Below are 230,686 nucleotides of genomic sequence, written 5' to 3'. Positions count from 1 at the left end.
CGCGCTGGCGTATACGCAAACCCGTAAGCAGTTCGGAAAACCTATCGCCGCTTTTCAGCTGATCCAGGGCCACCTGGTGGAAATGCTGTCCAATCTTACTGCCATGCAAACAATGGTATTCCGCTTATCGGAAATACAGGATGCCGGCGGGTTAAAAGACGAGCATGCCTCGCTGGCCAAAGTGTTTTGTACATTGCGTACCCGCGATGTGGTAAGCCGTGCCCGCGAAGTGATGGGAGGCAACGGCATTTTGCTGGAATACAATGTAGCGCGCTTTGTGGCCGATGCAGAAGCTATTTACTCCTACGAAGGCACAAAGGAAATCAATTCCCTCATCGTGGGCCGCGCCATTACCGGCTTCAGCGCATTTGTATAAAATATCAAATCTTTTTTATAGTTTAAATGCCGGATTGTGGACTATGCCGCAACCAGCATTTAATCCGTATCGTTATGAATTCATCAAACAGACGTCATTTCCTCAGGAACGTTTCCCTGGGAGCCCTTGCTGCCATCAGCATTCCAGATATTGTTGCCGCCGCAACGGTAGCAGAGAAATCTAAAAAGATAGTACTCAAAAAAGAGAGCGTGGTATTGTTCCAGGGCGATTCCATCACCGATGCAGGCCGTAAACGCGACAACGACCAACCTAATGCAGGTGGCGCATTGGGCGGTGGTTACGCGCTGATGGCGGCATCTTCCATGCTGCTGAAAAGTGCAGATAAAAATTTAAAAGTGTATAATAAAGGCATCAGCGGAAATAAAGTATTTCAACTGGCCGACCGCTGGGACACCGATTGCCTGCTGATTAAGCCGGATGTGCTGAGTATCCTGGTAGGTGTAAATGATTACTGGCATACGTTGAGTAATAACTATAAAGGCACCGCCAAAACATACCGCGACGACTACGATAAACTGCTGGCACGCACCAAACAGGAGCTGCCGGATGTTCAGCTGATTATCGGCGAACCCTTTGCGGTAAAAGGCGTGAAGGCCGTAGATGATAAATGGTACCCTACGTTCGATGAGTATCGCGCAGCTGCCCGGGAACTGGCAGATAAGTACCAGGCCACTTTTATTCCTTATCAATCCATTTTTGATAAAGCACAGAAGTCGGCACCGGCGTCCTATTGGACCGGCGATGGTGTACATCCCAGCGTAGCCGGCGCCCAGCTGATGGCGGAAGCCTGGTTACAATGTGTAAAATAAAACCGGTTTTATCTGCTCCTTTCTTTTATTACATTTGTTTCATTACATGAAATCTGAAAATCCGGTTATGAAACAAATAGTTATCTTATTAATGATGTTAGGAGTAAATACAACGATATCCGCACAACAGCAGCAGATCCATCTCTGGCCCGCTGCCGTACCCGGTGAAACAGCCGTCAAACAAACCGCAAAGGTAACCCCGGATGGCAGCAATCATGTAACACGGCTCACCGATGTTACCGACCCGGTATTGGAAGTGTTTCCGGCCGATGCGGCCAATAACAACGGCGTAGGCGTGATCATCTGCCCTGGCGGTGGTTATAATATCCTGGCCATTAACCTGGAAGGATACGAAGTAGCCGCCTGGCTCAACAAACTGGGTTACACTGCTTTCGTATTACAATACCGGGTACCCAAAAAAGAAGCCGGCGCCCTGCAGGATGCACAACGTGCCATCCGCCTGGTACGCAGCATGGCATCCGAATGGAAGCTGCAGCCCGACAAGATAGGAATGATGGGCTTTTCGGCAGGTGGAAGTCTTACCGCCAGGGCATCAGTGCAATATAACGTGCATACCTATACGCCAATCGACAAGGCCGACTCTTTGTCTGCACGTCCCGCTTTTAGTGCACTCATTTACCCGGCTTATCTTGATAAAGGAGAAAACAGGTCACTCACCCCTGAGTTGAAGTTAACGAGTGAAACGCCTTCCATGTTCCTTTTTGCTACCGCAGATGATACCTATGGCAATAGTGCCCTGGTAATGGCCGGCGCCCTCCGCGACGCCAAAGTGCCGGTGGAGCTGCATTTTTATGCAAAAGGAGGCCACGGATACGGCTTACGGAATGGCAATCCCGCGGGAGAAGCCTGGCCCTTACTGATGGAAAAATGGCTGAAAACAACCGTGAAGTAAGTTTACATAAATTATAACTTTCAGGAAGTAGCTTTTCGAGTGAATAAATGGCTAAATTTGGTCCACTCTAAAACCTGTTACCATGGGAATTTTTGATAAACTCAGGAATGAATTTATTGACATTATTGAATGGACCGACCCGTCCGCCGATACCATTGTGTGGAAGTTTCCCCGCTACCAGAATGAAATAAAAATGAACGCCAAGCTTACTGTGCGCGAATCACAGGTGGCCGTTTTTATGAATGAAGGTAAGATTGCCGATGTTTTTCAACCCGGCATGTATACGCTTACTACACAGAATATGCCTATCCTGAGCACCTTGCAGGGATGGAAATACGGCTTCAACAGCCCTTTTAAAGCAGACGTGTTCTTCGTGAGCATGCGGCAGTTTACCAACCAGAAATGGGGAACCAAGAATCCGGTTATGCTCCGTGATGCGGAGTTTGGACCGGTGCGGCTCCGGGCTTTCGGCAGTTACGCTTTCCGCGTAAAGGATGCCGGACAATTCCTGAAGGAAGTAGCAGCTACTAATCCGGAATTCACCGTGGAAGGTATCAACGAGCAACTGCGTAATCTCGCAGTATCCCGTGGTATGGAAGCCGTGGCAGAAGCAAAGATCCCGGTACTGGACCTGGCGGCTAATTATGAAGAAGTATCCACCCAGATCACCGGTAGAATTGGTACTGAATTTAATGAACTCGGACTGGAACTGACCAAGTTCCTGATAGAAAATATTTCCCTGCCACCGGAAGTGGAAGCTGCACTCGATAAACGCAGCAGCATGGGCATCGTTGGGAACCTGGGCGCGTATGCGCAATTCCAGGCAGCCAACGCCATGGAAAAGGCAGCGGAAAACCCTTCCGGCGGCGGACTCGCAGCGGCCGGCTTAGGCGCCGGCATGGGCGCAGCCATGATGGGACAGGTAGGTAACATCTTCCAGAATAATAACCAGCAGGCCAATACAGGCGGTGGAGCACCACCTCCGTTACCCGGCGCTGCATCGTTTTTTGTAGCGGTAGACGGCAAACAATCCGGCCCCTTCGATGCCGATCAACTCCGTCAGCTGGCCGCCGCGGGCAGCCTGAATGCGCAAACCCTGGTGTGGAAAAACGGCATGGCGGCATGGGCCGCCGCCAACACAGTGCCGGAACTGGCGCCGGTATTAGCCACCGTACCACCACCATTACCTTAACTAAAGCAGGCCGTCCGGCATCACGTGGTGCCGGACGGTATTAGATCCATACGTTCCTATGTCTTTTGAGGAAAAAACAAGCGAAACAGTTAACTCGTTGAAATGCCAGAACTGTGGCGCTATCCTGCATTATGCACCAGGCACTAACAGCCTGAAATGTGAATACTGCGGTACCGTGAACCAGATTGAGGATGATACGCAGCCGGACGCTATACAGCCCATCGATTACGACGCTTTTATTGCTTCACAGCAAAATCATACGGAAGCTACCCAACAGGCAGTAGTAGTGAAATGTGTCAGTTGCGGCGCGTCTACTACCATGCTGCCCAATGTAACCGCCGATTCATGCCCCTTCTGCGCGTCGCCGCTGGTGGTGGATACCGCGCAAACGACTTCCATCCTGCAACCGCATTATGTATTGCCCTTTGTAGTGAGCGACAAAACCGCGGTGGACCACTTTCAAACCTGGATGAAGAAACTTTGGTTTGCACCGTCCGACCTGGTGAAGAAAGTAAAAGACAGCTCCTCTCAACAATTGAAAGGCGTGTACATTCCACACTGGAGCTACGATACGGACACTTATACTGAATACTCCGGCTCCCGCGGTGAATATTATTACACCACAGAAAGCTATACAGTGGAAGTAAACGGCCGGACGGAAACCCGCACCCGGCAGGTACGGCATACCGCGTGGTACCCGGCTTCCGGCAGTGTGAACAATAACTTCCGTGACGTGTTGGTATCTGCCAGTCCTTCTTTGCCCCTGAAAATGGCGCAGATCCTGGAACCCTGGCACCTCGAACAACTGAAAAAATACGACGGACGGTACCTCAGCGGTTTCCGGGCGGAACTTTACCAAACGAATGCCGAACAGGCACTGGCAATCGCAAAAAAAAGAATGGACCCGGTAATCCGTAATGAGATCTGTGATGATATCGGCGGCGACGAACAACGCATCGACGACTACGACGTGGAATACAACCAGCTTGGCCTGAAGTATTTGCTGCTGCCCGTTTGGATCAGCGCCTACCGGTATAATAACAAACTCTATCATTTTGTGGTAAATGCCTGCACCGGGGAAGTAACGGGCGACCGTCCCTACAGCTGGATGAAAATTGTAGGCCTTATCCTAGGTATCATTGCCGCCATCATTATTATTTACCAGTTCGCTCAATCTCAATAAGAGCAGGCGCTATTAAAGAGAAATGGTTATTGTAATTTTTACAATAACCATTTTTTTTGCGCGTTCCGGGGAAAACAATCTACATTTTTCTTGCGTCAGTCCGCTTTGACTCTTCCTTTAAAATCCTTTGCTGTATTGCGTTTGATCGTTATTTGTTTTCAGGGTACCGTTTTTGCAAAGTAGAGCTATGTAAACGGGCACACCTATTACAAACCCAAAACAATATACAATGAAGAAGCTAGTTATTTTATCAGCAACATTTTTAGCCGTGTGGATGACGCAATCGTGTAACAACAATGCGAAGAATCCACAATCGGAAACACCGGTCGACAGTGCAAAGGATGTCAACGAAACTGTTAAACCGGTAGATGAAAAATCATCTGAATTTGCTGTGGAGGCTGCAAACGGCGGTATGATGGAAGTTGAGATGGGTAAGCTTGCACAGGAAAAAGCACAGAATCCAAGAGTAAAGGCCTTTGCCACCATGATGGTGAACGATCACTCCAAAGCAGGGGATGAATTAAAAGCACTGGCCGGAACAAAAGGCATCACTTTGCCGGCAGAATTGTCTACCGAAACAAAGAAACACATCGACGATCTTGGTAAGAAAACCGGTAAGGATTTCGACAAGGAATACATGAGCATGATGGTAGACGACCACGATAAAGACGTGAACAAATTTGAGAAAGCAGGCGATAATGTAACAGATGAAGACCTGAAAACCTGGGCCAGGAATACACTGCCAACGCTGAAGGCACACCAGGATTCCGCGAAAGCAATTAAAGATGCTTTGAAAAAATAATTATCTGTGAATCCAGAGAATTGCAACCATAGCTTCAAGGGCCTGTTCCTTGAAGCTTTTTTTAATGAGGCAGCTTCGGTTTTAATGCACCATAGATCCACGTGCCTGCAATGGCGCTCAGCAAAGTAATGCCTACTACCGTGAAACCGGTACCTATCTGCGCAAACAGCGGACCCGGACAAGCCCCGGTGATGGCCCATCCCAGGCCAAAGAGCAATCCGCCGAAGATCTGTCCTTTATTGAAAGTTTTAGGAGCCACCGAAATCGGTTCACCCTGGATAGTTTTAATATTAAGCCGTTTGATCAGTTGCAGGGAAATAATCCCGGTAATTACCGCGGTGCCAATTACACCGTACATGTGAAAGGAGGTAAGCTGAAACATTTCCTGGATACGGAACCAGCTGATCACCTGCGCCTTTACCAGCACAATACCAAAGAAAGTTCCTGCTACCAGGTACCTGATATTTTTCATGTTAGTTCAGCCATTTAAAAAGGTAAGGAATGAGCAGGTTGGCACTGATAAAGCCACCGGCCATAAAGCAACACGTAGCCACCAGCGATGGCCATTGTAAATTAGACAACCCCATGATGGAATGCCCCGATGTACAACCTCCGGCATAGCGGGTACCAAAGCCCACCAGCAAGCCACCCAGCACAAAGAATACCAGTCCTTTCCAGGTAAAGACATTCGACCAGCTGAATATTTCCGGCGGCAACAGCGCTGAGTAATCATGCACGCCATAAGTGGCCAGCCTTGCCTGTGTGGCGGCAGCCACCTGGATATCGTTGCCATCCTGCAGGTAGTGCCCCGCAATAAAACCACCCAATACAATACCAGCTACAAAGAAGAGGTTCCAGGCCTCTTTTTTCCAGTCGTATTTAAAGAAGGAAATATTCGCCGGGAAACATGCTGCACAGATATGCCGCAGCGAAGAGGAGATACCAAAGGCCTTATTGCCCAGCAGCAACAGCACCGGTACCGTAAGACCAATCAGCAACCCGGATACCGACCAGTGCCAGGGTTGCTGAATGAATTTCATAAGTTGCATGGAAAGGAATTTAGGAAGTGATAAATCTGTTACAGGAGATCATTATACTCCAGATGTCTTTTCATATAGGCATTTATGTAAGGACAGTAAGGTTTTACTTTAAGATGATTTTCCCGGGCGTATTCCAGCACGTATTTAGCCAGCTGCCCTGCAATGCCGCGGCCTTCCAGTGCAGGCGGCACTTCTGTATGCATAAAGGCAATGCCGCCGGGGTACAGGGTATAGGCAACCAGCGCGGTATGTCCTTCCACTTCGGTTTCAAACTGTTTCTTTGCGATGTTATTCCTGATGGTAAGTTCCATATAAAAAGGAGATTATAATTTGTCTGGTAAATTGCCGTCTTCTTTCGTCGCGTCTGCATTCATAAAGAAGCTCAGCGCCCCGGAAGGGCATTGTTTGATCTGCGATATAATTTGTTCGGTAGTAGCCCCCTGTGCATTGATCCAGGGTTTTTCGTTTGGATTGAATACGGACGGAAGGCCGTGAAAACACTTCTCCGAATGGATACATACACCTGGCTTCCAAACAATGGTTACCTCTCCGTTGGAGTAGTGTTTGGTGATGTCTTTCATTTTTATACGGCTTTAGTGTTCATAATAATCGGATGGCTCAATACTTTATGAATAGGGCAGGAGCGCGCTATCTGCTCCAGTCTGGCGATCTGTTCTTCACTAAGGTTCCCGGTAAAGTGCATGTCGATATCGATAACGGTAGTAAGTGGATCCGGCTTCGCGGCGTTGTTAAAGCGCAGCTCAATTTCAATATTTTCCACGTGCCACTTTTTCCTGTCGGCGTACATTTTAAGCGTGATAGCAGTGCAGGAACCCAGGCTGCTCAGTAATAATTCCCCGGGCTGCGGGCCGGTATCGTCGCCGCCGGCTTCTATCGGTTCATCTGCCAGCCAGCGGTGATCCCTCGTATCTATCGACACCTGGTAAGGACGGCCGGATAAACTTACTCTAACTTCCTGGTCCATATATTTTTTTTACTGAAAATGATCTTTCATCCATGCTGCTGCCAAAGTAATATCTTGTTGTACCAGGTTATGACCGGCAGGAATATCGAAGGTACTTATTTTAAAGCCATTGCCTTCCAGCAGGGTGGCATAAGCCGCCGTGGCCGCAGGATCTACGGTGCCGTCCTGCACGCCGGAGCTCATAAATACGGGCTGCTGTCGCTGCGTTTCAAAGCTGTCTTCTATACCGCTCAGCGGTTGCATAGGACGGAACAATACAGCGCCGGCCAGCAATTCCGGGTATAAAATAAGCACGGCGCCTGCAATATTGGCGCCGTTGGAATATCCAACAGCAATCAGTTTATTGATATCGAAGCCTTCTGTAGCGGCTAATTCTTTCAGGAAATGCACCATTTCATGCGTCCTGAAATGTACATCTTCTTCGTCAAATACGCCCATGCCTAAACGACGGAAGAAGCGGGGCATGCCATGTTCCTGTACATTGCCCCTCAGGCTGAGTATATTAAACCCTTTACCCAGTGATCCTGCCAGCGGTAATAAATCCCTTTCGTCTCCTCCTGTGCCATGCAACAGCAGTAACGTATAGGCGGCGGGGTTACCCACCGCTTCGTATACATACTGCATCGGTTTAAAATCCATATCAGTCCAGTTTAATCAGTTTTTTCACAATCTCTTCCCGCTGCGGTTCATATTGCGGCGGCAGCATCAGGTGCGTGCCCAGTTCGGCTGCCGGCTCGTCTACCGTGAAACCGGGAACGTCGGTGGCCAGTTCAAATAAAACACCGCCCGGCTCCCGGAAGTAAACAGACCGGAAATATTTACGGTCCAGCTGCGACGTAACGTTTAAACCACGGTCTTCCAGCAACTGGCGGTAATGCAGTTGCATATCGTCGTCTTTCATCCGGAAAGCAATGTGGTGCACACTTCCGCCGGCAACATGCCCGCGGGGTTCTCCCTTGGCTTCTACCAGGTCGATATAATTGGCGGTATCGCCGGCCGGGCTTACAAAGCGGTAACGGTTGGTATGATGTTTATCAAGTTTGTAACCAAACACAGATACCAGCAGGTCGGCAGTAGGCTGCACATCTTCCAGCGTAAGGGTAACATGATGAAAACCCCGGGTGGCATTTTCTTCCCTCACTTCATTGGTTACCCATGGTGTGCGGTTGTCCGGCTTTTCCGGTACGGTCAGTTCCACCTTCAATCCATCGGGATCAATGAAGGTCAGGTATATTTCCCCGAATTTGGAAGATGGTTTATTATAGATGATGTTCTCTTTTTCAAATCTTTTTAACCAGAAGTCAATGCTGCCTTCCGGAATGCTGTAGCCTACCTCGGTAGCCATGTGGGTACCTCTGCGGCCGGCCATAATATCTTCCCATGGGAAGAAAGTGAGGATAGTACCGGGTGTGCCGGTTTCATCTCCATAATAAAAGTGATAAGTGTGGGGATCATCAAAGTTCACCGTTTTCTTCACAAAACGCAATCCCATCACACGGGTATAAAAATCAAAGTTCTTCTTCGCATTGCCTGAAATGGCCGTGATATGATGCAGGCCTGTTATTTCATTCATAATTCCTCCTTTTAAAAGTTGGCTGTTAGTCTTTGTACAAGACAAAGACTAACAGCTGATAATCTTACTGCTTCTTGATCAACTGCACTTCTCCGTAGATTTTTACATCGTCGCCTACCATTACGCCACCAGCTTCGGTAGCTGCATTCCAGGTAAGGCCAAAATCTTTGCGGTTAATTTTTCCGTTGATAGTAAAACCTGCCCTGGTATTGCCCCAGGGATCTTTTACCACACCACCGAATTCTACAGCGAGTTTGATGTTTTTAGTGATCCCGCGGATGGTCAGATCTCCGTATAATTCATAGGAGCCATCGTTATCAACGCTCTCATATTTGGTCGTTTCGAAAATGATATCCTTGTAGGTGTTTACATCAAAGAAGTCGGGAGAACGAAGGTGTTTGTCCCTGTCGGCGCTGCCGGTTGAAATAGAGTCTATATCTACCGCTACTCTCACTTTAGCAGTCATAAAATCTTCTTCTTCCGTTTCTGCGTCCACCGTGAAGTTGTTGAACTTACCATTGATGTTGGTGATCATCAGGTGACGGATTTTAAATCCAAGTTCACTGTGACTCGCGTCGGCTACCCATTGTTGTTTTGCCATAAGTAAATGTAGTTTTATAATGAATCAATAAAATTGCAATGCTGCGTAAACCGCTGCAGGATTATATTTTAACAAGATCAGGAACCTATTGTTCAATCTTTTGTATCACAAATATCGGGTGAAAACAGGTGGGTTCAAATGGATCAAATACACATAATGATGTACTTTTTGTGTATGCGCTTAAAGGTAAGAAATATAACGATAAGCCCTTTATTATCAAATGATGTATAATTTTTTTCAAATACTTCAAACATTATTCATGAAAGATTGTTTTGAGGTGTTAGGGTTCAACCGCAAGCCTTCCTGATGTAAAGAAAACCGTATGAGATATTACTTGTTTTTAATTCCGTTACTGCCAGCATTGTTTGTACACGGTCAGCAAAACGGACCACAGCTGACTTTAAAGGAATGTTACCGGCTTGCGAAACAGGGAAATACATTGGTGCAGCAGGCGCAGCGATCCCTGAAAGCCCGGGAGTATAACCTGCAGGCAGAAAACGGGGCGTATTATCCTAAAGTGGATCTGCTGGCGGGTTACAATTACCTCGGCAAACCATTGGAGATAAACCTGCAACAGGTGAAAGACGGGGTGGTTAACGGGTCTTCTTCCCAAAGCGTGAATACCGCCAATACCGTTTACCAGCAAATTACCGGTCAGCCGCTTCCGCAAAATGTGCAGGACGTTATCTATAACGCTACGAAGGGCATCATCACTACCTTTTACCCCGATTATAACCCGGAGCTTACAAAGCAATCTTATTTCACGGCAGCCCTGGCGCTGCGGCAGCCAATATACCTCGGCGGCAAAATTGCAACCGCACAACAGCTGGCCAAAACACAGGTAACAGCCGGGCAGTTCAATCAGCAGGTGGTGGAAAAAGGGTTGTTCTTTGCCATCAGTGCACAGTACCTCCGCATCCTCTACCTGAATACCATTCTTGCCCATGAAGCCGTAATCGTTGAATCTTTCAGGAAGAACCGCGATTATGCCGCCTCTTTAAAAGATAACCAGATCCTGCCGCCTTACCTGCTCAACTGGGCAAGGGTATCTTTTGTACAGGCCACCAACCGGTACAACAACCTCGAGCTGGAGAAAGAAAATGCACTGCTGGAATTAAACGACTTGCTCGGGCAGCCGATTGAAACACCTATTGAAATCAACGACACCCTGGAATACGAACTGAAACCGGTAACGGAAACGGGCCAACTGGAATTGCTCCGCAATAACCCCACTTACCGCCTGGTGGAAAACAAAACGGACCTGGCCAATGTAGCTGTAAAGGCGTCGCGGTCGCTCGCCCTGCCCAATATTTTTGCCATCGGCAGCCTGAACCTGTACCAGAAAGATTTACCGGTAACCATACCGCCATGGCTCATCGGGGTGGAAATGCAGTGGAACCTCTTCGACGGCTTCCAGAAATATAAACGTACCAAAGCCAGTAAAATGCTGGTGGAAGAAGCGCAGATGGCGGCCCTGAACACTAAAACCTCGCTGGAACTGCAACTGAGGGTGTCGATCAATAAAATGAAAGCCCTGCAAAATGATGTGGCCTCGCTCGACAGCGCACGGCAACAGGCGCACCTCACCACCACATTGGTCACCGACCGTATGCAAAACCAGCTGTCGTCTGTAAAAGATGTTAATGATGCACTCCTGCAGGAAGAGGAAATGCATAAGATCTACTATACCGCCGTAATGGGCTACTACCTCGCCCTGGCGCAGTACTGGAATGTAATAGGCACACCGGAACAATTTGCAGAATATGTTGACAGATAAACAGATTTTTTCATGAGAGCTGTACTTAAAAATTATTGGGCCCTGCTGATCCCCATCGCTATCCTGGTGATTGCGCTGATCTTCTTTGTGAAGAAGCCGGCAGCTGCAGATGAATCCATGATAGGCATGGTGGACGCCGACTACGTGGATGTGGCGGCAGAATTCCCCGGCCGGCTGGACAGCCTCCTGGTGAAACAGGGCGATACCGTCCGTAAGGGGCAGTTGCTGGGGGTGCTCCGCTCCACCGAAATCAATGCTATCCGCAACCAGGCGCAGGCGGCCATAGATGCGGCAAAAGGACAGCTCACCCTGTTGCAGAAAGGCGCCCGGCCCGAAGCCATCAAAGCAGCGGATAACCTCTATAATATCACCCAGCAACAGTATGAGCTGATGCAGAAAACCTATCAGCGTATGCAGAACCTCTTTAACGATGAAGTGATTTCAGGACAGGAAAAAGACCTGGTATACTTCAAACTGCAAGCCGCCAAAAAAGAAATGGAAACGGCCAAGCTGAACATGGATATGCTGCAACAGGGCAGCAGGCCGGAACTCATCACCACCGCATCCGCCATTGTACGGCAGGCTGAACAAGGCTATGAACTCACCAAAGCATTATCTGATAACACTTATATACATGCACCGTCAGACGGCGTTATCACTTCCATGGTCATAGAAGAAGGGGAGATCGTGGCTATTGGCTACCCGCTGATGACGATCCAGAAACCAGCCACGTATCATATTACCTATAACGTGCGCCAGGATGATATGCAACGTTTCCCGCTGGGAGCCCGCGTACAGGTGCGGGTGCCGGGATGCGATCCGGAGAATTTTGAGGCCGAGGTACATAAGGTAGCGCCTTCTCTCACATTCGCCAACTGGGTACCGGTAAAAGAACAGGGCAGGTTTGAACTGCGCACTTTTACGGTAGACCTGAAACCTGTTAACCAGGCGGCTGTGAAAGGTCTGCGCCCTGGTATGACCGCCTCCATGAACCTGCCATGATGCGTTCCATCCTCCATATTACAATCAGGGAGTGGAAACGCATACTTACCCTCCCGGAACACTACATCGTACTGCTGGTGTTGCCGCCACTGGTATGCCTGCTCTATGGCTATATCTATAATAACCAGTTTGCCCGTGACCTCCCGGTGGCCATCTGGGATGAATCACATTCGCCTTTATCGCGCAAGTTTGCATTTATGCTGGAGCAAACGGAGAGTATCCATATCACACAGCAGGTAGATAATGAAGTTACCCTGCAAAAGATGATGGAACAAGGCGTGATCCAGGGCGCTATCCATTTCCCGGAGAAAATGGATGATCATATCAAAAGCCGTCAACCGGTATATATCACCGTGTACACCAATACCGCAGCGGTAGTAACAGCAAAGCTGATCTATAAAGATGCTGCGAAAGTATTAATTACGGCGGGCTCGGGAGTTACGTTACAGAAGTTTGTAAAAACCGGTATGCCTGCCGGCAAGGCGATGGCGCTGGTGCAGCCCATCCGGCTCACCTCTTATATGTTATACAATCCGCAATACAACTACCAGCAATACCTGGTGCCGGGGCTAATTGCAGTGGCACTACAGATGATGATCATCATGGTAACAGTGCTTGCTTTAAACCTGGAAGAAAAAAGAGGCACCTTCGCGGAACTGAATGCAATGGCCAATGGATCAGCCTCCAATGTATTGCTGGGCAAAGGTTTGGCGCACCTGAGTGTAGGATGGCTGCATTATATCCTGGTAACATGTATTGTGTTCCCGCTTTTTGCGCACGGACGAATGGGCGGCTCCTGGCCGCTTTTCCTGCTTTTTACCTTGCTGATCATCGGATGTATCAGCATAGGATTGATGGTATCGGCCATTGTAAGCGATGTAATGGTGGCCTGCGACCTCGGACTGTTCTATACTTCCCCGGCCTTTGTATTCAGCGGTTTTACTTTTCCCCGCTGGGCCATGCCGTGGTACGACCAATACTACGCCTGGCTCATGCCGTTTACGCCTTTCCTGGATGGATTCTTCAAAGTATATTTTATGGAGTTGCCCATGCAGTATGTATATAAGGAAGCGGGCCAACTGCTGATTTATATAGCAGTTACATTCCCGGTGGCATTGGTATTCCTGCAACGGAAACTGGATAAACTTTCCTTACAGCATGCGTAATTTTTTTCGTCATATAACCCGGTTGTTCCTGCGGGAAGTGAGGATGGTAGCCACCGACCACAGTTTGTTGCTTACCCTGCTGATAGCGCCGCTCCTGTATGCTTTTTTCTATGGCAGCATTTATAGTTATAAGGTAGAAGAGAAAGTATTACTGGCGGTGGCGGACGACGACAAAAGTGAATTATCCCGCGCCTTCCTGCAGCAACTAAGCAAAATGCAGATTGCAGCCGTAACAGGCGCCAGGGACCTGCAGGATGCACAGGAGAAAATGTATTACGGCGAGTGCCAGGGCTACCTGTACATTCCCCACGGCGTAGAGAAAAAAGTGCTGGCCCTGCAACAGGCCGATATTGTGCTGGCCGTGAACGCTGCGCGGTTCCTGCCTTCCAGCGAACTGGCGGGTGGCATCACCACGCTGGCGCTTACCGTAGGGGCAGGGGTAAGGTTGAAGTATAACGAAATGCAGGGGTTGAATGCCCAGATGGCCATGCGGGAAACCCAGCCGGTGAACCTCGACTACCGGCCGATGTACAATGCACGCTCCAGTTATGGCGCGTTCCTTTTACCGGGACTGCTGGCGCTGATATTACAGCAAACGCTGCTGATAGGTCTTTCCGAAAGCATGGCGCTCGACAAGGAAAAAGGGCGCGTGCCTGAACTGGTGAAAACCGGTGGTGGCGGCTTATCGGCCACCCTCTGGGGGAAAGGACTTTTTTATATGGTGCTTTTTTGCTGCTATGCGTTTTTCTTTATGACGGTCAACTATACCACCCTGAACATCCCTTTCCGCGGACGGGTGCTGGATGTGGCGGTGGTGTTCTTCCTTTTCTTTTTCACACTCATCCCCCTGGGAATATGGCTGGGCACTATGTTCCGCAGTCAGCTGATGGCGGCGCAGATGATGGTGTTTTCCACCTACCCGGTATTCCTCATTGCGGGTTATGCATGGCCATATGAATCCCTGCCGGTACCACTGCAGTGGTTATCGTCCATGGTGCCTACCACACCGTTCCTGAAAGTGTACCAGTCCATTGTGCAAATGGGCGGCGCCCTGGCGGATAATGCTTCTTCCGTATTACATTTGCTGGCGCTATCGGGGTTTTATACCCTGCTGGCATTACTTGGATTAAGGCGTTTGAATAAGCGGCAACAATCCATATCTTTGTAACGGATGTATGCAATTGTAGATATTGAAACGACAGGCGGGCATGCCAGCGCCAATGGTATAACGGAGATCGCCGTTTTCCTGTACAACGGGAACGAAGTGACGCAGCATTACCAAACCCTGGTAAACCCCGGAATCCCCATTCCTTATTACATAGAGTCGCTAACGGGCATCAGCAACAGTATGGTGGCGGATGCACCTCCCTTTGAGGCTATCGCCCCGTTATTATACGACCTGTTGAAAGACCGGATCTTTGTAGCCCATAATGTAAACTTCGATTACTCATTTATAAAGCACCAGCTGGCCAATGCGGGCTTCGACCTGCAATGTAAGAAGCTGTGCACGGTACGGCTGGGACGCAAGATCTTCCCGGGGCTGAAATCATATAGCCTGGGTAATATCTGCCGCCATTTCAGCATACCGGTTAATGGCCGGCACCGGGCCGGCGGCGATGCGGAAGCCACCACCGTGCTTTTCGGGATGCTGCTGGCCAACGATAAAGAAAAGGTAATTGCTTCCATGCTGAAGGTGGGATCAAAGGAACAGTTCCTGCCGCCTAACCTGCCACCGGACCATGTGAAAGGATTGCCGGCCAACCCGGGTGTTTATTATTTCCATGACCACAAAGACAAAGTAGTATACGTAGGCAAGGCAAAGGACCTGGGTAAACGGGTAAACAGCCATTTTACCGGGCATAGCGCCAGCCGCCAGCGGCAGAATTTCCTGCGTACTATTCACCGCATTTCCTACCAGGAAACGGCTACCGAATTAATGGCCTGCATCCTGGAGTCGGTGGAGATAAAGCGCCTGTGGCCAATTTTTAACTATGCCCAGAAGCGGGTGGAGTTCAGGTATGGATTTTACCTGTTTGAAGACCAGCAGGGATACCTGCGACTGGTTATAGAAAAGAAGCGGAAGTATTCGCACCCTGTACACAGCTTTAACCTGCTGATAGACGGTCACCGGCTGCTGCGCTCCCTCATAAAGGAGTTCCAACTGTGTCCCAAACTCTGCTTCCTGCAAAAGGGCAATGGCACCTGTGCGGGCATTACCGCCGGCACCTGTAATGGCGCCTGCGATAAGGTGGAAAAGCCGGAAAGCTATAATGAGCGCATGAAAGCGGCAATTGCATTTTTACAGGAGCAACAGCCTTCCGTCATCATCGTAGACAAAGGCCGCAACAGCAGCGAGAAAAGCTGTATCCTGATGGAAAAGGGCCGCTTTTATGGAATGGGCTATATCCCTGCAGAAGTGAACACTGCCGAAGCCGCCCACGTCCGCGACTACCTGACCCCTTACGCCGAAAACGAAGTGATTATCAGCCTGCTCCGGCCTTATGCCGGCAACAGCCGGTGATGCGAAGGTTGTCTTGGCTCAGGATTACGCTGATTATACTGATTTAGGGATTTGATCACTTTGGATTTTAAATGATTTTGGGAGATATAATCGGGTATTCGCTTATATCTCCCAAAATCATTTAAAATCCTTATAAAATCCAAAAAGTAAAATCAAATTAATCAGTATAATCAGCGTAATCCTGAGGAAGACAACCTCCGCTAAGAAAAAAAATACACGATCGTTATAAATCACCTGATTCATGATTACTTTTGCATCTCGTAAAAGTGATTTTCATTTTTAATTATTAATATTTTTTTATTCATGTTAGAGTCAAGTTTCAAATTACCAGGTCAAACTGCCTTTTACAAAGGAAAAGTACGCGATGTTTACACCATTGAAGACAGGCTGATGGTAATGGTAGTAAGCGATCGCATCTCTGCATTTGATGTGGTACTGCCACGCCCGATCCCCTTCAAAGGACAGGTACTGAACCAGGTTGCGGCCATTATGCTGGAAGCGACCAAGGATATCGTTCCTAACTGGGTAAAATCTTCTCCGCTGCCTAATGTAACTATCGGGCTGAAATGTGAAACTTTCCCGGTGGAAATGGTGGTACGCGGTAACCTCACCGGTCACGCCTGGAGAACTTACAAATCCGGTGAGCGTGTACTGTGTGGTGTAACCATGCCGGAAGGACTGAAGGAAAACGACTTCTTCCCGTCGCCCATCATTACTCCAACCACCAAAGCACATGAAGGTCATGATGAGGATATTTCCCGTGATGAGATCATTGCGCAGGGACTGGTAAGCAAGGAAGACTACGAGCAACTCGAAAAGTACACCCTCGCTTTATTTGAAAGAGGTAAGGAAATGGCCGCCAAACGCGGACTGATCCTGGTGGATACAAAATATGAATTCGGTAAGATCGGCGATACCATTTATGTAATCGACGAAATTCATACGCCCGACTCTTCCCGCTATTTCTACGCGGAAGGTTATGAAGAGAACCAGAAGAACGGTGCCCAGCAGAAACAGCTCAGCAAGGAATTCGTGCGTGAGTGGCTGATGGCAAACGGTTTCCAGGGTAAAGACGGTCAGCAGGTACCGGAAATGACAGACGAATTTGTAACGAGCGTAAGCGAGCGCTACATTGAACTGTTTGAAAATATTACCGGTCAGAAATTTGTGAAAGAAGAAGTAGCGGCTGCGGATGCAGAATCCAGGATAATAGCTGCACTTAAAAGTTTATAATCATTCGATCGCTCCGGTGCAATGCCGGAGCGGTTTTTATCCCTTTGTGCACGATGAAATTACAATTATTGATCCCCGCGGTAGTTTGTTTGTTAAGCTTTGCCGCCTGCAACAACACCTCCAAATCCCCTAAAGAATTAAGCAGCGAGGAAGTACTGGAACTGGCAGGAAAATCGCCGGGCATGAATGCCGGCAGAGGAACCTTTACCGTAAATACCCCCGCCGGCTGGACGAAGATAGATACCGTGATGAGCCGGATAGAATATACGTTTATGATGGCGCCGGTAACCGATGATAGTACCTTTCAGGCCAATGTAAATATTGTTACGCAGGAACTGAAGAAAGGATTTACGCTGGATAAGGTGATGGAAAGTACCCAAAAAGAAATGGAAAGTTTCTTCGTTGATTATAAAAAGATCGATACCGGCGAACGCACGGTCACCGGCGTAAAAGCCAAATGGATGAAATGCCAGTATGCCCACCGCGAAAGCGGTACCCTGCTCAACGGAGAGGTAACCATCCTGGTAAAAAATAATATCGCCTACGCCATTACCCTCACCACACTGGCCGACGACCTGGCAAAATATGAACCAGCGCTGGAAGAGATCCTGGGGTCTTTTACCGCAAAGTAAAATATGCGGATTTTGTCTTGGCTCAGGATTACGCTGATTATACTGATTACCTGGATTTTTACTTTTGGATTTTATAAAGGATTAAGGGAGATAGAAGCGGATCTATTCGCTTTCATCTCCCTTACTTATTAATCTAAAAATCTAAAAAAATCCAAAAGTAAAAATCCAGGTAATCAGTATAATCAGCGTAATCCTGAGCCAAGACAAAATTCGCGTCGAATGCCTTATTTTTGTTTGCAAATTGACGACCGTTGAAACACCTTGCCGCGCTTAATAAATACTTTCTTACCAATAAATGGCTGCTGATCCTTGGACTGTTGTTTACCGCTATATCCATTGTATTCAGTGTTTTCCAGCCTATCATGGTACGCCAGATCTTTGACCTGCTGGCGCATAATATAGATGAATACCGGCTGCTGGACAATACTGCGCTGAAGGTGGCCTTCCGTGCGGATTTCACGCATGTACTGGCGTTTTACGGGGTGAGTATCCTGCTGTTTGCATTGCTGAGCGGATTCTTTTTATTCCTGCAACGGCAAACGCTGATTGTAATGAGCCGTCATATCGAGTACGATCTGAAGAATGAAATTTACCAGCATTATCAGAAGCTGGATCTTAACTTTTTTAAGATGCATCGTACCGGCGACCTGATGAGCCGTATTACAGAAGATGTATCACGGGTACGCATGTATGTAGGTCCTGCTATCATGTACGCATCGCGGACTGTATTTCTCATCGTGATCATTGTATACCTGATGCTGGAGGTGAATCCTTTGCTGACGCTGTATACCTTGTCGCCATTGCCTTTCCTTGCCTTAACCATTTATTATGTGAACAGGATCATTCACCGCAAAAGCGAAAAGATCCAGTCGCAGTTATCCAATATTACTTCCATTGCGCAGGAATCTTATTCCGGTATCCGCGTAATAAAATCATATATCCAGGAAGATGCCAGCGCGCGCCATTTTGAAGAAGCGAGCGAAGCGTATAAAGACAGCTCTATCAGCCTGGCTAAAACAGACGCCCTGTTTCAGCCCACTATGGCGCTGATGATTGGCCTGAGCGTGATCCTCACTATTTTCATAGGTGGTATTCAGGTAATCAAGGGAAATATTACTGTGGGCAACCTGGCGGAATTTGTGATCTATGTAAACATGCTGATGTTCCCGTTCTTTTCTATCGGGATGGTGGCGTCCATGATACAACGTGCTGCGGCCTCACAGCAACGTATAAACGAATTTTTGCAGATAGCGCCTACGGTAAAGGACGAACCGGATGCAAAAACGGTGAAACTGGAAGGAGGGGTGCGGCTGGAAAATGTGACTTTCACTTATCCGCATACGGGGATTACCGCCATCAGCGATTTTAACCTGGATATCAAACCGGGGCAGAAGGTGGCCGTTATTGGCAGAACCGGGTCCGGCAAAAGTACGCTGGCGCAACTGCTTATCCGGATGTACGATCCGCAGGAGGGGAAGGTGATGGTAGACGACCAGGATATCCGTCACCTGCGGCTGGCCGATTTGCGTAGCCAGATCAGTTATGTGCCGCAGGATGTGTTCCTGTTTTCCGACAGCATCGCCAATAACATCCGTTTTGGCGATCCTAGCGCCAGTATCCAGGCGGTGCAAACCGCTGCCAGGCAGGCTTCCGTGGAGAAAGACATCCTGGGTTTCAATGAAGGCTTTGATACCGCCATCGGGGAGAGGGGCGTAACGCTGAGCGGTGGCCAGAAACAGCGGATCTCCATTGCGAGGGCGCTGATCAAGGACCCGGACATCCTCATTTTCGACGACTGCCTCTCCGCCGTTGATGCCCGTACCGAAAAAGAGATTATAGGTAACCTGTATGCCTATCTGAAAAATAAGACAGCCATTATCATCACTCACCGGATATTTGCCTTGTTTGAGTTCGATAGCATAATCGTACTCGATGAAGGAAAAATTGTAGAGCAGGGAACACATAATGATTTATTGTCATTGAACGGATACTACGCAGAGCTGTACGCGCGTCAGCAATCCGGCGACGAAGAAAGTGTAAGTGAGTAGCAATCACGTGCTTGTATATTCCCTGCCGCAGCCCGTTACACGCGGCTTTTATGATTTTTCAAAATCATTTAAAAATATTTTGATATTTGTAAAACAATAGTATATTTGTCTCTTATTGTAACAGGATTTGATTCGTTAACACTTAAATCTATCAACTGTGGCGTACGAAAACAACAATCAACAGGAAAGAAACAATGATAGCATCTTTTCTAAACGATTGAAAGCGGGCAAAAGAAGAACGTACTTCTTTGATGTAAAGACCACTCGGGGAAACGACTATTTTCTTACTATAACAGAAAGTAAGAAGCGTTTTAATGACAACGGTTATGACAGGCACAAAGTATTCCTGTACAAGGAGGACTTCAACAAGTTCCTGAACGCACTAACCGAAACCATCAACTATGTTAAAACGGAGTTGATGCCCGATTTCGACTTTGATGCCTACAACCATGATTATGTGCAGGAAGAACAGGACGAAACAGAAACAGAAGGAGTTGAAGTTAGCGCTTCAATAGCCGCCCCTGTTGAGGTAGAAGTACCTGTTGAGGCGTCAGTAGCCGCCCCGGCTTCACATAGCTCAGACGAGGTAGACAAATGGTAAGATTTTTACTTAAAGATTTTTACAAAAAATAATAGGCAACCCCCGGATTTCTCCGGGGGTTTTTTATTACGCGGATTTTGTCTTACTCAGGATTACGTTGATTTTACTGATTAGCTGGATTTTTACTTTTGGATTTTTTTGGATTTTTAGATTAATAATTAAGGGAGATAAAAGCGATATATTCGCTTCTATCTCCCTTAATCCTTTATAAAATCAAAAAGTAAAAATCCAGCTAATCAGTAAAATCAGCGTAATCCTGAGCCAAGACAACATCCGCGTTCGCCGGAGGCGAACAATTACGCCGTGCGCATATGCTTCCACGCGTTGATCAGGCCATTGGTGCTCGCATCGTGGTTAAGTATGATGTCGTTGTTTTCCAGTTCGGGTAATATTTTGCTGGCTAATTGTTTGCCGAGTTCCACGCCCCATTGGTCGAAGCTGTAAATGTTCCAGATCACGCCCTGAACAAAGATCTTGTGTTCGTAGAGGGCGATCAGTGAACCCAGGGAGCGGGGGGTTATTTCCTTTACCAGGAAGGAATTGGTGGGGCGGTTGCCAGGGAAAATTTTCGATGGCAGGATATTCGCCATTTCTTCTGCCGAAGCGCCGGACTTCTCCAGTTCAGCACGTACCTCTGCTTCCGTTTTACCATTCATCAGCGCTTCTGTTTGTGCAAAAAAGTTCGACAATAGTTTCACATGATGATCACCGATGGGATTGTGGCTGATAGCCGGTGCGATAAAGTCGCAGGGAATCAGGCGGGTGCCCTGGTGGATGAGCTGGTAGAAAGCATGTTGACCGTTGGTGCCTGGTTCGCCCCAAACGATAGGGCCGGTTTCATAACTAACGGTGTGGCCTGTACGATCGGTGGATTTACCATTGCTTTCCATATTGCCTTGCTGGAAATAAGCAGCAAAGCGGTGCATGTACTGGTCGTATGGCAATATGGCTTCTGTGGCGCTGCCGAAGAAATTACCATACCACAGGCCAATCAGCGCCATGATAATAGGTATATTCTGTTCCGGTGGTGTATCGGCGAAGTGCCTGTCCACTGCATGTGCGCCATCAAGTAGCTGCGTGAAGTTGTCGTACCCGATGGTGAGTGCAATAGATAAGCCGATAGCGGACCACAGGGAATAGCGGCCGCCAACCCAATCCCAGAATTCAAACATATTTTTTGGATCGATGCCAAAGGCTGTTACTGCTTTTTCGTTGGTAGATAAAGCGGCAAAATGTTTGGCTACAAATTTCTCATCTTCCGCGTGTTCCAGGAACCAGTTGCGCGCAGTGTGGGCGTTGGTCATGGTTTCCTGGGTGGTAAATGTTTTGGAGGCGATGAGGAACAGGGTTTCGTCCGGTGTAACTTTTTTCAGGGTTTCGGCGATGTGTGTGCCATCTACGTTAGATACAAAATAGGTTTGTATGTTAGGTTTCCAGTAGGGTTTCAGCGCTTCCGTAACCATCACCGGGCCGAGGTCGGAACCACCGATACCGATATTTACGATATAACGTATAGGCTTACCCGTGTATCCTTTCCATTCGCCGGAGTGTATCTGCCGGCAGATGTGATCCATTTTGTTCAGCACTGCTTTTACATCAGGCATCACATCGCGGCCATCCAGTAAAACAGGTTTATCTGACGTGTTGCGTAAAGCGGTATGCAGTACAGCACGGTTTTCTGTCACGTTTATTTTTTCTGCGCCAAACATCGCTTTGATCGCATCCGGTACGCCGCATTCTGCTGCCAGTCCTAATAACAGGCTGCGGGTATCTTCCGTAATAATATTCTTGGAGTAGTCGAAAAGGATGTCTTCAAATTTCAGGGAAAACTCACTGAAGCGTTCTTTGTTTTCCATAAACAAGGCACGCATATGTACCTTTTTCATTTCTTCAGCGTGCTTCTTTAAGGCGTCCCACGATTTGGTGGTTGTTGGATTGGTAGATGGAAACATAGTCGTGTATATATTAAATGCGCATCAAAAATAATCTTTTAGATTCATGATTTCTGTTTCCTGTACAATTGCCAGGAAATTGTTATGGCAATCACGCCAATGGCAATAATGCAGGTATGGATGATGGGGTTCTCATCCATGGTGTCGGCAGCCCTTCTCTTCAGCAGGATACCATAGAAGGCCCACACAATAACAAGGGCATAGGTGATATTGTTGCGAAGCAGCACCATGGCTATACTCAGCAGGGTACCCACGCTGATCATGGCAATAGCCCACAGCACCTGGGAATGGCGGCTGCCTTCCCACCCGGTGTATACCAGCAGCGCCGTGATATTAGCGATGGTGGCAATAGAAATCCATCCAAGGTAGATGCTGAAAGGAATATGAATAAATAATTTCTCCGTCAGCGTAGCAGGAGCGATGCCGATACCAAAGTTGAGATGTACGATGATCAGTGAAATCAGGAGGATCACCATGATAGCCACGCTCACAGGTATCAGGTGATAATGCCAGGCAAACAGCCAGCAGGCATTGGCCACACAGGAAATGAGGAACCAGTCTTTCATACGCTGCATCACATATGCCAGCGTTGCCGGTTGTTTATTAGAGAAAGATAACCATAATTGATATATGATAAATGCCGTTAAAGAAAGATAGATAACACTCCAGATAGAGAACGTAATTCCCGCCGGTATAAAAAGGTTAGGGTATTCTTCCGAAATCTGTGCGGTTGTTTTACCATTGATGGGAAGCAGCACTGCCAGTGCGTTTGCGGCTATCATGATAATAAAACCTAGCGTGTTGAAGATGGACCGGTTTTTAAAGTGGAGGGTTTCATGGCTCACCATAACGGATGGGTGCTTTTTATAATATTAGTGACATGGTTACCGTGTTACAACACAAAAATTATGCTAAAGTAAACAATCACAACAAAGTTTGAAAGCCGTTAGTATATATCTCCATTTTTTCCATACATTTGCCAGCTATGACAGCAGAGCAACTTAAAGCTATGAGGGACCGTTTATATGTCCTGGGAGGTTTTCTTTAACGTACCTGACCGATTAGCAAAAATAGAAAACGACAAACAACTAAGCCTGGCGCCCGGTTTCTGGGACGACAACGTCAGAGCCACTTCGATTCTGAAGGAAATAAAGGTTAACAAATATTGGGTAGACCTTTACGATCAGGTGAACGCTGCAATTGACGACAGCGCTGTACTGAACGATTTTTTCAAAGAAGGGGAAGCAACGGAAGAAGAGGTGGAACAGGCCTACAATGCTGCAGTAGCAGCGCTGGACGACCTGGAATTTAAATCCACCCTCAACCAGCCGGAAGATGAAATGCCCGCAGTATTAACCATTAACTCCGGTGCAGGCGGCACGGAAAGCCAGGATTGGGCCGAAATGCTGCTGCGCATGTACCGCATGTATGGCGAAAAGCAGGGATGGAAAGTATCAGAAATTGATACACAGTATGGAGATGGCGCCGGTATCAAATCCGCTACGCTGGAATTTGATGGCGACTTTGCATATGGCCACCTGAAAGCGGAAAGTGGTGTACACCGCCTCGTCCGTATTTCACCTTTCGATTCCAATGCACGCAGACATACTTCTTTCGCCTCCGTATATGTATATCCGTTAGTAGACAATACTATCGAGATTGCAGTGAACCCGGCAGACCTGGAATGGGAATTTTACCGTTCAGGTGGTAAGGGCGGACAGAACGTAAACAAGGTGGAAACAGCCGTACGTTTGAAGCACATCCCATCCGGTATCATCATCGAATGCCAGCAGGCACGTACGCAGGGAGAGAACCGTGAAAAAGCGCTCACCATGCTGAAATCACGCTTGTATGAAGAAGAGATTCGCAAAAGGGAAGAACTGAAAAATGCAGCCAACGCCAACAAACGCAAAATTGAGTGGGGATCACAGATCAGATCATACGTATTCCATCCGTATAAAATGATCAAGGACCATCGCACCGACTTTGAAGTAGGCAACGTAGGACCTGTAATGGACGGCGACCTGAACGGCTTTGTGAAAGCATACCTGATGATGCAGAAGGAAGAGGACAATAATTAATAAGTATCGACTAATTATTAATAAGCGCGTAGGCGTTGTATAACTTAATTTTGCTGCGGAAACAATACTCGTAGTCATTTGTTTATTTGATTGTTTGTGCGCCTCCAGGTTTACAAATGATCAAATAAACAAATATAAAAATTAGGATACAATGAATACAGGATACTTTGAGTACGCAGCGCCTGCTAATGAGCCTGTGTTGTCTTATGCACCCGGTTCTGCTGAGAGAATTGCATTAAAGAAACAATTAGCCGCCTTCAAAAGCGAAGTAGCAGATATACCCATGTATATCGGTGGTAAAGAAATCCGCACCGGAAATACCGTTGATCTGCGCCCTCCCCACGAAATCAAACACAAATTAGGTCACTTCCATATGGGCGATGCGTCTCATGTGAAAACCGCCATCGCAGCAGCGCTGGAGGCACGTGAAAAATGGGCCAATATGGACTGGGAACAACGCGCCGGCATCTTCCTGCGCGCTGCCGAACTCCTGGCCACCAAATACCGCTATCACATCAATGCCGCTACCATGCTGGGCCAGAGTAAGAATCCTTACCAGGCTGAAATTGACAGCGCATGTGAACTGATCGACTTCCTCCGCTACAACGTACACTTCCTGAGCGAAATATACCGCCAGCAGCCGGTTTGCGCCCCCGGTATCCATAACAGGGTAGAATACCGCCCGCTGGAAGGGTTTGTACTGGCCGTTACACCGTTCAACTTCACCGCTATTGCCGGTAACCTGCCCACGTCTGCCGCTATGTGCGGTAACGTAGTAGTATGGAAACCCGCCAATACACAGGTGTTTGCTGCACAGGTGATCATGAAGGTACTGATCGAAGCAGGCCTGCCCGATGGTGTTATCAACCTCGTGTATGCCAACGGTCCCGTTGTCGGCGACGTTTGCTTCGCAGATCCTCACTTTGCAGGTATTCACTTCACCGGCTCTACTGGCGTATTCCAGACCATGTGGAAAACCATCGGTGAAAACATCCACAAATACAAAACTTACCCGCGCATCGTTGGTGAAACAGGTGGTAAAGACTTTGTACTGATCCACAAATCAGCGGATGTTGACATCGCCGTTACCGCTTTGGCCCGCGGCGCTTTTGAATACCAGGGACAGAAATGTTCTGCGGCCTCCCGTGCATACATACCAAACAATCTTGCTGACGATATAAAATCAAAATTAGTTGCGGAGCTGAAAACTATGAAAATGGGCAGCACCGAAGATTTCAGCAACTTCATCAACGCAGTGATCGATGAACGCTCTTTCGATAAGATCGCCCAATACATCGACAATGCAAAGAAAGATCCGGCGGTAAAGATCATTGCCGGCGGTAATTACAACAAAGCTGAAGGTTACTTTATTGAGCCTACCGTTATCGAAACTACCGATCCGAAATACATCACTATGTGTGAGGAAATTTTCGGACCCGTATTAACGATCCACGTGTACGACGCAGAGAAATTTGAAGAAATCATGCAGGTGGTAGACAGTACCTCCGAGTATGCTTTAACCGGTGCCATCATTGCGCAGGACCGTTATGCAGTGGAACTGGCTACCCGCACCCTGGTAAACAGCGCCGGTAACTTCTACATCAACGACAAGCCAACCGGCGCAGTAGTAGGACAGCAGCCATTTGGCGGCGCCCGCGCTTCTGGTACCAACGATAAAGCAGGCTCTATGCTGAACCTCTATCGCTGGTTAAGCGCCAGGAGCATCAAAGAAACTTTTGTACCGGCTACTGATTACCGGTACCCGTTCCTGAAAGAAGCTTAGTAAATGTTCATGATTTATATGCGGGCGGTGGATCTATATCCATCGCCTTTTTTGTACCTTGCATCCTCATTCAGTATCCAGGAATTATGCAGGCAGATATCTTACAAAAATACTTCTCAGCACCTCATGAGCATTACCGCGTAGCAGACCTTGAACAATTACTGCTCGCCGACGGAACGCCGCAGCCTGAAGCCAGCATCGCTGCCGCCGGCGCTTTTGATGAGTATTTTAAGAAACAGCTGCGTAAAAAAGGAACTAAAGCGGCTATCTTCTTTGGCGTGGGCCTCATTGCCCTTATCCGCGTTATTACCCTTACCAACCGCGAAGAAGGCAGCTTTATGCAGGTGTCTTTGTCCCTGGCGCTGGTAGCTTTTGCGTTGGTGCTAGGGATCATATGGGGCATGCAGCTGTTTGCGCTTAAGGAAGAGATTTCCACATTTAAGGATATGAGAAAGTTGTAGTATCTTAAGATACCCATGAGACAGCTTTTTATCTTCATTTCTTTATCCCTGGCAGGTTGTAGTATACACCACAAAGAACCTGCAGATAAAATCATTCAGCCTGCTCCTGTAAAACAGGTTATCAAATCCCCACAAATTGTATTCAGCAAAGTAACCGGAGAACCCACTGAGATTCCCGTCAAGGATCTCGATAATTTCCTGCGGGAGAAATATCATTTACAGCGTTCCTTCGAAAAAGAACTGGAAGTTAAAATGAAGGAGACGGAAGAAGTGATGGGAGAAAAACTATTAAAGCGGGTCGATTTGCAAAATGAGCAGTACAATATTCATTATGAATATTTTTCAGGTTATACGGAACCAACTGCTGTTAAGCTAATCATTAACGATAGAAAAATAGACAGATGGTTATGGGAGTCATCCAATGAAAACCAGGCAGCATCAGATCTTACGTTGAATAGCGTATACACATTCCATAGTAATAATGCTGATTACCTTGTTATTACAGGTAATAACTTACAAGCGGTAGGTAAGTTCAGCCAGATCACCTTCGGACTTCTGATTAACCTCTCTAATTCATCACTTACAGCAAAGGTATTGACAACCTATAGTAATCCCGGAAGATTTTTCTTTAATCCTAATGGGGAAACAGGCCGTCTAAAGTATTTAACCGCCTATCCACTGGATAATGATGACGGGGAACTGGCAGCACATCTTTCTGTACAGGTAAATGAAATAGTGATGCCTTGAGGCATCACTCACTGCAACTTCTGCAACGCTGCCAGCGACTCTGTTACATGTTTCTCTCCATCGCGCAGCGAATTGAATTCATGCACAATCACGCCGTTCTTATCTACGATATAAGTCACACGACCCGGTATCACAAAAGTATTAGGCACACCAAATAATTTGCGTACTTCATTTTTCGGATCACTGAGCAGGGTGAAAGGAAGATTGTGATGCGTGGCAAAACTGCGATGCGAAGCCACGTTATCGGCACTGATGCCGATTACCAGTGCGCCGTACTTCTGAAAGTCCTGGTACGAATCACGGAATGAACATGCTTCTTTGGTGCATACACTGGTTTCATCTTTCGGATAGAAGTAAATGACCAATGGCTGTTTGCCTAATACGGTATTGATATCAAAAGTTTTTCCATTCTGGTCCTGTAGCGAAAAGGCTGGAATTTTATCCCCTGTTTTTAATTGTCCCTGGGATTTACATCCCCATAATTGCAGAAAGGCGGTCATAGCTAAAATGATCTTTAAAAGTTTCATACCCCGTTTATTGATACTGCTAAAGTACGAAGAGTAGAGGAGCAACGGGTCATATTGATTTTTTTGTGTAACTATAAGGCAGCAAGCCTGTTTTAAAACAGCCCTGTTTTAGAAAAGATTCCCTTGTTTATCAATCTTTTCTAATATTCAGCTTTTTATCTGTAGCATTTAATCATTATTTTTGGCCCCTAAAACGTTGTGTTTTGAAAACCATACTAAACGGCAAGCAAATGGCTATTACGATAGACAGGCTTTGTCATCAGTTGATAGAAAATAACTTACAGTTTGAGCAAACCGTGCTGATTGGATTGCAGCCCCGGGGAATTTATTTATCCGGAAGGATTCATCAAACCTTGCTGAAATTAGTACCCGGAGCGCGTATCGATTACGGTAAACTGGATATTACTTTTTACCGGGACGATTTTAACCAGAGCAAAACCCTGCATGTACCCAACGAAACGAATATTGATTTTTCCATAGAAAATAAAAAGGTAGTGTTGATAGATGATGTGTTGTATACCGGCCGTACAATCCGTTCGGCGCTGGACGCAATGCTGGACTTTGGCCGGCCCGCGGCTGTAGAGCTGCTCACGCTGATCGACCGTCGCTTCAGCAGGCAGTTGCCTATTCAGCCCGACTATACCGGACGTACCATTGATGCCCTCATTTCCCAGAAAGTAAGGGTGTTGTGGAACGAAAGAGATGGTAAAGACGAAGTAGTTCTGATTGACTAAAATGAATCCGGATTTCAGAATTCAGATTTCACCCTTTATATTTGCACATTAATGTCACTTTCTGTAAAACACTTACTCGGAATTCGCGATCTGCAGCGCCAGGATATAGAGCTTATTTTTCAAACAGCCGACCAGTTTAAGGAGGTTTTACAAAGGCCTATTAAAAAGGTTCCTACGCTTCGCGATACAACAATTGTAAATTTATTTTTTGAGAACTCTACCCGCACACGCATCTCTTTTGAGCTAGCGGAAAAGCGCCTGGGTGCAGATACGGTTAACTTTTCTGCCTCCGGATCTTCCGTTTCCAAAGGGGAAACGCTGATAGATACGGTGAACAACATCTTATCCATGAAAGTGGATATGGTGGTGATGCGCCACTCTGCCAGCGGTGCGCCGCATTTCCTGGCAAAGCACATCAACGTGCCCATCCTCAATGCGGGCGACGGCATCAATGAACATCCCACCCAGGCATTGCTAGATGCCTTCTCCATCCGGGAAAGGCTCGGTAGTGTGGAAGGTAAGAAGGTAGCCATCTGTGGCGATATCATGCACTCCAGGGTAGCCCTTTCCAATATCTACTGCCTCAAAAAACTGGGCGCAGAAGTAACAGTGGTAGGCCCGCCCACACTGATCCCGAAATACATGGCAGCTGCTCTCGGCGTAAATGTGAGCTACAATATCCGCGAAGCCCTGCAATGGTGCGATGTGGCCAATGTGTTGCGTATTCAGCTGGAAAGACAAAACACCCCGCTGTTTTCTTCCCTCCGGGAATATTCCCTCGCATACGGTGTAAACCGCCAATTGCTCGATAGTTTAAATAAAGAAATTGTGATCATGCACCCCGGACCCATTAACCGCGGGGTGGAAATAAATTCTGATGTGGCAGACTCAGGTCAGTCCATCATCCTCGAACAGGTGGAAAACGGTGTGGCCATACGTATGGCGGCATTGTACCTGCTCGCAGGAAAGAAAACGGAGTAGAAACATACTTACTACCTGCTATGTTGCCCAATGAAGACGATTTTCCTCCGTTGAATTCAAAATCCGCAAGACGGCTAACCGTTGTGCTGAAAGTATGCCTGCTGACCTTTTTTGCATTGGTCCTGGCGGCGCTACTGGCAGGTGTGGTATTTTCCTTTTGGATAAAAGAAACAGGTGCACGGATGCTTACGATAGGCGTCGCAGCGCCGGTTTTATGTGCTTTGATATGGATGGCAGTCGCCACTTACCGGTCAGGCAAGCCCCGGTATACGCGGGCCCGGGTAGACAGGGAAGGGCTGCACCAATACGGCGAAGGTGTACCTGCGCTGTCGTTGTGTTATGAGGCGCTGAGTACAAATAGCAGCGGCGATGCGTACGACGTGCTTTGGACCGATTGGGGTTACGACGAAACGAATCCGGGTTTGTATGTGTTTGTCAAAAACGAATCCGGAGCGGTGCGGTTGCAGGCGGTGGAGTTTAGAATTTTCCTGGTACCCAATGGGAATGACCTGCTGGCGCATTTTGTAAAAGGTATCATGCGCTTTCGACCCGATTTGAAAATAGCGCCCCAGGTGCTGAGTCGCTACAGGATTGCACACTAGCTGATTTTAATGGCAGTGCATAAGGCCGGATCAGAAGCCAACAGTCAGCCCCAAAGTATATGATCTGAAAAACGGATATACGTTTCCGTTATAACCTCCCGCCTGTTCAGGATCATAATATTTAATTTTCATTTTAGTAGTTTCCCACAGATCCTGTCCGGAGAAATAAATACGCAGATTAGTGATCCATATTTTCTTCAGCCAGTTCGGCGGCAGGGTATAACCTACCTGCAGGTTTTTCAACCGGATGTAGGCGCCATTCATTGCCCAGTGGGAGGATGGGGCGGTATTCTGCTGGTCGTTCAGATACAGCCGTGGAAATAATGCGTTGGGATTTTCCGGCGTCCAGTAGTCCTGGTTAATGTCCCAGGGCTGCTGCCAGTTACCGGTAAAAGGAAGATTATAGCGCGGATCAGGCATCACCTTGCGTCTGGCCACTCCCTGGAAGAAAACGGAGACATCAAATCCTTTCCAGGCAAAACCCGCGTCGATCCCGTAGGAGAACTGCGGATCGGTGCTGCCCAGGTATACGAGGTCGGCATTGTCTATTTTGTTATCGCCGTCGATGTCTTTATAGCGAAGGTCGCCCGGACCGGTATTTTCGTGCTGGAAGGCATGCTGCGTCACTTCACCGGCCGATTGGAAGTAGCCATCAGACTCATAGCCAAACAGGGAAGAGTAAGGATATCCTGCGATGCCCTGGTTCCAGCCAGCCTGTGGCGCCACATTATCATTTTTCAGTACTTTATTGCGGTTATAAAAGAGATTCCCGTTAATATACCAGGTAAAGGGGCCCCGGTCGTCTCTCCAGCCCAGGTTGATTTCCCAGCCCCAGGATTTCATTTCACCCCGGTGAAAATCCAATGGCCAGGCCCCGTCTGTGGAGGCTGTCAGTACCGGGATCTGCATGTCGCGGTTATGCTTAATAAAATAATCTGCTGCAATGGTCAACCGGCCCCTGAACAAAGTAGCATCCCAGCCGTAATTATTGGTAGCAATGTTTTCCCATCCCTGTGCCTGGATGATGGGGTTCTTGTAAACAAAAGGCTGAAAACGGGGCAAGGTGTTAAAGCTGAAAGTCTGCAACCGTTCGTCGTTAGGAATACTGTTCCAGCTGTTGATATTCCCCAATCTGCCCCATGACCACCTCAGTTTGAACTCATTGAAAAATGGCAACGCGCGGTTAAACCATGTTTCGTTATTCAGGCGCCAGCCGGCGGAAAACGACGGGAATGCCTGCCACTGTTCGCCGCCAACAAAAGAGGTGCTGTACTGTGATAAGCGCGATGCTATGAGGTTTGCTTCCAGCAGGTAGCGGTTGTCGTAGTTGTAACTGATCTTTCCGAATATCGACAATAAAGAACCGCTGGCCGCCAGTAACTGCGTGTATGCAGGCGCGTTATTAAAGTGATTGGAATTGATTTCAGCCTGGCTGATATCGTACGATGCCGCCGTGTTTTGCGTGGTGTTGTATGTTTCCTGCGTGGCGCCGCCGAGCAGGTGAATGTTATTTTTATTTTCTTTGATGTCGTAGTCGGCCAGCAGTTGCAGGTTGCCGCCTTTTGCTTCCAGCTTGCTTTTCTGCAGCATATTATGCGGCTGTACCAGCGTGGCGGTATCCACCCGGTTCCATAAGGCAATGGTATTGCGGCCCATATCGTCCCGCAGGGTGTGTTTTTGCGGACTGTAAATAAGCCGGAGCGTAAGACCCTTTGCGAGGCTGTCGGCCCGCAGGGTAAATACCGCATCGATATAATTATTTTTTTCATCGCGTTCCCCGCCATCTTCCAAAACAGCATATCCCGGTGCGCCGCCATAGGCATAGTTGCCGGTATTGGGCACATACACCGGCACATTACCCGGTCCCCGGAAAATGCCTGCCAGCAAGCCATTGGGGCCCTCTACCGGCTGGGAAGGGGAGAAGGTATTGGTTTGGGCGTACGACAACCGCGTTTCCAGGCTGAAGTGTTTACTAAAGCGGTTGTTCAGGTTCACGCGGGCATTCACTCGGTGGGTACGGTCCGGGCCAACGGCAAATAGTCCCTGCCGCCCGAAGTAACCCAGCGATGCAGAGAACTGGTTGGAGCTGTCGCCGCCTTTTACCGACAGGTTATAGTTTTCAATGCCGGTTCTGCTTTTGGTAAGCACCGGCAAAGGATTGTAGTTATAATAGTATTTGTAGAAGTCAGGGTTTTGATAGTCGATCGCATAGTGGTTCCCTGTTTTCATTAAATCTATCTCCATGGGGTCCCAGGGGGCGGTTTGACCGGCATTTTCCGCGGCGGTGTTCTGCATGGCGGCCGATTGCCAGGAGGGCAGCCGGTTGGGCAACCGGATGGGTGTTTCAAATCCGCCAAGGGTGTTGAAATCCACTTTCAGCTTACCAGGTTTCCCGGTGCGGGTAGTTACCAGCACCACACCGCCTGCGCCGCGTGCGCCATAAATAGAGGCAGCAGCTGCATCTTTCAGGATGGATACGGATTCAATGTCGTCGGGGTTAATGACGGCCAGGGAACCGGGCACGCCATCGATGACCACAGGCGTATTACTGCCGGAAGAAGAGCCTACGCCCCGTACCTGTATATTAAATCCTTCGCGGCCGGGCTGTCCGTTGCTGCGGGTCACCACCAGGCCGGTGGCGGTACCCTGTAAGGCGGCCATCACGTTGGCTACCGGGCGGCTTCTGAGCCGTACGCCATCCACCTGCGCAATGGCGCCTGTGATATTAGCGCGTTTCTGCAGGCCATAACCCAATACTACCAGCTCGTTGAGCTTCCGCAGATCAGGTTGCAGCAACACCGATATACTCCTTCTTTCCCTCACGGCAATTTCTTTGGTTTCAAACCCGATAAGGGACACCTGGATGATAGCCTGCCCATTGGCCAGGTCCACTTTGAAAGTACCATTTTCCGTAGTGGCGGTACCGTTAGTGGTGCCTTTTTCCCTGATAGATACACCGCTTAAAGGCTGCATACCGTCGGAAACGGCGCCGGTAAGGGTCCATTTATCAGGATTGGAGCTGGTGCTGGGAGGAGGTGTGAGATCTGCCGCAGTGGCGTTGAGCGGGATAACGATGATCTGGCCGTCTTTTATCTCTACTTTATATTTGGCAGGAGGGAAGATCTTCGGCAATACTTCCAGGAGAGGGCTGTTGTGAACATGTAAGCTAACGCCCTGGCGGGTTTCCAGTTCTCCGGAAGAAATAGCAAAGGTATACTTTGTTTGTTTTTCTATTTCCCGGATCACGGTTTTCAGGCTGGCATTGGTAAACTGAAGGGAAACTTTTCTTGGAGGGGCATCAGGATTTTGGGCCATAGCTACAGCATTGGCCAATACCAGGATAACAACGAAAATAAAATCAGGCACGCGTCCAAACCTGGAATTGGAGATACGCGCCTGTAGCAATAATTGCTGCATAAATAAAAGGTCAGGCGCGCATTAGTAGATGTCTACCAGGTCGTTTTTATGCGAAATGTTAATTTGAAGGGTTTTTCTCATAATGTCCAGTACCTCATCCAGCGACATGTTGGGGAAGGTAGCCAGCAGTTTCTTATCAGCCAGTTGTTGATTGCTGATTTTAATCTCTACATTATAAAAATCTTCAAGGGCGTCCGCCACTTCTGTGAGCGGGGTATCGTCAAAAGTTAAGGTCCGGGTTTTCCAGGCCAGAATATTGTTGTTCTTTTTATGGATACGGGTATCTATTTCGCTGCCATTATGCTTCAGAGAGGCTTCCACACCGGGGGTGAGAATTACCTTTTTCTCTTTGCCTTTGTAGGCGGCGCTTACCTTTCCTGACTGCACGAATACTTTAACACCGCTGTTGGCGGCTTTCACGTTGAAGGCAGTACCGAGTACCTGTACTTCTACTTCGGGGGCATTTACAATGAAGGGGAGGGCATCGTTTTTGGTAACATCAAAAAAGGCTTCTCCTTTATCTATTTTAACCTGTCTGTTATCTTTTCCAAATCCACGGGCATAGCGTACCTGTGTATGCGCGTTGAGGTACATCATAGAGCCGTCCGGCAGACGCAAACTATCCTGTTGCTGTGCAGTGGCATAGGTTTTATATCCACCGGGGCCGAGCCAGGTCCATGTGCCGGCTATCAGCAGCACAGCGGCGGCAGCCCACCAGTACCTGCGGTTCATCCTGATCACACGGGTGTTTTGCTCTTGTGCAGGAAGCGCGGCAGTGACTGCGGGAACCTTATCCAGCATGGTATCCAGTGCCTGCCATTGTCCCTGGGTGTCGAAAGCAGAGGCAGCAGGAAGCGGATCGCCGTGCCACATGCCTTTCATATCCAGGAAGATGTCCAGGTTACCAGCATCCTGTTGAATCCATTCGTTGAGCTGCATTTTGTGCTGCTCATTGTCCGGATCTTCCAGGTAACGGATCACTATATCTATGTCTGTTTGATTATTCATGGCTTCTTATTAGTAATACAACCAGGGAACGTTATACCATTAAGCGATAATAAAAAAAATTTCAGGCGTATCCTACGACTTATTAATAAGGTCTACCCGTAATCGTTTTAAAGCTGTGGTCAAATGGGCGTATACTGTATTGATAGAGATATTCAGTTGTTCAGCGATTTCGGCTGGCGACAAGCCTTTCAGGCGGCTCATTTCAAAAACACGGCGGCATTGTTCCGGTAATTTCTCCAGGGCAGAGCGGTATTTGGCTTCCAGCTCCTTATGTTCCAGCAGGGAATGATTATTTTCCGAAGGACTGGCAGTTTGCATTTGTTCCTTGGCGTATACTTCTTTCCGTTGTTCTTTTTTTATGCGGTTTAAACAGGTGTTAACGGTCGCTCTTGCGAGATAATGATTAACCGGGGCTCTCTCATCCAGGTTTTCCGCACCTTTCCACAAGTTGAGGAAAACATCCTGTACCATATCGTTCGCGTCATCTTCATCTTTTACATACCGGACCGCTATATTATACATAGAAGGGGCGAACTGTTTAAAAACAGCTTCGAATACATCTTTGTTTCTGCTCCGGATGCCTTTTACTATTTCGTCGTTACTCAATTGCAACATGCTTTTGATCTTTTGTCTTGTTTCCGTAGTGCGAAGATAATTTTTAAAATTACTAATTACGAAAGCAGCCAGTATACTGATTCATAATTCTTTTTTTCACTTTAACATTTCTTTGACTAATGGTAAGTGAATTGTCGGATGTATTGTTTATATACGGTAGCCAACGATGAGGGCATATAACAAAAACCATGCACATTCATCCGGACCGGGGATAATCATCATAAATATTAACCATACAAAAAATTGATGCCATGAAAAAATCAATTGTAGGAACGCTCGCTTTAGCAACAATGGTAATCGGAATGTCTGCTTTCAAAAGTGCTGATGTAAAAGCAGTAAAATCTGTAGACAGCACCGCCGCAATGGTGGATTCAATTGCAACAGATTCCCTTGTTAGCCTCGATTCAGTAAAAGTTTTCAGTGTTGATTCATTACAGCGCCTGGACTCTTTAAAAGGATTTGATTCCTTAATGACAGTAGATTCTCTGATGGGAATCGATTCTCTCCAGAAAGTTGATTCCCTGAGCGGAATAGACTCATTGCAGAGAATGGACTCTTTACAGGTGGATTCCCTGAGTGGAATGGATTCTTTACAGGTAGATTCCCTGAGCAGAATGGATTCTTTGCAGGTTGATTCCCTGAGCGGAATGGACTCTTTACAGGTAGATTCTTTAACCGGAATCGACTCTTTACAGAGAGTAGATTCTTTACAAGGTAAAGATTCTCTGAAAGTATTAGTAGTAGAAGGTGGTTCTATCACCGGTAAAATTACTCCGGCTGACAGTGCTACAGAAGTAGAAGCAGACAATGGTACAGATAAGCTGAAAGGCGCTATCTCACAGGGTGCATTCACTATCCCCGCTGCTAAAGCAGGATCTTACACTATTACTATTCTCGGTAAAAGCCCTTACAAAAATGCCGTAGTTAAAGATGTAAAAGTAGAAGACGGTAAAGCTACCGACCTGGGCGAAATCAAATTAGAACAATAGTCTTTAATAATGAAATAGCAACCAACAACACAAAATCAGTCCATGATGGAAAACCCATTTTGGTTTGATGCAGGGGGGCCTCTTACGGTCCCTCTTTTTTTTATGCGCGGATTTTGTCTTTCTCAGGATTACGCTGATTTGACTGATTTTTACTTTTGGATTTTGGGATTTGTTTTGGGGGATAGTATTGTTGGGTTAGCTGCAGGTGGTCTTTTATTTTTTCTGGGAGATGACAAACGCGGCCTCTATTAACCGGTTTAGTTCTGTAAAACAGGACAACACTTTCATTCGCTCACTCACAGCGCTATAGGGACTGCCAGGGTTTGTAAGCGCTTCTGTTTGAACAGAAGCGAGGATGTCGTTGGTTTCACCCGGGCCAAATAGCTCAAAGTAGTTTTTCAACACCATTTCCGGAGAATGGTATTCTTCTTCGGAAAGGCGAAATGGGTTTTGGTTAAAAACAAAGATGGCTGAAGAAGATTGCATGGTTAAATGTTTTAATAAAGATACTTAAATTAGTAATATTATAACTTATATTGGTTATAATATTGCTAATTTATGCTGTGCTCATATCTATAATGTTGTTATTCAGTTAATAAATAATTGCTATTTTGCTATTTATAGTTCTGAAAGCACCTATTTATGTCTAAAAAAATATTTAACCGGATTAAAATAGTAATAGTAGAACAGGGAAAAACTAATAATTGGTTGGCAGAACAACTGGGTGTTTCTATTGGAAGCGTGTCCAAATGGTGTACTAATACTGTTCAACCAGGGATAGAAACCTTATTTGAAATCGCCGCTGCATTAGATGTAGACGTACGGGAGCTATTGGTTAGTACAAAGAAACATTCCTGATTTTAACAGATCTGACCTCCTTCACAATAAAATTCAGTCCATTCTGAGGCTCCTGACAGGATTCGCCAGCGCTGCCCGGATCGCCTGAAAACTCACCGTAACCAATGCAATCAGCAAGGCGGCCAAACCCGCTGCCAGGAAAATCCACCAACTGAAGTTTACCCGGTAAACAAAGTCCTGCAGCCATTTACGCATGATCCACCAGGAGAAAGGAGTGGCAATAACGAAGGCGATGGCCACCAGCTTTATAAAATCTGCCGAAAGCAAACGGACAATTCCCTGTATGCTTGCCCCCAATACCTTGCGGATTCCCATCTCCTTTGTTCTTTGTTCAGCCACAAAAGTCGCCAGCCCGAACATACCGAGGCAGGAGATCAATATAGCCAATACCGAAAAGATAGTGGCAATCTTCCCGACCTGTTGTTCGGATTGGTACATCTCGTTAAAAGAATCATCCAGGAACCGGAAGCTAAAAGGTATGCCAGGCGCCAGTGCAGCCCATTTGTCCCGGACCTCTCCGATCAGCGGGGCAATAAGCGAAGTATTTACTTTAAAAGAGGCGAGGCCTGTGCTTCTTTGCAAGGTGAACATGAGCGGGCGGACCTCATGGTGTAATGTTTCAAAATTAAAATTCTTTACTACACCTATGACCGGGTAAGTGGTTGGCTTTCCGGCATCGTTGAAGGTATATATATTCTTTCCAACCGGATCGGCGTAGCCTAAAATCCGCGCAGCCGCCTCGTTGATGATAACAGCCGACGAATCAGTGGTGAAACCGGGGGAAAAGTTCCTTCCCTTTAAGACCTTGATGCCTATGGTAGAAAAGTATCCGTCATCGATCGCCCAGGTTTCTACATTGAAACTATTTGATGCGGTTTGAACAGGGTCTTTGAAGACATTATATACATTGCGGGCCGATTTGGAAACCGGTAAAAAGGCACTCAGTGTTCCTGCTTTCACGCCGGACAATTGCGTCACTTCCCTCTTAAAAACATCCGCATTATTGCCCAGCGCATCAACACCATCAATAATCAATACCTGCTCCTTATTAAATCCAAGGTCGCGTGTCTGAATATAACGCAGCTGCCTGAACACGACGATTGTAGCAATGATCAGCACAATTGAAATGGTAAACTGCACGACAACCAGGGTGCTCCGGAGCCATCCACTTTTTGTACCCGCCTTCAACTGACCTTTTAATACTTCGATAGGTTTAAAGCCAGACAGGAAAAAAGCGGGATAGCTTCCTGCCAGCAAACTCACCGCAAAAGGCAATGCAATCAGCAATGGGAGAATCACCGGCGAAAAAAGACTGGCCAGGGTCATTGTTTTGCCAGACAATGAATTGAAAAGGGGCAGCGCCAGGAAGGCGATCCCGATACCAATCAATAACGACAGGAACACCATCAGGGTGGATTCCGTCAGGAACTGCATCACCAGCTCCCCGCGTGCGGTTCCTAATGCCTTACGGACGCCCACTTCCCGCGCCCTGCCGGCGGATCGCGCCGTTGTCAGGTTCATAAAGTTGACGACGGCAATAAGCAGGATGAACAACGCTACGGCAGAAAAAATGGCGACATATTGAACACTGCCGGGCGGGCTCAATTCTTCACCGCCCTGTCTGTCGGAATACAGATGTATTTGTGTTACAGGAATGAGTGAAAAGCGGAATCCGTTCCCCGATTTTTCCAGGTCTGCCATACTGTAGATCTGAAAATCCTTCATGGCCGGAATAAGATGTTTCTTAATATAAGCGGGAAACTTTTTTTCAAAAGCCTTGTAATCGGTGCCAGGTTTGAGGAGGAGGTAAGTGTGAAAATTGACATTGCCTATCTGTCCCCATTTGTAATCGAGGCTTTGCATGGAGAACAACAGGTCAAAATGGAAGTGGGTATTGCCCGGTATATTCGCGATCACGGCAGTCACTTTATAGGGAACGTCTTTACCGCCGTCCTGGACTTCGATCGTTTTCCCGATGGCATTGTTGGCCGATCCGAAATAGCGGGCCGCGGCCGATGCCGTCATCACCACAGCATAGGGGACATTCAACGCAGTCCGGGTATCGCCTTCCAGCGCCGGGAATGCAAAGACGTTGAAGAAGGTTGAATCGACATAAGCCGTACGTGTTTCGGTGATGTATTCGCTCCCTTTCCTGATCAGCTTCGTGTCGCCACTGTGGGAGTAAATCCGGGTGTATTCCTGTATCTGCGCATAATCCTCTTTGAGAATAGGGCCCATCATATCTGAAGTCTCAGCCACCCGAAGCTCCTGGCCACCCCAACGAACATCCGCGTTGATACGGTAAATATCTCCTGCTTTATTGTAGTAACGGTCGTAGCTCAATTCGTCCAGCACATACAGTGCAATCAACAAAAAGCAACCCAATCCCACGGCCAGACCAGTGAGGTTGATAAAGGAGAAGGTCCTGTTTCTTAGCAGATTTCGACAGGCAACTTTCAGATAATTTTTGAACATACTGACCAATTGGCTTTTTGCGGGTAACTATCGCCCAAAAACATGCCTTTTTATATTGATTTGATTATCAAATCGATAAAGATCCTTTACTGTCCGCTTCTGAACAGAAGCAGTCCGGATCCGGGCGCCGGTATGATACAGCTGTTACTTCTGGGATACTTCTCCGATACATCTCCAATACTTCTCGGATACTTAGGAGTAGCGTATGTGTCGTACTCCCCATATAGTCCCCATACACTTCCCATACACTCCCTATACACTCATGATACACTCATGATACACTTCCCATACACTCCCAATACACTATGCCGGTGGCATCGTCCTGAAATAGGTTTACACTTTTGTCAGATAATCCTGTTTAAGGTTTACAGGTCCCGCCCTGAGATACCAATACAGGTGAACAAATAATCGGGATATTATTTTACAAAATTATAGATTTGGACAAACTTTGAATCACGCATGCGCACTATTATTTTGCTCACCATCTCCAATACCTTCATGACTTTCGCCTGGTACGGCCACCTCAAACACCAGGATGTTGCCCTCTGGAAAGTAATCCTTATCAGCTGGGGCATTGCCTTCTTTGAGTATTGTTTTATGGTGCCAGCCAACCGCTACGGCGCACAGGAGGGGTTCAGCGGCTTCCAGCTTAAAACCATCCAGGAAGTCATTACCCTCACCGTTTTCAGCATTTTTGCCGTCACTTTTCTCAAGGAACCCCTGAGATGGAACTACCTGGTTTCGTTTTTCTTTCTCATCGGCGCCGTGTATTTTATGTTTAAAAAGTAGCGCGGTATTAAAGCAGCGGGCTTATATGCTTTAGGATCAATTCATATTATATAAAAAAAGATGTTAGACAAGATCAAATTAAGAAAAAATCTGTATTATCTTTAGGGATCAACTTTCAACCAAAAACCAAATCATTGAGGGAAGAAGCTAATATACAGCTACTGGTGGAACGGGTGGCATCTCTTGGGGATGAACAGGCTTATAAAGCATTGTTCAGGTTGTTTTACAAACCATTGAGTCAGTTTGCCTTTTCTATTGTGAAATCCTGGGAGTCTGCGGAAGAAATTGCGTCAGATGTGTTTATGAACGTCTGGAAGCAGCGCGAACGTCTGCTCCAGGTAGATAACCTCCGGGTATACCTCTATGTATCTACCAAAAATATTGCCCTCAACTACTTAAATAAGGAAGCCCGCACGCAACATTTCAGTCTCGATGAAGTGGCAGTGGATATCAGCGTCAGTTACGCCACGCCGGAACAGATCTTCATTTCCGGGGAAATGGTAAAAAGGATAGAAGCCGCCGTAAACGCACTCCCACCCAAAAGGAAGATGATCTTTAAACTGATCCGCGAAGATGGCCTTAAATATAAAGAGGTAGCCCAGATCCTCGATATTTCTGTGAACACCATTGATGTTCACATGGCCCAGGCACTCAAAAAAATCAGCGAGGTAATTAACCTCTCCTTTATCAAAACAAAATAATTTAATTTTTTTTTTAGGTGGAGTAGTAGATTCTTGCAATTTACTTGTCCTTCTATATAATCATGCTTTTGTATCATACACATGGAACAGGAAAGAATATGGCTTTTGATGGGAAGGAAAGTATCGGGCGAGGCCACGATGGAGGAGTTGCGTGAACTGGAAGCATCATTGCAGAAAGATCCGGATCTGAGATATAAATTATCTGTATTAAGCAACTGGCCCCAACCGGCCGGCAATAAGGAATGGGAAACCAGGACCGGGCTTGCATTGGAAAAACACCTCGTGAGAATGGAAGAGGAGTTTCCGCAGGAGGAATTACCCGTTAAGAAAGTCAAAAGGAACTTCCGCAAATGGGTGGCCGTGCTTTCTGTACTGGTAGTGATGCTGGGAGGCTATTGTATCTATCTCTTATCAATAAAATATCCGCAAAAAGCCGGTAAAGCAGCTATGGCGGCCATTTATACCCGCGATGGTTCCCGCTCCAGGGCACAGCTGCCGGACGGAACAGAAGTATGGCTCAATGGTGGCAGCCGTTTAACCTATAATCCTGATATGAACAACCTGGAAAACCGGGAGGTTACTTTAGAAGGAGAAGCGTTTTTTGATGTAGCGAAGAATGCAGCCAAACCCTTTTCTATCCACACTTCCAGGATGGATATCAAAGTACTGGGCACCTCTTTTAATGTAAAAGCATATACAGGGGATCAAACCACAGAAGCTACACTGATCACCGGCGCCGTAGAAGTAATCTTGAATGACGGCATGGAAAGGAATGTGAAACTAACGCCTAACCAAAAGATCATCTTACAACACGCACCGGCAGATAAATTGACACAACCCAACCTGGTGGCAGGCTACAAGGTGGAAAATATTCATAGTAACACGCAGGACAGCATGGTGGCGGAAACCGCCTGGTGCGACAACTACCTCGTATTCGACAATGATAACTTCGAAGATATTGCGCTGAAAATGGAACGTTGGTATGGTATCAAAATCCATCTCAACGGTAACAAATTAAAACAATACCATTTCACCGCTACTTTTAAAAATGAATCGTTTTCAGAAGTACTGGAAGCGCTGAAGGTTACAACATCATTTCATTGCAGAATAGTAAGCAATGAAGTATTTATTACCCAGTAAAGGGGTGGAAGTCAACAGAAAATCGATACCTCTCATATAAAAAAAAGGGCAAATGCTGCAAACATTTACCCCTTTTGTTGAGATCAAACGGCAGTTAGCTTCACTTGGCAATGTAGTCCTGTCGTAGTTTTATGACCTTTTACAACCTAAATGTATGGAAAAAAATCATACATTATGTAATCCTTTTGCGTCTAAAAACATAGGGAAAAGTTGTACTGATAATGAAACTGGTGTCCTTTATTATTCTTATTACCTGTTTGCAAATAACTGGGAATGTCTTCGGTCAACAGGACCGGCGCATTTCCATCAAAGCAGATTCATTGCCATTGACACGGCTGCTGAAGATGATCGAAAAGAAAAGCGGTTACCGTTTTGTTTACCGCAACGATCTTATTCCCGCAGGCAAAAAAGTGTCGGTGAATGAAACCAATGCTTTGACAGAAGATATCTTAAAGAAGATACTGAAAAACACCGGCCTCACGTTTAAACAGCTTTCTGCCACCCTGGTGGCTATTGCACCGGAAAACAAAGAGATCAGGAATGTCAGTATCAACGGAACGGTAACAGATGTTTTCGGACATCCGTTGCCAGGTGTGAGTTTGCGTATTGCAGGTCTTAATAAGGGAACTACTACAGATGAGAACGGAGCATTCCACATGGAAGCGCCTTCCTCAGCAACGTTGATCTGTTCTTTCATTGGTTATGAAGAACAGCGGGTGACGGTAAACAACACGGCTCATCTCAACATCATGCTGAAAGACGATTCCAAAGGATTGAACGAAGTAGTGGTAGTAGCTTATAGCGTGCAAACAAAAAGTTCTTTGACAGGTTCAGCTACTATGGTAAGTGCTTCATTGTATGATAAAGCGCCCCGTAGCAGCTTCCAGGAAAGCTTACAAGGCAATGTACCCGGCTTACAATCTACCAATGGTTCCGGCCAGCCCGGATCCATACCCAGTATTCACATACGTGGTATAGGCTCTATTACCGCAGGCAGCTCGCCACTTTACGTGGTAGACGGCACGCCTGTGGTAACAGACAACCTCACCGATTATAATGTTAATTCCCTGGCAGGAATTAACAGCGCAGATATCGCTTCTATCTCTGTTTTGAAAGATGCAGCTTCTGCGTCGATCTATGGCTCCCGCGCTGCCAACGGCGTAATACTGATTACGACGAAAACCGGCAGCCAGGGCAGAACAAAGATCGGCGCAACCATACAAAGAGGCAGCAACCAGCTCACCATTCCGCAGGCCAACTATCCGCTCAATACCAACGAGATGATGGAACTCCTCCGCGAAGGATGGGCGCACAAAGCAGATGGCACAGGGGAAGCCGGTTTTCAACGGGAACTCCGCGCACGTGGCGTGGATACAACCGTTAATACCAACTGGATCGATGTGCTAACCCGCCATGGAGGCTATACACAAGCCAATCTATCTGCCGCAGGCGGAAGTAATAAAACAAAATTTTATGTTTCCGGCGGCTTATATGATTCCAAATCAGCCCTGAAAGGAGTGGACTATAAACGTATGACGGGTAAGCTCAACCTGAGCAACCAGGCCACCAACCGCCTATCATTCGACGTTAACCTGTCGTTATCCTACCAGCGTGCAAACGCAGTAGGAGATGTAGGACTGATGGCTAACCCGGTACGCTCACTCGTCCGCCTGCAACCCTGGCTGAAAATTTATAACGCCGATGGCAGCTACGACTTCAGCTACAACAACACCTTTAACCCGGTGGCAGTACTGAATGGCGATACCCGCACAGGTACCATCTATGGCCTGCTCGGCGGGGCCGGCGCCAAATACGCATTCACTGATTTTCTTTCCTTTGAAACGAAGATCAGCCTCGACCTGAACTACGCCCGCAGCAATTCATTTTTTGCACCGGGATTTGGCGACGGAAGAAATACCAATGGCTGGGTATCGGTAAACAACAACCTGTGGAACAACTGGGTATCTACAAATATCCTGCGGTTCAACAGGAGATGGGGTTACCACGGAATCAATACTTTTGTAGGATACGAAGCACAGAAAACAACCAACAGCGGTAACTCCTCAGCAGCCTCCAACCTGCTGCCCGACCTGCAGCTGCTGGCCGATGCTTCCAAACCGGAAAGTGTATCCTCTGTATCCAACGCAAATTCATTAACAGGATTGTTTCTGAATAACAGCTACGATTACCAGCAGAAATATTATCTGACCGCCTCCATCCGGAGAGACGCCTCTTCCAGGTTCGGCCGTCAGAAAAGAAGTGCCGCATTCTGGTCCATTGGAACCGCGTGGAATATCTACCGGGAACCATTCCTCCGGAATGTAAACGTCATTAACGAATTAAAGATAAGAGCCAGCTACGGCAGCAACGGAAACCAGGCTATTGATAATTATGCTTCATTGTCGCTGTATAGTCCGGCAAATGATTATGATGGGAAACCGGGGTATGTGCTCACGCAATATCCCAATCCTTTCCTTACATGGGAACAGAACAGGCCATTTAATATAGGACTGGATTTTGCCCTGCTTAAAAACAGGTTGTCCGGTTCGGTGGAATACTATAACAGAACCACTTCAAGGTTACTGCTCAATGTACCGGTATCTTCTGCAAATGGTATTACTACTGTTTTCAGAAATAATGGAGAGATGAAAAACAGCGGCTGGGAAATATCCCTTTCTTCCCGCAACATCATCGCAAAAAATGAAAATGAATTCTCATGGCGTACAGATGCCAACATCTCAACGCTGAATAATAAAATTACCCGGCTGGATAATCCAATTACCGGCATCCCGTATAAACGAGAAGTGGGAACAGATTTCTACCAGTTTTTTCTCGCAGGATTCGCAGGGGCGGATCCGCAAACCGGTGAAGCACTGTGGTATAAAGATGCGTCTAAAACCGCTACCACCAAATCTTACGGCGAAGCACAAAGGTTTAACCAGGGAAGCGCCCTGCCAAAATTTTATGGCGGCCTTACCAATTATTTCAGCTACAAAGGATTTGATTTCAGCTTCCAGTTCTTTTATAACTGGGGAAACAAAGTATACGACAACTGGGGAACATTCACAGAATCAGATGGCAGTGGTGGATTTGGCGGAGGCGCAAAAATGTCGCGCCTCATCTATGAAAACCGCTGGCAGAAACCCGGCGATATCACCAACGTACCCAAGGTAGTATTCGGTGGCACACAATCCGGTTTAAGCAACCAGAGCTCATCCCGGTTCCTGTACGACGGCAGCTTTATCCGGCTGAGGGACGTGATGCTCGCTTACAACCTGCCGCAAGACTGGTTGAAGAAAGCCAATATCAACGAAGTGAAAATATATGTACGCGGCAATAATTTATGGACGTATGTAAAAGATAAGTATCTCACAATGGACCCGGAAGTACCGGTAACAGGAGATTATGATCAGCGTCCGCCGGTATTTAAAACCTTCCTGGTAGGGTTGGATGTAAATTTTTAAGGTATTCATGCAAAAGAAATATACATACGGCGTACTCCTGTTACTGGCTGGCTTACTCGGCGCCTGCAGCAAGGATTTCCTTGATCAGAAGCCGGATCAGTCAACAGAAACCGGTCGCGCTATTACCGATCTGCCCGGACTGCGGGCAGCCATCAACGGCGTGTATTCGCTGATGCAGAATGAAAATTATTACGGACGCACCATGCCGCTGCTGCCTGATCTCCGGTCCGACAATGGATTTATCAGCGTCATCAACAGCAACCGGTATCGTAACCAGGACCAGTACATTGTTACTGCCAACGACCAGTATACCACCGATTCATGGAACCAGTTATACGCCGTAGTAGCCAATGCCAATATGGTAATTATGAAGGGACCCAACATCTCCCTGTTACCATCGGCGGCAGACAGCGCAGAGGCAAAACAGATTGTAGCGGAAGCTTACGCATTGCGGGCACAGGTGTTCTTTGATATATCGCGCATGTTTGCGCAGCCTTATAACTATACGCCCGGGGCCACGCACATGGGGATTCCCATTGTGACCATCACCAACGTGGATTCCGTGCAGTCGCCTTCACGCAGTAGTATGAAAGATACGTATGCGCAGATCATCCGCGACCTTACCACGGCGATCAGCAGGTTTGAAGAAAGCAAAAGCACGGCTTTCTCTTCCGGACGTATTAATGTGTATTCCGCCAGGGCGCTGTTGTCGAGGATATTGTTGTATAAAGAAGACTGGCAGGGCGCTGCAACTTATGCGGATGCAGTGATCCGGTCCAACAAATACGCACTGCTGCCCAACGAAGAACTGGTGAGCGATTTTAAGATCACCAATAACAATGAAACCGTTTTTGAAATCATCAATACCCCGGTAGATAACCGGAACACAGATGGTTTAAGTTATATGTTCAGCCAGGATGGATATGGTGATGTACTCGCAACGAATAACATCTACAATATCTACCAGGCAACAGATGTAAGAAGGGACTTTCTGCTGAAAGGCAAACGCGCCGGCAACGGTGGCGAAGACCCGGCAAACATCATCACCAAATACAAAGATGTGAGCACATTCACAGAAAGTATTAAAGTGATGCGGCTGGCAGAATTATACCTGATCCGTGCAGAAGCCGCTGCACACCTTGGAAGCACCGCGGAAGCACAGGCTGACCTGCAACTGGTGGCTCAACGCGCCGACCATAATGCACCGCCGGTAACCGTTACCGGACCTGCACTCCTGGACGCAATCCTGTTGGAAAGAAGAAAGGAACTGGCCTTTGAGGGACACCGGCTGTTTGACTTAATCAGAACAAAACGTTCATTCACCAAATACCTGGCGAGTGACAAAACGATACCGGTAGCGTGGCCTAGTACGAAAGTAATATTGCCCATACCACAAAGAGAACTGGATGCTAACCCCAACATACGCAACCAGCAGAACGAAGGTTACAATTAAATCTAAACCGCCTTTGTTAATAATTGGTTTTTGCTTACGAGCTGGTTGGATTTTTGCTTATGAAGAAATAAAGTCCCGGTGGTTCTCACCGGGACTTTTCTATTTATTCTGACTTCAAACTCTTCACGGGGTTAGCCAATGCAGCCTTTACCGATTGAAAACTGATGGTCAGGAAGGTGAGCAGGATAATGGAAATACCCGCTACTACAAATATCCCCGCGTCTATACGGATACTATAGGCAAACCCTTTCAGCCACTGCGTGGTAGCCCACCAGGCCACCGGGAAAGCAATCAGCATAGCGATCAATACAAGTCGCAGGAAATCTTTCGACAACATCATCACAATAGTACCTACAGTGGCGCCCAGTACTTTCCGGATGCCGATTTCTTTATTTCTCCGCTGCGCTGTAAAGGCGGCCAGTCCGAATAAACCAAGACAGGAAATGAGAATAGCAAGACCGGCAAAGTACCTGGACAACCGGGAGATCTGGTTTTCTGCGGCATATAAGGTCTGGTATCTTTCATCCAGGAACTTGTAATCAAAAGAGAACCCCGGGTTCATTTGCAGGTACATTTCCTGTAATCTGGCAATCACTGCTTTCTCCCGGCCTGTCTCTACTTTAATCATAAACCGGTTGGCATTTTCCGGAGACAGCTCAAAAAACAAGGGCTTTACCTCTTCGTGCAGGGATTCAAAATGAAAATCCTTCACAACTCCTCCAATCCGCATATCCTTACCCCACAGTTTAACGGATTTTCCAACAGGGTCTTTCATCCCCATGAATTTTATGGCGGCTTCATTAAAGATGATCATGGAGGTGTCAGCGCCAAAGTCGCGTGAAAAATCCCGGCCTTCTTTTATCTTAATGTCCAGCGTTTTCAGCAGGTCATAATTTACATCCACCACTTCAAATTCGGTTTCATCTTTCAGATCCTTTCCTTCCCATACTACATCGGAGGTACCGCTGCTATGACCGGTTAATCCATGCCCCATACCAGAAGCAATTTTTACTCCCGGTATATCTTTCACCTCTGCAAGAAAACGTTCACTTACCTCATTCCGTGACAGTTTTCCCTCTTTCGCGAACGTAATTACATGGTCCCTGTCGTAACCCAGATTTTTTGTCTGGATAAAGCTGATCTGCCGGTACACCACCAACACCGCAACGATCAGTACAATGGAGAGGGAAAATTGAAACACCACCAATCCTTTCCTGATCAGCAGTTCCCCCACAGAACCATTGATCTTTCCTTTCAGCACGGCAGCAGGCTTAAACCCTGAAAGATGAAACGCAGGATAGCTACCTGCCACTAAACCGGTAAAGAATGTAATGCCGAGTCCTGATAATATCAGTGCGGTATCAAAATGGAACAACGAGAGTTGTTTCCCTGTAAGATTGTTGAAAACCGGCAGCAACAGGAACACAAGTAAAATGGCCATCAGCAGCGATGCAAAAGCCATTACCATAGATTCCCCGAGGTATTGCAGCATAAGTACACCCCGGCCGGCGCCCATCGCTTTTTTGATGCCTACTTCCTTTGCCCTTCCGGCTGCCTTTGCAGTAGAGAGGTTCATAAAATTGATGCAGGCAATTACCAGTATAAAAATGGCGATAATGGAAAACAGCCGTACATAATCTATCCGGCCTCCCACCTGGATACCGTTCTCAAAGCGGCCATACAAATAATTCTCTGAATAACGCTGAATGAATGGCGTGCGGTAGGTAATCTCATTGTTCGTTTTAAGCTTAATGTAGTTGGCGATTTTAGCATTGAACTTGTTGATGTTGGTGCCTGGTTTTAGCGTTATAAACGTGTAGTATCCTGTATTGCCCCATTCATCAGCGTTTTCCTTTATCATCTTCAGCATGCGGACAGGTAAAACAAAATCAAACTGTTCCGATGAATGTTGATCAGGTGCTTTAAACACACCAGAAACAACAAATTTTTGCTCATGCTGGAAGTCGACCGTTTTGCCGATCACATTTTCGGTGGTACCAAACAATTTTGTGGCGATAACATCAGATAGCACAATAGCTGTTGGATCAGCCAGCACCTGGTTTGGATTTCCTTCCATCAGATCAAAAGAGAACATATTGAAAAAATCCTTGTCCGCATATTTACCCTTGGTCTTTATGCCAACATCATCTTTTACAGAAAGTGTGGATTGTCTCACGGGAGAGACATAGGCGGCATACTCCACTTCGGGCATGTCTTTTTTCAGCGCTTCGGGCATTGGTACAGGAGAGGATTTCGCCGTCCAGATACCGCTCGCCTGTACTCTGTTTTCCAATACCTGGAAAAGGGTGGCGTCGTTTTTATGAAATTTGTCGATACTCAGTTCATCCTGTACCCAAACATAGATCAGGAGCGCACATGCAAGCCCCGTAGATAAACCAATTAAATTGAGATAAGCAAACCGGCGGTCTTTGATCAGATTACGCCAGGCAACCTTCAGGTAGTTTTTTATCATAGCAGAGAATATGTGGTTCGTGTTGCCCAAAGGAGATGCCACTGACCGGGACCACTATAAACCAAAAGAATGTATATTTAGAATATATTTAAATTGTTCGGTTTTGATACAGCTACTGTTCGTATATGTATTGAAGATACTGCGATCCTGCGTTCTGCTACGTTCATCATATTTATCTTCCCGTCCCACTAATTAATTATTACTTTTGGCCATCTGTAAATTCACGTACCAACAAATGTTTATAAGACGATCTACCGCACTGGTTATAATTTTATTGGCAGCATTGGGTTTACCCGCATTGGCACAGCCTTCGCCTGTATGGAACGCAGCCGACATAAAACTGCAATTGAAAAAGTTAGATACGCTTGGAAGCGTATTGTACATTGCCGCCCATCCTGACGACGAAAACACCCGTTTGCTCGGTTACCTGGCAAAGGAAAAACTATATCGCACCGGCTACCTGTCGCTCACCCGCGGTGATGGCGGGCAAAACCTGGTCGGCAATGAACAGTCCGAGTTACTGGGCCTGATCCGTACACAGGAACTGCTGGCGGCACGCCGCATCGATGGTGCAGAACAATTTTTTACCCGTGCACAGGACTTCGGCTTCTCCAAAAATCCACAGGAAACATTTACCATCTGGAACAGGGAACAGATCCTGGGAGATGTAGTATATATGATCCGCAAATTTCAACCGGATGTGATCATTTGCCGCTTCCCGGCCGACAGTCGCGCCGGACACGGACATCATACCGCTTCGGCCATGCTGGCGGAGGAAGCCTATAGCGCCGCAGCCGATCCCAAACGCTTTCCCGAACAGCTGACACGGGTAAAACCCTGGCAGGCCAAACGGATCCTCTGGAATACCTTTAGCTTCGGTAATGTCAACACTACCTCCGACGATCAGTTTAAAATAGATGTAGGCGCCTATAATCCATTGCTTGGAAAAGGCTTTGGTGAGATTGCCGCCGAAAGCCGCTCCCAGCACAAAAGCCAGGGATTTGGCGTTGCGGCAGCCAGGGGCAGCTCGCAGGAATATTTCCTGACGATTAAAGGCAACACACCCAAAAACAGTTTACTCGACGATATCAATACCAGCTGGACAAGGATTCCCGGCGGCAACAAAGTAGGCGCCCTGGTAGACGCCGCCCTCGCGGCCTACAATATGGAAGATCCTGCGGCCTCCGTGCCCGCCCTGCTGGAAATACGCAGCGCCATCCGCTCATTACCGGAAGGGTACTGGCGTGATCTGAAGCTGAAAGAAACCGAGCAACTGATCTACGCATGCGCAGGCCTGTGGGCAGAAGCCTACAGCACTTCACCTACCGTAGTGCCCGGAACCAATATGGAAGCCACCGTGCAACTGATCAACAGGGGACCGGTAAAAATAACGCTGGATAAGATTGATCTGCCCGGCAATACCAATGCAGGCGATCAGCAACCACTGGCCTTTAATAAATTCACCAGCATCTCCAAAACAATGCAGGTACCCGCCGGCACGCCGGAGTCGCAGCCTTATTGGCTGGCAGACGCGCACCCGGTAGGTACTTACATCATCAATGATCCGCTGCTGGTGGGCAATCCTGAAAATATTCCTGCACTGCAGGCGCAAATCCACCTGACTATCGGCGGACAACCATTTACCATTGCACGGCCTTTACAATATAAATATACCGACCCTGTAAAGGGAGAGCTGTATCAGCCGCTGGTGATAGCGCCGCCGGTAGTAGCCGATCTCAGCAACCAGGTATATATTTTTACAGATACCAAAGCGCAGTCGGTACCTGTGAAGCTCCGCGCGATGGCTGATAACGTACAGGGAACTGTACGTCTGCAATTGCCCGCCGGCTTCACCGATGGCAACAGCCAGCCCTTTAGCTTAAAACAGAAAGGAGATGAGGTGGAATTCCGGTTTGATATCAAACCCGTTAAAGGCGTAGCGGAAAATCATGCAGATACCCTCACGGTTGTAATGACCTGTAACGGTAAAGAATATACGCAGAGCTTACAGCAGATCCGCTATGATCATATTCCGCTGATCACCCTGTTTCCACCAGCGCAGGCCAGGCTGGTATCCGTTAACCTGAAACATAACGGCAACCGCCTCGGGTATATTCCCGGTGCAGGCGACATGGTGGCAGCATCGCTCCGCCAGGTTGGATACGATGTAACCGAACTGGGTGAAAAAGATATTATGGGCGGTAACCTGCAGCAATACGATGCCATCATCACCGGAGTGCGCGCTTATAACGTAAACGCACGTATGAAATACTGGCAGCCGAAGCTGATGGAATACGTAAACAACGGCGGCAAACTGGTGATCCAGTACAATGTGAATGGTCCGCTGGTAACAGGCAACCTGGGACCGTATCCGTTTGGATTGTCGCGCGACAGGGTAACGGATGAAAATGCCGCTGTAACATTTAACAACCCGAAAGATCCGGTGCTGCATTATCCAAATGAAATTACTGCCGCCGATTTTAACGGTTGGGTACAGGAAAGAGGTTTGTATTACACCGCTAATGCAGACAAAGCTTATGATAAGCCTTTCAGCATGAACGACAAAGGGGAAGGACCGCTCGATGGATCAACCCTCGTTGCTCATTACGGTAAAGGAGCCTATGTGTACACCGGCTTATCATTTTTCAGGCAGCTGCCTGCAGGCGTACCTGGCGCCTATCGTTTATTTGTAAACCTGATTTCTGTAAAATAGGGATGAAAGACAATGAGTAAGAAGCATCAAGAAAATCGTCCCAGGCTGAAGATCGCCGCTGGCTTTTGTATTATCCTCGGTTTGCTGATCGGATTTACCATCAAGCGCGTGCAGGTGGGATTGATCATCGGTATTGCGTTGGGATTGTTGACCAGCAGCATGTGGACTAAAAGCAACTCAAACGATTAAATTATGGCAGCAGATAACCTGCAGGAAGAAAAGCCGCCATTGTTCCCGTCATGGACGTGGTGGTACGTATTGGTAACAGCCTGGTTGCTGTTACTGGTAGCGTTCTTCTACTTATTCACCAAAACGTTTTCATGAGTCCTTTAGATTGGATGGTACTGATCGGTACCCTCACTGTAATCATATGCTATGGTGTCTGGAAAAGCCGTGGCCAGCGAAACATGGAAAGTTATTTCCTGGATAACCAGTCCATGCCCTGGTATATCATTTTGCTGTCGATCATTGGTACCCAGGCCAGCGCTATCACCTTTATATCAGCGCCCGGCCAGGCATATACGGATGGGATGCGCTTTGTGCAATATTACTTTGGTTTGCCCCTGGCGATGGTAGTGCTTTGTATCACGTTTGTACCCATCTTCCATAAACTGAAAGTATATACGGCTTATGAATTCCTGGAACAACGGTTCGACCTGAAAACCCGTACCCTCGCGTCCTCCCTGTTCCTGATCCAACGCGGTTTATCTACCGGTATCAGTATCTGTGCACCTTCTATTATTTTGTCTTCTTTACTGGGCTGGAACCTGTACTGGACAAATATGATCATGGGCGGATTGCTGATCATTTATACGGTGGCAGGCGGTACCCGAGCTGTGGCCTACACACAAACATTCCAGCTGGCCATCATTTTCGGAGGTATGTTCCTCGCGGGCTGGATGGTCGTTCACCTGTTGCCGGCCGATATTGGTTTTAAGCAGGCGTTGCAGGTGTCGGGAAAAATGGACAAGCTGAATGTGATTGTTACGAAATTTGACTGGAAGGATAAATACAACATCTGGAGCGGGGTGATAGGAGGGTTCTTCCTGGCGCTGTCGTACTTTGGTACGGACCAGTCGCAGGTAGGTCGTTACCTTACTGCAAAATCAATCAAAGAAAGCCGTATGGGCCTCCTGATGAATGGTCTTGTAAAGGTGCCCATGCAATTCCTGATCCTGCTGATAGGCGCCCTGGTATTTGTTTTTTACCTGTATTTCCGTGCGCCGATTTTCTTCAATGAAGCACAGCTGGCAAGGGTGCATAAAACCGAACAGGGCCCGGCGATGCTGAAACTGGAAGACCAGTACAATGAGCTGGGAACCTTAAAACAGCAGCAGGTAAAGCAACTGGCTGCTGCACTCGAAACAGATAACCACACACAGATTGCCTCTGCAAAAAAAGCGTTGCAGCAAACCGATGATCGGTCGCAGCTGGTAAGAACCCAGGCATTATCACTCATCAAGGCATCCGATCCTACTGCAGACACCAATGATACCAACTATATATTCCTTCATTTTGTAGTGAACAGTTTACCGAAAGGACTGGTGGGATTGCTGATTGCCATCATCTTCCTGGCAGCCTGGGGCAGTATTGCTGCGGCGCTGAATTCGCTGGCGTCCACCACGGTGATAGACGTGTACAAACGATTGTACAACGAACATGCTTCAGAAGATCATTATCTGAAAATATCCAAGCTATGGACATTGATCTGGGGTGTATTCTGTATCGTGGTAGCGCAGTTTGCCGGCAGCCTGGGCAGTTTGATAGAAGTGGTGAACGTGCTTGGCTCCTGGTTTTACGGGGTGATCCTCGGTATTTTCATGGTAGCTTTTTACCTGAAGCGGGTAGGAGGCACCGCTACTTTCTGGGCGGCCATCATTGGAGAAATTGTGGTATTGGTAATTTACTGGACCGGCACGGTGTCCTTCCTCTGGTTGAATGCGATCGGCTGCTTGCTGGTAGTATTACTGGGTTGGATCTTCCAGTATTTTGTAAATACGCGAAGGTTGTCTGACTCAGGATTACACTGATTTTATTGATTAGCTGGATTTTACTTTTTTGATTTTATAAAGGATTTATAAAGGATTTATAAAGGATTTATAAAGGAATCGGGGAGATAAAAGCGAAAATATCCGCTTATATCTCCCCAAATCTTTTAAAATCAAAAGTAGTCAAATCCAGGTAATCAATAAAATCAGTGTAATCCTGAGTCAGACAACCTCCGCGCGCTATTTTAACGTAGCCAGTAACTTCTTGTTCAACGTTACATAATCGTCGTTTTTAGCAGTAGTAGCCAGTTCTATTGACTTCTGCGCTGCTTCTTTCGCCACTTTCACGTTTTTAGCTTTCGCATTGATGCGGGCTTTCTGGTACCATATCCAGAAGGCGTCGGGGCTTTGTGTAGCTGCCTCGTTGATCCATTCTACCGCCTTGTTGATGTCTTTACCACTTTCATAGTAATATACAGCTGCCTGGAAGTAAGGTTTCTTTTCGGCGTTCTGCATGGCATCGTTGATCTGGGCGGTGATTTTATCGTCGATATCCGCTTTTATCACTACGGGTACTTTGGTTTTATCCCAGCTGAGGGCCAGTACCACGGAGTTGGAACGTACATTTTCGAATCCGATGGTAAAGCTTTCCTGGCTGAAAGGGGTAGCTACCGGTTTTACGTTTACACGGGCCACATCGTTTTCTGGTTTGTAAGCAGCAGGGCTGGTTACATCGAGGCTGCTGGTCAGGATAACGGTCCATGACTGAGCGCCTGGAATAGAAAGCAAACCGTATTTACCAGCTTTCACGGGTACGCCGCCGAAAATTACGTCTTCACCGAAAGTAACGGTGGTAGCGCTGTTGGCGCCGGTTCTCCATACTTTACCATAAGGGACCAGGTCGCCCATGATAACGCGGCCGTTTTTCAGCGGACGGGAGTAGCTCAGCTCTATATTGGATAAAGCGAAGTCCTGTTTAATGGTCTGCGTAGGACTTGGCGCAGGCATTTTAATGCCCTGGGCCAGGGTAGTGCCGGCATACAACAGCAGCATAGCGCCCGCTGTAGCGGCAAAGGTTCTGATAGTACTCATATTTGGTGGGTATTTAAAACTATTCTATTAATCCGTTACGGAATGCATACAGTACCAGACCAACGCTGTTTTTAACGTTGATTTTTTCCAGTAATTTTTGACGGATCCCCTCTACAGTACGGGGGCTTAGGAAAATCTGTTCGGAAATTTCCTGGGTAGTCAGTTCATTGCAGATTAGCTTCAGTACTTCCTGCTCCCGGTCATTGAGCTGGATTTCATTTTTTAGTGTTGGCTTAAATTGTTGTTTGTTTTTGTGTAATACCTTTTTAAGCAGTGCCAGGTTTACGTTATCATTAAAATAAAATCCTTTTTCAAAGGTAGTACAGATGGCTTCATAGATCTCTTCCGGTTCCGCATTTTTCAACAGGTAGGCGTTGGCGCCGTTTTCCACCAGGTGGACAATGAAGTTGTCGTCCTCATACATGGTGAGTATAATGACCTTTACGTCGGGATACTTTTCCTTTACCTTAATGGTGGCTTCAATGCCGTCCATATTGGGCATTTTCAGATCCATCAGGATAACATCCGGCTGTTGTGTTTCCATGTTCTGCAGCAGATGCAGGCCATCGTCGGCTTCAAAAACGAAGCTGATATTTTCATAAGGAATCAGTGTGTTTATGACTCCACTGCGGAAGATCTTGTGATCATCAGCAATGGCCACTTTTATGTGTGCCATAGGTGGACAGTTAGAAGATTTGCTATTATTTTATTCAGAATAAATTACTATGAGTCATGTCGTTACAAGCGGGTTCAACACAACCGGATGGCAATTTAGCAATAAAACAACATAAGTATCAACTATTCTGTGCAGGTGTCTGATAATTCTCTACACTTATCGTAGCAATGGTACCTTGTGGTGTTCCGGGAGTGAAGTTAATATTTCCACCGATAATATTGAGGCGGCTTTCAATATTTTTAAGTCCCAGGCTGCCTGTTTTGGCACGGGAAGCGGGCAGAGAGGTTAGCAAAGCGCCATTACCATTGTCTTCCACGGTAACGGTAAGAAGGGACGGAGTGGTTTGATAGGTGATGAGTACATCCGTTGCCTGCGCATGTTTCAGGATGTTATTGATCAGTTCCTGCACCACACGGTAAACGTTTAAAGCTTTTTCGCGGTCTACCGTTTGCCCGTTGCCGGCTGTTTTAAATGCTATTTTTACCTGTTTGTTTTTGTTCATCAGGTTGCAGAAGGAGTCCAGCGCATGTGCCAGGCCCAGGTTTTCCAATGCCTGGGGGTGCAGGCTTTGGGAGATGAACCGCAGTTGTTGTATAATAGTATCGGTAAAGTCTTTGGTTTCCTTAAGCCGTTCTGTTTCACCGTTGCCGGTTTTCAGCAGGGGCTGAAGGCCTCCGAGGTTGAGTTTCAGCACAGACAGTTGTGCGCCCACTTCGTCGTGCAGGTCTTCCGCAATCCTTTTACGTTCCTGTTCCTGGCCCTGGAGTACTGCGATGAGGCGTTCCCGTTGGAGCTGAAGGTCTTTGTCACGTATATCAAGTTTATGTTGGATAACCATTTTTTGTTGGAGCATTACCAGCAATATCACAATGACTCCCAGCATTAACATTACTGTAGTACCAATTACAATAACATCAATAATTCGCATGTCTTAGTTTTTTGATCTTAGAGAACCCAATATAAAGAAGAATCATTGATATCATTCCAACAATATAATTGATACTCAGTATTGCGATGGTCATACCCATTCTGGCAACACCGGTGGTGAAAAGCGCCTGTAAGTGGTTATAGCTGATGCAAAATAGAAATTCAGTACAGGCAAAGATAAAGATCCCTGAATTATACCAGAATATCGGCAAAGAATCAATGTATATCGATTTTTCTATGAGATTCCTGTCCCTCAGCAGTTGTAAAAAGAGATATAGACCATAGGTAAGTACTACCAGCTGCTTAACGCCCGATGAAATGGAATTAAAGGCGCGTACCCCCTCTATGAAAAACAGGTCAAATATAAATATTGCCAGTAGTAGTAAAGGCATATACTTCACAATGTTTTTCATAGTGGGGTTAGAGATGCTCCGGTAAAAAAATACAGAGAGGATCACAAACTGGATAAAGTGCATGAGGCTGAAGAACCACATGTTGTTCCCGATATACCGTTCTACCAGAACAGACCCTCCTGCAAAAAAAATACAGCTCAAAATGTAAAAAAATATGCACCTGGACGAGAAGTCCAGGGACTTATAATTTAAAAGGAAGGGGATCAAGACCAGTGCTTCGATCCCCACCATGCTGTAAAAAATAGTAAAAAATAAAGTTACATTCACGAGATGGCTTTGTTGATGATATTATTTATCACTTATCCTTTTCCTCCGGGTTTTGTACAATATTCGGGGCAAGGTAATCCTGAATCAAGTATTTTCGCCATAGCGCCTTTGGATACCACGCCACCGGGGCCTGCATTGGTGGTTTCTGCAGGAAGGATGTCATTACCTTCTTCATCAACGGCTACCAGGATCATTTTCTTTTCCTTTATTCCATCTCCGTCAGTATCTACCTTAATACCATAATAGATTCTCAGAGCTGTTGCCCCGGGTTGGTCCAGCAATTCAATAATTTTGTCTTTACCAAAACACATCGCCTTAACATGGGTACCAAAGGACTTCTGATTTACATGATCCTCATCGTGATTTTTTGTAAGGGTGGTCATTTCTTCAAGTGAAATGAAAGCGCCGGTATCCGAAGGGATCGGCCTTTTTGGAAAATCATTCATTGTGGGTAAGTTTTAGTTTGCAGTAAAATTATTACAAATAATCGCATATACAATCCGGCCACCAACCGGTAATGTAACCCGAAACTGTGTTTTTACGCAGGTGGAATTGAATGTGCTATTGCATTTGAGCGGTTTTATCCTCTTAAGTAAAGGGAGCGGATTCCGTAGGCTTCACTTCAGAATGCGTATTTATACGCATTACTTTTTACCTGCCGGAAAACAACCAAAAGGTGAATAGCGTAGTTCCCATATTCAATTTGCGTAGTTATACGTAAAGCTTTTTTTCAGTTGTTAAACGCTTGACTACTCCTTTAAAGTTCTTAATCTTTGTATTGTCAACCGGCTTTAAATCTATTGTCCTCAGAAAAGTTCATAGTAATTGGCCTTTCTACCATGTTTGTTTTTTTCGGTTAGTAATATGCAGAATCAATTCATCAGGTGATGCTCGTTAACCCCTTTTTTTTTCTTTAAAAAAAATAAAATTATGAGTTACCTATTAATCGGAAACATCTCTGCACTTATTTGTAACGATTGCGTAGAGCCCCTGGCAAACGCGCGGATCCGGGTTTACCTCCCTGCTGTATTGCAGGCGGCAGATCAGCCCCACGGAATTTTTAACGACATGAAACCGTTGTCGGCCCGGGAAGTACTGATGAAGGCCGACCGGTTGCTGGCGGAAACCACCCTGGATGAAAAAGGCAACTTCAACCTCTCCTGGAATGAAGTACACCTGTTCACCGAAGCATTGGAACTGGATCTGTGCCTGGATCAGCTGCCGGGAAAGAACGGTACAAAGCAGTCCCGTAACTTCCACCTGAGTAAACTGGTGTTGCACTGGAAACGTAACAGCGGCGGCTACGTAGGCGCATATGCTTATGTTATCCCCGCCGCCACCTGGCATAATATATACGCCAACGCGGGCGCCTGGGTAATTACCGGCGTAGTAAAACCCCACATGGCGGCGTCAGGACAGCCTCATCTGAAAGTGGAAGCGTATAATGCGCTCACCGGCAAACTGATTGGGCAGGCGCACACCAACGAAGCTGGACGCTACACCCTGCACTTTTCAAGGCAGCATCTTGCAAATGGCATCCTGCACTCCATTATACCCGGACGCAAGAACCTGGGGCCCGATGTGTACTTTAAAGTTTACAGGAATAACGAATTGCTGTGGGCGGAAGATGAGAAGATGGCCCGGATGCCCCACCGGCAGGACCTGGGTCCCTGCAGCAATGTGAATATAATTTACCGTCCGTCCCGGGTGAAACGCGCCTCAGACCAGATTGGCAACTGGTTCAGTGATGTGATCACCCTTACTAACCCAAAGAAGAACAAGCAGGATAAATACCGCTTGCTAACCCATAGCTTATTGTAATAAGATTGTTTGAATACACCTTCCTTATCATGGCAAAAACTACCCGATTGTTTGTGACCTTCTAACAGCAGAAATGAAACAGCTACCTTTCCCCGGTAGCTGTTTTTTGTTTACGGTATCAAAACCGGGGATGGAAACGCAGGAGGGTATCTCTTAAATATTCCCGGTCCAGGTGAGTATAGATCTCCGTAGTAGTAATGCTCTCATGTCCCAGCATTTCCTGTACGGCGCGGAGATCGGCGCCGCCTTCCACCAGGTGGGTGGCGAAGGAGTGCCGGAAAGTGTGGGGCGACACATTTTTATGAATACCGGCTTTTTGGGTCAACTCCTTTATAATAAGGAAGATCATCACCCTGCTCAATGCGCCGCCGCGGCGGTTGAGGAAAAGGGTGTCTTCCTGGCCGTGCTTAACGGGCAGCTCTATACGGACATTTCTCCGGTAAATATCTATCTGGCGCATGGCATCTTTGCCGATGGGGACCATCCGCTCTTTGTCGCCTTTCCCGATTACCCGGATAAATCCTACGTCCATGTGGAGCTGGCTGATCTGGAGGTTAATGACCTCGCTTACCCGCAGGCCGCAGCTGTACATGGTTTCAAGGATGGCTTTATTACGGTGACCTTCCGCGGTATCCAGGGGGATCTGCGCAATGATCTTTTCAATCTCTTCGAAGGTGAGTACATCGGGCAGCTTGCGTAAAATCTTCGGAGCTTCCAGCAGTTGGGTGGGGTCCTCGTGGGCCATGTCTTCCAGCAGGAGGAACTTGTAAAAGGCTTTGAGGCCGGAAATAGTTCTGGCCTGGGAGCTGGCAGTCATTCCCAGTTTGGCGATCCATTGCACACAATCCTGCAGGTCCTCAAATGTTACATCCTGGGGCCGGAGCTTTTCTTTTCCATGAGCGAGGAGGTACTGCTCCAGTTTTTCCACGTCCCTTACATATGCTTCCACGGAGTGGTCAGACATAGACCGCTCTAATCTTAAATACCCTTTAAACAGTTTCCGGAATGATTCCCACATATGCCGGCAAGTTAAAAGCTTTTTACAAAACTACGGTCACGGCTATCCGGGAAATATCCTTTCAGGGGTAAAATAATATCAGGAAAAACAGGTGTTTCTGGAGTGAAAAAGAGGAGAGTGGTTTTACTTAAAGTAAGATGATGGAGTTTTGTTGTAATTATTTGATAATGAAATGTATATAAGGATGTAAAACGGGTCTGTTTTCCTCTTTAAAACGTTCATTTTTGCTGATTTTCGGGGCTCATATTTTCATTAAAAATCATGTGATTACGCCTTTTTGTCAGCTTTTGCATTATATCTAAAGTGTTACTTCTTATAGATTGTGTAAATTAATCTAAATGAATGTGTTATCATGAAGCAAAACATTGAAGGCAAATAAAAAAGGCCAGCTTTTTCGAAGCTGACCTTTTTGTAATGATTTTGCCCGTCAGGACTAGAATTTCTCCAGACCGCTGAAGAAGAAGTTACCTTCTATAGCAGCGTTCTCATCAGAGTCGGAACCATGAACCGCATTGCGGCCGATAGACTCTGCGTATTTTTTACGGATGGTACCTTCTTCTGCGTTGGCAGGATTGGTAGCACCGATCAGTTTGCGAAAATCTTCTACGGCGTTGTCTTTCTCCAGGATAGCTGCTACGATATGGCCGCTGCTCATGAATTCTACCAGTTCACCGTAAAAAGGTCTTTCCGCATGTACTGCATAAAACTCACCTGCTTTAGCAATAGATAACTGCGTCATTTTCATGGCTACGATGCGGAAACCTGCAGCGTTGATCATGTTTAAAATGCCGCCAATGTGCCCGTTTGCTACTGCATCAGGCTTGATCATAGTAAATGTTCTGTTGCTCATATAATGTTTAATTCCGAATTACAGATTAGGCCGCAAAAGTAATTACATTTTCTTTAGTGGTAAAAAATTTTGAAATTCTGGCTCAAATAAAGATCTTCGCACTTCGTTTTCTGTTTCAACCACTTGTTGTGATTGGAAATCAACTCTTAACATTACAGTTTTTTAATGAAGCCGATCGAGGAAATTAAGCCTTTGCTGGAGAGCCCTAAGAAAGTGGTGATTACAATGCACCAGAAGCCAGACGCGGATGCCATGGGATCTTCCTTAGCAATGTATCACTACTTAGTACAGAAAGGGCATCAGGTAACTGTAATCTCACCTACAAATTTTCCGGATTTCCTGAAATGGATGCCAGGAGCCGACGACGTGATTGACTACGAATCCTCTATGGACCGGGCCATTCAGGCGCTGGAAGGCATCGATCTCCTGTTTTGCCTGGATTTCAACGCGCTTTACCGCACTAAAAACCTGGCGCCGCACCTGGAAAAACTGGACTGTATCAAAATTCTGATAGACCACCACCTGGAGCCACAGCCCAGCTTTGAGTATGGCATAAGCGATACCAAAGCCAGCTCCACCGCCCAATTAGTTTATGAAACTATATATAAATTGGGAGATGAGCAGTATATTAACCTCGAAATTGCACAGTGTATTTATGCCGGCACTGTAACAGATACAGGTTCTTTCCGTTTTGCATCTACTTCCGCAGCCGTACACCGTATGGTAGCCGACCTGATGGAAAGGGGACTGAAACATGAGGTGATCCACCAGGCGATCTATGATAACTTCCTGGAAAACCGCCTGCGCTTCCTCGGACATAGTCTGCTGAACCGCATGGAAGTGTTCTATGAATATAATACCGCCATGCTGGCCATCCCGTACTCCGATCTTAAACGGTTCGACCTCCAGACAGGAGACACCGAAGGACTCGTGAACTTCCTGTTGTCTATACAGGGCATCAAGATGGCCGCTTTGATCATTGACCGTAACTCAGAAGTGAAGCTGTCGTTCCGCTCAAAAGGCGACTTCGACGTAAATACCTTCGCCCGCAAATATTTCGACGGGGGAGGGCATTTCAACGCTTCCGGAGGCCGCAGCACCGATCCGCTGGAAAAAACAGTGGACCGCTTTATCAAAGCCGTGGAAGAGAACGAAGACCTGTTACAATAAACTGTAAATAAAGTATTTCAACCTACTAATACAATCAAATGAAAAAAAACAATCAGTTTTTAGTTGCAACTGCGGCTTTAGGCTTTCTTTTAGCCAGTTGCGGTACAGGTGTTAAAAAAACACCGGGCGGTATTGAGTATATCGTTCACAAATCCGGCAGCGGAGCACAACTGAAATTAGGCGATACTGCCCTGGTGAATGTTACCCAGCGTATCAATGACTCCCTGCTGGGCGATTCCCGCAAAATGGTAGGTGCTGCAATTCCGGTGCTGGTGGCAAAACCACAGAATAAGTACGATCTGATGGAAGGTATTGCCCTCCTCCACGAAGGTGATAGCGCAACCTTTATCATTCCATGGGATTCATTACCAGCCCAGGAGCGTCCTCCATTTGGTAAAAAAGGTGATAAACTGAAAATCACTTTCGCAGTAGAAAACAAATACTCTGCTGCTGCCCAGAAAGAAAAAGACGAAAAAGTTATTAAAGAATACCTGGATAAGAACAAGATCAATGCCACTAAAAACGCTGAAGGCGTTTACGTAGCAGTAACCCAGGAAGGTACAGGCAGTACACCTAATCCAGGTGACACCGTTTATGTACACTACACAGGTAAGCTCACCACCGGTAAAGTATTTGATTCCAGCCAGGATTCAACTATGCGCCCGGGCATGCCTTTAGAACCCATTAAGTTCCCTATCGGTCGCGGCTTCGTGATCAAAGGCTGGGATGCTGGTTTAAGCGGCCTGAAAAAAGGTTCCAAAGCTACCCTGGTAATTCCTTCTGTACTGGCTTATGGCTTACAGGGAAGTCCTCCGGTAATTCCTGGAAACTCTGTCCTCGTATTTAACGTAGAGTTAGTAGATATTAAAGCAGGCGCTCCGGCTCCTTCTCAATTCGCTACTCCCGGTAAGTAATTGATTATAACCGCATAAAAGGAAAGCCCCCTGCCAAATGGCAGGGGGCTTTCCTTTTATGCTATGTGGCTTATTCCCGGATCAGGCATATCCATCTATCAATACTTCATATAGCTTTACTTTCAGGTCTTCCAGCGACACATCCTGGGTGAGTACCCCGTCGATCGCATAAGACACCGTCCCCCTTTCTTCAGAAACAATGATCGCCAGGTTATCGCTATGCTCCGTAATGCCCACCGCCGACCGGTGACGCAGCCCTATACGGGTAGGAAGGTTAGGATTCTCAGATACCGGCAGGATCACTTTGGCCGCCAGGATCTTATTGCCCACAATGATCAGCGCCCCATCATGCAGGGGACTGTGTTTCTCAAAAATGCTTTCAATGAGTTTCGCACTCACGTTTCCATCAATAGGAATACTGGATGCGGAATCAAATTTCAAACGGTAGGTGGTGGCAATTACCATCAAAGCCCCGGTAAAGGTGCTCTGCATCCGGCTCACCGCCACAATAATTTCATTAATAATGTTTTCTTCTTCTTTATAACTCTTAAACTTATCAGGCAGGAACAATTTGGTTAAAAAACTGTCCTTGCTCAGCGGCGTTTTCTTACCCAGCACCAGCAGGAACTTCCTGATCTCCGGCTGGAAAATGATGATGATGGCAATGATACCAACATTGATAAAGTTTTGCAGGATAATGGTGAGAATAGGCATCTTTAACGCCCTCACCAGGAAATATGCGGCATATACCATTAACAGGCCTACGAAAATATTAAAAGCAAGACTCCCCTTTAATAAACGATACAACTGAATGATCAAAAAAATTACAATCAGCAGGTCCAGCAGATCCAGCCATCGAAACTCAACTCCATAAAATTCTATTACTTCCTTCATAGTTGTAAAAATAGCAAGATTAAATTATCCGTTCATTTTCTCCGTAATCCTTACCGCTTCCACAGCGGCTTTTACATCGTGTACCCTTAATATATGGATGCCCTGTTGCAAGGCTATGGTGTTTAATACAGTAGTGCCGTTCAAGGCATCGGCCGGGGTTATGTTCAGTAGTTTATAGATCATCGACTTACGGGAAATGCCCGTCAGCACAGGTACTCCAAGTACATCATAAAACAGGCGCAGGTGTTTCAGCAGGGCATAGTTATGATCAATTGTCTTTCCAAAACCAAATCCCGGGTCAGCAATAAAGTCCTTTATACCGGCGGCACGGCAGGCCGCCAGCTTTTCTTTCAGGTAATCGAGCACTTCGGACACCACATCGTTGTACTGCGGATTTTTTTGCATGGTGGCAGGCTTGCCCTGCATGTGCATCGCAATATAAGGTACCTGCAGCTGACCAACAACCGGAATCATCTCCGCATCCATATCCCCGGCGCTCACATCATTGATAATAGCCGCGCCGGCATGTACCGCTTTCTCTGCCACCGCAGCATACCAGGTATCTACAGATATAATTGCGGAAGGATACTTATTCAAAATGGCATGTATCGCCGGGAGCAGCCGGTGAATCTCTTCTTCCCGTCCCACCATCTCCGCACCGGGGCGGGTACTCTGTGCGCCCAGATCCAGTATGGCAGCCCCTTCCTCCAGGTGTTGCTTCGCTTTCTCCATCACCTGGTGCAGCTCATGCATGCGGTTGCCTTCATAAAAAGAATCGGTGGTAACATTAATAATACCCATTACAGCAGGGGTGGCCAGGGATAACAATTGCCCCCTGCAATTTATTACCGGTGAAGACATTGTTGTTACGGGGATATGGTCTGGTTTCATTTGAATGCGTTAAGAAGTTAGCATGCAGGCTCTTGCTCCTGAATTTTCACATAGTTCCGGCCTTTTACCCGAAATTCTTTATTTTGCCTGCAAATCTAAGAAGGAAAATCAATCATTGCCGAATTTAGGAATTTAGCAGTTCAATTTCAGAAATAGATTTGGCGCGTCGTCAACTCACTTTCAGATACGCTCATCAATTTCCCGGGAAGGTAAACCCTGATTGTTCTTATCTTCACGGATCACTTAACCATTAAACTATTTTATGAAGATTATCCTTAACCTGTTACGTATAATCGTTGGGGTGTTATTCATTTTCTCAGGTCTGATTAAAGCTAATGATCCGTTAGGACTCAGCTATAAAATGGAGGAGTTTTTCGAGGTATTGCACCTTACCTTCCTGTCTCCCTATTCCCTGGCATTTTCTATTATCATGAATGCCTTCGAAATTATTGCCGGTGTAGCAGTGCTCATCGGCTACCGCATGAGGGCCTTTTCCGTACTGCTGTTGCTGCTCATTATATTCTTTACCTTCCTTACCGGGTACGCATTATTCAGCGGTACCATCCGTGAATGCGGCTGCTTCGGCGACTGTATCAAACTCACCGCCGAGGAAACCTTCTGGAAAGATGTGATCCTGCTGGTGATGATCCTCGTGATCTTCTTTTACCGGAACACCATACAGCCACTCTTTAAAGGAGCCGGCGCGGTACTGTTGCTCTCGGCCTTATTCGCCTTCGGTATCCAGCGGTATACTTTAAAACACCTTCCGCTCTTCGATTGCCTGCCGTATAAAGTAGGTAATAATATTCCCGAGAAGATGAAACTGCCGCCGGGCGCTACGCCAGACGTGTATGAGATGATCTTCATTTATGAAAAGGATGGGCAGAAGAAAGAATTTACTGCCGACAATTACCCGTGGTCCGACAGTACCTGGAAGTTTGTGGACCGTAAAGATAAACTGGTGAAGAAAGGAAACGCGGAACCGGCCATCAAGGATTTCATTCTCACTGATCTCGATGGGGTGAACCAAACGGAAGCCATCCTGTCTGAAACCAAACCGGTATATCTCTTCCTGGTATTGAATACTCAAAAGGCCGGCAGCGGATGGGACGAAAAAATAAAAGCCCTGCAACAGCAATGGAAAAACCAGCAGGTAGTTATATATGGAGTAACCGCTTCCACCAAAGAAGAAATTGCTGCCTTCAAACAACAACATGGCCTGGAGTTTCCATTTGTGCAGATGGATGGCGTAGCCATTAAAACCGCCGGCAGAAGTAATCCTGCCCTGATCCTGCTGAACAAAGGCACCATTAAAGGGAAATGGCACTATAACGATATACCATAATAATATATGCTTCGTTTTCTGCTTCGTAAAACCGGATACGGATTGCTGGTACTGCTCGGCGTAGTGGTGCTGGTGTTCTTCCTGTTCAATGTGCTGCCTGGCGATCCGGCGCGGCTTACATTGGGGCAGCGGGCCGATGTGGCCTCCCTGGAAAACGTGCGCCGGGAACTGCATCTCGACCAGCCGGTGGGGACGCAGTTCCTGTATTACCTGAACGACCTGCTGCCGGTTGGAGTCCACACCCAACAGGAAGCGGATGAAAATCTCCGCTATCTAACGGTGGCGCATATATCAAAGGACAAACTCCTGGTGCTGAAAGCACCCTATCTCCGCCGCTCTTACCAGGGCAAAAAACAGGTGTGGGATATTTTAATGGAGGCATTGCCGGGTACGTTGCTGCTGGCCATAGCTGCGATGGTGTTTGCCACCATCAACGGCATTGCCCTGGGCGTATTATCGGCGGTAAAGCAAAATACCTGGATGGATACTGGTGCAGTATTCGCCAGTGTGGCGGGTATTTCCGCCCCTTCATTTTTTGCCGGCATCGTGCTGGCTTATCTTTTTGGCTTTGTACTCAGCGATTATACCGGCCTGCATATGTCCGGCAACCTGTTTGATGTGGATCCGTTCAAAGGCAGGGTACTTAACCTGCGCAACCTGGTGCTGCCGGCTATTACTCTTGGTATCCGCCCGCTGGCCATCATCGTGCAGCTCACGCGCAGCGCCATGCTGGATGTACTGCACCAGGATTATATCCGCACGGCCTACGCCAAGGGCCTTTCCCGCTCCGCAGTGATCTGGCGGCACGCATTGCCCAACGCCCTCAACCCGGTGATCACCGCCATCACCGGCTGGTTCGCCGAACTGCTGGCAGGCGCCTTCTTCGTGGAATACATCTTCGGCTGGAAAGGCATCGGCAAAGTAACCGTGGAGGCGCTGGATAAATTCGACTTCCCCGTGGTAATGGGAGCCATCCTCTTTACGGCCGGCATCTTCGTGATCGTCAACCTGCTGGCCGACCTGCTCTATACGCTCATCGACCCGCGGATCAAACTGGACTAACGCGGATTTTGTCTTGGCTCAGGATTACACTGATTATACTGATTTTCTGGATTTTATCTTTTTGATTTTTTTTGATTTTTTAGATTATAAAAGCGAATATATACACTTACATCCCCTTAATCCTTTATAAAATCAAAAAAACAAAATCCAGAAAATCAGTATAATCAGTGTAATCCTGAGCCAAGACAAAATCCGCAAAAAAATATCGGCATCTTTGTAACATCTTCTTTTTACAGTCGTCTTCTTTCAAAACGCACTATTCTGCATGTCATTAGATCGATTCCTTACCCAGGTAGTTCCAGTCAGGCCAAAGCTTTACCGCTTTGCGTTCCGCCTGCTGGGCAACGAGGAAGACGCGCAGGATATCACCCAGGATGCCCTGATGAAAGTTTGGGGCATGCAGGAGAAGATGGCGGAACTGCAAAACATGGAGGCCTGGTGCATGCGCATCACCCGCAACCTGGCCCTGGATAAAATCAAAGCCAGGAAATACCGGATGTCTGATGAACTGGATAGGGCAGGAGAGCTGCCGGCAACGCAGCAGAAAAGTCCCCATGCGGTAACAGAACAGAACGATGTAATGGAAAAAGTGCATGTGGCTATCAACGCCCTGCCGGAAAAGTACCGCACCATCCTTCAACTGAGGGATATCGACGGGCATTCCTACCAGGAGATCGCCGACATACTCGATATAGACATGAACGACGTTAAAGTGAATTTGCACCGTGCCCGTAAAACGGTACGCGAGAAACTACAAAACCTGCAGGTATATGGATTATAAAGAAATCACTGTATTGGTGGAAAAGTACTGGGAAGGAGAAACTTCCCTCGAAGAGGAAGCGGTGTTGCGGGATTTTTTCAGTACGCCACATTCAGCCCTGCCGGAAGTATTGCAGGAAGCAGCGCCCCTGTTCGGCTATTTTCACCGGGAGGCGGAAAAAGTATGGGAAGCGCCGCCGGTAAAAGTGGTGAAGCTTTCGCCCTGGCGGCATTGGATGAAGTATGCAGCTGTGATCATGGTGGCAGTAGGCATCGGTTATGCGCTCAAACAGCACCAGCAGCGTGAACAACAGGTATTGGTAGCCCTGGAGCAGCAGGAACTGAACGATCCGCAGAAAGCGCTGGACGAAACAAAAAGGGCTTTACAGCTGCTGGCTAAAAACCTGCACAAAGGCACCTCAAAGATGCAGCAGCTGTCTTATTTCAATGAAGCTACTGCTGTGGTAGAAGGCAAGGAAGACTAACGGCCATTTTAAAACCTGATATAAATTTAGAAAGATGAAACGATTCTTGTTATTACTATTGGCAGTCTTTGCCAGTTTTCACCTCTTCGCGCAACAGGGAAGCGTTATAGAACGGTTTTTCCAGAAGTACGAGAACGATCGCAGTTTCACGGTGATCACCATTACCCCCAAAATGTTCAGCATGTTCGCCAAAGTAGATGCCGGCGACGCGGATGCCAAAAACATGATGAAGGTGATCCAGAAACTGAAAGGACTCCGTATCCTTACAAAGGAAACCACCAAAGATGGTCCCCGGTTGTACAAAGAGGCCGCCGCCTTCCTTGGCAGCGATTTTGAAGAGCTGATGACGGTACGCGACAAAGACAGCGACCTGAAGTTCCTCGTCAAAGAAGATGCGAAAGGAAATATCAATGAACTGGTCATGCTGGTAGGCAGTTCCGATCAGTTCCTGGCCATGAGCCTCGTGGGCACCATGGACCTCAATGAAATATCACAGATCGCCAACGGCGTGAATATCCAGGGAATGGATAAACTAAAAAATGTGAAGAAGAAATAACTTTTAAAAACCACCCCCATGAAATCATTACTCATTGCCGCCAGTTGTATCGTTTTGTCTGCCACCGCTGTAAAGGCCCAGGATAAATGCCTGCGGGAGTTCCGCAACAAGTACAGGGGAAGCGCCGAAACACATACCATCAGCTTTGGCAACTTTGCTATGCGGCTTGGAAGTTTATGCTTGTCGTTTGATAGTGAAGATGCAGATGCCCAGACAATGAAACATGCGCTTAAAAATGTGCGCAAAGTAAAGATGTACACCATCTCTAACGTGAAAGGCGGCACAGTGAGCAACGACGATATCGCCGATCTGAAAAGTAACCTGCAACGGAATGAAAATTTTGATTTGCTGATGGAAGTGAGGGAAAAGGGAAGCCTGATCCATATACTCAACAAAGGAAAAGACGATGAATTGGGTAATGTGGTGATGCTGGTGCAGGACGAAAATGACTTTTTGATCGTCAACCTGCAAACTACCCTGAAAATGAGCGATATCAACGAACTGATTCACCAGTTTGCCTCCAACTGATACTTACCGGATCATCACTTCCTTTACAATGTTCTCCCCGAGCATTTCATTCACCAGCTTGATGATCTTATCTTTCGAATAAGTTAGTTCCTGTTTTAGCGGCGCCACCGTAGTTGTAACGATCAGTGTATGATCGATCAGCTGGATACTCTGTGTGTAGCGGGCAATAGTTTTACCCATCAGTTTCTCCCAGTTTTCCTGGATGCGTACTTCCGTGAGACGGGGTTTCATCCTGCTCTTATTCATAAATTCCCGGAGCGCATCTCCGATACTGGTGGTTCCATGACGCATGGTGCGAAGCTAGTGATTTTTTGGTTCTCTGTGATGGGCTTTTAGCTTTTGGTGATCAACTTTACGGAGGAAAGCTAAAAGCTATATTGTTATCAGCTGTATGGCCTCGCCGGTGCCTGCAAATGCCTCTTGCAGGCGCTCTGCGTGCGTATCTGTAATGAACACCTGGCCGTAATTATCGCTGGCAACCAGGGCAATGAGGCGGCTCACCCTTTCCTGGTCAAGCTTTTCGAATATATCATCCAGCAACAGGAGCGGAGGAAATTTTTTATGCTGACGGATCACTTCAAACTGTGCCAGCTTAAGTGCAAACAAAAAGCTTTTGCGCTGTCCCTGTGAAGCGCTGCTTTTCATCAGGTGGCCGTTCAGCAAAAAAAGGAGGTCATCGCGGTGAATACCGGTAGTGGTGCGCTGTAACTGCATGTCGCGGTATCTGGACTGGTGCAGCTGTACCGCGTAATCTTCTTCCTGCAGGGTGCACTGGTACTGGATATTTACCACTTCGTGGGTGCCGGCAATATAATCGTACAGGCGCTGTACCTGCGGAATAAAGGTTTGGAGAAAGGCTTTCCGGGTTTCGTACACCGGTACGCCATGCATCACCAGCTGCAGGTCGAATACATCCAGCAGGCTATCCTGGTTCTGCCCGGTAGCGGCCATGTTTTTCAGGAGCGTGTTCCGCTGTAATAATATTTTCTGATAGATGATGAGGTGGTCGAGGTACTCGGGATACAGCTGGGAGAGGAGACTATCCAGCCATTTACGCCTTTCCTCGCTGCCTCCCAGGATGATGTCCGCATCGTCCGGGGCTATCATTACGGCGGGAAACTGCCCGATGTGCCGGGAAAAGCGGTCGTACCGGTCGTCGTTAAGGCTTATTTCTTTCCGGCCCTCTTTGAGGGTACAGACAATTTTTTCTTCCTGGTTATTTTTTTCAAGATAGCCCTCCAGCCGGAAGCCGTTGGTCAGGTACTGGGTATTCTGACTTTCGCTGCTGGTAAAATAGCTGCGGGTGAAGCAAAGGTAGTAGATGGCGTCCAGCAGGTTTGTTTTGCCGGCACCGTTGCGGCCGGTGATGCCCACGATCCTGTGCCCGAAGGAAAAGGTCGCCTGGCTGTAATTTTTGAACTGAACGAGTAATATTTTATTTATATAAAGCAAAGAAAAAGATTATTCGTAAATAATAATATGCGAAAATTATCAATTGTATAAGTGATAAAAAACCGCTCTAATGGGAACTTCCCTGTGATTCCCGTGCAAATAAATGCAAAACTGTTTGAAATTGATGAAATTGCATAATTTAATGGGAATTAGAATTGATATTTATATTTTACGATTTTCCTGTTATATTTGCGAACAAATTTAGAAAGAGTGCAAACTAAAACAGACGTGAAGACGAAATTCACCAAAGAGACATATCTGTACTGGTATGAATTGATGCTTTTGCTGCGCCGCTTTGAAGAAAAGACAGGCCAATTGTACGGGATGCAAAAAATCCGTGGCTTTTGTCATTTGTACATAGGACAGGAAGCAATTGCTGCTGGTGCGATGACTGCTACCAAGCCCGAGGATAAATTCATCACGGCCTACCGCGACCATGCGCTGGCAATTGCAAAAGGAATTTCCGCTAAAGCTTGTATGGCTGAACTGTATGGTAAAGCAACCGGTTGTTCGAAAGGAAAGGGAGGCAGCATGCACTTTTTCTCTAAAGAACATGGCTTCTTCGGTGGCCACGGTATTGTTGGAGCTCAGATAGGTACAGGTGCCGGACTGGCGCTTGCAGAGCAATACAAAGGAACAGACAACGTCGTGTTGTGTTTCTTTGGTGATGGCGCTGCCCGTCAGGGTATCCTCCATGAAACCTTTAACATGGCCATGACCTGGAAGCTCCCTGTGATTTTCATTTGTGAAAATAACATGTACGCCATGGGTACTTCTGTAGAACGTACCTCCAACGTATTGGATATCTATAAGTTGGCGGATGCTTACGAAATGCCGGCCGATTCTATCGATGGTATGAGCTGCGAAGCTGTACATGATGGTATCGAAAGAGCGGTGAAACGCGGTCGTGAAAACGGCGGTCCAACCCTGCTGGAAATCAAAACATACCGTTACCGTGGTCACTCCATGAGTGATCCCGCTAAATACCGCACAAAAGAAGAACTCGAAGAATACAAGGAGAAAGATCCGATCAACGAAGTACTGAGAGTTATTCAGAAAAATAAATGGGCTACCGAAGCAGAAATTGAAGCAATCAACGAACGCGTAAAAGTGGAAGTTGAAGAGTGTGTAACATTCGCAGAAGAATCTCCGTGGCCAGCCGATGATGAATTGCTGAAAGACGTTTACGTTCAGGAAGATTATCCATTCATCGTTGACTAATGTATTTAGCTATCTGCCTTAAGCCTTTAGTAAATGTAGCAAAGCTGCATCTGCTAAAGGCTTAAAGCCTAAAGCTAAACCCTATATTTAATAACCAAGCAATCACAATTACACCTTACAATGGCAGAAACTAAAGATAAAGCCACCGTGCCTCAACCTACAAAAGATTTTGACCTGGAGAAATCCATGCACAAGGCGGAAGATTTCTTCTATAAAAACAAAAATGTTATTTCTATAGCCGTATTGGCTGTAGTAGTAGTGGTAGGCGGTTTCTTCGCTTATAACCGTTTTGTAAAACAGCCTAATGAAAATAAAGCACAGGAAATGATTTTCCATGCGCAAAACTACTTCGCGGTAGATTCATTCAAACTGGCACTGAACGGCGATGGTAATAACTACGGTTTCATCCAGGTAGCAGATAAATACGGCAGCACCAAAGCCGGTAACCTCGCTAAATACAGCGCAGGCGTTTGCTACATCCGTTTGGGCGAATACCAGAAGGGTATCGACATGCTGAAATCTTTTAGTTCAAATGATCTGCTGCTGCAACCCACTGCCTACGGTTTGATCGGCGACGCTTACATGGAGCTGAATAAAGCTGAAGAAGGTATTGAATCCTACAAGAAAGCAGGTCACTATAACGATAATGAACTGACTGCCCCCGTATACCTGTTCCGTGCAGGCCAGGCCCTGGAAAGAGCTGGTAAGGCGCAGGAAGCAATCGCTATCTATCAGGAAATTAAAAAGAATTTCCCTACCACCAACGAAGGTCGTGAAATGGATAAATACCTGGCAAGACTGGGAGATGTAAAGAACTAGCTATTAGCAGTTAGCTGTTAGTTTTTAGCTGACAGCTAACTGCCAACAGCCCAAAGCTATAAAATATGTCCGAGCACAATAAGAGCTTATTAAATGACGCTGGCATTCTCAACCTGGAGGATGCCAGTGTTGTTATGGTGTATACCGAATGGAATGATGCCATCGTGAATGAACTGGTAAGCGGCTGTGAAAAAGCCCTCAAACAGTATAACATCACCAAATCAGAAAAAATAATTGTACCTGGCGCTTTCGAATTACCTTACGCCTGTAAGCAATACTGGGAAACCACCAAAGGCACCGGCAAACAGCCTGGCGCTATTATTGCTTTCGGTTGCGTGATCCGTGGCGAAACACCTCATTTCGATTATGTGTGTAAAGCCGTAACAGAAGGTATCCTTCAACTGAACCTTCAGTTACCCGTTCCTGTTATATTTGGAATTCTGACGGTAGATAACGAACAGCAGGCGCAGGACAGACTCGGCGGGGCCCACGGCCATAAAGGGGAAGAAGCTGCCATTACTGCACTGAAGATGATTGCATTGCAAAGAAAGTTAGCTAAGAGCTAAGGGCTAATCGCTAAAAGCTATAGAGATGAATGTACAGTTATTTATACCGTGTTTTGTAGATCAGCTGTTTCCTGAAACCGCCTTCAATATGGTGAAGGTACTCGAGAAACTGGGATGTAATGTAATGTATAACACGGAACAAACCTGTTGTGGTCAGCCGGCCTACAATGCCGGGTACCAGGATGAATGCCGTACCGTAGCTACCAAGTTTGTAAAGGACTTTAAAACCTTCGACTACATTGTTGCTCCCAGCGGTTCCTGTACCGGTTTTGTAAGAAACTACTATGGCAAATTGTTCGATAATTCAGCCGCACATAATGATGTGAAACTGCTGAAGAAAAACCTCTTCGAATTTACCGAATTTCTCACCGACGTATTGCATGTAACAGACCTGGGAGCTACCCTCAACGGCGTAGCCACCTATCATGATGCATGCGGCGCACTGCGGGAATGCCATATCAAAGAAGGCCCCCGTAAACTGCTGGAAAAAGTAAAAGGACTGGAGTTGAAAGAGATGAACGATGCCGAAGTATGCTGCGGATTTGGCGGTACTTTCTCCGTTAAGTTTGAACCTATTTCCATGGGAATGGGCGAACAGAAAGTAAACAATGCCGTTGCCAGCGGCGCCGATTACCTGATCTCCACCGACCTTTCCTGCCTCATGCACCTGGATGGCTATATCCGTAAGCACGGTACCAACATCAAAGTGATGCACATTGCAGATGTATTGGCCAGCGGTTGGTAATTCCAACTATCTGATTACGAAAATTAATTGCTATATGAATTATTGGTTGGTGAAATCTGAGCCATTTAAATATTCCTGGGATCAGTTTGTAAAAGATAAGATCACCTTTTGGGATGGTGTGCGCAACTACCAGGCGCGCAACAACCTCCGGGGCATGAAAAAAGGCGACCAGGTACTGTTCTATCACAGCAATGAAGGGATGGAAATAGTAGGCCTGGCCACCGTTGCCAAAGAAGCTTACCAGGATCCCACTACACCCGATCCAAACTGGGTGGTGGTAGATCTTAAACCATTAAAGCCATTTAAAAAGGCCGTGACGCTGGTACAGATGAAAACTGAAAAACGATTGGCCAACCTGTCGCTTATCCGCCAGGGCCGCTTATCCGTGTGTGATGTGAAGCCGGAAGAATTTGAGGCGATCATGGAAATGGGTGGTATGAAGAAGTAGGTACTTTACCAGAGATATAAACGGCGAAGGTTATCTTTCTTATGGAAGATAACCTTCGCCGTTTATGGAATTCGTGAAAGATGTTCATCATAGAGAAAATTCCAGCTCATGAAACATTCCTTCATATTAGCCTTTTGCACAGCAGTGGCCTTATTGCCGGCCTGCCGCAATAACAGTGCCCCGGTTGCAACTGAATTCAAACAGAAAGATATCCGGATGACCACGCCTGTAGTAGCCAGCGACGAGCTTCCCCTGTCTGAAAGCGAAGCTGATCAGGCGCCTGCCTTACCCATCTCTCAAAAAATAATAAAAAATGCGGTGCTCCGATTTTCCACTTCCGACTTTGAAGCCTGTAAAAAACGTATAGCCGATACAGTTAAAAAGTACGGCGGCTACATTGCCAGTGAAAAACAGGAAAATACCAGTATGCAATGGCGGAATGAGGTAGCCATAAAAGTGCCGGCGGCCGCTTTTGAACAATGCGTGGAAAGCCTCACCGGCGGCGCCTCCCGGGTAGATGAAAAAAGTATTACCTCCACTGATGTAACAGAAGAATATGTAGACCTCGACGCCCGTATGAAAGCACGGCTGGCAGTAGAACAGCGTTATGTGCAGATCCTGCAGCAGGCGAAGAATGTAAAAGAAATACTGGAAGTGGAGGCACAGCTGAAAGGCATCCGTGAAGAAATAGAATCCGCAAAGGGCCGGTTGCAGTACATGGATCATCATGTGGCCTACAGCAATATCAGCCTGGAGTATTACCAGACGTTTGCCAATACAGATCCGCAGTCGCCGGGATTCCTGCAACGCTCGTGGTTGTCGTTTAAAGATGGCTGGAACGGGCTTTTATCTTTTGCATTGGGCATATTGAGTGCATGGCCTTTGATTGTTGGTATTGTTTTTATTTTTATTTTTATAAAAAGAGGAGTAGGGAGATGGAAATCCCGTAAAACCCCAGCTAACGTAAACCTATAAACGAATTCACATGAAACCAAGATTGGTGGTGCTGACCGGAGCCGGCATCAGCGCAGAAAGTGGCCTCCGGACTTTCAGAGACACGGATGGATTATGGGAGGGCTATGATGTGTATGAAGTGGCTTCTCCGCAAGGCTGGGAGAAGAATCCTGCCCTGGTACAGGACTTTTACAACGGCCGCCGGCAGGACGTGAAGGCGGCGCTTCCCAATGCTGCACACACAGGCCTGGCAAAGCTGGAAGAAAAGTATGATGTGCGGATCATCACTCAGAATATTGACGACCTCCATGAAAGAGGAGGTTCCACTACAGTACTGCACCTGCACGGGGAAATTTTCAAGATGCGCAGCGTGAATAATGAAGCGCTGATCTATGATATCCGGGAGGATATTAAGATGGGTGACCTCGCAGAAGACGGTGGACAGCTGCGCCCGCACATCGTTTGGTTTGGCGAGGCGGTGCCTATGATTGAAAAGGCCGCACGGGAAGTATGGGAGGCCGATGTGTTTGTGGTGGTGGGAACATCCCTGCAGGTATATCCTGCCGCCAGCTTGTTGCAGTATGTAAAACCGGACGTGCCGGTGTATATCATCGACCGGAAAATTCCCGAAGTAGGAAAAGCGGATAACCTGCACCTGATTGAAAAGCCTGCTACAGAAGGCGTGCTGGAATTATTAAGTATCCTGTAAAATAAAAAACCTCCCCACTTCAGGGGAGGTATCACAAGTCCTTGTGCCCGGTTAGAGTCCATCATAGGAAAAAAATAACTTTGCGCTTATTCAAAGCTTTCTTCAAATCTGATATCATACTCCTCTAATTCTTTTAGAACGGGGTTATATATTTCCGGCATTACCGGTATTTGTAGTCCTGTTAACGTTACCTTATCCTGGAGAATCATTTTGGCCATGATGCCGAGCGGAAGTCCCACTGTTTTAGCCATTGCGGTATGTATGCTGTCTTCGCCCTGAACAATCATGTAACTGTGCATCCTGGTGGCCATGTTGCGGCGTTCAAACTCAATCTCGTGCATCATTACGATCATGTCCTTGTCGGCAGGCTCCATTTTAAGTTTGTTTTCCACCAGGAACTGGAGAACGCCTGCGTTGGTTTGCTCCCCTAAATTTATGACTTCTGTATTTAATAATCCCAGGAATTTTAACTGGCGGATCACTTTGGACTTGGTGCTAACGCCCAGGAACTGGGCCATATTCTCTTCCGGGGTGCCTGTTCCTTCTTTAACGGATTTGGTGGCCCACTCAGTATACGTAAGCTTATCCGTGGCAATCTTATGACCGTCGTCTGTCAGGCCCAGCTTCATCAGGGCGTTCCAGCCTTCGCAGAAGTCGGGATACCGGAGGGTGGCGCGCATAAAAGTGGCCAGTTCTTCCAGCTTATACGCCTGCATATATCCCAGTGAGTCACGGTTGGGATAGAAGGCCAGTTTACCGAAGCCAGGTACCTGGATCGTTTTTGTATGATCAAACAGTTGTTCGTAGCTAAGTTCCTTTACCTTTCCTTTTTCTTTGTAGGTAGCGCCGGAAACGCCTGCCATTACAATGTTCCGGGCATTCCAGGATACTTTGTACTGCCAGGGATTATCGTTGCTGTCCGGGGAGATAAGGCCCCCGCAGTAGGATTTAAAAGAGAAGATCTGTCCGCCTTTCTTTTCGATGGAATGAATGAGTTTCATGGCCGACATGTGATCGATACCCGGGTCTAATCCCATTTCATACATGAAGAGTAACCCGGCTTTTTCAATTTCGGGTTGCAGTTGCCGTACTTCTTCGTCGATATAGGAGGCGGTGAGGAGGTTCTTTTTTTCAGTAAGACAATCTTTGGCCACCAAAATGTGCAGGGTGGCGGGTAACAGGGAGATGACGAGATCGGTATCCCGGATGAGTTGTTGTCTGGCCGCGCTGTCTTTAATATCGAGTGCAGCGGGGGTAGCATAATATGATTTTCCTGTTTTGGATTTGATGAGCGAAAGATCATGATCGGCTACAGTGATATGCCATTTTTGCCTCGGTGCATTTGCCAACAGATAGTCGATCAAACTGGTGGCCGATTTACCGGCTCCAAACAACAGTATGTTCTTCATAGTCTTCTTTAGAAAAGTGATTAAGAATCAGGGGAATAACAGCACTTTTTATACTAATGTTCGAATTTTTAAGCAAATTCGGATTTGTTCTTATTATATATATGTTTTCCGTTGATTCGAACAATTGATTATCAGCCTCTTAGAAACAAATACTTTGCCAATATTTATATTCTAATATATTAATGTGTCTTAACATATTGCAATTAAATCAAAATCAGGGTTGTTTTACTATAACACAAATGCTATATAAATGGTTGTCATTCATTGTGTAAATCAATCATATATCGATATTGCAATATAAGCGTTAATCCCTATGGCGTTTTTTATTCACATTCTTTGATTTTTAGGCCGGAATAAGGGCTGAAATGGCTATATTTGCCTTTATCTGTTTTACGCAGAAAAAACTGTAAATCAACACACAAAATGACAGAGCATACGGAAAATCATCAGGAAGGGAGAATTGTCCAGATAAATATCGAGGAGCAAATGAAAACGGCCTACATAGATTATTCTATGTCCGTGATCGTGGGCCGTGCCTTGCCCGATGTGAGAGATGGTCTGAAGCCTGTGCACCGGCGCGTTTTATTCGGAATGAATGAACTCGGCAACCACAGTAACAAGGCCTACAAGAAATCAGCGCGTATTGTGGGTGAAGTAATGGGTAAATATCACCCACATGGTGATGCTTCCATTTATGACACCATCGTACGACTGGCGCAACCCTGGAGCATGCGTTATCCCATGGTGGACGGACAGGGTAACTTTGGTTCGGTAGATGGCGATATGCCGGCTGCCATGCGTTACACCGAGATCCGCCTGCAGAAGATCGCAGAAGCCATGCTGGAAGACATTGAAAAGGAAACGGTGGACTTTACCAACAACTTCGATGACACGCTCGAAGAACCTACGGTACTGCCTACCCGCATTCCCAACCTGCTGGTGAATGGCGCTTCCGGTATCGCGGTAGGGATGGCTACCAACATTATGCCCCACAACCTCAGCGAAGTAGTGGATGGCGCTATCGCTTACATTGAAAACAGAGAGATCACTATAGAAGAGCTGATCAAACACATTAAAGCACCGGATTTCCCAACAGGGGGTGTTATTTATGGTTTTGAAGGCGTTAAACAAGGTTTTGAAACCGGCAGGGGCAGAGTAGTGGTAAGAGGTAAAATTACCTCCGAAACCGCTAAAAACGGCCGTGAAAAGCTGGTGATCTATGAACTGCCTTACCAGATCAACAAAGCAGTACTGCACCAGAAAATTGCACAGCTGGTAAATGATAAGATTATTGAAGGCATCTCCGATGTACGTGACGAAAGTGACCGTGAAGGTATGCGCCTGGTAATTGATCTGAAAAGAGAAGCAATCTCCAATGTGATCATCAACCAGTTATTTAAATATTCCGAACTGCAAACATCTTACGGTATCAATAACGTGGCGCTGGTAAAAGGCCGTCCGCGTATCCTGAACCTGAAAGATATGATCGGGGAATTCATCGACTTCCGTCATGAAGTAGTAGTGAGAAGAACCCGCTTCGACCTGCGTAAGGCAGAAGAAAAAGCGCATATCCTCGCCGGTTACCTGATCGCACTGGATCACCTGGACCAGGTGATTGCACTGATCCGCGCCGCCGCTACGCCTGATATTGCGAGGGAAGGGCTGATGACAGAATTCGGATTGTCTGAATTACAGTCGAAAGCTATACTGGAACTGCGTTTACAACGTCTGACTGGTATGGAACGCGATAAGATCCGCGCTGAATACGACGACATCATGAAACTGATCACTTACCTGAAAGAGGTATTGGCTGATGAATCTTTACGTATGAAGATCATCCGCGAAGAACTGGAAGAAGTGAAGAAGAAATTCGGTGATGAACGTAAGACAGAAATCCAGTATCTCGCCAGCGAAATGAGGATAGAAGATATCATCGCAGAAGAAGATGTGGTGATCACCATTTCCCACCTGGGATATATCAAGCGTACTTCTGCCTACGATTACCGGCAGCAGAAACGCGGAGGCCGTGGCGCCATCGGCGGTAAAACCCGTGATGAAGATTATATCGAGCACCTGTTTGTGGCTTCTACACACCATACCATGCTGTTTTTCACGGAAAAAGGCCGCTGCTACTGGCTGAAGGTCTATGAAATTCCGGACGGGGAAAAGAGTGGTAAAGGACGTGCCATCCAGAACATGATCCAGCTTCCGGTTGATGATAAGATCCGCGCTATCATCGATATTAAAGACCTGAGTGATAAAGATTTTATCAATAACCATTATATTGTACTTTGTACCAAGAAGGGTATCATCAAGAAGACGATGGTGGAAGAGTTTTCCCGTCCGCGTCAGAACGGTGTGAATGCCATTACCATCAATGAAGGCGATGAACTGCTGGAAGCCAAACTGACTACCGGTGACAGCCAGATCATGATGGCCATCCAGAGCGGTCGCGCTATCAGGTTCCCTGAAGCTACGGTACGCGACACCGGTCGTGGCGCCATCGGCGTAAGAGGAATTGAGGTAGACAGCGACAACGACGAGGTGGTTGGTATGGTTTGTGTTAATAAGGAAGATGAACAGAAAACCATCCTGGTGGTTTCTGAGAAAGGATTCGGTAAACGTACCAACATCGAGGAATACCGTATTACCAACCGTGGTGGTAAAGGTGTGAAAACCATTAACATCACAGAAAAAACCGGTAACCTGATAGCTGTACTTGATGTTACAGAGAAACATGACCTGATGATCACCTGTAAGTCCGGTATCACCATCCGCATGGCCGTTGCAGATATCCGCGAAGCCGGCCGCGCCACACAGGGTGTACGCCTGATCCGCCTGGATGACAACGACGAAATTGCAGCTGTAGCACGACTGGATGAACAGGAAGAAGAAGTAATACTACTGGAAGAAGGCGAAGAAGGTAGCGAAACGCCCGCTGTAGCAAGTGATGAAACACCTGACGCAGGTGAAAATGACAATACACCGGAAGGAACCGACGGTGAAGCTACTGACACTACAGAAGAATAAATAAAATTATAACCGGTAACAGGTCCTTAACCCGGTCTGTTACCGGTTTCTGATAAAAAAAATACAGCCAGCTTTTAGTGGTAACTATACTACTGGTTGTATTACTATTTATTGGAGCACCATACTCTTATTGTAATCAGCAACTAAAAAAACAAAAGCATGAAAAAATTATTGGTATCTCTTCTCTTTTGCACGGCCGGTGTATCGGTTATGGCACAACGGGCAAAAGTTAGCAGTGCGGATGAGAACCTGAAGAAGCAAGATCTGGAAAAAGCCAAAGCGGATATTGACGCAGCATTACAGAATGAAAAGACCAAGAACGACGCTAAAACATGGCTGGTAGATGGTAAGATCCTGGAAGCTATGGGCACCAAGCAGAAAAGCGCTGCACTGGCAACAGAAGCTTTTGCCGCCTTCAAAAAAGCATTGGAGATAGATCCTAAAATGAAAGAAGCGGTGCTGGAAATGAACCAGCCGTTGTTCAATGTATACGCTACTATTGCCAACGCCGGTTATGCTAACCTGAATGAGCAGAAATGGGACTCCTCCCTGTATAACTTCAAACAGGCTTTTGAAGTAGCTGACTTCTACAACAGTAAAAACCTTGGTGGCTCTATTCCTGCAGATACTGCCCTCACTTTCTACGTTGGTTACGCTGCCAACCAGGCCGGTAAAAAAGATGATGCTTTTACCTACCTGAAAAAAGCAGCCGATCTGCAGTTCAAAGGCGAACCTGCTCTCTATGTAATCCTGGGTCAGCTGTATGAAGAAAAAGGCGACCAGGCAAACTGGCTGAAAACAATCGAACAGGCTAAAGCTTTATTCCCTAAGGATAAACGCTTTAACGATATGGAAATGGCTTTCTACAGCAAAACAGGTAAAACCAACGAATTACTGACGATGCTGGAAAAGAAAATCGCCGACAATCCAACCGACCAGGCAGCTGTACTGGATTACGCTATCCGCGTAGATAACCTGGCTAATCCCCGCGATGATAAAGGCGGTGATGCTCCTAAACCAGCTAACTACGAAGAACTGATAGGTAAAGCAGAAACAGCCTATAAGAAAGCGATCGAAATGAATCCTGCCGATGCTACCGCTAACTTCCAGCTGGGTGCCCTGTACTTTAACCGCGCAGTTGTTTTCAACAAAGAACTGAATGGCCTGGACAGCAAACAGCAAACTTCTCCTAAAGCAAAAGAATTACAGGGAAAAGTAGAAGGACTGATGGGTCAGGCACTGCCTTTCTTCGAGAAAGCTGACGCCGGCTTCACCGCTAAAGCCAGCAGCCTCGATGCAAGTGACAAACAAACTTACGAAAGCTGCCTCTATGCACTGCAGAAGATCTATGCGATCAAAAACAACACTGCAAAAGTAGAAGAAGTGAAAAAGAAACTGGACGGTTTAGGTGCTAAACAATAAACCGCGTATTGATATTATTGGAAAGAGTCCGCCTGACAGCGGACTCTTTTTTTTTCGCGGATGTTGTCTTGGCTCAGGATTACGCTGATTATACTGATTACCTGGATTTACTTTTGGATTTTTCTTTGATTTTTTAGATTTCTTATAATAATAATTAAGGGAGATAAAAGCGAATATATCCGCTTCTATCTCCCTTAATCCTTTATAAATCCAAAAGTAAAAATCCAGCTAATCAGTATAATCAGCGTAATCCTGAGCCAAGACAACCTCCGCGAAAAATCCCGCAAGCCGAAAGACTTGCGGGACAATTAACTCAAACGCTGTATGTACTCGTTATGCTTTTTTAGCAGCAGGAGCAGCTTTCTTTGCATGTTCGTGTTTAGCGGCTTTCTTAGTAGTGTCAGCAGCTGGTTTTGCTTCAGCTTTTGCTTCAGTTTTAGCAGCTTTCTTTGCAGGTTTAGCAGCTGGTGCTTGTGCGAAAGATGCAGCAGAAATGCTCATTACTACTACAGCGGCGATCAGGCTTTTTTTCATGATATTGTCTTTTTAAAATGATTAGATGAAGAATGTTTTGTTATAGTTTCTGTAGTAAAATTACATCAGCAAAGGCGGTGTTGACGGGATGTTTCGGTGAACAGGGAATTACTGTCGTTGAACAGGGGAAAATGTACGGTAATATACAACAGGGAGTTATAACAGGATGTGGATGGCCTCCTGTACAGCCTGTATACACAGGTGTTTCAGGGTATTGAACTGGCTGGCAACCGTACCGGGATGGTAGTTGTTTTCCTGTAGTTTTTCCAGTGGTTCCAGGATAGGATAGAGGTGATCCTGCAAACCGATAAAGGAAACGGTTGTTTTCAGGTTATGCGCGGTAGCGCGTATAGCTGCAATGTCTTCAGCTATCACTGCCTGTTTCAGCAACGATAGTTCTTCCGGCAACTGTGCAATGAATTGCTCCAGCATTGTTTTTTCAAATTCAGTATTACCCTTGGAAAGATCATGGAGATAATTCAGGTTGATGAGATGCTGGGCGCCATTTTCATTTGACAGGTGATAAACAGCCGGCAGTTCACGGGGCGGCAGTTTACCAATGTATACCTGGATCATTCTGTAGAGGTCCTCTTCAATAATAGGCTTGGAGATATACTCGTTCATACCCATCTGCAGGCATTTTTCGCGCTCTCCGGTCATAGCATGGGCTGTCATGGCTATTACGGGGATAGTGGAGTGCAGCTCGTGCCGGATGGCCTGTACGGCGGTGTAGCCATCCATTTCAGGCATTTGAATATCCATCAGCACCAGGTCGTAGTGCTGCCGGTCCAACGCCTGCAACACTTCCCTGCCATTGTTTACAATTTTATACTGCAACTGCCAGCTGCCCAGCAAATGACGAAGCAGGTTCTGGTTCATCTTATTGTCTTCTGCCACCAGCAGCCGTACATCTGGATGAAGGGGCAGTTGGTCGTTCTCTGTAAAATAATGATGCCCCTCTTCTGATAATGATTCCCCCAATGTGTAAGGGAGTTCTACTTTAAATGTAGCGCCTTCACCGGGTTTGCTCTCCACTGAAATAAAGCCATTCTGTAATTCTATCAGTTGTTTTACGATGGCCAGTCCCAACCCCGTTCCGCCAAACTTGCGGGTGGTAGCAGCTTCCGCCTGGTGAAAGCGGTCGAAGATACTTTGTTGCATGGAAGGGTCAATACCTATACCGGTATCACTAACGGTGAATAATATACGAACCGCATTTTCTTCTGCCCATACTTTTGCCACATGTATGCGTACTTCGCCCTCACCGGTAAATTTAACCGCGTTGCTGGTGAGGTTCACCAGCACCTGTGTCAGCCGCATTACATCTCCATATAAGATATCCGGTACATCTTCCTCAATGGTCACAGCCAGCTGAAGTTGTTTTTCTTCGGCTTTGGGTCTGAACATGGTATTTACACCATGGAGCACGCTGCGCAGGCTAAAAGAGGTGGCTTCTATGCGCATCATACCGGATTCTATTTTGGAGATATCCAGGATGTCGTTGATGATTTCCAGTAAACTCTGGCCGGCGCTGTCTATGGCGCCTACATATTCTTTGGATTTATCGTTGAGCGGCTGGGCTTTGAGCAGGTTGGTGAAGCCCAGCACTGCATTCATGGGCGTTCGTATTTCATGGCTCATATTGGCCAGGAACTGGTCTTTTATGGTCGCCAGTTTTTTCTCCTGTCGCTGGGATTCATCCAGCGCTTCAATGAGTTGCTCCTGCCGGTGGATCCGGCTGGTGATATATAAGAATGCCAGCAGGCTCATTAAACAGGCAAAAAATACCAGCACGGTACCCCAGCGCTGCGCTTTTTGCCCGCTGCTGTCTATCAGGTGGGTGGTGCGGTTCACCTCCGATTGCCGGGTGGTGTCCAGTTGCCGCAAAATGCCGTTGATGGCCTCGCCCAGCCGCCTTCCTTTCTGGTTGTTAATTAATTTTTCAGCCGCCCATTTACCCTGACTGTAAAAAGTATCCAGTACCATGAGGTTAAAGGCATTCTTTTCATCTACCAGGTAGTTGAGCTGGGTGAGTAACTTTTCTGTGCTGTCGTTTCTGATAATTTTATTGATCTCTTTGAGATCTGCCTTAATAATGGCTATTTCGGCTTCGATGCCGGTAATATGAATGGTATCCTGGGAAATCACTGCGCCGCGTACCTTGCTGTCGGTTTTGGCCATATTGGTTTGCAGCTTCTGGAGTTCGTTCTTTACATTAAGCTCCTGTAACAGCTGCTCATTGCCTTTGATCAGCTTATGGATATTGTTTGCGGAGTTGAATTGCAGCACAACAAATAATATCATTCCGGTAATGAACAGGCCGAGGAGGTAATATTTGATTCTTTTAGGCTGCATGACAGTTTAGTACATATAAAACGCTGATATAGGAAAGCCGGTTCAATAAAAGTAGCAATTTTATTGCTCCTTCCTTCAGATAATTAGCCTCAGCGTAATAATTCGCTGAGGCTAATTATGTTGACAAAGGACTATGATTATTTCGCTTTTGGTGCAGCCGGAGCAGCAACAGGTTTTGCTGTATGATGATGCTTCGCATGTGTTTTGTGAGCAGGCGCCTTTGCAGTCGCTTCTTTTTTTGTTTCTTTTTTAGATGCAGTGGTCTGTGCAAAAGATGATGCACTCATAAACAACATAGCTGCGGCGATTACAATACCAAACTTTTTCATGGCTGTATATTTTATTTAGTGATCAATTGTTTGACGACCTAAAGGTACATCCGCCAGAAAAGTGATGGTAATACTAATGGCCCAACAGGCAGCAGCTGTCGGTCAAAAAGGGGAAAGTGTCGTTGAGTTACAGGAGGTTCAGTTTATTATTCAATGCAGAACGGTAGGCATCCGCTACAGGAATCGCGTTTTTATTAATAATGATGGTGCCATCTTCAATAGATTCAATTTTGTCGAGCGCCACGATATAGGAGCGGTGCACACGCATGAATTTAGCAGCCGGCAGTTTTTCCTCCAGTGCTTTCAGCGTAGTATGGATGGCGTGGAATTTCTGCGGGGTATTTAACTTTACGTAGTCGCCCATTGCTTCCAGGAAAAGGATATCTTCTGTTTTTATTCTCTTCAGGATGCCATTATCACGTATAAACACAAACTCGGTATCGGATACCTGTAGTTCGCGGTGATCGCTGTCGGTGATTTCACGGGCCTTTTCAATGGCCTGGATAAAGCGGGCAGGCTGTACGGGCTTAATCAGGTAGTCGGCCACATTCAGCTCAAACGCTTCTACTGCATAGTCCTTTTTTACCGTGGTAAAGATGATCACCGGGCGTTTCTTTCCCAGGTTGCGGGTAAGCTCCAGTCCACTCATACCGGGCATTTCTATATCCAGTAACAGGAGATCTATCTTTTCTTTCTGTAAAAAATTATATGCTTCCATAGCACTGCTGCACTCACCTGCCACATGCAATTGTTCCACATGACTGGCTAATTGCTTCATGGCGGTACGCGCCAGCTTATTATCGTCTACGATCAGGCAATTCATGCGGCTAATTTAAGTACAAATCGTAATATAAAATCATCTCAGCCGCAACTGCGATGCAGTTTTTTCCAATGGCGTTTTAAGTTTAATTTTTACATTTGTAAAGATGAAGTGGTTACTTTACATACTAAGCTGTTATATCCTGCTGCTGTCGTGCATTCCCTGCAACGACTACCAGCCGGGAAACCATAGCGCAGTTGTACAACTCGCCACTTCCCACGACCATGAAACACAACCGGACTACTGCTCGCCATTGTGCGTATGCAGTTGCTGTAATATACAGGCTACTCCCGGTGTGGCCGTCACGGTTTATTTTATGGCGCAACGGATCAGTATAGATTACCCCGTGTTGCCCGTTAACCCGCTTCCTTCTTTATCAGATAATATCTGGCAGCCCCCACAGCTGGTTTAATCCGTTTACAGATGTTTTTGCTATGAGCATATCCATGCCTTTACCGGCGTAGATATGGCTATGGTACGTCATTTTATTACTTATTGAATCAATCATGCTGGATAAGATCATTCGTTTCTCTGTGAGGAACAAATTAATGATAGGGATATTTACGTGTGCCCTGGCGGCATTTGGCGTATATTCCCTGTTACGTTTACCGGTAGATGCGGTACCGGATATCACCAATAACCAGGTGCAGGTGATCACACAATCGCCTTCCCTCGCAGCCCAGGAAGTGGAAAGGCTTATTACCTTTCCCGTTGAACAAACGATGGCGGTAATACCGGAACTGGCGGAAATACGCTCTATATCCAGGTTTGGACTGTCGGTTGTAACCATTGTATTTCATGATAATGTAGATATTTACTGGGCCCGCCAACAGGTAAATGAAAAGCTGGGCGAGGCGAGAACCAGTATTCCTCCGGGCATTGGCACCCCGGAAATGTCGCCCATTTCCAGCGGATTGGGGGAAGTATACCAATATGTACTGCATCCCCGGAAAGGGTATGAAGAAAAGTTTGATGCGCGTGAATTGCGTACTATACAAGACTGGTATGTAAGGCGACAACTGCTGGGAACACCCGGCGTAGCCGAAGTAAACAGTTTTGGCGGATTGCTGAAGCAATACCAGGTTACGCTCAACCCCGACCAACTCCGCAGCTATCACCTGAGCATCGCCGACGTGTTCAACGCTATGGAAAGGAACAACCAGAACACCGGCGGCGCTTATATCGACAAGAAACCCAATGCTTACTTTATCCGAAGCGAAGGGCTGATCAGCAGTTTGGCGGATATAGAAAAGATAGTGGTGAAGAATACGCCTGACGGATTGCCCATATTGATCAGGGATATCGCCACCGTGCAATTGGGAGATGCCGTACGTTATGGTGCGCTTACCCGCAATGCAAATGGGGAGGCCGTTGGAGGCATTGTGATGATGCTGAAGGGGAAGAACTCCAGCGAGGTAGTGAAAACAGTGAAAGCAAGGATTGAACAGATACAGAAAACGCTGCCGCCCGGCGTGGTAATAGAACCGTTCCTGGATCGCAGCGAATTTGTAGGCAGAGCCGTAGGCACTGTACAAAAGAACCTGGTAGAAGGGGCGCTCATTGTCATATTCGTACTGGTACTATTCCTCGGAAACCTCCGTGCAGGGCTGATTGTAGCCTCTGTGATCCCGTTATCGATGTTGTTTGCCGTTTCCCTGATGTACCTCTTCGGGGTATCAGGTAACCTGATGAGCCTCGGCGCTATCGACTTCGGACTGATTGTAGACGGTGCAGTGATTATAGTGGAGGCGACCTTACACCACCTTGCCGGCAGGAATAAAACCGGTCAGCTGGTACGTTTATCACAGCAGGAAATGGATACTGAAGTATTTGATGCTGCCAGCAAGATCCGCAGTACTGCTGCTTTTGGTGAAATCATTATTCTCATTGTATACCTGCCCATACTCGCTTTAACCGGCATCGAGGGCAAGATGTTCCGGCCGATGGCGCAAACTGTTTCCTTTGCCATTCTCGGCGCTTTCATCCTGTCGCTCACCTATGTGCCGATGATGTCCGCGCTGATGCTGAGTAAAAATCTCGATAACAAAGTCACGGTAGCCGACCGGCTTATGCGCTTCTTTCAGCGTATATACGATCCCATTATACGCGGCGCATTACGCGCAAAGGCGGTGGTCACGGGAGCGGCTATACTGCTTTTTGTGATCGCATTATTTTTATTTGGTAAGATGGGAGGAGAATTTATTCCTACCCTGGAAGAGGGGGATTTTGCCGTGGAAACAAGACTGCTCACCGGTAGTTCCCTGTCCGAAACCATCGACAAGGTAAGCCTGGCCTCAGGGATATTAATGAAACAATTCCCTGAAGTGAAAGAAGTGATCGGCAAAATAGGCGCAGCTGAAATTCCTACCGACCCAATGCCGATGGAGGCCTGTGATCTCACCATTTTACTGAAGCCCAGGAAGGAATGGACCAGCGCCCGCAACCGGGAAGAACTGGCCAATAAAATGCAGGAAGCCCTGGAAGCGGTACCAGGCGTGAGTTTTGGTTTTTCACAGCCTATCCAGTTACGGTTCAATGAACTGATTTCAGGTGTGCGCCAGGACGTAGGGATCAAGATCTTTGGAGAAGATCTCGCTACGCTGGCTTCACTGGCCGACAAGATAGGCCGTATTGTAAGCCGCACTCCCGGCGCCAAAGATCTGTACGTGGAGCAAACCGGCGGGCTGCCACAGATTGTGGTAACAGCCAACAGGGACAAAATAGCCCGCTACGGACTTGACATTGCCACCATCAATCAAACCATCAACACTGCTTTCGCCGGCCAGAGCGCCGGATTGGTATATGAGGGGGAGAAGCGTTTCGACCTGGTACTGCGGCTGGACCAGCAAAGCCGGCAGCAGCTGGCAGATGTGCAAAACCTGTACATCACCACGCCATCCGGAAACCAGGTGCCGCTACAGGAAGTGGCGGAAGTAAAAATGACGACGGGCCCCAACCAGGTGCAAAGAGAAGATGCTAAAAGACGCACTATCGTTGGCTTTAATGTCCGGGGCCGCGATATTTCAAGCGTGGTAGCCGATATTGAATCCGCCATTGGCAAAGAAGTAAAACTTCCCGCGGGTTATTTTATCCGGTACGGCGGACAGTTTGAAAATCTGAAAGAAGCCAACCGGCGTTTAGCCGTTGCCGTACCTGTAGCATTGCTGCTGATTTTTGGGTTGCTCTATTTTACTTTTCACTCTGTAAAACAATCGCTGCTCATATTTACCGCTATCCCCATGTCGGCCATAGGAGGCGTTTTTGCGCTCCTGTTGCGCGGTTTGCCCTTCAGTATTTCCGCCGGCGTAGGATTCATCGCGCTTTTTGGTGTGGCGGTATTAAATGGTATTGTGCTGATAGGGGAGTTCAACCGGCTAAAGGAATCCGGTTTGCAGGACCTCAACAGCGTAGTACTAAATGGAACGGCTACCCGATTACGGCCGGTACTGATGACCGCCTTTGTGGCATCTCTCGGCTTTTTGCCGATGGCCCTGGCCACCAGCGCAGGAGCGGAAGTGCAACGCCCGCTGGCTACCGTGGTAATAGGAGGGTTGATTACTTCTACCTTACTGACCCTCCTGGTGTTACCGTGTTTATACATCTATTTGGAGAAAGGTTTTTCAAAACATACATTATGAAGATCTGGATATTAGCAGGCCTGCTGTTGCCTGCAATGGTTACTGCACAGTCGCAGGTACTCACGCTGGAAACAGCTGTACAGCTGGCCTTGCAGCAAAACAAAGGGTTGAAATCTGCCGATGCTTCCATTGGTTACTACCGTAAAATGACAGGCACCAGCGGGGAAATCCCGAAAACAGATGTGAACCTGCAGTACGGTCAAACAAACAGTTATGTTTCCAATGATAACAACTACAGTGTTACGCAAACCATTCCTTTCCCAACCGTATTCAGCGCCAGGAAGGAACTGAATCATGCGCAGGTGGACAAAGCAGTTTGGCAGAAAGCGGTTACGCAGAATGAACTGGTGTACCAGGTGAAACAGGTGTACATACAGCTGCTGTACCTGCAGGAGGTGAAAGCCCTGATACTCCGGCAGGATAGTATCTTCACCAGGTTTGCCCGCAGCGCAGACCTGCGGTACCGTACCGGTGAAAGCCGGATGCTGGAAAAAATCGCTGCCGAAGGACGGCTCAACGAAGTAAAGAACGCCCTGCGTCAAAACGAGGCTGATCTTAAAATTTATACCGCCAGGTTACAGGCATTATTGGGTACCAACAAGCCCGTTACAATAACGGAAACGGCTATACCGGATGCAGCATTTTCCCTTGTGAGTGATTCCGCTGCCATAGTGGCCAATCCGCAGCTGCAATACCTGAAGCAGCAGGTAACCGTTGCCGAAAAGCAAAAGAAGCTGTTGAAAGCCGCGATACTGCCGGATATCATGGTGGGTTATTTTAACCAGTCGTTTATCGGCACTCCGTTGAATGCTTCCGGCGCGCCACTGGCTACCAACAGTAACCGCTTCCAGGGGTTCCAGGTAGGACTGGCGCTGCCCATTTGGATAGGACCTCTCAAAGCAAAAGTACGGGCGGAGGAAAAGCAGCAGCAGGCGGCCAGTTTACAGTTTGATAATAACCTTATACAACTGCAATCCCAATATGAGCAGGCAGTACAGGAGTTTATCAAAAACAGGAACAGCCTGGAGTTTTATGAAAGTACTTCACTGCCAAACGTAGAACTGCTGCTGAAGCAATCTGAAAAATCCTACAGCAGCGGAGACATTGGCTACGCTGAATATTTTCTTAACCTGGAACATGGGCTTACGGCACGGCAGGGATACCTGCTGGCGCGCAATGAAGTAAAACAGGCAGAATTATACATGGCATATCTGGCCGGCCAGCAGTAAGCTGTGTTCCGCCGGTCATCAACAAAAAAAATATCATTATGCGATTATTCAAAAAACATATAGCCTTTACCGTTATCAGCAGCATTTTACTTGTTTCCTGCGGCAATAAACAAACACCTGCTACTGCAGATGTGCATGATCATGAAGAGGAACCTGGTGTTGTAGAGCTGACTCCCGCACAATTTAAAACAGCAGGTATTACTTATGGTAAACCAGAGAACCGGCAGATCAGTGGCGCCGTGAAAGTAAATGGCCTGTTGGATGTACCGCCGCAGCAACAGGTAAGCATCTCGGTACCAATGGGTGGATTTATAAAGCAAACCAGTTTATTACAGGGAATGCCAGTGAAGCAGGGGCAGGTAATTGCAGTACTGGAAAACCTCGACTACATCCAGTTACAACAGGATTACCTGGAAGTAAGCAGCCAGCTGGAATATGCAACAAAAGAACACGATCGCCAGCAGGAACTGGCCAGAGAAAATGTGAACGCCCTGAAAACGCTGCAGCAAGCCAAAGCCAGCTGGCAAACCCTGCAGGCCAAAGAGAATGGAATCAGGCAAAAACTGTCCGTGCTGAATATTAACCTCCCTGCCCTGCAAAAAGGAACCATTCAGCGTACGGTTAATATATATGCGCCTATCAGTGGCTATGTAACACAGGTGAACGTTAACCTGGGCCAGTTTGTAACGCCTGCGGATATCCTTTTCCGCATTGTGAATACCGAACATCTGCATGCGGAGCTGACGGTGTTTGAAAAAGATGTGCCCCGGTTAAAGATCGGTCAGCTGGTACGTTTCACGCTGGCTAATGAAACTAAGCCGCGTACCGCTACTGTTCACCTGATTGGCCGTGAAATCAGTCCCCAACGTACGGTAAGGGTGCATTGCCACCTGGAGGAAGAAGATACACAGTTGCTGCCAGGTACTTATCTCCAGGCCATGATTGAAACCGGCGCCGCTGCCGTAAAGGCGGTGCCTGATGCCGCCCTTGTGGATTTCGACAACAAAGCGTACGTGTTCGTAAAAAAACCGGGAACAGACAGCACTTTGCATTTCAATATGCTGGAGGTTAAAAAAGGAAACAGTGAACTGGGCTATACCGAAGTAGTTTTCCCGGAAGAGGCGCCGGACGGGGATGTGGTGATAACAGGCGCCTATGATCTGCTGGCTAAGTTGAAAAACAGCGGAGAACATGAAGGGCATTAGGCAGTGATCTGTCTTATTAATTTAAATAATTTCATATATTTGAAATTATTAATTGATAAGAAAATGAACTATTTGAGATGGTCCGTTCTTTTAGGGGCTTTACTGATCAGCAGTTTCGCCATAGCCCAGGTACCGGTCGTAACACTGGGACCGGACTTCGCCGAGCCGGGAGATGGCTGGGATAAACTGCTGCAGTTAAGGAATGGTAACACGGTGTACCTGCATTTCTCCAAAAAGGACGGGCTACTGGTAAATATTTACGACAGCGCCCGGGCCCTGAAAGTAGCTGATACAGTACATGCCAGTCAATGGAATGCGGCAGACCTGGAGTCTACTGAAATAGATGGCATCTTTGAAATAAACGGTCAGCCGGTACTTTTTTTACAACAACTCGTAAAATACAATCCCGTGATGTACCGTCTGATACTGGATGGTGAAACAGGGAAACTGCTCCGGGAGGATAAACTGGGAGAGCTGCCCAGCGTACAGCACCGCAGCGTATTTGTAGATGATAATCTCGCTTCTCATGATATGTATGTAGAGAAAGATGTCAACAGCGATTACTATGCTGTGGCTTTGTTTTCAGGGGCGCCGGTTCAGAAAAATGACAGTGTTCGCGAACGTATCCGGGTCATGCATTTTTCACCGGGGCATGAACTAATTAACAGTGGCTTGTTTTACATGCCCGACTCTTCGTATAGCTATTTCAGTTATATCGATATGGCAGTGAAAGGAAAGGAAAAAGTGTACATGGGCACAGTGGGCTTTAACGCCAAACGAAAAGACGGCGACGCAGGAGCAAAGGTGCTCTTCTCCATGTTATCGCCTGATTCGGCTGCGTTTGCGCACGAGGTGCTGGATTATACTGCCGGCTTTGGAAATGTTGGTGGAGAAATTCAGGTGGCTGCTTCACAGCTGCGGATGCTGCTGTATGTGTCTCCCCAACAAAAAGACGGGTATTCCGGCATCATCATGAATACTTTCCGGGAATCTACCGGTAAGCTGAAGAAACATGTGCAGCTGTCGTTTCCGGAGCTCTCCCGTAATGTGCAGCAGAATCTCAACTACAAAGAAGAATACAAAGGCACACCACAACGGATACACCTGAACGAAGACGGAAGCAGCACGTTGCTGATGGAAAGTTTCTCGTTTTTTAAACAAGGTAACTCACAGCTGAATAAATTACACACGAATCTGGGAGATATCGGGATTGCTTTACTGGATACGGCGGGAAGGGAAAATTCCACACTGGCCGTTTCAAAATACCAGGTGATCACCGGTGTTTGTGAGCCTTTCCAGTTGCAGCGCCGCAGTAAAAGTGAGTGGGTGTTCCGCAATAAAATCGCCGCATTGAATACCAACACCTGGTTGTCGTACGACTATATCCCTTCGCCGGATGTATCGTTTGTACTTTTCAATGACTATCTCCAATACCTCGACACCGGCGGACAGGACAAAGTTCGTAAACCCCTGAAATACGCGGCAGACGCGAATTTTGTCTGCTACCGTTTTTATAAAGGAAAGATGGACCGGTTGTTTCTTTTCGGTGCGCCGGAAGTAACAAAAGGATATGCCTGTATGATGGGCGCAGCAGATTATAATGCACAAACACGCACATATGCTACAGTACTGATTTCGCGCAAGGGCCTGGAGAAAAAAGCAAATATTGCGTGGATAAAGTTTTAGTTGTAGTCTTTAGGTTTGTTCAAAGACTGGTCCATCCTTCAGGAATGACTCCCGTCCGGAATTGGTTAACCGCGTTGTGCGCCAACCTTGTTGGCTCAGGTAAACGGTAGCCTTTTATGCACTGCATAAGGGTCTCCGCACTGCCCGGAATATCTGTCAGATGGCCGGGTGACACGAAAATAGGCGCCACATTGGTTTTACTCCGCAGTACATAGCCCAGTTGTTGTCCCTGTTTATCCGTTAACGGGGTCCGGCTGCCCCTCTCCATACCAGGTTCTTCATAAACACCAAACAGCTTTTTCTTGGCGCTGCCAATGGTGGGCTGTTGTGTAAGCACTCCAAAATGACTGGCGATACCCATACGGCGCGGATGCGCAATACCATGACCATCCACCACCAATATATCCGGTTTTACGGGCAGTTGCGCCCAGGCATCCAGCAGGGCGGGAACTTCCCGGAAGGCGAGGAAACCGGGAACATAAGGGAACAATACTTCTTTTTTTATAAGACTGTAGCCAACCGGTTTTAGCGATGGAAATTCCATCATTACAATACCAGCGTATACAGTAGTACTGAATTTATTGAAAGAAATATCTGCTCCGGCCACATAGTTTATAGGGCCGTTGTACGGTGTTATTTTTACGGAGTCACGTAATTCCTTTTGTATAACAGTGGCTTCCGGAACGGTGAGTTCATTGTAATTGATCATGGATTCCGTTATTTGATCTGCTCAGAAAAGGGTTAACTGGTCGCCGCCTTTGGGTGCAGGAGGTTTTACAGCTTTCCCGAAAACGGTTCTGCCACCATATTTCCACGAATCGCGGCGTTCCTGTTCTATCACGTTCTCAAAATTGCTGTTCGGTTCAAAATCTTTTTCAATCTGCAGGGAAAGCGCCGACAGCTTTTTGATGGCATCCTTCTTATCCGATTCCCCGATCTTAGCTTTGTGCAGCGCTTCTTTCAGGGTATGAATAGTTTCATCATAAATGCGAGTGGGCACAGGGAAAGGGTGACCATCCTTTCCGCCGTGTGCAAACGAAAAGCGGGCGGGATCTTCAAACCGGGAAGGGGTGCCATGAATCACTTCACTCACCAGTGTAAGCGATTGCAGCGTTCTTGGGCCTACGCCTTCGAGCATCAGGAGGGTTTCAAAATCCGCAGGGTTGGTATCATGCGCCAGGGCGAGCACGCTTCCCAGCCTTTTCAGGTTCACGTTTTCCGCTCTCACATCATGATGGGAGGGCATCACAAGATTACGTATTTCGGGCAGCAGGTGCACCGGTTTTTCTTTTGTAAGCTGAAGGATGCCGCTTTTGGTAGCACCGGCCTGTAAGTCGGTGAGATTGAGTATCCTGCCCTGGTTGCGCCCATAAATAAAAGTATGCGGCGCTTCTGTATACGACTGAAAGGCGGACGAATGCCAGTGGTAACGACGGGCCATGCTGCTGGCATCATTCATTCCCTGTTGCACTACCGCCCATTCGCCGTCATCTGATAAAATGAAGGAATGCAGATATAGCTGGAAGCCATCCTGAACAGCGGTATTATCTACTTTAGCGGTGAGCTTGCTGCTGTACACGAGCTGGTCGCCGGGTAAGCCGGTTTTGTTGGCAATGGCGGTGAGTTCAGCAGGTGTTTGTTTACTGTAGCGGCCTTTGCCACCGCAGATATAGATACCCAGTTCAGCAGAACGGGGATTGATCGCTTTTTTCAGCGCGCCCATTACGCTGGTGGTAATTCCTGATGAATGCCAGTCCATGCCCAGCACACAGCCCAGCGCCTGGAACCAGCAGGGATCACTGAGCCGTTTAATCACTTCTCCTTTACCGTAATCGGTTACAATAGCCTCTACAATAGCGCCGCCCAGAAGGCTCATCCGCTTGGCCAGCCAGGGCGGAACCTGGCCGTAATGTAAAGGCAGATCTGCATATGATGGCATAATAATCAATTAAAAATCTTACGATGGGTTTGCCTGTATCTCGTATTGGGAGATAAATGGGTTCGTCAGCAGGAAGTTATCAAACTGCTCCATACTTTCTTTGCTGCCCCGTACCGCGTAGTTCACTTCCACAATATGTTCCTTTCTCACGATCATCATTCTTTTATGCTTCAGTTTAAAATCATGTAGGATATTTTCAACATCCATATGTGGAAATTTTTCTTCATGAAAAAAAATTGTGTAATAACGTTTAACATTTATATCCGCAATTTTTCTTTCTACAAATTCCAGTGTAACCAATACAATCAGCGCACCGGCAAGAGCTGAAGCGGCCAGCCAGTACTGGCTCATACCAACGGCCATACCAATAGCGGCAGCAATCCATATAGATGCCGCAGTAGTAATTCCATCTATCGTATAATCGCCTTTAAAAATAACGCCTGCACCAATGAAACCCACGCCGGTAAGGATATTGGAGGCTACGCGATCTGCTGAATGAGGATATCCCAACTCTGCAGATAGGATGGTGAATACAGTGCTGCTCATGCATATGAGGGTCATGGTACGCATACCAGCAGCCTTTCGTTTATACTCTCTTTCAAGACCCAGCAATGCACCCATCACCAACGCTATCAACACTTTCAGTATCTGGTCTTCTTCTATGATATGCAATACATCTTTCATCGTCTCAAAATATATACTTACAAATGTACGTGTTGGCACAATTCTTTCCTTTATCAATTGTAACAGCATATTGAACTGTTTGCTTTAATGCCTGTTACGAATGAAATTTATCACCATAAAAAAGATCAACATGGAAGCCTTTTTCTATAAATCATGTGTAGTCCTCTGTTTAACCGGGATGCTGAGCCTTTTCCTGTTTGCCTGTAACAGTTCCAAAGAAGCCAGTCGTGAAGCCGATTCCGCTGCGGTATCTATGCCTGCGGTAGACAGTACCAGTGTTATACCCGTAGACACTACTAAAACCAAACCGGATTCAACCCAGCGGTAAGCTGTAACGCTTGTTTAGGGACAACGCTTTGTTAACTGATAAATGAATTACCTCACCCTTAAACATTCAGTTTATGAAAGTAACACACATGCTCATGCTGGCAGGTATATCGGTTGTAATGCTCGCTGCATGCGGAAACGGCAATAAATCCGGAACCGATTCAACGGTAAATACAATGGATACAGCCGGTATGATACAGCAGGACACCGTGCCTGCGGCACAAATGCCTCCCGGAGCTATTAACCCAGGGGAAGATTCTTCCCGTTTTGGGACCGGTGCCGCAGATTCATCCAAGAACAGACCACGGCCTTAGCCGCACTTATAATGCCTCTGGTATTTGTTTTTCCGGCAAGGGAAAGGCAATCCCCGGAGGCATTATAAATTTTATCCCGCTTTTTGCAATATATTTGGATACGTTTCGTCTACCTCTATTAATAAAGACTATATCCGAATGCAAAACGACACCACACCCCCGGCACCAAAGCAACCCATAAAGGTAGCCGCTCTGAAAAAAACATTCCGCCTGTTCCGTTATGTAAAACCCTACTGGCCTGAGTTTTCGTTAGGTTTTATTTTCCTCCTGGTTTCCAGTTTAGCCGGCCTGGCCTTTCCGAAATTGCTGGGCAACCTGGTAGATCCGAAAAGTAATGAATACCTGTTTAACGGTATGAACAAAGCTGGCGTATTGCTGATTGGCGTACTGATAGCACAGGCTATCTTCTCTTTTTTTCGCGTTGTATTATTCGTTAATGTAACAGAAAAAACGTTGGCCACGCTTCGTCAAACTATTTATAGTCACCTGATTCGCCTGCCGATGAAATTTTTCCTGGAAAGAAGGGTGGGAGAGCTTAGCAGCCGTATTTCCTCAGATATTTCTTTATTACAGGAAACTTTTACGACCACCCTGGCGGAATTTATCCGGCAGATCATCATCATCATTGGAGGTGTGGTTATTTTACTGGTCACCTCGCCTCATCTGACCATCTTTATGCTGGCCATATTGCCGCTGATGATGGTAGTCGCCGTGGTTTTCGGGAAATTTATCCGCCGCTTTTCCAAACAGGTGCAGGAACAGGTAGCAGCTTCCAACACAGTAGTGGAGGAAACACTGCAGGGTGTTTTGAACGTGAAGGCTTTTGCGAATGAATTTTTTGAAATTGCCCGCTACCGCCAACGCACCAATGAAGCCGCCAGGCTGGGTATGAAAAGCGGAAAATTCCGCGGCGCTTTTTCTTCCTTTATTATCATGGGTATTTTTGGCGCACTGGTAGCAGTGATCTGGAGGGGCGTTTCCATCGGGATGCCTACTTCCGACCTTCTGTCATTTGTGTTGTATTCCCTGTTTATCGGCGGTTCCATCGCGGGTTTAGCGGAAGTATATACCAATCTGCAGAAGAGCATTGGCGCTACCGAACACCTGCTGGAAATACTGGATGAACCGGCAGAAGATATCAGCCAGGTGACGGCCATTGCGCCGGAAAACCAGCTGGACGGACAGATCAGCTTCCGCAATGTGTCTTTTCATTATCCTTCCCGCCCGGACCTTACCATTATGAACGATGTATCGTTTGATGTGTATGCCGATCAGAAAGTTGCGTTGGTAGGCCCCAGCGGTGCGGGGAAAAGCACCATCGTGTCCTTGCTGTTACGCCTGTACGATCCGGTAAACGGCAGCATCCTGTTTGACGGCAAGGAAAGCACTGCCTTTCCGCTGTCGCAGCTCCGTTCGCAAATGGCAGTAGTGCCCCAGGACGTGTTCCTTTTTGGTGGCACCATCGCAGAAAATATTGCCTACGGCAAGCCCGGCGCCACACCCGAAGAAATGGAGGAAGCCGCGAAAAAGGCTAATGCCTGGGAATTCATACAGCGGTTCCCGTTAGGTCTTCAAACGGTAGTAGGGGAAAGAGGCATTCAACTCTCCGGCGGACAGCGCCAACGTATTGCTATTGCTAGGGCGGTATTGAAAAACCCCCGCATCCTGATACTGGATGAAGCCACTTCCGCATTGGACTCCGAATCGGAAAAACTGGTGCAGGACGCGCTGGACAAGCTGATGGAAGGCCGCACATCAATCGTAATCGCGCACCGCCTCGCCACCGTACGCCAGGCCGACAAAATAATCGTGCTTGACAAAGGCCATATCGTAGAAGAAGGCACCCACAGCGAATTAATAGGCCTGGACGGCCTATACCGGACACTGAGCGATATGCAGTTTGCGAGCTAACGCGCGCGGATTTTGTCTTGGCTCAGGATTACGCTGATTATACTGATTAACTGGATTTTTACTTTTGGATTTTATAAAGGATTAAGGGAGATAGAAGCGGATATATTCGCTCTTATCTCCCTTAATTATTATTTAAGAAAAATCTAAAAATCTAAAAAAATCCAAAAGTAAAAATCCAGTTAATCAGTATAATCAGCGTAATCCTGAGCCAAGACAAAATCCGCGACGATTCCCGCTACATGTAGGGTCTCATTTCTTCGTCGATGTCTTTACGCAGGTCCATTAGCTTTTTGGCATAGCCTTCCATGCTGATTTCGTTGGCAGTTTGTGGCGTCCACTTGGGTACGGGTACGGTTTTGCCGTGATCATCCACTGCAGCAAAAACCATGACGCAGTGCGTGGTTTTGGATTTCTGTTGCTGGCGGGGATTGCCTGCAAATACATCAATAGAAATATGCATGCTGGTATTGCCGGTATAAATGATCTTTGCATCTATTTCCACCAGGTCGCCGATGGCGATGGGTTTAAAAAAACGGATACCCCCTACATATACCGTAACGGCGTATTGCCCGCTCCAGTTGGCAGCACAGGTATAACCTGCCTGGTCAATCCACTTCATAACAGAACCGCCATGTACTTTCCCGCCGAAGTTTACGTCTGACGGCTCCGCAAGGAACCGCAGGGTGATAGTGTGATAAATAGAATCCATAAGTGTTGTTTGCAACGACAAAATACGAATTAAAAATTATCACCTCCCCCCATTTCTCCGTTGTTGTTTTCTTTGGACTTGTTATTCTTTCTTTTAAAAAGATGCGTGTCCATTTTACCAAAGCGCCAGGTAGCATTGAGCCTCAGCTCCCGGGTGGCGCGTTTGCGGTAATTTTCCTGCTCGGAAAAGCTGGTCGTGGTATAGGTAAGATTGCGATCGGTATTGAATATATCTGCAATCCCCAGGGAAATAGACAACGCTTTGTTTTTAAGCAGGTCCTTTTTAATGGCGGCATCGGCCGACCATTTAGGTTCTCTTTCGCCCTGTGGCAGGATTTGTTTGGATTCATATTCGGCGCTTACCTGGAGCGTAAGATTCCACGGCAGCTTGGTGTTGCTGTTCAATTTACCAAACCAGGTAAGGCCCTGGTTGGAGAGATTGCTGCCATTGCTGGTGGCGTCGATCTTTGTCTGCGCCAGGTTTACGTTGGTGGTCAGGTCCCATATTTCTGTGAGCTGGCTTCTCAATGTAAATTCCGCACCATATGAATTCCGGGTGCTGGCATTAATAGGATAGGAGAGTAATACGTGCTGGTTCTGCCCATTCAGGTTCAGGGTAGTATCTACATAAAAATCAGTGATAGCGTTGTTGGTATTGCGGTAGTATAAAGATACCAGCAGGTTGTGTTTATGCGCAATATCTTTCAGATAAGACAATTCAAAGGAGTTCGTGAACTCCGGTTTCAGCTGCGGATTACCGGTATTGGCGCTTTGCCCGCTGTAGTCGATGGTTGGCAGGAGATCACGGAACCACGGCCGGCGGATCCGGCGGCTATAGTTCAGTTGCAGCTCATGATCGCCTTTAAATTTCTGCGACAGGAAAATGCTAGGGAACAGGCTGATCGGATAATTGATCTTATAGGAAGATTTCTCTCCCAGTCTTGTTTCTCCGTCGTAGTTCGATTGTTCCGCCCTTAAGCCAACCTGGTAGCCGAAATTATCTTTGGCGCCGGTGTAGCTTACATAGCCCGCATTGATCTGTTCCTGGTAATGATAGCTATTAGAGAGCGCAGTATCCAGTGAGAAATCGCCGGAAGGATAATTTTGTCCATAGGTATTGGTGAAATTATCAAACTTGCGGGTGTTGCTGCGCAGCCCCATTTCTATCTTGGATTTTTCTGTCAGCGGTTTTACATAATCCACCTGCGCAGTAACATATTTAGTAGTTCCTTCTCCGCTGCCATAGCGCAATTCAGGCTTTTTAGGATCATAGATCGGTTGCCCGGAAAGATCAAAATACTGCAGGGAGTAATTGGCACTATTATCGCCGGTGGCGTAGTTATAGGTGAAATCTGCGGTCAGCTCTTCACCTTCTTTGGCAAACGTATGCTTGTAACCCAGCTGTGTAGTGTAGTTACGGAATCCGTTTAAGGTATTGTTGATACCTGTACCATAGCGTACTTTTTGTTGCTTATCGTCCAGTTCATTCAGTATTTGATTATTGTACCGGTTGAAATTACCGCCGGTAATGTTTTCAGATACGGTGATGGTGTTGCGGTTATCGATAAACCAATCGAACCCGATGCGGCCGGTCTGGAATTTCCGGTAGAAGTCACCATCTTCCAGTTGCTCTGTATACGAGGTGCTATCAGCGCCCAGGTTCTTACGGAAAAGGCGGCTGGTCATGGGAGATTTGCGGTTACGGAAATTATAATTTATGAAGAAGTTGAACTTCTCCTGGCGCAGGTTGAAGTCGATGCCGCCATTGGTGCTGCCGAGGGAGGTCACACCGGCATTTACGGCGCCATTGATCCCTGCTTTCTTATTTTTCTTCAATACAATGTTGAGGATACCGCTCATTCCTTCTGCGTCGTACTTGGCAGAAGGGTTGGTTACCACTTCGATGTTCTGGATGGCATCGGCCGGGATCTGGTCCAATGTGAGGGTAGAGGGGCGTCCGTCAATAAAGATGGTAGGAGCGCCGTTGCGCACGGTTACATTTCCGTCGATGTCTACATTCACGGAGGGCACCTGTTTCAGTACATCGGTGGCAGTACCGCCGATACTGGCCAGGTTCTTTTCTACATTAAATACTCTTTTATCAATGGCCATTGTAAAGGCCGGTTTCTCGCCTACTACATTCACGGCGGCAAGTGATTTTACATTCGCCTTCAGCTTGATGTTACCGATGTCTACACTGTTGGTTTTAGCCGACAGCACCGCTGATTTATATATGGTTTCGTAACCGATGAAATTAATCTTCAGGATATATTTATTCAGTGCAATGTTTTCGAAACTGAAGTCCCCGTTGGTTTTGGAGAGCATACCTGTCTGCACGGAGGAGTCGGGACGCAGCAACGCTACAGATGCGTACTCAATAGGTTTGCCGGTTTGTGCGTCCAGCAGTTTGCCGTAGATAACGCCCGTACTGGCGGGGGCGGCCTTTCCACCCGGTTGTTGCGCCACAGCAGTAATACAAAACAATAACAGCCAGCCTGTAATTAACGATACAATTTTTCTCATAATAGCTTCCAACAATTTATAGCCCTGTAAAATTACCTTTTATGAATGAAGAATTGACTGTTTTTAGGATGAAAGGTTGGTTGGAACCCTTTACAGTCCGCTGTTTCAACTACAGAATTGCACAGGATCCCTTGTGGTAGCCGGTTACAGAAAATATGCAGAGAAAATACCACAAGTGTTAATTAGTGTTAAGCCTGGTTTGTAACCGGTGTAATTGAGTGGAGGCCAACGCATAGCATACGCTAAATTTTGTGGATAAAAAAGAGGTCAATACAAGTTTATCGTTTCCATTGTATTACAGAGCAACGTATCTTTACAGCCAGCTGTTGCGTTATTTTAATTTTTTTATATGCATAAGGATTACCGACCGGACTGGGATATTTATACGTGCCATATTGAAGAAAGTCCAGCAGTAATAGGCCTTGACCTTGATCTGAGACGATTTGCGCCATTAAAGGAAAAGCCGAATGCCATATATATAACAGTGTATCTTAACAATCCACGTGAGGACGGATTCCCGCAGAACGATGAATTTGCCGTCATGGGTGAAATTGAGGATAGTTTGGTAGAGCAACTGCAAACCAAACTGGATGCGCATTTTGTAGGCCGCACTTTTTCAAATGGCGTACGTGATTTTTACTTTTATTCAGGCACCACTTTGCTGCATGATAAATTCATTGCGGATGCAATGATTAATTTTCCTGATTACCGTTACGACTACGGCGTAAAGGAAGATAATAACTGGGAACTATATTTTGATTTTCTCTTTCCTGATGTGTACGAGTTTCAGCGCATTCAAAACAGAAAGGTGCTTCGTATGTTGCGCCAGCATGGAGATGCTTCAGAAAAGGAACGTATCATTGAGCATTGGATTCACTTCAGAACAGAAGAAGATAAAATTGCTTACTGGGAACACATCAAGGAAAATGGCTTTGCGCTGGCCCGGGAAGAGAAAACAGATAATCCGGAATTCCCTTATAAATTATGTATTTCCCGCTTGGACAAAGCCAGTGAAGCCACCATCGATAGTGTGGTAATGAGCCTTTGGGAACTGGCCCAGCAGGTAAATGCAGAATACGATGGCTGGGAAACCAGCATCATGAAGTAGTTGCGGATGTTGTCTGACTCAGGATTACGCTGATTATACTGATTAGTTTGATTTTTACTTTTGGATTTTATAACTGATTTTAAAAGAGTGGAGGCAGTATCCTCCTTATCTTCCAAATCGAAGTTGATCAAATCAATAAAATCAGCATAATCAACGTAATCCGGCTCCAAGACAATTTACAACCGCCGAAGGCGGTTCAACTCCTATTTCCGCAGCAGTCCTGTCAGTAAAGAAATAGCAAATAACACCAGGAAAATGTAAAACAGAATCTTGGCGATAGATGCTGCTCCGGCGGCAATGCCTCCGAAACCAAATACTGCTGCGATAATAGCGACGATAAAAAAGATGAGTGCCCAGCGTAACATAACTAAAACTTTAAGGTGAACAATAATATCTGTAACACTTTTCCAGGTAATCCGTTCAATTTTACACAATTATCATTCCGGTAAGTACAATAATTGCAGTTGCTGCTATTTCATTTTTTTTCGATATACTTGTTACCTGCTGCTAGAATTGAGGAATTATTTCAAAATATGGCCTACACTAACTGTCTTATGCTGGCTGATTGGCCTGCATAGTCCTGTCTGTTTATACGCAGAAGGCCAACAGTCACCGCTCGCAGCGGATACTGTCCCCCATAAAAGTAGTGGCCTCTTCAAAAAAATCGGGGAATACCGCGATTCCATGCGTAACAAAGAGTACCGGCAATCGCTCATAAAACGCATTACCAAACAGGATGTTCAGGCACATTCCAATGATAACGACAGCACCATCATCAAAAGTGAGGCGTATTTTACCCCCTTTGCGGGCAAAGTGATCAGAAATATCTACTATAGGAAAGTAAAGGTTTTCGGTCCGCGCAACATCAATGATACCACTTTCACCACCAGCATGAAGCTGATCCACCTGGCCAACCGGATGCACTACGATTCCAGGGAATGGGTGATCCGGCAGTCGTTGTTCTTCCGGGAGAATCAGCCCCTGGACCCCTTTGAAATGGCCGATAACGAACGTTACCTGCGTAACCGGCCTTTTATACAGGATGCCCGTTTATATGTAAAAAATAACGACGGCGATTCAATCGATGTGGAAGTAGTTACGAAAGATCTCTTTGAATATGGCGTAGACATCTCGCAGTTCAGTGCAAAAGACATCAGGGCCAGCGTATCCAACAACGACCTGTTTGGCGCCGGGCAGGGACTCCGGGTTGGAATGCAGTGGCGCTCCGATTATTCTCCCACCTGGAACACGGAAGTAAGGTACACGAAATATAACCTCCTGGGATCTTTTATAGATGTGAGCCTGGGCTATACTACCCTGAATAACTATGCCCAGCTGGATACCAACGCCTTTGAAGGAGCGGTATTTATTAATCTCAATAAACCGTTGTACCGCAATTCCGCCAAACTGGTGGGCGGTTTTGCCCTGTCGAAGAACTGGTCCATTAATATCCGGGGTTCACTGCCCGAAAACGGCGACAGCATTTACCGCGACTATGTTTACGCAGTAATAGATGGTTGGATCGGGTATAACTTTATCAATAATTATAAACACGACGGGACCATCGGGAAGAAGCCCAATTTCGCGGTGCTGGCCAGGCACTATAATTTATCCTTTCAGCGAAAGCCGGATCAGTTGCGGTATAAAGACGATCCCGTTTATAATAACCACCGCCTTTACCTGGCAGAACTACAGGCTTACCGCATTGATTATTTTAAAGCCCACTACTTTTTCGGCTTTGGCCGCACAGAGGATATTCCCCTGGGATATAACATCAGCGCCACCAGCGGCTGGGAAAGCTGGAAGGATCGTCGGAGGATCTACACCGGTATTGAAGCGCAGAAATTCTGGACCACCAGGAACCAGGGCCTCTTTAACTCTACCATCGGGCTGAGTACTTTCTGGCTTAATAATGCCTGGGAAGACGGCGTAATACATGCCCGTCTTGAATATTACAGCAAGTTGCTGAATATCCGGAAATCACGGTTCCGGCAGTTTCTGAACGCCGACTACCTCAACAGCCCCAACCCGTTTTTTAATAAGCCGCTCAACATTAATATGGAATACGGCATCTGGGGGTATAAGAATACCATGATCAACGGCTATCAGCGCCTGAACCTGGGATCGGAAACCGTGTACTACAGCCCCCTGAAATTCCTGGGCTTCAAATTTAATTTCTTTACAGCGCTCCAGGCATCTATGATCACCAATAAAAGTGATGACCTGTTCCGCAATCCGGTTTACCTCGGACTGGGAGGCGGCTTCCGGGTACGCAATGAAAACCTCTCTTTGAACACCATCAAAGTTTCCGGCTATTATTATCCCAATGCGCCGGCCCCCATGAAAAAGCTGATGCTGGAAATTACTACCATCGTTGATTTTCGTTTTGACGTATCTGCACTGCGCGCGCCTACGGTGCTGAACTTCCGTTAAAATCATGTGGAGGAAACCCCTTCATTCCGTAAATTTATAGTACTAAACCTTTGTGTCATGGAATGGAAGAATGAACTCACCCGTATGCTGGGGATCACTTATCCGTTGATACAGGCGCCCATGCTGGGGATCACTACACCCGCCATGGTAGCTGCTGTGAGCAACAGCGGCGGAATGGGTTCCCTACCGGTAGGAGGGTTGCCTCCGGAAAAGATAACAGCGCTGATCCGGGAGGTAAAGGGATTAACACAACAACCGTTTGCCGTAAACCTCTTTGTTTATGAGCCTGCAGCGCATTACGACCGGAAAATATTTGATGATATGCAGGAGTTCCTGCAATTCCTGTATGGTGCCAACAGGCTTGCCGCTGCGCCGGTGAATTTCGATGAAGTACCTTTTTATTCCTGGAGAGACCAGCTTCCCGTTATCCTGGCAGCAGGCATAAAACATGTGAGCTTTACATTTGGCATGCCTGATGAAGCCGGATTCAGGCTGCTGAAGGAGCATCATGTGCTGCTGATGGGAACGGCCACCTCGGTGGAAGAAGCGACTGTACTCGCTTCGGCAGGTACCGATGTGGTGATCGCACAAGGCATTGAAGCCGGCGGCCACCGCGGCTCTTTCCTGCCGGGAAACCTGCCGCAAACGGGCACATTCGCGCTGGTGCCGCAGATTGCTGATCGTGTGCACGTGCCCGTTATAGCAGCCGGCGGAATAATGGACGGCAGGGGAGTAGCCGCTGCAAAAATGCTGGGCGCCGCTGGCGTTCAATTGGGCAGCCTGTTCCTCAGAGCCCACGAAAGCCTTGCTACACCTGCACATAAAGCCGCATTGGCCGATATAACGGATACGGACACACTACTTACGCGGGCAGTCTCCGGTCGTTGGGCAAGGGGCGTTCGTAATACATTGATCACAGAAATAGAAGCATCCGGGTTACCCATTAATGAATATCCTTACCAGGATGCGTTAACGCAGCCCATCCGTAGAGTAGCGAAGGAACTGGATAACCCTGCGTTTGTAAATATGTGGGCCGGACAGGCAGCCGGAAAGGCGCGTGCCTGGAGCACGGCAGATATTTTCGCAGAGCTGGTCCGTGAAACAGCCTTGATCTTTAGTAAGTGATGCGTTGGAAAATACCGGGATAATCTGTTACAATATCGTTTTCATCAAACGGTAATGCTGCTGTAAAATCTGTGGATACATTATCATACAGGTATTCCTGCTGGCCTGTGCGGGTATAACGTTGCTGCACTTTCTGCAATTCAAATTCCGGCAGGTTGATATACAGCATATCCAGCAGTTTACTTTCCTGCAACTCAAACTGCAGGCGTTTCACCGGCAGGGTATTCGTGAAAGGAGTCAGTGAAATATCAATGTCGATACAGTTATCAAATGCATCTATATGGTTATTATCTTTATCAAACCAATGCCCATGCAGGTCGGAGGTAAGCTTTAGTTCTGTTGGCGTAAGCCCTTCCTGTTTAATATGAAAGGAAGACACCTGCCAGGATGCGGTGATCTCTATTTTATAATGAATACAAAATGGTTGCTGATCCCTTACTCCGTTGATACAACCAGTGGCGAGCCTCCCCGTTCCATTTTCCTGCAATGTAAAATATTCAGTTGCCGGCCATAATAGTGCCTGCCATATAATGGGTTGCATGCGTTAGTTTTTTATAGTCGATGATTTTATTTTAATGATCACCAGTTTTGATGTTGGCGTATTGCTTTTATCTGCTACGCTGTCTACCGGCACCAGCACATTGGTTTCCGGGAAATAGGTAGCAGTGCATTTTTCAGGTATGTGATAAGATACAATAATGAAGCCATATGCTACGCGCTCTTTACCACCGTGATAATTATAGAGATCCACCACATCGCCCGGGTGAAATCCGGCGGCGGCAATATCAGCAGGATGCATGAATATTACGCGCCGCTCATGATATACGCCACGGTAACGGTCGTCCAGCCCGTATATAGTGGTATTGAACTGATCGTGGCTGCGGATGGTCATCATCATATACTCGTCGATGGCCAGCGGCGTGGTGAGTACTTCTGCAATATTGAAATTAGCTTTGCCGCTGTAGGTATTGAACTGTCCGTCGCGTGCGCCGTTGGGCAGGTAGAATCCTCCCGGATGCCTTACCCTTTTATTGTAATTATCGAAGCCCGGAATTACTTTTTCTATATCGTTGCGGATATGGTCATAGTGCCGCGTATAGTCTGCCCAGGGTACGCGCGATTTTTCGCCCAGCAAGGCCATAGCCAGTTCGCAGATAATAACAGGTTCACTTTTCAGATGGGTGGATACCGGTTGCAGGTTGCCTTTGGACATCTGAATGACGCCCATAGAATTTTCGCAGGTCACAAATTGCTGCTCGCCGTATTGGAGGTCTTTATCGCTGCGACCGAGACAGGGCAGTATCAGGGCTTCTTTGCCGTGCACAACATGACTGCGGTTTAATTTCGTAGATACGTGAACGGTAAGGTCGCAGTTACGCAGTGCCTGCGCGGTATACAGGGTATCTGGTGTAGCCGAAAGAAAGTTGCCGCCCATCGCCATAAACACTTTGGCATCCCCGCGGTGCATGGCGTTGATGGCATTCACCACATCATAGCCGTGTGCTCTTGGCGGCTGAAATCCATATACAGCGCCAATTTTGTCGAGGAAGGCGGCGGATGGTTGCTCGTAAATGCCCATGGTCCGGTCGCCCTGCACGTTACTGTGCCCGCGTACCGGGCAGGTGCCTGCTCCTGGTTTACCGATACTGCCTTTCAGCAGGAGGAGGTTCACCACTTCGCGGATAGTGTCTACTGCGTTTTTATGTTGGGTAAGTCCCATTGCCCAGCAGGCGATGATCTTCTTTTTATGGAACAGAGCTTGTGCGGCCTGGTGTATCAATTCCGGCGCTGCGCCGCTGTCGGCGATCAGTTGCGGGAGCGACTGCGTTTTCAGATGGTCGATATAACCATCGTGGCCCAGGGTGTTTGCGGCTATAAATTCCCGGTCAAATACGCTGCCGGGTACACGTTCTTCTTCCTGCAACAGCAGCAGCGACAAGGCTTTCAGCAGGGCCATATCTCCATTGATCTTTACCTGCAGAAAAATGTCCGTGAGATGTGTTTTAATGTTTAATATTCCCTTAACGGTTTGTGGATTCAGAAAATTCAGCAGGCCGGTTTCGGGTAAAGGGTTTACAGATATGATGGTAGCGCCGTTGGCTTTTGCCTTTTGTAAAGCCGTGAGCATGCGCGGATGGTTAGTTCCGGGATTTTGTCCCAGTATAATAAGCACTTCTGCCTCATGTATGTCTTCCAGGGTAACAGATCCTTTGCCTATCCCTACTGCATCACTCAGCGCTACGCCACTGGATTCGTGGCACATATTGGAACAGTCGGGGAGGTTGTTGGTGCCGTATTCCCGGACCATCAACTGGTACAGGAAAGCCGCTTCGTTACTGGTTCTCCCCGAGGTATAAAATACGGCTTCATCCGGTGAGGGTAATTTATGAAGATGACCGGCAATGATTTTGTAGGCGTCTGCCCAGGCGATGGGTGTATAATGTGTGGCGCCGGGCGCGAGGTACATGGGTTGGGCTATCCTTCCTTTTTTGCCTATTTCGTAATCCGTTAATTCACCGAGTTCCGCGATGCTGTGCTGTGCAAAGAAGTCCGGCAGCAGCTTTTTGGTAGTAGCTTCTTCGGCAACAGCTTTGGCGCCGTTCTCGCAATATTCTGCGATGCCGGATCTTTCGTCATCCGGATCAGGCCATGCGCAGCCCGGGCAGTCGAATCCATCTTTCTGGTTAAGCTCCAGCAGGGCTTTCATTCCGCGGAAGGCATTCATTTCCTCCAGGATGTGTCGCATACTGGACACTACCGCAGGGATGCCTGCGGCTACTTGTTTGGGAGGTCCCAGTCTGATACCGGTGAACCGCACCGGGTTTTCTGCACTATCCATAAAGGTGAATTTATATTACGTCAATTCTTTCTGCTCCGCTGTAAATATTAAAACGTTGATCTTTCAGAAAGCCGAGCAGTGTGATATTCCATTCGACGGCCATTTTTACCGCCATGCTGGAAGGTGCGCCTATGGCTGCAATAACAGGTATTCCCGCCATAGCGGCTTTCTGTATCAGTTCAAATCCTGCACGTCCGCTGAGTAGCAGGACACATTGGTCCAGCGGCATTAATGGTTGCTGAAGAGCTGCGCCAATAAGCTTATCCACCGCATTGTGGCGGCCGATATCTTCCCGCAGCAGGAGTAATTCCATATTGCTGTTGAAAAGTGCAGCAGCATGTAGTCCGCCGGTAGATGCAAACAGCGCCTGTTCATTTCTTAGTATGGCGGGCAGTCCGAATAAATTCCCGGCGGAGAGGCAAAGGGTACCGTTGCTAACGGAAACGCCTGTATGAATGGATGCTATATCCGTTTTGCCACATACCCCGCAGGCGCCCGTGGCGGCAAAATTCCGCTGGGTACCGCCAAGTTGCGCCACTATGGATGGTTTTAGGTGAACGGTGGCAACGCTGCCGTTATTATCTTCCGACAAAATAATTTCCTGGATAGCAGCCTGGTCACGGATCACCCCTTCGGTAAAGAGGAAGCCGGCAGCCAGTTCCATATCTTCACCGGGCGTACGCATGGTAACGGAAATATTCTGTTGCCGGCGGTTATGGGAAGGCCCATGCACCAGTCTTATTTCGAGTGGATCTTCTGTAGCGAGTGTATCACTGGCATCTGTAATACTTCCGGCGGCTACTTTTTTTACACGGGTATGAACAACAGCATTTGTCATACTCAAAATTACACTTTCACTACCATCTTACCGCTGTTTCTTCCTGAAAATAATCCGAGTAATGCTGCCGGCAGATGATCAAATCCTTCTTCCACGGTTTCGGTATATTTTATTTTTCCTGCCTTCACCCATTCGGACAGCTGTTTGAAACCTTCGCCAAACCTGCTGGCGTAGTTACCGATAATGAAGCCCTGCATGAGAATGCTCCGGGTTACCATAATAGGCTGGATACGTGGGCCCATAGGCACTTCTGTGGAATTATATAAGGCAATCTGCCCGCATAGCGGCACCCGGGCAAAGAAGTTGAGCTGTTTGATCACCGCATCGGAAATATCGCCACCTACGTTGTCGAAATAGATATCCACGCCGTTGGGGCAGGCCGCCGCCACTGCGGCTTCTATGTTGGTGTTACCTTTGTAATCGATGGCGGCATCGAAATTAAAGGTATCTGTCAGCAGTTTTACCTTTTCAGCGCCGCCTGCAATACCTACCGCGCGGCAGCCCATTATTTTTGCAATTTGCCCTACAATGATGCCCACAGCACCAGCGGCGCCGGACACCACCACGGTTTCCCCGGGTTTGGGCTTGCCGATATCTGTCATGCCAAAGTAGGCGGTTAACCCCGGCACGCCAAGGAGACCGAGATAATAAGTAAGCGGGATGCTGTCGTCAATTTTACGCAGGTGCCCTGCGGGGAATATAGCCGCCGTTGCCCAGGGCAGGAAGGGGCGGGGGCCGCTGCTCATTACTTTATCACCGGCTTTAAACAGGGCGCTTTTGCTGTGTGTTACTTCCGCCACGCCGCCGCTTTCAATGGGTTCGCCTACCTGGAATGGGGGAATATAGGACCTGGCGTCGTTCATACGGCCACGCATATACGGATCTACAGAAAAGTACAGTGGTTTTACCATTACTTCATCTTCCTGTAGTTCCGGTAAGATGGCATCTACTATTTCAAAGTTGCCGGCTACAGGTAATCCTTTTGGTCTGGCGGCGAGCAGGATCTGCTTTATTTTCATATGCGCGGGTGTTTATAGAAGTGAGGAATGGCAATGATTATTTAACAGGTAAAAAATGCTTTTGTTTACCCGGGGAGAAAAGAGTGGAATTATCAATGAAAAATGTACATTCGGGTAAGAATTTTCACCCCTTAAATTTAAAATCTACTATGCGTCTTGATGATGAAGAAATGAGCGAAAACGTCGAGAAACGGTCCGGTGGCGGCATGCGCAAGATCGGGGTTGGCGGCGGCATTGGCACCCTTGTCATTATAGTGCTGGCATTGATCTTTAAACAGGACCCGCAGCAGGTAATGCAGGCTGTTCAACAGGTAGCCCCAGGCCAGGAGCAGGCGGGAACATCTGAAAAACTTACGAAGGAAAATGCAAGTCCTTTTGAGGTCATGTCTTCTAAAGTTCTCCGCAGTACCGAAAGGGTATGGAAGCAGGGATTCCAGGAGCGCAACAAAACCTATGAAGTACCCGGTATGGTGTCTTTTGAAAAAGGTACCAATTCCGGCTGCGGCTTTGCGGAATCAGCTATGGGCCCATTTTATTGCCCGGCCGACCGTAAAGTATACCTGGACGTTTCTTTCTTTAATGAACTGGAGCAACAATTTGGCGTAAAGGGCGATTTCTCAAAGGCTTATGTGATTGCACATGAAGTAGGGCATCACGTACAGAACCTTTTGGGCATCAGCGATAAATTACAATCCATGCGTTCCCGGCTAAGCGAAAAAGAATACAATAAATTATCGGTGATGCTGGAGCTGCAGGCAGATTTCCTTGCGGGCGTATGGGCTAACCGTGCCAATAAAATCAAACCTTTCCTGGATCCGGGAGATGTAGAATCCGGGTTGAATGCCGCCAGCGCGGTAGGCGACGACCGCCTGCAGCAGGCCAGCACTGGCCAGGTAGTGCCGGATGCCTTTACGCACGGAACGTCCGAACAAAGGATGTTCTGGTTTAAGAAAGGCTTTGAATCCGGGAATGTGGCCGACGGTGACACGGGCATCGGCCTGGGTAACTGGTAGGCGAGGGGTTTCCGGATTTGTATACCTGTACCAGGAGTAATACAAATCCGGAAATGGTGCATCGTTAAATATTCAGCATTTCCTTTGCCAGTTCGATCATCCTTGGATCACCGGTATATTTCCCGTTTATATCAGACAACTTCACTACAGGCGACCACCGGGTAGCATCTTCGGGCAGGGCTTCATACATTTTTATTACAATATTCAGGGCCGTTAACCCTACGTCGTTGGTAAAATTGGTACCAATGCCAAACGACATCCCGATCTTTCCCCGGCAGTAAGCGGCGATATCCGCTACTTTCTCATAATTGAGGCCATCTGAGAAAATGATGGTTTTGCTGAGCGGATCCACGTTTTTACCTTTATAATGCGCAATAGTGCGGTCTGCAAACAAGAGTGGATCGCCGCTGTCGTGCCGCACCCCATCAAACAGCCGGGCGAATTTCTTGTCGAACTGCTCAAAAAAAACAGGAGTGGTGTAGGTATCTGAAAGCGCAATTCCCAGATCCCCGCGGTATACCTGTACCCAGTTCTCCAATCCAAGCATGTTGGCCATTTTAAAGCCGTATTTGGCCGCATGAAACATAAACCATTCATGGGCGTGGGTGCCTACAGGCTTTACCCCGTTGCGCATGGCCAGGTGTACATTGCTGGTGCCAATAAAACAACCTGTTCCATATTCACCCAGCGTTTTCACCACCAGCTTATGAACGGCGAGGGAATGCCGGCGCCGGGTGCCAAAATCCGCGATGGTGATATCCATCTCTTTATATTTTTCAATTTTTTCGCGGGTAATGCGGATCACTTCTTCATCAGCTACCCGCTGCTGGCCGGTCAGCTGGTAATAGAGTTCGCAGATGAGCGACATCAGCGGCACTTCCCAAAGGATAGTGCGGTACCAGTAGCCATCGGCATGTACTTCCAGGTGTTCGCCCTGTTGTGCAATATGAATTTCGGCCGGATCATAGCGGTAGCCCTGCAGGAAATCAAGGTAGGTAGGGTCGAGGTAAGGACAGGTAACAGCCAGGTAATCCTTTTCCTCAGGGGTAAGCTGCAGCAGCTGCATGTTATTCACCGCTTCACGGAGGGCTTCGGCAAAGCCTGGCGGAAAGGCATGCTGTCCCCGGTTAATGAACGTATAACGGGCACGGGCCTTCGGGAATAATTTGACAACGCCATGCTGCATGGTAAATTTATAGAAATCGTTATCAAGAAGCGAAGTAAGGATCATATTTGGCGTTTAGATTCACAATAAAATTATATTTTTGCATTTAATCATATTCTCACTTACCATGAAGCAGATTAAAGTTAAATGGCCCCTTAACCCACAGGAAACCATATTATTCAAAATTGATGCAGTGTACATGAAGACCAGGTTCAATGCAAAACAAGGTACACTGTATATTACAAACGAGAGAATTGTTCTTGAAGCCAAACCAATGGTGATGATTTTGTTATTTGGTGTCATTGGTTGGTTGCTTTCCCGTAAAAAAATTACCCTGGAATTTCCGTTATCTGATATAACAGATTTCAGAAGAGGTAAACAGGGCTTTAACAAAAGAGTTGCCGAGTTCGATCTGATAGATGGCCGCAATATACGCATCGGCATTTCCGGTAAATGGGAACTTTTTGATGCTGCTTACCAGAAAGCAATGATAGACGTACAGCCTTTATTCAGTGTAAAATAATTCAGAGTTTATTACCGCAGTATTTGCAGAAGTCCGCATTGGCATCGTGTTCTTCACGCATGCAATGCGGACAAACTCTGCGATCTACATCATCGCGACTGCGTATCCTGCTCATCTCCACCGTCACTATCCCTGTAGGTACCGCTATAATTGCATAACCCATTATCATGATGAGCGCTGAAAACGCTTGCCCCATTGGCGTTACAGGCGCAATGTCCCCGTAACCCACCGTGGTGAGCGTAACCACCGCCCAGTACACACTTACCGGTATGCTGGTGAACCCTGAATTATGGTCAGACTCTATCACATACATAATAGCGCCTAATACAACGGTCAACAATCCAATAAAAAAAAGGAAAACAAATATTTTACGCTGGCTTTGTTGTAGCGCCAGCGACAGTTGTTTGCTTTCGTTCAGGAAGGGGACCAGTTTAAATATCCTGAAGATCCGCATGAGCCGTAGTATCCGGATGGTGAGCAGGAAGTGCGCACCACCATAAAAAGCTTCCACATAGGTAGGCAGGATGCAGAGCAGGTCAACAAGCCCGTAGAAGCTCGTAATATATGCCTTCGGACGGTAACTGCACCAAACCCGGAAGAGATATTCCAGCGTGAAAATAATAGTGAATACCCATTCCAATATATGAAACAGGTGTCCGAATTTCTCCTGCAAAGGCGCCACGCTTTCCATCATTACAATAACAACACTGATCAGAATAGCAACAAGGAGGATAATATCGAACGCCCGGCCGGCCGGTGTGCTCGCCTCAAAAATAATGTTATGCCATTTCTCCTGGAAGGGAGTAAGTTCGCGCCTGCTATCGTTAGTCATCCTGTTGAGTTATGTACTTAAAACAAAAGCAGGTTAGTTTATGTTTAGTGAAAACTTTTATAATAATATCAAAAGATGATTAGCGGCTTTTCCTATCTTTAACATATGCTAACCGGAATTTTAATAAATTTATTTGAGCGGGATCTCAGCAAACTCGAGGAGGAGATTGCCGCATATGAAACAGCTGCCGGCATCTGGCAGGTTCCTCCCGGTATAACAAATCCCGCCGGGAATCTTTGTCTGCATCTCTGCGGTAACCTGCAGCATTATATAGGCGCGGTATTGGGTAAGACGGACTATGTCCGCAACAGGGACCTGGAGTTCAGCGACAGGAACGTACCCACGGAAGATCTGCTGGTGCTGATCAGTTCCACGCGTCGTGTAATCCTTACCGTTATAGCAGGTTTAACAGCAGAAGAACTTGAAAAAACATATCCGGAAAAGGTTTTTTCAGGAACGATGTCTACCGGGCATTTCCTCGTACATCTGAGTACACATCTTAATTATCATCTCGGACAAATAAATTATCACCGCCGATTAACCCAGTCGTGATCCCATGAATGCCTTCCTGAATAATTTCATTAAAGTATACCAGCAACTGAAATGGCTGGTATGGCCATTTGTCTTGTTAGTCGTTACTGTGCTGGTAATGCGGCTGGTAGTAAGTCGCCAGGATGCTTATTTTTTCATTAATAAACTGCATACGCCGGCGGGCGACTTCCTATTTCCCCGGATAACAGAGCTGGGAAGCGTTGCCGCAGCGGTTCTCATTTCATTATTGCTGCTGGTCATTAACAGGCGGGCAGGCGTTATGCTGGCTACCGCGTACCTGTTTACCGCCGCTATCAGTTTTACACTGAAAGCATTGATTGGCTTTCCCCGCCCTCACCGTTATTTTGCCAGCCGTTTACAGGAAATTTATTTTGTACCAGGCGTATCGGTACTTGATAATTTCAGAAGCTTTCCTTCAGGGCACAGCGTATGTGCATTCACTGCTGCCACCGTGCTTTCCTATTATGCAAAGAATAAGTACTGGTCGCTGTTATACCTGGCGCTGGCCATGCTGGTGGGATATTCCCGGATGTATATGAGCCAGCATTTCCTGGAAGATGTGACCGCCGGCGCTACGCTTGGCGTTTTCTTTTCTATGGTATGGTTAAGCATCTTCAGGGGCAAAACAGCACAACTGTCAGGACAATAAATCTTTTTTGTCTTCCATTTCCTGTATCAGCGAGTCCTGGTGCTGCCTGAGCATTTCATTATATAATTTTGCGGGAGATGTGGTATCAGTATTTTTTTCTTTGTGCCACACAGGGGCAGGGGTGTACCGTGCCCACAGTATTTCATATCCGATGTAAATCTGGTGCTTACCATCCCTGACATGATCCGTATGTCCCAGCCGCCGTTCCTCTCCGGGAGCAAGATTTTCAATGAGGCGGGCCTGGTGCGTGGTACCCATAGTGGTAGTGATCACCTGGTCAATTGCCACAGTCATAAACCGGCTGTCCGACAGGTTCTTCACGCTGCGGAGGTATTTGGATACGCTGAATACACTATTGGAAACGCCTACTATCCTGACGGCATGGATGGCATCTTCACCTGCGACAGGCTTTGGCCTCTTTTCCTTGAAGGCCGCGCCGCGGAAGCTTTGGGTACGGAAATGAATGTACCACAACAGGAAAAAAAAGAAAATGATTACCGGAACGTACATAATTAACAGCTTTTGAGGAGGGGATTATTAAACAGGGCATCAGTCTTATTTTGAGTCGCTTGGAGGTCACAGGGTTTTTATTTTATCATATTGATAATGCTAAAATAAGCGGTCTTGCACAGGTAAATGTAAATTCTATGTTAATGAAAGCATGATATTTTTACACAGATCGATGGGTTTCCACAGGTACTTCTGCAAAAATGAACATTTTTTTTGCACGTTAACAATTAAATCACAAAATTTCTCAGGATAAACCTGCAACTTTACCGTATTGCCAAAAAACAGGTGTTTGTAACCAGGTCAGCTTTAGGGGTTAACCCCCATGTATTCTTTAGTTAACACTCCAATTAATATTTTAATATATGTATTTTTTACATCCGGGACGGATGCAGCGTCATAGCGCCCTATAGGCGTTATGACTTACTATTTACTTATCATGTTACTTAGCGGGGGAAGAAGATAAAGCTAAGACCGGCACTGTGAAATTGCGGGTTATAGTAAGGCATGATCATTTTAGTCGCCGGGTGCGCCGGATCTTTAAAGAGCTGCCGCTGAATCCAGGGATACATCCAATATGCAGTTTTGGTGCCCAGTATGCCTATACCCGCGCCGGCCACCACATCACTGAGCCAGTGTTTATTATTATACATCCTCAAAGCGCCGGTGGTGGTGGCAGCTAAATAGCCCGCCACGCCATACCAGGGGGATACGTCTTTGTATTCCTGCCGGAGAAATTCTGCAGCAGCGAAAGCTGTAGCTGTATGGCCCGAGGGGAAAGAAAGATAGTCGGAGTGATCCGGCCGCTCTTCATGGGTACGATTTTTTACAATTTCCACGGTACCAGCGGTAATTACGGCAGATATTCCCAGGATGATGGAGCGGTCGCGCAGGTTGTGTTTTCCCTGGATGCCGGCGGCATTCAGGATATAGACTGCAGCAACGGGAGCATACTGCAGGTAGTTGTCAATATGTGTGCGGAATTGAGGGTGATCTTCTTTGATTTCCGCTTTGGTAGTGGAGTTCAGGTCCCTCAGCGTTGGATTATTAAGCGCAAACACCCCGTAGCTGATCATTGCCACCGGAACAGCAACACCCGCAATAGTGGTATGAAATTGTTTTGTTTGCCAGGCAGGCAGCTGGCTCTTTTGTACAGGATAGGTAAAACGGATGGAATCATTTCCGGCAGGCAGGGAATCTGTTTCCTGTGCATTAGCACCATAAGAGCAGGTGAGGGCGCCCAACGCCAAACCTGTCGATAATATCATTTTCTTCATGCGTCACTCCTTGTTACATCAAAAATAGGAGCCGATTCTGAAGTAATTCTGTATCATCTTATTCCCCGCCCCGGTCGGGTTTGGGAAGGATCATTTCAGCGGTTTGTTTGGTATAACGGTTATGGAAGATGAAAGTAATCAGCAGCCCAAGCAGGCAACCGGCCAATACAGACAATACTCTTGCCACGGCAGTATCCCATACATGTTCACCTGCCTCATGGGTCATCACAATAATAGTGGCCGCCAGCGCCGTACGGGTAGCTGCTTCAAGATTTAACAGGTTGCAGATTACTACCGTAACAAATACGGCAGCACACATCATCATCAATATATTCGGATGCACTAATATCAACAGGAATCCCGATATACCACCCACCACATTTGCCTTAATGCGTGTAACCGCTAACGTTACGGCGTCTGATCCGTCAGGAGACAGTACCAGCATCACAGAAATCAGCACCCAGATGATGTCGTTGTAATTGACTAACCACGACAAACCAAGCACCACCAGCACGCCGGTGACGCATTTGGCTGCGTAGATGAATGTTCGCCTGATTCTTATTTTGTCAATCATGATTGAACTTTTGGCAGTTGGAAGTTGTTCTAGTGATTTAACCAAATAACGGCATGAAAATAAGGAAACTATGTTATCTGGCCACGCTGACTATTTTGTTACACGCCTGCATTAAAGACGCACCCATTAACCCGGAGGCAGATATTGAAACATTTATCATAGAAAAGAAATATCTCACTGCAGATATTTTTATTGATCAGGCAAACAAAAAGATCATGCTGAACCTTACACCTGCTGCGTTTAAGAGCGGTGTAACCCCCACGATTACCACTTCAGCGGGAGCTACGGTATTGCCGGCATCTGGCGACTCACTGCACCTGGATTCTTCACAGGTAAGCGAGTATGTTGTTACTGCCGCTAACGGAAATAAGAAGATCTACAAGATTGAATTTGGTGGGATGGGCATATGGAAATGGGACTTCGAAACCTGGCTGCTGCAGGATAAAGATAAATACCAGTATGTAGAAGAACATGGGAGTAGTACGTTCTGGTCATCCGGTAACCCAGGCATAGCCTTATCCGGCGTAAAGAAGGACCCGATGGAATATCCGCTGCGTGCCACTTCCGACGCATACCACGGAAAGTCTGCCGCTGAATTGGTGACCCGCAAAGGCACGGCTTTGTCCGCCTTGTTAGGCATTAAGCTATTTGCAGGGTCTCTTTTTGTAGGTGTATTTGATTCGAGAAATGCCATGACTGCGCCGTTAACGGCTACACAATTCGGGGAGCCCTATTCAGGTAAGCCACTGCGTTTCGTGGGTTATTATAAATATCAGCCGGGAGAACAATACCAGGATAAGGCCGGGAATATTATTGCGGGCATGAAAGACAGTTGTTCTTTATACGCGGTGCTGTTCAAAGGAACCACCAGGCTGGACGCCACCAACATCCACACATCAGACAGGATAGTAGCCACCGCCAGTATACCGGATGGCGGTCCTCACAGCACATGGACACGATTTGATATCCCGTTTAAAACCGTACAGCCATATACAGGAACGGAGAAAATGATGATGGCAATTGTAGCGTCTTCCAGCAAAGATGGCGATACCTATAAAGGTGCTATCGGTAGCAGGCTGGTACTCGATAGCCTGGAAGTGATAAAATAACCGGGCAGTATAAACAAAAGATTACCCATGATGATAAATATAAGAATACCAGTACTGATATCAGGCATGCTCGCCACTGCCTCGCCGTTATTGGCGCAGGATAACGGACACGGGCAAACGAATATGCACCACTTTAAACCGGTACTTGAACATCGCATCCTGGCGGGGGTTAACTTTGGGGGCACGGCGCCCGTAGGCTTACCCAACACCATCCGTAAAATCGAAACCTACCGGCCTGAATTCTCTCCTTCGCTGGGTTATGAGCTGTCGTACCGCAAAACAAAAAAATGGGGCGCTGCCATAGCCGTGAAACTGGACTATAAAGGAATGTTTACCAAAGATGAAGTGCAGTATTTTCCTACTATCATTACCACCAGTGATGGTGGCCGTTTTGAAGGAGACTTTACTGGCAAAAACGAAACCACGGTACGTAATGCATATGTGTTCTTTCCCATCAGCGTAGTATATACTCCCAATGACCGTTGGCGTTTTAACATGGGCGGTTACATGGCCTGGTTGTTCAGCGCCAACTTCCACGGTAATGTTTCGGACGGATATATCCGCAACGGCGGATCCTTAGGAGAGAAAGTAAACATCACAGAAGCCACCTTCGATTTTGGCACAGAAGTCCGTTCATTTGATGCGGGGTTACAAGGCGGCGCTGCCTATCGCGTAGGTAAAAAACTCAGCATCAACGGCAACCTCAACTGGGGATTGCGCCCGATATTCCCAGACGATTTTAAAGGAATGGATTTCCCCTTGTACAACATCTACATGACCTTAGGCGTAACGTATAAAATATAAAACCGCGACCGCCTTCGGCGGTGCGAAGGTTGTCTTGAGCACTGATTACGCTGATTATACTGATTAGTTGGATTTTTACTTTTGGATTTTCTTTGATTTCTTAGATTTTCTTAAACAATAATTAAGGGAGATATAAGCGAATATATCCGCTTATATCTCCCTTAATCCTTTAAAATCCAAAGTGATCAATCCCTAAATCAGTATAATCAGCGTAATCAGTGCTCAAGACAACCTTCGCACCGCCGAAGGCGGTCATCCGCGCACTAGTACTTCGCCGCCTGCCCGGCTTTGGGAAGGGACGCACGGATGAAATCACGGATATCGTTATTCCCTGTTGCCAGATCATCCTTCCGGAGGTACATCATGTGGCCACTGCGGTAGCCGCGCCAGGAGAGGCGGTCTTTCAACCGGCCGCCGGGATCCATTTGCCACATACTGTATTTGGCATTGAAGTAATCGCAGGCGCCGTCGTAGTAGCCTGATTGGATCATTACATGCAGGTAGGGGTTGGCGGCCATGGCCTCACGGAGGTTTTCGCCGGTGTTGTCGCCGTTCTTATCCCACGGATGCACGGGACCAAACATCATGTATTTGAGATCAGTATTGAATTTCAGCTCTTGCCTGAGATAAATATTAATGGCTGGCGTAAACGCATGCAGCCAGGAAGTAAGTTCTGCATTGTAATCCGGACCGTTGCCTGCATCTTCCCGGTCGAGGCCACGGTAGCGGGAATCCAGTCTGCCTACGGTAAACCCTTTATCACGCAGTAATTCTTTCCAGAAGAAATTCGGTGGTACGTCGAGGTTATGTTGCAGGATCACTTTTTCCGGTAAACCGGAGTAACGGGCCATTTTTGAGGCGATGCTTTTTCTTTGTTGTTCTTCCAGGAATCCACCCTGGCTGATGGCCGGTATTAATTCATGGATGGTGAAGTTTTCTACTTCCGGTAACACGGCGGTGAGATCTTTCTGTTGCAGGTCCGGCGGCAGCATTTTATGATACCATGCGGTGGCTGCAAAGTAAGGGAGCCGCAATGCCGCATCTACAGGGCCGTTGCGGGAAATGCCCAAATCGGTGGGGGATACCAGGATCACACCATTGAGATACATCCACTGCGCATTCTGCAATTCCAGCGCCAGGCCGGAAACACGGGTAGTACCATAGCTTTCCCCAATCAGGTATTTGGGGGAGGCCCACCTGTTTTGCCGGGACACGAAAGTGTTGATCCATTCTGCCAGGTAGCGGATGTCTGCATTCACCCCGAAGAATTTTTCACGGGGCACATCTTTTCCTATAAGCCTGGAAAAGCCGGTGTTGGCGGGATCTATGTAAATGATATCGGCGATATCCAGGATAGTTTCCGGATTTTCGTGTATGCCATAGGGTTGTACGGGATATCCTTCGTCATCGATATTGAGTAGTCTTGGGCCGGTATAGGCAATCTGCATCCATACAGAAGGCGTGCCGGGACCACCATTAAAAGAAATGACCAGCGGTCTTGCTGCGCGGTCCTTTACATCAGTCCTTTCATAATAAGTATAGAAGAGACCCGCCAGTACTTTGCCATCCTGGTCCCATACTGGTAGGGTGCCCGCGATGGCTTTGTAAGGGATCTTCTGACCTTTTACGGTTACATCGTGAAAGGTGGTAACGGCCGTATCCGGGTTCAGGACGACGGACCATTGCGGCGGCGTTTCCTCTTTGGCGGTCGCATTGACTTTATTGTTCTTCTGCTGTGCCTGTAGCTGCAGGCCAATAGTACCTGCCAGCAATAGCGGCAGCCATAGTTGTTTTGTTATTACATTCATGGATTGGATCTTGATTGCACTTAAAGATTGTGCAATTGCCGCAGAAAATCAAGCACATTCGGATGAGTGGGTGAATGCTGGAATCAGCCTTGTTTGATTTTTGTACCTTTGATCTATCATGAGATTCGTTGAACTACAGTCCTTTTATAAGATCCTTAACCGGGATATTGCAACTGCGCTGCAGGAGTCAGGCCACTTCAATATTTTCAGGATTGAGGATATGCAGTTACCGGACTATAAGCCGGTTACCTACAGCCGTCGAAACTTCTTCAAAATCAGTCTGGTTACAGGGCATAGTAAAATTCATTATGCAGATCAAAGTATCGAAGTGCTGGATAGCGTATTGGTATTTACGAATCCGATGATTCCATATCATTGGGAGAGGATCAGCGAAAAACAAAGCGGTTACGTTTGCATCTTCACAGAGGCGTTTTTTAACCGGTTTGGAAATATCAGGGATTACCCGGTATTTCAGTCTGCCGACGGCGCTGTAATACCTTTATCAGCTGGCAGTATATCCCGGTTTAGTGAACTTTTTCTGAAGATGTTTAACGAGCTGCAGGGGGATTATGCTTTTAAATATGATATGCTGCGAAGCCTTGTGATGGAAGTAATTCATGAGGCGCAAAAGATGCAGCCGGCAACCGGAGGCCCGGTCGTGGGTTCCAACGCGTCGGAAAGGATCACAGGATTGTTTGCCGAGTTACTGGAACGTCAGTTTCCCATTGAATTAAGTAACCAGGTGATTCAGTTAAGTACGCCGTCGGCTTTTGCCAAACAGTTAAATGTTCATGTTAACCATCTTAATAAAGCTTTGAAAGAAATCACGGGAAAAACCACGTCCCGTCTGATCAGGGAGCGGATATTGCAGGAAGCGAAGGTCTTACTAAAAAGTACCAACTGGACAGTGAACGAAATCGCCTGGAGCCTGGGATTTGAAGAGCCTAATCATTTTTCTACTTTCTTTAAAAGTCTTGCCGGAATCACCCCCAATAAGTTCAGGCAATCTGAGGCTGATTGATTTTCATAGTTTTTGCTTTCATTCTGGTATCATCGGCATATGCTGTTTGAGGAACTTTGTGGTATCAAATAAACAAAGTTATGTGGACAGCAAAAGATAATATGACAGATCAAGCCGGTAAGACGGTGATCGTAACAGGTGCAAATGCCGGAATCGGGTTTGAAACAGCGTTGGCCTTATACATGGCGGGAGCGCACGTGATTTTGGCCTGTAGAAGTATTGAGAATGCAACGCGTGCCCTTAGACTCATAAAGGAACATAAGGGAACTGGTTCATTGGAAACAGCTTTGCTGGATCTGGCCAACCTCACAGCGGTGAAACAGTTTTCAGAGGAATTTCTGAAGCATCACACGCAGCTTCACGTGCTTATTAATAACGCGGGCGTAATGATTCCGCCGGCCTCCAAAACAGCTGAGGGGTTTGAGTTACAGTTTGGTGTTAACTTCATCGGACATTTTGCATTAACAGGCCATCTGTATCCGTTGCTCAAAGCAACGCCAGGCGCACGTATTATTACCGTGAGCAGTATGGCGTATCTGAGAGGAGTGATCGATTTTGATAATCTGAAATCTGAGATTTCCTACGATCCGGTGAGAGAATATTCACAAAGCAAGTTAGCAGATATATTGTTCGCGGTAGAATTGCAACGGAGAATTAGCGCTGTTGGCGATAAGGTGGTTTCAATAGCGGTACAACCGGGAGCGAATAAAACGGAGTTGGCGCGTCATATGAGTGCAACTGAGTTTTCAGCTGCAAAAGAACGTGTTGGTGAACTGATGGAACCATGGCAAGGCGCTCTGCCGTCGCTATATGCCGCGGTTTCAGATGAAGTAACAGGAGGGGAATTATATGGTCCCGACCGGGACGGCGGATACCGGGGATTTCCAGCGCGTGCTGAAATTTCGCCGAATGGCTTGGATGAGATGGTGGCGAACCGGCTTTGGAGTTTTGCAGAAGAGGCTACAGGTGTTCATTATCCAGGATAGGCGCAACGGATAAGGCAACTTTAAGCAATCGGCAAACTTGCGGGCTTAAGTTTGCCTTATCCATTTGGATCAGATTAAGTTGATAGGTCAGCGAATATAAGGAAGGCCGCAAAATCGATAGGATAGAGAAGATGATTAATTATTAGTTCTTTAAGTCAGTTTATTCTATTTAACATAATATAAATTATAGGTTATATTTGAATACGCTGAAGTATAAAAAAAAGATTCTAGTCAACCTGGTTATTAGGCAGATTTTAAGGGCTAATTCACTAAAAATGAAGGCGCTGAGAATCGCATATAAGAATCATGTCTGCATATCTGATGGGATTTCGCAATTACAGCCGGTACTGTCACGCACAAAAAACCGTTTGAATAAACGAGTGATCAGTTCACTCCCATTCAAACGGTTTCTATTCTGAAGCAACTAGACGTTATGGCTACGGAATTATCTTTTTACCGCAGTCGCATCTATCTCCACCAACATACCATCCAGTGCAAGCCGCGGAACCGGAATCAGCGTATTTACGGGGAATTTTTTGTCGGGCCAGATACGCAGGGATTCTTCTGTGAGGATTTTGAGTTTCTCTTCATTGTGATCCACAATCAGCGTGGTTAGCTTCACAACATCACTGAACTTCAAGCCTTGCGATTTAAGCGCTGTATCCAGGTTGCTGAAGGTCTGCTTCAATTGTGTTCGAAAATCATTTACGAGGCTGCCATCAGCGGTTTCGCCGCCCTGACCGGCAATAAAAACCAAAGTATTTCCCGCCGGCACTGCCGCGATATGTGAATACGCATTGGGAGCCGGATCGTATAGCCCGGGAGGATTAATGAACGCCGGCATTTTTGTTTCTTTTTCCATGTCAATACTTTTGAAGATAATAAATAAGGTACCTGTTAAAGCCAATGCTGCAGCAGCTATTGGGATATTCCTGCGTGGAAATCTACGCATGCTTTTCATTTTATACCCCGCAAAATAAACGGAAATAGCTACGCCAAAACAGGTACAGATCTATGTATCTAAAGCATAACAGTATCAGCCAGGAAGTGTTTCAATAAACTCAATTACTTCACCATCCAATCCATACACGAGAGAATTATACACCGTCATAGGTGGCTCGCCCAAAACAAGCACAGACGGCGGCACACAGCTCGTGGCTCCGGCAGCGATGGCTCCGTGGTAAGCTGCTGTGGCGTTTTTCACGGTAAATGCGAAATGGAGTAAGGCGCCGGCTACCGGTGATTCTCCGTTGACGCCGCGACGACCCTGAGTTGGGATATTCGCTCCTTTGTCAAATATTTCTACAAAGGAAGATGTTCCGGGAATGAGCAGCAGCGCGCCGTATTCAATATTGAACTCCGGCAAGGTCCAGCTGTGAAACAAACTAAGTCCGAGCGACTCATAAAATTTAATAGTAGCCTTGTAGTCTTTCGCTTGAATGGCAACATGGTGCATGCCTGTGATGTTCGTCATCCGGCAAATTTAAAAGCTGCTGACGTAAGAAGATGGTACTAACAAAATTGTTAGCGCAACTTTTTTACTTCCAGTCGCTGGGCGCCATAAATACCCGTGTGCCCACTGAAATAATAGGCCGTAAAACAAGCCACGGCAAAGTATAAAATGTGGTCGGTGCCAAATAATTCTGCGCCCATTAAGGTACAGGCAATGGGTGTATTGGTGGCGCCTGCGAAAACAGCAATAAAGCCCAGGCCCGCAAACAGGTCAACCGGTGCGTTGAACAGGAGCGCCAGCGTATGGCCCAGGGTAGCGCCTATAAAAAACAGGGGGGTCACCTCTCCCCCTTTGAAACCCATTCCCAGGGTAATGGCCGTGAAAACCAGCTTCCAGAGCCAACTCCAGTCGTTAACTCCACTGCCGGGATCAAATGCAGCCAGTATACTGATAGATTTTCCGTGAACGCCTAATCCCAAATAGTCGGTAGTTCCGGCCACGTAACTCAGTAATATGATTACTACGCCGCCGGCCACAGGAATCATCCAGGGTATTTTAATATAGGCCTTGGCGTTATGCCTGATGTTATGAATGAGTTTGGAGAATAAAAGGCTGCTCAAACCAAAACACACACCACTTGCGATCACTTTCGCCAGCAACCACAGATCCTGGTGAACAAAAGGGAGCCAGTTCATGAAAGGATTGGCCTTATAAAATATATAGTAATGGGTATGTTGAATACCCCATGAGGAGCATACGATATCCGCGAAAACGGCAGCAATCAGGCAGGGTATCAATGCCTCGTAACGCATTACGCCAATGGCCAGTACTTCCAGCGCAAACACGGCGCCCGTAAGTGGCGTGCCAAACACCGCTCCAAATCCAGCCGCAATCCCGGCCATCAGTAAAATTCGTATATCCGGCGCCGATAGCCCCAGTTTTTTACCTATCAGGCCGGCCATACTGCCGCCGATCTGCACCGCTGTTCCTTCCCGCCCGGCAGAGCCACCGAATAAGTGAGTGATAATCGTGGTGACCAATACCAGCGGCGCCATACGTGCAGGCACACCGCCACCAGGTTGGTGGATCTCTTCCATGATCAGGTTGTTGCCTTTCTCAGCGTCATTTCCACCGATACGATAGAGCCAGTGGATCAGTATACCCGCCAGCGGAAGACCAAAAATCAGCCACTCATGCTCCATACGGAGATCGGTGACTACATCCAGCAGCCAGAGAAACAAGGCTACTAAAGATCCAACTATAATGGCAACAGGTGTTACCAATACGGTCCAGCGCAGCAGTTGGTTAGCCACGGACAATTGTTCCAGCAAAGATTTCGTTTGTTTCATATCCTACAAATAGCAGCGTTATATGGCAGCTTTGCTACCATTATAATATTTGTAGGCGCCATCAGACAGCCCTGGGCTGACGGTTTGGGTCAGGAAGACACCATTTCCTGTTATCTGTCTCTCAAAAATAAGTTTATTCTTTTAATAATCCGGCATAAAATGCCGCGCCCCACAAGGCGGATTTATCGTTATTCACAATATGAATCGGTACACTGGCCAGCAATTCAGCCATGCGGTCGCCCTGCATATAATGATGATAAAACTCACCTGTTTCCAGTAGCGCCGCTATCTTTGGAGGAATTCCCCCGCCCAGGAACAAGCCGCCTGTGGCCTTCATTTTCAACACCAGGTTGCATGATTCCCTGGCGAGGTAGCGGACAAACAGCTCCATCGTTTTAATACAAACGGGAATCCGTCCCGCTGCAGCGGCCTTGCTGATCTCAGCCGCAGCGTCTCCGGCGTCCATTGCCGCACGCAGTTCGGCGGGTTCTTCCATGCCTTTTATATCCCGCAGGAACTCATAGATATCTGTTATACCCGGGCCGCTGATAAGGCGTTCCCAACTCACCACGTCATATTTTTCCTGGAGATACCTGAGCAATAAAATATCGAGGTCTGTTCTGGGTGCAAAATCGGTGTGGCCGCCTTCTGTGGGAAACGGGTGATGATATTGACCATCCCAATACAATCCTGCCATACCAAGCCCCGTTCCCGGTGCTATAATGGCCATGTTCCCATTATGCTCCGATGCGCCCCTGTGCAGGGTGGTAAGCTGCTGCGGCGCCAGCGTGGCTAACCCGTAAGCGGTAGCCTCCAGGTCATTGATCAGGGCCACAGTATGCACACCCGTGCTCTGCCGGATCTCTTCTTCACTCAGCTCCCGGCTCAGGTTGGTCAGTTCCACTTTTCCCTTCACCACAGGCCCGGCTACGCCTATGCATATACGCTGCGGCGGGGTATCACTGCATCCACTGAGAAAGTGCTTAATTATCTCTGAAAAATTCTGATAATCACGCGAAGCATATTTTTCCTGCCGGATCAGCTCCAGTTCTCCATTCACGCTGCTGAACAAGGCCAGGTTAGTTTTGGTGCCTCCCAGGTCGCCCGCCAGCAGATAGGTTTTGGTATCGCCACTGCTTACCGGCTCTATAAAATGAGGAAGGTATTGCTGCTTTTTCAATGTTTGCATCTTTGTGGAACTTTATACTTAAAAATAAGGGTTTCCACCAAGAATACAACAGGAATATGTTTTGTTAATAATTGTCCCGGATATATTATTGGAACAGCTTTTGTTCCAGGGGGGTGAACAATTCCGGGAGAAAAATGTAATTCAAACCAAACGTAAGGCCCATATGGAAAGACACACCTATCAGACAGGACTTATTGGCAACTGTGCATTTCTGGCGCACGTAAATAAGGATACAAACATCGATTGGCTTTGCTGGCCCCGCATGGACAGCTCCTTTGTTTTCGGCGGACTGCTCGATACGAAGAAAGGTGGCTGCTTCTCTATTTTACCGGAGGCAGATTTTTCTTCCCATCAGTATTACCTGGAAAACACCAATGTGCTGTGTACTGAAATTACCACTACAGAAGGTAGCTACCGCGTTACCGACTTTGCGCCCCGCTTCCTTCAGTATGAACGTTTTTTTAAGCCGCTCATGCTGATCCGGAAAGTGGAACCGCTGGAAGGCTCGCCCCGGATCCGGGTAACCTGTGAGCCTACCTGCGACTATGGCGCATCGAAGTTGCGCCCTATGAGAGGCAGCAGTCATATTGAATTTACAGGCTGCGAAGAAAACATCCGTCTCACTACCAATATTGCTGTCAGCTACCTTATCGACGATGAGTTTTTTGTACTCAATGATACGCGGTACCTGATTCTCACTTATGGCCATCCGCTCGAAGCGCCACTGGCCAGTACCGCGGAACGGTTTCTCCGGGAAACTATTTCCTACTGGAGAACATGGATCAAGCATTCTTCCATTGCCAATTACTTCCAGCCTTATGTGATCCGCTCTGCTTTAGCGCTGAAAATACACCAGTATGAAGATACCGGCGCCATCATCGCAGCCAGCACCACCAGCTTACCCGAGTTTCCTGAAAGCGGGCGTAATTGGGACTATCGCTATTGCTGGATGCGCGATACCTATTATATTATCACTGCCTTGAACCACATTGGTCATTTTGAAGAAATGGAAAGATACTTCGGTTACATCACCGATATCTCTTTCTCCGGTGATTTCCGGTATCAGCCACTGTATGGAATTACGGGACAAAAAACCCTGTCGGAAACCATCCTGCCACACCTTGATGGCTACATGGGAAATAAACCGGTGCGCATCGGCAACCAGGCTTTTGAGCACATCCAGAACGATATATATGGACAGGTGCTTATTTCCATGCTTCCATTATATACTGACCACCGTTTTATTTTTTCAGAAAGAAAGGATTCTGACCGGTGGATTGAACTGCTGCTGAAGAAGATAGAAAAAACGATTGATGAGAAAGATGCAGGTATCTGGGAGTTCAGGAACATGGCTAACGTTCACTGCTACACGAACCTGTTCCAGTGGGCCGGCTGCGCAGCTGCTGAAAAAATGGCCCGCACCATTGGCAATCAATCCCTGCTGGATAAGGCCATTGAACTGAAAAACCGCGCTGCAGCCCATATTGAAAGCTGTTACGACCCGGTAAGAAAAGTATACACCAACGCCGCTGGAAGCCAGCACCTGGACGCCAGCACCCTTCAGCTGATCATGATGAATTACCTGGATCCTGCCTCTGAACGGGCACGCGATCATCTCATCGCATTGGAAAAGGAATTGAAAACACCGGAAGGATTGTTTTACCGTTACCGTCACTCCGATGATTTTGGTAAACCCAAAACCACTTTCCTCGTATGTGCGTTCTGGTATGTGGAAGCACTTGCCTGCGTTGGCCGGCTGGAAGATGCGCAGCGGGAATTTGCCAAGCTACTGCAATATTCTAATCACCTGTTGCTTTTCAGTGAAGATGTGGAATCTGCCACCGGCAGCCAGTGGGGGAATTTCCCGCAGGCTTACAGTCATGTGGGATTGATGAATGCCGCCTACCGGATTGCCATGAAACTGGATACCCCCATTTTTCTATAGTTTGATTTTACATAAAAATAAAGGAGGGGAGTTTGTGCTCCCCTCCTTTTATTATTTACACGCTTTCCCTGTTGCGTAATGTTCTCAGCAAATGCCGTACTTCATGATAACTTCGCAAGTAATACTGTGCAGCAGATACCTGGCTGCCTACTTTCACCGTGATGGCTTTATTCGGAAGCGCTTTAAAGATGTCTTCATCTGTTACATCATCGCCCATGGCCATAATGAAGTCGTATTTTTTATGATTCAGCCAGCTCAGGGCGGCTTTACCTTTATTTATTTCGATATTCTTTACCTCTATTACTTTGTCGCCGGGCAATACCTGCAATCCTTTCTCCACTGTAAAGTAGCGCAGGGTATTCATCAGTTCATTGGCGCGTAATTCTCCGAGGCCGGATTCCACTTTGCGGTAATGCCATACCAGGGAGAAACTTTTTTCCTCGATGAAGGAACCGGGTGTACGGTCGGTAGCCAGTTCCATGATAGGCAGCAGTTCCTTTTTCCATTTGTCGGTGAGACCGGGCAGCTGGTACCACTCCCCTGCTTTCGTTTTTTGCCAGGCGCCATGTTCTGCAATGAGATCGAGGTTGAGATGACCGAACCACTCTCCCAGTGTATCGTGGTTCCTGCCGCTGATCATTACCAGGTCGTTGCCAGGTATGGCTGCCAGTTCCCGCAGTAGCTGGTACAGATCAGGATCAGGAGATGCCATGTCGATATTGGGCTGGAAGCCCACCAATGTGCCGTCGTAGTCGAGGAAGATGATCCGTTTTTTACTGTTGAAATATTGTTGCCGGATGAGTACCGCTGTTTCCTGGTTTACGCGGCGGGCCAGCATATTCTGCTGCATCTCATTTACTTCCTGCAGGCGGGTCATGAATAGTTTTACCCAGTGGCTGATATTGAACTTGGCAACCACGGTGCGCATTTGTTTCATGCGGCGTTGCTGTTCCGCGAGTGGCATGTTCAGCGCGTCTACGATAGCGCGGGTGATAGCGCCAATGTTATTTGGATTGACGATGATCGCATCTATTAATTCTTTAGATGCCCCCGCCATTTCGCTCAGAATCAATACACCATCGTCGTTATTACGGCTGGCTACATATTCCTTGCTGACGAGGTTCATCCCATCACGCATAGGTGTTACGAGACAGATGTCTGCAAAATTATAGAGGGCAGATAGTGTTTCCAGCGGAAATGAACGGTAGAAGTATTGGATAGGATGCCAGGCCAGCGTACGGAAACGGGCATTAATATTTCCTACCTGTTTATCTATTTCATCGCGCAGTTCTTTGTACTGGGGCACCTGGTCGCGGGAAGGCACCACAATCATATACAACACCACCTTGCCGATATATTCAGGATGGAGCTGCAGCAGCAGTTCAAAAGCCTGGAGCCGTTGCAGGATTCCTTTGCTGTAGTCCAGCCGGTCGATGGAAAGCACGAGCCGGTCGTTGTGAAAGTTTTCCTTCAGGTTTTTTACCTGCTGCAGTACTTCGGGGTCATTGCCCATTTCTGCATACTTGTTATAATCGATCCCCATTGGAAATGTTTCCACTACAATGGCGCGGTCGTTATAAGACACCACGTTGGCGGTGGTGGTCACCGGCAGGATGCGGCTGGCGGCATTCAGGAAGTGGCGGGTATCATCAAAAGTATGGAACCCCATCAGATCGGCGCCCAGCATCCCTTCCAGGATCTCGGCCCTCCATGGGATTAGGCGGAATAATTCGAAGGAAGGAAAAGGGATGTGCTGGAAGAAGCCGATGGAGATCTCCGGCATCTCTGCGCGGATCATTCCGGGCAGCAGCAGCAATTGGTAGTCATGAATCCAGATGGTGTCTCCGGGTTCTGCTACTTTCATAATAATATCCCTGAATTTTTTATTAACCTGGTAATAAGCGTCCCAATAGGATTGTTCATAGTGGGCATAAACAGCCATATAGTGGAAAACCGGCCACAGTGTTTCATTAGAAAAGCCTTCGTAGAAGTTGTTGATTTCATCCTGTGTCAGGTATACCGGCATCAGGTTCATCTTACGCAACTTTTTTGTTACTTTCTCTTGTTCCTTCTGGTCTGTGATTTCCTGTCCCGGCCAGCCTATCCAGATATTATTTCCTTCGCGGTAGATGGAGCCCAGGCCTGTTGCCAGGCCCCCTTCGCTGGGTTGAAGGGAGTAATCCCCCTCTGTTTCCGAAATCTTTACTGGCAGCCTGTTCGATACAATAATGGTCTTTCGCATAGTCAGTTTATATAATCTATTATCTAATTACATTCAATTGGAATAGCACCCAACAAAACAAAAAATGCACCCAAAAGAGCGGAACCTACATATATAAATAAATACAATGCTGCTACAATGGCTATGGTTCATCAACAGGGTTTATCCGGAGCGGATAAGGGCTACACCTGTATATGTGTGAAAATGCAAGATAAACATTATCAGGGGGAAAAGGAAGTAGAAATATCTCTACTACCCTATTTTGACTTACGGCCCAGTGTCATCAGTACTACACCGCAGATAACGATAGTAGCGGAAATGCCTACCAGCGAAGTAATGGCTTCGTTACCAATGGCCCATCCCAGGAACAAGGCCACAATGGGATTAATATAAGCATAAGTAGCCGTTAGCCGCGGCGGCGCATTTTTCGATAACCAGCTGTAAGAAGTATACCCCACCAGTGACCCGATCAATACCAGGTAAAGATAAGCCTGCCAGGCTTCCGCAGTCATCAGAGGCAGGGTAGCAAGTCCGCCGGGTTCCAGCACAAAACTCATCAGCAGGGAAAATACGCCGCCGGCCAGCATCTGGATAGCGGTGCTGGTAATTTGTGTAGGCATCGGGAGCCGCTGTACCAGCAGCGTTCCAACCGCCCAGGCAATATTGCCCGCCACGATTACAATCACCGGCCATAAAGGAAACTGTCGTGCTTCGTGATGAACAAACGGGTTAAACAACAGGAACAGGCCAATAAACCCTACTACAATCCCCAGCATAGTCATGGCGGAAGGGCGTTGTTTGCTGAAAAAGGCCCAGTCCATACCCATGATCCAGGCGGGCATGGCAGCTACTATCAGCGCCACAATGCCGGAAGGCATATGATGTACGGCCAGGGCTACCGTGGTGTTCCCGATACCAATAAGCAGCACGCCTACAAAACAGGCAGAGACAAGCTCCCTGCGCCCTGGCCATGTTTTCTCCCGCAGGCAACCTACCAGCAGCAGGATCCCTCCTGCTACCAGGAAACGCATCGACGACAACAGAAATGGCGGCACTACTTTCGTCGCTATCTTCATCCCGAGGTAAGTGGAACCCCAGATGATGTATACTGCCAACAGGCAAAAGATCATTTTGGAGGACAATACGCCTGTCTTTTTGTTCATGATTTCTTTCTTTTGGTACGCTGATAGTTCCGGGTTACTTTACTGACATCACCGCAAGTGCTCATGCTGCACCATTTGCGGGAGCCGTTGCGGCTTTTGTCCAGGAAAAGCCATCCGCAGGCGGGACACTCTTTTACTTCCGCCGGCTTGCCGGAGGTATACAATTCCACTGCCGATTTTACCAGCCACCAATATACCTGCTCCAGTGCAGGGGCGTTAAACTGCAAAGAGCCCGCGCCTGCCTGCCAACTGATTTCTATATTGCCGTACGCCTCCCCGATATAAGTATTGAACTGCATACTGTCGGCCGCAGCAGGTTGCTTCCTGGCAATACCTGCCATAAACAACCGGTGCAGCAACTCCCTTAAAACAATGCTTTTCTCAAAAACCATGGTCGCCTTTTGCGGATAATCCTTCGCCAACCGTTCCAGGGTATGGATAATTTTGGGAGATAAGGCACGGGTGTGAGCGTACCATTGCAACAACTCTTTGATGCCGTTGAGATAGTCGTGCGATATTCCTTTCTTACGGTTGTCGATCGTATTCACAAAATCGAGACACAGGACGCCACCGTCGAGCCGGAGTGATGTAATGGATTTGGAGGATGCCATGAGCGGATTTTGTCTTTCCCAGGATTAAACTGATTACGCTGATTTTTTGTTTTTTTTTGGATGCTACTGCGAAGATAAACCTTATAATTAACCAGTAAAAGTTATTTTACCGGTTAATTAAAAAGAGGGTAAAATGAGGGTGTTTGTCTGATTGGAACAACGCTTTAATGCGAAAGTGTCATATTAATGATTATCAATTTGTTATAAAGTAAAAAACAGCTTCTTCTGAAGCTGCTTTTTACTTTATAATGATGGTATTTTAATATGCGGTAATTAATAGCGGGCAGTATTTTTGCCGGATGACCTTATAAGTTACATTATTTATTTGATATATACTTCAATAATTGCATTAGTAGGCCTTCTGGGTGCGAGGAAACTGTCGACCTGGTGGTAATGTTGCTTCAGTTCTCCCCTCAATGCAAAGGGGTAAAAGTTGTTCAGGTTGGGAGCATATTCATATATTACCAGGTCGTAATGACGGTCTCTTACCTTTTGGGTGAAGGTGGCAAGTTGCCTGTTGAACATCCCTACTCCCAGGTGATACCATAACGGGTAATCGGGACCGGTTTCCAATTTATAAGGCATTGCGGCGGCCAGCGGAGTCAGCTCGGACATGTTCAGTACTTTAATATCCCCTCTCTTTTCGGCTACGACCGGCAGCGCCATAATCTTTTCCATTCCCTTTACCGTGGAAGCGGGCATGTATATTTTGCGGAACGGACGGAGATTTGAGAAAACCCAGGACGACACCGGCACATCGGTGGTATCGTTATTCAGCATAAAGTTATGCCGGTTTACCACATTCTCATGACCGGGCGTTCCCATTGCCACGGTTTCCTGTGCCGGAAATAAACGGTCGGTGAAACGGCCTATGTATTTCCACCAGGTACCAGACCACCAGAAAAGCACCAGGAGGGTGGCCCCTAACAACGGACGGAACGAGTTGATATTTATCTTCCCTAAATCCAATAAATAAGAAGCGATAAAGGCAAACGCGAAACTGTGGAAGAAGATATTGTTATCCGGCGGGGTGTAGCTTGTTACCTGGAAAATGGCGGCTTCGCCCAATATACCCAGTGTAAGCAAAGCAAACAGTACTTCCCGGCGCTGCTGTAACCAGGAGCCCCATGCTTTCACTTTCGCCACAAGGCACAGCACTACCAGCACCACATATGCCTTGATCCAGTTGGAGCTGCCGAATATTTCGTCTGTGAAGTCGTTGAAGGCCAGTCGGGAGCTGTGTGGCGGCTGTCCGTGGTTAAACCAGTATCCGAATCCCGGCATCAGCGGCAGGATCATAATGGCGGCAATCAAAGCAAACATACCGGCAAAGATGGGCAGGTCCAGCCAGCGGCGTGTCTGGAAACTATTATAGGCCAGGAACAGGAGGCTCAACATAAACGCCATTCCACCGCCGTCCTGTTTGGTGAAAACGGACAGGAAGATAAAGAAGGCAGCACCGAACATCAAGAGGTAACTACGTAAACGGCTATCCGAAAAGAAGGACCGGAACAGGAAGCTCAGTCCCACCAGTTCAAATACAATCACCGTATGATTATACCAGGGCCAGAAATTAAAGAAGGAGTAGGACAACACAAATACCAGCACAGACAGTAACCTGACACCGGGTTGCACGCCCATGCTTTTCATGATGGACCTGAAAGCAAAGCCGGCCATGATATTCAGGAGCACCTGCGCCTTTACAAGGGAAATGAGTTCAGGTCCGAATAGTTTAAAGAAGATGGCCGGGAAGATCCAGAAGCCGTAACCAAGTGGCGATCCGAAATCCCTGAAAGGAATTTGTCCGGATGATATCCGGTAAGCTCCTTCCCAGGATAGAAAAATATTAACGCGGTACGGGAATGTTACAAATAACGGCACCAGGGCGAGTGCGATAATAATAATGCTTTCGGCAATGGCCGGGCGACGGCCGTTCAGTGAAAATTTTGGCATAGTAGATTGGGATTCGCTGTAATTGCTGACTATTCAGTAATATGAATGGCTGCAAAAGTAATTGAATAAATTGTAAATTAGCCCCATCTAACTACCAAACAACTCCAGGTTCCGTGAAATTTTTAAAGCTGTTGAGACCCAAACACTGGGTAAAGAATGCCTTCCTGTTTATTCCCCTGTTCTTTGCGGGAGAGATCTTTAATACTGATAAACTGCTTGATGTCCTGGTGGGTTTCTTCGCCTTCAGCTTTATTGCCAGCAGTATTTATATACTGAACGACTACCGCGACATTGAGGCTGACCGCCTGCATCCGGTAAAGTGTATGCGTCCGCTGGCGTCGGGAGCCATCAGCCGGTCGGCCGCAATAGCGCTTTTTATCATCTGCGTTTTCGCCGGGTATGCGCTGGCCGTTATGGTGGGAGAAAAGTTTGTTTTTGTGCTGAGTATTTACTTTGTGCTAAACATCCTGTATTGCCTTGGCTTAAAGAACATTTCTATCCTTGATATTATCATTGTGTCAACCGGATTTGTGCTGCGGGTTAAATCCGGCGGTGTAGCCGCCAAGGTGGCGTTGTCGGAGTGGCTGGTGATTATGGTGTTCCTGTTGTCGCTGTTTATGGCCATTGCCAAACGGCGGGACGACATCCTGATCAAACTCGATTCCGGGAAAGACATGCGTAAGGCGGTGCGGGGTTACAACATGGATTTCCTGAACGTGATGCTGGCGCTTGTTTCTGCTGTTATCATCGTTGCCTACCTGATGTATACCATTTCTCCTGAAACCCAGGCCAGGTTCCATACTTACCGGCTTTATTACACCACCCTGTTTGTAATTGGCGGATTATTACGATATTTGCAAATAACCTACGTACAGAACAGTACTGGTTCTCCAACCAAAATCCTATATAAAGACCGTTTTATTCAATTAACCATCCTCCTGTGGGTCCTGAGTTTTTATGTATTAATTTATTTACCGACAGATAAAACTTTTTTTGAATAATGCAAAAACGGTTAGCCAACTGGGGGAATTTCCCTGCTGTTGACAGCGACGAAAATGCTTTTACCCAGGAAGATGAACTTCGCAAATACGTAGTGGCTAATAGCCACATGATTGCGCGGGGCAATGGCCGCTGTTATGGCGATGCCTCCCTGGGAAGGCACAGCATATCCATGCTGAAATACGATAAGATGCTTTCCTTTGACACCGCCAACGGGATCATGGATGTACAGGCAGGCGTAACGCTGGACCAGATACTGGATATTATTGTTCCCAAAGGATGGTTCTTACCGGTAACCCCTGGTACTAAATATATTACCGTAGGCGGAGCAGTGGCTTCTGATGTACATGGGAAGAACCACCACGTAGACGGCGCCTTCTCCGGTCACATTATTGATATGGATGTACTCACGGCCAATGGCGAAACCATTTGCTGTTCCGCCACCCAACACGAAGATCTTTTCTGGGCTACCTGTGGCGGCATGGGTCTTACCGGCGTAATCACGCGGGTGAAATTCGGCCTTAAAAAAGTGGCTACTGCCTATATACGCCAAACACAACTGAAGGCGAAAAACCTGGAAGAAGTGATCCGGCTGTTTGATGAATATAAGCACTATACTTACTCCATGGCGTGGATCGATTGCCTCCAGAAAGGCGATTCTTTTGGCCGGAGTATCCTGATTGTAGGCGAACATGCCACCCCGGAAGAACTCAGCGCGGAGCAACAGAAAGCCCCCCTCACCCTTCCGGCTAAACGAAAACTCACGCTCCCGTTCAACCTTCCTTCCTTTGTACTGAACACTTTTACCGTAAAGGCGTTTAACTGGTTATACTACGGGAAGAATTATAAGAAGGTGATGCACAAGGTAATCCCTTATGAACCCTTCTTTTATCCGCTGGACGCCATCCTTCACTGGAACCGCGGGTACGGCAAGGCAGGCTTTGTACAATACCAGTTTGTAGTATCCCTGGAACAGAAAGATGGCCTGGTGGCTATCCTGCAACGGATCAGCGATAAAGGCTGGGGTTCGTTTCTCGCGGTACTGAAGGTATTCGGTAAACAAGACAGCCTTATTTCCTTCCCGATGGAGGGGTACACCCTGGCGCTGGACTTCCCCATCCGCAAGGGATTATTTGAATTCCTGGATGAGCTGGATGAAATTGTACTGCAATACGGCGGTCGTTTGTACCTGTCGAAGGATGCGCGGATGAAGCAGGAAATTTTCTGGAACAGCTATCCTAATGCCGGCAGGTTTGCCGAAATTGTAAAACAATATAACAACAACGCGCGTTTTGAATCCCTGCAATCGGAGCGTTTATTATTGACAAAATAGTTTACCCTGATTAACCAAGTACACTCATGCCTACCCTTTTAATACTTGGCGCAGGCTCCGACATGGCCATTGCCATTGCCCGGAAGTTTGCGTCTGAAAAATATGATATTCAACTGGCCGGCAGGAACATTGCCGCATTGATTCCTCAACAACAGGATCTGCAGGTGCGTTATGGCGTTAAAGCCACCACGCATGTGTTTGATGCTGCCGGCTACCAATCGCATGCTGCTTTTTATAACGGCCTCCCTGTTCCCCCGGACATCACCATCTGCGTTTTCGGTTACCTGGGCGACCAGGAGAAAGCGCAACAAAACTGGCAGGAAGCCGCCACCATTATCAACAGCAATTATACCGGCGCTGTTTCTATATTGAACATCGTAGCGGAAAGCTATGTGGCCAGGAAGCAGGGAACTATTGTGGGCATCAGCTCTGTAGCCGGTGAAAGAGGACGCCAGAGCAATTATATCTACGGCAGTGCGAAAGCCGGTTTCACCGCTTACCTGAGCGGATTAAGGAACCGTCTTTTTCGTAGTGGCGTTCACGTGATGAGTGTGCAACCGGGCTTTGTGAACACCCGTATGACCCAGCACCTGACGCTCCCACCACTGCTAACGGCGCAACCGGAAGCAGTAGCTACCGCAGTTTTCAAAGCAGTGAACCGCAAAAAGAATGTGCTGTATGTAAAGTGGCATTGGCGATACATTATGCTCATTATCAAATTAATACCGGAAGATATTTTCAAAAAACTCTCCCTGTGACCATCGCTTTTTTCGACTTTGACGGTACCATTACTACCCGGGACACCCTATGGGAAATTATCCGCCATCACAGGGGCCGCGCCGCCATGTATGCCGGCATCATTCAATTGCTGCCGCCACTGCTGCGCTTCAAATTAAAAATGATGCCGGCGCAGCAGATGAAAGAACAAGTGCTGGAATATTTTTTTGGGGAGATGTCTGCCCACGATTTTTCCGCTGGCTGTGAAAGCTTCTGCCGGGAAAAGCTGCCGGCTTTAATTCGCCCGCAAGCGCTGGCGGCTATACGAAATCACCAGCAACAGGGTCATCATGTGGTAGTAGTATCCGCTTCCGCACAGGACTGGGTAGCGCCGTGGTGCCGGAAAGAAAATATCATTTGCCTGGCTACGCGTCTCGAAGTAAAAAATAAAGTCATCACCGGTAAAATACAAGGTATCAACTGCAATGGCGAAGAAAAGGTGAACCGCATCCGCGAAGCCTACCGCCTGGAAAACTTCCGCGAAATATACGCCTACGGCGATAGTGAGGGCGACCGGCCGATGCTGGCACTTGCGCAGCATGTTTCGTTCAAGCCATTCAGGTAGTGGGGATTGCAGCGAAGGTTGTCTTACTCAGGATTAAACTTATTTCACTGATTACGCTGATTTGATCACTTTTTGATTTTAAAAGATTCGGGGAGATATAAGCGGATATGTGGATTTTGTCTTTCTCACTGATTACACCAATTTAACTGATTATATTTTTAAAAGATTCGGGGAGATATAAGCGAAAATATCCGCTTATATCTCCCCAAATCATTTAAAATCCAAAGTGTTCAAATCCCCTAAATCAATATAATCAGCGTAATCCTGAGTAAGACAACCTACGCACTTCGCGTATAAAAAATGCCTCACCATTACGGCAAGGCACTTTCTATTATTGTAACAGATTGATTGTACGAAGTGTTTATATTATCAGGCAGCTTTCGCTTTCTTCATTTGCGCTGTTACCATTGCGGGTTTCAGCTTGATGATGCCAACGAAGTTCAGCAGCTTCATTACCTGGTAGCTTGGGTCAAGCTCATACCATTTTTTGGCAAAGTTAGGACTGTCTTTAAACTTGTGGTGGTTGTTCTGGAACAGTTCGCCCATCAGTACTATACCCCATGGAGAAGTATTTCTGGAGTGGTCGTTGTTGTCAAAATTCTGGTAACCATATTTATGTCCGCACCAGTTAACGATAGCACCCTGTACAGGTCCCATCAGGAAGTGGATAGGCAGCAGTAAATAAAGATACCACATACCTGCAGGAACGAATGCTACGTAAAATGCTACATAAGCGCCCATCCAGAGGAAACGGGTGATGTTGCTGTCGCCGAATTTATCCATCGCATCCCATTCTGGTAACGGGTCTTTGGTAAATTTAGGATCTACATCACTGGTACGTGTTACAAAACCATTATAGATTTTGCGGGTTTGTACCATCATGCCCCATACGTCTTTGAAGAAGTGCGGAGAATGTGGATCATGTTCAGTATCGCTGAATTCATGGTGCATGCGGTGCATAACGCCATAAGCTCTTGGAATCAGGTATGATGAACCCTGGAAAAACCAGGTGCTGAAATAAAAGAATCGTTCCCAGAATTTACTGGTAGTATACATCTGGTGAGATGCATAACGGTGTAAGTAGAATGTGTGAAAAAACAAGGAAAAGAACCAATGCACACAAAAGAATATCAGGATCGCCGTCATTTCTATACTTTATAAAGTGACAAATAAGCGCCAAAGGTAAGCTAATTAAGCGGATATTAAGCCAGTTTTAACCTCCCAGGTGGTGAAGAAAATGTTAAAATAATTTTAAATTTTAATTTTTCTTTACCCAACGTAACTCTAAGAGATTCATACCGTTACCGCTGAATCCGGAGACGTTTGGCTGCACCAGCCGCACGACTTCGTCATAGAACAGCGGCACTACCGCGGCGTCTGCCATGATCATATTATCCATCTCCCGGTACTGGATGTACCGGATGCTGTCGTTGTTCTCCTCCAAGGATGTTTCGTACAACCGGTCGAATGCCGCGTTGTGATAGCGGGTATAATTGGGCGGCGCCGGGTTTTTGCTGTAAAACATGGCCAGGTAGCTTTCAGCGTCGGGGTAGTCGGCGATCCAGCTGCCGCGGAAAAACAATGCCTGTGATTTAGCGGTTTGCTCCAGCAGCAGGCTTTTCTGCAGCACCTCCACTTGTATACGTATACCAACATTCTCCAGCTCATTCGCTACATAATTGGCGAGGTCGGCGTAAATGGGAATAGACAGCAGTTTGATAACAGGTAGTCCTTTTCCATCCGGGAAGCCGGCCTCACGGAGCAGCTGCCGCGACATGGCCGGGTTGTAGGGATAGCCTTTTACCAACTGCGCATTAAAGGAAGGCAGGCCCGCGGGTACAAATCCCGCTGTGGCGGCGGTGCCTATGCCATTGCGGAGGTAAGTCATCATTTTCGTACGGTCGAAGCCGTAGTTGATAGCTTGCCGGATCTTTTTCAAGCGGAGCGGCGACTTCCCGACGAGCGGATTGCTGCTGTCAGTAAGAAATCCGAGGTATTCTGTATTCAGATAAGGATGTTTGTTCAGCACCATTTTCCCCTCCCACTCCTTCCGGAGCTTGCCTTGCTTGGTGAGCACTTCATCTTTAAAGGAGGCATCGATATCATTCATAAAGTCCAGTTGCCCCTGGCGGAACAGCAGGAATTCCGAAGCTTTGCTTTCAAGGAAGCCTACCTGTACTGCATCCAGGTAAGGGAGGCGGCGACCGGTATCATCTTTTTCAAAATAAACGGGGTTGCGATGCAGCACCAGCGCCTGTCCTTCATCCCAGAGGAAAAAGCGGAACGGCCCGGTACCACAGGGATGATTGCGGAAGTCTTTCCCGTATTTCTCTATGCCCTCGTGTGGTACGATGGAGCAATACTGCATGCTGAGTATTCCCAATACCGGGTGGAACGGCCGGTAGAGCGTTAGTTCGAAGGTGGAGTCATTCAGGGCGTGAAGACCGCTGTCGGCGGACAGTTTGCCGTTGAAGATCCAGGCGCCGGGCGAGGCCGTGGCGGGGTCCATGATACGACGCAGGCTGTACACCACGTCGTTGGCCGTCATCCGGCGGCCTTTGCCTCCCGGGAAGATGTCGCTGTCGTGGAAGTATACGTCTGTCCGGAGATCAAACGTATAGGTGCGGTGATCCGCCGATTCGCGCCACTGTTTGGCGAGTGAGGGACGGATCACCAGGTTGCTGTCGGGTTCCACGAGCGTATTGTATAATTGCTTTACCGCCCATATTACTTCCTGGCTTTTGGCAAAAGCAGGGTCGAGGCTGGCTATTCCGTTGGTGCTGTTATACCGGAATACGCGCAGCGACTGTTTTTCCGGGCTACCGCACGCCCCAAGTAAGAGGCTGCATAGTATTGCAAGCCCCCATCTGCATATAACCACCTGACAATAACAACTTTTCATTTGGCAGTAAATTAATATCTTTCAGGCTAAAATATACGAATAAATATGCGCGGCATACCGATGCTTTGTATGGCCCTTCTGGCAACTTTAACTGCCGGGGCACAACAGTTCAGCAGGGCTGACACGCTGAGAGGCAGTATTACTCCTCAGCGTGCCTGGTGGGATGTTACCAGCTACGACCTCCATGTACAGGTAAACCAGGACGACAGTACCTTCAGCGGTTTCAATACGATTACCTATGAGGTACTGAAAACCGATTCAGTGATGCAGATAGATCTGCAGATACCGATGGTGATAGACAGCGTGGTGCAGGATAAGAAGCCGCTCACCTTTACCCGCGACGGCAATGCCTGGTTTATAAAAATGACAATTCCACAGGTAAAAGATAAATCAAAAAAGATCACCGTGTATTACAGCGGCAAACCCCGCAAGGCGTTGAAAGCGCCGTGGGATGGCGGTGTTGTATGGTCGACAGACGACAAAGGCCGTCCGTGGATAGCCACCGCCTGCCAGGGTTTGGGAGCCAGCATCTGGTGGCCCAACAAAGACACACAAAGTGATGAGCCCGAAGACATGACCATCAGCGTTACCGTTCCTGCCGACCTCACGGATGTATCCAATGGCCGTTTAAAAAAGACCATCGACAATCCCGATGGCACCCGGACCTTTGTATGGTATGTAAGCAGCCCTATCAACAACTATGACGTAGCAGTGAACGTAGGTAATTATATAGAGATGAAAGATACCTGGCACGGTGAAGGCGGTAAACTGGATCTTGGTTTCTGGGTATTGGATTATAATGAAGACAAGGCAAGGGAACATTTCAAAGTAGTGAAGCCTATGCTGAAATGCTTTGAATACTGGTTTGGCAAGTATCCTTTTTATAAAGACAGCTACAAGCTGATAGAAGCGCCGTTCCTGGGTATGGAGCACCAGAGTGGCGTGGCTTATGGCAACAAATACCTCATGGGGTATTCCGGCAGGGATCTTTCCGGTACCGGCTGGGGATTGAAATGGGACTTCCTCATTATCCATGAAAGTGGCCACGAATGGTTTGGCAACAGTATCACCAGCAAAGACCTGGCAGACATGTGGATCCATGAGTCTTTTACCAACTACTCCGAAACTCTTTTTACCGAATGCCAGTACGGACATAAGGCCGCTGAGGAATATGTACAGGGAATCCGCAAGAATATTTTAAATGATGTGCCCATCATTCCGCCTTATGGTGTTAATGCAGAGGGAAGCGGTGATATGTATTATAAAGGCGCCAACATGCTGCACAATATCCGGCAGATCATGGAAAACGACGAGGCCTTCCGCCAAATGCTGCGTGGGCTGAACAAAACATTCTATCACCAAACGGTAACCACGCAGGAGGTAGAGCAATACATCAGCCAGGCAGTAGGTATGAACCTGGATAAAGTATTTGACCAGTACCTGCGTCATACCACTATTCCTACACTGGAGTACCGCTTCAATGGCCAGCAGATCCAATACCGCTGGGTGTCTGATGTAAAAGACTTTAATATGCCGGTGAAAGTGAAGCTGAGTGATAGCGGGTTTAAGCTGATATACCCGGGCACTTTATGGCGGAGTTCCAATATTACTTTAGGTGACCTCAAGAACTTTGAAGTAGATAAAAACTTCTATATTAAATCCAGGCAGGTGAAATAAAGATGCGTGCAAAATAAAAAGAGGGGTTTGCTGATAGCAGGCCCCTCTTTTTATTTTATCGTTTCAGTAATTTGAAGGCGTGACCGGTGCTGTCATTCAGGAACCCGTAGGCCGCCCATAAAATAGAGAGCGGTTCAATGCTGCGGCTCATTTCTATCCTTCCCATATCTGCCACATCGAGCCAGCCTATCTGGTGCAGGAGGTTGACGACTTCGCGCTTCGCATCGTTGTTATTGCCGGCAATAAACATGGTAGGGGCTCCTTCCTTGAGTTCCGGGAGCAGCATTTTTTCGTGGCCTATACAGCTGAGTGCCTTGACTACATTGGCATCCGGCGGCAGCCAGGCTTGTATTTGTTCCCCTGCGGAGTTATTGTGACCGATGGTGAAGGTGAGTCGTCCGTTTTCATCGGGGCCTTTGCCATCGAGTGGATTGGTAACATCCACTACTGTTTTGGATTTAAAGTTCCATATCCCGGCGGCTTCAATGGCTTTTTTGGTGCCGGCCCAGCTGGTGCAGATCAGCAACAGTTCCCCGAATTCGGCTGCCTGTCTGAAAGTGCCTGCCGTAGCCTGCTTACCCTGCTTCTTTATCCATTGCTGCAAAGATTCCCTCGAGGGATTACGGGTACCGATTGTAACATGATGTCCTGTTTGAATAAGCCCTTTACCAAGAGTTAAACCAACGGGACCGCTTCCAAGGATACCGATTTTCATGAGCGTAGATTAGTAGATTAATTTTAAGTGCGAATTATGAAGATACTTAAAATTGGGGAGAACTAAGCGTAGGTTGTCTTACTCAGGATTAACGGTGATTTTATTGATTTAGGGGATTAGATCACTTTGGATTTTAAAGGATTTGGGGAGATGTGAGCGAATTTTGTCTTTCTCAGGATTACGCTGATTTAACTGATTATATCTTTTATGATTTTGGGAGATATAAGCAAATATATCCGCTCATATCTCCCAAAATCCTTTAAAATCCAAAGTGATCTAATCCCCTAAATCAATAAAATCACCGTTAATCCTGAGTAAGACAACCTACGCTTAGATCTCCCCTGGCACTCGCTTAGGACATGCTTAATACATGCCTTTGCCATGGGCTAAATACGGAGGTAACGTGGAGGTGACGTGGACTTGATCATGTATCCCGCTCCTGTAGCAGGTATCCGAGGAATTTTTGCATGCCTTGTCGCTTTGCGGGCGTTAACGGATAACTGATATTATGAATATAATAAGTGGTAAGATCGTAGACTGCATAAGGGTTTTCGGCCACTACTGCCGGGATGTTCTGAATACCGATGCCGGTGGCGTTGTTAAATGCGGTGATAAACTCAGCGGACAGTTGTTTATTACTGATCCAGGCGGCGAATACAAATGGCAGGCTGGTAAAGCGCACCCAGTGTTCTGCGAGGTCGTATATATATGGCGAAACGGTGCGTTGTTCCAGGGCGCGGTCGCCGATCACCAAACCAGCGTCAGTTCCCCTGATTTTGTCCTGGTAATCCCCGTTGGTATCTACAAACTCCACACCAAGCTTCCAGTATTCTCGTACCAGTACTTTGAGTAAGGCTACGGAGGTACGGCTCTGGTAATCGAGGTAAATACGTTTTATTTCGTTTAAGGGCACCTCGCTGTATAAACAAACAGATGCCACAGGTCCTTCGGCTCCGATACAATAATCTGCTATGATATGATATTCCTTCAATTTAGGGATAATGGCTACCGGCACCAGTGCTACGTCCACCTCTCCATCTATCAGCTGCTGGGCTATTTTAGCGGGATAATCCATCGATAATTCCATCATTTCCATCACCGGATGATTCCTGAATCCATACAATAAAGGCTTCGTATTCAAATAACTTACAGCCGCAACTTTTACTTTCCGTTCCAATTTCAGTAATTTTGAAGCTGCAAAAGTAATTAAATCCCGGTTAACAAGTTCCAAATGAATAATTGTGGTCCTGTAAATCAGGATTTAGGGAGAACTTGCAGCCATTCAAACATGTTAATAGTAATACTGGAATACATACATTATGCAACTACAACCTTTAACTGCCATTTCTCCGCTGGACGGGCGCTATCGCAAACAACTGGACGAGCTGGCCAATTATTTTTCTGAATTTGCGTTGATCCGTTACCGTGTGATGGTAGAGGTGGAATATTTTATTGCGCTCTCCGAGCAGAAGCTGTTTACGCTGCCGAAAGCCAAGTTCCCCGCCCTGCGTAAAATTTACCAGGAGTTCACCATCGAGAACGCACAACTGATCAAAGACACAGAGAAAATTACCAACCACGACGTAAAGGCAGTTGAATATTTTCTAAAGAATGAATTGAAGAACCTGGGTTTGGAAGACAAACTGGAGTGGGTGCATTTCGGTCTTACTTCACAGGATGTAAACAATACCGCTACCCCGCTGCTGTGGAAAGATGCCATAGAGCACGTGTACATGCCCGCGCTGGCCAATATGATCCTGGAGCTGAAAAAACTTGGCTTATCCTGGATGAAAGTGCCAATGCTGGCACGTACCCACGGTCAGCCAGCCTCGCCCACCATTTTGGGTAAAGAGATCCTGGTGTTCGTGGAACGCCTCGAAGGACAGGTAAACCTGCTGGGACATATTCCTTTCGCTGCAAAGTTTGGCGGCGCCACCGGCAACTTCAACGCGCATCATGTGGCTTTCCCGAAGATCAACTGGGAAAAGTTCGGGGAGAAGTTTGTGAACACCACACTGGGCCTGCAACGTATGAAGTATACCACGCAAATTGAGCATTATGACAACATCTCCGCTCAATTTGATGCACTGAAACGGATCAACACTATTTTGCTGGACTTCTGCCGGGATATATGGACTTATATCTCCATGGATTACTTTAAACAGAAGATTAAGAAAGATGAAGTAGGTTCTTCCGCGATGCCGCATAAAGTAAACCCGATTGATTTTGAAAACGCAGAAGGTAACCTCGGACTGGCTAACGCCCTGTTTGAGCACCTGAGCGCCAAGCTGCCTGTTTCCCGCCTGCAGCGCGACCTCACCGATTCTACTGTATTGCGTAACCTCGGTGTTCCGTTTGGTCACACCTTACTGGCTACCAAATCTATCCAGAAAGGATTAGGTAAACTGATCCTGAATGAAGCTAAACTGAAAGATGACCTGGAAAATAACTGGGCCGTGGTAGCAGAAGCTATTCAAACCGTATTGCGCCGTGAAAATTATCCGCAGCCATATGAAGCCCTGAAAGAGCTGACCCGCGGCGGAGAACAGATCACGCAGAAAAGTATGCATAAATTTGTGGACGGACTGAAGATCAGCGCTGCCCTCAAAAAAGAACTGAAAGCCATCACACCACACAACTACACCGGTTTGTGGTAAGCATAAAAACATAAAAGCTCCGTCTTATAAGACGGAGCTTTTTTTTACTTTCTGACTCCCGAAAGCAACTTACGGTGATCAATGCGTTAGTAGCGTAATAGCCGCGGTTAATCAAACGCTGTCAAATGTGTATTAATTTTTACGCTCCTATCCTTTCTGTTGTTACGGGTATCGCCGTTATCCATCTCTCCTGTTATGTACATAAACTGCCTGCATAGGTCGCGCTGACCAGTGCACCAGATCTTTTCAGAGAAAATGTTTGCTTGTCATCTACCGGGATACCGGGGGGGTATAACAACTCGGGGTAGGTTCTAAAAGCTGTTACAAAGATAGGCAATAACATAGTATGAGAAAATTATCACAGGCGTTTTTTTGTTAATAAGCGGTTAACGCGGATTTTGTCTTGAGCACTGATTACGCTGATTATACTGATTAACTGGATTTTGCTTTTTTTGATTTTTTGATTTCAAAATCATTTGGGGAGATATAAGCGAAAATATCCCCTTATATCTCCCCAAATCATTTAAAATCCAAAGTGATCAATCCTCTAAATCAGTATAATCAGCGTAATCAGTGCTCAAGACAACCTTCGCGCAAAAGGCGTTTGCCTAAAACACGTCCTTCAGGTGTTCCAGCTCGTACGTTTCTCCGGAAAATGTGATCGCAATAATATCAAACCGGATGGCCGGCGGGTTGAGGTTATAATGCAGCAGGTAATCAGTTGCCACACTGCGGATATGTTCTTCCTTGCGGGCGTTCACTGCTTCTTCGGGCCAGCCGAAACGATCTGTGCTGCGTGTTTTTACTTCTATGAAATAAATCTGTTCACTTTTCCGGGCGATGATATCGATTTCCCTCCTGCCGGATTTCCAGTTTACATGCAGGATATCACAATACCGGCGAACATAAGCCTGTGCAATTGACTCGCCCTGTTGCCCCAGGGACAGATGATTGACCATTTGTTATTGGGTTTGGGTTATCACAAACAACTGCCTGAATAATTTACTTCCCGGTGCGGGGGAATTATTTACACTTAACACCTATTTTTGCAGGCATATAAAATTATCGATTCCCTGGTATTTAACAAGTAAAAACAGATTACTATATATGAACTTATTCAGACTGGAAGGAAAAGTACAGCACTACGCATGGGGCGGACACAACTATATTCCTGAGCTGTTGGGAATAGCCCCTTCAAATCAGCCCAGTGCAGAATACTGGATGGGCGCGCATCCCAGCGCACCATCCACTGTTACTACCGCCAGCGGACAACTGCCGCTGAATGAACTGATCGGCCAGGATCCGGCCAACATTACCGGTCCGGCAGTATGGGAACGATTTAAGGAGCTGCCTTTTCTTTTTAAGATCCTGGATGTAAAAGACATGTTATCTATCCAGGTACATCCTACCAAAAGTGAAGCGGAGAAAGGTTTTGCAAGAGAAAATGCTGAAGGCATTCCATTGAGCGCCCCTAACCGTAACTACAAAGACGATAACCATAAACCTGAAATTATGGTGGCCCTGAGTGAGTTCTATCTCCTTCATGGCTTCTTACCGCATGAACAATTGCTGGAAGTGCTGAAAACCGTTCCGGAATTCACTTCACTGGTAAGCATATACGAAAAAGAAGGTTATTATGGCCTGTATAAAAATGTAATGGAAATGCCGCAGTCGCTGGTGAACATCCTTCTCCGCCCGCTGACAGACCGCCTGATCCTTCCTTACAAAGCCAATAAGCTGTCGAAAACCGATCCTGGCTTCTGGGCCGCCCGTGCGGTTTTAAACGATCCTAACAGCAGGGAAAAACTGGATCGTGGTATCTTCTCTATTTACTTCTTTAATATCATGCAGGTGCAACCGGGTGATGCGGTATTCCAGGACGCCGGCATCCCGCACGCTTACCTGGAAGGCCAGAACGTAGAGCTGATGGCCAATTCAGACAATGTACTGCGCGGCGGTCTTACCCCGAAACATGTGGACGTACCGGAACTCCTGAAGCATACCCGTTTTGAGGGCGTGCATCCCAATATCATTAAAGGCGATGTAAGCGCTGATGGCCTGGAGAGAATATATCCTTCCCCGGCGCCGGATTTTGAGGTAAGTAAAATCGATCTCACTGCCGGACAAGTGTATAAACACACCGCCAAAGCCGCGGAAATACTGATTGTAATGAAAGGCAACGCCACCATTAAAGGTGAGGATACACTGGCGCTGCAAAAAGGGCAATGCGCTTTTACCGCCTACGGCGCCACCTACGAGATCAGCACTGACAGCGGAGCGGAGCTGTTCAAGGCAACAGCGGGTATCTGATCGCGGAGGTTGTCTTGAGCACTGATTACGCTGATTATACTGATTTAGGGATTGATCACTTTGGATTTTAAAGGATTAAGGGAGATATAAGCGAATATAGCCGCTCATATCTCCCTTAATTATTATTTAAGAAAATCTAAGAGATCAAAAAAAATCCAAAAGTAAAAATCCAACTAATCAGTATAATCAGCGTAATCAGTGCTCAAGACAACCTCCCCGTCGTCAAATAACGATCACGGTTTTCCCTTTGCCTTTCGCCTGACGGCTCAGGGCTATGGCGGCCGGAACGTCTTCCAGTTTGATTTTATTTTCTACGGGGATGCTGAGTGCACCCCGGTCGATGGCTAATGTCAGGGTATCAAGTGAGGCGGCGCTGCCTTGTGTTTCGAAGTTGCCTCCGCGGATGTTCCGGTCTTTCAGCGCATCTTCCTTTGCTACGAACATGGTGGTGAGGGCTGCGCTGCCTGGTTTCAGCAGATCCAGGTTTGCCTCAAATGCGGCGGCGTTGCTTACCAGGTCGATCAGGCCGTCGAGTCCCTGTGGGAACTTTTCCTTTACCTGGTGCGTTAACGGCGCTTCTTTATAGTTGATGGTGATGGTGGCGCCCAGTTTCTTCATTCTTTCAGCGCCCGCATCGTCCGATACGGTGGCAATTACCTGTAAGCCCTGGGCGGCGGCCAGTTGTACTGCAAATGAGCCAACACCGCCGGTGGCGCCGTTGATCAGCAGCGTATTTCCTTCCTGGAGATCCAGTTTATCCAGTAATTGCTGGGCGGTCATACCGGAGGTAGGCACCGCTGCCGCTTCCACGGCCGACAGGCTGGATGGCGCTTTGGTAAGCCCGGATTTCTCCGGCACAATGGCGTATTCAGCATAGGAGCCTTCACCGATGGGCGAATGAATAAACTGTCCGTATACCTTATCTCCTGCTTTAAACCGGGTAACGCCCTCTCCCACTTCTTCAATGGTACCGGCTCCGTCTACGCCCATGATGAGCGGAAACTGGTGTTTGGTTTTCCCGTCGTCCATAATGCCATCGATCATTTTCCAGTCGAACGGATTCATTCCCGCTGCGGCCACTTTTATCAGCACAGTGCCTGGTCGTACTACGGGTTTCGGCAGGTCCATCACTTCAGGAATGTCTTTGAATTTTGATACGGCTACGGCTTTCATAATTATGTTTTTTTAATGTAGAAAGATGTTTTCATGGTTACAGTCTCGGATCGACCGGTTCGCTCTCCAGCGCTAAAATACCAAATACGCATTGATGTACCGACTGTAAAGGTGCATTATTTACAAACCGGTCGAGCCCTTCGAGGCCCAGTGCGAATTCGCGCAGCGCCAGTGAACGTTTGCCAGATAGCTTGCGGCTGCGCAAACGGTGGAGGTTTTCCGGCGCATCGTATTCAGGACCATAGATAATGCGCAGGTATTCTTTTCCGCGGATCTTTACGGCGGGTTGAATGAGTCCTTTGGCATCGCGGGCAACAAAAACAGATGGCTTGATCACCATGCCTTCGCCACCGGCGGCGGTAAGGTTTTCCCACCAGGTGACTGCTGCTTTTTCACTGGCTTCATTCCCGATTTCCACTTCCAGGAAGGGAGTAGCCAGCAGTAATTGTTCATCGCCGGCGCAGATATTTTTTATGGCAGACAGATGCCATTCATGGTCTTTATCGAAATACGTTTTTCCTTCCGTGGCCATGATATGGAACGGCGCCAGCTTATAATCGTCCAATGACGCCACCGGCCAGCAATATTGGCGGTATGCTTTTACGTAGCTGCTGGTTTGCTTGAGGCGGCGGGAATATTTTTCCAGCAACGCCTGTGCCGGCACGCCCTGTGAAATGGCTTGCTGCAACGCATCTACCACAACGGGCAACGCCTGGCCTGCAGCAGTACCTACGGCGGCATACTGGTTTTGCAGCAATGCCTGCGCCTTTGCGCTCCAGGGCATCAATTCTGTATCCAGGCATACCCAGTCGGTGTTAAAGGTTTCGTAAAAACCGGTGTTGATCAGCGCTGTGTTGATGCGGGCAATGAAGTCCTGTTCTGTTTGTTTATCGCTGAAGAAGCTGCGACCTGTTCTCGTATATACTACTCCGTTACCTTCGCCTGCAATACCGAAACGTTTTACGGCGGTGGCCTCGTCGCGGCAAACTATTACCACAGCGCGGGAACCCATATGTTTCTCTTCACAAATAACTTTTGCTATTCCTGCTTCTCTATAATACTGCAGGCCCTCTGCGGGGTGCTCCAGCATTCCTTCTTCGCGGCTGGTTTCAGCGGGCGACATAGTCGGTGGCAGGTATATAAGCCAACGCGGGTTGATGGCAAAGCGGCTCATTGCTTCCAATGCGGCAATGTTGTTCTCTTCCCGGATGGTAATGCTATGGCTATAGTTTGTTTGCAGTATTTTCTTCCCGATAAAATCTTCTATGTCCAGTACGTTATCATATTGTTGCTCCAGTGTCAGCGCGCTTTCTGTGTTATAGCCTATAGGCCGGGCCGGCGCTGCATACTGTTCTTTTGCCGGTACCGATACCAATATTTTTTCGGGATAGCGCAATGCGGTAAGGGTAGTGCCAAATACGCAACCTGTGTCTATGTCGATGGTATTGTTTAAAAATCTCGCTTCAGGAACCGGTGTGTGGCCATATACCACCATTGCCTTCCCTTTGTATTCCAGCGCCCAGTTATATCTTACCGGCAGGCCGAATTCATCTGTTTCACCGGTGGTTTCCCCATACAAACAAAACTCCCTTACTGCGCCGGAACCGCGCCCCTGCATGCTTTCTTTCAATCCGGCGTGTGCTACTACCAGTTTGCCGTCGTCCAGTACATAATGACTTACAAGGCCATCTAAAAACAGCTTTATTGCCGCGATGAACTCCGGCGATTCGCCAGCCAGTTGGGCCGCCGTTGCTTCGAGGCCATGCCGCAGCTGCACATTTTTTCCATTCAGGTAGCGGAGCAGTTTGGCGTCGTGGTTTCCCGGTACACAAAGCGCGAGGCCATTGTTTACCATGTTCATGACCAACCGCAATACCTGCGGGGATTTCGGGCCGCGATCTACCAGGTCGCCTACAAACACAGGTTTACGGAAACGCGTGTATCCCTCTGCGTTAGTAGTGAGCGGTGCGCTGATCAGGCTGCAGTTTTCTTTATCTACTTCGTAACCCAATGTATCCAGCAAAGTGCAAAGTTCATCGTAGCAGCCGTGTACATCTCCTATGATATCAAAAGGTCCGTGTTCATCTTTCTTATTATTGTAGAGCGGGTTACGGATAACTGTTTCCAGCTGTTCCACTTCTTCCGGTGAGTGCAGTTCAAATATATGCCGGAAACCTTCTTCCCGGAGGTAACGGATACCGCGCCGGAGCTGACTGATCTGCTGCGGAATCACATGCGCACCGAAGTTACGGTCGCTCCGCAGCTGGTTGCGCTCCTGGCATACTTTCTCTGCCATATTAAGCACTATTGCTACCGGCAATACATGATACTCACGGGCCAGCCGCACCCATTCTTTGCGGGTTTCCGGCTGAACATTGGTGGCGTCGATCACGGTAAGCAGCCCCAGTTTCAATCGCTTCGCGGCTATAAACCTGACTACTTCAAAAGCATCGGTAGTAACAGCCTGGTTATTTTCATCATCGCTGATCAAACCGCGGCAAACATCCGACGAAATAATTTCGGTGGGCTTGAAAAAGCGGCGGGCAAAGGTAGACTTGCCGGCGCCTGAAGGGCCGATCAATAATACCAGTGAAAGTTCCGGCAGGGAGATATGTGATAATTGTCTATTTCTTCGGGACATAAAATTCGTCTCTTATGCTGATTAACAGCTTTGCTGCCAGTTCCGGGTCCGGGTGATCCGGAAGATCGGAGGCAGCATACAGCTGTTCCATGTCATTTAATTTTTGGGCAGCCATATCCAGCAATTCCTCATACGTGTATTCACCGTTGCGGATACGAAGCAGGAAATCGCGGTCGTTGCGGTAAACGCGTACTTCTTTGTATAATGCAATTTCTTCTGCCATGGTGAGCAGGCGGAAGGTATGCATCATGTGTTTGCTGTCGTAGTCTGCCCCCAGTTCTTTATTATGCTCATAGCGGGCTTCATTGCGGAGTTCCACCCATTCCCAGTAGGCTGCAAAGTCTTTGCAATATACCGTATAGCCATCTTTGTTAAACTGCATAATCGCCAACGGATCCGGTCCTTTCGGGATGCTGCTGAGTTGTACGTCGTTCGCATCTGCACCGGAGAAAATACCTTTAAAGGTAACGCCGGGTTCAAACTGGCTGGTATGGTACAACGCATAAACATCGCGGAAGTGATCTATCCGTGCGAGCCCGCAGTCACTTTGCAGAAGATCATTTTCGTGCAGCCATTCCCGTAAGGGAATGCTCCGGCTGCCGGCAATCACGTAACAAAACTCGGTGATGTTTTTCCGTTCTGTTCCGTGCGACTGATTGATCTTTTTGTTCAGTCCGCGGGCTTTCTTTATCTGTGTTTTGGCATAGCCTGCAAAGGTTTCCAGGCAAAGCTTTGACAGGAAGTCGCGGGGCTGAATGAGGTTCATCAGCGGATGCCGGAACAACTGGTTGCCGTTGGCGGTACTCAGCAGTTCCAGGATATTGGGATTGTTTTTATCCAGTAGTTCCAGGAAGCGTTTTATTTCAAAATACACTTCGTCGTTGCTTTGATTGGCCACCTGCGGTGTGTAGGTCATCCCATACAGTTCGTGTTGCGGTAATATGAACACGCCTTTGATATCTGTATCTGATGTAGGTACCTGGAGGTTATATGCCCTGCTGCCGCTGATGCATTCCAGCAGGATATATTCCCGTTGTTGTTGCAGTGCTTCAAAAGTCATACGAAATATATTTCCGGAAAAGCGTATCCAGTTCCGCGGTATCGTTTTTTATAGCCGGCAGTTCAGCAGCCTGCATTTTGCAATCTTCCAAAGTATATGCCATCCACTGATGCAATGTTTCATCAGGCGCTACCGTGGCTTGCTCATCTGCGGTGGCTTTTAATTCCAGCAGTTTGTCGATAATGGCCTGGATGCTATCATCTTTGATTAAGGTACGCAGCGGCGCCAATTCCATCGGCGGCACTCCTTTACCGGCAAGGATCCACTGGCAGGCCAGCATAGGGCGCAATACATAAAAGTACTTCTTCAGTTTAATGGCTTCTCCCTGTAATTCGTTGGAGAAAACATTAAAGGCCATAGACAGGTAATGATGACAACCTGAGCGTGGCGAGAAATACTTCCCCATCAGGCTTGTGAGGGTTTGCTTAAAGTCCGTTTCTTCCTTGTAGATGATGGGCGACTGTAACCATTCGTACAGCGGAGCATTGGATTTCAGGAACAGCTGTAATCCTTTGCGGATATCCCAGCCGCTTACGTCCAGTACTTCATCTACCGGTAATTCAATCACATCCCGTGGTTCCGTGATACTCAGGTAGCTATCCCTGTGCCGGGTGTAAATATAGCGCACATCGTAGTCGCTGTCGGGCGATTCAAAGCCCCATGCGCGGCTACCGGATTCGCAGGCATATAATACTTTTACCTGGTGTTGTTGTTCCAGTTCCTCTATCTTCTCTAATATAATGTCTCTCATAATGATCGTTTAAATAATGCCAGCTGGCTGGGTCCTCCCAGTGTTTCATCTGTTTCTCCAAGTGGTCTGAAGGATACAATATAGCCAAATTGTGCGGCTACGCGGTTGGCCCATGTTTCAAATTCTGCGCGCGTCCATTCAAAACGGTGATCGCCGTGCCGGAATGAGCCAGCAGCAAGCTTTTCATACATCATGTTATATTCTGCATTTACAGTGGTCATGATCACATGGGCAGGCCGTGCATATTCAAAAACTACTTTTTCCAGGGCTGACAGGCGGGATTCGTCCAGGTGTTCTATCACTTCCACCAATACGCCGGCATCAAAACCTTCCAGTCGTTTATCCCTGTACGTTAGTGATCCCTGGATGAGTTGTATACGGTTACGCTGCATTTCAGGCAGGCGGTCCAGTTTCAGTTTATCCTGTGCAATTTCCAGTGACCGGTAGCTTACATCCATTCCCAGGATCTTTTTGAACTGTGTTTTTTCCACCAGGAGGCGGAGCAGCTTGCCTTCTCCGCAGCCCATGTCTGCCACGGTGGACACGTTTAGTTCCAGGAGTATATCCCTTACCGTTAGCAGGCGGAGATCGTGCAGTTTCACTTTATCTTTTGCCGGTTTTTCTTCTACCGGTAATACTTCATCCTTCATGATCAGCTCCAGCGCCTGTTTTGCGAGTGGTGCGATATTCCGGAGGTAGCGACGGGTAATGAGTTCTTTGGCAGGATGTGTGTCCAGCCAGCCCTCTCCTTTCTCCATCAGCTTTTCAATTTCATGGCCGCCCACGAAATAATGTTTGTCGTTGTCACAAACCGGCACCAGGATATACAGGTGTCTGAGGATTGTTTTCAGCGGCAATGTGTGGCGGAGTGTTACATTGAAATAGCGACTCTGCCCCCATTCGGGATATTGTTCATCCAGCAGGTGCGATTGTACCGTTACTTCATAGCCCAGTGGCTCAAAGAATTGTCGGAGTAAAGGTTCGCCGCCTTTCACCGGTAACACGGACAGGCCAATTTCAAACGGAATGGCTTCATCTACCAGGTGTGGCTTATCTTTACAACGCCCGTTCATGGCGGTGGCAAAGGCTTGAGAGATGGCGGCGCTCACAAACGACGAGGCCACGTACGGGCGGTCGTTTACATATTGTTCCAGTGCAAAGTCGTGGCCGTTACCGTTTCCACGTACCAGTCTTACAGGATCAATGTCCAGCAGTAAAGCGGCGGTGCAGGCATGGTCGGTTGCTTCCGGGTAAAAGATGTGTGCACTCCCTGTGGTCAGTTCAACGGTTTGTACTTTAGCAGGATGTTTATGCAACAGGTAGCCCAGGTCTGTGGCGGGGTAACGTTTGGTGGTAATAGTTAATAACATCGGTCAACTGCGTTTCTTCACGTAAACATGCATTTTGTAATTATGCTGCCGAAGATATTATTTTTTGTGTGAGAATCATGTTAAAATATTTTGTTATTGCAATTAGTCTACTATATTTGTAGACTTATACTCAAACCTTTAAACTTTCCGGTTATGTCCAGTAAGCCATTACATTTTGACACTTTACAGGTGCACGCGGGTTATCAGCCTGAATCCTCTACCCATGCTGCCGCAGTGCCTATTTACCAAACCACGTCTTATACTTTTGAGAGTGCAGAACATGCGGCGGATCTGTTTCAGTTGAAGCAGTTTGGTAACATTTACACCCGTATTATGAACCCCACCACGGATGTATTTGAGAAGAGAGTGGCGGCACTGGAGGGCGGCGTGGGCGCGCTGGCAGTGGCTTCGGGGCAGGCAGCCCAGTTTATTGCCCTGCATAATATCCTGTTACCGGGAGATAATTTTGTAACTTCTTCCTATTTGTATGGCGGCACTTTTAACCAGTTTAAAGTAAGTTTCAAGCGTATTGGCGTAGAGGCGCGTTTTGCGGATCTTGACAACCCGGAGAGTTTTGAAGCGTTGATTGATGCCAATACAAAAGCGCTTTACGTGGAAACCATCGGTAACCCGGGGTTTGCCATTCCTGATTTTGAAAAGATCAGCGCCATAGCGCGCAAGCACGATATTCCGTTGGTAGTGGATAATACATTTGGCGCAGCGGGTTATCTGGCCCGTCCGCTGGAACACGGCGCCAATGTAGTGGTAGAAGCAGCCACCAAATGGATTGGCGGGCATGGCACCAGTATTGGCGGTATTATTGTCGATGGTGGCAACTATAACTGGGGCAATGGTAAGTTTGTGCAGTTCAGCGAGCCTGATGAGGCGTATCATGGCATGAAATTCTGGGAAGTATTCGGCTCCCACAGCCCGTTTGGCAACATTGCCTACATTATCAGGGCACGTGTGGCCGGCTTGCGCAGCTGGGGACCGGCACTGGCGCCACAAAACTCTTTCCTGTTCCTGCAGGGGCTGGAAACCCTCTCCCTCCGGGTACAGCGAACGGTAGATAATGCACTGGCACTGGCACAGTGGCTGCAAGCGCATCCTCAGGTGGAATCTGTAAACTATCCTGGTTTGCCCGACAACAAATACCATGCACTGGGGAAGAAGTACCTGCAAAACGGCTTTGGCGGTGTATTGAGCTTTAAGATCAAAGGAGGAAAAGAAGTAGCTGATAAATTCGTACAGGCGTTAAAGTTAATTTACCACCTCGCTAATGTAGGCGATTCCAAAACGCTGATCATCCATCCGGCTACTACCACTCATCAGCAGCTAAGCGAGGAAGAACAAAAGAAAGCGGGTGTAGCGCCGGGCGTGCTGCGCATTTCGCTGGGCATTGAACATATCAGTGATATTAAAGGAGATCTTGAACAGGCCTTCCAAACGGTGGCTTAGAAATAGTGATGGTGGCTTTTGTGATGATTCACAGAAGCCACTTTCTAGTCATCGTTTCCTTTGCCCAGCTTGATCTTTACTTTGCCATCCTTTTCCGAAACGGCATGCAGGTGCACCACAATTCCTTTCCTGCTGCGTTTGCGCTTCTCTGCTTTATCGGTAATGGCCGAATCTTTTGCGGGGTTCCTCAATGGAATATCCAGGTTGATATTCGTACCTCCGGTTATTCCGTATACCCCGTTCACATCAATATTGATGGCGCTGGAAGCGATGCGCATCGGTGGAATCAGTATTTTATTTCCCTCCACCTGGAAGGTACTTGACAGGTTATCGATGGTGATACTATCGAGGCGGCGTTTGCGGAAGGCGAAGTTACCAATGTCTGCAAGCGGGCCGAAATTGATGAGGGCACCGTTCTTCAGGTTAAAGTTAATAGTACCGTAGAGCGAATTTTTAGCAAGACTTCCATTATCCAGCACATTACCTTTCAGGTTCACCTTTGCCGATACATTCCCTCTCAGGTTATCTGATTTCAGGGCCGACAAGCCGAAGTTATCAAATGCGTAAAACAGCTGGCTGATGTGCACATTGTTCACCGTGGCGTTTATGTTGAAGTTGTTGTTATTCCCTTGCTGGTGGAGCACCCCGGCCATCTGCATATTTCCGCCTGCATGTTGCAGGGCAATTTGTTTTAACAGTATATCCGTATTCGTTAGCTGTACAGATGCTTTTACATTTTGTGCATTAAAGCGCTGATAGGTAACCTTATCCAGCTGCACCAGCATATTTACATTACTGGAAGCCAGTACTACATCCAGTTGCCGGTTTACCCGGGTCATTTTTGCTTTCTGCTGGGTGCGGGTTGGTTTAACTTTTTGCCGTGGCGCCAGGAAGCTCTTGAACTCATTTAGGTCTACCAGCTGGCTGCGGATATTCCAGGTGAGTTCAATTTTATCCGGCGTAGTAAAATAGAGGTTCAGCAAGTTCTTCACCATGCCGTCCATCTGCAGGTTACTTTTCTGTGTTTGTATATGCACATTTTCCAGCATCAGATCCTGCCCTGTAAAGCGCAGGGTGGCGTTGGCATCATGAAAAGATAAGTTACGCGGCAGATAGGTAAATGCCCCTTGTTTTACCTGTACTACCCCTTGCAGGGACGAAGGCGTGTTATCACTGTTCAGCACGGGCCCGGTGTAGTATAGATCTGCATTGGCGTTGCCGTCTTTGAACAATATCGGGCTTTCCCCTGTCTCGCTGTTCAGGTTGGTCAACGGAAAATCCGACCGGAAATGTCCGTGCAGTAATGGTTGTTTCAGGTTTACCACCCGGATGGTGTCTGCTTTTAGCGGTACACCTGCCAGCGTGGCGCTCAACTGGAAAATATTAACGGCAGAATTTTCATCAGTGTGGCCTTGTCCCGGTAATACTTCGTTATTAAATCTCCCCGTGAAATTACAGTTGGTCCATTCGCCCATTGTAGTTACCATTACATTGTTGGTGGTTTTCCAGGTAATGAGCACTTTGGGGGTGTCCCTGTATTTCATATAACCGTTGAGGTTAGCTTCTGCATCCAGCGGCTTTGTGAGGGTAATGCTGTTTAATTTGGAGCTGATGGCAGGCGGCAGCCAGGTGGCGGCATCATGCAGTAATACCTGGTTGGCATTAATTTTCAACTGGAACGGTGGTGGTTTTTCTCCAAACCCAAACTGCCCGGCAATGAGCACCGGGTGGTCATCTATACGGATTTCCTGTTGTGGTATGTGCAGGATCTTTGTGCGTTTGTTGAAGATCACGGAGAGGTTCAACTGCATTTTTTTATCTTTCAGATAACTTCCTTTAACGGTGTTAAAAGCAAAACTTTTAGACAGGATATCCGATATCATTGTAAACTGGATACTACTGTCGGTGGCGCTCACCTTACCGTCCAGCTGGCGTACATCCAGGTGGAATAGTTTAAACTTCTGCCGGTTATCTATTATAAAACTGATGTTCGTTAACATCAGCTTTTTAATGCTGGCATCTTTTGAGCCGTTGTTTTTCTTTGGTGCCGACTTCCGTTGAAGTACATACGTGTTGGAATAGCCGGTGGTATCTGTATACAGGAAGATGGTACCATCCTGCAGGGTGATTTCATTTACATTTATGTGTTTGCGTAACAGTGATAACGTGTTTACCCGTACGAAAATGTAGTCAACATCCAGCAATGGGTGATGATGCTGCTGAAAGAGGCTGTCTTCCAGCACTACTTTTTTCAGGGCGATAGACACACTGGGAAAGCTCTTCCAGAGGGAAGGTTCCATATCCGCGATGCGGATATTTCCGCTCAGGTGATCATTTAGCTGGGCGGTGATCTGTTTGAGGAAATTGTCTTTATTCGCATGTATGTACCAGGTCATACCCAGGATTAACAGCACCAGGAGTGCTATAAATATACCGCCGGTAATAAGGATGATCCTGAGCCATTTCTTCATGTGGTAAAGGTTTATTTGCTATAACAGCTTGAGCTGCCAAACAGTTCACCAACCCATAAAAACCATGCCTGTTCCGCAGAGTGTAACAGCAGCGCCGCTGATGGCGGCCATATATCTTTCTGTGGCAACGGGTTTCATTAGGGAAAACCCGTAGTATCCCAACAGCACCATGATGATCATGGTGAGGATGGTAAAGAACGTAAAAGTAGCTATCAGCATTACAATGCCGGGTACAGATTGTTGCGCGGCCGGATAAAACAATAACGGCAACAAAGGCTCCGACGGGCCCATTACGAATATTACGAACAGTATCCAGGGCGTTACGCGGATCCTTTTCTGTGGCGCTACATAGGCTTCATTGTGCCGATGCTGATAAACATACATATCGCCGTCGTCATATACATCAAAATGTTTGTGCGGCCTGTTGGCGATGGCTTTATATAATCCCCATATGAGGTAGAAAAGCCCCAATATCAGCAATGCCCATCCCGCAATGCCGCCACGCACTTCTGTGATGGTGGTAAAACGCGACAGCTGCCAGCCCAGTACTACGCCAATCATCCCGATCACGAGTGAGCTCATTACATGTCCGAGGCCGCAGAGGGCCGTCCACCCAATAGTTTTAGCCACCGACCATTTCCGGGTGCGGGAAAAAACGATGAAGGGCACGTAATGATCCGGTCCGGAGGCCGTATGAAGACAGCTGATAGTAACTGCCGTTAGCAATAAACTGTTATCAATAAATGACATACTACATTTTTAAAGAGATAAAAGCTTTGCCAGTTGGTGCTGACATTCAAATAGTTGTTCCCCGCTATGGCCAAGCATTCTTACCATGATGCCATTACCCGCAGTGCGGGTAACGCCGGCCAGGATATGGGGTTGATCTTCCAGGTAACGGTGAAGCCTGTCCGCAGTTTCGTTCAGGAGTACCTTTTCATGGGTATCAAAAAACAGGAAGGTGGCCTGGTGGGTATATTCTTCCATCCATCCCATTGCATCAAAGCTGGTAACGCCGGGTTGCATCAGGAGGTTATCCCTTAACAACAGCTGCTCCCCCAAAAATACCTGTGTGATGCTGTGCAGTTTTGTAAACAGGAATATTTCCCCGTTTAGTTTCCGGCCGCAGGTAATGATTTCTCCCCATATAAGACGGCAGTCATTTGCCAGGTGCAGGTTTGCCGTGCCGGTGTAGGCAGCCTTTTCATGCGGCACCAGGGGGTGCGGTAAAAAGGTGAAGGTGCTCCCTGTTTGCAGTCGTACGCACATTTCCTGTGTAGCGCCGGTTTCCATGTTAAACAGCCGCTGGTAGGCCTGCGTTTGCAGGTGCAGGGCGGTGCCTGCGGTTACGGTAATATCTAACTGGTAATGATCTTTATCCAGCATCCCCGGCGAAGAGCTCATCATCATGAGGCGCAATACCGGGTCGCTGCGTTCCTCCCGCACGTTGGCCACTTTAAAAGGCCGCGTGCAGTAGCATTCCTTCAGGTAAGTGCTGCTGTCCCTTTTGCCTGTCAATATCTTCAGTTCACTGATCATGTTAAGAGGTTGGGCACGGCGCTGTCTTCCAGTAATGCATATCTTTTAATCCAGTTAATTACGTCTTGCAGCCCGGTACCGCTCATGAGGTCAGTGAACACGAAAGGTTGTCCTACTCTCATTTTGCGGGCATCCCTTTCCATTACGCCGAGGTCGGCGTGTACATAAGGGGCGAGGTCAATTTTATTAATCACGAGCAGGTTCGAGCGGGTAATACCAGGACCTCCTTTACGGGGAATCTTATCCCCTTCCGCTACGTCTATCACAAAAATGGTGACATCTGCCAGGTCGGGACTGAAGGTAGCGGACAGGTTATCGCCGCCGCTTTCAATAAAGATGATTTCAATATCGGGGAAGCGGCGTACCATTTCTTCCACGGCTTCCAGGTTCATGCTGGCATCTTCACGGATGGCGGTATGTGGGCAGCCACCGGTTTCCACGCCAATGATCCTCTCTGCCGGCAGCAGGCTGTTTTTCGTGAGGAATTCCGCATCTTCCTTCGTATAAATATCGTTGGTGATGACGGCTACCTGGTAGTGTTGCGCCATTTGCCTTGTTAACCGCTCAATGAGGGCTGTTTTGCCGGAACCTACCGGACCGGCCACTCCTACTTTTATGTATTCTCTGCTCATTGTATGAATAATTATTGTTACGACATATACAACCGGCTGTACAGGCGTTCGTGCTGCATACTGCGGATATCAAATGCCGCGTTGCAAAGGCCGAGCAATGATCTGTCGGGTTGTATCGTTACTGCTGTCAGTTCTTTTAGTAGATGTTGCAGGTCAAAGATGATATCCTGTCCGTCCATTTGCCCAAGGGGCACGAGCTTTACGCAGTTGGTCACCATTCCCATGGCGGCGTTGTAATAGAACGCATACAACGCGGACGACAATGGAATGCCGGTGAGGTGGGCGTATATACCAAACACCAGGCAGTAGTGCGGGCTGTTACCTGCGGCTGTTTCATACTGCGTTACCAGGTCGCTGGTGTACCTGCGGCTAAAAATGCGGGTAAGTCTTGCGCCTAGCTTCTGGCTGGCTTCCCGGAGTTCGCGCGGCGCTTTTACGGCAGTGCACAGGTGGTGCAGCTCCAGCAATTCGTTCACATTATTTTGTGTAGCTGCGGTGTAGGCCAGGCTCATAAATGCAGCATCGTTGTAGCGGATATTATTCTGCAGCATATTGCGCACAAAGGTAGCCGCAGTGGCGGCGCTGTTGACCAGCCCCTGTTGCACAAAGGTTTCCAGCCCTGCAGAATGTGTGTAGCCGCCGATTGGCAATGTGCTGTCTGCCAGGTGTAGTAAGCTGCCGAGATAATGCTGTTCCATATGCTCTATTTTGACGCCAGTTCCAGGATCTTCTCAAAAAATGAAGGGCCGCTGTTTCCATGCGTGTGTGGTTGTACGTTAGTACGCAGGATGTGCAGTAACTTGCGCCGTTCTTTTACCACCGGGTACCCGGCCGCATGGAGCCAGCGATACAGCGGCTCCTCTGCGGGAATCAGCAGCTGCTCCTCTTCGAGGAAAAGCGGCAGGTGTTTGTTGCCGATTTCGTAGCACACCTTTGCCATTTCGGCCATGTTCCGCGGGCGGATCACAATAGCTTCACAGGGAAGGATGTCTACCACGATCATCAGGTCGTTGTCCTGGTAGAGGATATCATTTTGTTGCAGTTGCTGCCCTTCCTTTGTAAACTTCAATGCCACTTCACGGCCGCCGGCAGTGAGTTTTCGCTGAATGCGCCGCGAGGTTTCAAACCATTCCAGCGGCAGCAGGTCGGTTTCTTTACTGCTGCGTGTATGCGTATCCGTATTTCCTATAATTTCCCTTACCAACATATCTCTTCCGGATTAAAATAAAAAATAACGCTGTGCGAGCGACAGTTCCTTTAACGGTTCGCAGGTAATTTTTTCGCCGTCTACCCGTACTTCGTATGTTTCCGGATTTACGGTGATATCCGGTGTTTTATCGTTATGAATAAGATCTTTTTTGGAGATGTTACGGCAGTTGCTCACCGGCAACAATTGTTTCTGTAAACCGTATTCTTCTTTAATGCCTTTCTCTAACGATAACGCAGATACGAATAATACGCTGGTGTGCAGCAGTGCTTTTCCGTGTGCGCCAAACATGTGGCGGTAAATTACCGGCTGCGGTGTTGGAATGGACGCATTGGGATCGCCCATGCGGCTGGCATTGATCATGCCGCCTTTGATGATCATTTCCGGCTTCACGCCGAAGAAGGCGGGTTTCCACAGCACGAGATCCGCCATCTTACCGGGTTCCAGGGAACCGATATGCGTGGAGATGCCGTGTGCGATAGCCGGGTTGATGGTGTATTTGGCGATGTATCTTTTCACGCGGAAGTTATCATTCCCGTTGTTCTTATCTTCTTCCAGTGCGCCGCGTTGTTTCTTCATTTTATCGGCGGTTTGCCAGGTGCGGATGATCACTTCCCCGATACGGCCCATTGCCTGTGAGTCGGAGCTCATGATGCTGAATACGCCCATGTCGTGCAGGATATCTTCTGCAGCGATGGTTTCCGGGCGAATGCGGGAATCTGCGAAGGCCACATCTTCCGGTACTTTTTTATCCAGGTGATGGCATACCATCAGCATGTCGAGATGTTCATCGATGGTATTTACCGTATAAGGGCGGGTGGGATTGGTAGATGCAGGCAATACATTAGGGAAGGAGGCGGCGCGGATGATATCCGGTGCATGGCCGCCGCCGGCGCCTTCTGTGTGGAAGGTATGTATTACACGGCCGTTGATGGCGTTGAGTGTATCTTCCAGGAAGCCGGCTTCATTCAGCGTATCCGTGTGGATGGCGATCTGCACGTCCAGTTCGTCGGCTACTTTCAGGGAAGCATCTATTACGGCCGGCGTAGCGCCCCAGTCTTCATGAATTTTCAGCCCCAGCGCGCCTGCAGCTATCTGTTCCACCAATGGCTCTGTGGTAGCACAATTCCCTTTACCAAAGAAGCCGAGGTTTACGGGGTATGCTTCTGCCGCCTGCAACATGCGCTGGATGTTCCATTTTCCCGGTGTTACCGTAGTGGCGCTGGTGCCATCCGCCGGACCGGTACCGCCGCCTATCAGGGTGGTTACTCCGCTGAAGAGGGCATGATCCACCTGTTGCGGACAAATAAAGTGAATGTGCGTATCAATACCGCCGGCGGTGGCGATGAGGTTAGCGCCATTGTGTACTTCAGTGGATGCGCCGATGATGAGCTGCGGATGTACGCCGTCCATCGTGTCGGGATTACCTGCCTGTCCTACTGCAACGATCTTACCGTCTTTAATCCCTATATCTCCCTTCACAATACCCCAGTGATCGATGATCATCACGTTGGTGATTACAAAATCGAGCACGCCTTCGCTACGCAGTGCGGTGGCCGATTGCGCCATACCGTCTCTCACGCTTTTACCGCCGCCGAATTTGCTTTCATCGCCGTATACATTGTAATCCTTTTCTATTTCGATGATGAGGTCTGTATCTGCCAGCCGTACGCGATCGCCGGTGGTAGGGCCATACATATTTACATATTTTGTTTTGCTGATGGACAGGCTCATAGTTGCTCGGATTTAAAATTGAGGGAAGCTGCTTTGGCTATGGCTGCGGCTTTCACAGCAGGATCGGTGGTATCGCCGTTTACAAGGTTATTGATACCGATCACTTTCCGGGCGCCGCCCAGCTCCACCAGTTCCACTTCCTTGGCTTCTCCCGGCTCAAAGCGTACAGCATTGCCAGAAGGTATATTGAGCCGCATACCGAATGCGGCCTCCCTTGGGAAAGACATCATGCGGTTTACTTCAAAAAAGTGGCAATGGGAGCCTATCTGCACCGGTCTGTCACCGGTGTTCACCACGCTTACCCTGACCGTTTTCCGGCCGGCATTGGCAATGATATCTTCCTTCTTTAAAAAATATTCTCCGGGGATCATGGTTGTAAGATTTAGTACTGGTTAACGGATAGGATCATGTACGGTGACCAGTTTGGTACCGTCGGGAAAAGTAGCTTCGATCTGAACTTCGTGGATCATTTCGGGTATGCCTTCCATCACATCTTCGCGGGTAAGAATGGTAGCGCCATAGTGCATGAGCGCTGCCACGGTATTGCCGTCGCGTGCCGCTTCCATTAAGCGGCTGCTGATAAGGGCGATGGCTTCCGGGTAGTTAAGGCGCAGTCCTCGTGCTTTTCTTTTCTCGGCCAGTTCACCGGCCAGGTGCAGTAGTAATTTCTCGGTTTCCCGTGCAGTCAGGTGCATATGAATAGATTGTTGTATAAAAACTTATTTCCGGGAGATTGGCTGGTGTATGAAAGGAGTGGTAAAGTACGATTTTTCCGCGGATTTTGTCTTACTCAGGATTACGCTGATTTTACTGATTTTTTTGATTTGAACATTTTGGATTTTAAAGGATTTGGGGAGATATAGGCGGATTTTGTCTTTCCCGCTGATTACACTGATTTTACTGATTAAGGGATTTGAACACTTTGGATTTTAAATGATTCGGGGAGATGTAAGCGGATATTTTCGCTTATATCTCCCCAAATCTTTTAAAAAAATAATCAGTAAAATCAGCGTAATCAGCGGGAAAGACAAAATCCGCATATCCGCTTATATCTCCCCAAATCCTTTAAAATCCAAAATGTTCAAATCAAAAAAATCAATAAAATCAGCGTAATCCTGAGTAAGACAAAATTCGCTTAATGCGCGGCGTTGGCTATTTTACCAAATCTGGTGCGTACGGCATCGAGTTCTCCGCGTTTCATTTTTGATGTTTTTTCGAGGATGCCAACGAAGTAATCCACTTCTTCTTTCTGGGCGGGACAGCCTACGTTCTGCAGTTTGCCGGTGGGGCTTTTCATGCGGCTGTCGGCCAGCAGTTCACCGTTGGTGTTTAATACCAGCCAGAACGGAATGCCTTCCTGATCGCCGTGATATTTTGCCAGCAGATCTGCGCCACCGGGGTTTTCCAGCGATTTGTTGGCGCCGTTTTCCAGCACGGTGATATGACGGATTTCGTAATTGTTGTCGAATGCTTTTTTCACGCTGGCATCATTCATGGCAGTATCCATTTTATGGCACCAGCCACACCAGGATGCGTGAAAGATGACGATCACTTTTTTATTGGCTTTGGCTGCCTGCGCGCAGGCATCTTTTACTACCTGGTCGGCGGCGGGTGGCGCCTGTTGCGCTTTTACGGCCGAGAAAGTGAGCGCGGAAAATACGAATGTTAAAGAGAGCACTAAAGAACGCATGGGTGATTGGTTTTCTCAAATATAATAAATTTCGCGTCGGGATCGCCTCCGGCGATGCGGAAATTGTCTTGGCTCAGGATTACGCTGATTTTACTGATTAGTTTGATTTTTACTTTTGGATTTTTTTTTGGATTTTCAGATTTATATAAAAATTAAAAGGAGATATAAACGAATATATCCGCTTATATCTCCCAAAATCATATAAAATCCAAAGTGATCAATCCCCTTAATCAATATAATCAGCGTAATCCTGAGTAAGACAACCTACGCTTTAATCATCGAGTTTGAGTACCGCCAGGAACGCTTCCTGTGGTATTTCCACGTTGCCTATCTGGCGCATGCGTTTCTTACCTTCTTTTTGTTTCTCGAGTAATTTACGTTTACGGGAGATGTCACCGCCATAACATTTTGCGGTTACGTCTTTACGCATAGCGCTGATGTTTTCGCGGGCAACGATCTTGGCGCCGATGGCTGCCTGGATGGCGATCAGGAATTGCTGACGTGGCAGCAGTTCTTTCAGTTTTTCGGTGAGTTTACGGCCAAACTCCTGTGCGCGGCTTCTGTGGATCAGGGCACTGAGTGCATCCACTTTTTCGTTGTTCAGGAGGATATCCATTTTCACGATATCACTGTCGCGGAATCCGATTGGTGTGTAGTCGAAGGAGGCGTATCCACGTGTCTGACTTTTCAGTTTATCATAAAAGTCGAATACGATTTCCGTTAATGGTATTTCAAACATCAGTTCCACGCGGGTGGTGGTCAGATAGCTTTGATTCAGGAGGTTACCGCGTTTGCCGAGACACAGGGTCATGATGTTACCAATATATTCCGGCTTGGTGATGATCTGTGCGCGGATGAAAGGTTCCTCGATCCTGTCCAGCTTGGTAGGATCGGGCATTTCGCTCGGGTTGTTTACGATGATCACGCCATCGCGGGTAGTGTGTGCAATGAAGCTTACGTTGGGAACCGTGGTGATAACGGTTTGATTGAATTCCCTTTCGAGGCGTTCCTGGATGATTTCCATGTGGAGCATGCCGAGGAATCCGCAACGGAAGCCAAAACCCAGTGCCTGCGAGGTTTCCAGCTCATAGGTGAGGGAAGCATCGTTCAGCTGCAGTTTGTCCATGCACTCACGCAGCTCTTCGAAATCTTCTGTATTTACAGGATAGATACCGGCGAATACCATTGGTTTTACCTCCTGGAAGCCGTTGATACCTTCTAAGCAAGGGTTATTGGATAAGGTGATGGTATCCCCTACTTTCACTTCCTTAGCGCTTTTGATACCGGTAATAATATACCCTACATCCCCGGTGAATACTTCCTTGCGGGGATCGAGTCCAAGTTTCAGGATGCCTACTTCATCTGCAAAATATTCTTCTCCGCTGTTAAAGAACCGGATCTTATCTCCTTTTTTGATGGAGCCGTTGAACACGCGGAAATATGCGATGATACCACGGAAGGAGTTAAACACGCTATCGAAGATAAGTGCCTGTAACGGCGCTTCATTACTGCCTTTGGGAGCGGGAATACGGTTTACGATGGCTTCCAGGATTTCTTCAATGCCGATACCGGTTTTACCGGAGGCAAGCAGGATATCTTCTCCTTTTACACCGATGAGTTCTATGATCTGGTCTTTCACTTCTTCGATCATGGCGCCCTGCATATCAATTTTATTGATAACGGGGATGATTTCGAGGTCGTTTTCCAGTGCCAGGTAAAGATTTGAGATAGTTTGCGCCTGGATACCCTGTGCGGCGTCTACCAGGAGGAGGGCTCCTTCGCAGGCGGCAAGGGCGCGGGATACTTCGTAGGAGAAGTCCACGTGGCCGGGGGTATCGATCAGGTTAAAGATATATTTTTCACCATTTTTTGCCGTGTAATCCATCTGAATGGCGTGGCTCTTGATGGTGATACCTTTCTCACGTTCAAGATCCATGTCGTCCAGCACCTGTGCCTGCATGTCGCGGTCGGAAATAGTATGTGTAAACTCCAGTAAACGGTCTGCCAGGGTACTTTTACCGTGGTCAATATGGGCAATGATACAAAAATTGCGAATATTCTTCATATGTTTTTTTGCTATTCCGTGTCCTGCTGCAATGTACTGCATCGGACCTTTTCAGCCGGCAAAGGTATTGAAATTAGTTCATTAGTTAATGCGTTTAGTAATTATGTTTTGTTATTTGGTTTTTAAGGAGATAGAAAGGATGGCGCGGGCTTTTTTTGATATATTAATATATAAAGCTCAACTTTATAGACATAAGGGAAAAATGAGGGTGTTAACCCGTATTATTAAATTTAAAACTCACCGCACATGGAACTAACCAGTCAGTTTGAAGAGGCAGTAGCAGCCAGTAAAACCCTGCCGGAGAAACCGTCCAATGAAATTTTGCTGCAGTTGTATGCTTTGTACAAACAGGGAACAACCGGCGACGTGGATAACGACGGTCCTTCCAACCCATTTGATTTTGTGGCGAAAGCCAAGCACGAAGCGTGGGCGGAGTTGAAAGGTAAAACGAAGGATGCGGCGATGCAGGAATATGTGGACCTGGTAAAGAAACTGAAAGGGGGCAATTAGCCGGGAGCTGTTAGCTGACGGCTAACAGCTTCTTTCATCTTTTTCCTTACTTTTGGGTTATGGTACCTTCATACACGATAAGTGAAAAGTCACAACATTACCTGGCGCTGGAAGAACAATATGGTGCCCATAACTACCATCCGCTGCCGGTTGTACTGGACCGGGGCGAAGGTGTTTTTTTATGGGATGTGGATGGCAAACGTTATTATGATTTTCTGTCCGGTTATTCTGCTGTAAACCAGGGGCATTGTCACCCTAAAATTATTGCCACCCTTATAGAGCAGGCAAAAAAGCTGACACTTACCTCCCGTGCATTTCACAATGATTTGCTGGGAGAATATGCACAATATATCACTGCTTATTTCGGATATGATAAAGTATTGCCCATGAATACGGGGGTGGAAGCAGTGGAAACAGCGCTGAAGCTTTGCCGTCATTGGGCCTATATTGTAAAAGGCATTCCGAAAGACAAAGCAAAGATCATTGTTTGCGCCAATAACTTCCACGGGCGTACGCTCAATGTGATCTCTTTCAGTACGGATCCTGCTGCACGTGATAATTTTGGTCCGTTTACACCGGGTTATGAAGTTATTCCCTACAACAGCTTAACTGCACTGGAACAGGCTTTACAGGATAAAAACGTAGCCGGATTCCTGGTAGAACCCATACAGGGTGAAGCAGGTGTAATGGTACCGGATGAAGGGTATTTATCCAAAGCGTGGCAGTACTGCCAGGATGCCAATGTGTTATTTATTGCAGACGAGATACAGACGGGTTTGGCCCGTACCGGCAAAATGCTGGCGTGCGACCATGAAAATGTGCGCCCGGATATCCTGATACTTGGAAAGGCTTTGTCGGCCGGCACCTTACCGGTGAGTGCTGTACTGGCGGATGATGAGATCATGCTCACCATTAAACCGGGCGAACATGGCTCCACCTATGGCGGCAACCCGCTGGCCTGCAAAGTGGCCATTGCTTCCCTGCAGGTGCTGAAAGACGAGAAGATGGCGGAAAACGCCGCTGAAATGGGACTGTTGCTCCGCAACGGCCTGAAGGAACTGCATTCGCCTTACATCACCACCATCCGTGGAAAAGGACTGCTAAACGCCATCGTTATTGAACATAAAGACCCGGAAGCTGCCTGGGACCTTTGTCTTACTTTAAAAGAAAACGGTCTGCTGGCAAAACCAACACACGGTGATAAAATACGGTTTGCACCGCCCCTGTCTATCAACGCAGGACAGATCAACGATTGCGTGCAGATCATCAAAAGAAGCCTGGAGCAGGCTTTCAGTTAGTGAACCTTGTATGACTATATCCCATAAAGCCATCCGTAGTTCCGGGTGGAAGACAGATTTTTTAATCGGGTTTCCCGATGGGCTTTTCCTGTTGTTCTTTGCGACGCAGGTGATACAGGTATTCCCCATTGAAGTACAAACCTTTTACACCATTCACCTGTGCGCACTGATCATTGGCGCCGTACTGGTGATGATCAGCGCTTTCCAGGCTAATAAAGGCGACCTGCAGCACGACAGCGCCCTGCTGTCGGACCAGGAACGGTCCAAGCTGCAACGCCTGGATATCAACCCGCGTATGATTGCACACATAGAACAGGAAATGGAAAAGGATGCGCATTCGTGGGAGCTGATGCTGGAACAGGAGAAAGTAAAGGAATCTGCGTTTAGCCGTTCCCGTGCTATCAAGAGTGCGCTGATGACCGGGGTTTTCTTTTTGCTGGGTGGTATCCTTTCGCTGGGACCTTATCTTTCCAATGAAAATTTCGCAGCGGCCTCCCCTACCAGTATCCTGCTGGTTTTCCTGGGACTCACGATTTTCAGTTTTATCAAGGCGAAAGTAACCGCGCAACGTCCGCTCCCGGTGATTTTACGGTATTGGTTGATGGGAGCCGGTATCCTTGCGGGTGCATGGATTTTACATAAAACCATCTTCTGAAGCGGATTTTGTCTTTCTCAGGATTACGCTGATTTTACTGATTAGTTTGATTTTTACTTTTGGATTTTTTTGGATTTTTAGATTTTCTTTAAATAATAATTAAGGGAGATAAGAGCGAATATCCGCTTCTATCTCCCTTAATCCTTTATAAAATCCAAAAAGTAAAAATCAAACTAATCAGTAAAATCAGCGTCATCCTGAGCCAAGACAATTTAAAATCGCCGGAGGCGATGCTGTTTTTTATTTACTGTTTTTAGGCGGACGTGTAAACAACACGCAGGCAAAGGCTACCAGCGCACCAGCTAATGACAAGTAAAGGCCGGGTTGCGACTGCGGACAATCACCCATCTCACATCTTGAATACAACAACATATTCCTGAAGGTCCAGGCCAGCAGAAACCCTACAATAAAGAGGTTCACCCTGGACACCCACCTATTCTTTACCAGGAATATTCCAATTGCCAGTACAGAAAGGATAATACATAACCGGCCCGGCTCTCCGTAATTGGAACCCGTTCCGTTTACGCCTGTAAAAACCAGGTGCCTGCCTTCCACGTCTACCACCGACCACGGCAAAAACGCGCAGATAATCACCAGCAACACTGCCAGTATTCCAATAATAGCTGTCCTGGACATACTTTTCAATTTAGGGAGGCAAAGGTACTTATTTTGCGCCCGGTTCACAATGCGAACGCAAATAATTAGTATATAAAGTAGAAAGGTGTTCAAAAGTACCTTGTCCCTCAGAGATGCTATGTGTGCGGTTAGGATAAGCCATAAACTGGAACTGCTTATTATACCTGATCAGTTCATTCAGCAGCATTTCCGCGTTCTGATAATGTACGTTGTCATCACCGGTGCCATGGATATAAAGCAGATTGCCCTGGAGATTTTTTGCATAAGTGATAGGCGAACCTTTTACAAAATCTTCCCGGTTTTCTTCGGGCAGGCCCATATAGCGTTCCTGGTAAATGTTATCATAAGTAAGCTGGTTGCCTACCGCAGCAATGGCGATCCCTGTTTTATAGATCTCCGGATACTGGAACAGGAGATTCAGCGTCATGGAGCCGCCGCCGCTCCAGCCCCATACAGCGGTGCGTTGCGGATCAAGAAAAGTATATTTCTGTAACAATGCTTTGGTGCCCATAGCCTGGTCGCGTGCATTGATCAATCCTACTTTGCGGTACACGCATTTACGCCAGTTGCGGCCTTTGGGCAACGGGGTGCCCCTGTTATCCATTGATACGTACACATATCCGTCGGCAGCCATATCGCCGTCGTAGAGGAAATTGCGGCCTGCGCCAATGGCGTCTAGCGAGGTAGCGCCGGCGGGTTCGCCGTATACATAAAATACCACGGGATATTTTTTGGAGGGATCAAAACTGGCGGGTTTACTCATCCAGCCGCTCATGGTAACGCCGTCAACGGTGGTGATGCTGAAGAACTCCGGTTTATTGGGTGCTGCAGCGCCTTTGGTAATAGCATTCAGTACGGTATTGTCCTTGCTTTTGTGCGCCGGCAGCTGCAGGTTTTCACTAACAGGATAAGTATATGCGTTACTGAAGTCGTGGATAGCCCAGTTTCCGTAAGGTGAAATTTTATATTCGTGGGAGCCGGGTTCATTCGCGGGTGTGATAGGTTCTGCCTTGCCTCCGTTTAACGGCACCTTGTAAAGGTACTGCTGGGTAGGATTGTCCGGTGAGGCGAGGAAATAAATGGTGTTACTCGCTTCATCAATTTTGGCGATGCTGATCACATCATAGTTTCCTGGTGTGAGTAAAGTGGCTTTACCATCATCCGTAGAAATATTGTAGAGATGGCGCCAGCCGTCCTGTTCACTCACCCAGATAAAGGATTTGCTGCTGCGGATAAAGTCCCATCCGGCGATGTTGTCATCGTCCCAGCGCGACTTTACATCGATCCAGGCGCTGTCCTTTTCCTGGTAAACAGGGCGTACATTTCCATTGGCGGCATCGCAGAGCATTATTTTGCTTTCGTTTTGTTTGCGGTTCAGCTGCTGGATGATGAGGGTATTTTTACCGGGCACCCATTCCATGCGGGGAATATAATGTTGTTGCTGATCGCCCGGAACCTGCATCCAGGTTGTTTTAGCAGTTTGTATATCTGCAACGCCGATGCGGCAGGCAGAGGGGCTTTCTCCTGCTTTCGGGTATTCTACCGGCACCGTAAAGGAATATATGGAATCAGTGTTATCGATCATGAGGAAGTCGCGGATCTTTGTGGCGTCAATCTGCCAGTAGGCGATGCGCTTGCTATCCGGGCTCCAGCGGAAGCCGTCGCGGCAGCCGAATTCTTCTTCGTAGGCCCAATCGAATGTACCGTTAATAAAACGGCGGGTACCGTCCGTGGTAATGGGAGTAATGGCGCCTATGGCGAGGTCTTCCACGAAAATGTTATGCCCGCTTACGTACGCGGCTTTCGTGCCATCTGGTGATAATTTGGCGAACATAAGGGAAGAAGCCGGTTTATCTTTCCCGAGCTGCAGGAGTTTTCCGCTGGCGATGTCCAGTAACCAGTAGTCACCGCGGGTTTCATAACGCCATACTTTTTTCGAATTGGTGTAAAGCAGTACTTTTTTTTCATCTCCTGAAAAATAAAAATCCTTTATGGCAAGGCTGTGATAGCTGACTGCCGGGACTTTCAGGGAAGATGCTTCACCGGACAACGGGTAAGATTCGATCCCGGCAGGGGTGGCTTTAAAATAGGATTTGCCGTCGAGGCTCCACCGGATGCCCTTTCCTGGCTGCGCCTGTGCTGGTAAATAATACAGCGCGATAAAAACAATGAGTAGCGTAAGTTTCTTCATTATGTAAGAATAATTTGCAATGGTAGCCAAATTATAATAGAAAAAAAATGAACAATATAGGGACGGTAGTGTTCACTTAATAAAAAATCACCCTTTAGTATTAAAAAAACAATTTCTTTTTGCCTATTTTTATGTCAGATTTAATAATTAGATAATGAAAACCAGCCGGTTAGCCATATTTTAACCGGTAATCCTAATTCCTGCAGAAAAACCGTCAGTTATGATACAGATTACCTTATCTTATAAAAACCGTGAATACCGGCATTTTGAAGATTCCTCTCTTGCGCAGATCGCTGAAAATACCCGGAGATTACTTTGCGCTTTACTGGAAGATATCTATGACCTTGTTACGAAGGAAACAGGGCGCTTTATGATCTACCTGGATCACCATCCTAAAATTGAAGTGGAAGGATTCAGTCATGGTCTCCGCAACCAGATAGAGCGTACGCTCCGTGGTGAATCTGCCTATGAGGATGATTATTGAGTTGGTTGTTGTTCTCCTGTCGTAGTCATATAAAGTATCCTTACCTTAGTTCATAAATCAGACAAGGAGAATGCAGCTTACCTTTATCCAGGTATTGGAATTACTGGGCACTTTTGCGTTTGCTGTTTCCGGAGCCACAGCAGCTATTAATAAGTCGTATGATGTTATCGGACTATTGGCGCTGGCTTTTATCACCGCTATTGGCGGTGGTACTATCCGCGACCTGCTGACAGGCGCCACGCCAGTAGCCTGGATGACGGACGAACTTACCAACACGGCCATTATTGCCGCCGCTATTATTGCCGCATTATTTTTTTCCTATGTGAAAAAACTCACCCGTTTACTCAGCACCTTTGATGCTATTGGTCTTGGGCTGTTTACTATTACCGGTATCAATAAAGGACTGGCAGCGGGGCTTCCCATGCCCATATGTGTAGCGCTGGGCGTTATTACCGGCACTTTCGGCGGATTACTGCGCGATGTTATCACCGGAGAGCAGCCCATTCTTTTTACCCGCGAAATATATGCTGCGGCATCTATTGCCGGTGGCATCCTGTACCTGGTTGCGGGGCACTTTACCGGCGTTTCCGGAGACATTGCGCAGGGTATAGCCGTTACCGTTATAGTGACCATCCGGTTGCTAAGCCTGCGTCATAACTGGCAATTGCCCCGCTTACGTTCCTAGCAGCGATGTTTGCCGGTAAATAAAATTTATTATATTGCTGATATGATGGCATTATTTGATAATTATCTTGCTTTTGCAACCACCGTATTCATGGGATTACTGGCAATTGTAAATCCTGTTTCAGCCATCCCTGTTTTTATGGAGCTGACATCCAATATGGATAAAAAAGCGAAGCGAAATATTGCCACCAAATCAGTGATCATTGCCTTCTGTATTATTCTTGTTTTCAGTGTGGCGGGTAAACTCATTTTTCATGTTTTTGGCATTACATTGGCCGCGTTGCGTGTAACCGGCGGTATCCTTGTATTCGTGATTGGCTATGAAATGGTACGCGGAGAAAAGGAAAATAAAAATGAAAATCCCAAACTCGGCGCTCAACCGGTGAAGGCCGACCAGGGGATCAGCGTAGCCATTACCCCACTGGCAATGCCGCTGCTGGCGGGCCCCGGCGCTATTACCACTTCCATGAGTTATTCCGCGGCAAAAGACCTTACACACCTGGCTATTGTAATAGCCATTTATGCATTTATATGTTATATTACCTATCTGCTCTTTATTGCAGGTGAACGCATTGTAAAAATAATCGGCACCAATGTAATGATGGTGATCACAAAAATGATGGGACTTATTCTCGCTGTTATCGGGGTTCAGATGTTTGCGCTCGGCATCCGCGAACTTTTTAATTTTTAAAAACGGTTTTCCCAGAACAATTTTAAATCGTTTCGTGTTATTATTTCAGATGCGCACTAAAGGAGTTTTCAAGATAACACAAAAGGGAAAGAATATTTAAGAAGATAGCAGCCATCATCCGCATAGCGTAACCCGTTATGATTGTCATTGCGCATCCAAACATAAAATCCAAAAACATTTTAACCTATCGAAAACATTTCGCGTAAAAATACGTGAAGGAATCTCATTGCCACTTTATAAAGTTTTTTTAGTTGAACAACAGGTAAATCCGTTATTGATTACTAGGTGGATGTTATTTGTTCTCTTTTTTTAATAAGAACATAAGAAAATCAATATAGACGGAACAGTTAGCAGAAAAGCCGTCCCGACTCCTCGGGACGGCACTTTTTTTTAGTCCTGGTTTTTCTTTTTGCGTTTGCTGTCTGCGATATCTTTCTGATCGTATTCGTCTTCATCATACCCTTCCAATACATTATTCCGGTCGTCGTTCCTTTCCTTTTTGGCGCCGCCTTTGGCCGGAGCCAGTGCTTCATTCTTACGCTTTGTTTCTTTCAGCTCACGCTTTTCGGAAGTGCTTTTTTTGATCGTCATAAGTCATGGTTTTAACGTATGGCTACAAAAAAAACGCCGGAACTGTGCTTACGGGATCATGATACCTTCTTTAATTTCATCTGTTGCCGGTGCGATCACCCGGTCATCCGCCTGCAGATGGCCGAACACTTCCGTGGAGTCGTTGTGATGATTACCTTCTTCTATATCAATCCATTTTGTATAGTGATTTCTTACGGCGACTACATACTTTCTTTCCGTAGACATAACAATTGCGCTGGCCGGCACTAACAGCGCCTGAGCAGAGCCTTTCAGCGGCAGCATCACTTCTGTATACATTCCTGCTTTGAGTAACCGTTTCGCGTTCTGTACATCTATTTCTACAGCTTCAGAGCGGTATTTATCATTCAACGTACCCGCCTGCCTGGCGATGGTACCCTGGAAATGTTCACCGGGAATGGCATTGACCTCAAATGTGATCACAGACTGTTCTGATAACTGGGCGCTGTATATTTCGGGGACCTGGAGCATCAGCCTTAGCTTGTCTTCCTGCTCCAGCATCAACATGGGCTTATCATCCACTTTGGTGTCCGGCCCCACCAGGGCACCGGGGTGAATGTTACGTTCTGTGATCACGCCATCAAAGGGCGCGGTAACAGTTAAATATCCACGGTTTACTTCCTGCGCGCGGAAATTGGCCTGCTCGCTGTTCATCAGTGCGCTGTCGGCCAGCATACGGGCTTTTGCCAGCTCCAGGTCGTGCGGGGAAATGGTGCCCGGTTCTTCACTGGTGGCTACGGTACGTTCGTAGTTATCCTTACTGGAGGCGAACATGGCCGCTGCCTGCAGGTATTTGGACTGTGCAGCGTAATAATGCTGGGTTACTTCCGGCGCTTCCAACACCAGGAGTACCTGTCCTTTTTTTACTTTGGAGCCACGGTCTACAGAAATACTTTTCACAAAACCATTGATCCTGGGATAAATGCTAACCTTCTGGAAGGCGGCTAACGCGCCCGGCAAGCGGATACTACCAGCCAGCGGTCGCTGTACCACTGTTGCGAGCATATAATGACGTTCTTCTTTATTTGTTTTCTTTTTATCAGTCATAGCGGCTGAATTACAGGCCGCCAGGGCCATGATTATACTTACCGTGAACAGGTAATATTTATAGTACTTCATTATTTTAGATTTTATTTTAAACATTGGCATTGTCCGGCATTAGGGAGGGCGACTGATAACCTGCCTTACGCTGCATCAGCGCATATACCTGCGGTAATATAAGCAGGGCGGCAAGTGTGGAAGCTATCAGTCCGCCGATTACGGCGCGTCCCAGCGGTGCCGTCTGATCTCCTGCTTCCCCAAGGCCGCTGGCCATCGGGATCATCCCTGCGATCATGGCCAGGCTGGTCATCAGGATAGGACGTAGCCTTATACCGGCGCTCACGATGGCTGCTTTCCCTGCATCGCGGTATTCCACCCGGAGTTTTTCCGCGTTGGTAACGATCAGGATGGCATTGGCCACCGATACGCCGGTAGACATGATCATGCCCATATAAGATTGCAGGTTGAGTGTAGCGCCGGTGAGTAACAGGGCGATCAGTGCACCGGCGATTACTGCCGGGATGGTAGTGAGTACCACCAGTGATAATTTAAATGATTGATAATTGGCCGCCAGCAACAGGAAGATAACTGCTACCGCTATCATCAGCCCATTTTGCAGGCTGTTCAACGTTTCCACCAGGAGGCTTGATGCGCCTTTCAATTCTGTGATCAATCCCTTTGGCGGTGTGCCGGTTTCCTGAATCGCCTGTTGCACGGCGGCCGTGGCAGCACCGAGATCTTTGCCCGAAATATTGGCGCTAACGGTAACGAATCTACGCGGACCGGAGCGGTCATATTCCCCTGGCATTTCCGTTTGGGAAAAAGTGGCTACATCTGCCAGTACTGGTCTGGGCTGGCCTTTCACCAGCGGGATCTCTTTCAGGTCGTTTAAAGCCGTCATGTTGTACTCCGGCACCTGCACCTGTACCTGGTAGGTATATGCCACCTTTTCATCGAGCCATTGATTTTTTTCCGTAAAGCGGCTGGAGGACGTGGATGCTGTAACAGAACGCGCCACCTGGTAAATGTTCAAACCCATCTGTGCCAGTTTAAGACGATCAATGTGAATGCTGATCACCGGGAAATGCAGTGGCTGCGCAATTTGTACATCCCGCAGGAAAGGAATGTCGCGCAGCTTATCTACCAGTTGTTGTGCATACGCGGAAATCTGTTTCATATCCTTCCCTGCCACCCTTACTTCTATCGGCGTGGCTGCTCCCTGGCTCATAATTTTTTCCGTGAGATCTATCGGCTCAAAGGACAACCGCATCTCCGGTATTTTCGCCGTGATGTTCTTCCGGAGCTGATCTTTCAGTGTCTCGATATTTACTTTGTAATTTTCTTCCAGGTTCACCTGCAATACCGCCTCATGGGTGCCGCTGTTAAAAATATATAGGTTACTGGTACCATAGCTGCTGGGAATTAATCCCACGTAAGCGGAGCTGATGGCCACATGCCCTTCCACGGTACTGTCCACTACCGCCAGCACTTCATGCAGTGCGCTTTCCGTGCGCTCCAGGCGGGTACCATCGGGCATGCGTAAACGAAGCTGGAACTGCCCGGCGTTGATGTGGGGCATGAGGTCCTTCCCTATCCATACGTAGCAACCACCAGCCAATAGCAGGGAACCAATGATATAAACGGTTACGACTATACGGGATTTATTCATACCGCTTTCCAGAACCTGCATAAAGCCCTGTTTAAAGCGTTCGAAGCCGGTTGCTTTTTCCGGATGCTGCACCGCCTGCTGCAGATGATCGTTTACTTCGTTTATTTCTTCCGCATCAAGCGCCAGGCCGGCATGGGCATGGTGTTGGTATTTATCAGCCTTCAGCCACCAGTTGGCGATAACCGGCACCAATGTTTGCGCTGCGAAATAGGAAGCCACCATAGCAAAGCCGATAGACAACGACAGTGGCAGGAACATGGCACGTGGCACCCCGGTCATAATAAATGAAGGCGCAAATACTGCCAGGATGCAAAGCAGGATGAGCAACAGCGGGAATGCAATTTCTTCGCATGCATCATAAATTGCCAGCCGTTTGGACTTCCCCATTTCCAGGTGCTGATGGATATTTTCGATAGTCACCGTGGCCTGGTCCACCAGAATACCGATGGCCAGTGCAAGGCCGCTCAGCGACATGATGTTGATGGTTTGCCCTGCCAGCTTCAATCCCATTACAGCGCATAGCACTGCTACCGGGATGGTAACCACTACCACCAGACAACTACGCAGGTCACGCAGGAACAAGAGTACCATCAGCCCGGTGAGCAATGCGCCCAGCGCACCTTCTGTGATCAGGCTTTTCACGGCATTGATCACGAACACCGACTGGTCAAATTCGTACGATACCTTTACATCATCCGGCAGCAGGCTTTGCATTTCCGGGATTTTGGATTTCAGTGTTTTCACTACGTCCCAGGTGGAGGCATCGGCTGTTTTTACCACAGGGATATATACCGAGCGTTTGCCATTAACCAATGCATAATCCACGGTTACATCCGTAGCATCGGCTACACGGGCGATGTCGCGTACGAACACGTTGTTGTTGCCATTGGTAACAATGGGAATATCACCAAAGTCCGCCACCTCTTTTTCGAGGGAATTGATGGTGGTCACAAACATGGTATTGTTGATACGGATGTTCCCTGAGGGCGTCATCACATTATTTTTCGCAATGGCTTCCACTACTTCATCGGCGCTGAGGTTAAAGCTGCGCAGCTTTTGCGGATCAACATTTATGATCACCGACCGGGAGTTAGCGCCAAAGGGTGGCGGCGCCGACAGTCCGGGTACAGATGCAAACATAGGCCGGATGCGGGTAGCGGCCAGATCATAAATTTCCTTCAGCGACTTTTTAGGGCTGCTGAACACCAGCTCTCCCACCGGCAGCGACGATGCATCGAAACGCATGACCTGCGGCGGCAAGGCTCCCGGCGGAAAAAACTTCATGGCGCGGTTCACCTGTAACGCCACCTGGGCAGAAGCTTCCGCCATATCTGTGTTTTCATAAAAGGTGAGCTTTAATAACGTTAACCCTTGTATGTTTTTGGTAGAAATACTTTTTACGCCATTTACATACAGGAACTGATCCTGCAGGCGGGTGGCAAAGAACCCTTCCATTTGCTGCGGCGACATTCCTCCGTATGGCTCTATCACGTAGATAGTTGGCAGGTTCAGTTTCGGGAATATATCGATGGGTATATTGAAGATGGACAGCAACGAAAAAAGCAGTAGTCCGCCGGTGATTACCACCACCGCAATGGGCTTCTTCAGTGCCGAAGATACAAATGACATAATGAATAGCGTTTAATTCAGATCAGGTAAAAGTTGTGAAATAGTATTGCCGGCATAAGCAGCACGGAACAGTGCTTTCCAGGCTGCATCCTGCGTTTGTACCAGGTCTGTTTCCGCGCGGTTCAAAACAAATAAAGCAGTGGTGACATCAATAATATTGGTGAGACCACCTTTATACAACGCCATTTTTTGCCGGGCTGCAGCCCGTGCGGCTGCCAGTTGCAAAGGCAGTTCCTGTAGTTTCTCGCGCGAAGTTTGAATATCCGACTGCGCCTGTTGCAGTAACCCACTGAGCGCAGTGCGGGTAGTAGCCAGTTGTTGCGCGGCTGCTTCCGAGCGGTATTGCTGCACAGCAACTTTTTCGTGTGTGCGTTTCAGGTCTGTAAGATTATATGTGATGCCCAATCCGAATAAATAGTTGTACCTGCCGTACCCGAGGCCACTCCACAGGTTTTTATCATATACATCATTGAATGATCCGCTGGAGCCGCGCATCCAGCCTGCTGCCATCAGGTTTACTTTGGGCAGCCTTGCTTTGCGGATTACCTCAGCGGCGGCGCGTTGTTGTTCGTATACCGCATGATAATAAGCCAGCATGGGATGGGCGGCCAGGCTGTCCGGCGCTTCGCTGCCCAGCAACAGCCGCAGGCGTTTGTTGTTAATGGTATCGGGCAGGATCAGCGCCGTATCGAGTCCGGTGAAAACACTAAGCTGAATGCGCACCTGGTTATAGTTGTTTTTTATATCGAGCAGGGTGAGTCTTGCTTTCGACAATTCTGCGGCGGCTATGGCGCTGTCGACTCCGGGTTTGAGGCCATGCAGCACGGTAGCCGTTACTGCCTTCAGCACTTCTGCATTACGCCGGATATTGTCCGATGCTATTTGCTGCAAGGCATACAGCCGGAGCAGTTCCAGGTAATTTTGAATAACGGATACCGTTAGCTGGTTGGCCGTATTATTCAGATCTGTTTGCTGCACTTTAAGTGATTGTGCCGCTTCTTTCTGTTCACTGCCGTAGGCGCCAAAGTTATAGATCTCCCACTGCATAGCGGCCATTGCGATATTGCCGCTCATTAAGGCGCTGTTATTTTCCGGGCGGATCCCCCCGGAAGTGGAGGGAATCATTCCCATGGTGAAATAAGATCCGTATATGCTGTTGTCTGTGCCGGCATCTACCTGCTCGTGCAGTTTTATGGCCGGGTACCAATTGTGCTTAATATCTGTAAGGTTTGCCTGTCCGGCGTTTACCTGGGCCTGTTTGGCCTTTATAGCGGGGTAATGTGCAAGTGTAAGCGCAATGGCCCGCTGCAGCGAAAAGCTATCCGCTGCAGATTGTGCGAACAAAGAAGTGAAGGGGAAAATACATAGCAACCACCAACACCACTTCTTCGCGATCATATGTAAGTTCATAAATCGCTAAAAAAGAAAATGAAATAAATAAAAGATAAACGGGTTATCAGGCGGCAGGCGGACCTCTCCAGCTTCTTAGCGGTGTGGGTACGCTGAGGTAAGGATTGAAATAATATCCTTTGAGGGTTTTGTCTACATAAATAAACCGGGTAGTAACGGCGGACAATAAAAGGGGGCAAACCTTTTCGTGGCCGTAGCTGTCGTTGATACCAACAGGGCGGCGTTTGAACCGGTTAACCGTAGTGCGGAACCGCGGTGCTTTCTCCGCCGCTTTAAAGGCGATGCCGGTGGTCAGGTGAATATTATCCGTGCCTTTTACCTGTATTTTCCAGGGCTGCCCCTGCACCTGTGGCAGGAACATCACCGTAATCAATACATAAAATAAATGCCGGAATAATTTCATGTGGTATACTGTAATGAATGTACTAAGGTATTTAAAAGTGCCTGCTTTGACAGCGCCTCGTATTTTTTTAACCGGATTTTAATGTCCTAAAAAAAACAGATCAGGCAGAGTTCTTCCATTTTCAACAGGGCATTGGCGAGGCGAAAGTCCTGCATATTAAGGCAGGTGAAGGATTGATATTCATCCAGACTGGTACCGGCTGCCACTATTTTCAATTCATGTTCATCCAGCTGGTCATTTACAAAATCCAGCACGCCTTTGGCAAAATCTTCTGCGCCAATGATGGCTTCAAAATCATCTGCATCCGGTGCTTTCAGCATAATACCAGCCTGTTGCAATGGCCTGAGCCCATTCAGCGCAATGATACCGCTTTCTGCAAATTGCTGCCACTCAAATTCCACCACGTTGCCGGTGGCGGATAGCGCAGCATATAATTCTTCCCATATGGCCGTGGCATTTGGCAGCACGATGTCCGGCAAATGACTGATCTGGTCTTCCGCATCATCTTCATTAAAGATATCCAGGTACAGCTGTGCCAGCGGTTCGCGGGCATTTGAAAGACCGTGAAGGTTTTCGAGCATCTTTAGTTCGTGCATGAGATCAGACCAGCGGAGCAATAGCTCCTCTTCATCTTCCTCATTCATCTCATCGGGGATGAGCACTGCTTTATCGTGCAACTTATAATTATCGAGTCTGTTTTTCCTGATGTGCAGTCCCGGCGTATCAAAAGAAAGTTCATAGGAAGCACAGTTCAGGAAGGCGGTACCGATAAGCACCTTATCTACAAAAATTTCATGCACCACACTTTCTTTGGTATCTATGTGCGAGTAGCCACTCTCCTTTCCATAGGTTTGTGTTAACCAGTTAAAATCTTCGCGTGAAATAGCAGGCATCTGTTCTGGCATAAAAATTAGTCGGTGAAAGACAAAAGTAATTAAATTACGTACGGGATGTACCCGCGATAGGTATCAATAAAAAAATTATTATGGAAAAACGGAAACTGGGACAATCCGGGCTATTAGTAGCCCCACTGGCCTTTGGCGGCAATGTATTCGGCTGGTCGGCCAATGAATCCACTTCTTTCTCACTACTGGACGAATTTACGGCAAATGGGTTCAATCTTATAGATACGGCGGACGTATACTCGCGCTGGGTACCGGGCAATTCGGGAGGTGAATCTGAAACTATTATCGGTAAGTGGATGCGCGACCGAGGTAACCGCGACAAAGTAGTGGTGGCCACCAAAGCCGGCGGTGATATGGGTGAAGGCAAAAATGTGACCAGGGCCTATATCCTCAAAGCCGCAGAGGCGTCCCTGAAGCGCCTGCAAACAGACTATATAGACCTTTACCAAACGCATTTCGATAACGAAGCCACTCCTGTGGAAGAAGCGCTGGCCGCTTATGATACGTTGATAAAAGCCGGTAAGGTAAGGGCTATCGGCACTTCCAATATGAGTGCCGCCCGCCTGCTGGAAAGCCTGGAAGCCAGTAAGCAAAACGGCTGGCCGCGGTACGAAACATTCCAACCGGAATACAACCTGTACGACCGCAAAAAATATGAGCAGCAGTATGCAAAGATCTGTGAAGAACAGCATCTCAGCGTGATCAATTATTATTCGCTGGCCAGTGGTTTCCTGACGGGCAAATACCGGACGGCCGCCGACACGGGCAAAAGCACCGCCCGTGGCCAGAAAGCGTTGAGCTATCTTAATGAAAGGGGGCTTCATATCCTGGCGGCATTGGACCAGGTAGCGGCCCAGTATCACTCTACGCCAGCCGGCGTGGCGCTGGCATGGCTGCTTACACGCCCTGCAGTGGCGGCGCCTATTGCCAGTGCTACCAGTAAAGAACAATTGCATGAACTGATGAATGGCGTGCAGCTGCAGCTGGATTCAGCAGCAGTGGCGTTACTCGACAAAGCAAGTGCATAAAAAAAGGGGAGGTTAAATGGCCTCCCCTTTTTTATGCTATTTATGATCACAAATTAAATTTCAATCCTACATTTAATCCCAGTCCCCCGATATTGATATAGGATTTCAGGTCGTTGCCCGGCTTATTATCATCTTTATAAATCACTTTGGTGCCCTGCTGGTTTACCGGCGTATTGGAGCCCTGATCCAGCGTAGTTACGTATTTTGTATTCTTTTCCGCTACCGACAAATCGTTAATAGTACGGCCTGGCAGGGATTGTATCACCGCGCCGGTAGTACCATTGATGAGGGTATTGGTTTCATTGTACTCAGTGATTTCTTTCTCTTTACTGCGCACCGGCACATTCTTGTATTCCGTTTCCACGAAAACATCAAAGCGGGGTGACACTGTAAATGATACACCGAATGCTCCCTGGAAACCGACAGTAGGATTAGGTTTGATTTCTTCTTTCCTGCTGATATTGGTAACTACCTGCGTACCTGTAGGAATACCGGCGGGGCTTGACACCTGGGTAGCATCCGTTTCAATATAGAGGCGGCCCCATAACGGAACGATTACACCAAAGCGCACATAGGGGTTTACTTTTTCAAAGCCCGGACTTACCACCAGGCTGGGTGCAAAATCTATTGCGTTCACATGTCCATGCGACTCCACATGTCCCAGTTCCCTGCCAGAACCGGCCAGGGTAGTCCGCTGACGGGTCATCAGGTTTTTCTTGCTGTGGAAATAATTAAAGGTTCCTTCTACCGCAAAATATTTATTGATGTTATAGCCAACGGAAAGTCCTCCCCTGAAACCTTCTCCGTAAGAACCGGTGAGCACCTTCCGGCTAATCGTATCCATACCGGAAGCCGGGTTAAACTCTGTGTGCAGATCCTGCGGAGGATACGGGCCAACATTGGGAAACTGCCCCGGCGATACGCTGAAAAAATATCCACCGGTAACTTTGAGATAAAATTTGGAATGTGAAGAAGATTGGGTGCTGGAATTGTCCTGGGCCTGGGTGCTGTGGGTAACAATCAAAAGCACGGCAACTGCTCCTAGCAGGAATAGATTTTTCATATGCAATGGTTTTGGAGTATGGTATTTAATCTATTGAAAGTTAACAAATTATTACCACATAACCATCACCATTGCACCACATTAGAACGCTTCCGCCAGAGACAGATACAATCCTTTTTGCCTGGATTCACCGCTGCGCTTCTCTCCAACGGCGTAGTCTATACGAATAGTGAGTCTTGCATTTTCGTCGTAGAAGTAACGGATCCCTGCGCCATAGCTTGGTTTAAATCCGCCGAAACGGAAATCACGATTGGCGAACACGGTACCGGTGCCGGCAAATGCTGCCAGTGCAAATTTTGGTTTGATATCCACAAACCAGATATGGATGCGCATTTTAGGATCAACGAGATAGCGATATTCCGCTTGTCCGGCCAGGTAGTTCTGGTTGCGGTATCTCCCGGTGTAATAGCCGCGCATGATGAGGTCGTTCCCCATTTCCGGCAGCAGGTAAAAGGGCAGTTCATTCCCCTGCAAACTGTTGAAGATGCCATTAAAGCCAAGTGTGCTTTTGCGGGAGATGGACAGGAAATGTGATCCTTGTGCTTCGATTTTAAAAAGCGGGTGTTTGCTTAAAAAAGAAGGTGCGTATGCCAGGTTGAGTTTCAGCCATGAACCGCGGCGGGCAAAATTTTCATTATCGCGGTTATCGAAGATACCTGTGAGTCCGAGAAAGGTAACATATCCACCTTCTTTATCGGTAAGCGGCATGGTGGTATAAATGCCTTTACTATCGCCGCTGCTGTAGGTATCGTGCTGGTATAATATGGAGGCGCCTGCATAAAAGTGTCCGCTGATGCGGCGTTCCCCTTCCACCTGTACTTTATAGCGGCTGTTGTTTACCAGCGACCGGTTATCGTAATGGGTGGTATCGCCGATACCGAAGAAGTAAAGCGGGTAGTTATGATACCGGAGATTGCTTTTGAAATGCCAGGTATTGCTGCGGGTCCAGATATTTGCTTTCAGGTCTATCTTGTACTGGCTTTCCGTGGTGATCGCGGGGATCAGGTTGAGCGTGGAGTTACGGGTAGCCCTGTCTGGATTCTTATTATCCGTATAAAACGAATACAACATGGCGGCGCCGATTTCCAGCCCTTTTTCCTGGGAGTAGCCGAGCACCGGCAACGGAAAGAAACTCCGTTTACGTAACCATACGCTATCGTATAGCCCTTCCCGTGAAGAAGAAGGGGTTGTGGTAGTGCTATCCTGCTGAGCCTTTGCGCCTATTGCTAATAAAAGTGATAAAGCCGTGATATGGAGGTTTTTACGCATAGGCTGCAAATGTAAAGATTTTAGCGGAGTGCACGCCTTCGGCGTGGGAAAATTGTCTTGGCTCAGGATTACGCTGATTTTATTGATTAGCTTGATTTTTACTTTTGGATTTTTTTGGATTTTATACAGATTATATTTCCCCTAATCAGTACAAACGAAATCAAAAAAAAATCAAAAAAATCAAAATCCTTAAAATCAGTATAATCAGCGTAATCCTGAGCCAAGACAATTTCCCACGCCGAAGGCGTGCGCTACGGTCGGTCCGAGTGCCCCAGGCTCTTTTCAGGACTCACATGGTCCCTTACCAGCTGCTTGAGGAATTTTATTTCAGGGAAATGCCCGCTTTCCTTGCGGTCGAAGATCTTTTCTTCGCCAAGCCAGATAATATAGGAGCCCCCTGTTTCGCTGGGGCGGAGGGTAACGCCTCCCAGTTCGTCTGTGAAGGTAGTCAGCAGTTCCTGGGCCATATAGGCGGCCCGGAGTAACCAGCCGCATTTCGGACAGTATTCTATGGTAATGAGCGGTTTCATTGCTATTAATCTTTCGGGAAAGATACAACCTAATTGATTTATGGCGGGCATAACACTAAATTCATGCTCCCATTCCTCACTTTTTTCCCAACTTACTTTGAATCGTGGCACATTATCTTTAATTTTAACCTATATTAAAGTGGACCGCCCCCGAATCGCTCCACTCTGTCACTGCCAACAATATTAAATATGCTGCCGGCCAGTCCTTTGAAGAAGAGCGTTTTAATCCCATTATGTCTGATTTTGCTGTCGCCTGCGGTAACAGCGCAACAGCTTATCCACGACAGCCTGCTGGCAGTACTACACTCCCATTCACAAAACGATACCGCCCGTGTAAACCTGCTGAACCAGGTAGCCAGGACTTATTTTACTATAAATGCCCCTACTGCAGCGAAGTATGGCGCCGAAGCGCTCCGGTTAAGCGACAGTCTTCATTATACCAAAGGAAAAATATGGGCCTGGCGCAACCTTGCCCTCGTGGAAAATACCAAAGGACACCTGGATCAGCAGATGCAGCTGACCCTCAACGCCCTGAAACTGGCAGAAGTCCTCGGCGACTCTTACACACTCGGGGTACTCAATAATGATGTGGGGAATATTTTCACAGAACTGAATACGCCCAGGGACGCGCTCATTTACCTGAAAAAGGCCCTGGCGATAAAGCTGAAAAGAAACGAAAAAACGGAGATCGCCAAGACCCTGAATAATATCGGCTCTGCTTATATCTCCCTGAAAATACCAGATTCGGCTATGCTGTTCCTGGAGAAGGCCGAGAAAATAAAGCTGGAACTGCACGATCAGCGCGGCCTGGCCTATACCTATGAGAACATGGGTATTGTTGCGATGCTTCAGCACCGGTATAACGATGCACTGCGCTATCACCAGCTCTCCAATACCTACTACCAGGAGGCCGGCAATTTGCCCGGTGTGGTGAAGTCGAGCCTGAACCTGGCTGAAATTCAAACTATGCAGGGCGATCTGAAAGGCGCTGCCAAAAACCTGGAAAAAGCAAAGTTATTAAATGATACCCTGGGTAATGTAAAAAACGAGATGATTTATTACAAGATCCGCTATGAGCTGGATTCTGCCCGGAATGATTATGCCGCTGCCTTTGCAAGTTACAAGGAATACAGCAACCGTAACATCGACTTTTTCAATGCTGAAAAAGGCCGGCTGATATCCCGCTCACAGGAAAAATATGAATCTGAAAAGAAGCAACGCGAAAATATTTTATTGAAGAAAGAGCAACACATGCATCTCGCTACCATTCAGCAACAGCGGGTGCTGGTGCTGTCGGCCGGGGCACTTTTCCTGGCGTTGTTGCTGATTACGGTAATGGTGTACCGGCTTTATAAAAGGCAACAGGAACTGTATCTGGAACTGAATAACAAGAACCGGGAAGTATCCATGCAGAACCGCATTATCCTGGAGCAAAACGCCACCCTGGAAAATCTTAACCAGGTAAAGGATAAAATATTTTCGGTCATTTCGCACGACCTCCGTTCCCCGCTGGCCATCCTGGAAGGACTACTCTTTTTGCTGAAAGATGAGAAAATTGATGCGGCACAGTTCCGCATTTATACCGACGAATTATGGAGGGACGTAAAAAATACGGCCTATATGATGGACAATATGCTGCAATGGGCCAGCAACCAAATGAAAGGCATTGGTGTAAAAGCCGACGACTTTGACGTCACCTTATTATTAAACCGCGAATTTGAGCTGTTGCAAACCCTTGCCCGGCAGAAAGAAGTGAAGCTGTCGCACGAACTGAATAAGAGCATTATGGTATACGCCGACCCAGATATGATCAGGCTGGTAATGCGTAACCTGATCAATAACGCCATTAAGTTCACCCCTTCCGGCGGTGAAGTAATGATTACCGCCACACATGACGGCGAACAGGCGGAAATTACGGTAAAAGACAATGGTACCGGTATTCCTGTGGAAAACCAGCACCGCATTTTCTCCAACATCTACTACTCTACCAGCGGTACGCAGAACGAAAAAGGCTGCGGGCTGGGGCTGCATCTTTCCAAAGACTTTGTAGAACGCAACCAGGGACAGATCTGGTTTAACAGTATGCCCGGCAACGGCAGCAGTTTCTCGTTTACCATCCCTTTGTCCGAAGAACCGGAGACTAACCCGCTGGCCTATACGGTAGTGGTACAGGATCATCCGCTCAGCGGTGTGAGTGTGCTGAGGCGCTAACTATCCCAGCCGGAAAGCTGTGGTGTGCTTGATTTCCGTCATCACAAAAGAGCTGTGCACCTGCCCGATGTTTTCAACCGCCGCCAGTTTATTCGTCAGAAAATACTGATAGCTGCGCATATCGTTTACCACTACCTTCAGCAGGTAATCGTACGTGCCCGCTACATGATAACACTCCATCACCTCTTCCATTTTTGCAATAGCAGTTTCAAATTTCTTTATCAGCGGCTGTGAATGCAGCTGCAATGATACATTACAATATGCCGCGAGCGTTTTGCCTGCTTTATCGCCATGCAGCAGGGTTACATAGCTTTTGATCACCCCGCTTTTTTCTATTTTCTTCAGCCGTTCGTAGGTGGGAGTAACGGAGAGCCCTATACGGTGTGCAATTTCTTTGGTGTTCAGGCGTGCATCTGCCTGGAGGGCGTCCAGTATTTTCCGGTCTGTTTTATCCAGTGTATCCATGGCAGTTATATTTTTCTTTTAAAAGATGTCCGGCGGTTGCCCGGCAGTGCTATTTATCTTACAAAGACTTAAAAGTAGTATATATTTTCTAATTCAATATTTATTCCAGTTCAATCAGATTACCAATATGTACTTTTACAGCATCATACACCTGTAAAATACGATTATGAAAGAGTACCGGCTGGCCGCAGCAGATGCTGCAACGCTGAATGAACTGTTAGCGCAGGTACAAACGCGTACCAGGGATTTCCTGGGATATCCTGTGTCCAAAGATTTTGATTATAGTCCACTCCTGCCCTTTTTACAATATCCGTTAAATAACCTGGGTGATCCTTTTGTGCCGGCCACTTACGCCGTGGGATCCAGGGAGATGGAGAAATTCGTGGTTTCCTTCTTTGCCGGCCTTTTCCGTGCGCCGGAAGACGACTGGTGGGGGTATGTTACCAACGGGGGTTCCGAGGGCAATTTATACGGCCTGTATCTCGCGCGGGAATTATATCCCAAAGGAATAGTGTATTATTCCGAGGCTACCCATTACAGTGTGCAGAAGAACCTGCACCTGCTCAATATGCCGGGGATTATTATCCGCACATTGCCGAACGGGGAAATAGATTATAACGACCTGGAAAACACCATCCGTATGAACAGGCATCTGCCGGTGATTATGCTGGCGAACATCGGTACTACCATGACGGAAGCGCGGGATGATGTAAAGCGAATCAAAGATATCCTGAAGAACCTGGCCATACGCCATCATTATATTCATGCTGATGGGGCGTTGTCCGGCAGCTACAGCGCTTTCCTGGAGCCGAGGCCTGCATTCGATTTTGCGGATGGGGCAGACAGCATTGCCATCAGCGGCCACAAATTTATTGGCGCCCCGATTCCCTGCGGGGTGGTGATTGCGAGAAAATCCAACCGCGACAGGATTGCCCGGTCGGTGGCGTATATCGGCAGTATGGACACCACCATTACCGGTTCAAGAAACGGCCATAGTCCGTTGTTCCTGTGGTATGCACTGAAAAGCCTGGGTGTGGAAGGTTTGCGGGAAAGGGCCAGGCACAGTTTAACAGTAGCCGCTTACGCAGTGGAACGCCTCAACGAAAACGGCATTCCGGCATGGCGCAACCCCGATGCTATTACGGTGGTGTTTCCGGATCCTCCCGGAAGCATCCGCCGGAAGTGGCAGCTGGCTTCAGAAAGCGGCTGTTCGCATATCATCTGTATGCCTAATGTAAGTAGGGCGCAGATAGATCAGTTTGTGGAAAGCTTTGTGGAAGCGATGGTACTGGTTTAGTTCACACCTTCGGCGATGGCCATGATTTCTGTGTTGAGCGCCCGCCTGATGAGGCGTTCAACTTCCTTATTGGCTTGCGGCATCAGCAGTTGTACTTTAAACTGTACAAAGTCTTTTTTGATCTCCATTGTTTTCAGGGAAAAGCTTTCGGGGGTATAGCTGCGGGAATACGCGTCGATGGCTTGCTTCAGGCGGTCTTCCAGGCCGCGGATGGTAAACGGATGCTTATGATCCAGTTCAAACTCGATGGTGAGTTTACGGATATTTTGTTTGGACTGGTTCAGTACAACCGACGTAAACACTACCGAATTAGGAATAATAACAATATCATCGTCGTCGTTCTGCAATACCAGGTTGATGAGGGTAATATCCATCACCCTTCCTTTGATATCGCCAATGCGTATGTGGTCGCCGAGCGACAACTGATCGGAGAACATAATGATGAGTCCATTGATCATATTGGCGATATAATCTTTCGTGATCAGGGCAATGGCTGCTGCCACGATAGTGATGCTGGTGACAAATTTAAGGGGATTTACGCCAAAAAAGAAGGTGATGGCGAGCAGGAGAAAAATAGTATTTAATACGGAGGAAATGCGGTTGATGCCGAGAATGAAATTGTCTTTTTCGATAGGCCGCTGCCTGTTGCGTCGGCGGGTATACCACGAGAGGATTACCAGCCAGGCCAGGGAGATAACGAGGTTGGCTCCCAGGAAAAAAGAGAGTGCATTGGTAAGCTTAAACAGCCATGTAAATTTATCATATACGGCAGGGTGTTCAAGGTTAAAATAAACAATGCCCAGATATACCAGCAGTTTTACGAGGAATATGATCCTTTCCCTGCGATTAGCGTTCTTATAGGTTTTATCGGTTACCATCATAGCAATTCATACTCGCTTTGCTGCGAAGGTACAACCGTAGTAGTGAAGCAACAAAGCCTTATTTCATTTTATCCAGAATATCTTCCCAGATAATACGGGCAATCTGTTCGGTTTCTACCGTGCGGATGCTTCCCTCAAGGGTATCTTCGTGATCAGCAATAAAGGCTGTACCGTGGGGTTCAAATTCATCGAGCACATGTTCGCTCACATCAGGAATCACTTGAAATGCTGTTTCCAGAGCGCCCTTGTCGATTGTAATAACCAACCCGTAGGGTTTACCTCTAATGATCACAGTAATGCTGTGTTTTTCCATACTTCATAATCCTGCAAGCCATATACCATAAAAAAAGACCGGTGCTATCCAGTCACCGGTCTTTTTGTATATATTAAACGGATAAAACGATCCTGAAAACCCTTTACTTATGCGGTTGCTGCTGATTTTTTACGCGCGGCTGACTTTCTTTTAGGCGCTGCTTTTTTTGCGGTAGATTTTCTGGCCGTTGTTTTTTTAGCAGCTGTTTTTCTTCCGGTAGATTTTTTCGCTGCTGCTTTTCTAGGCGCCGCTTTTTTTGCGGTAGATTTTTTTGCGGTAGATTTTTTCGCTGCCGCTTTTTTGGGTGCTGCTTTTTTTGCAGTGGACTTCCTGGTAGTGGATTTTTTTGCCGCTGCTTTTTTAGGCACCTTTGCTCCTTCTTCGCGGGCTTCGGATAAGCCTATTGCGATAGCTTGCTTAGGATTCGTAACTTTCTTTTTGCTTCTTCCGCTCTTCAGTTTTCCTTCATGCATTTCGTGCATACTTTTCTCTACTTTGTGCTGGGATTCTTTTGAATATTTTGCCATAACAAAAAAATTTAGATGGGTTAAGAAAAGAAATGACATGGTTGCAAAAACAAAATATAAGCCACGGAAAATGAGAGAGTTCCCGATTAAAAACTGTAGAACAGACAATAAAAGTGTGTGGAAAATTCTATGGATTGTGGAATGTATTGCCCCATTTCACATCCCCATGTGCCTCAAATCCGCTACCATCGTGGCTAACCCGTGATGGCACATATCTTGTTCCGGGTTAGCGTAAATGTTTAACTACTATCACTAAAAAAAACCTCAGGATTATGGAAGACATCAGATATCAAACTGCCACACCGGTTAACCATGTTTCGGAAAAGAACTCTGATCAGAAGAGTAAACACAGTAAACGCGGATTCGCTTCTATGGACCCTGAACAGCAACGTGCCATTTCAAGAGAAGGAGGAAAAGCTGCACACCAGCAAGGTGTTGCCCACAAATTCACTTCTGAGGAAGCCCGTGCTGCAGGTAAAAAAGGCGGTGAAGCCGTTAGCAGAAATCGTGAACACATGGCCGCTATTGGCCGTAAAGGCGGAACCAACCGCGGAAAAAAGAAAAGTAGCGTTGAAAGTGATAATCAGCAATAACCCGACCACCGGGTTATTGCATCGTATAAGGGGCCGCAGGTCCCTTTTTCTCTCTCCTGACCCATCCTCATATTCCGGTTTTCTTTGCTATATTTACCGCTTTTTGAACCTATGGTAGCAAAAAGGCGCTGGATTTACTTTTTCCTTATTTTACTGAATATCCCTTTAGGACTCGCCACCAGGTGGGCACCTCAATATTTTCCTGACATCATACGCATATATGGAGGAGATGTGTTATCTGCCACCTGTATCTTTTTTGGCATCCGGTTCCTGTTCCCGGTTACTCCCCTGTGGAAAATTGGCATCAGCAACTACGTGGTTTGCCTGCTGATAGAAATACAGCAGCTGTACCAGGCAGAATGGGCAGTAAAGTTCCGTAACACACCTGCCGGTATCCTGCTGGGACATGGATTCCTGTGGAGCGATTGTGTATGTTATGCCGCAGGCACCCTGCTGGCGCTGGCAATTGCCTGGCTTGCAGAAAGAATAATTTGACCTATATTTATTTATAAACCTCAACACTATGCTGGTCGCCATCAAAATATTGGTTGCTTTTGTAATGCTGGAACATCTTTATATCCTTTGGTTTGAAATGTTTGCCTGGACCAGCAGGGGACCTAAAATATTCAAGCAACTGCCCCGGGAATTGTTTGTCCCTACCAAAGCACTGGCAGCCAACCAGGGCCTGTACAACGGTTTCCTGGCAGCCGGCCTGGCCTGGACCTTCTTTATCTCCGACCCGGTGTGGAGCTTGCATGTGGCCACTTTCTTTTTAAGCTGTGTAGCTGTTGCCGGTATATATGGAGCGCTTACCGCCAGTAAAAAGATCTTTTTCGTACAGGCGTTACCGGCGTTGATCACCTTGTTGCTGATTATATTTTATTAAGATAAAAATATGATAGAAGAATCAGACATACGGATAGGCAACTATGTATCTTACTTTGATTATAACATGGAAGAAACAGCCTTTGTAGTAGAAGGCATCTTACAAGGCTTTGTGTATAATTCAGGACTGCCGCTCAGTAAACTGCCCTATGCAAAGGTAAACCCGATGGTGCTGGATGTGGACCTGCTGCTGAGATTTGGATTTATCAAAGGAGATCCCGACTACGGCGAAGATGAAAATGTATATTCCCTGAAATATAACCGGCTGCATAGTGTGCATATCAGGCATGAAAACGAAGTGTTTCAGCCACTTACAGATGCCGCAGAAGGACTGGTGCCATATGGCCGTGCCATTGTACATGTGCACCAGTTACAAAATCTTTTTCACGCAGTTACCCGCGATGAGCTGACCTTATTCGAATAAACTCACTTCCACTTTTCCGGTTTAAACAACACGGTGCCATCTCTTTTTATTACCCATGCGGTAACCGGGTTCACATGATATCCTCCCATGTCTGTTCCACGCGCCTGTATCAGTTGCTTTAATGAAGGCTGGCGATAGCCTGTGTCGTCTGTAGCGAGACTCATGATCTCTGTGGCTTGCCCGTCCCAGTACCAGAGATGGCGAAAATAGGTGTGTGCTTTGTCCATTACCGGTTCCTGCAACACTGCTTTTGACCAATGCTTCCCTGCGTCGGTGCTGATTTCCACGCTATCAATTTTTCCGCGGCCGCTCCAGGCAATGCCTCTTATTTCTATCCAGCCCTTTTCCACCTGCTGCGGAAACGACGGATAGGTAATGATAGACCGGGCATCCATATCGAAGCTGAATTGCCGGATCTTATGATCCCGGATGGTTTCCGTGTATTTGGAAGTTTCTTCACGCGTCATAAAGGGTTGGTCCGACAATTCAATACGCCGGATCCACTTTACGTTGGTATTCCCCTCCCATCCCGGCAGGAATAAACGCGCGGGATAGCCCTGTTCCGGACGAATGGCCTCTCCATTCTGCCCGTAGGCGATCATGGCGTCTTTCCAGCCCTTTTCCACCGGGATGCTGCGGGTCATTACTGCAGCATCGGACCCCTCTGCCAGGAACCAGGTAGCCTTTGGATGCACGCCCACTTCACGGAAAAGGGTGGACAGCATTACACCGGTCCACTCACTCTGACTCGTGAGGCCACAAATTTCCTGCGGCGTCATGGTTTCCTTGCCCGATCTGAAGTTCCCTGAGCACTCGATAAAGGCGATGCGCGATGCGGCCGGGAAACGCTTTAAATCGCGTAAAGTAAAGATCATAGGCCGCTCCACCATACCGTGGATCAGCAATTCGTACTTATCAGGATGAATGAGTGGCACGCCGGCATGACTTCTTTCAAAATGCAGGTCCGACGGAGTGATAATGCCATACAAATCCTGCAGCGGCGTGCGGGAAGAAATATCGGAGGGTTTTTTCAGCGGCTGCTCAAATGGTGAGCGCGTTCCGAGTTTGCCCGGAAGTGTGCCCGTGATTTTGGTAGGATCCGTGTAAACCGTGTCCTTTCCCGCGCTGATGCTGCCGGTACCACGCTGCACCCTGGAAGCGCCCATTAGTGCCGCAGCAGCGGAAACCGCCGCTGCTCTCAGTATTGTCCTTCTAGGTATCTTGTTGTCTTCCCCTGACATAATATTCATTTTACTTCGTTGCCACCACGACGGTCGTCGTTCACATAATATTTTTTTGCCGGCATTACAATATGAGACAGGTTTGTTGCATCCAGTTGCAGGGTGCTGTCGATGATATCGTTGCGATACAGCAGGAAGGCGGTAAGGCTATACACTTCTTCATTCGTGAGCGATCCCGGTGCATTAAAGGGCATAGCGCGGCGGATATAATCAAATACCGTGGTAGCATAAGGCCAGTAATTGCCGATGGTTTTTGTGCGCACCGTATCGCTGAGCGTAGCCACCAGCCGGTTGGCCGTGGGCTCAGCGCCGGTTTCACCATGACAGGAAGCGCATTTGGCCAGGTAGACAACCCTGCCTGTTGCTGCATTGCCACTACCGGCGGGCAGGCCTTTGCCATCTGGAGCAATGGAGATGTTCAGCGAATCGATTTGCCGGCGGGTGGCTGTTTTCCCAAATCCAAAATGTTCCGGCCAACCCGGTACCGGTGGCCGGGTGTTGGTATGGCAAGCCAGTATACCCAACACCATTACAACAGCCACCCGGTAACAGTTGGTTCGTTTTATCAACATAGCGCTTCTTAGTATTTTCCTGCCTGCAAGGTGCTGGGTGTCAACGTATACTCCCTGTTGATGCGATCCAGCACCACGTAAATGTTGTTCTTATTTTCATCCACGCCGGTGAGTACCACATGCGAACCATCGCTGGTGGAATATTTCACCGTAAAGCGTTTCCGGTTTTCCCAGGCAGGTGCGGCGGCATAATCTTTTGCCCTCCGGGCGGACAATGCAATGGGGGCTATCTTTAATGATTCATCACCTATATTTTTACGCGCTGCTGCCGGAATCCAGTCCTTCGCAGCCTTGGCCGCTTCCTCACGCGCAGCCTTTTCCGCCGCTTTATCCACTACCACGCCACCATCGCCGCCTACACCGGCGGTGCGGTTACGCCTGTCCGGAATGGGCTTATATTTATCTTCGAGGTAAAGTACTTTATTTACTTCATCTGCATAATAATGGAAAGCCCGCTGACCGCCGGCGAGACCGGTTATTTCAAAGGTGCGGTTCACATCGCGCTGCGGGTCGCCGCCGCCATTGGACAGATCCAGCGGGTGCGGCTTATTAACGCGGTAAGTAAAAGTAGACCAGTTCTCAAACGTGGCTTCCTGCCAGCGAACCGTATCGAGCGGCGAATACGGGATCACCTGGTCATTTAACCGGAATTCCGTTACCTGGTAGTTGCCGCGTAGCTCCTTTACGCCCGCCACAGATGGTTGTTTGTAAGGATCATACAAGAAATTGATCAGCTGCAGATAAAAAAGCACACCCAGGAAAAGGAAGATGGTAGCAGATTTCAGCCCTATGCGGGTATAGCGTTGCCATCTCTCCGGAAAAACAGGATAATAATTTACCGGTACCGTGAAACGCTCCTGCACCAGCAAACGATAAATTTTAGGTACATCATTTACTAACAGTAACGCTGCCAGCAGTACGAAATAACTACTATACACATGCACGCCGCCATCGTAGGCAAAGTTCACATACACGATATCTCCCAACGCGGCAAACAACAAAACAGCACCCAGCGTAGTAGTTTTACGGAAAAATAAAAGTGCGCCTGCCGTTACTTCCACCACGCCCGCAAACACCTGGTACCAGGGTACAATACCGATAGACAACCAGTAAATTTTCTGTGCAGTAAGATCCCCGAAGTTGGTATTTAAAATACCGAAAGATGGATACGGCATTTGTACCGGTAACAGCTTGGTAAACCCAAAGCCGATGATACCGATACCCGCACGGTATCTTACAACCACCCGCAGCCAGTACCACGCGGTATAATATTCTTTACGCGGCAGCTTGCGGGCTTTTACGATGCCGGTCCACACGAGGCCGCCGGCTGTAGCTATTAACGCCGTAGTGATCCAGTTGGCATAGCCCAGCAGGGAGCTGCCGAAGATGGCGTTGCCAAGGAAATTAATCCCGGAGCCAAAGCGCGCAATATCATACAAGTCGCGGTAGTTCAACTGCGTCCAGTCAAGCTGCACCAGTTGCTGGTACCACTCCACGCTATTGGGAACCGATAACGCAATGAAAAAAATAAAGGCGATGCGGAATAGTACCAGCTGGTATTCTTTCCAGGCCGGCAGCTGCGACAAAGGTGCACTGACAGCCGGCAACGCCACCGGGGACGTATCCCTGATCACGGGTTCATCTGGTAATGTTTGTGTGTTATGAGCCATGATAATTGGTTTAAAGTTTTAACTTCCTGTTTCGTCCTCCTCCGTTTGCCACTTCTTCCAACAGGTATTTCTTATTTACTTTTTCCAGTACTACATAGATAGAATCCCTGCTGTAGGTGGTTCCCGTGAGTATCACCCTGTTGCTATCCGGCCGCGAGTAGTGCAGCGACAAGGTTTCCGCCGACAGCCTGGGGTGCCTGTTTTGCAGGGTAAGCAGGTGTTGCGTAGTATCGGCGGCGTAACTGTAGTAATGCCTGCCGCTAGTACCTTCTATTTCGTATAGCCTTTCCGCGTTATCACGTTTCACCAGGTGCTGATTATTGGAATCTACCAATGCCGGTTTGTTGGTGCGGATGCTGATGGTGTTCCATTCTTCAAACACCACGTTGCGCCAGCGAAGGGAATCTGTTAATGAATAAGCAAGCGTATCGCCATTAACAATAAACGTGGCCACATTATATAACCCGCTGATAGCCGGTAACCCTTTGGTGGTGGGATATTGATAGGGATCGTATTTTGCGCCCACACCTGTTTTCACACCATAAATCACCACAAAGAAAAGCAGGAAAGCTGTTTTCAGGATCCACCTGCCGTTTTTACGGATACCTTCAAACGCCGGTTTAAACGTAGCTGCTGCTGTAGGTTTTTGGAGAATGAGCAGACGGACAATCCGCTGCAGATCGAAGCTGAAGATAACAAAGGCGTAGGTGATCAGCAGCAGGCTGTATACCTGGTCGCCGCCTTCGTATGCCAGGTTGGACATAAAGACATTACCACAAAAGATGAGGAACATGAAAGCGCCTATAGATGCGGTTTTACGGATCAGTAACAATACCGCTAAAAATATTTCCACACCGCCGAGGAATAGTTCGTAGGAAGGAACGATGCCAAGACTGAGAGAAAACAACTTCCAGCGGTTAAAATCGCCGTACGGTGTATTCAGGCTGCTCAGCGAGGGATATGGCGCCTGCAATGCGTACAGCTTCAGGAAGCCATAGGCCAGCAGTGCCAGTGCCAGCCGGTACCGGAGAATCACGCGCAGCCAGTAAAAGGCTGCGTCGTAGGTGCGTGTCCGTTGGCCATCGGCGTAAGTCCATACAACGGCGCCCGCTACTGCAATGATCAGCAGTATGCCCCAGTCGGCATAGGTAGCAGGCCCCGCGCTGAAGCGCGTAGCATAATTGGCCAGGTTAAAGATATCTTCATAATGAAGTTTAAAAATGGGGGTAGAAAAAAGGTAACTGTAAAACTTCCAGTCGAGCGGCAACGCCTGCAACACGAAGTAAATAAAGATTACCCTGAACCCAATTTTTTCATAGTCTTTCCAGGCGGGTGTTTCCCCTATTGTGACATTACTCATTGGTGATTTGTTATAAGGTGATAAGATCAGTAACCATCATTCTGTTTCAGATTGCCGTTCGATAAGGTGACTTCGTTGGCCGGGATCGGAAATACATACAGCTGGGGATTCGTGATATTCAACACGGCGCCGGCGCGTTTGGTACGTACCAGGTCGAACCAGCGGTGAGGCTCCAGTGCGAATTCTATTCTCCGTTCGTTTTCAATGGCCAGCAGCAGGTCATTCTTAGCAATCAGTTCATTCACTGGTGAGAGCCCGGCCCTATCGCGGATAACGTTGAGGTCTTCGCGGGCCAGATCTGGTTTATCCTGTTGGGCGCGTGCTTCCGCGCGGATCAGGTAGAGTTCAGCTATGCGGATCACATAAGCCGGATCGGTGGCGGGGCTTCTGTAGTAAAGGTTGCCATACCACAGACCGGCAGAGGTTTTAGCTACCAGTGCGTTGCGGTTGCCGCCTGTTTTCGGATCATTTACCAGCGTGATAAACGCATCTGATGGCGCCCATTGCCGCGTACCACCGTTGGCCGGCGGTTGCCAGTAGTTGCGGTGGCCGCTCAGGTAGGTAGCGCTGTACGACAGCTCAAATACAGATTCTTTTGTAGCCACGGCGCTGGCCGGGGAAAAGAAGGCGCTGTAAGGCTTGAGCAGCGTATAGCTTCGTGTGTCGCTAATTACTTTGGTGGCATAGGCTTCTGCCTGGGTCCAGTCCGACTGGTACAGATAGTAGCGTGCTTTCAGCGCCCAGGCGGTTTGCTGGTTTACCCTCACGGGGTTAGGCGCGCCTGTTTGAGACGGCGGTTGCAGCAGCGAGTCGGCCGCATTCAGATCGCTTAGCACCTGCTGGTATACCTGCGCCTGTGTGCTGCCTTTTACATCCAGCTTATCGGAAGCATTGAGTGTAGGCGTTAACGTTATTTGCACATTTCCCCAGGTGCGGGCAAGATCAAAGTAGCTCAGGGCGCGGATAAAGTACGCCTCTCCTACTGCCTGGTTCTTTTCCGTATCCGAAAAAGTAGCGTCCTGCAGGCCGGGTACTTTTGCAATCACGTTGTTGGCGCCGTTTATGGTAGCATAAATAGCCGCCCACACCGTTTGCAGGTTACCATTGTCCGCATTTATTTTATGGGTAATAAACTGCTGTATAACCGACTGGGAGCCGGTCCACTGCACATTATCGCCGGGCAGGTAGCCGAAGGTCTGGAACAAAGCGCCGTAGTAACCGTCGCTGCCCAGCTTCCTGTACACACCGCGCAAAGCCGTAGTGGCGGATGTTTTATCAATGATCGTTTGTTCGTCAGACACACTGTCCCGTGGTTCCACGTCGAGAAATTTCTTGCATGACAAGGCTGTCAGCGAAAGAAAGAAGAGCGATATATATTTCCGATATGCTTTCATACAGGAGAATTAAGAGCGTTTAAAGAGTTACGTTTAAGCCAAACTGCACGCTGCGTGGTTGCGGCGGCGTGCCAAGATCCAGTCCCTGTACGGTTTGTATACCCGTTACGTTTGATTCCGGGTCCAGCCCCGTATATTTGGTCAGCAACCAGAGGTTACTACCGATGAAGTATACACGCAGTAGCTGGATATGCAGTTTTTCACTGACAGACTTAGGAATGGTATATCCTACAGTGAGTGATTTAAGCCGCAGGAAAGAACCATCTTCCAGGAAGCGGTTGTTTTGATCGATGGTGTAGTTGAGACCATAAGCGGTGAGGCGCGGTACATTGGTGATGTCGCCGGGTTTCTGCCAGCGGTTGAGCTGATCGGCAAATAACACGCGGTTGGCATCGCGGGTGCCTCCTCCTTCTCCGAAAAATTTGTTCAGGTTGTATACGTCGTTGCCATACTGGAAGGATAACAATACACTCAGGTCAAAACCTTTATAGGAAACGGTATTGCTGAAGCCCCCATAAAATTTCGGCATGGCGTTGCCCATTACTTTGCGGGCAGATACCGGCAGCTTGCCATCTTTCTCACCTTCAAAGATCGCGTTACCGGTTTGCGGATCCACGCCCAGCTGGTTGTACAGCCAGAAAGAGTACATGGGTGAACCTTCCTGCATGATGATCCAGTCGCGGTTATACTGGTATATCGGCGTTGGCAGTTTTTCAATGCGGTTGGTATTGCCGGCAATATTCAGGCTGCTTGTCCAGGTGAAATTACGGGTGCTGATATTAGTGGTATTGATCCCGATTTCATACCCTTTATTACTGATTTCACCGGCATTGCTATAGATCGACGTAAAGCCCGAAACGCCTGCTTTAGGCAGTTGCAGCAGTACATCGCTGGTGTATTTGTAGTATACATCTGCAGTGATATTGATACGGCCGTTGAGTAATCCGAGATCCAGTCCGCCATTGAACTGGCTGGTTTTCTCCCAGCGTAGGTCGGGGTTTGGCAACTGCAGGGGTGCGGTGCCTGGCTGATCGCCGGTACTGTTGTCGGGGTAGCCTGCACCGCCGGACCACAGCCCTTTTGCCGCGAAGTTGCTGATGCCGGATTGATTCCCCGTGATGCCGTAGCTGGCGCGTACTTTCAGATCGCTGATGCTGTTCACCGACTTCAGGAAGTTTTCTTCCTTGAGCCGCCAGGATGCACTTACAGAGGGGAAGTATCCCCATTTATAGTTGTCGCCGAATTTGGAGGAGCCGTCTGCGCGGATGCTTGCTTCAAAATAATATTTACCTGCATAGTTGTAATCGATCCTGGAGAAGAACGACGACAATGTGCTGCGGGTCCATGTTTGCGCAGCGGTGCGGGTTGCGGCCGCAGAAATATATTTGTAAGAATTGTTAGGGAAGCCGGTTCCCTGCGCAGAGGTTAATGTTTCCGTATTACTCTGGATGGTGTTGCCTACCAGTACGCCGAAGAAATGTTTTTCTCCTGCATGTTTGCGCCAGGTAAGTGTTTGTTCATTGATCCAGGAGGTGTTTTGTGTAATGGCGGAAGTGGCCAAACCGTTGGTGGGACTGGCGCCCAGCTGGGTAAGGTTATTCCAGTATTCGGATTCGTTATAGTTATTGTAATCGATGCTGATGTTGCTGTGAAACTTCAGGTCCGGCAGCAGTGTGGCATCGAGGTAAAGGTTTCCGATATAACGGAGGCTTGTGGTGTGTACGTCGTAGTTATCGATGAGTACCTGCACGTTATCAAAGCCTGCCCACCGTGCCGGTGTACCGTCGGGATTTGTTTCCGGGAGATAGGTGGGCGTATGCAAGGCTGCCTGCAACAGGCCACCCTGCGGGCCATCACCAGCGCGGCCCTGGCTGCGGAAGCTGCGGGAGAAGCTGTTGCTGGACCCGATGGTTACCTTGTCATTCACCCGTTGATCGATGTTCAGTTTAAAGCTGGCCCTTTCAAAGGAGATGGGCCGGAGGATAGATTCCTGTTTGGAATAGCCGCCGCCGAAATAATACTTGGTTTCACGGTTACCACCGGAAAGGGACAGGTTATAATTCTGAAGCGGGGCTGTTTGAAATATTTCCCCGAGGCGGTCGTAGGTTTGCTGATCCTGCGGCAATCCCCTGGGTGCAGGCGATTTATCCGGATTGTCCGTCAGCGCGCGGAAGGGCTGGTAGCTGTATTTGGTGATGCCTGCTTTGTCGTTGAGAGCGGTGGCATCAGCCAGGGAGTTGCGGTAAAACTCATTGACCAGCGTAGCATGTTCCGGGCCGGTGGTGAGGTCCCACATTTTGGGCGCCCAGGCTACACCAGCCGATACATCTGCCGTTACTTTTGCTTTGCTGTTATAGTTGCCGCGGCGGGTAGTAACGATCACTACGCCGTTGGCGCCCCGGGAGCCATAAATGGCTGTTGCGCTGGCATCTTTCAATACCTCTATATTTTCAATATCAGCAGGATTGATATCCGCCAGCGGGGAACTCGAGCGGCCGCCGGTATTCACCGTTTGCAGGCTGGAGTTATTCATAAATACACCGTCGATGATATAGAGCGGGTCATTATCGGCGTTGATGGAGGTAGTACCGCGTACCCTTACAAATACGCCATCGCCGGGAACACCGGTATTGGAATTAATTTGTACCCCTGCGGCCCTGCCCTGCAGCTGTGCATCGAAGCTGGCTACCGGCACCGTTACCACGTCGCTGCCTTTTACGGAGGAGATGGCGCTGGTAAGGTCCCTTCTTTTCTGTGTACCATAACCTACTACCACCACGTCGTTCAATTGTGTACTGAGCTCTTCCAGGGCGATATTGCCTGCATTGGATTTATCGGCATATACTTCTTTGAGTTTATAACCCAGGGAAGAGATCTGGTAGATGACCGGCACTTTCTGACCGGTGAGGAAGGCGAACTCCCCGTTCGCACCGCTTTGCACCTCGTGGGTGGTGCCTTTGATATGCACAATAGCGCCGGCGATAGGTTGTTGTGATTTGGCGTCGATAATCCGTCCTGAAAGTGAAATGTTGTTTTGAACAATGTTCCTGTGCACAGGTTTGGTGGTATCTGCGCTGTGAGGTGCGCGCAATTCCTGCGACCATGCGGTAGCCGCCAGCAGCAGCCCGCAGCTGCATGCAATAGCAATTTTCATTATCTTTACTTTGGTATGAAAAAATGAGGCCGGTGAAAGCAGGTAACTGCAATCACTGTAAAATGTCTCCAACAGCCTTGATTACCAGCCGGAACTGCGTCAACAGTTCCGGCCTTTTTATTTCTGATTGATGCGTCCTAACATCGGTTTGCCGCAAATGCTACACAGCAACTATTCCTCATTAACTGTAATGATGTTTCCATGTCGGTATTATTTTGAAAGATAAACGGGGTATGTCAACAGGTGGATGAGTTTCCCCTAAAGCGGACCCGGAAAGCCTACGAAGCACAATAATACAATATTTTTTGAAAAGTCTATAATTTTAGTAGACTAATTAAAAAATAATACGGCAACCATCTGCGCATGAAGTTTGTTGACCTATGTATGATCATTTTTATTACAAAAAAGGAATACCATGACCAACAACACTTCTCTTATTCCCAATTCCGTTGCATTGGATGAACTATGTATCAATACGCTGCGTTTTTTATCGGTAGATGCCGTACAGAAAGCAGACAGCGGGCATCCGGGGCTGCCATTGGGAGCTGCGCCGATGGCCTATGTACTATGGACCCGGTTCCTGCGTCATAATCCTTCCGATCCGCATTGGTTTAACCGCGACCGGTTTGTATTATCGGCCGGACATGGCTCTGCCTTGTTATATAGTTTGCTGCATGTTACGGGGTATGATTTGCCGTTGGAAGAGCTGAAGCGGTTCCGGCAATGGGGCAGTAAAACACCGGGGCATCCTGAAAGGGGTTTGGCGCCGGGCGTGGAGGTAACTACCGGTCCGCTTGGACAGGGATTTGCCAACGGCGTTGGCCTTGCGATGGCGGAAGCTTACCTGGCAGCAAAGTATAACCGTCCGGGTGATACGGTAATAGACCACTACACCTATGCGCTGGTGAGTGACGGCGACCTGATGGAAGGCGTGGCATCCGAAGCCGCTTCCCTCGCCGGTCATTTACGGCTGGGCAAGCTGATCTATTTGTATGACGATAACCGGATTACCCTGGCATCTGCCACACCGGTTACCTTTACAGAAGATCATGCAAAACGGTTTGAATCGTACGGATGGCATACCCAGAAGGTAGCCGATGGCAACGACCTGGAAGCAATTGATGAAGCCATCCGTATGGCGCAGGCAGAAACAGAGCGGCCTTCCATCATCCTCGTGCGCACGCGTATTGGTTTTGGTTCTCCCAAACAGGATACCACCGGTGCGCATGGTTCCCCACTGGGCCCTGAAGATGTAAAACTCACGAAAGAGAAACTTGGCTGGCCGGTGGAACCGGATTTTTTAGTGCCGGCGGAAGCCCTGGATCATTTTCGTGCAGCCGTAGACGTTGGCAAAACATTATCTTCCAAATGGGAGGAGCAAATGATCATCTACGGACAAAAATACCCGGAGCTGGCCAAAGAATTACGCTCGCTGATACATGACCATATTCCGGAAGACTGGGATAAGGACATTACGCCGTTTGCTGCTGATGCCAAAGGACTGGCCACCCGCGCCGCGTCGGGGAAAGTGATGCAGGCGTTTTTCAAACATCTTCCCGGTTTCATCGGTGGCTCAGCAGATCTTAACACGTCCACCAATACAGAATTAAAGGACGCCGGTAATTTTGAAAGTCCGGCGATGGAACATGGCGACCTGCAGGGCGCTGCCGGCGGTGTATGGGGCTACGATGGCAGAAATATCCAGTATGGAGTGCGGGAACACGCTATGGGCGCTATTTCCAACGGCCTGGCAGCACATGGCGGCATCATCCCCTACTGCGCCACCTTCCTCACCTTTTCCGATTATATGCGGCCATCGATCCGGCTGGCGGCTCTTTCAGAACTGAAAGTAATCTTTGTGTTTACGCACGACAGTATTGCTATGGGAGAAGACGGTCCTACCCACCAGCCGGTGGAACTGCTGGCCGCACTCCGCGCCATTCCCCGCCTGGTAGTGATCCGTCCGGCAGATGCCAACGAAACGATTGCAGCATGGCAGATAGCAATCCTTGAACCGGACAAACCGGTAGCGCTGATCCTCTCCCGCCAGGCGGTGCCTACCCTGGATCGCAGCAAATATGCAGCTGCCAATGGGTTACGCTATGGCGGTTACATCCTCGCAGATGCGCCTGACGCAAAGCCTGAGCTGATCCTGATAGCCACCGGCGCCGAAGTGGACTTAATTGTAGCTGCGCAGGAGAAACTACAGTCATTTAACATCGCCGTGCGCACCGTATCCATGCCCAGTTGGGAGCTGTTTGAAGCGCAATCTCCGGCTTACCGCGACCAGATACTTCCCCCCGATGTAACAAACCGGATAGTAGTGGAAGCAGGTATTTCACAGGGATGGCACCGTTATGCGGGTGATAAGGGTGAGATTATTTCTATTGATCACTTTGGCGCCTCTGCACCGGGACCAGTATTGCTGCGTGAGTTTGGATTCACGGCAGATAATATTTGTGAACGCGCACTGGCCTTACTAAAAAAATAACCGCAACAAATGAAGAAGCTGGTGGTATTTGACCTGGATGGAACGTTGGCGCAGAGTAAATCTGCTATTGATGAAGAAATGAGCGGACTATTATATTCATTGCTAACCGTGGCCAGGGTGGCGATTATTTCCGGCGGCGCCTGGCCACAGTTTGAGCAGCAGGTGCTGGCAAAACTGCCTGGCGAAAAAGGGCTGGAACGGCTATCTATTCTCCCTACCTGTGGCACACAGTTTTACGCGTACAATGGTAAGTGGGATAAATTATATGCGGAAGATTTCACCGCAGCAGAAAAAGAGAAAATCACCAGCGCTTTGAATGAAGTGGTAAACACCCTGGGATATAAAGCTGCAAAACTTTGGGGGCCTGCCATAGAAGACCGTGGCAGCCAGATCACCTTCTCTGCATTAGGACAGGAAGCCCCGCTGGAAGAAAAGAAAAAGTGGGATCCCGATTTTGCAAAAAGGCAAAAAATGAAAGCCTTGCTGGATGGCATCATCCCGGAGTTTTCTGTAAGCCTGGGCGGCACTACTTCAGTGGATATCACGAGGCATGGCATCGACAAGGCCTACGGCATCCACAAACTCAGGGATATTTTAGGGATCACTATTGAAGAAATGTTGTTTGCAGGAGACGCCATTTTTCCAGGCGGCAATGATTACCCCGCAAAGGAAACGGGCGTAGCCTGCATCAAAGTGCGCGACCCTGATGAAACGAAACGCGTAATTGAAGCGGTTATAGCCTGCTATACAGGATAAGCCAGCAGTTCATTTAACAACTCAGTTAAGCTGATGCTTCCGGTGGCAATCACTTCATCACCGGCGCCATAATAAATATACAGGGTATCGTTGAATACGACTGTGCCGGTAGGGAAACAAACATTATCCACATCTCCCCTGATTTCCCAATCCCGCTCCGGCGCCAATATGGGATAAGGTAACCGTGCAAGTTCCTTCGCAGGATCATTGAGATCGAACAAGGCTGCGCAGCCCACATATACGTAGCCTTGCGGGGTTTCATGCACGCCGTGGTAAATGAAAAGCCAGCCGTGCGGGGTTTCCACCGGCGGACAACCGGCGCCCACATAACTCATTTCGTGTTTATACTTTGGCGTTAGTATGATATGGTCGCGGAGATGGAGATAATAATCTTTCCAGAAATCCGCCGTAAGATCAGATAGTTCGTTTACCGAAACCAGTTGTATGTGTGGTTTTATGCGGTGCAGAAAATAAAACCGGCCATTAATTTTTCTGGGGAAAAGTACTACATCCTTATCCCATAAACGAGGATTAAAATCGTTGTACAGGATATATTTTTCATCCAGCGGGCCATTGGTTTCCGCAAGCCGTTTAAATTCCGCGTAATCCATTTGCGCTACTATCAGCCCGTGTTTTTCAAACTTTACACCATCGGAGGAAGTGGCCAGCGCGGCGCAGGCGCTCACACCGTCGTAAGCAGTGTACGTGAGATAGTATACCCCATCGATACACACAATGCGGGGGTCTTCCAGCCCTTTTGCTTCGTAGTCGTGTTCAGGAAACAGAATGGGTTTATCCAGGCGTTGTTCAACCGTAAGCGGGTCGCTTAATTTACAAAAACCGATGCTGGAGTGATTGCCTTTCTGTACTGCCCTGTAGTAAAAAAGCACCTCGTTTCCCGCCCTGATAGTGGCGGGATTCAGCACGCCTTCGTTTTCAAACTCGAGATTGGTTTGTTTCAGCAGTATGCCTTCTTTTCTGATCCGTATCATAATTCCCGGTTTCCGTTTGGGTAAAACAATTATCTGTCTGTCAGCAGGGAAACTTTATATTTTGGATAGTCTACCAACAGCTTGTAAAAGATAATATTTTTTGCTGATCCGGAAACGATTACCTTATAAACGCCTTTTCTTCCGGTAGCAGCCCAGGCGTACCGGAGGCTGTCGTTCTGCACTTTTAATTCCTGTTCCTTGCGCCAGATATACAGTTGCTGATTTACCAATTCCTGCGCCCTTTCAGGGGTGGCGAAAACGGCGTCTACCTCCTGCTGATAGCGGCTGCTCCAGTTGCTGCCATATCTTGCCTCCATCTTTCTATTCGCCACGTTATTGACACGGGCTACGCTGTCGATGAGCGTTTGGTCAACGGTACACTCCCCTACTGTATAAAAAGCAAAGCCCTATTTCCGGGCGATGGTTTGTTCCACCTGAACCCTTTCAATATCGGGGAAGCCGTAAGTGAGGAAGCAGATCTTTTCTTCCGTATGGTTGTTTTGCGGCTGTGCCAGGCTAGTAAAGGAGATGAGTAGGAAGATGGCGAATGCGGATAGGGATTTCATTGTGGTGTGTTGGTATGGTTGACTGTTTTAACAGGTGCCGGTTATTACAAATATATACCAAATATAACTAATGTAAATACCCGGGCATAAAAAAAGGACGAACCGATGTAACTCGTATTCGTCCTTTAGTTGGTGACCTCATCTGGATTCAAACCAGAAACCTTTTGATTCGTAGTCAAATGCTCTATTCAGTTGAGCTATGAAGCCGTTTTCCCGTTTCGGGATTGCAAATGTAGAACAATTTTTTATTCTAACAAATTATTTTTCAATTTTTTATACCTGAAAGCTTTTCTCCAGATTTTTTTCTTTTGACAGAAAATGCTGCAGTTAATGCAGCATTTTCTGTCTTTTGGTGACCTCATCTGGATTCAAACCAGAAACCTTTTGATTCGTAGTCAAATGCTCTATTCAGTTGAGCTATGAAGCCATTCCCTGTTTGGGATTGCAAATGTAGGATTTGTTTTAAATTAAACAAAAAAAATTAAAACTATTTTTCCGAGACTACCGTTAACGGGTATACGTGATTTGTATAGGTAGCTGTAAAGGTCTGCCATCAACAGATAGCAGGGATTAAAGGGACCTGGCCTGTTCATTTGGTTCAAATAATTCAACCAGGTTTCCTGAAGGATCCTGCAATAGAATTTGTTTACCCCCGGCGCCTGTCACCAGCCCATTGCGAAAACGTGCATCCTTTGTTTTCAATGTTTCAATGAACGCCTCCAGGTTAATTACTTCCAGTTGGATCCGGTTCCATCCGCCCGGTGCAGGCGCGGTACCATCAGGCATCGGCTGTCCGGCGCCTCCAAAGCCCGGCTCATTCAGGTACAAGTGGAGGGTTCCTTTTGATAGCTTTGCAAAACCCTGCGCAGCCTGCATGTCAACCGTAAATCCGAGCAGCTCTTTATAAAATGGTACAGTGGCGGCTACATCTTTTACGATATAACGAACACCATAAAAAGCTACAAGTTCATTGTGCTTGTCCATAGCATGCGGTATTTGATTTATGAAAAACGCTATTTCACTTTCCTTTCGGACGAAGCGCCAGTCCGCTTAAAGTAGCGCCCGTCAGTGCCAGTACAAGTGCCACAATGGCTCCGGCTTTTCCACTGCCTGAACCAAAAACAGCACCGGCAGAAGTGCTGAGATGTACAACACTGAGGATAATGGCTATTGCTCCCAGCGACAACGCAATAATAGCTGCTGTTGGTTTATTCTGCCTGTTTCCGGTAAGATGTGTTGAACGGGAACGGGCTTTAGCCCGCCATCCCATAATTAAACTAATGAGTGCGATGATCGCGCCAGCCAGGGCCTGGGCCCGCCCGGTGGTAATGCCGCTGACAGCCGGTGAAGTTCCATCTGGTGTTGTTTGTGAAAATACTTTTTCCGTTGTCAAAATAAACAATCCAATAAAGAAAATGAATGGAATATGATTTTTTATGAAGGTCTTGCGCTGTAAGTTCATAAGGCTCTTTTTTTACAAAGCTACTGTTGGTGCAATCAACAAAATTGTAAAATCGCGACATGTTTCAGCCTCCGCGTCAGGGATTGAATTCTTCAAACGCCCGGTAATCAGCCGCATCTTTCTGATGCGTGAAAAAAGCTTTGGGATTATACCCTGAAAATAACCGGAAGTCGTGGATAAAATGGGACTGATCGTAATATCCGCAACTGTACGCCATTTCCGTGAGCGATACCGGCCGTTTCTCAAACCCTTTTATAACTGCATTGAAACGGGCAATCCGTTGGAATTGTTTAGGACTGTACCCCGCATAATGAATAAATTTTCTTTCAAACTGCCTGCGGGACAAATAACACTCATCCGCCAATGCAGGAATAGACAAGGCAGTGGAAGACATCAGGATCTGTCTTACCGACGTAAAAACAGGACTCGCTGTTTCCGCGCTCTTCGCCAGCCGCTGCAAAATAAATTGAGAAATGAGTGTTGCACGTTGCCGGTGATCAGACGCCGCGAATACTTTTTGCTCGAGCAACTGTCCTTCTCTTCCGAGCAGTGTTTCTGTATCCACTGTTTGATCACTCAGCACATGGGCTGGTAAACCAAAAATACCGGGGATTGCATAAGGAAAAAGGTATACACCGAACAAGCAGAAATCGTTCAAAGTATATAGTTTTCTAAAATGCTGCAGCTGTCCCGATAAACAGGAGAAAGAAGTTTTGTGCCGGTCGTCGCCCACCCCGTAAGCCTCGAATTGTCCTTTGCAATAAAATATCCATTCCGGTGAACTCTCGGCCAGCACCCGGTGATGGAATGGCTTTTCAGCTGTAGCTGAACCTTCCAGTACCCAAAAGAACTGAATGTATTCCGCAAGTTTGACCGGAGGCGGAATTGTATAATAGTTCATACGTAATACGGTGTTGGACTCAATGTTTATTACTTATTTTACTTGATTTGACGATGGACTTTCCTGCCTCGTTTATAAGCAGGAATATCAACATCATCGTCATAGCAAAATCAGTGCGGTATTATTTGTTTTGCATAGGCAAATTGTTTAAAAGCTATCAATTCGTGTTTACTGATAAATGCGGATTTGTTATTTCGAACCGGGAACAGTTGTTGGGAAGAAGTTTCACTGGCAATTTTAACGTTACCGGAAGTGTTACGCGTTCTGAAAAATCACTATACAAGAAAAGAAATAGGCGGAATCCCTTATTGGTAAGGAATTCCGCCTTGTGACCCCGTCAGGATTCAAACCTGAAACCTTCTGATCCGTAGTCAGATGCTCTATTCAATTGAGCTACGGAGCCATGTGTTTATGAATGGATGCCAAAGGTAGGAGATTTTTCGAAAATCCCAAATAGTTATCAAAAAAATTTCTGCAATCTTCTGATTTACACTTACTTTTACACCAATTGCTTAATTATTAAACGAAGTGAAAATTCAACTCTGGAGCATAGGAAAAGAACATGATCCCTACATCAGGGATGGGATGGCTGTTTTTCAGAAAAGACTGCTGCATTACGTGGATTTTGAAGTAAAACTAATCCCCACGGTAAAGCAGGCTGCCAGTTTATCGGTGCCGGAATTGAAAAAACAGGAAGCAAAAATTATCCTGGATATGTTACAGCCTACCGATTTTCTGCTTGCGCTGGATGAGAAAGGAAAGATGATGACCACTGTGCAGTTTGCCGACTTCCTGCAGCAACGCAACAATGCAGGTACACGTCAGCTGATCATATTAATTGGCGGTGCGTTTGGTATCGATGATGCCGTGTTGCAAAGGGCGCAACTGAAAATGTCTTTATCCCCGCTTACTTTTCCGCATCAGCTGGTGCGTCTTATTTTTGCTGAACAACTGTATCGTGCTTATACAGTTTTAAACAGAGAAAAGTATCATCATCAATAAGTACCTTTACCACCTAAATAAACCGGTTATATGACGCTTTCCATCAGTTTGATTATTATCATTATTACCTGTCTTGTTTCCTATACTGCCCTTAAGAACTATGACCAGCTGGACAAGATGAGCCTGCAACCGTACATGGTAAAGCGTTACAAACAATATTACCGCTTCATTACTTCAGGGTTTGTGCATGCCGATTTTCAGCATCTCATTTTCAATATGCTCACATTATTTTTCTTTGGCCCTGCCATTGAAAATTTATTCATGCAGCTTTTTCACAGCAAGCTGGTTTATATTTTATACTATCTATTGGGAATCATTGTTGCAAATATCCCATCTTACATAAAACACCGTAACAACTCCAGTTATTCTTCGCTGGGAGCTTCGGGAGCTATTTCTGCGGTGGTGTTTTCAGCCATCATGATAGATCCGTGGAATACGATCTTTTTGTTTTTCATCCCCATCCCTGCCGTAATTTATGGCGTTTTGTTCCTCGCTTTGTCAGCGTACATGTCGAGAAAAGGCGGCGATAATATCAATCATGATGCACATATGTGGGGCGCGCTATTCGGTATCGTATTTCCACTGATTTTCCATCCAGAACTGGGCGCCTATTTCCTGGAGATGCTCAAGCATCCAAGATTCGGACGATAAATGAAACCGCCGGCTGTGTTGGTATTCCACTCCGCCGGCTATTTCTTATTTCGCAAAAGTAATACTAAGTACTGCTTTCGTTTTGGGCGTAATCTTCACGCGGTCATCCACCCGCATACCTACCAGCCACACGATACGTTTGTTTGATTCCAGCACCCATACATTTTCTTTTTGCGGCATTGATAATTTCTGATCAATCAGGAAACGGCTTACCTTTTTCTTTTTGGGCATGCCCAGCGGGTAAAAGTAATCGCCTTGTTTCCACTTTCTCAGGATCAACGGGAAGCTAACCTGTGCCGCATCCAGCCAGGCTATTTCCGGCGACGCTGGAATACCGGCGTTGCCCCGCTCCTGCTCACGGACCTGTAATTGTCCGCCGCCAAAATGAATATGCTGCTGTCCGGGTTCAATCACTACCAGCGGCGACGCATCTGTTGCCAGCGGGGTAATAAGCAACCACTGACGGTTGCGCACAATGCGGTGACTGGCCGTATCCACATACCTGCCGGATTCACTTTCCATCAACGATAATACCTGTTGCGTTTGTGCGGATGAACAGCCAAAAGTCCGGAACAGCTCCCAGGCAATTGTTTGCAGCGGGATCGTTTTCTGCAGCTTCAATACGGGCACCATCCAGGTGTTCCCCTGCTGGAACAGCAGGCGTTTACGGTGCTTCGCCAATGCTTCCTGGTAAAGGATCTCCGCTTCCCTGATCCGTTCAATAGTAGCCGACATATTTTTCACAACACCAGGAAAGGCTTCCTGTAATCGCGGAATCACCTGGTGACGGAAATAATTACGTGTATACTTGTCAGTTATATTGGAGCTATCTTCTACAAAAGAAATATTATTCATGGCGGCATACGCTATGAGCCGGTCTTTCTCCGTAAACAATAACGGGCGGATCAGGCGTTCCTGTTTGGGCAGAATGCCATGCAGCCCGGCAATACCGGTACCTTTGGCGAAATTCATCAATGCTGTTTCCACACTGTCCTGCATATGGTGGGCGGTGGCAATATATGCGTATCCTTCCGCAGCGCGTACTTCTTCCAGCCATTGATAACGCAGTTCACGTGCGGCTACCTGTATGGTTACACGATGCCGGGCCACATAAGCATTGGTATCGAATTTTACTACGTGCAGCGGCAGTTCCAGTGTTGCTGCCATGTTCCGTACAAAAGCTTCATCCCGCTCAGATTCCTCACCCCGCAGCTGAAAGTTGCAGTGGGCAATACCGGCGCGGTAACCGGCATTTTTAAACAACCCGGCCATTACGATGGAGTCCACCCCGCCACTTACGGCCAGCAGCACCTTTTGCGCAGGATCAAATAATTGCCGGCCGGAGATATAAGCAGTGAAATCAGTTATTAGATGTTGAGGCATGCGTTGTTTGTTGGATTAATAATATCAGTATATCAGGTCTTCGTAGGCCGACTGTAATTCGTTGTATGCATGTCTTTCATTACCTGCTTTGGCCATAGCCATGCCTTTTTCATAGGTGCTGATGGCGGCGGCATTATCACCGGCACGTTCCAGTAACTTCCCCAGGTGATAATAAGAACCTACATAGCCCGGTTCATGGGCCAGCAGTTCTTCAAACAACTGCCTGGCGGTTACATCGTCGTTGAGCTTAATGTATTCCAGCGCCAATGCATGTTTCAGGAAGCTGTCGTTTGGTGTGGCTACCAGGAACTGCTTTATTTGCGCGATTCTGTCCATTCGTTTGTTATTATTTAATTGTACAATATGTCAATCTCTCACACTGATTAAAATCATCTTCCCTCCCTGCGGTTGGCGTATATTATTTAGATATATTTGCTATTACCGCATTTTAAAACAAAACAGTTTAAGGCCATGAAGATTTTAGTATGTATCAGCAAAACTCCGGACACGACTGCAAAAATAGCTTTCACGGACAATAACACGAAATTCAATGAGGCTGGTGTACAGTTTATTATTAATCCGTACGATGAATGGTATGCATTGGTAAGGGCGCTGGAGCTGAAAGAAACCATAGGGGCTGACGTGCATCTTATTACGGTAGGTGGTGCAGATTGTGATCCGGTTATCCGCAAGGCACTGGCTTTGGGCGGAGACGAGGCTTTCCGTATAAATGCGGATAGTGCTGACAGTTACTATATTGCGTCGCAGATAGCTGCGCATGCAAAGGATAAACAATACGATATTATTTTTACCGGGAAAGAAACCATTGACTTTAATGGCTCCGGTATAGGCGGTATGGTGGCAGAACTGCTGGAATTGCCCTATGTATCCATTGCTGCTAAATTTGACCTGAATGGTACCGTGGCTACCGTTAACAGGGAAATAGAAGGCGGAGAAGAAGTGTGCGAAGTATCGCTGCCAGTAGTTGTTTCCTGCCAGAAGGGAATGGCTGAAGCCCGGATCCCCAATATGCGCGGTATTATGGCCGCCAGAACCAAGCCCCTCACTGTGGTGGAACCTGTTGCTGCAGACGCCCTCACTTCCGTAGTAAGCTTTGAACTGCCTCCTGCAAAGGCCGGCGTTAAACTGATCAGTCCTGATAACGTGGAAGAACTGGTGAAGTTGCTGCACGAAGAAGCAAAAGTGATCTAAGGGTAAACTATCTCTCAACTACTAATCAAATTATTCATGTCTATATTAATATTTGCCGACCAGGCACAGGGTAAAATCAAGAAAGCGGCGCTGGAAGCCGTACAATATGGCGCTAAAGTGGCTGAACAGCTGGGTACTACTGCTACTGCACTGGTACTGGGCCCTGTTGACGCTGCTGAACTGGCCGCACTGGGCAACTATGGCGCACAAAAGGTACTACACGCAGCAGATGCCCGCTTACATGAAGTAGAAAGCATTGTATATACCAAAGCTATTGCCGAAGCAGCCGAAAAAGAAGGCAGTAAGGTGCTTGTCTTCCCTCATAACTTTGATGGTAAAGCCATTGCGCCGAGGGTATCTGCCCGGCTGAAAGCTGGTCTGGTGGCAGGCGCCATCTCCTATCCGGATACTACCAATGGATTTGTGGTAAAGAAAAACGTGTTCTCCGGTAAGGCATTTGCCCATATCAATATTACATCTGATAAGAAGGTGATTGCCATTATACCCAATACCTTCCCTGTGAACCCCAGCACTGCTACTGCTACAGTAGAAGCCTTTTCTCCGGCTATCAGCGATGCTGATTTTAAAGTGAAGGTGGTTAAAACTGAAACGGTGAGCGGTGAAGTGCCTTTAACGGAGGCAGAAGTAATTGTAAGCGGCGGCCGTGGTATGAAGGGTCCGGAAAACTGGGGCATCCTGGAAGACCTGGCAAAGGCGCTGGGAGCTGCAACAGCAAGTTCCCGTCCGGTAGCCGACGCCGGCTGGCGCCCGCACCATGAACATGTGGGTCAGACTGGTTTAACCGTGCGCCCCAATCTTTATATCGCGGTGGGCATTTCCGGGGCTATTCAGCACCTGGCTGGCGTGAATGGCAGCAAGGTCATTGTGGTGATTAACAAAGATCCGGAAGCTCCTTTTTTCAAAGCCGCAGATTATGGCATAATAGGTGATGCATTTGAAATAGTGCCTAAGCTTACGGCAGCCGTCAACAAGCTGAAACAGAGCTAAGCAACCAGGTTACGGTATAAGAATTACGAATGAAGTATTCAATTTTTAAGATCGTGTTGATTTTTCATTCGTAATTCCTGTACCGTAATTCTTATATCATAGATTTATCATTATAGATTTTTTTTAGATAAGGAATATTTTTCTAACTTCACGGTCTTACAAACTATTCAGCGACAACGCAAGACAGATATGAGAAAAATAGAACTGGAAATAGTTGCTTTATCGCACAGCATTACGCAGACTCATTCATATGCCGTGGTACTGGGAGAAGTAAACGGATTGCGCCGTTTGCCTATTGTGATTGGTGGCTTTGAAGCGCAGGCGATTGCAGTAGCTCTGGAAAAAATGCAACCCAGCCGGCCTTTAACACACGACCTGATGAAAAACTTTATGAACGCCTTTAATGTAGAATTACAGGAGGTGGTCATCAGTAATCTGCAGGAAGGCATCTTTTACTCAAAGCTTATCTGTTCTAACAACGACGAAACCATAGAGATAGATTCCAGGACATCGGATGCACTGGCCCTCGCAGTTCGCTTCGGATGCCCTATTTATACTTTCGAGAATATCCTCAACAGCGCAGGGATACTGCTGGACGACCCTGCCGGTAAAAAGACCAATAAGCCGGTTACCCCTACTATTTCGGAGCATGAGAAAGGTGTGGAAGATGACCTAAAAGCACTGAATGTAGAGGAGTTAACTACCTTGTTACAGGAAGTACTGGAACAGGAAGACTACATCCGGGCCATCGCTATCCGCGATGAGATCAACAGCCGCAAAAGCAAATAACTTTTCATTTTATATACTCCCTGCAGCCGGCGGTGTAAAAACTGTAGCTGTTGGTTTGCCGTGCAACTATGATTGTATTTCCAAACTGCAAAATAAACCTGGGCTTACATGTTACCGGTAAACGCCCCGATGGCTTCCACAACCTGGAAACCATCTTCTATCCCCTGCCTGTTAATGATGCGCTGGAGGTAATTACGCATACTGAACTTCAATTTGAGAGCACGGGTGTCCCGGTGCCTGGTGATGCAGCCGATAACCTTTGTATACGGGCTTTTCAGTTATTGCAGTCGGACTTTCCGCAGTTGCAGCCGGTAAACATTCATTTATTGAAAAATATACCCATTGGCGCCGGCCTGGGTGGAGGTTCCGCAGATGCCGCCTTCATGTTGCAACTGCTGAACCAGAAATACCAGCTGGGGCTTCCGGAAGCTGCGCTGGTTGACTATGCGGCTCAACTGGGGAGTGACTGCCCATTCTTTATTGTCAATAAACCTTGCTACGCCACAGGGCGTGGAGAAATCATGGAGCCGATGACACTGGACCTCTCCGGCTACTCGTTTTTGCTGGTGCATCCGGGTATTCATATAAATACGGGGTGGGCATTTAGGCAGCTTGTTCCCGGCGCGCCGGTTCACCCGCTGCGGGAAATGATCCAGTTACCGGTGGAGGAATGGAAAGATATGGTGTCAAACGATTTCGAGGCGCCGGTATTCCAGGCACACCCGGTGCTGGAGGGGATAAAGGAACAAATGTATTCGTCCGGGGCGCTTTATGCGTCGATGAGTGGCAGCGGTTCCGCGATATTCGGGATATATCCTAAAAACAAAATAGCTGACATCCTGTGGGATGCCAGCTACCGGGTATTTACTATCAGGTAAGTCTTACTTTACAGAAGCTACCAGTGCTTTAAATGTTTCTGGTTCATTCATAGCCAGATCAGCCAGAACTTTTCTGTTCAGGTCGATGCTTTTGCCGGCTAATTTGTTCATAAACACAGAATAGGTCAACCCTTCTGCTCTAACAGCAGCGTTGATACGGGCGATCCACAGCTGGCGATAGTTTCTTTTCTTTAATTTACGGCCAACATAGCTATAAGTGAGTCCTTTTTCAAGAACGTTCTTCGCTACGGTGTACACATTTTTTCTTTTACCGTAGAAGCCTTTGGCTTGCTTTAAGATCCTTTTTCTCCGGGCTCTTGAAGCTACGGCATTAACTGAACGAGGCATTTGCTTTGTTTTTTCTCAGGTTATAAAATTCGATTCTTTTGACAGATACTAGCGCATTCCGAGCATTCTCTTAACCAGGTTAAGATTTGCTTCGTGAACCAGTGTACTACCTCTTAAGCTACGTTTTCTTTTCGTAGATTTTTTGGTCAGTAAGTGGCTTTTGAAGGCCATGAACCGCTTAATCTGTCCGTTCCCACCAACCTTGAACGTTTTCTTGGCACGGGAATGTGTCTTTACTTTGGGCATCTTACATCAAATTTGGTCTGCAAAGGTATGAAAATAATTTAATAAAGCACAGTCTCCTCTAAATAATTCAGCCCCCATCGCGAATGTGGATAACTTTTCTGATATTTTTTTACCCCCTTTAAGCAATTGACAATCAATTTTTCGCTAACCCATCCGGTCAACTTATCTGGCGCTTTATCATATTACGATTAATAACACTTTTTTTATTTCCCTATATTACATCTAATTTTAATCTTAATTCATTTATATATTTTAGCCATACCAAGTATAAACACCTGACGCCTATGAAACCATTTTACACTTGCTCCACGCTCTGCCGGAAAAAACCATCCGGGAAAGATAACCGATGTAAAGAGTTGAGGTACAATATGGATTGAGCAAACAAAAGCTGCTCAATCCTGATACTTTTCTTACTTAACTGTTTGCACCTATGAAACGACTATTAACCTTTTTGTACCTGATACTGGGGCTTGTGCTGCTTAATAAACAGGTGGCAGCACAAACTGCGCCGGCAAACGGCACAGCCTTTATGAACCTTCCCGACACGATATGTAAGGGAAGTTTCGCCAGTATGAACGCCTTCTTCTGGAATAACACCAGTAATTATGCAGATTCCGCGACCTGGACAATCACGGGGGGAACCTATGATGTGCTCTTCACGACCGATACCAGGGCAGGCCACGAATTAGTTGGCCAGCGGAGGGACACTTATAACTCCGGCGGCATAAATATTAATAAGAACTCCCTGACCATTAAATTTAATGATGCCGCTAAGTATACGGTGAAAGTGGTGCTGTTCAGGGGGAATAATACCTATCCGGTTACAAAGTCCATTTACGTAAAAGACTGTACAATTCAACCGTGTTTGGGTAATACGACCAGTAAAAGCGATTTCCTGGAGGACTTTGGTAAATTTAAAAAGAATGCTACCGACAGCCGCTCCAATGCAGCGGTTACCGGATATAACTATGTACCTATGCCTCTGAACGGGGCTAATTTCATTGATGATAGTTACAATATTTTCTGGCATACTCAAATAAGAAGTGAGTGGGTAAAGGCAACAGATCATACCGGAAGTACTATCGACTCCGTGGGTGGTATGCTCATCGCCAACTCTTCTATCAATAAAAAATCTTTCTATACTAAAAACAATGTGCAGGTATGCCCGGGCTCTTCTTATAATTTCAGCGCCTGGTTCCTGAACGTAAACAGCTACAACGTATTTAACTATAACTGTGCGGCAGGTAACTCGGATGGTTATCACTATGCCGGGGTTACCTTCCTCATCATTAATAAAAAGGGCAGCACCAACGCTGCATTGTGGGATACACTCGCAAGGTTTAAAACCTACGACGTATCTATGAACCTGTCGTATTCAACATGGCAACAATACGGCGGCAGCTTTAAAACACCCGGAGGTGTAACTGCAGTAACACTTGAAATTGTCAATGATCGTCTTGGTGATTGTGGAAATGATATCGCGATAGATGATATCGGCTTTAATTATTGCAGCCCGGACATCTACTCATTTATCGATGGTCAGATTGATACAGAATTAAGAGCGGATTCACTTTGCGAAGGCGCTCCTATTACTATTAAAGCATTATATAGTCCTGATGGTCATTTGCCGAATGGCACTTACGATCCCAACCAGGATTATTTTAAGAATCCAATATATCAATGGTTTTACAGTAATACCGGGGATGAAAACAATCCGGCCGACTGGTTTCCTGTTGTAAATGGAAACGGTATATCAGGCGCGGCTACCAACACGCTCACATTTGCGGATGGCGCGCTGAAAGGAGATCCTAACCAGATAGTGCATAAATATTACCGGGTAAATATCCTTGAATCGGGGAACGTCAGCAACTGTGCGTCTCCATCGAAATACACCAAGATCACTATTCTTCCGAAGCCCAAAGTAACCATTTCGTCGGGCAGGATCTGTATCGGGCAAAGTGTGGATCTGACGGCTGATGGAGGATACAGTACTTATGAATGGAAGGTGGACCCGGTTTATTTTGGCCCTAAAATGACCGTATTTCCCGACAGCACCAGAGACTACTGGGCTATCGGGATTGCAGATTATGGGTGGAACTCTGTGAAGAATGAACCGCGTCAATGTAAGGACAGTGGATTTGCCCGGGTAGTTGTAGATAAAAAACCGGTCACCGCTATTACAGGCGGACCGGTGAATATTTGTCTTGGTGCACAGATTAACCTGAACTTAGGCATTACAGGCGCGCCCGCCGACAGTTTGAACTGGATGTGGAAATATGGCATTGATTCTATTAAAGGTAAAGTGCCCGCTATTTCGCATGTTCCTTCAGACACCGGTACCAAAGCTTACAACGTTGTTGTGACCAACAAAACCTGTACGGTCGTTGACACCTTCAGGGTAAATGTGCGGTCGGTGCCGGTAGCGGATGTGGATACCATCTACAGACAATGTAATATATCCACCTTTAATATTAAAAGGAGCACCCCTCCTTCGGATCAGAAAGGTACCTGGTCATTTGACGGTCCAAACAAAGGAGCCGTTATTACCAATACTACTACTGCCGCCACCAGCGTGACGGGTGTTATGGCAGGTGATACGGTACGTCTCTTCTGGATAATTACCAACAAAACACTGGCTGCATGTACGGATACCAACCGGGTTACACTCATTAATACCAAACCTCTTACCCCGAGTGTTGCAGGTCTGAACCAGGTACAGTGCGAGTTACGTGATTTCCAGCTGAACGCCAGTAAGCCGGGCGTTGGTGAAACCGGTAAATGGACATTAGCGCCGGGTACTACTTCTTCAGATATCACCATTAACTACGACACCGCTTATAATGCGATAGCTTCTGTTGTCAGCAATGCACGGCCTAAAACATTTGTGCTGACGTGGACCATCTCTAATGGTGTTTGTCCCGGTCCGAACTCGACTACCGTTAACCTTACCATTAAGGATAAGCCTACGCTGAATATTGCTGCAGCTGCGGTTTGTAATACGGTGGATTCCTTTACGGTCTCCTACAGCAACGTGGTACCAGGGACTTTGAAGCAGTATGTACTCAGTGTTGCCGCCACCAGGAAGATGCCTGGTTTTGTAACGGTGTCCAAAGCATGGCCATCTAACAATACCTCTGGTATCTTTAAAGTGAAACTGCCGGCAAACACACCTGCTGGTAGCTACGACTTCGTCATTACAGCACAGGAGGATACGTTACACGGATGTAGCGTTACGGTGCCGTTTTCTGTTTCTGTGGAAAAGCCTTCAACCGCTCCTACTTCCATTGATGCCAGCTCCGACAGTCTGTGCGTTACCGGTAATGTTACTTTAAAAGTGATAGGAGGTTCCCTGGGAACTGATTCTACTGGTACTACACATAAATGGAAATGGTATACCGGTGCTTGTCCTGGTTTACCAGGCAGCGTAGCAGTAACTCCAGCTTCCTCTATTAATAATGGTGCTGAAGTTGTATTTAATAATGTAACTGCCACAACCACTTATTATGTGCGGGCAGAAAGTACCGGTCCTTGTGGTAACACTGCCTGTGCAAGCGTAACGGTGAAAGTATTTGCAAAACCTAATGTTGCCAATGCAAGTACCGATCAAACAGAATGTGACCGTGCTACTGACTTCCAGTTAGCAGGTAATACTCCGGCTCCTGCAGGAGCTACGGGCCTCTGGACATCGCCTAACCCGCGGGTTACTATCACCAACCCAACGCAGTGGAATGCTACTGTGAAAGTACCTGTTGGTGATACCGCTTCATTGGTATGGACTATTTCCAACGGACCATGTTTGACTACCAATGACACGGTATTTATTACCAATTATAAAACACCTGCTGTTCGTGACGCCGGCACCAACCAGATTGCCTGTGATAAAACGGTGTTTACCCTCAACGCCACTGCTCCTACTGAGCTGGGCGCTAAAGGTACCTGGTCGTTTACACCGGCTACCGCTTCTGTAACTTTTGCCAACATCAACAGCGCCACTACTACGGTGACCGTTCCGGCTGATAGTACAGTGCTCCTCTTCTGGCAGATTTCAAATTCGAAGTGTTCCGCTCCTACTTATGATACGGTGAGAATCACGAGTCTGAAAAAACCGCAGATGCGGGATGCGGGTACTAACCAGATTGCCTGCGACAAAACAGTGTTTACACTTAACGCTTCCGCTCCTACTGAGCTGGGCGCCAAAGGTACCTGGTCGTTTACACCAGCTACCGCTTCTGTGAAGTTTGCAAATGTCAATAACGCGACTACTACTGTTACCGTTCCGGCTGATAGTACAGTGCTCCTGTTCTGGCAGATTTCAAACTCTGAGTGTGCTGCTTCTACTTATGATACCGTAAGAATCACCAGCCTGAAAAAACCAGCAGTTCAAAATGCGGGTACTAACCAGATTGCCTGTGATAAAACTGTATTTACACTTAATGCCTCTGCTCCTACAGAGCTGGGCGCAAAAGGTACCTGGTCGTTTACACCAGCTACCGCTTCTGTGAAGTTTGCAAATGTCAACAGTGCTACTACTACGGTGACTGTTCCGGCTGATAGTTCAGTGCTCCTCTTCTGGCAGATTTCAAACTCTGAGTGTGCCGCTTCTACTTATGATACGGTAAGGATCACCAGTTTCAAAAAACCAGCGGTTCAAAATGCAGGCACTAACCAGATTGCCTGTGATAAAACTGTATTTACACTTAATGCCTCTGCTCCTACTGAGCTGGGCGCCAAAGGTACCTGGTCGTTTACACCAGCTACCGCTTCCGTGAAGTTTGCAAATGTCAATAGCGCGACTACTACTGTTACCGTTCCGGCTGATAGTACTGTGCTCCTGTTCTGGCAGATTTCAAACTCCGAGTGTGCTGCTTCTACTTATGATACCGTGAGGATCACCAGCCTGAAAAAACCAGCGGTTCAAAATGCTGGTACTAACCAGATTGCCTGTGATAAAACCGTATTCACACTTAATGCTTCCGCTCCTACAGAGCTGGGCGCTAAAGGTACCTGGTCGTTTACACCAGCTACCGCTTCTGTGAAGTTTGCAAATGTCAACAGTGCCACCACTACTGTGACCGTTCCGGCTGATAGTACTGTGCTCCTGTTCTGGCAGATTTCAAACTCTGAGTGTGCCGCTTCTACTTATGATACCGTAAGGATCACCAGTTTCAAAAAACCAGCGGTTCAAAATGCGGGTTCCAACCAGATTGCCTGTGATAAAACTGTATTTACACTTAATGCCTCTGCTCCTACTGAGCTGGGCGCAAAAGGCACCTGGTCATTTACACCGGCTACCGCTTCTGTAACTTTTGCCAACATCAACAGCGCCACTACTACGGTGACCGTTCCGGCTGATAGTACAGTGCTCCTGTTCTGGCAGATTTCAAACTCCGAGTGTGCCGCTTCTACTTATGATACTGTAAGGATCACCAGCCTGAAAAAACCAGCAGTTCAAAATGCGGGCACTAACCAGATTGCATGTGATAAAACTGTATTTACACTTAACGCTTCCGCTCCTACGGAGCTGGGCGCTAAAGGTACCTGGTCGTTTACACCAGCTACCGCTTCTGTGAAGTTTGCAAATGTCAATAGCGCGACTACTACTGTGACCGTTCCGGCTGATAGTACTGTGCTCCTGTTCTGGCAGATTTCAAACTCTGAGTGTGCTGCTTCTACTTATGATACCGTAAGGATCACCAGTTTCAAAAAACCAGCGGTTCAAAATGCGGGTACTAACCAGATTGCCTGCGATAAAACCGTATTTACACTTAACGCTTCCGCTCCTACTGAGCTTGGCGCTAAAGGTACCTGGTCGTTTACACCAGCTACCGCTTCTGTGAAGTTTGCAAATGTCAACAGTGCTACTACTACTGTGACCGTTCCGGCTGATAGTACAGTGCTCCTGTTCTGGCAGATTTCAAACTCCGAGTGTGCTGCTTCTACTTATGATACCGTAAGGATCACCAGCCTGAAAAAACCAGCAGTTCAAAATGCGGGTACTAACCAGATTGCCTGTGATAAAACCGTATTCACACTTAATGCTTCCGCTCCTACGGAGCTGGGCGCTAAAGGTACCTGGTCGTTTACACCAGCTACCGCTTCTGTGAAGTTTGCAAATATCAACAGTGCTACTACTACGGTGACTGTTCCGGCTGACAGTTCTGTATTACTCTTCTGGCAGATTTCAAACTCCGAGTGTGCTGCTTCTACTTATGATACCGTAAGGATCACCAGTCTGAAAAAACCAGCAGTTCAAAATGCGGGTACTAACCAGATTGCCTGTGATAAAACCGTATTTACACTTAACGCTTCCGCTCCTACTGAGCTTGGCGCTAAAGGTACCTGGTCGTTTACACCAGCTACCGCTTCTGTGAAGTTTGCAAATGTCAATAGCGCGACTACTACGGTGACCGTTCCGGCTGACAGTACTGTATTACTCTTCTGGCAGATTTCAAACTCTGAGTGTGCTGCATCTACTTATGATACCGTAAGGATCACCAGCCTGAAAAAACCAGCAGTTCAAAATGCGGGCACTAACCAGATTGCATGTGATAAAACTGTATTTACACTTAACGCTTCCGCTCCTACGGAGCTGGGCGCTAAAGGTACCTGGTCGTTTACACCAGCTACCGCTTCTGTGAAGTTTGCTAATGTCAATAGCGCTACTACTATTGTTACCGTTCCGGCTGATAGTACAGTGCTCCTGTTCTGGCAGATTTCAAACTCTGAGTGTGCTGCTTCTACTTATGATACGGTGAGGATCACCAGCCTGAAAAAACCGTTGATGCGGGATGCGGGTTCTAACCAGATTGCCTGCGATAAAACAGTGTTTACACTCAATGCTACCGCTCCTACAGAGCTAGGCGCTCAAGGTACATGGTCATTTACACCAGCTACTGCTTCTGTAACTTTTGCCAACATTAACAGCGCCACCACTACGGTGACCGTTCCGGCTGACAGTTCCGTATTACTCTTCTGGAAAATTGCAAACACAGAATGTACTGCTGCTAACTTTGATACCGTTAGGATCACCAGTTTGAAAACGCCATTAATGCGTGATGCCGGCACCAACCAGATTGCCTGCGATAAAACTGTGTTTACACTCAACGCTACTGCTCCTACTGAGCTCGGCGCACAAGGTACCTGGTCATTTACACCTGCTACTGCTTCTGTAACTTTCGCTGATAAAAATAAAGCTAATACAACTGTTACCGTTCCCGCTGATAGTACTGTATTACTTTTCTGGAAAATTGCAAACACAGAATGTGCCGCTGCTAACTTTGATACCGTAAGAATTACCAGCTTGAAAAAGCCATTGATGCGTGATGCCGGCACCAACCAGATTGCTTGTGACAAAACCGTGTTTACACTCAATGCTACCGCTCCTACGGAGCTTGGCGCACAAGGTACCTGGTCGTTTACACCGGCTACAGCTTCTGTAACTTTCGCGGATAAAAATAAAGCCAATACAACTGTTACCGTTCCGGCCGATAGTACCGTATTACTTTTCTGGAAAATTGCAAACACAGAATGTACTGCTGCTAACTTTGATACCGTAAGGATCACCAGTCTGAAAAAACCGTTGATGCGGGATGCTGGTACTAACCAGATTGCCTGTGATAAAACAGTATTTACACTCAACGCTACCGCTCCTACGGAGTTCGGCGCAAAAGGCACCTGGACATTCACTCCGGCGACTGCTTCCGTGAAGTTTGCAAACATCAACAGCGCGACTACTACTGTTACCGTTCCGGCCGACAGCTCAGTGCTCCTCTTCTGGCAGATTTCAAACTCACAGTGTGCTGCTCCTACTTATGATACCGTAAGGATCACCAGTCTGAAAAAACCAATCGTTCGCGATGCCGGTTCTAACCAGATTGCATGTGATAAAACGGTGTTTACCCTTAACGCTACCGCTCCTACTGAGCTCGGCGCAAAAGGCACCTGGACATTCACTCCGGCGACAGCTTCCGTAAAGTTTGCAAACGTCAACAGCGCGACTACTACGGTGACCGTTCCGGCTGACAGCTCAGTACTCCTCTTCTGGCAGATTTCAAATTCTGAGTGTGCTGCTGCTACTTATGATACCGTAAGGATTACCAGCCTGAAAAAACCAATCGTTCGCGATGCCGGTTCCAACCAGATTGCCTGTGACAAAACAGTATTTACGCTCAACGCCACCACTCCTACAGAGCTGGGCGCTAAAGGCACCTGGACATTCACTCCGGCGACGGCTTCCGTGAAGTTTGCAAACATCAACAGCGCGACTACTACGGTGACCGTTCCGGCCGACAGCTCAGTACTTCTTTTCTGGCAGATTTCAAATTCTGAGTGTGCTGCTCCTACTTATGATACCGTAAGAATCACCAGTCTGAAAAAACCAATCGTTCGCGATGCCGGTTCTAACCAGATTGCCTGTGATAAAACAGTATTTACACTCAACGCTACCGCTCCTACTGAGCTCGGCGCAAAAGGCACCTGGACATTCACACCGGCGACTGCTTCCGTAAAGTTTGCAAACATCAACAGCGCGACTACTACGGTGACCGTTCCGGCCGACAGCTCAGTACTCCTCTTCTGGCAGATTTCAAATTCTGAGTGTGCTGCTGCTACTTACGATACCGTAAGGATCACCAGCCTGAAAAAACCAATCGTTCGCGATGCCGGTTCTAACCAGATTGCCTGTGATAAAACGGTGTTTACCCTTAACGCTACCGCTCCTACAGAGCTGGGCGCAAAAGGCACCTGGACATTCACACCAGCGACTGCTTCTGTGAAGTTTGCAAACATCAACAGCGCGATTACTACTGTTACCGTTCCGGCTGACAGCTCCGTGCTCCTGTTCTGGCAGATTTCAAACTCACAGTGTGCTGCTGCTACCTATGATACCGTGAGGATCACCAGCCTGAAAAAACCAATCGTTCGCGATGCCGGTTCCAACCAGATTGCCTGTGATAAAACGGTGTTTACCCTTAACGCTACCGCTCCTACTGAGCTGGGCGCAAAAGGCACCTGGACATTCACTCCGGCTACCGCTTCTGTGAAGTTTGCAAATGTCAACAGCGCGACTACTACTGTTACCGTTCCGGCTGACAGCTCAGTGCTCCTCTTCTGGCAGATTTCAAACTCACAGTGTGCTGCTTCTACTTATGATACAGTAAGAATCACCAGCCTGAAAAAACCAATCGTTCGCGATGCCGGTTCTAACCAGATTGCCTGTGACAAAACAGTATTTACGCTCAACGCCACCGCTCCTACTGAGCTGGGCGCAAAAGGCACCTGGACATTCACACCGGCTACCGCTTCTGTGAAGTTTGCTAACGTCAACAGCGCGACTACTACTGTTACCGTTCCGGCCGACAGCTCAGTGCTCCTCTTCTGGCAGATTTCAAACTCACAGTGTGCTGCTGCTACTTATGATACCGTGAGGATCACCAGCCTGAAAAAAC

General features: G+C 47.5%; 210 protein-coding genes, 3 tRNA genes and 1 riboswitch (1 of these 214 cut by a window edge). Of the genes, 101 read left to right on the top strand and 112 right to left on the bottom strand.

Annotation, left to right across the window (positions count from 1 at the left end):
• The 6 genes from ACLHR0_RS10050 to ACLHR0_RS10025 form a co-directional block, all read left to right on the top strand.
• A protein-coding gene (locus ACLHR0_RS10050) for an acyl-CoA dehydrogenase family protein (protein WP_436486258.1) crosses the window boundary here: on the top strand, positions 1–376 show its end. It extends 983 nt beyond the left edge of the window; only the last 376 of its 1,359 coding nucleotides appear in the window; its start codon lies beyond the left edge, outside the window; its stop codon occupies positions 374–376.
• A 74-nt stretch (positions 377–450) separates the two neighbouring features.
• A complete protein-coding gene (locus ACLHR0_RS10045) occupies positions 451–1,206 on the top strand; it encodes an SGNH/GDSL hydrolase family protein (protein ID WP_436486255.1) in 756 nt (251 codons plus the stop codon).
• A gap of 67 nt (positions 1,207–1,273) precedes the next feature.
• A complete protein-coding gene (locus ACLHR0_RS10040; protein WP_436486253.1) occupies positions 1,274–2,119 on the top strand; it encodes an alpha/beta hydrolase in 846 nt (281 codons plus the stop codon).
• Positions 2,120–2,201: 82 nt separating this feature from the next.
• Complete coding sequence (locus ACLHR0_RS10035) at positions 2,202–3,311, top strand: SPFH domain-containing protein (RefSeq protein ID WP_370913176.1); 1,110 nt, start codon at positions 2,202–2,204, stop codon at positions 3,309–3,311.
• Between the two features lie 58 nt (positions 3,312–3,369).
• Complete coding sequence (locus ACLHR0_RS10030) at positions 3,370–4,494, top strand: zinc finger domain-containing protein (RefSeq protein ID WP_436486251.1); 1,125 nt, start codon at positions 3,370–3,372, stop codon at positions 4,492–4,494.
• 229 nt (positions 4,495–4,723) lie between these two features.
• Positions 4,724–5,296 carry a DUF4142 domain-containing protein gene (locus ACLHR0_RS10025; protein ID WP_429048105.1) on the top strand — a complete coding sequence of 191 codons (573 nt, stop codon included), beginning with the start codon at positions 4,724–4,726 and terminating at the stop codon, positions 5,294–5,296.
• Positions 5,297–5,357: 61 nt separating this feature from the next.
• On the opposite strand, the gene ACLHR0_RS10020 is transcribed toward ACLHR0_RS10025, so the two are convergent.
• The 8 genes from ACLHR0_RS10020 to ACLHR0_RS09985 form a co-directional block, all read right to left on the bottom strand.
• A complete protein-coding gene (locus ACLHR0_RS10020) occupies positions 5,358–5,768 on the bottom strand; it encodes a DUF6691 family protein (RefSeq protein WP_436486249.1) in 411 nt (136 codons plus the stop codon).
• Position 5,769: 1 nt separating this feature from the next.
• A complete protein-coding gene (locus tag ACLHR0_RS10015) occupies positions 5,770–6,345 on the bottom strand; it encodes a YeeE/YedE family protein (RefSeq protein ID WP_370913172.1) in 576 nt (191 codons plus the stop codon).
• Positions 6,346–6,374: 29 nt separating this feature from the next.
• Positions 6,375–6,647, bottom strand: a complete 273-nt coding sequence (locus ACLHR0_RS10010; protein ID WP_436486246.1) for a GNAT family N-acetyltransferase — start codon at positions 6,645–6,647, stop codon at positions 6,375–6,377.
• 12 nt (positions 6,648–6,659) lie between these two features.
• A complete protein-coding gene (locus ACLHR0_RS10005) occupies positions 6,660–6,917 on the bottom strand; it encodes a (4Fe-4S)-binding protein (protein ID WP_429064574.1) in 258 nt (85 codons plus the stop codon).
• Positions 6,918–6,919: 2 nt separating this feature from the next.
• Entirely contained in the window at positions 6,920–7,321 is a 402-nt protein-coding gene (locus tag ACLHR0_RS10000) for an OsmC family protein (RefSeq protein ID WP_436486244.1), read from the bottom strand.
• Between the two features lie 9 nt (positions 7,322–7,330).
• Positions 7,331–7,960, bottom strand: coding sequence for an alpha/beta hydrolase (locus ACLHR0_RS09995; RefSeq protein WP_436486242.1), 630 nt, complete (start codon positions 7,958–7,960; stop codon positions 7,331–7,333).
• Between the two features lies 1 nt (position 7,961).
• Complete coding sequence (locus ACLHR0_RS09990; protein WP_436486240.1) at positions 7,962–8,894, bottom strand: ring-cleaving dioxygenase; 933 nt, start codon at positions 8,892–8,894, stop codon at positions 7,962–7,964.
• 64 nt (positions 8,895–8,958) lie between these two features.
• Positions 8,959–9,495 carry a YceI family protein gene (locus tag ACLHR0_RS09985; RefSeq protein ID WP_370913166.1) on the bottom strand — a complete coding sequence of 179 codons (537 nt, stop codon included), beginning with the start codon at positions 9,493–9,495 and terminating at the stop codon, positions 8,959–8,961.
• Between the two features lie 322 nt (positions 9,496–9,817).
• Between ACLHR0_RS09985 and ACLHR0_RS09980 the strand changes: the two genes are divergently transcribed.
• From ACLHR0_RS09980 to ACLHR0_RS09940, 9 genes are all read left to right on the top strand, one after another.
• Entirely contained in the window at positions 9,818–11,272 is a 1,455-nt protein-coding gene (locus tag ACLHR0_RS09980) for a TolC family protein (protein WP_436486238.1), read from the top strand.
• Positions 11,273–11,284: 12 nt separating this feature from the next.
• Positions 11,285–12,274, top strand: a complete 990-nt coding sequence (locus ACLHR0_RS09975; RefSeq protein WP_436486237.1) for an HlyD family secretion protein — start codon at positions 11,285–11,287, stop codon at positions 12,272–12,274.
• Entirely contained in the window at positions 12,271–13,440 is a 1,170-nt protein-coding gene (locus tag ACLHR0_RS09970; RefSeq protein WP_436486235.1) for an ABC transporter permease, read from the top strand. The genes ACLHR0_RS09975 and ACLHR0_RS09970 overlap by 4 nt, the downstream gene beginning before the upstream one ends.
• The gene (locus ACLHR0_RS09965) at positions 13,433–14,608 is read left to right on the top strand and encodes an ABC transporter permease (protein ID WP_436486233.1); all 1,176 of its coding nucleotides are present in this window, start codon (positions 13,433–13,435) and stop codon (positions 14,606–14,608) included. Before ACLHR0_RS09970 ends, ACLHR0_RS09965 begins: the two co-directional genes overlap by 8 nt.
• Positions 14,609–14,611: 3 nt before the next feature.
• Positions 14,612–15,961, top strand: coding sequence for an exonuclease domain-containing protein (locus ACLHR0_RS09960; protein WP_436486231.1), 1,350 nt, complete (start codon positions 14,612–14,614; stop codon positions 15,959–15,961).
• 303 nt (positions 15,962–16,264) lie between these two features.
• Positions 16,265–17,194, top strand: a complete 930-nt coding sequence (locus tag ACLHR0_RS09955) for a phosphoribosylaminoimidazolesuccinocarboxamide synthase (RefSeq protein WP_436486229.1) — start codon at positions 16,265–16,267, stop codon at positions 17,192–17,194.
• A 53-nt stretch (positions 17,195–17,247) separates the two neighbouring features.
• Positions 17,248–17,826: an LpqN/LpqT family lipoprotein gene (locus tag ACLHR0_RS09950; RefSeq protein WP_429064584.1), complete on the top strand. Its 579-nt coding sequence runs from the start codon at positions 17,248–17,250 to the stop codon at positions 17,824–17,826.
• A gap of 251 nt (positions 17,827–18,077) precedes the next feature.
• Positions 18,078–19,874: an ABC transporter ATP-binding protein gene (locus ACLHR0_RS09945; protein ID WP_436486227.1), complete on the top strand. Its 1,797-nt coding sequence runs from the start codon at positions 18,078–18,080 to the stop codon at positions 19,872–19,874.
• 157 nt (positions 19,875–20,031) lie between these two features.
• Entirely contained in the window at positions 20,032–20,475 is a 444-nt protein-coding gene (locus ACLHR0_RS09940; RefSeq protein WP_436486225.1) for a DUF3276 family protein, read from the top strand.
• A gap of 296 nt (positions 20,476–20,771) precedes the next feature.
• Here ACLHR0_RS09940 and pgi read toward each other — a convergent pair whose 3' ends face one another.
• Together pgi and ACLHR0_RS09930 are read right to left on the bottom strand one after the other, a co-directional pair.
• Positions 20,772–22,427, bottom strand: a complete 1,656-nt coding sequence (pgi, locus tag ACLHR0_RS09935; RefSeq protein ID WP_429048079.1) for a glucose-6-phosphate isomerase — start codon at positions 22,425–22,427, stop codon at positions 20,772–20,774.
• Positions 22,428–22,471: 44 nt separating this feature from the next.
• The gene (locus ACLHR0_RS09930) at positions 22,472–23,275 is read right to left on the bottom strand and encodes a hypothetical protein (protein WP_429048078.1); all 804 of its coding nucleotides are present in this window, start codon (positions 23,273–23,275) and stop codon (positions 22,472–22,474) included.
• Between the two features lie 137 nt (positions 23,276–23,412).
• Here ACLHR0_RS09930 and prfB point away from each other — a divergent pair.
• The 4 genes from prfB to ACLHR0_RS09910 all read left to right on the top strand — a co-directional run bounded on the left by prfB (position 23,413) and on the right by ACLHR0_RS09910 (position 27,499).
• A protein-coding gene (gene prfB / locus ACLHR0_RS09925) for a peptide chain release factor 2 (protein ID WP_143313671.1) occupies positions 23,413–24,508 on the top strand; the annotation gives its coding sequence in 2 pieces (ribosomal slippage) (positions 23,413–23,472 and positions 23,474–24,508; 1,095 coding nt in all).
• A gap of 151 nt (positions 24,509–24,659) precedes the next feature.
• The gene (gene pruA, locus ACLHR0_RS09920) at positions 24,660–26,291 is read left to right on the top strand and encodes an L-glutamate gamma-semialdehyde dehydrogenase (RefSeq protein WP_429048077.1); all 1,632 of its coding nucleotides are present in this window, start codon (positions 24,660–24,662) and stop codon (positions 26,289–26,291) included.
• Between the two features lie 86 nt (positions 26,292–26,377).
• A complete protein-coding gene (locus ACLHR0_RS09915) occupies positions 26,378–26,752 on the top strand; it encodes a hypothetical protein (RefSeq protein ID WP_436486221.1) in 375 nt (124 codons plus the stop codon).
• A gap of 15 nt (positions 26,753–26,767) precedes the next feature.
• On the top strand, positions 26,768–27,499 hold the full coding sequence (locus tag ACLHR0_RS09910) for a hypothetical protein (RefSeq protein WP_429048073.1): 732 nt from the start codon (positions 26,768–26,770) through the stop codon (positions 27,497–27,499).
• 8 nt (positions 27,500–27,507) lie between these two features.
• Here the strand turns inward: ACLHR0_RS09910 and ACLHR0_RS09905 are convergent, their stop codons facing one another.
• Positions 27,508–28,026: a peroxiredoxin gene (locus tag ACLHR0_RS09905; protein ID WP_436486219.1), complete on the bottom strand. Its 519-nt coding sequence runs from the start codon at positions 28,024–28,026 to the stop codon at positions 27,508–27,510.
• A gap of 203 nt (positions 28,027–28,229) precedes the next feature.
• Between ACLHR0_RS09905 and pyrR the strand changes: the two genes are divergently transcribed.
• Genes pyrR through ACLHR0_RS09890 form a run of 3 tightly spaced genes read left to right on the top strand, consistent with a single transcriptional unit; the run spans position 28,230 to position 30,343 of the window.
• Entirely contained in the window at positions 28,230–28,760 is a 531-nt protein-coding gene (pyrR, locus tag ACLHR0_RS09900) for a bifunctional pyr operon transcriptional regulator/uracil phosphoribosyltransferase PyrR (protein ID WP_079471968.1), read from the top strand.
• Between the two features lie 51 nt (positions 28,761–28,811).
• Positions 28,812–29,741 carry an aspartate carbamoyltransferase catalytic subunit gene (locus ACLHR0_RS09895; RefSeq protein WP_429048072.1) on the top strand — a complete coding sequence of 310 codons (930 nt, stop codon included), beginning with the start codon at positions 28,812–28,814 and terminating at the stop codon, positions 29,739–29,741.
• 20 nt (positions 29,742–29,761) lie between these two features.
• On the top strand, positions 29,762–30,343 hold the full coding sequence (locus ACLHR0_RS09890; protein ID WP_436486216.1) for a hypothetical protein: 582 nt from the start codon (positions 29,762–29,764) through the stop codon (positions 30,341–30,343).
• A 30-nt stretch (positions 30,344–30,373) separates the two neighbouring features.
• Here the strand turns inward: ACLHR0_RS09890 and ACLHR0_RS09885 are convergent, their stop codons facing one another.
• From ACLHR0_RS09885 to ACLHR0_RS09875, 3 genes are all read right to left on the bottom strand, one after another.
• Positions 30,374–33,760, bottom strand: a complete 3,387-nt coding sequence (locus ACLHR0_RS09885; RefSeq protein WP_436486214.1) for a SusC/RagA family TonB-linked outer membrane protein — start codon at positions 33,758–33,760, stop codon at positions 30,374–30,376.
• 21 nt (positions 33,761–33,781) lie between these two features.
• Entirely contained in the window at positions 33,782–34,768 is a 987-nt protein-coding gene (locus tag ACLHR0_RS09880) for a FecR family protein (protein WP_436486212.1), read from the bottom strand.
• Positions 34,769–34,840: 72 nt separating this feature from the next.
• A complete protein-coding gene (locus ACLHR0_RS09875; protein WP_370913147.1) occupies positions 34,841–35,383 on the bottom strand; it encodes an RNA polymerase sigma-70 factor in 543 nt (180 codons plus the stop codon).
• 251 nt (positions 35,384–35,634) lie between these two features.
• Here ACLHR0_RS09875 and ACLHR0_RS09870 point away from each other — a divergent pair, with 251 nt between their 5' ends.
• Positions 35,635–36,372: a hypothetical protein gene (locus ACLHR0_RS09870; protein ID WP_429048063.1), complete on the top strand. Its 738-nt coding sequence runs from the start codon at positions 35,635–35,637 to the stop codon at positions 36,370–36,372.
• A gap of 213 nt (positions 36,373–36,585) precedes the next feature.
• Here the strand turns inward: ACLHR0_RS09870 and ACLHR0_RS09865 are convergent, their stop codons facing one another.
• Positions 36,586–36,858 (bottom strand): hypothetical protein, encoded by a 273-nt coding sequence (locus ACLHR0_RS09865; protein WP_436486210.1) that lies wholly within the window; start codon positions 36,856–36,858, stop codon positions 36,586–36,588.
• Positions 36,859–37,014: 156 nt separating this feature from the next.
• On the opposite strand from ACLHR0_RS09865, the gene ACLHR0_RS09860 reads away from it, so the two are divergent.
• Positions 37,015–37,230, top strand: a complete 216-nt coding sequence (locus ACLHR0_RS09860; protein WP_429048062.1) for a helix-turn-helix transcriptional regulator — start codon at positions 37,015–37,017, stop codon at positions 37,228–37,230.
• A gap of 33 nt (positions 37,231–37,263) precedes the next feature.
• On the opposite strand, the gene ACLHR0_RS09855 is transcribed toward ACLHR0_RS09860, so the two are convergent.
• Complete coding sequence (locus ACLHR0_RS09855) at positions 37,264–39,705, bottom strand: ABC transporter permease (RefSeq protein ID WP_436486208.1); 2,442 nt, start codon at positions 39,703–39,705, stop codon at positions 37,264–37,266.
• A 459-nt stretch (positions 39,706–40,164) separates the two neighbouring features.
• Between ACLHR0_RS09855 and ACLHR0_RS09850 the strand changes: the two genes are divergently transcribed.
• The 5 genes from ACLHR0_RS09850 (at position 40,165) to ACLHR0_RS09830 (ending at position 47,252) form a co-directional block, all read left to right on the top strand.
• Positions 40,165–40,494 (top strand): DMT family protein, encoded by a 330-nt coding sequence (locus ACLHR0_RS09850; RefSeq protein ID WP_106531455.1) that lies wholly within the window; start codon positions 40,165–40,167, stop codon positions 40,492–40,494.
• Between the two features lie 134 nt (positions 40,495–40,628).
• The gene (locus ACLHR0_RS09845; RefSeq protein WP_370913143.1) at positions 40,629–41,195 is read left to right on the top strand and encodes an RNA polymerase sigma-70 factor; all 567 of its coding nucleotides are present in this window, start codon (positions 40,629–40,631) and stop codon (positions 41,193–41,195) included.
• 108 nt (positions 41,196–41,303) lie between these two features.
• Positions 41,304–42,335, top strand: a complete 1,032-nt coding sequence (locus tag ACLHR0_RS09840) for a FecR family protein (RefSeq protein ID WP_436486205.1) — start codon at positions 41,304–41,306, stop codon at positions 42,333–42,335.
• A gap of 257 nt (positions 42,336–42,592) precedes the next feature.
• On the top strand, positions 42,593–45,799 hold the full coding sequence (locus ACLHR0_RS09835; protein ID WP_429048057.1) for a SusC/RagA family TonB-linked outer membrane protein: 3,207 nt from the start codon (positions 42,593–42,595) through the stop codon (positions 45,797–45,799).
• Between the two features lie 7 nt (positions 45,800–45,806).
• Entirely contained in the window at positions 45,807–47,252 is a 1,446-nt protein-coding gene (locus ACLHR0_RS09830; RefSeq protein ID WP_436486202.1) for a RagB/SusD family nutrient uptake outer membrane protein, read from the top strand.
• A gap of 103 nt (positions 47,253–47,355) precedes the next feature.
• Here the strand turns inward: ACLHR0_RS09830 and ACLHR0_RS09825 are convergent, their stop codons facing one another.
• Entirely contained in the window at positions 47,356–49,725 is a 2,370-nt protein-coding gene (locus ACLHR0_RS09825; protein WP_436486200.1) for an ABC transporter permease, read from the bottom strand.
• A 235-nt stretch (positions 49,726–49,960) separates the two neighbouring features.
• On the opposite strand from ACLHR0_RS09825, the gene ACLHR0_RS09820 reads away from it, so the two are divergent.
• Genes ACLHR0_RS09820 through ACLHR0_RS09805 form a run of 4 tightly spaced genes read left to right on the top strand, consistent with a single transcriptional unit; the run spans position 49,961 to position 54,468 of the window.
• On the top strand, positions 49,961–52,438 hold the full coding sequence (locus tag ACLHR0_RS09820; protein WP_436486198.1) for a PIG-L family deacetylase: 2,478 nt from the start codon (positions 49,961–49,963) through the stop codon (positions 52,436–52,438).
• Between the two features lie 12 nt (positions 52,439–52,450).
• Complete coding sequence (locus tag ACLHR0_RS09815) at positions 52,451–52,627, top strand: hypothetical protein (RefSeq protein ID WP_370913137.1); 177 nt, start codon at positions 52,451–52,453, stop codon at positions 52,625–52,627.
• A 3-nt stretch (positions 52,628–52,630) separates the two neighbouring features.
• Positions 52,631–52,762, top strand: a complete 132-nt coding sequence (locus ACLHR0_RS09810; RefSeq protein ID WP_429048051.1) for a hypothetical protein — start codon at positions 52,631–52,633, stop codon at positions 52,760–52,762.
• Positions 52,759–54,468, top strand: a complete 1,710-nt coding sequence (locus ACLHR0_RS09805; RefSeq protein WP_436486195.1) for a sodium:solute symporter — start codon at positions 52,759–52,761, stop codon at positions 54,466–54,468. Before ACLHR0_RS09810 ends, ACLHR0_RS09805 begins: the two co-directional genes overlap by 4 nt.
• Positions 54,469–54,666: 198 nt before the next feature.
• Here ACLHR0_RS09805 and ACLHR0_RS09800 read toward each other — a convergent pair whose 3' ends face one another.
• From ACLHR0_RS09800 to ACLHR0_RS09780, 5 genes are all read right to left on the bottom strand, one after another.
• Positions 54,667–55,518, bottom strand: a complete 852-nt coding sequence (locus tag ACLHR0_RS09800) for a DUF2911 domain-containing protein (protein WP_370913134.1) — start codon at positions 55,516–55,518, stop codon at positions 54,667–54,669.
• A 19-nt stretch (positions 55,519–55,537) separates the two neighbouring features.
• Positions 55,538–56,194 carry a response regulator gene (locus ACLHR0_RS09795; RefSeq protein WP_370913133.1) on the bottom strand — a complete coding sequence of 219 codons (657 nt, stop codon included), beginning with the start codon at positions 56,192–56,194 and terminating at the stop codon, positions 55,538–55,540.
• 118 nt (positions 56,195–56,312) lie between these two features.
• Entirely contained in the window at positions 56,313–57,122 is an 810-nt protein-coding gene (locus ACLHR0_RS09790; RefSeq protein WP_429048047.1) for a sensor histidine kinase, read from the bottom strand.
• A complete protein-coding gene (locus ACLHR0_RS09785; protein ID WP_429048045.1) occupies positions 57,109–57,615 on the bottom strand; it encodes a hypothetical protein in 507 nt (168 codons plus the stop codon). The genes ACLHR0_RS09790 and ACLHR0_RS09785 overlap by 14 nt, the downstream gene beginning before the upstream one ends.
• Positions 57,616–57,833: 218 nt before the next feature.
• Positions 57,834–58,247 carry a hypothetical protein gene (locus ACLHR0_RS09780; protein WP_436486192.1) on the bottom strand — a complete coding sequence of 138 codons (414 nt, stop codon included), beginning with the start codon at positions 58,245–58,247 and terminating at the stop codon, positions 57,834–57,836.
• Between the two features lie 484 nt (positions 58,248–58,731).
• Between ACLHR0_RS09780 and ACLHR0_RS09775 the strand changes: the two genes are divergently transcribed.
• Positions 58,732–59,622: a hypothetical protein gene (locus tag ACLHR0_RS09775; RefSeq protein WP_436486190.1), complete on the top strand. Its 891-nt coding sequence runs from the start codon at positions 58,732–58,734 to the stop codon at positions 59,620–59,622.
• Between the two features lie 118 nt (positions 59,623–59,740).
• On the opposite strand, the gene xerD is transcribed toward ACLHR0_RS09775, so the two are convergent.
• Together xerD and ACLHR0_RS09765 are read right to left on the bottom strand one after the other, a co-directional pair.
• On the bottom strand, positions 59,741–60,640 hold the full coding sequence (xerD, locus tag ACLHR0_RS09770) for a site-specific tyrosine recombinase XerD (RefSeq protein ID WP_370913128.1): 900 nt from the start codon (positions 60,638–60,640) through the stop codon (positions 59,741–59,743).
• A 433-nt stretch (positions 60,641–61,073) separates the two neighbouring features.
• On the bottom strand, positions 61,074–61,490 hold the full coding sequence (locus tag ACLHR0_RS09765) for a nucleoside-diphosphate kinase (protein ID WP_436486188.1): 417 nt from the start codon (positions 61,488–61,490) through the stop codon (positions 61,074–61,076).
• 165 nt (positions 61,491–61,655) lie between these two features.
• On the opposite strand from ACLHR0_RS09765, the gene ACLHR0_RS09760 reads away from it, so the two are divergent.
• Together ACLHR0_RS09760 and ACLHR0_RS09755 are read left to right on the top strand one after the other, a co-directional pair.
• Positions 61,656–62,660: a DHH family phosphoesterase gene (locus tag ACLHR0_RS09760; protein ID WP_370913127.1), complete on the top strand. Its 1,005-nt coding sequence runs from the start codon at positions 61,656–61,658 to the stop codon at positions 62,658–62,660.
• Positions 62,661–62,698: 38 nt separating this feature from the next.
• A complete protein-coding gene (locus tag ACLHR0_RS09755; protein WP_370913126.1) occupies positions 62,699–63,574 on the top strand; it encodes an FKBP-type peptidyl-prolyl cis-trans isomerase in 876 nt (291 codons plus the stop codon).
• An 81-nt stretch (positions 63,575–63,655) separates the two neighbouring features.
• Here the strand turns inward: ACLHR0_RS09755 and ACLHR0_RS09750 are convergent, their stop codons facing one another.
• Together ACLHR0_RS09750 and folP are read right to left on the bottom strand one after the other, a co-directional pair.
• Entirely contained in the window at positions 63,656–64,468 is an 813-nt protein-coding gene (locus tag ACLHR0_RS09750) for a diadenylate cyclase (RefSeq protein WP_370913125.1), read from the bottom strand.
• Positions 64,469–64,492: 24 nt separating this feature from the next.
• The gene (folP, locus tag ACLHR0_RS09745; protein WP_436486185.1) at positions 64,493–65,359 is read right to left on the bottom strand and encodes a dihydropteroate synthase; all 867 of its coding nucleotides are present in this window, start codon (positions 65,357–65,359) and stop codon (positions 64,493–64,495) included.
• A 262-nt stretch (positions 65,360–65,621) separates the two neighbouring features.
• On the opposite strand from folP, the gene ACLHR0_RS09740 reads away from it, so the two are divergent.
• From ACLHR0_RS09740 to ACLHR0_RS09715, 6 genes are all read left to right on the top strand, one after another.
• Positions 65,622–66,704 (top strand): BT_3928 family protein, encoded by a 1,083-nt coding sequence (locus tag ACLHR0_RS09740; RefSeq protein ID WP_436486184.1) that lies wholly within the window; start codon positions 65,622–65,624, stop codon positions 66,702–66,704.
• A gap of 6 nt (positions 66,705–66,710) precedes the next feature.
• The gene (locus tag ACLHR0_RS09735) at positions 66,711–67,766 is read left to right on the top strand and encodes an ABC transporter permease (RefSeq protein WP_436486182.1); all 1,056 of its coding nucleotides are present in this window, start codon (positions 66,711–66,713) and stop codon (positions 67,764–67,766) included.
• Between the two features lie 265 nt (positions 67,767–68,031).
• A complete protein-coding gene (locus tag ACLHR0_RS09730) occupies positions 68,032–68,547 on the top strand; it encodes an RNA polymerase sigma factor (RefSeq protein ID WP_436486180.1) in 516 nt (171 codons plus the stop codon).
• Positions 68,537–69,010, top strand: a complete 474-nt coding sequence (locus tag ACLHR0_RS09725) for a hypothetical protein (protein ID WP_370913120.1) — start codon at positions 68,537–68,539, stop codon at positions 69,008–69,010. The genes ACLHR0_RS09730 and ACLHR0_RS09725 overlap by 11 nt, the downstream gene beginning before the upstream one ends.
• A 34-nt stretch (positions 69,011–69,044) precedes the next feature.
• Positions 69,045–69,566: a DUF4252 domain-containing protein gene (locus ACLHR0_RS09720; RefSeq protein ID WP_370913119.1), complete on the top strand. Its 522-nt coding sequence runs from the start codon at positions 69,045–69,047 to the stop codon at positions 69,564–69,566.
• An 18-nt stretch (positions 69,567–69,584) separates the two neighbouring features.
• A complete protein-coding gene (locus ACLHR0_RS09715) occupies positions 69,585–70,094 on the top strand; it encodes a DUF4252 domain-containing protein (RefSeq protein WP_370913118.1) in 510 nt (169 codons plus the stop codon).
• A 3-nt stretch (positions 70,095–70,097) separates the two neighbouring features.
• On the opposite strand, the gene ACLHR0_RS09710 is transcribed toward ACLHR0_RS09715, so the two are convergent.
• Together ACLHR0_RS09710 and recF are read right to left on the bottom strand one after the other, a co-directional pair.
• On the bottom strand, positions 70,098–70,385 hold the full coding sequence (locus ACLHR0_RS09710; RefSeq protein ID WP_370913117.1) for a DUF721 domain-containing protein: 288 nt from the start codon (positions 70,383–70,385) through the stop codon (positions 70,098–70,100).
• An 81-nt stretch (positions 70,386–70,466) separates the two neighbouring features.
• Complete coding sequence (gene recF / locus ACLHR0_RS09705) at positions 70,467–71,546, bottom strand: DNA replication/repair protein RecF (RefSeq protein WP_436486176.1); 1,080 nt, start codon at positions 71,544–71,546, stop codon at positions 70,467–70,469.
• Positions 71,547–71,774: 228 nt separating this feature from the next.
• Here recF and pdhA point away from each other — a divergent pair, with 228 nt between their 5' ends.
• The 7 genes from pdhA (at position 71,775) to ACLHR0_RS09670 (ending at position 77,008) form a co-directional block, all read left to right on the top strand.
• A complete protein-coding gene (gene pdhA / locus ACLHR0_RS09700) occupies positions 71,775–72,767 on the top strand; it encodes a pyruvate dehydrogenase (acetyl-transferring) E1 component subunit alpha (RefSeq protein ID WP_370913115.1) in 993 nt (330 codons plus the stop codon).
• Between the two features lie 120 nt (positions 72,768–72,887).
• Entirely contained in the window at positions 72,888–73,586 is a 699-nt protein-coding gene (locus tag ACLHR0_RS09695) for a tetratricopeptide repeat protein (protein ID WP_370913114.1), read from the top strand.
• A gap of 65 nt (positions 73,587–73,651) precedes the next feature.
• Positions 73,652–74,152: a 6,7-dimethyl-8-ribityllumazine synthase gene (ribH, locus tag ACLHR0_RS09690; RefSeq protein ID WP_436486173.1), complete on the top strand. Its 501-nt coding sequence runs from the start codon at positions 73,652–73,654 to the stop codon at positions 74,150–74,152.
• 25 nt (positions 74,153–74,177) lie between these two features.
• On the top strand, positions 74,178–74,897 hold the full coding sequence (locus ACLHR0_RS09685; RefSeq protein ID WP_370913112.1) for a (Fe-S)-binding protein: 720 nt from the start codon (positions 74,178–74,180) through the stop codon (positions 74,895–74,897).
• A gap of 34 nt (positions 74,898–74,931) precedes the next feature.
• Positions 74,932–75,345, top strand: coding sequence for an EVE domain-containing protein (locus ACLHR0_RS09680; RefSeq protein ID WP_436486171.1), 414 nt, complete (start codon positions 74,932–74,934; stop codon positions 75,343–75,345).
• Positions 75,346–75,453: 108 nt separating this feature from the next.
• Positions 75,454–76,320, top strand: coding sequence for a DUF4349 domain-containing protein (locus ACLHR0_RS09675; protein WP_436486169.1), 867 nt, complete (start codon positions 75,454–75,456; stop codon positions 76,318–76,320).
• 10 nt (positions 76,321–76,330) lie between these two features.
• Positions 76,331–77,008 carry an SIR2 family NAD-dependent protein deacylase gene (locus ACLHR0_RS09670; protein WP_370913109.1) on the top strand — a complete coding sequence of 226 codons (678 nt, stop codon included), beginning with the start codon at positions 76,331–76,333 and terminating at the stop codon, positions 77,006–77,008.
• A gap of 86 nt (positions 77,009–77,094) precedes the next feature.
• On the opposite strand, the gene ACLHR0_RS09665 is transcribed toward ACLHR0_RS09670, so the two are convergent.
• The gene (locus tag ACLHR0_RS09665; protein ID WP_429048022.1) at positions 77,095–78,417 is read right to left on the bottom strand and encodes a saccharopine dehydrogenase C-terminal domain-containing protein; all 1,323 of its coding nucleotides are present in this window, start codon (positions 78,415–78,417) and stop codon (positions 77,095–77,097) included.
• A 423-nt stretch (positions 78,418–78,840) separates the two neighbouring features.
• Between ACLHR0_RS09665 and gyrA the strand changes: the two genes are divergently transcribed.
• Positions 78,841–81,447, top strand: coding sequence for a DNA gyrase subunit A (gyrA, locus tag ACLHR0_RS09660; protein ID WP_436486167.1), 2,607 nt, complete (start codon positions 78,841–78,843; stop codon positions 81,445–81,447).
• Positions 81,448–81,606: 159 nt separating this feature from the next.
• Positions 81,607–82,869 (top strand): tetratricopeptide repeat protein, encoded by a 1,263-nt coding sequence (locus ACLHR0_RS09655; protein ID WP_370913106.1) that lies wholly within the window; start codon positions 81,607–81,609, stop codon positions 82,867–82,869.
• Between the two features lie 333 nt (positions 82,870–83,202).
• Here ACLHR0_RS09655 and ACLHR0_RS09650 read toward each other — a convergent pair whose 3' ends face one another.
• From ACLHR0_RS09650 to ACLHR0_RS09635, 4 genes are all read right to left on the bottom strand, one after another.
• The gene (locus ACLHR0_RS09650) at positions 83,203–83,403 is read right to left on the bottom strand and encodes a hypothetical protein (protein WP_142687064.1); all 201 of its coding nucleotides are present in this window, start codon (positions 83,401–83,403) and stop codon (positions 83,203–83,205) included.
• 156 nt (positions 83,404–83,559) lie between these two features.
• Positions 83,560–85,758: an ATP-binding protein gene (locus tag ACLHR0_RS09645; protein WP_436486164.1), complete on the bottom strand. Its 2,199-nt coding sequence runs from the start codon at positions 85,756–85,758 to the stop codon at positions 83,560–83,562.
• Between the two features lie 137 nt (positions 85,759–85,895).
• On the bottom strand, positions 85,896–86,087 hold the full coding sequence (locus tag ACLHR0_RS09640; protein ID WP_436486162.1) for a hypothetical protein: 192 nt from the start codon (positions 86,085–86,087) through the stop codon (positions 85,896–85,898).
• 127 nt (positions 86,088–86,214) lie between these two features.
• Positions 86,215–86,910 (bottom strand): LytR/AlgR family response regulator transcription factor, encoded by a 696-nt coding sequence (locus ACLHR0_RS09635; protein WP_370913103.1) that lies wholly within the window; start codon positions 86,908–86,910, stop codon positions 86,215–86,217.
• A 103-nt stretch (positions 86,911–87,013) separates the two neighbouring features.
• Here ACLHR0_RS09635 and ACLHR0_RS09630 point away from each other — a divergent pair, with 103 nt between their 5' ends.
• The 5 genes from ACLHR0_RS09630 (at position 87,014) to ACLHR0_RS09610 (ending at position 94,665) form a co-directional block, all read left to right on the top strand.
• The gene (locus tag ACLHR0_RS09630) at positions 87,014–87,319 is read left to right on the top strand and encodes a DUF6660 family protein (RefSeq protein ID WP_429048011.1); all 306 of its coding nucleotides are present in this window, start codon (positions 87,014–87,016) and stop codon (positions 87,317–87,319) included.
• 121 nt (positions 87,320–87,440) lie between these two features.
• The gene (locus ACLHR0_RS09625) at positions 87,441–90,545 is read left to right on the top strand and encodes an efflux RND transporter permease subunit (RefSeq protein ID WP_436486159.1); all 3,105 of its coding nucleotides are present in this window, start codon (positions 87,441–87,443) and stop codon (positions 90,543–90,545) included.
• Positions 90,542–91,774: a TolC family protein gene (locus ACLHR0_RS09620; RefSeq protein ID WP_436486157.1), complete on the top strand. Its 1,233-nt coding sequence runs from the start codon at positions 90,542–90,544 to the stop codon at positions 91,772–91,774. Before ACLHR0_RS09625 ends, ACLHR0_RS09620 begins: the two co-directional genes overlap by 4 nt.
• A gap of 38 nt (positions 91,775–91,812) precedes the next feature.
• The gene (locus ACLHR0_RS09615) at positions 91,813–92,979 is read left to right on the top strand and encodes an efflux RND transporter periplasmic adaptor subunit (RefSeq protein ID WP_436486155.1); all 1,167 of its coding nucleotides are present in this window, start codon (positions 91,813–91,815) and stop codon (positions 92,977–92,979) included.
• Positions 92,980–93,042: 63 nt separating this feature from the next.
• Positions 93,043–94,665 carry a hypothetical protein gene (locus ACLHR0_RS09610; RefSeq protein WP_436486153.1) on the top strand — a complete coding sequence of 541 codons (1,623 nt, stop codon included), beginning with the start codon at positions 93,043–93,045 and terminating at the stop codon, positions 94,663–94,665.
• 19 nt (positions 94,666–94,684) lie between these two features.
• Here the strand turns inward: ACLHR0_RS09610 and nfi are convergent, their stop codons facing one another.
• From nfi to ACLHR0_RS09595, 3 genes are read right to left on the bottom strand one after another with little or no spacing between them, the layout of a single operon-like run.
• Positions 94,685–95,374, bottom strand: coding sequence for a deoxyribonuclease V (gene nfi, locus ACLHR0_RS09605; protein WP_436486152.1), 690 nt, complete (start codon positions 95,372–95,374; stop codon positions 94,685–94,687).
• Positions 95,375–95,395: 21 nt separating this feature from the next.
• On the bottom strand, positions 95,396–96,604 hold the full coding sequence (locus ACLHR0_RS09600) for a DUF763 domain-containing protein (protein ID WP_429064625.1): 1,209 nt from the start codon (positions 96,602–96,604) through the stop codon (positions 95,396–95,398).
• 18 nt (positions 96,605–96,622) lie between these two features.
• Positions 96,623–97,357, bottom strand: a complete 735-nt coding sequence (locus ACLHR0_RS09595) for an MgtC/SapB family protein (protein WP_436486150.1) — start codon at positions 97,355–97,357, stop codon at positions 96,623–96,625.
• A gap of 31 nt (positions 97,358–97,388) precedes the next feature.
• Here ACLHR0_RS09595 and ACLHR0_RS09590 point away from each other — a divergent pair, with 31 nt between their 5' ends.
• From ACLHR0_RS09590 to ACLHR0_RS09580, 3 genes are all read left to right on the top strand, one after another.
• Positions 97,389–97,616 (top strand): hypothetical protein, encoded by a 228-nt coding sequence (locus tag ACLHR0_RS09590; RefSeq protein ID WP_429064627.1) that lies wholly within the window; start codon positions 97,389–97,391, stop codon positions 97,614–97,616.
• 73 nt (positions 97,617–97,689) lie between these two features.
• The gene (locus tag ACLHR0_RS09585) at positions 97,690–97,929 is read left to right on the top strand and encodes a hypothetical protein (protein WP_429047995.1); all 240 of its coding nucleotides are present in this window, start codon (positions 97,690–97,692) and stop codon (positions 97,927–97,929) included.
• 138 nt (positions 97,930–98,067) lie between these two features.
• Positions 98,068–99,840 (top strand): ABC transporter ATP-binding protein, encoded by a 1,773-nt coding sequence (locus ACLHR0_RS09580; protein WP_429047994.1) that lies wholly within the window; start codon positions 98,068–98,070, stop codon positions 99,838–99,840.
• A 235-nt stretch (positions 99,841–100,075) separates the two neighbouring features.
• Here the strand turns inward: ACLHR0_RS09580 and ACLHR0_RS09575 are convergent, their stop codons facing one another.
• Both ACLHR0_RS09575 and ACLHR0_RS09570 read right to left on the bottom strand, forming a co-directional pair.
• Positions 100,076–100,549 carry an acyl-CoA thioesterase gene (locus tag ACLHR0_RS09575; protein WP_370913091.1) on the bottom strand — a complete coding sequence of 158 codons (474 nt, stop codon included), beginning with the start codon at positions 100,547–100,549 and terminating at the stop codon, positions 100,076–100,078.
• Between the two features lie 29 nt (positions 100,550–100,578).
• On the bottom strand, positions 100,579–103,071 hold the full coding sequence (locus ACLHR0_RS09570) for a TonB-dependent receptor domain-containing protein (RefSeq protein ID WP_436486146.1): 2,493 nt from the start codon (positions 103,069–103,071) through the stop codon (positions 100,579–100,581).
• Positions 103,072–103,420: 349 nt separating this feature from the next.
• Between ACLHR0_RS09570 and ACLHR0_RS09565 the strand changes: the two genes are divergently transcribed.
• Entirely contained in the window at positions 103,421–104,179 is a 759-nt protein-coding gene (locus ACLHR0_RS09565) for a DUF695 domain-containing protein (RefSeq protein ID WP_429047990.1), read from the top strand.
• 203 nt (positions 104,180–104,382) lie between these two features.
• Here the strand turns inward: ACLHR0_RS09565 and ACLHR0_RS09560 are convergent, their stop codons facing one another.
• The gene (locus ACLHR0_RS09560) at positions 104,383–104,544 is read right to left on the bottom strand and encodes a DUF1328 domain-containing protein (protein WP_079471907.1); all 162 of its coding nucleotides are present in this window, start codon (positions 104,542–104,544) and stop codon (positions 104,383–104,385) included.
• A gap of 319 nt (positions 104,545–104,863) precedes the next feature.
• On the opposite strand from ACLHR0_RS09560, the gene ACLHR0_RS09555 reads away from it, so the two are divergent.
• Together ACLHR0_RS09555 and ACLHR0_RS09550 are read left to right on the top strand one after the other, a co-directional pair.
• Positions 104,864–106,612, top strand: a complete 1,749-nt coding sequence (locus ACLHR0_RS09555; protein ID WP_429047988.1) for a hypothetical protein — start codon at positions 104,864–104,866, stop codon at positions 106,610–106,612.
• Between the two features lie 57 nt (positions 106,613–106,669).
• Positions 106,670–107,737, top strand: a complete 1,068-nt coding sequence (locus tag ACLHR0_RS09550) for an NAD(P)H-dependent flavin oxidoreductase (protein ID WP_436486143.1) — start codon at positions 106,670–106,672, stop codon at positions 107,735–107,737.
• Here the strand turns inward: ACLHR0_RS09550 and ACLHR0_RS09545 are convergent.
• From ACLHR0_RS09545 to ACLHR0_RS09530, 4 genes are read right to left on the bottom strand one after another with little or no spacing between them, the layout of a single operon-like run.
• The gene (locus ACLHR0_RS09545) at positions 107,727–108,278 is read right to left on the bottom strand and encodes a putative glycolipid-binding domain-containing protein (protein ID WP_429047986.1); all 552 of its coding nucleotides are present in this window, start codon (positions 108,276–108,278) and stop codon (positions 107,727–107,729) included. The two genes, ACLHR0_RS09550 and ACLHR0_RS09545, sit on opposite strands and share 11 nt — an antisense overlap.
• A 3-nt stretch (positions 108,279–108,281) precedes the next feature.
• Entirely contained in the window at positions 108,282–110,576 is a 2,295-nt protein-coding gene (locus tag ACLHR0_RS09540; protein ID WP_436486140.1) for an FdhF/YdeP family oxidoreductase, read from the bottom strand.
• Positions 110,577–110,586: 10 nt separating this feature from the next.
• Positions 110,587–111,414: a formate dehydrogenase accessory sulfurtransferase FdhD gene (fdhD, locus tag ACLHR0_RS09535; protein WP_436486138.1), complete on the bottom strand. Its 828-nt coding sequence runs from the start codon at positions 111,412–111,414 to the stop codon at positions 110,587–110,589.
• 8 nt (positions 111,415–111,422) lie between these two features.
• Positions 111,423–112,433 carry an NADP-dependent oxidoreductase gene (locus tag ACLHR0_RS09530; RefSeq protein WP_436486136.1) on the bottom strand — a complete coding sequence of 337 codons (1,011 nt, stop codon included), beginning with the start codon at positions 112,431–112,433 and terminating at the stop codon, positions 111,423–111,425.
• 149 nt (positions 112,434–112,582) lie between these two features.
• Between ACLHR0_RS09530 and ypfJ the strand changes: the two genes are divergently transcribed.
• Complete coding sequence (ypfJ, locus tag ACLHR0_RS09525) at positions 112,583–113,446, top strand: KPN_02809 family neutral zinc metallopeptidase (RefSeq protein WP_436486134.1); 864 nt, start codon at positions 112,583–112,585, stop codon at positions 113,444–113,446.
• Positions 113,447–113,510: 64 nt separating this feature from the next.
• Here ypfJ and pncB read toward each other — a convergent pair whose 3' ends face one another.
• Entirely contained in the window at positions 113,511–114,677 is a 1,167-nt protein-coding gene (gene pncB / locus ACLHR0_RS09520; protein ID WP_436486133.1) for a nicotinate phosphoribosyltransferase, read from the bottom strand.
• Between the two features lie 61 nt (positions 114,678–114,738).
• Here pncB and ACLHR0_RS09515 point away from each other — a divergent pair, with 61 nt between their 5' ends.
• A complete protein-coding gene (locus tag ACLHR0_RS09515; RefSeq protein WP_429064643.1) occupies positions 114,739–115,134 on the top strand; it encodes a hypothetical protein in 396 nt (131 codons plus the stop codon).
• Between the two features lies 1 nt (position 115,135).
• Here ACLHR0_RS09515 and ACLHR0_RS09510 read toward each other — a convergent pair whose 3' ends face one another.
• Positions 115,136–115,966 (bottom strand): ion transporter, encoded by an 831-nt coding sequence (locus ACLHR0_RS09510; protein ID WP_436486131.1) that lies wholly within the window; start codon positions 115,964–115,966, stop codon positions 115,136–115,138.
• Positions 115,967–116,071: 105 nt separating this feature from the next.
• Between ACLHR0_RS09510 and ACLHR0_RS09505 the strand changes: the two genes are divergently transcribed.
• Together ACLHR0_RS09505 and ACLHR0_RS09500 are read left to right on the top strand one after the other, a co-directional pair.
• Positions 116,072–116,518: a DinB family protein gene (locus ACLHR0_RS09505; RefSeq protein ID WP_436486129.1), complete on the top strand. Its 447-nt coding sequence runs from the start codon at positions 116,072–116,074 to the stop codon at positions 116,516–116,518.
• A gap of 4 nt (positions 116,519–116,522) precedes the next feature.
• On the top strand, positions 116,523–117,167 hold the full coding sequence (locus ACLHR0_RS09500; RefSeq protein ID WP_436486127.1) for a phosphatase PAP2 family protein: 645 nt from the start codon (positions 116,523–116,525) through the stop codon (positions 117,165–117,167).
• Here ACLHR0_RS09500 and ACLHR0_RS09495 read toward each other — a convergent pair.
• From ACLHR0_RS09495 to ACLHR0_RS09485, 3 genes are all read right to left on the bottom strand, one after another.
• Positions 117,156–117,677 carry a hypothetical protein gene (locus tag ACLHR0_RS09495; RefSeq protein ID WP_429047971.1) on the bottom strand — a complete coding sequence of 174 codons (522 nt, stop codon included), beginning with the start codon at positions 117,675–117,677 and terminating at the stop codon, positions 117,156–117,158. The genes ACLHR0_RS09500 and ACLHR0_RS09495 overlap by 12 nt on opposite strands.
• A gap of 443 nt (positions 117,678–118,120) precedes the next feature.
• Positions 118,121–118,951, bottom strand: coding sequence for a phosphatase PAP2 family protein (locus ACLHR0_RS09490; RefSeq protein WP_436486125.1), 831 nt, complete (start codon positions 118,949–118,951; stop codon positions 118,121–118,123).
• A gap of 58 nt (positions 118,952–119,009) precedes the next feature.
• Positions 119,010–119,525, bottom strand: coding sequence for an FUSC family protein (locus ACLHR0_RS09485; RefSeq protein ID WP_429047967.1), 516 nt, complete (start codon positions 119,523–119,525; stop codon positions 119,010–119,012).
• Between the two features lie 53 nt (positions 119,526–119,578).
• Here ACLHR0_RS09485 and ACLHR0_RS09480 point away from each other — a divergent pair, with 53 nt between their 5' ends.
• Together ACLHR0_RS09480 and ACLHR0_RS09475 are read left to right on the top strand one after the other, a co-directional pair.
• Positions 119,579–120,634 carry a PCMD domain-containing protein gene (locus ACLHR0_RS09480; RefSeq protein WP_429047965.1) on the top strand — a complete coding sequence of 352 codons (1,056 nt, stop codon included), beginning with the start codon at positions 119,579–119,581 and terminating at the stop codon, positions 120,632–120,634.
• Between the two features lie 27 nt (positions 120,635–120,661).
• Positions 120,662–121,438, top strand: coding sequence for a porin family protein (locus ACLHR0_RS09475; RefSeq protein WP_436486124.1), 777 nt, complete (start codon positions 120,662–120,664; stop codon positions 121,436–121,438).
• A 263-nt stretch (positions 121,439–121,701) separates the two neighbouring features.
• Here the strand turns inward: ACLHR0_RS09475 and ACLHR0_RS09470 are convergent, their stop codons facing one another.
• Positions 121,702–123,246, bottom strand: coding sequence for a S10 family peptidase (locus ACLHR0_RS09470; protein ID WP_436486123.1), 1,545 nt, complete (start codon positions 123,244–123,246; stop codon positions 121,702–121,704).
• A 118-nt stretch (positions 123,247–123,364) separates the two neighbouring features.
• Between ACLHR0_RS09470 and ACLHR0_RS09465 the strand changes: the two genes are divergently transcribed.
• Positions 123,365–124,267, top strand: coding sequence for a helix-turn-helix domain-containing protein (locus tag ACLHR0_RS09465; protein WP_436486121.1), 903 nt, complete (start codon positions 123,365–123,367; stop codon positions 124,265–124,267).
• Between the two features lie 80 nt (positions 124,268–124,347).
• Positions 124,348–125,253 (top strand): oxidoreductase, encoded by a 906-nt coding sequence (locus ACLHR0_RS09460; protein ID WP_436486119.1) that lies wholly within the window; start codon positions 124,348–124,350, stop codon positions 125,251–125,253.
• 445 nt (positions 125,254–125,698) lie between these two features.
• Here the strand turns inward: ACLHR0_RS09460 and ACLHR0_RS09455 are convergent, their stop codons facing one another.
• The 4 genes from ACLHR0_RS09455 to glk all read right to left on the bottom strand — a co-directional run bounded on the left by ACLHR0_RS09455 (position 125,699) and on the right by glk (position 129,244).
• On the bottom strand, positions 125,699–126,205 hold the full coding sequence (locus ACLHR0_RS09455) for a RidA family protein (protein ID WP_436486117.1): 507 nt from the start codon (positions 126,203–126,205) through the stop codon (positions 125,699–125,701).
• Positions 126,206–126,289: 84 nt separating this feature from the next.
• Entirely contained in the window at positions 126,290–126,727 is a 438-nt protein-coding gene (locus tag ACLHR0_RS09450) for a VOC family protein (protein WP_436486115.1), read from the bottom strand.
• 50 nt (positions 126,728–126,777) lie between these two features.
• Entirely contained in the window at positions 126,778–128,055 is a 1,278-nt protein-coding gene (locus ACLHR0_RS09445; protein ID WP_436486113.1) for a voltage-gated chloride channel family protein, read from the bottom strand.
• A gap of 45 nt (positions 128,056–128,100) precedes the next feature.
• Positions 128,101–128,172: riboswitch (Fluoride riboswitch) on the bottom strand.
• A 16-nt stretch (positions 128,173–128,188) separates the two neighbouring features.
• Positions 128,189–129,244: a glucokinase gene (gene glk / locus ACLHR0_RS09440; protein WP_436486111.1), complete on the bottom strand. Its 1,056-nt coding sequence runs from the start codon at positions 129,242–129,244 to the stop codon at positions 128,189–128,191.
• Between the two features lie 61 nt (positions 129,245–129,305).
• On the opposite strand from glk, the gene ACLHR0_RS09435 reads away from it, so the two are divergent.
• Entirely contained in the window at positions 129,306–131,189 is a 1,884-nt protein-coding gene (locus ACLHR0_RS09435) for a glycoside hydrolase family 15 protein (RefSeq protein WP_436486109.1), read from the top strand.
• Between the two features lie 55 nt (positions 131,190–131,244).
• Here ACLHR0_RS09435 and ACLHR0_RS09430 read toward each other — a convergent pair whose 3' ends face one another.
• The 4 genes from ACLHR0_RS09430 to ACLHR0_RS09415 form a co-directional block, all read right to left on the bottom strand.
• Complete coding sequence (locus tag ACLHR0_RS09430; RefSeq protein WP_370913048.1) at positions 131,245–133,431, bottom strand: bifunctional alpha,alpha-trehalose-phosphate synthase (UDP-forming)/trehalose-phosphatase; 2,187 nt, start codon at positions 133,429–133,431, stop codon at positions 131,245–131,247.
• Positions 133,432–133,667: 236 nt separating this feature from the next.
• Positions 133,668–134,573 (bottom strand): EamA family transporter, encoded by a 906-nt coding sequence (locus ACLHR0_RS09425; protein WP_436486108.1) that lies wholly within the window; start codon positions 134,571–134,573, stop codon positions 133,668–133,670.
• Positions 134,570–135,184: a CGNR zinc finger domain-containing protein gene (locus tag ACLHR0_RS09420; protein WP_436486106.1), complete on the bottom strand. Its 615-nt coding sequence runs from the start codon at positions 135,182–135,184 to the stop codon at positions 134,570–134,572. The genes ACLHR0_RS09425 and ACLHR0_RS09420 overlap by 4 nt, the downstream gene beginning before the upstream one ends.
• A 321-nt stretch (positions 135,185–135,505) precedes the next feature.
• A complete protein-coding gene (locus tag ACLHR0_RS09415; RefSeq protein WP_436486104.1) occupies positions 135,506–137,137 on the bottom strand; it encodes a hypothetical protein in 1,632 nt (543 codons plus the stop codon).
• Between the two features lie 113 nt (positions 137,138–137,250).
• Between ACLHR0_RS09415 and ACLHR0_RS09410 the strand changes: the two genes are divergently transcribed.
• From ACLHR0_RS09410 to ACLHR0_RS09395, 4 genes are read left to right on the top strand one after another with little or no spacing between them, the layout of a single operon-like run.
• Positions 137,251–138,138 carry a decaprenyl-phosphate phosphoribosyltransferase gene (locus ACLHR0_RS09410; RefSeq protein ID WP_429064654.1) on the top strand — a complete coding sequence of 296 codons (888 nt, stop codon included), beginning with the start codon at positions 137,251–137,253 and terminating at the stop codon, positions 138,136–138,138.
• Positions 138,138–139,469, top strand: a complete 1,332-nt coding sequence (locus ACLHR0_RS09405) for an FAD-binding oxidoreductase (protein WP_436486103.1) — start codon at positions 138,138–138,140, stop codon at positions 139,467–139,469. The genes ACLHR0_RS09410 and ACLHR0_RS09405 overlap by 1 nt, the downstream gene beginning before the upstream one ends.
• Positions 139,470–139,495: 26 nt before the next feature.
• On the top strand, positions 139,496–140,227 hold the full coding sequence (locus ACLHR0_RS09400) for an SDR family oxidoreductase (RefSeq protein ID WP_436486101.1): 732 nt from the start codon (positions 139,496–139,498) through the stop codon (positions 140,225–140,227).
• Positions 140,224–140,811, top strand: a complete 588-nt coding sequence (locus tag ACLHR0_RS09395; RefSeq protein ID WP_429047941.1) for an HAD family hydrolase — start codon at positions 140,224–140,226, stop codon at positions 140,809–140,811. Before ACLHR0_RS09400 ends, ACLHR0_RS09395 begins: the two co-directional genes overlap by 4 nt.
• 369 nt (positions 140,812–141,180) lie before the next feature.
• Here ACLHR0_RS09395 and ACLHR0_RS09390 read toward each other — a convergent pair whose 3' ends face one another.
• Both ACLHR0_RS09390 and ACLHR0_RS09385 read right to left on the bottom strand, forming a co-directional pair.
• The gene (locus tag ACLHR0_RS09390) at positions 141,181–141,957 is read right to left on the bottom strand and encodes an acyl-CoA desaturase (RefSeq protein ID WP_370913468.1); all 777 of its coding nucleotides are present in this window, start codon (positions 141,955–141,957) and stop codon (positions 141,181–141,183) included.
• 112 nt (positions 141,958–142,069) lie between these two features.
• Positions 142,070–143,713 (bottom strand): ABC transporter substrate-binding protein, encoded by a 1,644-nt coding sequence (locus ACLHR0_RS09385; protein ID WP_429064658.1) that lies wholly within the window; start codon positions 143,711–143,713, stop codon positions 142,070–142,072.
• Positions 143,714–143,758: 45 nt separating this feature from the next.
• On the opposite strand from ACLHR0_RS09385, the gene ACLHR0_RS09380 reads away from it, so the two are divergent.
• Positions 143,759–145,390 carry a M1 family metallopeptidase gene (locus tag ACLHR0_RS09380; RefSeq protein WP_436486098.1) on the top strand — a complete coding sequence of 544 codons (1,632 nt, stop codon included), beginning with the start codon at positions 143,759–143,761 and terminating at the stop codon, positions 145,388–145,390.
• A 55-nt stretch (positions 145,391–145,445) separates the two neighbouring features.
• Here ACLHR0_RS09380 and ACLHR0_RS09375 read toward each other — a convergent pair whose 3' ends face one another.
• Together ACLHR0_RS09375 and ACLHR0_RS09370 are read right to left on the bottom strand one after the other, a co-directional pair.
• Positions 145,446–146,105, bottom strand: coding sequence for an NADPH-dependent F420 reductase (locus ACLHR0_RS09375; RefSeq protein ID WP_370913465.1), 660 nt, complete (start codon positions 146,103–146,105; stop codon positions 145,446–145,448).
• Between the two features lie 424 nt (positions 146,106–146,529).
• Positions 146,530–147,282 (bottom strand): menaquinone biosynthetic enzyme MqnA/MqnD family protein, encoded by a 753-nt coding sequence (locus tag ACLHR0_RS09370; RefSeq protein WP_436486096.1) that lies wholly within the window; start codon positions 147,280–147,282, stop codon positions 146,530–146,532.
• A 142-nt stretch (positions 147,283–147,424) separates the two neighbouring features.
• Between ACLHR0_RS09370 and purB the strand changes: the two genes are divergently transcribed.
• Positions 147,425–148,762, top strand: coding sequence for an adenylosuccinate lyase (gene purB / locus ACLHR0_RS09365; RefSeq protein WP_429047934.1), 1,338 nt, complete (start codon positions 147,425–147,427; stop codon positions 148,760–148,762).
• A 608-nt stretch (positions 148,763–149,370) separates the two neighbouring features.
• On the opposite strand, the gene ACLHR0_RS09360 is transcribed toward purB, so the two are convergent.
• On the bottom strand, positions 149,371–149,721 hold the full coding sequence (locus tag ACLHR0_RS09360) for a YraN family protein (protein WP_429047932.1): 351 nt from the start codon (positions 149,719–149,721) through the stop codon (positions 149,371–149,373).
• A gap of 148 nt (positions 149,722–149,869) precedes the next feature.
• Here ACLHR0_RS09360 and manA point away from each other — a divergent pair, with 148 nt between their 5' ends.
• Positions 149,870–151,072 (top strand): mannose-6-phosphate isomerase, class I, encoded by a 1,203-nt coding sequence (manA, locus tag ACLHR0_RS09355; protein ID WP_436486093.1) that lies wholly within the window; start codon positions 149,870–149,872, stop codon positions 151,070–151,072.
• Between the two features lie 222 nt (positions 151,073–151,294).
• On the opposite strand, the gene ACLHR0_RS09350 is transcribed toward manA, so the two are convergent.
• The 5 genes from ACLHR0_RS09350 to ACLHR0_RS09330 are packed head-to-tail and all read right to left on the bottom strand — an operon-like array spanning position 151,295 to position 158,067.
• Positions 151,295–152,245: an NADP-dependent oxidoreductase gene (locus ACLHR0_RS09350; RefSeq protein WP_436486091.1), complete on the bottom strand. Its 951-nt coding sequence runs from the start codon at positions 152,243–152,245 to the stop codon at positions 151,295–151,297.
• 37 nt (positions 152,246–152,282) lie between these two features.
• Entirely contained in the window at positions 152,283–154,886 is a 2,604-nt protein-coding gene (locus ACLHR0_RS09345; protein WP_436486089.1) for a polynucleotide kinase-phosphatase, read from the bottom strand.
• Positions 154,870–155,946, bottom strand: coding sequence for a DNA polymerase beta superfamily protein (locus ACLHR0_RS09340; RefSeq protein WP_436486087.1), 1,077 nt, complete (start codon positions 155,944–155,946; stop codon positions 154,870–154,872). Before ACLHR0_RS09340 ends, ACLHR0_RS09345 begins: the two co-directional genes overlap by 17 nt.
• Positions 155,936–156,697 (bottom strand): nucleotidyltransferase domain-containing protein, encoded by a 762-nt coding sequence (locus ACLHR0_RS09335; protein WP_429064666.1) that lies wholly within the window; start codon positions 156,695–156,697, stop codon positions 155,936–155,938. The genes ACLHR0_RS09340 and ACLHR0_RS09335 overlap by 11 nt, the downstream gene beginning before the upstream one ends.
• Positions 156,694–158,067, bottom strand: a complete 1,374-nt coding sequence (locus ACLHR0_RS09330) for a 3' terminal RNA ribose 2'-O-methyltransferase Hen1 (RefSeq protein ID WP_436486085.1) — start codon at positions 158,065–158,067, stop codon at positions 156,694–156,696. Before ACLHR0_RS09330 ends, ACLHR0_RS09335 begins: the two co-directional genes overlap by 4 nt.
• A gap of 153 nt (positions 158,068–158,220) precedes the next feature.
• On the opposite strand from ACLHR0_RS09330, the gene ACLHR0_RS09325 reads away from it, so the two are divergent.
• On the top strand, positions 158,221–159,525 hold the full coding sequence (locus ACLHR0_RS09325) for an O-acetylhomoserine aminocarboxypropyltransferase/cysteine synthase family protein (protein ID WP_429047921.1): 1,305 nt from the start codon (positions 158,221–158,223) through the stop codon (positions 159,523–159,525).
• Between the two features lie 44 nt (positions 159,526–159,569).
• Here the strand turns inward: ACLHR0_RS09325 and ACLHR0_RS09320 are convergent, their stop codons facing one another.
• From ACLHR0_RS09320 to lepA, 11 genes are all read right to left on the bottom strand, one after another.
• Positions 159,570–161,996: an AsmA family protein gene (locus ACLHR0_RS09320; RefSeq protein WP_436486083.1), complete on the bottom strand. Its 2,427-nt coding sequence runs from the start codon at positions 161,994–161,996 to the stop codon at positions 159,570–159,572.
• A 45-nt stretch (positions 161,997–162,041) separates the two neighbouring features.
• A complete protein-coding gene (locus ACLHR0_RS09315) occupies positions 162,042–162,746 on the bottom strand; it encodes a hypothetical protein (RefSeq protein WP_436486081.1) in 705 nt (234 codons plus the stop codon).
• A 9-nt stretch (positions 162,747–162,755) separates the two neighbouring features.
• Entirely contained in the window at positions 162,756–163,535 is a 780-nt protein-coding gene (locus ACLHR0_RS09310) for an urease accessory protein UreD (protein ID WP_436486079.1), read from the bottom strand.
• Positions 163,532–164,167 (bottom strand): urease accessory protein UreG, encoded by a 636-nt coding sequence (gene ureG / locus ACLHR0_RS09305; protein ID WP_370913451.1) that lies wholly within the window; start codon positions 164,165–164,167, stop codon positions 163,532–163,534. Before ureG ends, ACLHR0_RS09310 begins: the two co-directional genes overlap by 4 nt.
• Positions 164,168–164,184: 17 nt before the next feature.
• Positions 164,185–164,865 carry an urease accessory protein UreF gene (locus tag ACLHR0_RS09300; protein WP_436486076.1) on the bottom strand — a complete coding sequence of 227 codons (681 nt, stop codon included), beginning with the start codon at positions 164,863–164,865 and terminating at the stop codon, positions 164,185–164,187.
• 5 nt (positions 164,866–164,870) lie between these two features.
• Positions 164,871–165,374 carry an urease accessory protein UreE gene (gene ureE / locus ACLHR0_RS09295; RefSeq protein WP_370913449.1) on the bottom strand — a complete coding sequence of 168 codons (504 nt, stop codon included), beginning with the start codon at positions 165,372–165,374 and terminating at the stop codon, positions 164,871–164,873.
• A gap of 12 nt (positions 165,375–165,386) precedes the next feature.
• Complete coding sequence (ureC, locus tag ACLHR0_RS09290; RefSeq protein WP_436486074.1) at positions 165,387–167,108, bottom strand: urease subunit alpha; 1,722 nt, start codon at positions 167,106–167,108, stop codon at positions 165,387–165,389.
• Complete coding sequence (gene ureB / locus ACLHR0_RS09285) at positions 167,105–167,479, bottom strand: urease subunit beta (protein ID WP_336388574.1); 375 nt, start codon at positions 167,477–167,479, stop codon at positions 167,105–167,107. Before ureB ends, ureC begins: the two co-directional genes overlap by 4 nt.
• A gap of 21 nt (positions 167,480–167,500) precedes the next feature.
• Positions 167,501–167,803, bottom strand: coding sequence for an urease subunit gamma (gene ureA / locus ACLHR0_RS09280; RefSeq protein ID WP_370913447.1), 303 nt, complete (start codon positions 167,801–167,803; stop codon positions 167,501–167,503).
• 440 nt (positions 167,804–168,243) lie between these two features.
• Positions 168,244–168,798 carry a thioredoxin family protein gene (locus tag ACLHR0_RS09275; RefSeq protein ID WP_370913446.1) on the bottom strand — a complete coding sequence of 185 codons (555 nt, stop codon included), beginning with the start codon at positions 168,796–168,798 and terminating at the stop codon, positions 168,244–168,246.
• A gap of 271 nt (positions 168,799–169,069) precedes the next feature.
• Complete coding sequence (lepA, locus tag ACLHR0_RS09270; protein ID WP_436486071.1) at positions 169,070–170,863, bottom strand: translation elongation factor 4; 1,794 nt, start codon at positions 170,861–170,863, stop codon at positions 169,070–169,072.
• A gap of 246 nt (positions 170,864–171,109) precedes the next feature.
• Here lepA and ACLHR0_RS09265 point away from each other — a divergent pair, with 246 nt between their 5' ends.
• The 3 genes from ACLHR0_RS09265 to ACLHR0_RS09255 are packed head-to-tail and all read left to right on the top strand — an operon-like array spanning position 171,110 to position 173,326.
• Positions 171,110–171,373, top strand: a complete 264-nt coding sequence (locus ACLHR0_RS09265; protein ID WP_079471849.1) for an acyl-CoA-binding protein — start codon at positions 171,110–171,112, stop codon at positions 171,371–171,373.
• Between the two features lie 59 nt (positions 171,374–171,432).
• Positions 171,433–172,671, top strand: a complete 1,239-nt coding sequence (gene rocD, locus ACLHR0_RS09260; RefSeq protein ID WP_370913444.1) for an ornithine--oxo-acid transaminase — start codon at positions 171,433–171,435, stop codon at positions 172,669–172,671.
• A 10-nt stretch (positions 172,672–172,681) separates the two neighbouring features.
• Positions 172,682–173,326, top strand: coding sequence for a VIT1/CCC1 transporter family protein (locus tag ACLHR0_RS09255; RefSeq protein WP_429047900.1), 645 nt, complete (start codon positions 172,682–172,684; stop codon positions 173,324–173,326).
• A 240-nt stretch (positions 173,327–173,566) separates the two neighbouring features.
• On the opposite strand, the gene ACLHR0_RS09250 is transcribed toward ACLHR0_RS09255, so the two are convergent.
• Together ACLHR0_RS09250 and ACLHR0_RS09245 are read right to left on the bottom strand one after the other, a co-directional pair.
• On the bottom strand, positions 173,567–173,962 hold the full coding sequence (locus ACLHR0_RS09250) for a hypothetical protein (RefSeq protein ID WP_436486068.1): 396 nt from the start codon (positions 173,960–173,962) through the stop codon (positions 173,567–173,569).
• A gap of 28 nt (positions 173,963–173,990) precedes the next feature.
• Complete coding sequence (locus ACLHR0_RS09245; RefSeq protein WP_436486066.1) at positions 173,991–176,153, bottom strand: S9 family peptidase; 2,163 nt, start codon at positions 176,151–176,153, stop codon at positions 173,991–173,993.
• A 220-nt stretch (positions 176,154–176,373) separates the two neighbouring features.
• Here ACLHR0_RS09245 and ACLHR0_RS09240 point away from each other — a divergent pair, with 220 nt between their 5' ends.
• From ACLHR0_RS09240 to ACLHR0_RS09230, 3 genes are all read left to right on the top strand, one after another.
• On the top strand, positions 176,374–176,637 hold the full coding sequence (locus ACLHR0_RS09240; protein ID WP_429047894.1) for a hypothetical protein: 264 nt from the start codon (positions 176,374–176,376) through the stop codon (positions 176,635–176,637).
• Positions 176,638–176,707: 70 nt separating this feature from the next.
• Positions 176,708–177,322, top strand: coding sequence for a trimeric intracellular cation channel family protein (locus ACLHR0_RS09235; RefSeq protein ID WP_436486064.1), 615 nt, complete (start codon positions 176,708–176,710; stop codon positions 177,320–177,322).
• A gap of 42 nt (positions 177,323–177,364) precedes the next feature.
• Complete coding sequence (locus ACLHR0_RS09230) at positions 177,365–178,012, top strand: MarC family protein (RefSeq protein WP_370913438.1); 648 nt, start codon at positions 177,365–177,367, stop codon at positions 178,010–178,012.
• A gap of 390 nt (positions 178,013–178,402) precedes the next feature.
• Here ACLHR0_RS09230 and ACLHR0_RS09225 read toward each other — a convergent pair whose 3' ends face one another.
• From ACLHR0_RS09225 to ACLHR0_RS09200, 6 genes are all read right to left on the bottom strand, one after another.
• Positions 178,403–178,603: a hypothetical protein gene (locus tag ACLHR0_RS09225; protein ID WP_436486062.1), complete on the bottom strand. Its 201-nt coding sequence runs from the start codon at positions 178,601–178,603 to the stop codon at positions 178,403–178,405.
• 48 nt (positions 178,604–178,651) lie between these two features.
• Positions 178,652–179,740, bottom strand: a complete 1,089-nt coding sequence (locus ACLHR0_RS09220) for an efflux RND transporter periplasmic adaptor subunit (RefSeq protein WP_436486060.1) — start codon at positions 179,738–179,740, stop codon at positions 178,652–178,654.
• 16 nt (positions 179,741–179,756) lie between these two features.
• Entirely contained in the window at positions 179,757–182,960 is a 3,204-nt protein-coding gene (locus tag ACLHR0_RS09215; protein WP_436486058.1) for an efflux RND transporter permease subunit, read from the bottom strand.
• A gap of 12 nt (positions 182,961–182,972) precedes the next feature.
• Complete coding sequence (locus ACLHR0_RS09210) at positions 182,973–184,370, bottom strand: TolC family protein (protein WP_436486056.1); 1,398 nt, start codon at positions 184,368–184,370, stop codon at positions 182,973–182,975.
• 46 nt (positions 184,371–184,416) lie between these two features.
• A complete protein-coding gene (locus ACLHR0_RS09205) occupies positions 184,417–184,773 on the bottom strand; it encodes a hypothetical protein (RefSeq protein WP_436486054.1) in 357 nt (118 codons plus the stop codon).
• 86 nt (positions 184,774–184,859) lie between these two features.
• Entirely contained in the window at positions 184,860–185,678 is an 819-nt protein-coding gene (locus ACLHR0_RS09200; RefSeq protein ID WP_429047883.1) for a DUF6630 family protein, read from the bottom strand.
• 80 nt (positions 185,679–185,758) lie between these two features.
• Between ACLHR0_RS09200 and ACLHR0_RS09195 the strand changes: the two genes are divergently transcribed.
• Positions 185,759–186,706: an aldo/keto reductase gene (locus ACLHR0_RS09195; protein WP_429047882.1), complete on the top strand. Its 948-nt coding sequence runs from the start codon at positions 185,759–185,761 to the stop codon at positions 186,704–186,706.
• A 46-nt stretch (positions 186,707–186,752) separates the two neighbouring features.
• On the opposite strand, the gene ACLHR0_RS09190 is transcribed toward ACLHR0_RS09195, so the two are convergent.
• The 3 genes from ACLHR0_RS09190 to ACLHR0_RS09180 form a co-directional block, all read right to left on the bottom strand.
• Positions 186,753–187,769 (bottom strand): outer membrane beta-barrel protein, encoded by a 1,017-nt coding sequence (locus ACLHR0_RS09190; RefSeq protein ID WP_436486051.1) that lies wholly within the window; start codon positions 187,767–187,769, stop codon positions 186,753–186,755.
• An 81-nt stretch (positions 187,770–187,850) separates the two neighbouring features.
• Positions 187,851–189,038, bottom strand: coding sequence for a hypothetical protein (locus ACLHR0_RS09185; protein ID WP_436486049.1), 1,188 nt, complete (start codon positions 189,036–189,038; stop codon positions 187,851–187,853).
• A 251-nt stretch (positions 189,039–189,289) separates the two neighbouring features.
• On the bottom strand, positions 189,290–189,568 hold the full coding sequence (locus ACLHR0_RS09180; protein WP_429047877.1) for a SelT/SelW/SelH family protein: 279 nt from the start codon (positions 189,566–189,568) through the stop codon (positions 189,290–189,292).
• A 243-nt stretch (positions 189,569–189,811) separates the two neighbouring features.
• Between ACLHR0_RS09180 and ACLHR0_RS09175 the strand changes: the two genes are divergently transcribed.
• Positions 189,812–191,779 carry a tetratricopeptide repeat-containing sensor histidine kinase gene (locus ACLHR0_RS09175; protein WP_436486047.1) on the top strand — a complete coding sequence of 656 codons (1,968 nt, stop codon included), beginning with the start codon at positions 189,812–189,814 and terminating at the stop codon, positions 191,777–191,779.
• On the opposite strand, the gene ACLHR0_RS09170 is transcribed toward ACLHR0_RS09175, so the two are convergent.
• Positions 191,780–192,244: an Lrp/AsnC family transcriptional regulator gene (locus ACLHR0_RS09170; protein WP_436486045.1), complete on the bottom strand. Its 465-nt coding sequence runs from the start codon at positions 192,242–192,244 to the stop codon at positions 191,780–191,782. It lies immediately after the preceding gene.
• A 166-nt stretch (positions 192,245–192,410) separates the two neighbouring features.
• Between ACLHR0_RS09170 and ACLHR0_RS09165 the strand changes: the two genes are divergently transcribed.
• Positions 192,411–193,541 carry a histidine decarboxylase gene (locus ACLHR0_RS09165; protein WP_436486043.1) on the top strand — a complete coding sequence of 377 codons (1,131 nt, stop codon included), beginning with the start codon at positions 192,411–192,413 and terminating at the stop codon, positions 193,539–193,541.
• Here ACLHR0_RS09165 and ACLHR0_RS09160 read toward each other — a convergent pair.
• The 3 genes from ACLHR0_RS09160 to ACLHR0_RS09150 all read right to left on the bottom strand — a co-directional run bounded on the left by ACLHR0_RS09160 (position 193,538) and on the right by ACLHR0_RS09150 (position 195,301).
• Entirely contained in the window at positions 193,538–194,422 is an 885-nt protein-coding gene (locus ACLHR0_RS09160) for a mechanosensitive ion channel family protein (protein ID WP_436486041.1), read from the bottom strand. The two genes, ACLHR0_RS09165 and ACLHR0_RS09160, sit on opposite strands and share 4 nt — an antisense overlap.
• Positions 194,423–194,480: 58 nt before the next feature.
• Positions 194,481–194,735 carry a hypothetical protein gene (locus tag ACLHR0_RS09155; RefSeq protein ID WP_370913423.1) on the bottom strand — a complete coding sequence of 85 codons (255 nt, stop codon included), beginning with the start codon at positions 194,733–194,735 and terminating at the stop codon, positions 194,481–194,483.
• A gap of 107 nt (positions 194,736–194,842) precedes the next feature.
• Complete coding sequence (locus ACLHR0_RS09150; protein ID WP_436486039.1) at positions 194,843–195,301, bottom strand: DUF6496 domain-containing protein; 459 nt, start codon at positions 195,299–195,301, stop codon at positions 194,843–194,845.
• A 233-nt stretch (positions 195,302–195,534) separates the two neighbouring features.
• On the opposite strand from ACLHR0_RS09150, the gene ACLHR0_RS09145 reads away from it, so the two are divergent.
• The 4 genes from ACLHR0_RS09145 to ACLHR0_RS09130 all read left to right on the top strand — a co-directional run bounded on the left by ACLHR0_RS09145 (position 195,535) and on the right by ACLHR0_RS09130 (position 197,164).
• The gene (locus ACLHR0_RS09145; protein ID WP_429047867.1) at positions 195,535–195,855 is read left to right on the top strand and encodes a KGG domain-containing protein; all 321 of its coding nucleotides are present in this window, start codon (positions 195,535–195,537) and stop codon (positions 195,853–195,855) included.
• A 111-nt stretch (positions 195,856–195,966) separates the two neighbouring features.
• Positions 195,967–196,350: a DUF2809 domain-containing protein gene (locus ACLHR0_RS09140; protein WP_436486037.1), complete on the top strand. Its 384-nt coding sequence runs from the start codon at positions 195,967–195,969 to the stop codon at positions 196,348–196,350.
• A gap of 28 nt (positions 196,351–196,378) precedes the next feature.
• Complete coding sequence (locus ACLHR0_RS09135) at positions 196,379–196,741, top strand: DUF1304 domain-containing protein (RefSeq protein ID WP_370913419.1); 363 nt, start codon at positions 196,379–196,381, stop codon at positions 196,739–196,741.
• A gap of 9 nt (positions 196,742–196,750) precedes the next feature.
• A complete protein-coding gene (locus ACLHR0_RS09130; RefSeq protein WP_370913418.1) occupies positions 196,751–197,164 on the top strand; it encodes a hypothetical protein in 414 nt (137 codons plus the stop codon).
• Between the two features lie 2 nt (positions 197,165–197,166).
• Here the strand turns inward: ACLHR0_RS09130 and soxC are convergent, their stop codons facing one another.
• Genes soxC through ACLHR0_RS09100 form a run of 6 tightly spaced genes read right to left on the bottom strand, consistent with a single transcriptional unit; the run spans position 197,167 to position 206,555 of the window.
• Positions 197,167–198,405 (bottom strand): sulfite dehydrogenase, encoded by a 1,239-nt coding sequence (gene soxC, locus ACLHR0_RS09125; RefSeq protein ID WP_436486034.1) that lies wholly within the window; start codon positions 198,403–198,405, stop codon positions 197,167–197,169.
• A 5-nt stretch (positions 198,406–198,410) separates the two neighbouring features.
• Complete coding sequence (locus tag ACLHR0_RS09120) at positions 198,411–198,977, bottom strand: c-type cytochrome (RefSeq protein ID WP_436486032.1); 567 nt, start codon at positions 198,975–198,977, stop codon at positions 198,411–198,413.
• 8 nt (positions 198,978–198,985) lie between these two features.
• Positions 198,986–200,647 carry a hypothetical protein gene (locus ACLHR0_RS09115; RefSeq protein WP_436486030.1) on the bottom strand — a complete coding sequence of 554 codons (1,662 nt, stop codon included), beginning with the start codon at positions 200,645–200,647 and terminating at the stop codon, positions 198,986–198,988.
• Between the two features lie 10 nt (positions 200,648–200,657).
• Positions 200,658–202,007 carry a DoxX family protein gene (locus ACLHR0_RS09110; protein WP_436486028.1) on the bottom strand — a complete coding sequence of 450 codons (1,350 nt, stop codon included), beginning with the start codon at positions 202,005–202,007 and terminating at the stop codon, positions 200,658–200,660.
• Between the two features lie 26 nt (positions 202,008–202,033).
• A complete protein-coding gene (locus ACLHR0_RS09105; protein WP_436486027.1) occupies positions 202,034–203,401 on the bottom strand; it encodes a RagB/SusD family nutrient uptake outer membrane protein in 1,368 nt (455 codons plus the stop codon).
• 19 nt (positions 203,402–203,420) lie between these two features.
• Positions 203,421–206,555, bottom strand: coding sequence for a SusC/RagA family TonB-linked outer membrane protein (locus ACLHR0_RS09100; protein WP_436486026.1), 3,135 nt, complete (start codon positions 206,553–206,555; stop codon positions 203,421–203,423).
• A gap of 415 nt (positions 206,556–206,970) precedes the next feature.
• Between ACLHR0_RS09100 and tkt the strand changes: the two genes are divergently transcribed.
• Both tkt and ACLHR0_RS09090 read left to right on the top strand, forming a co-directional pair.
• Positions 206,971–209,046, top strand: a complete 2,076-nt coding sequence (tkt, locus tag ACLHR0_RS09095) for a transketolase (protein ID WP_436486024.1) — start codon at positions 206,971–206,973, stop codon at positions 209,044–209,046.
• A gap of 9 nt (positions 209,047–209,055) precedes the next feature.
• Entirely contained in the window at positions 209,056–209,802 is a 747-nt protein-coding gene (locus ACLHR0_RS09090; protein WP_436486022.1) for an HAD-IIB family hydrolase, read from the top strand.
• On the opposite strand, the gene ACLHR0_RS09085 is transcribed toward ACLHR0_RS09090, so the two are convergent.
• The 9 genes from ACLHR0_RS09085 to ACLHR0_RS09045 all read right to left on the bottom strand — a co-directional run bounded on the left by ACLHR0_RS09085 (position 209,790) and on the right by ACLHR0_RS09045 (position 214,126).
• Positions 209,790–210,794, bottom strand: a complete 1,005-nt coding sequence (locus ACLHR0_RS09085; protein ID WP_436486020.1) for a hypothetical protein — start codon at positions 210,792–210,794, stop codon at positions 209,790–209,792. The genes ACLHR0_RS09090 and ACLHR0_RS09085 overlap by 13 nt on opposite strands.
• 29 nt (positions 210,795–210,823) lie before the next feature.
• Positions 210,824–211,111: a hypothetical protein gene (locus ACLHR0_RS09080; protein WP_436486018.1), complete on the bottom strand. Its 288-nt coding sequence runs from the start codon at positions 211,109–211,111 to the stop codon at positions 210,824–210,826.
• A 90-nt stretch (positions 211,112–211,201) separates the two neighbouring features.
• Positions 211,202–211,360, bottom strand: coding sequence for a hypothetical protein (locus tag ACLHR0_RS09075; RefSeq protein WP_436486016.1), 159 nt, complete (start codon positions 211,358–211,360; stop codon positions 211,202–211,204).
• A gap of 130 nt (positions 211,361–211,490) precedes the next feature.
• A tRNA-Arg gene (locus tag ACLHR0_RS09070) sits at positions 211,491–211,567 on the bottom strand.
• 143 nt (positions 211,568–211,710) lie between these two features.
• Positions 211,711–211,787 (bottom strand) — tRNA-Arg (locus ACLHR0_RS09065).
• Between the two features lie 143 nt (positions 211,788–211,930).
• A complete protein-coding gene (locus ACLHR0_RS09060) occupies positions 211,931–212,344 on the bottom strand; it encodes a VOC family protein (RefSeq protein ID WP_436486014.1) in 414 nt (137 codons plus the stop codon).
• Positions 212,345–212,378: 34 nt separating this feature from the next.
• Positions 212,379–212,822 (bottom strand): DUF6223 family protein, encoded by a 444-nt coding sequence (locus tag ACLHR0_RS09055; RefSeq protein ID WP_436486012.1) that lies wholly within the window; start codon positions 212,820–212,822, stop codon positions 212,379–212,381.
• A 76-nt stretch (positions 212,823–212,898) separates the two neighbouring features.
• Positions 212,899–213,723, bottom strand: coding sequence for a DUF6597 domain-containing transcriptional factor (locus ACLHR0_RS09050; RefSeq protein ID WP_436486010.1), 825 nt, complete (start codon positions 213,721–213,723; stop codon positions 212,899–212,901).
• 329 nt (positions 213,724–214,052) lie between these two features.
• Positions 214,053–214,126 (bottom strand) — tRNA-Arg (locus ACLHR0_RS09045).
• 125 nt (positions 214,127–214,251) lie between these two features.
• On the opposite strand from ACLHR0_RS09045, the gene ACLHR0_RS09040 reads away from it, so the two are divergent.
• Positions 214,252–214,725, top strand: coding sequence for a 23S rRNA (pseudouridine(1915)-N(3))-methyltransferase RlmH (locus ACLHR0_RS09040; RefSeq protein ID WP_436486008.1), 474 nt, complete (start codon positions 214,252–214,254; stop codon positions 214,723–214,725).
• Positions 214,726–214,755: 30 nt separating this feature from the next.
• Positions 214,756–215,376, top strand: coding sequence for a rhomboid family intramembrane serine protease (locus tag ACLHR0_RS09035; protein ID WP_429047825.1), 621 nt, complete (start codon positions 214,756–214,758; stop codon positions 215,374–215,376).
• 45 nt (positions 215,377–215,421) lie between these two features.
• On the opposite strand, the gene tilS is transcribed toward ACLHR0_RS09035, so the two are convergent.
• The gene (tilS, locus tag ACLHR0_RS09030) at positions 215,422–216,759 is read right to left on the bottom strand and encodes a tRNA lysidine(34) synthetase TilS (RefSeq protein WP_436486006.1); all 1,338 of its coding nucleotides are present in this window, start codon (positions 216,757–216,759) and stop codon (positions 215,422–215,424) included.
• Positions 216,760–216,783: 24 nt separating this feature from the next.
• Positions 216,784–217,095, bottom strand: a complete 312-nt coding sequence (locus ACLHR0_RS09025; RefSeq protein ID WP_429047822.1) for a hypothetical protein — start codon at positions 217,093–217,095, stop codon at positions 216,784–216,786.
• Between the two features lie 135 nt (positions 217,096–217,230).
• Between ACLHR0_RS09025 and ACLHR0_RS09020 the strand changes: the two genes are divergently transcribed.
• From ACLHR0_RS09020 to ispE, 4 genes are all read left to right on the top strand, one after another.
• On the top strand, positions 217,231–217,971 hold the full coding sequence (locus ACLHR0_RS09020) for an electron transfer flavoprotein subunit beta/FixA family protein (RefSeq protein ID WP_370913402.1): 741 nt from the start codon (positions 217,231–217,233) through the stop codon (positions 217,969–217,971).
• Between the two features lie 36 nt (positions 217,972–218,007).
• A complete protein-coding gene (locus ACLHR0_RS09015) occupies positions 218,008–218,979 on the top strand; it encodes an electron transfer flavoprotein subunit alpha/FixB family protein (protein WP_429047819.1) in 972 nt (323 codons plus the stop codon).
• Positions 218,980–219,168: 189 nt separating this feature from the next.
• The gene (locus ACLHR0_RS09010) at positions 219,169–219,768 is read left to right on the top strand and encodes a bifunctional nuclease family protein (RefSeq protein ID WP_079471804.1); all 600 of its coding nucleotides are present in this window, start codon (positions 219,169–219,171) and stop codon (positions 219,766–219,768) included.
• Positions 219,769–219,836: 68 nt separating this feature from the next.
• Positions 219,837–220,646, top strand: coding sequence for a 4-(cytidine 5'-diphospho)-2-C-methyl-D-erythritol kinase (ispE, locus tag ACLHR0_RS09005; RefSeq protein WP_436486002.1), 810 nt, complete (start codon positions 219,837–219,839; stop codon positions 220,644–220,646).
• Positions 220,647–220,649: 3 nt separating this feature from the next.
• On the opposite strand, the gene rplT is transcribed toward ispE, so the two are convergent.
• Both rplT and rpmI read right to left on the bottom strand, forming a co-directional pair.
• Positions 220,650–220,994, bottom strand: a complete 345-nt coding sequence (gene rplT, locus ACLHR0_RS09000) for a 50S ribosomal protein L20 (RefSeq protein WP_370913399.1) — start codon at positions 220,992–220,994, stop codon at positions 220,650–220,652.
• Positions 220,995–221,042: 48 nt separating this feature from the next.
• On the bottom strand, positions 221,043–221,240 hold the full coding sequence (gene rpmI / locus ACLHR0_RS08995; RefSeq protein WP_079471802.1) for a 50S ribosomal protein L35: 198 nt from the start codon (positions 221,238–221,240) through the stop codon (positions 221,043–221,045).
• Positions 221,241–221,670: 430 nt separating this feature from the next.
• On the opposite strand from rpmI, the gene ACLHR0_RS08990 reads away from it, so the two are divergent.
• Positions 221,671–230,686: hypothetical protein (locus tag ACLHR0_RS08990; RefSeq protein ID WP_436485999.1), on the top strand; the 9,016-nt coding region annotated here is incomplete at its 3' end.

Origin of the sequence: Chitinophaga sp. ARDCPP14, assembly GCF_051362515.1 — a bacterium.
Taxonomy (GTDB): domain Bacteria; phylum Bacteroidota; class Bacteroidia; order Chitinophagales; family Chitinophagaceae; genus Chitinophaga.
This window is presented reverse-complemented; position numbering and strand designations above follow the sequence as displayed.

What these genes read in the sequence shown, in the direction of transcription:
- ACLHR0_RS10045 (WP_436486255.1), top strand. Translation starts at nt 451, where the DNA reads ATGAATTCATCAAACAGACGTCATTTCCTCAGGAACGTTTCCCTGGGA.
- ACLHR0_RS10040 (WP_436486253.1), top strand. Translation starts at nt 1,274, where the DNA reads ATGAAACAAATAGTTATCTTATTAATGATGTTAGGAGTAAATACAACG.
- ACLHR0_RS10035 (WP_370913176.1), top strand. Translation starts at nt 2,202, where the DNA reads ATGGGAATTTTTGATAAACTCAGGAATGAATTTATTGACATTATTGAA.
- ACLHR0_RS10030 (WP_436486251.1), top strand. Translation starts at nt 3,370, where the DNA reads ATGTCTTTTGAGGAAAAAACAAGCGAAACAGTTAACTCGTTGAAATGC.
- ACLHR0_RS10025 (WP_429048105.1), top strand. Translation starts at nt 4,724, where the DNA reads ATGAAGAAGCTAGTTATTTTATCAGCAACATTTTTAGCCGTGTGGATG.
- ACLHR0_RS10020 (WP_436486249.1), bottom strand. Translation starts at nt 5,768, where the DNA reads ATGAAAAATATCAGGTACCTGGTAGCAGGAACTTTCTTTGGTATTGTG.
- ACLHR0_RS10015 (WP_370913172.1), bottom strand. Translation starts at nt 6,345, where the DNA reads ATGCAACTTATGAAATTCATTCAGCAACCCTGGCACTGGTCGGTATCC.
- ACLHR0_RS10010 (WP_436486246.1), bottom strand. Translation starts at nt 6,647, where the DNA reads ATGGAACTTACCATCAGGAATAACATCGCAAAGAAACAGTTTGAAACC.
- ACLHR0_RS10005 (WP_429064574.1), bottom strand. Translation starts at nt 6,917, where the DNA reads ATGAAAGACATCACCAAACACTACTCCAACGGAGAGGTAACCATTGTT.
- ACLHR0_RS10000 (WP_436486244.1), bottom strand. Translation starts at nt 7,321, where the DNA reads ATGGACCAGGAAGTTAGAGTAAGTTTATCCGGCCGTCCTTACCAGGTG.
- ACLHR0_RS09995 (WP_436486242.1), bottom strand. Translation starts at nt 7,960, where the DNA reads ATGGATTTTAAACCGATGCAGTATGTATACGAAGCGGTGGGTAACCCC.
- ACLHR0_RS09990 (WP_436486240.1), bottom strand. Translation starts at nt 8,894, where the DNA reads ATGAATGAAATAACAGGCCTGCATCATATCACGGCCATTTCAGGCAAT.
- ACLHR0_RS09985 (WP_370913166.1), bottom strand. Translation starts at nt 9,495, where the DNA reads ATGGCAAAACAACAATGGGTAGCCGACGCGAGTCACAGTGAACTTGGA.
- ACLHR0_RS09980 (WP_436486238.1), top strand. Translation starts at nt 9,818, where the DNA reads ATGAGATATTACTTGTTTTTAATTCCGTTACTGCCAGCATTGTTTGTA.
- ACLHR0_RS09975 (WP_436486237.1), top strand. Translation starts at nt 11,285, where the DNA reads ATGAGAGCTGTACTTAAAAATTATTGGGCCCTGCTGATCCCCATCGCT.
- ACLHR0_RS09970 (WP_436486235.1), top strand. Translation starts at nt 12,271, where the DNA reads ATGATGCGTTCCATCCTCCATATTACAATCAGGGAGTGGAAACGCATA.
- ACLHR0_RS09965 (WP_436486233.1), top strand. Translation starts at nt 13,433, where the DNA reads ATGCGTAATTTTTTTCGTCATATAACCCGGTTGTTCCTGCGGGAAGTG.
- ACLHR0_RS09960 (WP_436486231.1), top strand. Translation starts at nt 14,612, where the DNA reads ATGTATGCAATTGTAGATATTGAAACGACAGGCGGGCATGCCAGCGCC.
- ACLHR0_RS09955 (WP_436486229.1), top strand. Translation starts at nt 16,265, where the DNA reads ATGTTAGAGTCAAGTTTCAAATTACCAGGTCAAACTGCCTTTTACAAA.
- ACLHR0_RS09950 (WP_429064584.1), top strand. Translation starts at nt 17,248, where the DNA reads ATGAAATTACAATTATTGATCCCCGCGGTAGTTTGTTTGTTAAGCTTT.
- pgi (WP_429048079.1), bottom strand. Translation starts at nt 22,427, where the DNA reads ATGTTTCCATCTACCAATCCAACAACCACCAAATCGTGGGACGCCTTA.
- ACLHR0_RS09930 (WP_429048078.1), bottom strand. Translation starts at nt 23,275, where the DNA reads ATGGTGAGCCATGAAACCCTCCACTTTAAAAACCGGTCCATCTTCAAC.
- pruA (WP_429048077.1), top strand. Translation starts at nt 24,660, where the DNA reads ATGAATACAGGATACTTTGAGTACGCAGCGCCTGCTAATGAGCCTGTG.
- ACLHR0_RS09915 (WP_436486221.1), top strand. Translation starts at nt 26,378, where the DNA reads ATGCAGGCAGATATCTTACAAAAATACTTCTCAGCACCTCATGAGCAT.
- ACLHR0_RS09910 (WP_429048073.1), top strand. Translation starts at nt 26,768, where the DNA reads ATGAGACAGCTTTTTATCTTCATTTCTTTATCCCTGGCAGGTTGTAGT.
- ACLHR0_RS09905 (WP_436486219.1), bottom strand. Translation starts at nt 28,026, where the DNA reads ATGAAACTTTTAAAGATCATTTTAGCTATGACCGCCTTTCTGCAATTA.
- ACLHR0_RS09895 (WP_429048072.1), top strand. Translation starts at nt 28,812, where the DNA reads ATGTCACTTTCTGTAAAACACTTACTCGGAATTCGCGATCTGCAGCGC.
- ACLHR0_RS09890 (WP_436486216.1), top strand. Translation starts at nt 29,762, where the DNA reads ATGTTGCCCAATGAAGACGATTTTCCTCCGTTGAATTCAAAATCCGCA.
- ACLHR0_RS09885 (WP_436486214.1), bottom strand. Translation starts at nt 33,760, where the DNA reads ATGCAGCAATTATTGCTACAGGCGCGTATCTCCAATTCCAGGTTTGGA.
- ACLHR0_RS09880 (WP_436486212.1), bottom strand. Translation starts at nt 34,768, where the DNA reads ATGAATAATCAAACAGACATAGATATAGTGATCCGTTACCTGGAAGAT.
- ACLHR0_RS09875 (WP_370913147.1), bottom strand. Translation starts at nt 35,383, where the DNA reads ATGTTGCAATTGAGTAACGACGAAATAGTAAAAGGCATCCGGAGCAGA.
- ACLHR0_RS09870 (WP_429048063.1), top strand. Translation starts at nt 35,635, where the DNA reads ATGAAAAAATCAATTGTAGGAACGCTCGCTTTAGCAACAATGGTAATC.
- ACLHR0_RS09865 (WP_436486210.1), bottom strand. Translation starts at nt 36,858, where the DNA reads ATGCAATCTTCTTCAGCCATCTTTGTTTTTAACCAAAACCCATTTCGC.
- ACLHR0_RS09860 (WP_429048062.1), top strand. Translation starts at nt 37,015, where the DNA reads ATGTCTAAAAAAATATTTAACCGGATTAAAATAGTAATAGTAGAACAG.
- ACLHR0_RS09855 (WP_436486208.1), bottom strand. Translation starts at nt 39,705, where the DNA reads ATGTTCAAAAATTATCTGAAAGTTGCCTGTCGAAATCTGCTAAGAAAC.
- ACLHR0_RS09850 (WP_106531455.1), top strand. Translation starts at nt 40,165, where the DNA reads ATGCGCACTATTATTTTGCTCACCATCTCCAATACCTTCATGACTTTC.
- ACLHR0_RS09840 (WP_436486205.1), top strand. Translation starts at nt 41,304, where the DNA reads ATGGGAAGGAAAGTATCGGGCGAGGCCACGATGGAGGAGTTGCGTGAA.
- ACLHR0_RS09830 (WP_436486202.1), top strand. Translation starts at nt 45,807, where the DNA reads ATGCAAAAGAAATATACATACGGCGTACTCCTGTTACTGGCTGGCTTA.
- ACLHR0_RS09825 (WP_436486200.1), bottom strand. Translation starts at nt 49,725, where the DNA reads ATGATAAAAAACTACCTGAAGGTTGCCTGGCGTAATCTGATCAAAGAC.
- ACLHR0_RS09820 (WP_436486198.1), top strand. Translation starts at nt 49,961, where the DNA reads ATGTTTATAAGACGATCTACCGCACTGGTTATAATTTTATTGGCAGCA.
- ACLHR0_RS09815 (WP_370913137.1), top strand. Translation starts at nt 52,451, where the DNA reads ATGAGTAAGAAGCATCAAGAAAATCGTCCCAGGCTGAAGATCGCCGCT.
- ACLHR0_RS09810 (WP_429048051.1), top strand. Translation starts at nt 52,631, where the DNA reads ATGGCAGCAGATAACCTGCAGGAAGAAAAGCCGCCATTGTTCCCGTCA.
- ACLHR0_RS09805 (WP_436486195.1), top strand. Translation starts at nt 52,759, where the DNA reads ATGAGTCCTTTAGATTGGATGGTACTGATCGGTACCCTCACTGTAATC.
- ACLHR0_RS09800 (WP_370913134.1), bottom strand. Translation starts at nt 55,518, where the DNA reads ATGAGTACTATCAGAACCTTTGCCGCTACAGCGGGCGCTATGCTGCTG.
- ACLHR0_RS09795 (WP_370913133.1), bottom strand. Translation starts at nt 56,194, where the DNA reads ATGGCACACATAAAAGTGGCCATTGCTGATGATCACAAGATCTTCCGC.
- ACLHR0_RS09790 (WP_429048047.1), bottom strand. Translation starts at nt 57,122, where the DNA reads ATGCGAATTATTGATGTTATTGTAATTGGTACTACAGTAATGTTAATG.
- ACLHR0_RS09785 (WP_429048045.1), bottom strand. Translation starts at nt 57,615, where the DNA reads ATGTGGTTCTTCAGCCTCATGCACTTTATCCAGTTTGTGATCCTCTCT.
- ACLHR0_RS09780 (WP_436486192.1), bottom strand. Translation starts at nt 58,247, where the DNA reads ATGAATGATTTTCCAAAAAGGCCGATCCCTTCGGATACCGGCGCTTTC.
- ACLHR0_RS09775 (WP_436486190.1), top strand. Translation starts at nt 58,732, where the DNA reads ATGAGTTACCTATTAATCGGAAACATCTCTGCACTTATTTGTAACGAT.
- xerD (WP_370913128.1), bottom strand. Translation starts at nt 60,640, where the DNA reads ATGTGGGAATCATTCCGGAAACTGTTTAAAGGGTATTTAAGATTAGAG.
- ACLHR0_RS09765 (WP_436486188.1), bottom strand. Translation starts at nt 61,490, where the DNA reads ATGAGCAACAGAACATTTACTATGATCAAGCCTGATGCAGTAGCAAAC.
- ACLHR0_RS09760 (WP_370913127.1), top strand. Translation starts at nt 61,656, where the DNA reads ATGAAGCCGATCGAGGAAATTAAGCCTTTGCTGGAGAGCCCTAAGAAA.
- ACLHR0_RS09755 (WP_370913126.1), top strand. Translation starts at nt 62,699, where the DNA reads ATGAAAAAAAACAATCAGTTTTTAGTTGCAACTGCGGCTTTAGGCTTT.
- ACLHR0_RS09750 (WP_370913125.1), bottom strand. Translation starts at nt 64,468, where the DNA reads ATGAAGGAAGTAATAGAATTTTATGGAGTTGAGTTTCGATGGCTGGAT.
- folP (WP_436486185.1), bottom strand. Translation starts at nt 65,359, where the DNA reads ATGAAACCAGACCATATCCCCGTAACAACAATGTCTTCACCGGTAATA.
- ACLHR0_RS09740 (WP_436486184.1), top strand. Translation starts at nt 65,622, where the DNA reads ATGAAGATTATCCTTAACCTGTTACGTATAATCGTTGGGGTGTTATTC.
- ACLHR0_RS09735 (WP_436486182.1), top strand. Translation starts at nt 66,711, where the DNA reads ATGCTTCGTTTTCTGCTTCGTAAAACCGGATACGGATTGCTGGTACTG.
- ACLHR0_RS09730 (WP_436486180.1), top strand. Translation starts at nt 68,032, where the DNA reads ATGTCATTAGATCGATTCCTTACCCAGGTAGTTCCAGTCAGGCCAAAG.
- ACLHR0_RS09725 (WP_370913120.1), top strand. Translation starts at nt 68,537, where the DNA reads ATGGATTATAAAGAAATCACTGTATTGGTGGAAAAGTACTGGGAAGGA.
- ACLHR0_RS09720 (WP_370913119.1), top strand. Translation starts at nt 69,045, where the DNA reads ATGAAACGATTCTTGTTATTACTATTGGCAGTCTTTGCCAGTTTTCAC.
- ACLHR0_RS09715 (WP_370913118.1), top strand. Translation starts at nt 69,585, where the DNA reads ATGAAATCATTACTCATTGCCGCCAGTTGTATCGTTTTGTCTGCCACC.
- ACLHR0_RS09710 (WP_370913117.1), bottom strand. Translation starts at nt 70,385, where the DNA reads ATGCGTCATGGAACCACCAGTATCGGAGATGCGCTCCGGGAATTTATG.
- ACLHR0_RS09695 (WP_370913114.1), top strand. Translation starts at nt 72,888, where the DNA reads ATGGCAGAAACTAAAGATAAAGCCACCGTGCCTCAACCTACAAAAGAT.
- ribH (WP_436486173.1), top strand. Translation starts at nt 73,652, where the DNA reads ATGTCCGAGCACAATAAGAGCTTATTAAATGACGCTGGCATTCTCAAC.
- ACLHR0_RS09685 (WP_370913112.1), top strand. Translation starts at nt 74,178, where the DNA reads ATGAATGTACAGTTATTTATACCGTGTTTTGTAGATCAGCTGTTTCCT.
- ACLHR0_RS09680 (WP_436486171.1), top strand. Translation starts at nt 74,932, where the DNA reads ATGAATTATTGGTTGGTGAAATCTGAGCCATTTAAATATTCCTGGGAT.
- ACLHR0_RS09675 (WP_436486169.1), top strand. Translation starts at nt 75,454, where the DNA reads ATGAAACATTCCTTCATATTAGCCTTTTGCACAGCAGTGGCCTTATTG.
- ACLHR0_RS09670 (WP_370913109.1), top strand. Translation starts at nt 76,331, where the DNA reads ATGAAACCAAGATTGGTGGTGCTGACCGGAGCCGGCATCAGCGCAGAA.
- ACLHR0_RS09665 (WP_429048022.1), bottom strand. Translation starts at nt 78,417, where the DNA reads ATGAAGAACATACTGTTGTTTGGAGCCGGTAAATCGGCCACCAGTTTG.
- gyrA (WP_436486167.1), top strand. Translation starts at nt 78,841, where the DNA reads ATGACAGAGCATACGGAAAATCATCAGGAAGGGAGAATTGTCCAGATA.
- ACLHR0_RS09655 (WP_370913106.1), top strand. Translation starts at nt 81,607, where the DNA reads ATGAAAAAATTATTGGTATCTCTTCTCTTTTGCACGGCCGGTGTATCG.
- ACLHR0_RS09650 (WP_142687064.1), bottom strand. Translation starts at nt 83,403, where the DNA reads ATGAAAAAAAGCCTGATCGCCGCTGTAGTAGTAATGAGCATTTCTGCT.
- ACLHR0_RS09645 (WP_436486164.1), bottom strand. Translation starts at nt 85,758, where the DNA reads ATGCAGCCTAAAAGAATCAAATATTACCTCCTCGGCCTGTTCATTACC.
- ACLHR0_RS09640 (WP_436486162.1), bottom strand. Translation starts at nt 86,087, where the DNA reads ATGAAAAAGTTTGGTATTGTAATCGCCGCAGCTATGTTGTTTATGAGT.
- ACLHR0_RS09635 (WP_370913103.1), bottom strand. Translation starts at nt 86,910, where the DNA reads ATGAATTGCCTGATCGTAGACGATAATAAGCTGGCGCGTACCGCCATG.
- ACLHR0_RS09630 (WP_429048011.1), top strand. Translation starts at nt 87,014, where the DNA reads ATGAAGTGGTTACTTTACATACTAAGCTGTTATATCCTGCTGCTGTCG.
- ACLHR0_RS09620 (WP_436486157.1), top strand. Translation starts at nt 90,542, where the DNA reads ATGAAGATCTGGATATTAGCAGGCCTGCTGTTGCCTGCAATGGTTACT.
- ACLHR0_RS09615 (WP_436486155.1), top strand. Translation starts at nt 91,813, where the DNA reads ATGCGATTATTCAAAAAACATATAGCCTTTACCGTTATCAGCAGCATT.
- ACLHR0_RS09610 (WP_436486153.1), top strand. Translation starts at nt 93,043, where the DNA reads ATGAACTATTTGAGATGGTCCGTTCTTTTAGGGGCTTTACTGATCAGC.
- nfi (WP_436486152.1), bottom strand. Translation starts at nt 95,374, where the DNA reads ATGATCAATTACAATGAACTCACCGTTCCGGAAGCCACTGTTATACAA.
- ACLHR0_RS09600 (WP_429064625.1), bottom strand. Translation starts at nt 96,604, where the DNA reads ATGCCATCATATGCAGATCTGCCTTTACATTACGGCCAGGTTCCGCCC.
- ACLHR0_RS09595 (WP_436486150.1), bottom strand. Translation starts at nt 97,357, where the DNA reads ATGCTGTTACAATTGATAAAGGAAAGAATTGTGCCAACACGTACATTT.
- ACLHR0_RS09590 (WP_429064627.1), top strand. Translation starts at nt 97,389, where the DNA reads ATGAAATTTATCACCATAAAAAAGATCAACATGGAAGCCTTTTTCTAT.
- ACLHR0_RS09585 (WP_429047995.1), top strand. Translation starts at nt 97,690, where the DNA reads ATGAAAGTAACACACATGCTCATGCTGGCAGGTATATCGGTTGTAATG.
- ACLHR0_RS09580 (WP_429047994.1), top strand. Translation starts at nt 98,068, where the DNA reads ATGCAAAACGACACCACACCCCCGGCACCAAAGCAACCCATAAAGGTA.
- ACLHR0_RS09575 (WP_370913091.1), bottom strand. Translation starts at nt 100,549, where the DNA reads ATGGATTCTATTTATCACACTATCACCCTGCGGTTCCTTGCGGAGCCG.
- ACLHR0_RS09570 (WP_436486146.1), bottom strand. Translation starts at nt 103,071, where the DNA reads ATGAGAAAAATTGTATCGTTAATTACAGGCTGGCTGTTATTGTTTTGT.
- ACLHR0_RS09565 (WP_429047990.1), top strand. Translation starts at nt 103,421, where the DNA reads ATGCATAAGGATTACCGACCGGACTGGGATATTTATACGTGCCATATT.
- ACLHR0_RS09560 (WP_079471907.1), bottom strand. Translation starts at nt 104,544, where the DNA reads ATGTTACGCTGGGCACTCATCTTTTTTATCGTCGCTATTATCGCAGCA.
- ACLHR0_RS09555 (WP_429047988.1), top strand. Translation starts at nt 104,864, where the DNA reads ATGCGTAACAAAGAGTACCGGCAATCGCTCATAAAACGCATTACCAAA.
- ACLHR0_RS09550 (WP_436486143.1), top strand. Translation starts at nt 106,670, where the DNA reads ATGGAATGGAAGAATGAACTCACCCGTATGCTGGGGATCACTTATCCG.
- ACLHR0_RS09545 (WP_429047986.1), bottom strand. Translation starts at nt 108,278, where the DNA reads ATGCAACCCATTATATGGCAGGCACTATTATGGCCGGCAACTGAATAT.
- ACLHR0_RS09540 (WP_436486140.1), bottom strand. Translation starts at nt 110,576, where the DNA reads ATGGATAGTGCAGAAAACCCGGTGCGGTTCACCGGTATCAGACTGGGA.
- fdhD (WP_436486138.1), bottom strand. Translation starts at nt 111,414, where the DNA reads ATGACAAATGCTGTTGTTCATACCCGTGTAAAAAAAGTAGCCGCCGGA.
- ACLHR0_RS09530 (WP_436486136.1), bottom strand. Translation starts at nt 112,433, where the DNA reads ATGAAAATAAAGCAGATCCTGCTCGCCGCCAGACCAAAAGGATTACCT.
- ypfJ (WP_436486134.1), top strand. Translation starts at nt 112,583, where the DNA reads ATGCGTCTTGATGATGAAGAAATGAGCGAAAACGTCGAGAAACGGTCC.
- pncB (WP_436486133.1), bottom strand. Translation starts at nt 114,677, where the DNA reads ATGATCCTTACTTCGCTTCTTGATAACGATTTCTATAAATTTACCATG.
- ACLHR0_RS09515 (WP_429064643.1), top strand. Translation starts at nt 114,739, where the DNA reads ATGAAGCAGATTAAAGTTAAATGGCCCCTTAACCCACAGGAAACCATA.
- ACLHR0_RS09510 (WP_436486131.1), bottom strand. Translation starts at nt 115,966, where the DNA reads ATGACTAACGATAGCAGGCGCGAACTTACTCCCTTCCAGGAGAAATGG.
- ACLHR0_RS09505 (WP_436486129.1), top strand. Translation starts at nt 116,072, where the DNA reads ATGCTAACCGGAATTTTAATAAATTTATTTGAGCGGGATCTCAGCAAA.
- ACLHR0_RS09500 (WP_436486127.1), top strand. Translation starts at nt 116,523, where the DNA reads ATGAATGCCTTCCTGAATAATTTCATTAAAGTATACCAGCAACTGAAA.
- ACLHR0_RS09495 (WP_429047971.1), bottom strand. Translation starts at nt 117,677, where the DNA reads ATGTACGTTCCGGTAATCATTTTCTTTTTTTTCCTGTTGTGGTACATT.
- ACLHR0_RS09490 (WP_436486125.1), bottom strand. Translation starts at nt 118,951, where the DNA reads ATGAAGAAAATGATATTATCGACAGGTTTGGCGTTGGGCGCCCTCACC.
- ACLHR0_RS09485 (WP_429047967.1), bottom strand. Translation starts at nt 119,525, where the DNA reads ATGATTGACAAAATAAGAATCAGGCGAACATTCATCTACGCAGCCAAA.
- ACLHR0_RS09480 (WP_429047965.1), top strand. Translation starts at nt 119,579, where the DNA reads ATGAAAATAAGGAAACTATGTTATCTGGCCACGCTGACTATTTTGTTA.
- ACLHR0_RS09475 (WP_436486124.1), top strand. Translation starts at nt 120,662, where the DNA reads ATGATGATAAATATAAGAATACCAGTACTGATATCAGGCATGCTCGCC.
- ACLHR0_RS09470 (WP_436486123.1), bottom strand. Translation starts at nt 123,246, where the DNA reads ATGAATGTAATAACAAAACAACTATGGCTGCCGCTATTGCTGGCAGGT.
- ACLHR0_RS09465 (WP_436486121.1), top strand. Translation starts at nt 123,365, where the DNA reads ATGAGATTCGTTGAACTACAGTCCTTTTATAAGATCCTTAACCGGGAT.
- ACLHR0_RS09460 (WP_436486119.1), top strand. Translation starts at nt 124,348, where the DNA reads ATGTGGACAGCAAAAGATAATATGACAGATCAAGCCGGTAAGACGGTG.
- ACLHR0_RS09455 (WP_436486117.1), bottom strand. Translation starts at nt 126,205, where the DNA reads ATGCGTAGATTTCCACGCAGGAATATCCCAATAGCTGCTGCAGCATTG.
- ACLHR0_RS09450 (WP_436486115.1), bottom strand. Translation starts at nt 126,727, where the DNA reads ATGACGAACATCACAGGCATGCACCATGTTGCCATTCAAGCGAAAGAC.
- ACLHR0_RS09445 (WP_436486113.1), bottom strand. Translation starts at nt 128,055, where the DNA reads ATGAAACAAACGAAATCTTTGCTGGAACAATTGTCCGTGGCTAACCAA.
- glk (WP_436486111.1), bottom strand. Translation starts at nt 129,244, where the DNA reads ATGCAAACATTGAAAAAGCAGCAATACCTTCCTCATTTTATAGAGCCG.
- ACLHR0_RS09430 (WP_370913048.1), bottom strand. Translation starts at nt 133,431, where the DNA reads ATGCGAAAGACCATTATTGTATCGAACAGGCTGCCAGTAAAGATTTCG.
- ACLHR0_RS09425 (WP_436486108.1), bottom strand. Translation starts at nt 134,573, where the DNA reads ATGAACAAAAAGACAGGCGTATTGTCCTCCAAAATGATCTTTTGCCTG.
- ACLHR0_RS09420 (WP_436486106.1), bottom strand. Translation starts at nt 135,184, where the DNA reads ATGGCATCCTCCAAATCCATTACATCACTCCGGCTCGACGGTGGCGTC.
- ACLHR0_RS09415 (WP_436486104.1), bottom strand. Translation starts at nt 137,137, where the DNA reads ATGCCAAAATTTTCACTGAACGGCCGTCGCCCGGCCATTGCCGAAAGC.
- ACLHR0_RS09405 (WP_436486103.1), top strand. Translation starts at nt 138,138, where the DNA reads ATGCAAAAACGGTTAGCCAACTGGGGGAATTTCCCTGCTGTTGACAGC.
- ACLHR0_RS09400 (WP_436486101.1), top strand. Translation starts at nt 139,496, where the DNA reads ATGCCTACCCTTTTAATACTTGGCGCAGGCTCCGACATGGCCATTGCC.
- ACLHR0_RS09390 (WP_370913468.1), bottom strand. Translation starts at nt 141,957, where the DNA reads ATGACGGCGATCCTGATATTCTTTTGTGTGCATTGGTTCTTTTCCTTG.
- ACLHR0_RS09385 (WP_429064658.1), bottom strand. Translation starts at nt 143,713, where the DNA reads ATGAAAAGTTGTTATTGTCAGGTGGTTATATGCAGATGGGGGCTTGCA.
- ACLHR0_RS09380 (WP_436486098.1), top strand. Translation starts at nt 143,759, where the DNA reads ATGCGCGGCATACCGATGCTTTGTATGGCCCTTCTGGCAACTTTAACT.
- ACLHR0_RS09375 (WP_370913465.1), bottom strand. Translation starts at nt 146,105, where the DNA reads ATGAAAATCGGTATCCTTGGAAGCGGTCCCGTTGGTTTAACTCTTGGT.
- purB (WP_429047934.1), top strand. Translation starts at nt 147,425, where the DNA reads ATGCAACTACAACCTTTAACTGCCATTTCTCCGCTGGACGGGCGCTAT.
- ACLHR0_RS09360 (WP_429047932.1), bottom strand. Translation starts at nt 149,721, where the DNA reads ATGGTCAATCATCTGTCCCTGGGGCAACAGGGCGAGTCAATTGCACAG.
- manA (WP_436486093.1), top strand. Translation starts at nt 149,870, where the DNA reads ATGAACTTATTCAGACTGGAAGGAAAAGTACAGCACTACGCATGGGGC.
- ACLHR0_RS09350 (WP_436486091.1), bottom strand. Translation starts at nt 152,245, where the DNA reads ATGAAAGCCGTAGCCGTATCAAAATTCAAAGACATTCCTGAAGTGATG.
- ACLHR0_RS09345 (WP_436486089.1), bottom strand. Translation starts at nt 154,886, where the DNA reads ATGTCCCGAAGAAATAGACAATTATCACATATCTCCCTGCCGGAACTT.
- ACLHR0_RS09340 (WP_436486087.1), bottom strand. Translation starts at nt 155,946, where the DNA reads ATGACTTTTGAAGCACTGCAACAACAACGGGAATATATCCTGCTGGAA.
- ACLHR0_RS09335 (WP_429064666.1), bottom strand. Translation starts at nt 156,697, where the DNA reads ATGAGAGACATTATATTAGAGAAGATAGAGGAACTGGAACAACAACAC.
- ACLHR0_RS09330 (WP_436486085.1), bottom strand. Translation starts at nt 158,067, where the DNA reads ATGTTATTAACTATTACCACCAAACGTTACCCCGCCACAGACCTGGGC.
- ACLHR0_RS09325 (WP_429047921.1), top strand. Translation starts at nt 158,221, where the DNA reads ATGTCCAGTAAGCCATTACATTTTGACACTTTACAGGTGCACGCGGGT.
- ACLHR0_RS09320 (WP_436486083.1), bottom strand. Translation starts at nt 161,996, where the DNA reads ATGAAGAAATGGCTCAGGATCATCCTTATTACCGGCGGTATATTTATA.
- ACLHR0_RS09315 (WP_436486081.1), bottom strand. Translation starts at nt 162,746, where the DNA reads ATGTCATTTATTGATAACAGTTTATTGCTAACGGCAGTTACTATCAGC.
- ACLHR0_RS09310 (WP_436486079.1), bottom strand. Translation starts at nt 163,535, where the DNA reads ATGATCAGTGAACTGAAGATATTGACAGGCAAAAGGGACAGCAGCACT.
- ureG (WP_370913451.1), bottom strand. Translation starts at nt 164,167, where the DNA reads ATGAGCAGAGAATACATAAAAGTAGGAGTGGCCGGTCCGGTAGGTTCC.
- ACLHR0_RS09300 (WP_436486076.1), bottom strand. Translation starts at nt 164,865, where the DNA reads ATGGAACAGCATTATCTCGGCAGCTTACTACACCTGGCAGACAGCACA.
- ureE (WP_370913449.1), bottom strand. Translation starts at nt 165,374, where the DNA reads ATGTTGGTAAGGGAAATTATAGGAAATACGGATACGCATACACGCAGC.
- ureC (WP_436486074.1), bottom strand. Translation starts at nt 167,108, where the DNA reads ATGAGCCTGTCCATCAGCAAAACAAAATATGTAAATATGTATGGCCCT.
- ureB (WP_336388574.1), bottom strand. Translation starts at nt 167,479, where the DNA reads ATGATCCCCGGAGAATATTTTTTAAAGAAGGAAGATATCATTGCCAAT.
- ureA (WP_370913447.1), bottom strand. Translation starts at nt 167,803, where the DNA reads ATGCACCTGACTGCACGGGAAACCGAGAAATTACTACTGCACCTGGCC.
- ACLHR0_RS09275 (WP_370913446.1), bottom strand. Translation starts at nt 168,798, where the DNA reads ATGCGTTCTTTAGTGCTCTCTTTAACATTCGTATTTTCCGCGCTCACT.
- lepA (WP_436486071.1), bottom strand. Translation starts at nt 170,863, where the DNA reads ATGAAGAATATTCGCAATTTTTGTATCATTGCCCATATTGACCACGGT.
- ACLHR0_RS09265 (WP_079471849.1), top strand. Translation starts at nt 171,110, where the DNA reads ATGGAACTAACCAGTCAGTTTGAAGAGGCAGTAGCAGCCAGTAAAACC.
- rocD (WP_370913444.1), top strand. Translation starts at nt 171,433, where the DNA reads ATGGTACCTTCATACACGATAAGTGAAAAGTCACAACATTACCTGGCG.
- ACLHR0_RS09255 (WP_429047900.1), top strand. Translation starts at nt 172,682, where the DNA reads ATGACTATATCCCATAAAGCCATCCGTAGTTCCGGGTGGAAGACAGAT.
- ACLHR0_RS09250 (WP_436486068.1), bottom strand. Translation starts at nt 173,962, where the DNA reads ATGTCCAGGACAGCTATTATTGGAATACTGGCAGTGTTGCTGGTGATT.
- ACLHR0_RS09245 (WP_436486066.1), bottom strand. Translation starts at nt 176,153, where the DNA reads ATGAAGAAACTTACGCTACTCATTGTTTTTATCGCGCTGTATTATTTA.
- ACLHR0_RS09240 (WP_429047894.1), top strand. Translation starts at nt 176,374, where the DNA reads ATGATACAGATTACCTTATCTTATAAAAACCGTGAATACCGGCATTTT.
- ACLHR0_RS09235 (WP_436486064.1), top strand. Translation starts at nt 176,708, where the DNA reads ATGCAGCTTACCTTTATCCAGGTATTGGAATTACTGGGCACTTTTGCG.
- ACLHR0_RS09230 (WP_370913438.1), top strand. Translation starts at nt 177,365, where the DNA reads ATGATGGCATTATTTGATAATTATCTTGCTTTTGCAACCACCGTATTC.
- ACLHR0_RS09225 (WP_436486062.1), bottom strand. Translation starts at nt 178,603, where the DNA reads ATGACGATCAAAAAAAGCACTTCCGAAAAGCGTGAGCTGAAAGAAACA.
- ACLHR0_RS09220 (WP_436486060.1), bottom strand. Translation starts at nt 179,740, where the DNA reads ATGAAGTACTATAAATATTACCTGTTCACGGTAAGTATAATCATGGCC.
- ACLHR0_RS09215 (WP_436486058.1), bottom strand. Translation starts at nt 182,960, where the DNA reads ATGTCATTTGTATCTTCGGCACTGAAGAAGCCCATTGCGGTGGTGGTA.
- ACLHR0_RS09210 (WP_436486056.1), bottom strand. Translation starts at nt 184,370, where the DNA reads ATGAACTTACATATGATCGCGAAGAAGTGGTGTTGGTGGTTGCTATGT.
- ACLHR0_RS09205 (WP_436486054.1), bottom strand. Translation starts at nt 184,773, where the DNA reads ATGAAATTATTCCGGCATTTATTTTATGTATTGATTACGGTGATGTTC.
- ACLHR0_RS09200 (WP_429047883.1), bottom strand. Translation starts at nt 185,678, where the DNA reads ATGCCAGAACAGATGCCTGCTATTTCACGCGAAGATTTTAACTGGTTA.
- ACLHR0_RS09195 (WP_429047882.1), top strand. Translation starts at nt 185,759, where the DNA reads ATGGAAAAACGGAAACTGGGACAATCCGGGCTATTAGTAGCCCCACTG.
- ACLHR0_RS09190 (WP_436486051.1), bottom strand. Translation starts at nt 187,769, where the DNA reads ATGAAAAATCTATTCCTGCTAGGAGCAGTTGCCGTGCTTTTGATTGTT.
- ACLHR0_RS09185 (WP_436486049.1), bottom strand. Translation starts at nt 189,038, where the DNA reads ATGCGTAAAAACCTCCATATCACGGCTTTATCACTTTTATTAGCAATA.
- ACLHR0_RS09180 (WP_429047877.1), bottom strand. Translation starts at nt 189,568, where the DNA reads ATGAAACCGCTCATTACCATAGAATACTGTCCGAAATGCGGCTGGTTA.
- ACLHR0_RS09170 (WP_436486045.1), bottom strand. Translation starts at nt 192,244, where the DNA reads ATGGATACACTGGATAAAACAGACCGGAAAATACTGGACGCCCTCCAG.
- ACLHR0_RS09165 (WP_436486043.1), top strand. Translation starts at nt 192,411, where the DNA reads ATGAAAGAGTACCGGCTGGCCGCAGCAGATGCTGCAACGCTGAATGAA.
- ACLHR0_RS09160 (WP_436486041.1), bottom strand. Translation starts at nt 194,422, where the DNA reads ATGATGGTAACCGATAAAACCTATAAGAACGCTAATCGCAGGGAAAGG.
- ACLHR0_RS09155 (WP_370913423.1), bottom strand. Translation starts at nt 194,735, where the DNA reads ATGGAAAAACACAGCATTACTGTGATCATTAGAGGTAAACCCTACGGG.
- ACLHR0_RS09150 (WP_436486039.1), bottom strand. Translation starts at nt 195,301, where the DNA reads ATGTCATTTCTTTTCTTAACCCATCTAAATTTTTTTGTTATGGCAAAA.
- ACLHR0_RS09145 (WP_429047867.1), top strand. Translation starts at nt 195,535, where the DNA reads ATGGAAGACATCAGATATCAAACTGCCACACCGGTTAACCATGTTTCG.
- ACLHR0_RS09140 (WP_436486037.1), top strand. Translation starts at nt 195,967, where the DNA reads ATGGTAGCAAAAAGGCGCTGGATTTACTTTTTCCTTATTTTACTGAAT.
- ACLHR0_RS09135 (WP_370913419.1), top strand. Translation starts at nt 196,379, where the DNA reads ATGCTGGTCGCCATCAAAATATTGGTTGCTTTTGTAATGCTGGAACAT.
- ACLHR0_RS09130 (WP_370913418.1), top strand. Translation starts at nt 196,751, where the DNA reads ATGATAGAAGAATCAGACATACGGATAGGCAACTATGTATCTTACTTT.
- soxC (WP_436486034.1), bottom strand. Translation starts at nt 198,405, where the DNA reads ATGTCAGGGGAAGACAACAAGATACCTAGAAGGACAATACTGAGAGCA.
- ACLHR0_RS09120 (WP_436486032.1), bottom strand. Translation starts at nt 198,977, where the DNA reads ATGTTGATAAAACGAACCAACTGTTACCGGGTGGCTGTTGTAATGGTG.
- ACLHR0_RS09115 (WP_436486030.1), bottom strand. Translation starts at nt 200,647, where the DNA reads ATGGCTCATAACACACAAACATTACCAGATGAACCCGTGATCAGGGAT.
- ACLHR0_RS09110 (WP_436486028.1), bottom strand. Translation starts at nt 202,007, where the DNA reads ATGAGTAATGTCACAATAGGGGAAACACCCGCCTGGAAAGACTATGAA.
- ACLHR0_RS09105 (WP_436486027.1), bottom strand. Translation starts at nt 203,401, where the DNA reads ATGAAAGCATATCGGAAATATATATCGCTCTTCTTTCTTTCGCTGACA.
- ACLHR0_RS09100 (WP_436486026.1), bottom strand. Translation starts at nt 206,555, where the DNA reads ATGAAAATTGCTATTGCATGCAGCTGCGGGCTGCTGCTGGCGGCTACC.
- tkt (WP_436486024.1), top strand. Translation starts at nt 206,971, where the DNA reads ATGACCAACAACACTTCTCTTATTCCCAATTCCGTTGCATTGGATGAA.
- ACLHR0_RS09090 (WP_436486022.1), top strand. Translation starts at nt 209,056, where the DNA reads ATGAAGAAGCTGGTGGTATTTGACCTGGATGGAACGTTGGCGCAGAGT.
- ACLHR0_RS09085 (WP_436486020.1), bottom strand. Translation starts at nt 210,794, where the DNA reads ATGATACGGATCAGAAAAGAAGGCATACTGCTGAAACAAACCAATCTC.
- ACLHR0_RS09080 (WP_436486018.1), bottom strand. Translation starts at nt 211,111, where the DNA reads ATGGAGGCAAGATATGGCAGCAACTGGAGCAGCCGCTATCAGCAGGAG.
- ACLHR0_RS09075 (WP_436486016.1), bottom strand. Translation starts at nt 211,360, where the DNA reads ATGAAATCCCTATCCGCATTCGCCATCTTCCTACTCATCTCCTTTACT.
- ACLHR0_RS09060 (WP_436486014.1), bottom strand. Translation starts at nt 212,344, where the DNA reads ATGGACAAGCACAATGAACTTGTAGCTTTTTATGGTGTTCGTTATATC.
- ACLHR0_RS09055 (WP_436486012.1), bottom strand. Translation starts at nt 212,822, where the DNA reads ATGAACTTACAGCGCAAGACCTTCATAAAAAATCATATTCCATTCATT.
- ACLHR0_RS09050 (WP_436486010.1), bottom strand. Translation starts at nt 213,723, where the DNA reads ATGAACTATTATACAATTCCGCCTCCGGTCAAACTTGCGGAATACATT.
- ACLHR0_RS09035 (WP_429047825.1), top strand. Translation starts at nt 214,756, where the DNA reads ATGACGCTTTCCATCAGTTTGATTATTATCATTATTACCTGTCTTGTT.
- tilS (WP_436486006.1), bottom strand. Translation starts at nt 216,759, where the DNA reads ATGCCTCAACATCTAATAACTGATTTCACTGCTTATATCTCCGGCCGG.
- ACLHR0_RS09025 (WP_429047822.1), bottom strand. Translation starts at nt 217,095, where the DNA reads ATGGACAGAATCGCGCAAATAAAGCAGTTCCTGGTAGCCACACCAAAC.
- ACLHR0_RS09020 (WP_370913402.1), top strand. Translation starts at nt 217,231, where the DNA reads ATGAAGATTTTAGTATGTATCAGCAAAACTCCGGACACGACTGCAAAA.
- ACLHR0_RS09015 (WP_429047819.1), top strand. Translation starts at nt 218,008, where the DNA reads ATGTCTATATTAATATTTGCCGACCAGGCACAGGGTAAAATCAAGAAA.
- ACLHR0_RS09010 (WP_079471804.1), top strand. Translation starts at nt 219,169, where the DNA reads ATGAGAAAAATAGAACTGGAAATAGTTGCTTTATCGCACAGCATTACG.
- ispE (WP_436486002.1), top strand. Translation starts at nt 219,837, where the DNA reads ATGATTGTATTTCCAAACTGCAAAATAAACCTGGGCTTACATGTTACC.
- rplT (WP_370913399.1), bottom strand. Translation starts at nt 220,994, where the DNA reads ATGCCTCGTTCAGTTAATGCCGTAGCTTCAAGAGCCCGGAGAAAAAGG.
- rpmI (WP_079471802.1), bottom strand. Translation starts at nt 221,240, where the DNA reads ATGCCCAAAGTAAAGACACATTCCCGTGCCAAGAAAACGTTCAAGGTT.